215 protein-coding genes, 3 tRNA genes, 8 pseudogenes and 1 riboswitch (2 of these 227 only partly in view) are annotated in these 223,159 nt (G+C 61.3%); of the genes and pseudogenes, 142 read left to right on the forward strand and 84 right to left on the reverse strand.

All coding sequences use genetic code 11. From position 1 onward, the window contains the following. On the forward strand, window positions 1-1,529 hold the 3' portion of the coding sequence (gene thrS / locus C1M53_RS24980; protein WP_129414683.1) for a threonine--tRNA ligase. The gene continues 457 nt to the left of window position 1, outside the view; 1,529 of the gene's 1,986 nt are visible here — the last part of the coding sequence; the start codon falls outside the window, past its left edge; it ends in the stop codon at window positions 1,527-1,529. Between the two features lie 192 nt (window positions 1,530-1,721). Further along, on the forward strand, window positions 1,722-2,663 hold the full coding sequence (locus C1M53_RS24985) for a lysophospholipid acyltransferase family protein (RefSeq protein ID WP_129414684.1): 942 nt from the start codon (window positions 1,722-1,724) through the stop codon (window positions 2,661-2,663). 63 nt (window positions 2,664-2,726) lie between these two features. On the opposite strand, the gene C1M53_RS24990 is transcribed toward C1M53_RS24985, so the two are convergent. Continuing rightward, window positions 2,727-3,644, reverse strand: coding sequence for a hypothetical protein (locus tag C1M53_RS24990; RefSeq protein WP_129416361.1), 918 nt, complete (start codon window positions 3,642-3,644; stop codon window positions 2,727-2,729). A 198-nt stretch (window positions 3,645-3,842) separates the two neighbouring features. Here C1M53_RS24990 and C1M53_RS24995 point away from each other — a divergent pair, with 198 nt between their 5' ends. Then, window positions 3,843-4,436: a nitroreductase gene (locus tag C1M53_RS24995; RefSeq protein ID WP_129414685.1), complete on the forward strand. Its 594-nt coding sequence runs from the start codon at window positions 3,843-3,845 to the stop codon at window positions 4,434-4,436. Window positions 4,437-4,438: 2 nt separating this feature from the next. Here the strand turns inward: C1M53_RS24995 and C1M53_RS25000 are convergent, their stop codons facing one another. Beyond that, the gene (locus tag C1M53_RS25000; protein ID WP_129414686.1) at window positions 4,439-5,320 is read right to left on the reverse strand and encodes a CoA ester lyase; all 882 of its coding nucleotides are present in this window, start codon (window positions 5,318-5,320) and stop codon (window positions 4,439-4,441) included. Then, window positions 5,320-5,772, reverse strand: a complete 453-nt coding sequence (locus C1M53_RS25005) for a MaoC family dehydratase (RefSeq protein ID WP_129414687.1) — start codon at window positions 5,770-5,772, stop codon at window positions 5,320-5,322. The genes C1M53_RS25000 and C1M53_RS25005 overlap by 1 nt, the downstream gene beginning before the upstream one ends. A gap of 150 nt (window positions 5,773-5,922) precedes the next feature. Here C1M53_RS25005 and C1M53_RS25010 point away from each other — a divergent pair, with 150 nt between their 5' ends. Together C1M53_RS25010 and C1M53_RS25015 are read left to right on the forward strand one after the other, a co-directional pair. After that, a complete protein-coding gene (locus C1M53_RS25010; protein WP_129414688.1) occupies window positions 5,923-7,044 on the forward strand; it encodes a DUF2336 domain-containing protein in 1,122 nt (373 codons plus the stop codon). 40 nt (window positions 7,045-7,084) lie between these two features. Further along, window positions 7,085-7,921, forward strand: a complete 837-nt coding sequence (locus C1M53_RS25015) for an endo alpha-1,4 polygalactosaminidase (protein ID WP_129414689.1) — start codon at window positions 7,085-7,087, stop codon at window positions 7,919-7,921. Between the two features lie 48 nt (window positions 7,922-7,969). Here the strand turns inward: C1M53_RS25015 and C1M53_RS25020 are convergent, their stop codons facing one another. Both C1M53_RS25020 and parE read right to left on the reverse strand, forming a co-directional pair. Next, complete coding sequence (locus tag C1M53_RS25020; RefSeq protein WP_129414690.1) at window positions 7,970-10,030, reverse strand: FUSC family protein; 2,061 nt, start codon at window positions 10,028-10,030, stop codon at window positions 7,970-7,972. A 44-nt stretch (window positions 10,031-10,074) separates the two neighbouring features. Further along, window positions 10,075-12,141: a DNA topoisomerase IV subunit B gene (parE, locus tag C1M53_RS25025; protein WP_129414691.1), complete on the reverse strand. Its 2,067-nt coding sequence runs from the start codon at window positions 12,139-12,141 to the stop codon at window positions 10,075-10,077. A gap of 216 nt (window positions 12,142-12,357) precedes the next feature. On the opposite strand from parE, the gene C1M53_RS25030 reads away from it, so the two are divergent. Next, the gene (locus C1M53_RS25030) at window positions 12,358-13,530 is read left to right on the forward strand and encodes a diguanylate cyclase (protein WP_165358237.1); all 1,173 of its coding nucleotides are present in this window, start codon (window positions 12,358-12,360) and stop codon (window positions 13,528-13,530) included. Window positions 13,531-13,675: 145 nt separating this feature from the next. Here C1M53_RS25030 and gcvP read toward each other — a convergent pair whose 3' ends face one another. The 4 genes from gcvP to ald all read right to left on the reverse strand — a co-directional run bounded on the left by gcvP (window position 13,676) and on the right by ald (window position 19,552). After that, on the reverse strand, window positions 13,676-16,489 hold the full coding sequence (gcvP, locus tag C1M53_RS25035) for an aminomethyl-transferring glycine dehydrogenase (RefSeq protein WP_207213146.1): 2,814 nt from the start codon (window positions 16,487-16,489) through the stop codon (window positions 13,676-13,678). 12 nt (window positions 16,490-16,501) lie between these two features. Next, window positions 16,502-16,870 (reverse strand): glycine cleavage system protein GcvH, encoded by a 369-nt coding sequence (gene gcvH / locus C1M53_RS25040; RefSeq protein WP_101935430.1) that lies wholly within the window; start codon window positions 16,868-16,870, stop codon window positions 16,502-16,504. A gap of 6 nt (window positions 16,871-16,876) precedes the next feature. Further along, window positions 16,877-17,977, reverse strand: coding sequence for a glycine cleavage system aminomethyltransferase GcvT (gene gcvT / locus C1M53_RS25045; RefSeq protein WP_129414694.1), 1,101 nt, complete (start codon window positions 17,975-17,977; stop codon window positions 16,877-16,879). A 154-nt stretch (window positions 17,978-18,131) separates the two neighbouring features. Next, window positions 18,132-18,218, reverse strand: a riboswitch (glycine riboswitch). A gap of 218 nt (window positions 18,219-18,436) precedes the next feature. Further along, on the reverse strand, window positions 18,437-19,552 hold the full coding sequence (ald, locus tag C1M53_RS25050; protein ID WP_129414695.1) for an alanine dehydrogenase: 1,116 nt from the start codon (window positions 19,550-19,552) through the stop codon (window positions 18,437-18,439). 159 nt (window positions 19,553-19,711) lie between these two features. Here ald and C1M53_RS25055 point away from each other — a divergent pair, with 159 nt between their 5' ends. Both C1M53_RS25055 and C1M53_RS25060 read left to right on the forward strand, forming a co-directional pair. Next, window positions 19,712-20,185: an Lrp/AsnC family transcriptional regulator gene (locus C1M53_RS25055; RefSeq protein ID WP_024924815.1), complete on the forward strand. Its 474-nt coding sequence runs from the start codon at window positions 19,712-19,714 to the stop codon at window positions 20,183-20,185. An 86-nt stretch (window positions 20,186-20,271) separates the two neighbouring features. Next, the gene (locus C1M53_RS25060; protein ID WP_129414696.1) at window positions 20,272-21,534 is read left to right on the forward strand and encodes an NAD(P)/FAD-dependent oxidoreductase; all 1,263 of its coding nucleotides are present in this window, start codon (window positions 20,272-20,274) and stop codon (window positions 21,532-21,534) included. Here the strand turns inward: C1M53_RS25060 and C1M53_RS25065 are convergent. Then, on the reverse strand, window positions 21,509-22,168 hold the full coding sequence (locus C1M53_RS25065; RefSeq protein ID WP_129414697.1) for a 5-formyltetrahydrofolate cyclo-ligase: 660 nt from the start codon (window positions 22,166-22,168) through the stop codon (window positions 21,509-21,511). The genes C1M53_RS25060 and C1M53_RS25065 overlap by 26 nt on opposite strands. A 230-nt stretch (window positions 22,169-22,398) precedes the next feature. On the opposite strand from C1M53_RS25065, the pseudogene C1M53_RS25070 reads away from it, so the two are divergent. After that, window positions 22,399-24,377: pseudogene (locus C1M53_RS25070) on the forward strand (bifunctional 2',3'-cyclic-nucleotide 2'-phosphodiesterase/3'-nucleotidase). Window positions 24,378-24,431: 54 nt separating this feature from the next. Here C1M53_RS25070 and C1M53_RS25075 read toward each other — a convergent pair. After that, a complete protein-coding gene (locus C1M53_RS25075) occupies window positions 24,432-25,688 on the reverse strand; it encodes a cyclopropane-fatty-acyl-phospholipid synthase family protein (RefSeq protein ID WP_129414698.1) in 1,257 nt (418 codons plus the stop codon). A gap of 294 nt (window positions 25,689-25,982) precedes the next feature. Between C1M53_RS25075 and C1M53_RS32400 the strand changes: the two genes are divergently transcribed. Together C1M53_RS32400 and C1M53_RS25080 are read left to right on the forward strand one after the other, a co-directional pair. Next, on the forward strand, window positions 25,983-26,111 hold the full coding sequence (locus C1M53_RS32400; protein ID WP_260854899.1) for a hypothetical protein: 129 nt from the start codon (window positions 25,983-25,985) through the stop codon (window positions 26,109-26,111). Window positions 26,112-26,247: 136 nt separating this feature from the next. Next, window positions 26,248-26,538, forward strand: coding sequence for a Dabb family protein (locus C1M53_RS25080; protein WP_129414699.1), 291 nt, complete (start codon window positions 26,248-26,250; stop codon window positions 26,536-26,538). Between the two features lie 49 nt (window positions 26,539-26,587). On the opposite strand, the gene C1M53_RS25085 is transcribed toward C1M53_RS25080, so the two are convergent. Further along, on the reverse strand, window positions 26,588-27,016 hold the full coding sequence (locus C1M53_RS25085) for a hypothetical protein (RefSeq protein ID WP_129414700.1): 429 nt from the start codon (window positions 27,014-27,016) through the stop codon (window positions 26,588-26,590). A gap of 141 nt (window positions 27,017-27,157) precedes the next feature. Continuing rightward, window positions 27,158-27,232, reverse strand: a tRNA-Asn gene (locus C1M53_RS25090). Between the two features lie 192 nt (window positions 27,233-27,424). Here C1M53_RS25090 and C1M53_RS25095 point away from each other — a divergent pair. The 5 genes from C1M53_RS25095 to C1M53_RS25115 all read left to right on the forward strand — a co-directional run bounded on the left by C1M53_RS25095 (window position 27,425) and on the right by C1M53_RS25115 (window position 31,316). Continuing rightward, window positions 27,425-27,703, forward strand: coding sequence for a hypothetical protein (locus tag C1M53_RS25095; RefSeq protein WP_245488277.1), 279 nt, complete (start codon window positions 27,425-27,427; stop codon window positions 27,701-27,703). A gap of 161 nt (window positions 27,704-27,864) precedes the next feature. Then, window positions 27,865-27,938: transfer RNA gene (locus C1M53_RS25100), tRNA-Cys, on the forward strand. An 83-nt stretch (window positions 27,939-28,021) separates the two neighbouring features. Next, window positions 28,022-28,690, forward strand: coding sequence for a protein-L-isoaspartate O-methyltransferase (locus tag C1M53_RS25105; RefSeq protein ID WP_129414701.1), 669 nt, complete (start codon window positions 28,022-28,024; stop codon window positions 28,688-28,690). Between the two features lie 174 nt (window positions 28,691-28,864). Next, window positions 28,865-30,244, forward strand: a complete 1,380-nt coding sequence (locus C1M53_RS25110; protein WP_129414702.1) for a TolC family outer membrane protein — start codon at window positions 28,865-28,867, stop codon at window positions 30,242-30,244. Between the two features lie 292 nt (window positions 30,245-30,536). Further along, window positions 30,537-31,316, forward strand: coding sequence for a PopZ family protein (locus C1M53_RS25115; RefSeq protein ID WP_129414703.1), 780 nt, complete (start codon window positions 30,537-30,539; stop codon window positions 31,314-31,316). Window positions 31,317-31,394: 78 nt separating this feature from the next. Here C1M53_RS25115 and C1M53_RS25120 read toward each other — a convergent pair whose 3' ends face one another. The 7 genes from C1M53_RS25120 to C1M53_RS25150 form a co-directional block, all read right to left on the reverse strand. After that, entirely contained in the window at window positions 31,395-32,201 is an 807-nt protein-coding gene (locus C1M53_RS25120; protein WP_129414704.1) for a DUF72 domain-containing protein, read from the reverse strand. Between the two features lie 442 nt (window positions 32,202-32,643). Next, on the reverse strand, window positions 32,644-33,051 hold the full coding sequence (locus C1M53_RS25125; RefSeq protein WP_129414705.1) for a DUF302 domain-containing protein: 408 nt from the start codon (window positions 33,049-33,051) through the stop codon (window positions 32,644-32,646). Then, window positions 33,048-35,969: an excinuclease ABC subunit UvrA gene (gene uvrA, locus C1M53_RS25130; RefSeq protein ID WP_129414706.1), complete on the reverse strand. Its 2,922-nt coding sequence runs from the start codon at window positions 35,967-35,969 to the stop codon at window positions 33,048-33,050. The genes C1M53_RS25125 and uvrA overlap by 4 nt, the downstream gene beginning before the upstream one ends. 741 nt (window positions 35,970-36,710) lie before the next feature. Next, window positions 36,711-36,998, reverse strand: a complete 288-nt coding sequence (locus C1M53_RS25135) for a hypothetical protein (protein ID WP_129414707.1) — start codon at window positions 36,996-36,998, stop codon at window positions 36,711-36,713. A gap of 77 nt (window positions 36,999-37,075) precedes the next feature. After that, the gene (locus tag C1M53_RS25140; protein ID WP_129414708.1) at window positions 37,076-37,681 is read right to left on the reverse strand and encodes an ATP-dependent Clp protease proteolytic subunit; all 606 of its coding nucleotides are present in this window, start codon (window positions 37,679-37,681) and stop codon (window positions 37,076-37,078) included. Window positions 37,682-37,699: 18 nt separating this feature from the next. Beyond that, entirely contained in the window at window positions 37,700-38,146 is a 447-nt protein-coding gene (locus C1M53_RS25145; protein ID WP_129414709.1) for an SRPBCC domain-containing protein, read from the reverse strand. Further along, window positions 38,143-38,457 (reverse strand): metalloregulator ArsR/SmtB family transcription factor, encoded by a 315-nt coding sequence (locus C1M53_RS25150; RefSeq protein ID WP_129414710.1) that lies wholly within the window; start codon window positions 38,455-38,457, stop codon window positions 38,143-38,145. The genes C1M53_RS25145 and C1M53_RS25150 overlap by 4 nt, the downstream gene beginning before the upstream one ends. Window positions 38,458-38,692: 235 nt before the next feature. Between C1M53_RS25150 and ssb the strand changes: the two genes are divergently transcribed. From ssb to C1M53_RS25165, 3 genes are all read left to right on the forward strand, one after another. Then, window positions 38,693-39,229: a single-stranded DNA-binding protein gene (ssb, locus tag C1M53_RS25155; protein ID WP_129414711.1), complete on the forward strand. Its 537-nt coding sequence runs from the start codon at window positions 38,693-38,695 to the stop codon at window positions 39,227-39,229. Between the two features lie 64 nt (window positions 39,230-39,293). Then, window positions 39,294-40,208, forward strand: coding sequence for a 5'-methylthioadenosine/S-adenosylhomocysteine nucleosidase (locus C1M53_RS25160; protein WP_129414712.1), 915 nt, complete (start codon window positions 39,294-39,296; stop codon window positions 40,206-40,208). Between the two features lie 47 nt (window positions 40,209-40,255). Further along, window positions 40,256-40,684, forward strand: a complete 429-nt coding sequence (locus tag C1M53_RS25165; RefSeq protein WP_129414713.1) for an OsmC family protein — start codon at window positions 40,256-40,258, stop codon at window positions 40,682-40,684. A gap of 61 nt (window positions 40,685-40,745) precedes the next feature. Here the strand turns inward: C1M53_RS25165 and C1M53_RS25170 are convergent, their stop codons facing one another. From C1M53_RS25170 to C1M53_RS25180, 3 genes are all read right to left on the reverse strand, one after another. After that, the gene (locus C1M53_RS25170; RefSeq protein ID WP_129414714.1) at window positions 40,746-41,375 is read right to left on the reverse strand and encodes a MarC family protein; all 630 of its coding nucleotides are present in this window, start codon (window positions 41,373-41,375) and stop codon (window positions 40,746-40,748) included. 72 nt (window positions 41,376-41,447) lie between these two features. Then, window positions 41,448-41,825 carry a VOC family protein gene (locus C1M53_RS25175; RefSeq protein ID WP_129414715.1) on the reverse strand — a complete coding sequence of 126 codons (378 nt, stop codon included), beginning with the start codon at window positions 41,823-41,825 and terminating at the stop codon, window positions 41,448-41,450. A gap of 40 nt (window positions 41,826-41,865) precedes the next feature. After that, entirely contained in the window at window positions 41,866-42,393 is a 528-nt protein-coding gene (locus C1M53_RS25180; protein ID WP_129414716.1) for a hypothetical protein, read from the reverse strand. An 84-nt stretch (window positions 42,394-42,477) separates the two neighbouring features. On the opposite strand from C1M53_RS25180, the gene C1M53_RS25185 reads away from it, so the two are divergent. The 3 genes from C1M53_RS25185 to C1M53_RS25195 all read left to right on the forward strand — a co-directional run bounded on the left by C1M53_RS25185 (window position 42,478) and on the right by C1M53_RS25195 (window position 47,101). After that, window positions 42,478-43,329 carry an AraC family transcriptional regulator gene (locus C1M53_RS25185; protein WP_129414717.1) on the forward strand — a complete coding sequence of 284 codons (852 nt, stop codon included), beginning with the start codon at window positions 42,478-42,480 and terminating at the stop codon, window positions 43,327-43,329. 271 nt (window positions 43,330-43,600) lie between these two features. After that, window positions 43,601-46,396 carry a DNA gyrase subunit A gene (gene gyrA / locus C1M53_RS25190; protein WP_129414718.1) on the forward strand — a complete coding sequence of 932 codons (2,796 nt, stop codon included), beginning with the start codon at window positions 43,601-43,603 and terminating at the stop codon, window positions 46,394-46,396. Between the two features lie 222 nt (window positions 46,397-46,618). Next, window positions 46,619-47,101: a GNAT family N-acetyltransferase gene (locus C1M53_RS25195; protein ID WP_129414719.1), complete on the forward strand. Its 483-nt coding sequence runs from the start codon at window positions 46,619-46,621 to the stop codon at window positions 47,099-47,101. 21 nt (window positions 47,102-47,122) lie between these two features. On the opposite strand, the gene C1M53_RS32405 is transcribed toward C1M53_RS25195, so the two are convergent. Continuing rightward, window positions 47,123-47,257: a hypothetical protein gene (locus C1M53_RS32405; RefSeq protein WP_260854895.1), complete on the reverse strand. Its 135-nt coding sequence runs from the start codon at window positions 47,255-47,257 to the stop codon at window positions 47,123-47,125. Window positions 47,258-47,447: 190 nt separating this feature from the next. Here C1M53_RS32405 and coaD point away from each other — a divergent pair, with 190 nt between their 5' ends. The 6 genes from coaD to C1M53_RS25225 all read left to right on the forward strand — a co-directional run bounded on the left by coaD (window position 47,448) and on the right by C1M53_RS25225 (window position 51,047). Then, on the forward strand, window positions 47,448-47,948 hold the full coding sequence (gene coaD, locus C1M53_RS25200; RefSeq protein WP_129414720.1) for a pantetheine-phosphate adenylyltransferase: 501 nt from the start codon (window positions 47,448-47,450) through the stop codon (window positions 47,946-47,948). A 32-nt stretch (window positions 47,949-47,980) separates the two neighbouring features. After that, window positions 47,981-48,568, forward strand: coding sequence for a peptidylprolyl isomerase (locus C1M53_RS25205; protein WP_129414721.1), 588 nt, complete (start codon window positions 47,981-47,983; stop codon window positions 48,566-48,568). A gap of 23 nt (window positions 48,569-48,591) precedes the next feature. Continuing rightward, a complete protein-coding gene (locus C1M53_RS25210; RefSeq protein WP_129414722.1) occupies window positions 48,592-49,107 on the forward strand; it encodes a peptidylprolyl isomerase in 516 nt (171 codons plus the stop codon). Between the two features lie 4 nt (window positions 49,108-49,111). Continuing rightward, entirely contained in the window at window positions 49,112-49,561 is a 450-nt protein-coding gene (locus C1M53_RS25215; RefSeq protein ID WP_129414723.1) for a DMT family transporter, read from the forward strand. Window positions 49,562-49,624: 63 nt separating this feature from the next. Next, window positions 49,625-50,695 carry a tRNA preQ1(34) S-adenosylmethionine ribosyltransferase-isomerase QueA gene (gene queA / locus C1M53_RS25220; protein ID WP_129414724.1) on the forward strand — a complete coding sequence of 357 codons (1,071 nt, stop codon included), beginning with the start codon at window positions 49,625-49,627 and terminating at the stop codon, window positions 50,693-50,695. 82 nt (window positions 50,696-50,777) lie between these two features. Further along, window positions 50,778-51,047: a hypothetical protein gene (locus C1M53_RS25225; RefSeq protein WP_129414725.1), complete on the forward strand. Its 270-nt coding sequence runs from the start codon at window positions 50,778-50,780 to the stop codon at window positions 51,045-51,047. Window positions 51,048-51,059: 12 nt separating this feature from the next. Here the strand turns inward: C1M53_RS25225 and C1M53_RS25230 are convergent, their stop codons facing one another. Next, entirely contained in the window at window positions 51,060-51,464 is a 405-nt protein-coding gene (locus C1M53_RS25230) for a GFA family protein (RefSeq protein ID WP_129414726.1), read from the reverse strand. Window positions 51,465-51,572: 108 nt separating this feature from the next. Between C1M53_RS25230 and tgt the strand changes: the two genes are divergently transcribed. Further along, window positions 51,573-52,703 (forward strand): tRNA guanosine(34) transglycosylase Tgt, encoded by a 1,131-nt coding sequence (tgt, locus tag C1M53_RS25235; RefSeq protein WP_129414727.1) that lies wholly within the window; start codon window positions 51,573-51,575, stop codon window positions 52,701-52,703. 24 nt (window positions 52,704-52,727) lie between these two features. On the opposite strand, the gene C1M53_RS25240 is transcribed toward tgt, so the two are convergent. Next, window positions 52,728-53,237, reverse strand: a complete 510-nt coding sequence (locus C1M53_RS25240; protein ID WP_129414728.1) for a hypothetical protein — start codon at window positions 53,235-53,237, stop codon at window positions 52,728-52,730. Window positions 53,238-53,402: 165 nt separating this feature from the next. Further along, a pseudogene (locus tag C1M53_RS25245) lies at window positions 53,403-54,619 on the reverse strand (serine hydrolase). 180 nt (window positions 54,620-54,799) lie between these two features. Here C1M53_RS25245 and C1M53_RS25250 point away from each other — a divergent pair. From C1M53_RS25250 to C1M53_RS25330, 17 genes and pseudogenes are all read left to right on the forward strand, one after another. Next, entirely contained in the window at window positions 54,800-55,036 is a 237-nt protein-coding gene (locus C1M53_RS25250; RefSeq protein ID WP_054311233.1) for an Lrp/AsnC family transcriptional regulator, read from the forward strand. A gap of 169 nt (window positions 55,037-55,205) precedes the next feature. Further along, window positions 55,206-56,618 carry a circularly permuted type 2 ATP-grasp protein gene (locus tag C1M53_RS25255; RefSeq protein ID WP_165358238.1) on the forward strand — a complete coding sequence of 471 codons (1,413 nt, stop codon included), beginning with the start codon at window positions 55,206-55,208 and terminating at the stop codon, window positions 56,616-56,618. Window positions 56,619-56,679: 61 nt separating this feature from the next. Further along, window positions 56,680-57,050: pseudogene (locus C1M53_RS25260) on the forward strand (four helix bundle protein). 70 nt (window positions 57,051-57,120) lie between these two features. Beyond that, complete coding sequence (locus C1M53_RS25265; RefSeq protein WP_129414730.1) at window positions 57,121-58,062, forward strand: alpha-E domain-containing protein; 942 nt, start codon at window positions 57,121-57,123, stop codon at window positions 58,060-58,062. Window positions 58,063-58,131: 69 nt separating this feature from the next. After that, window positions 58,132-58,929, forward strand: coding sequence for a transglutaminase family protein (locus C1M53_RS25270; protein WP_129414731.1), 798 nt, complete (start codon window positions 58,132-58,134; stop codon window positions 58,927-58,929). Between the two features lie 104 nt (window positions 58,930-59,033). Next, window positions 59,034-60,446, forward strand: a complete 1,413-nt coding sequence (locus tag C1M53_RS25275) for a pyridoxal-dependent decarboxylase (RefSeq protein ID WP_129414732.1) — start codon at window positions 59,034-59,036, stop codon at window positions 60,444-60,446. Window positions 60,447-60,563: 117 nt separating this feature from the next. Beyond that, window positions 60,564-61,331: a DeoR/GlpR family DNA-binding transcription regulator gene (locus C1M53_RS25280; protein ID WP_129416363.1), complete on the forward strand. Its 768-nt coding sequence runs from the start codon at window positions 60,564-60,566 to the stop codon at window positions 61,329-61,331. Window positions 61,332-61,460: 129 nt separating this feature from the next. Then, window positions 61,461-62,990 (forward strand): glycerol-3-phosphate dehydrogenase, encoded by a 1,530-nt coding sequence (gene glpD / locus C1M53_RS25285; RefSeq protein ID WP_129414733.1) that lies wholly within the window; start codon window positions 61,461-61,463, stop codon window positions 62,988-62,990. Window positions 62,991-63,012: 22 nt separating this feature from the next. Beyond that, window positions 63,013-64,092, forward strand: coding sequence for an ABC transporter ATP-binding protein (locus C1M53_RS25290; protein WP_129414734.1), 1,080 nt, complete (start codon window positions 63,013-63,015; stop codon window positions 64,090-64,092). A 9-nt stretch (window positions 64,093-64,101) separates the two neighbouring features. After that, window positions 64,102-65,169 carry an ABC transporter ATP-binding protein gene (locus C1M53_RS25295; RefSeq protein ID WP_129414735.1) on the forward strand — a complete coding sequence of 356 codons (1,068 nt, stop codon included), beginning with the start codon at window positions 64,102-64,104 and terminating at the stop codon, window positions 65,167-65,169. A gap of 2 nt (window positions 65,170-65,171) precedes the next feature. Further along, window positions 65,172-66,038, forward strand: coding sequence for a sugar ABC transporter permease (locus tag C1M53_RS25300; RefSeq protein WP_129414736.1), 867 nt, complete (start codon window positions 65,172-65,174; stop codon window positions 66,036-66,038). A 1-nt stretch (window position 66,039) separates the two neighbouring features. Next, on the forward strand, window positions 66,040-66,948 hold the full coding sequence (locus C1M53_RS25305) for a carbohydrate ABC transporter permease (RefSeq protein WP_129414737.1): 909 nt from the start codon (window positions 66,040-66,042) through the stop codon (window positions 66,946-66,948). After that, a complete protein-coding gene (locus C1M53_RS25310) occupies window positions 66,945-67,355 on the forward strand; it encodes a DUF2160 domain-containing protein (protein ID WP_129414738.1) in 411 nt (136 codons plus the stop codon). Before C1M53_RS25305 ends, C1M53_RS25310 begins: the two co-directional genes overlap by 4 nt. A gap of 75 nt (window positions 67,356-67,430) precedes the next feature. Further along, window positions 67,431-69,155 (forward strand): ABC transporter substrate-binding protein, encoded by a 1,725-nt coding sequence (locus C1M53_RS25315; protein ID WP_129414739.1) that lies wholly within the window; start codon window positions 67,431-67,433, stop codon window positions 69,153-69,155. A 142-nt stretch (window positions 69,156-69,297) separates the two neighbouring features. Continuing rightward, entirely contained in the window at window positions 69,298-70,788 is a 1,491-nt protein-coding gene (gene glpK / locus C1M53_RS25320) for a glycerol kinase GlpK (RefSeq protein ID WP_129414740.1), read from the forward strand. Window positions 70,789-70,975: 187 nt separating this feature from the next. After that, window positions 70,976-71,050: transfer RNA gene (locus C1M53_RS25325), tRNA-Lys, on the forward strand. A gap of 112 nt (window positions 71,051-71,162) precedes the next feature. Then, the gene (locus tag C1M53_RS25330) at window positions 71,163-71,555 is read left to right on the forward strand and encodes a hypothetical protein (protein WP_245488279.1); all 393 of its coding nucleotides are present in this window, start codon (window positions 71,163-71,165) and stop codon (window positions 71,553-71,555) included. A 40-nt stretch (window positions 71,556-71,595) separates the two neighbouring features. On the opposite strand, the gene C1M53_RS25335 is transcribed toward C1M53_RS25330, so the two are convergent. Further along, window positions 71,596-72,765, reverse strand: coding sequence for a cystathionine beta-lyase (locus C1M53_RS25335; protein WP_129414741.1), 1,170 nt, complete (start codon window positions 72,763-72,765; stop codon window positions 71,596-71,598). A gap of 398 nt (window positions 72,766-73,163) precedes the next feature. Here C1M53_RS25335 and C1M53_RS25340 point away from each other — a divergent pair, with 398 nt between their 5' ends. The 5 genes from C1M53_RS25340 (at window position 73,164) to C1M53_RS25360 (ending at window position 78,236) form a co-directional block, all read left to right on the forward strand. Beyond that, window positions 73,164-74,195, forward strand: coding sequence for an amino acid ABC transporter substrate-binding protein (locus tag C1M53_RS25340; RefSeq protein WP_129414742.1), 1,032 nt, complete (start codon window positions 73,164-73,166; stop codon window positions 74,193-74,195). Between the two features lie 62 nt (window positions 74,196-74,257). Beyond that, window positions 74,258-75,445 (forward strand): amino acid ABC transporter permease, encoded by a 1,188-nt coding sequence (locus tag C1M53_RS25345; protein ID WP_129414743.1) that lies wholly within the window; start codon window positions 74,258-74,260, stop codon window positions 75,443-75,445. 4 nt (window positions 75,446-75,449) lie between these two features. Then, entirely contained in the window at window positions 75,450-76,607 is a 1,158-nt protein-coding gene (locus tag C1M53_RS25350; protein WP_129414744.1) for an amino acid ABC transporter permease, read from the forward strand. Window positions 76,608-76,651: 44 nt separating this feature from the next. Beyond that, the gene (locus C1M53_RS25355; protein ID WP_129414745.1) at window positions 76,652-77,455 is read left to right on the forward strand and encodes an amino acid ABC transporter ATP-binding protein; all 804 of its coding nucleotides are present in this window, start codon (window positions 76,652-76,654) and stop codon (window positions 77,453-77,455) included. A gap of 106 nt (window positions 77,456-77,561) precedes the next feature. Then, entirely contained in the window at window positions 77,562-78,236 is a 675-nt protein-coding gene (locus C1M53_RS25360; RefSeq protein WP_129414746.1) for a TIGR02117 family protein, read from the forward strand. A 9-nt stretch (window positions 78,237-78,245) separates the two neighbouring features. On the opposite strand, the gene C1M53_RS25365 is transcribed toward C1M53_RS25360, so the two are convergent. Together C1M53_RS25365 and C1M53_RS25370 are read right to left on the reverse strand one after the other, a co-directional pair. Then, window positions 78,246-79,478, reverse strand: coding sequence for an FAD-dependent monooxygenase (locus C1M53_RS25365; protein ID WP_129416365.1), 1,233 nt, complete (start codon window positions 79,476-79,478; stop codon window positions 78,246-78,248). Window positions 79,479-79,502: 24 nt separating this feature from the next. Beyond that, on the reverse strand, window positions 79,503-79,748 hold the full coding sequence (locus tag C1M53_RS25370; RefSeq protein ID WP_054311070.1) for a zinc-finger domain-containing protein: 246 nt from the start codon (window positions 79,746-79,748) through the stop codon (window positions 79,503-79,505). Window positions 79,749-79,893: 145 nt separating this feature from the next. Between C1M53_RS25370 and C1M53_RS25375 the strand changes: the two genes are divergently transcribed. Further along, the gene (locus C1M53_RS25375) at window positions 79,894-82,089 is read left to right on the forward strand and encodes an RNA degradosome polyphosphate kinase (protein WP_129414747.1); all 2,196 of its coding nucleotides are present in this window, start codon (window positions 79,894-79,896) and stop codon (window positions 82,087-82,089) included. Further along, complete coding sequence (gene ppx / locus C1M53_RS25380; RefSeq protein ID WP_129414748.1) at window positions 82,089-83,624, forward strand: exopolyphosphatase; 1,536 nt, start codon at window positions 82,089-82,091, stop codon at window positions 83,622-83,624. Before C1M53_RS25375 ends, ppx begins: the two co-directional genes overlap by 1 nt. A gap of 6 nt (window positions 83,625-83,630) precedes the next feature. Here ppx and C1M53_RS25385 read toward each other — a convergent pair whose 3' ends face one another. The 4 genes from C1M53_RS25385 to C1M53_RS25400 all read right to left on the reverse strand — a co-directional run bounded on the left by C1M53_RS25385 (window position 83,631) and on the right by C1M53_RS25400 (window position 86,635). Then, on the reverse strand, window positions 83,631-84,029 hold the full coding sequence (locus tag C1M53_RS25385; protein ID WP_129414749.1) for a DoxX family protein: 399 nt from the start codon (window positions 84,027-84,029) through the stop codon (window positions 83,631-83,633). Between the two features lie 179 nt (window positions 84,030-84,208). Continuing rightward, on the reverse strand, window positions 84,209-84,628 hold the full coding sequence (locus C1M53_RS25390) for a DoxX family protein (protein ID WP_129414750.1): 420 nt from the start codon (window positions 84,626-84,628) through the stop codon (window positions 84,209-84,211). Between the two features lie 114 nt (window positions 84,629-84,742). Beyond that, on the reverse strand, window positions 84,743-86,140 hold the full coding sequence (gene fumC / locus C1M53_RS25395) for a class II fumarate hydratase (protein ID WP_129414751.1): 1,398 nt from the start codon (window positions 86,138-86,140) through the stop codon (window positions 84,743-84,745). A gap of 138 nt (window positions 86,141-86,278) precedes the next feature. Continuing rightward, window positions 86,279-86,635, reverse strand: coding sequence for a DUF4406 domain-containing protein (locus C1M53_RS25400; RefSeq protein WP_129414752.1), 357 nt, complete (start codon window positions 86,633-86,635; stop codon window positions 86,279-86,281). Between the two features lie 110 nt (window positions 86,636-86,745). On the opposite strand from C1M53_RS25400, the gene C1M53_RS25405 reads away from it, so the two are divergent. The 4 genes and pseudogenes from C1M53_RS25405 to C1M53_RS32565 all read left to right on the forward strand — a co-directional run bounded on the left by C1M53_RS25405 (window position 86,746) and on the right by C1M53_RS32565 (window position 91,034). Further along, entirely contained in the window at window positions 86,746-87,498 is a 753-nt protein-coding gene (locus C1M53_RS25405; RefSeq protein WP_129414753.1) for a DeoR/GlpR family DNA-binding transcription regulator, read from the forward strand. 55 nt (window positions 87,499-87,553) lie between these two features. Beyond that, the gene (locus tag C1M53_RS25410) at window positions 87,554-88,684 is read left to right on the forward strand and encodes a metallophosphoesterase (RefSeq protein WP_129414754.1); all 1,131 of its coding nucleotides are present in this window, start codon (window positions 87,554-87,556) and stop codon (window positions 88,682-88,684) included. 307 nt (window positions 88,685-88,991) lie between these two features. After that, window positions 88,992-89,668, forward strand: a pseudogene (locus tag C1M53_RS25415) (winged helix-turn-helix domain-containing protein). 151 nt (window positions 89,669-89,819) lie between these two features. Continuing rightward, complete coding sequence (locus tag C1M53_RS32565; protein ID WP_348630060.1) at window positions 89,820-91,034, forward strand: HAMP domain-containing sensor histidine kinase; 1,215 nt, start codon at window positions 89,820-89,822, stop codon at window positions 91,032-91,034. Here C1M53_RS32565 and C1M53_RS25425 read toward each other — a convergent pair. The 3 genes from C1M53_RS25425 to groES all read right to left on the reverse strand — a co-directional run bounded on the left by C1M53_RS25425 (window position 91,016) and on the right by groES (window position 94,181). Continuing rightward, the gene (locus C1M53_RS25425) at window positions 91,016-91,972 is read right to left on the reverse strand and encodes an aminoglycoside phosphotransferase family protein (protein WP_129414756.1); all 957 of its coding nucleotides are present in this window, start codon (window positions 91,970-91,972) and stop codon (window positions 91,016-91,018) included. The two genes, C1M53_RS32565 and C1M53_RS25425, sit on opposite strands and share 19 nt — an antisense overlap. A gap of 208 nt (window positions 91,973-92,180) precedes the next feature. Further along, window positions 92,181-93,821: a chaperonin GroEL gene (groL, locus tag C1M53_RS25430; RefSeq protein WP_129414757.1), complete on the reverse strand. Its 1,641-nt coding sequence runs from the start codon at window positions 93,819-93,821 to the stop codon at window positions 92,181-92,183. Between the two features lie 63 nt (window positions 93,822-93,884). Next, a complete protein-coding gene (gene groES / locus C1M53_RS25435) occupies window positions 93,885-94,181 on the reverse strand; it encodes a co-chaperone GroES (RefSeq protein WP_019173599.1) in 297 nt (98 codons plus the stop codon). Between the two features lie 270 nt (window positions 94,182-94,451). Between groES and C1M53_RS25440 the strand changes: the two genes are divergently transcribed. Beyond that, a complete protein-coding gene (locus tag C1M53_RS25440; RefSeq protein WP_129414758.1) occupies window positions 94,452-95,264 on the forward strand; it encodes a class I SAM-dependent methyltransferase in 813 nt (270 codons plus the stop codon). Window positions 95,265-95,360: 96 nt separating this feature from the next. Here the strand turns inward: C1M53_RS25440 and C1M53_RS25445 are convergent, their stop codons facing one another. After that, window positions 95,361-95,996, reverse strand: coding sequence for a TetR/AcrR family transcriptional regulator (locus C1M53_RS25445; RefSeq protein WP_129414759.1), 636 nt, complete (start codon window positions 95,994-95,996; stop codon window positions 95,361-95,363). 136 nt (window positions 95,997-96,132) lie between these two features. On the opposite strand from C1M53_RS25445, the gene C1M53_RS25450 reads away from it, so the two are divergent. The 8 genes from C1M53_RS25450 to C1M53_RS25485 all read left to right on the forward strand — a co-directional run bounded on the left by C1M53_RS25450 (window position 96,133) and on the right by C1M53_RS25485 (window position 105,196). Next, complete coding sequence (locus tag C1M53_RS25450; RefSeq protein ID WP_129414760.1) at window positions 96,133-97,317, forward strand: MFS transporter; 1,185 nt, start codon at window positions 96,133-96,135, stop codon at window positions 97,315-97,317. 14 nt (window positions 97,318-97,331) lie between these two features. After that, window positions 97,332-98,615, forward strand: coding sequence for a D-arabinono-1,4-lactone oxidase (locus C1M53_RS25455; RefSeq protein ID WP_129414761.1), 1,284 nt, complete (start codon window positions 97,332-97,334; stop codon window positions 98,613-98,615). After that, the gene (locus tag C1M53_RS25460) at window positions 98,615-99,763 is read left to right on the forward strand and encodes an alanine racemase (protein ID WP_129414762.1); all 1,149 of its coding nucleotides are present in this window, start codon (window positions 98,615-98,617) and stop codon (window positions 99,761-99,763) included. The genes C1M53_RS25455 and C1M53_RS25460 overlap by 1 nt, the downstream gene beginning before the upstream one ends. Before the next feature lie 112 nt (window positions 99,764-99,875). Then, window positions 99,876-100,811 (forward strand): bifunctional helix-turn-helix transcriptional regulator/GNAT family N-acetyltransferase, encoded by a 936-nt coding sequence (locus tag C1M53_RS25465; RefSeq protein ID WP_129414763.1) that lies wholly within the window; start codon window positions 99,876-99,878, stop codon window positions 100,809-100,811. 166 nt (window positions 100,812-100,977) lie between these two features. After that, window positions 100,978-101,499: an OsmC family protein gene (locus tag C1M53_RS25470; protein ID WP_129414764.1), complete on the forward strand. Its 522-nt coding sequence runs from the start codon at window positions 100,978-100,980 to the stop codon at window positions 101,497-101,499. Between the two features lie 218 nt (window positions 101,500-101,717). Then, on the forward strand, window positions 101,718-102,212 hold the full coding sequence (locus C1M53_RS25475; protein ID WP_129414765.1) for a MarR family transcriptional regulator: 495 nt from the start codon (window positions 101,718-101,720) through the stop codon (window positions 102,210-102,212). After that, complete coding sequence (locus C1M53_RS25480) at window positions 102,209-103,390, forward strand: HlyD family secretion protein (RefSeq protein ID WP_129414766.1); 1,182 nt, start codon at window positions 102,209-102,211, stop codon at window positions 103,388-103,390. Before C1M53_RS25475 ends, C1M53_RS25480 begins: the two co-directional genes overlap by 4 nt. A gap of 273 nt (window positions 103,391-103,663) precedes the next feature. Further along, the gene (locus tag C1M53_RS25485; protein WP_129414767.1) at window positions 103,664-105,196 is read left to right on the forward strand and encodes a DHA2 family efflux MFS transporter permease subunit; all 1,533 of its coding nucleotides are present in this window, start codon (window positions 103,664-103,666) and stop codon (window positions 105,194-105,196) included. Between the two features lie 79 nt (window positions 105,197-105,275). Here the strand turns inward: C1M53_RS25485 and C1M53_RS25490 are convergent, their stop codons facing one another. Beyond that, window positions 105,276-105,797: a CAP domain-containing protein gene (locus C1M53_RS25490; protein WP_129414768.1), complete on the reverse strand. Its 522-nt coding sequence runs from the start codon at window positions 105,795-105,797 to the stop codon at window positions 105,276-105,278. Between the two features lie 182 nt (window positions 105,798-105,979). Here C1M53_RS25490 and C1M53_RS25495 point away from each other — a divergent pair, with 182 nt between their 5' ends. Next, on the forward strand, window positions 105,980-106,798 hold the full coding sequence (locus tag C1M53_RS25495; RefSeq protein WP_129414769.1) for a DUF2189 domain-containing protein: 819 nt from the start codon (window positions 105,980-105,982) through the stop codon (window positions 106,796-106,798). Between the two features lie 25 nt (window positions 106,799-106,823). Here C1M53_RS25495 and C1M53_RS25500 read toward each other — a convergent pair whose 3' ends face one another. After that, complete coding sequence (locus tag C1M53_RS25500; protein WP_129414770.1) at window positions 106,824-107,456, reverse strand: LysE family translocator; 633 nt, start codon at window positions 107,454-107,456, stop codon at window positions 106,824-106,826. A gap of 249 nt (window positions 107,457-107,705) precedes the next feature. Between C1M53_RS25500 and C1M53_RS25505 the strand changes: the two genes are divergently transcribed. Then, entirely contained in the window at window positions 107,706-108,566 is an 861-nt protein-coding gene (locus C1M53_RS25505) for a TIGR01459 family HAD-type hydrolase (protein ID WP_129414771.1), read from the forward strand. A 10-nt stretch (window positions 108,567-108,576) separates the two neighbouring features. Beyond that, entirely contained in the window at window positions 108,577-109,611 is a 1,035-nt protein-coding gene (locus C1M53_RS25510) for a bifunctional riboflavin kinase/FAD synthetase (RefSeq protein ID WP_129414772.1), read from the forward strand. Here the strand turns inward: C1M53_RS25510 and C1M53_RS25515 are convergent. Continuing rightward, window positions 109,608-110,171 (reverse strand): HdeD family acid-resistance protein, encoded by a 564-nt coding sequence (locus tag C1M53_RS25515; protein ID WP_129414773.1) that lies wholly within the window; start codon window positions 110,169-110,171, stop codon window positions 109,608-109,610. The two genes, C1M53_RS25510 and C1M53_RS25515, sit on opposite strands and share 4 nt — an antisense overlap. A gap of 372 nt (window positions 110,172-110,543) precedes the next feature. Between C1M53_RS25515 and C1M53_RS25520 the strand changes: the two genes are divergently transcribed. The 3 genes from C1M53_RS25520 (at window position 110,544) to C1M53_RS25530 (ending at window position 115,415) form a co-directional block, all read left to right on the forward strand. Further along, window positions 110,544-111,353 carry a MipA/OmpV family protein gene (locus tag C1M53_RS25520; protein ID WP_129414774.1) on the forward strand — a complete coding sequence of 270 codons (810 nt, stop codon included), beginning with the start codon at window positions 110,544-110,546 and terminating at the stop codon, window positions 111,351-111,353. Between the two features lie 250 nt (window positions 111,354-111,603). Then, on the forward strand, window positions 111,604-114,540 hold the full coding sequence (gene ileS / locus C1M53_RS25525; protein ID WP_129414775.1) for an isoleucine--tRNA ligase: 2,937 nt from the start codon (window positions 111,604-111,606) through the stop codon (window positions 114,538-114,540). Window positions 114,541-114,734: 194 nt separating this feature from the next. Then, window positions 114,735-115,415: a hypothetical protein gene (locus C1M53_RS25530; protein ID WP_129414776.1), complete on the forward strand. Its 681-nt coding sequence runs from the start codon at window positions 114,735-114,737 to the stop codon at window positions 115,413-115,415. A 122-nt stretch (window positions 115,416-115,537) separates the two neighbouring features. On the opposite strand, the gene C1M53_RS25535 is transcribed toward C1M53_RS25530, so the two are convergent. Next, window positions 115,538-115,984 (reverse strand): nucleoside deaminase, encoded by a 447-nt coding sequence (locus C1M53_RS25535; RefSeq protein WP_129414777.1) that lies wholly within the window; start codon window positions 115,982-115,984, stop codon window positions 115,538-115,540. A 234-nt stretch (window positions 115,985-116,218) separates the two neighbouring features. On the opposite strand from C1M53_RS25535, the gene C1M53_RS25540 reads away from it, so the two are divergent. The 5 genes and pseudogenes from C1M53_RS25540 to C1M53_RS25560 all read left to right on the forward strand — a co-directional run bounded on the left by C1M53_RS25540 (window position 116,219) and on the right by C1M53_RS25560 (window position 122,532). Continuing rightward, window positions 116,219-118,306: a pseudouridine synthase gene (locus tag C1M53_RS25540; RefSeq protein ID WP_129414778.1), complete on the forward strand. Its 2,088-nt coding sequence runs from the start codon at window positions 116,219-116,221 to the stop codon at window positions 118,304-118,306. Next, on the forward strand, window positions 118,306-118,860 hold the full coding sequence (gene rsmD / locus C1M53_RS25545) for a 16S rRNA (guanine(966)-N(2))-methyltransferase RsmD (protein ID WP_129414779.1): 555 nt from the start codon (window positions 118,306-118,308) through the stop codon (window positions 118,858-118,860). The genes C1M53_RS25540 and rsmD overlap by 1 nt, the downstream gene beginning before the upstream one ends. Window positions 118,861-118,973: 113 nt before the next feature. Further along, complete coding sequence (locus tag C1M53_RS25550; RefSeq protein WP_129414780.1) at window positions 118,974-120,338, forward strand: pitrilysin family protein; 1,365 nt, start codon at window positions 118,974-118,976, stop codon at window positions 120,336-120,338. Window positions 120,339-120,341: 3 nt separating this feature from the next. Further along, window positions 120,342-121,697, forward strand: a complete 1,356-nt coding sequence (locus C1M53_RS25555; RefSeq protein ID WP_245488281.1) for a pitrilysin family protein — start codon at window positions 120,342-120,344, stop codon at window positions 121,695-121,697. After that, window positions 121,694-122,532 (forward strand): annotated as a pseudogene (locus tag C1M53_RS25560) (patatin-like phospholipase family protein). The gene C1M53_RS25555 and the pseudogene C1M53_RS25560 overlap by 4 nt, the downstream one beginning before the upstream one ends. Before the next feature lie 19 nt (window positions 122,533-122,551). Here the strand turns inward: C1M53_RS25560 and C1M53_RS25565 are convergent. The 3 genes from C1M53_RS25565 to C1M53_RS25575 all read right to left on the reverse strand — a co-directional run bounded on the left by C1M53_RS25565 (window position 122,552) and on the right by C1M53_RS25575 (window position 124,317). After that, a complete protein-coding gene (locus tag C1M53_RS25565; protein WP_129414781.1) occupies window positions 122,552-122,968 on the reverse strand; it encodes a VOC family protein in 417 nt (138 codons plus the stop codon). A gap of 79 nt (window positions 122,969-123,047) precedes the next feature. Next, a complete protein-coding gene (locus C1M53_RS25570) occupies window positions 123,048-123,434 on the reverse strand; it encodes a nuclear transport factor 2 family protein (RefSeq protein WP_129414782.1) in 387 nt (128 codons plus the stop codon). A 1-nt stretch (window position 123,435) separates the two neighbouring features. After that, a complete protein-coding gene (locus C1M53_RS25575; RefSeq protein ID WP_129414783.1) occupies window positions 123,436-124,317 on the reverse strand; it encodes an NAD(P)-binding domain-containing protein in 882 nt (293 codons plus the stop codon). 128 nt (window positions 124,318-124,445) lie between these two features. On the opposite strand from C1M53_RS25575, the gene C1M53_RS25580 reads away from it, so the two are divergent. From C1M53_RS25580 to lpxK, 7 genes are all read left to right on the forward strand, one after another. Then, window positions 124,446-124,772, forward strand: coding sequence for a helix-turn-helix domain-containing protein (locus C1M53_RS25580; protein ID WP_129414784.1), 327 nt, complete (start codon window positions 124,446-124,448; stop codon window positions 124,770-124,772). 117 nt (window positions 124,773-124,889) lie between these two features. Continuing rightward, window positions 124,890-126,233, forward strand: a complete 1,344-nt coding sequence (locus C1M53_RS25585; RefSeq protein WP_129416367.1) for a TldD/PmbA family protein — start codon at window positions 124,890-124,892, stop codon at window positions 126,231-126,233. After that, entirely contained in the window at window positions 126,220-127,026 is an 807-nt protein-coding gene (locus C1M53_RS25590) for a 3'(2'),5'-bisphosphate nucleotidase CysQ (protein ID WP_129414785.1), read from the forward strand. Before C1M53_RS25585 ends, C1M53_RS25590 begins: the two co-directional genes overlap by 14 nt. Window positions 127,027-127,100: 74 nt before the next feature. Next, window positions 127,101-127,346: a DUF4170 domain-containing protein gene (locus tag C1M53_RS25595; protein ID WP_129414786.1), complete on the forward strand. Its 246-nt coding sequence runs from the start codon at window positions 127,101-127,103 to the stop codon at window positions 127,344-127,346. Window positions 127,347-127,348: 2 nt separating this feature from the next. Continuing rightward, window positions 127,349-128,140: a lysophospholipid acyltransferase family protein gene (locus C1M53_RS25600; RefSeq protein ID WP_129416368.1), complete on the forward strand. Its 792-nt coding sequence runs from the start codon at window positions 127,349-127,351 to the stop codon at window positions 128,138-128,140. Beyond that, window positions 128,137-129,453, forward strand: a complete 1,317-nt coding sequence (waaA, locus tag C1M53_RS25605; RefSeq protein WP_129414787.1) for a lipid IV(A) 3-deoxy-D-manno-octulosonic acid transferase — start codon at window positions 128,137-128,139, stop codon at window positions 129,451-129,453. The genes C1M53_RS25600 and waaA overlap by 4 nt, the downstream gene beginning before the upstream one ends. Before the next feature lies 1 nt (window position 129,454). After that, the gene (lpxK, locus tag C1M53_RS25610; RefSeq protein WP_129414788.1) at window positions 129,455-130,483 is read left to right on the forward strand and encodes a tetraacyldisaccharide 4'-kinase; all 1,029 of its coding nucleotides are present in this window, start codon (window positions 129,455-129,457) and stop codon (window positions 130,481-130,483) included. A gap of 20 nt (window positions 130,484-130,503) precedes the next feature. On the opposite strand, the gene C1M53_RS25615 is transcribed toward lpxK, so the two are convergent. Beyond that, window positions 130,504-130,737 carry a DUF2093 domain-containing protein gene (locus C1M53_RS25615; RefSeq protein ID WP_129414789.1) on the reverse strand — a complete coding sequence of 78 codons (234 nt, stop codon included), beginning with the start codon at window positions 130,735-130,737 and terminating at the stop codon, window positions 130,504-130,506. A 296-nt stretch (window positions 130,738-131,033) separates the two neighbouring features. Between C1M53_RS25615 and C1M53_RS25620 the strand changes: the two genes are divergently transcribed. Next, window positions 131,034-131,477 carry a hypothetical protein gene (locus C1M53_RS25620; protein WP_129414790.1) on the forward strand — a complete coding sequence of 148 codons (444 nt, stop codon included), beginning with the start codon at window positions 131,034-131,036 and terminating at the stop codon, window positions 131,475-131,477. Here C1M53_RS25620 and C1M53_RS25625 read toward each other — a convergent pair. After that, entirely contained in the window at window positions 131,474-132,418 is a 945-nt protein-coding gene (locus C1M53_RS25625) for a LysR substrate-binding domain-containing protein (RefSeq protein ID WP_129414791.1), read from the reverse strand. The genes C1M53_RS25620 and C1M53_RS25625 overlap by 4 nt on opposite strands. A gap of 103 nt (window positions 132,419-132,521) precedes the next feature. Between C1M53_RS25625 and C1M53_RS25630 the strand changes: the two genes are divergently transcribed. Next, complete coding sequence (locus C1M53_RS25630; RefSeq protein ID WP_245488283.1) at window positions 132,522-133,403, forward strand: DMT family transporter; 882 nt, start codon at window positions 132,522-132,524, stop codon at window positions 133,401-133,403. 55 nt (window positions 133,404-133,458) lie between these two features. Here C1M53_RS25630 and mutL read toward each other — a convergent pair whose 3' ends face one another. Beyond that, window positions 133,459-135,303, reverse strand: a complete 1,845-nt coding sequence (mutL, locus tag C1M53_RS25635; protein ID WP_129414792.1) for a DNA mismatch repair endonuclease MutL — start codon at window positions 135,301-135,303, stop codon at window positions 133,459-133,461. A 117-nt stretch (window positions 135,304-135,420) separates the two neighbouring features. Beyond that, window positions 135,421-136,359 (reverse strand): metallophosphoesterase, encoded by a 939-nt coding sequence (locus tag C1M53_RS25640; protein ID WP_129414793.1) that lies wholly within the window; start codon window positions 136,357-136,359, stop codon window positions 135,421-135,423. A 178-nt stretch (window positions 136,360-136,537) separates the two neighbouring features. Between C1M53_RS25640 and C1M53_RS25645 the strand changes: the two genes are divergently transcribed. Both C1M53_RS25645 and C1M53_RS25650 read left to right on the forward strand, forming a co-directional pair. Next, window positions 136,538-137,014 (forward strand): DUF3828 domain-containing protein, encoded by a 477-nt coding sequence (locus tag C1M53_RS25645; RefSeq protein ID WP_129414794.1) that lies wholly within the window; start codon window positions 136,538-136,540, stop codon window positions 137,012-137,014. 4 nt (window positions 137,015-137,018) lie between these two features. Continuing rightward, window positions 137,019-137,564: a hypothetical protein gene (locus tag C1M53_RS25650; RefSeq protein ID WP_348630009.1), complete on the forward strand. Its 546-nt coding sequence runs from the start codon at window positions 137,019-137,021 to the stop codon at window positions 137,562-137,564. Window positions 137,565-137,566: 2 nt separating this feature from the next. Here C1M53_RS25650 and queF read toward each other — a convergent pair whose 3' ends face one another. Further along, window positions 137,567-138,028, reverse strand: a complete 462-nt coding sequence (gene queF / locus C1M53_RS25655) for a preQ(1) synthase (protein WP_129414795.1) — start codon at window positions 138,026-138,028, stop codon at window positions 137,567-137,569. Between the two features lie 147 nt (window positions 138,029-138,175). Beyond that, window positions 138,176-138,577, reverse strand: coding sequence for an N-acetylmuramic acid 6-phosphate etherase (locus C1M53_RS25660; protein ID WP_129414796.1), 402 nt, complete (start codon window positions 138,575-138,577; stop codon window positions 138,176-138,178). Window positions 138,578-138,735: 158 nt separating this feature from the next. Between C1M53_RS25660 and C1M53_RS25665 the strand changes: the two genes are divergently transcribed. Both C1M53_RS25665 and C1M53_RS25670 read left to right on the forward strand, forming a co-directional pair. Then, window positions 138,736-139,038 (forward strand): hypothetical protein, encoded by a 303-nt coding sequence (locus C1M53_RS25665; RefSeq protein WP_129414797.1) that lies wholly within the window; start codon window positions 138,736-138,738, stop codon window positions 139,036-139,038. A gap of 7 nt (window positions 139,039-139,045) precedes the next feature. Continuing rightward, entirely contained in the window at window positions 139,046-139,951 is a 906-nt protein-coding gene (locus C1M53_RS25670; RefSeq protein ID WP_129414798.1) for an RNA polymerase sigma factor, read from the forward strand. Window positions 139,952-139,990: 39 nt separating this feature from the next. Here the strand turns inward: C1M53_RS25670 and C1M53_RS25675 are convergent, their stop codons facing one another. Then, a complete protein-coding gene (locus C1M53_RS25675; protein ID WP_129414799.1) occupies window positions 139,991-141,091 on the reverse strand; it encodes a mandelate racemase/muconate lactonizing enzyme family protein in 1,101 nt (366 codons plus the stop codon). Window positions 141,092-141,252: 161 nt separating this feature from the next. On the opposite strand from C1M53_RS25675, the gene C1M53_RS25680 reads away from it, so the two are divergent. From C1M53_RS25680 to C1M53_RS25690, 3 genes are all read left to right on the forward strand, one after another. Next, window positions 141,253-142,440 (forward strand): glycine C-acetyltransferase, encoded by a 1,188-nt coding sequence (locus C1M53_RS25680; RefSeq protein WP_129414800.1) that lies wholly within the window; start codon window positions 141,253-141,255, stop codon window positions 142,438-142,440. Window positions 142,441-142,451: 11 nt separating this feature from the next. Next, a complete protein-coding gene (gene tdh / locus C1M53_RS25685) occupies window positions 142,452-143,486 on the forward strand; it encodes an L-threonine 3-dehydrogenase (RefSeq protein WP_129414801.1) in 1,035 nt (344 codons plus the stop codon). 155 nt (window positions 143,487-143,641) lie between these two features. After that, on the forward strand, window positions 143,642-144,145 hold the full coding sequence (locus C1M53_RS25690) for an HPP family protein (RefSeq protein ID WP_129414802.1): 504 nt from the start codon (window positions 143,642-143,644) through the stop codon (window positions 144,143-144,145). Here the strand turns inward: C1M53_RS25690 and C1M53_RS25695 are convergent. Continuing rightward, window positions 144,072-144,587 (reverse strand): MarR family transcriptional regulator, encoded by a 516-nt coding sequence (locus C1M53_RS25695; protein WP_165358239.1) that lies wholly within the window; start codon window positions 144,585-144,587, stop codon window positions 144,072-144,074. The two genes, C1M53_RS25690 and C1M53_RS25695, sit on opposite strands and share 74 nt — an antisense overlap. 226 nt (window positions 144,588-144,813) lie before the next feature. Here C1M53_RS25695 and hmgA point away from each other — a divergent pair, with 226 nt between their 5' ends. The 5 genes from hmgA to C1M53_RS25720 all read left to right on the forward strand — a co-directional run bounded on the left by hmgA (window position 144,814) and on the right by C1M53_RS25720 (window position 148,652). Continuing rightward, window positions 144,814-146,127, forward strand: coding sequence for a homogentisate 1,2-dioxygenase (gene hmgA, locus C1M53_RS25700; protein WP_129414804.1), 1,314 nt, complete (start codon window positions 144,814-144,816; stop codon window positions 146,125-146,127). 84 nt (window positions 146,128-146,211) lie between these two features. Then, window positions 146,212-146,565: a DUF1428 domain-containing protein gene (locus tag C1M53_RS25705; RefSeq protein ID WP_129414805.1), complete on the forward strand. Its 354-nt coding sequence runs from the start codon at window positions 146,212-146,214 to the stop codon at window positions 146,563-146,565. 10 nt (window positions 146,566-146,575) lie between these two features. Then, entirely contained in the window at window positions 146,576-147,589 is a 1,014-nt protein-coding gene (locus C1M53_RS25710) for a fumarylacetoacetate hydrolase family protein (RefSeq protein ID WP_129414806.1), read from the forward strand. 17 nt (window positions 147,590-147,606) lie between these two features. Continuing rightward, window positions 147,607-148,074, forward strand: a complete 468-nt coding sequence (locus tag C1M53_RS25715) for a hypothetical protein (protein ID WP_129414807.1) — start codon at window positions 147,607-147,609, stop codon at window positions 148,072-148,074. 41 nt (window positions 148,075-148,115) lie between these two features. Continuing rightward, complete coding sequence (locus C1M53_RS25720) at window positions 148,116-148,652, forward strand: DinB family protein (RefSeq protein ID WP_129414808.1); 537 nt, start codon at window positions 148,116-148,118, stop codon at window positions 148,650-148,652. A gap of 32 nt (window positions 148,653-148,684) precedes the next feature. Here C1M53_RS25720 and hppD read toward each other — a convergent pair whose 3' ends face one another. Continuing rightward, on the reverse strand, window positions 148,685-149,797 hold the full coding sequence (gene hppD / locus C1M53_RS25725; protein WP_129414809.1) for a 4-hydroxyphenylpyruvate dioxygenase: 1,113 nt from the start codon (window positions 149,795-149,797) through the stop codon (window positions 148,685-148,687). Window positions 149,798-149,918: 121 nt separating this feature from the next. Here hppD and C1M53_RS25730 point away from each other — a divergent pair, with 121 nt between their 5' ends. Next, the gene (locus C1M53_RS25730) at window positions 149,919-150,389 is read left to right on the forward strand and encodes an Lrp/AsnC family transcriptional regulator (protein ID WP_129414810.1); all 471 of its coding nucleotides are present in this window, start codon (window positions 149,919-149,921) and stop codon (window positions 150,387-150,389) included. 151 nt (window positions 150,390-150,540) lie between these two features. On the opposite strand, the gene C1M53_RS25735 is transcribed toward C1M53_RS25730, so the two are convergent. After that, window positions 150,541-151,497: a LysR family transcriptional regulator gene (locus tag C1M53_RS25735; RefSeq protein ID WP_348630010.1), complete on the reverse strand. Its 957-nt coding sequence runs from the start codon at window positions 151,495-151,497 to the stop codon at window positions 150,541-150,543. Between the two features lie 102 nt (window positions 151,498-151,599). On the opposite strand from C1M53_RS25735, the gene C1M53_RS25740 reads away from it, so the two are divergent. Continuing rightward, window positions 151,600-152,808, forward strand: coding sequence for an MFS transporter (locus C1M53_RS25740; protein WP_129414811.1), 1,209 nt, complete (start codon window positions 151,600-151,602; stop codon window positions 152,806-152,808). 146 nt (window positions 152,809-152,954) lie between these two features. Here C1M53_RS25740 and C1M53_RS25745 read toward each other — a convergent pair whose 3' ends face one another. Together C1M53_RS25745 and C1M53_RS25750 are read right to left on the reverse strand one after the other, a co-directional pair. Then, window positions 152,955-153,293: a TIGR01244 family sulfur transferase gene (locus C1M53_RS25745; protein WP_129414812.1), complete on the reverse strand. Its 339-nt coding sequence runs from the start codon at window positions 153,291-153,293 to the stop codon at window positions 152,955-152,957. A gap of 117 nt (window positions 153,294-153,410) precedes the next feature. Beyond that, entirely contained in the window at window positions 153,411-154,412 is a 1,002-nt protein-coding gene (locus C1M53_RS25750; RefSeq protein WP_129414813.1) for an aldo/keto reductase, read from the reverse strand. Window positions 154,413-154,523: 111 nt separating this feature from the next. Here C1M53_RS25750 and C1M53_RS25755 point away from each other — a divergent pair. Further along, window positions 154,524-155,419: pseudogene (locus tag C1M53_RS25755) on the forward strand (LysR family transcriptional regulator). Window positions 155,420-155,432: 13 nt separating this feature from the next. Here the strand turns inward: C1M53_RS25755 and aztD are convergent. The 4 genes from aztD to aztA form a co-directional block, all read right to left on the reverse strand. Beyond that, entirely contained in the window at window positions 155,433-156,641 is a 1,209-nt protein-coding gene (gene aztD / locus C1M53_RS25760) for a zinc metallochaperone AztD (protein WP_129414814.1), read from the reverse strand. 210 nt (window positions 156,642-156,851) lie between these two features. Then, complete coding sequence (gene aztC, locus C1M53_RS25765) at window positions 156,852-157,793, reverse strand: zinc ABC transporter substrate-binding protein AztC (RefSeq protein WP_129414815.1); 942 nt, start codon at window positions 157,791-157,793, stop codon at window positions 156,852-156,854. A gap of 19 nt (window positions 157,794-157,812) precedes the next feature. Next, the gene (gene aztB, locus C1M53_RS25770) at window positions 157,813-158,688 is read right to left on the reverse strand and encodes a zinc ABC transporter permease AztB (RefSeq protein WP_281040907.1); all 876 of its coding nucleotides are present in this window, start codon (window positions 158,686-158,688) and stop codon (window positions 157,813-157,815) included. Beyond that, window positions 158,685-159,506, reverse strand: a complete 822-nt coding sequence (gene aztA / locus C1M53_RS25775; RefSeq protein ID WP_129414816.1) for a zinc ABC transporter ATP-binding protein AztA — start codon at window positions 159,504-159,506, stop codon at window positions 158,685-158,687. The genes aztB and aztA overlap by 4 nt, the downstream gene beginning before the upstream one ends. A 222-nt stretch (window positions 159,507-159,728) precedes the next feature. Here aztA and C1M53_RS25780 point away from each other — a divergent pair, with 222 nt between their 5' ends. Continuing rightward, on the forward strand, window positions 159,729-160,070 hold the full coding sequence (locus tag C1M53_RS25780) for a RidA family protein (protein ID WP_101936860.1): 342 nt from the start codon (window positions 159,729-159,731) through the stop codon (window positions 160,068-160,070). 12 nt (window positions 160,071-160,082) lie between these two features. Here the strand turns inward: C1M53_RS25780 and C1M53_RS25785 are convergent, their stop codons facing one another. Further along, a complete protein-coding gene (locus C1M53_RS25785; protein ID WP_129414817.1) occupies window positions 160,083-161,117 on the reverse strand; it encodes an alpha/beta fold hydrolase in 1,035 nt (344 codons plus the stop codon). 181 nt (window positions 161,118-161,298) lie between these two features. Beyond that, complete coding sequence (locus C1M53_RS25790) at window positions 161,299-162,123, reverse strand: SDR family NAD(P)-dependent oxidoreductase (RefSeq protein WP_129414818.1); 825 nt, start codon at window positions 162,121-162,123, stop codon at window positions 161,299-161,301. A 214-nt stretch (window positions 162,124-162,337) separates the two neighbouring features. On the opposite strand from C1M53_RS25790, the gene C1M53_RS25795 reads away from it, so the two are divergent. The 6 genes from C1M53_RS25795 to C1M53_RS25820 all read left to right on the forward strand — a co-directional run bounded on the left by C1M53_RS25795 (window position 162,338) and on the right by C1M53_RS25820 (window position 166,880). Next, on the forward strand, window positions 162,338-163,372 hold the full coding sequence (locus C1M53_RS25795) for a cysteine synthase A (RefSeq protein ID WP_129414819.1): 1,035 nt from the start codon (window positions 162,338-162,340) through the stop codon (window positions 163,370-163,372). Beyond that, a complete protein-coding gene (locus C1M53_RS25800) occupies window positions 163,372-164,115 on the forward strand; it encodes an alanyl-tRNA editing protein (protein WP_129414820.1) in 744 nt (247 codons plus the stop codon). Before C1M53_RS25795 ends, C1M53_RS25800 begins: the two co-directional genes overlap by 1 nt. A 33-nt stretch (window positions 164,116-164,148) precedes the next feature. Then, window positions 164,149-165,003 (forward strand): 3-mercaptopyruvate sulfurtransferase, encoded by an 855-nt coding sequence (sseA, locus tag C1M53_RS25805; RefSeq protein WP_129414821.1) that lies wholly within the window; start codon window positions 164,149-164,151, stop codon window positions 165,001-165,003. A 4-nt stretch (window positions 165,004-165,007) separates the two neighbouring features. Further along, complete coding sequence (locus C1M53_RS25810; protein ID WP_129414822.1) at window positions 165,008-165,568, forward strand: GNAT family N-acetyltransferase; 561 nt, start codon at window positions 165,008-165,010, stop codon at window positions 165,566-165,568. Window positions 165,569-165,747: 179 nt separating this feature from the next. Further along, window positions 165,748-166,305, forward strand: coding sequence for an OmpA family protein (locus C1M53_RS25815; protein ID WP_129414823.1), 558 nt, complete (start codon window positions 165,748-165,750; stop codon window positions 166,303-166,305). A gap of 104 nt (window positions 166,306-166,409) precedes the next feature. Further along, complete coding sequence (locus tag C1M53_RS25820; protein ID WP_129414824.1) at window positions 166,410-166,880, forward strand: DUF1203 domain-containing protein; 471 nt, start codon at window positions 166,410-166,412, stop codon at window positions 166,878-166,880. Window positions 166,881-167,072: 192 nt separating this feature from the next. Here C1M53_RS25820 and C1M53_RS25825 read toward each other — a convergent pair whose 3' ends face one another. The 5 genes from C1M53_RS25825 to C1M53_RS25845 form a co-directional block, all read right to left on the reverse strand. Beyond that, window positions 167,073-167,864: a molybdopterin-binding protein gene (locus tag C1M53_RS25825; RefSeq protein ID WP_129414825.1), complete on the reverse strand. Its 792-nt coding sequence runs from the start codon at window positions 167,862-167,864 to the stop codon at window positions 167,073-167,075. 1 nt (window position 167,865) lies between these two features. Continuing rightward, window positions 167,866-168,747: a cytochrome b/b6 domain-containing protein gene (locus C1M53_RS25830; RefSeq protein ID WP_129416373.1), complete on the reverse strand. Its 882-nt coding sequence runs from the start codon at window positions 168,745-168,747 to the stop codon at window positions 167,866-167,868. Between the two features lie 103 nt (window positions 168,748-168,850). Beyond that, a complete protein-coding gene (locus C1M53_RS25835; RefSeq protein ID WP_129414826.1) occupies window positions 168,851-169,525 on the reverse strand; it encodes a DUF1345 domain-containing protein in 675 nt (224 codons plus the stop codon). Window positions 169,526-169,542: 17 nt separating this feature from the next. After that, window positions 169,543-170,007: a YaiI/YqxD family protein gene (locus C1M53_RS25840; RefSeq protein WP_129416374.1), complete on the reverse strand. Its 465-nt coding sequence runs from the start codon at window positions 170,005-170,007 to the stop codon at window positions 169,543-169,545. A gap of 14 nt (window positions 170,008-170,021) precedes the next feature. Next, window positions 170,022-170,495 (reverse strand): GNAT family N-acetyltransferase, encoded by a 474-nt coding sequence (locus C1M53_RS25845; RefSeq protein ID WP_129414827.1) that lies wholly within the window; start codon window positions 170,493-170,495, stop codon window positions 170,022-170,024. Window positions 170,496-170,591: 96 nt separating this feature from the next. Here C1M53_RS25845 and C1M53_RS25850 point away from each other — a divergent pair, with 96 nt between their 5' ends. Both C1M53_RS25850 and C1M53_RS25855 read left to right on the forward strand, forming a co-directional pair. Beyond that, window positions 170,592-170,936, forward strand: a complete 345-nt coding sequence (locus tag C1M53_RS25850; protein WP_129414828.1) for a cupin domain-containing protein — start codon at window positions 170,592-170,594, stop codon at window positions 170,934-170,936. 105 nt (window positions 170,937-171,041) lie between these two features. Next, entirely contained in the window at window positions 171,042-173,054 is a 2,013-nt protein-coding gene (locus C1M53_RS25855) for an acetyl/propionyl/methylcrotonyl-CoA carboxylase subunit alpha (protein WP_129414829.1), read from the forward strand. Between the two features lie 79 nt (window positions 173,055-173,133). On the opposite strand, the gene C1M53_RS25860 is transcribed toward C1M53_RS25855, so the two are convergent. Together C1M53_RS25860 and C1M53_RS25865 are read right to left on the reverse strand one after the other, a co-directional pair. Next, entirely contained in the window at window positions 173,134-173,586 is a 453-nt protein-coding gene (locus tag C1M53_RS25860) for a hypothetical protein (RefSeq protein WP_245488286.1), read from the reverse strand. A 4-nt stretch (window positions 173,587-173,590) separates the two neighbouring features. Next, window positions 173,591-173,818, reverse strand: coding sequence for a hypothetical protein (locus C1M53_RS25865; protein WP_129414830.1), 228 nt, complete (start codon window positions 173,816-173,818; stop codon window positions 173,591-173,593). 264 nt (window positions 173,819-174,082) lie between these two features. Here C1M53_RS25865 and dnaE point away from each other — a divergent pair, with 264 nt between their 5' ends. The 3 genes from dnaE to C1M53_RS25880 all read left to right on the forward strand — a co-directional run bounded on the left by dnaE (window position 174,083) and on the right by C1M53_RS25880 (window position 179,010). After that, on the forward strand, window positions 174,083-177,562 hold the full coding sequence (gene dnaE, locus C1M53_RS25870) for a DNA polymerase III subunit alpha (RefSeq protein WP_129414831.1): 3,480 nt from the start codon (window positions 174,083-174,085) through the stop codon (window positions 177,560-177,562). Between the two features lie 61 nt (window positions 177,563-177,623). Continuing rightward, window positions 177,624-178,430 carry a potassium channel family protein gene (locus C1M53_RS25875; protein ID WP_129414832.1) on the forward strand — a complete coding sequence of 269 codons (807 nt, stop codon included), beginning with the start codon at window positions 177,624-177,626 and terminating at the stop codon, window positions 178,428-178,430. Window positions 178,431-178,503: 73 nt separating this feature from the next. Beyond that, complete coding sequence (locus tag C1M53_RS25880; protein ID WP_129414833.1) at window positions 178,504-179,010, forward strand: hypothetical protein; 507 nt, start codon at window positions 178,504-178,506, stop codon at window positions 179,008-179,010. Window positions 179,011-179,100: 90 nt separating this feature from the next. On the opposite strand, the gene C1M53_RS25885 is transcribed toward C1M53_RS25880, so the two are convergent. Further along, window positions 179,101-179,982: a DMT family transporter gene (locus tag C1M53_RS25885; protein ID WP_129414834.1), complete on the reverse strand. Its 882-nt coding sequence runs from the start codon at window positions 179,980-179,982 to the stop codon at window positions 179,101-179,103. 84 nt (window positions 179,983-180,066) lie between these two features. Then, complete coding sequence (locus C1M53_RS25890; RefSeq protein ID WP_129414835.1) at window positions 180,067-181,431, reverse strand: DNA polymerase IV; 1,365 nt, start codon at window positions 181,429-181,431, stop codon at window positions 180,067-180,069. Between the two features lie 64 nt (window positions 181,432-181,495). Here C1M53_RS25890 and C1M53_RS25895 point away from each other — a divergent pair, with 64 nt between their 5' ends. Then, window positions 181,496-182,071 carry a GNAT family N-acetyltransferase gene (locus tag C1M53_RS25895; protein WP_129414836.1) on the forward strand — a complete coding sequence of 192 codons (576 nt, stop codon included), beginning with the start codon at window positions 181,496-181,498 and terminating at the stop codon, window positions 182,069-182,071. Between the two features lie 164 nt (window positions 182,072-182,235). Then, window positions 182,236-183,831 (forward strand): hypothetical protein, encoded by a 1,596-nt coding sequence (locus tag C1M53_RS25900; protein ID WP_207213040.1) that lies wholly within the window; start codon window positions 182,236-182,238, stop codon window positions 183,829-183,831. A 74-nt stretch (window positions 183,832-183,905) separates the two neighbouring features. On the opposite strand, the gene C1M53_RS25905 is transcribed toward C1M53_RS25900, so the two are convergent. Next, window positions 183,906-184,559 carry a hypothetical protein gene (locus C1M53_RS25905; protein WP_129414837.1) on the reverse strand — a complete coding sequence of 218 codons (654 nt, stop codon included), beginning with the start codon at window positions 184,557-184,559 and terminating at the stop codon, window positions 183,906-183,908. After that, window positions 184,556-184,858, reverse strand: a complete 303-nt coding sequence (locus C1M53_RS25910) for a DUF3572 domain-containing protein (RefSeq protein ID WP_129414838.1) — start codon at window positions 184,856-184,858, stop codon at window positions 184,556-184,558. The genes C1M53_RS25905 and C1M53_RS25910 overlap by 4 nt, the downstream gene beginning before the upstream one ends. A gap of 241 nt (window positions 184,859-185,099) precedes the next feature. Here C1M53_RS25910 and C1M53_RS25915 point away from each other — a divergent pair, with 241 nt between their 5' ends. Beyond that, a complete protein-coding gene (locus C1M53_RS25915; protein ID WP_024926172.1) occupies window positions 185,100-185,471 on the forward strand; it encodes a response regulator in 372 nt (123 codons plus the stop codon). Window positions 185,472-185,504: 33 nt separating this feature from the next. After that, entirely contained in the window at window positions 185,505-186,878 is a 1,374-nt protein-coding gene (locus C1M53_RS25920) for a PleD family two-component system response regulator (protein ID WP_129414839.1), read from the forward strand. A 403-nt stretch (window positions 186,879-187,281) separates the two neighbouring features. On the opposite strand, the gene rpmG is transcribed toward C1M53_RS25920, so the two are convergent. Further along, window positions 187,282-187,449, reverse strand: coding sequence for a 50S ribosomal protein L33 (rpmG, locus tag C1M53_RS25925; RefSeq protein ID WP_040995604.1), 168 nt, complete (start codon window positions 187,447-187,449; stop codon window positions 187,282-187,284). Window positions 187,450-187,603: 154 nt separating this feature from the next. Continuing rightward, window positions 187,604-189,525 (reverse strand): annotated as a pseudogene (locus C1M53_RS25930) (LTA synthase family protein). A 241-nt stretch (window positions 189,526-189,766) separates the two neighbouring features. Here C1M53_RS25930 and fabD point away from each other — a divergent pair. From fabD to C1M53_RS25970, 8 genes are all read left to right on the forward strand, one after another. Continuing rightward, complete coding sequence (gene fabD, locus C1M53_RS25935) at window positions 189,767-190,708, forward strand: ACP S-malonyltransferase (RefSeq protein WP_129414840.1); 942 nt, start codon at window positions 189,767-189,769, stop codon at window positions 190,706-190,708. A gap of 52 nt (window positions 190,709-190,760) precedes the next feature. Next, window positions 190,761-191,498: a 3-oxoacyl-[acyl-carrier-protein] reductase gene (gene fabG / locus C1M53_RS25940; protein WP_129414841.1), complete on the forward strand. Its 738-nt coding sequence runs from the start codon at window positions 190,761-190,763 to the stop codon at window positions 191,496-191,498. A gap of 205 nt (window positions 191,499-191,703) precedes the next feature. Next, entirely contained in the window at window positions 191,704-191,940 is a 237-nt protein-coding gene (locus C1M53_RS25945; RefSeq protein WP_006203723.1) for an acyl carrier protein, read from the forward strand. Window positions 191,941-191,974: 34 nt separating this feature from the next. After that, window positions 191,975-193,237 (forward strand): beta-ketoacyl-ACP synthase II, encoded by a 1,263-nt coding sequence (gene fabF / locus C1M53_RS25950; protein ID WP_129414842.1) that lies wholly within the window; start codon window positions 191,975-191,977, stop codon window positions 193,235-193,237. A 113-nt stretch (window positions 193,238-193,350) separates the two neighbouring features. Beyond that, entirely contained in the window at window positions 193,351-194,559 is a 1,209-nt protein-coding gene (mltG, locus tag C1M53_RS25955) for an endolytic transglycosylase MltG (RefSeq protein ID WP_129414843.1), read from the forward strand. A 24-nt stretch (window positions 194,560-194,583) separates the two neighbouring features. Further along, window positions 194,584-195,474 (forward strand): YicC/YloC family endoribonuclease, encoded by an 891-nt coding sequence (locus C1M53_RS25960; protein ID WP_129414844.1) that lies wholly within the window; start codon window positions 194,584-194,586, stop codon window positions 195,472-195,474. A 3-nt stretch (window positions 195,475-195,477) separates the two neighbouring features. Then, window positions 195,478-196,131, forward strand: coding sequence for a guanylate kinase (gene gmk, locus C1M53_RS25965; protein ID WP_129414845.1), 654 nt, complete (start codon window positions 195,478-195,480; stop codon window positions 196,129-196,131). A 200-nt stretch (window positions 196,132-196,331) separates the two neighbouring features. After that, complete coding sequence (locus C1M53_RS25970; protein ID WP_129414846.1) at window positions 196,332-197,039, forward strand: DNA helicase; 708 nt, start codon at window positions 196,332-196,334, stop codon at window positions 197,037-197,039. 56 nt (window positions 197,040-197,095) lie between these two features. Here C1M53_RS25970 and rsmA read toward each other — a convergent pair whose 3' ends face one another. The 6 genes from rsmA to lptF all read right to left on the reverse strand — a co-directional run bounded on the left by rsmA (window position 197,096) and on the right by lptF (window position 204,700). Continuing rightward, a complete protein-coding gene (gene rsmA / locus C1M53_RS25975; protein ID WP_129414847.1) occupies window positions 197,096-197,926 on the reverse strand; it encodes a 16S rRNA (adenine(1518)-N(6)/adenine(1519)-N(6))-dimethyltransferase RsmA in 831 nt (276 codons plus the stop codon). After that, window positions 197,923-198,948 carry a 4-hydroxythreonine-4-phosphate dehydrogenase PdxA gene (gene pdxA / locus C1M53_RS25980; RefSeq protein ID WP_129414848.1) on the reverse strand — a complete coding sequence of 342 codons (1,026 nt, stop codon included), beginning with the start codon at window positions 198,946-198,948 and terminating at the stop codon, window positions 197,923-197,925. The genes rsmA and pdxA overlap by 4 nt, the downstream gene beginning before the upstream one ends. A gap of 5 nt (window positions 198,949-198,953) precedes the next feature. Further along, the gene (locus C1M53_RS25985; RefSeq protein WP_129414849.1) at window positions 198,954-199,889 is read right to left on the reverse strand and encodes a peptidylprolyl isomerase; all 936 of its coding nucleotides are present in this window, start codon (window positions 199,887-199,889) and stop codon (window positions 198,954-198,956) included. 106 nt (window positions 199,890-199,995) lie between these two features. Beyond that, window positions 199,996-202,416 carry an LPS-assembly protein LptD gene (locus C1M53_RS25990; protein WP_129414850.1) on the reverse strand — a complete coding sequence of 807 codons (2,421 nt, stop codon included), beginning with the start codon at window positions 202,414-202,416 and terminating at the stop codon, window positions 199,996-199,998. A gap of 2 nt (window positions 202,417-202,418) precedes the next feature. Further along, a complete protein-coding gene (gene lptG, locus C1M53_RS25995; protein ID WP_207213148.1) occupies window positions 202,419-203,504 on the reverse strand; it encodes an LPS export ABC transporter permease LptG in 1,086 nt (361 codons plus the stop codon). Continuing rightward, window positions 203,501-204,700 carry an LPS export ABC transporter permease LptF gene (gene lptF, locus C1M53_RS26000; protein ID WP_129414852.1) on the reverse strand — a complete coding sequence of 400 codons (1,200 nt, stop codon included), beginning with the start codon at window positions 204,698-204,700 and terminating at the stop codon, window positions 203,501-203,503. Before lptF ends, lptG begins: the two co-directional genes overlap by 4 nt. A gap of 384 nt (window positions 204,701-205,084) precedes the next feature. Here lptF and C1M53_RS26005 point away from each other — a divergent pair, with 384 nt between their 5' ends. The 6 genes from C1M53_RS26005 to C1M53_RS26030 all read left to right on the forward strand — a co-directional run bounded on the left by C1M53_RS26005 (window position 205,085) and on the right by C1M53_RS26030 (window position 209,792). Continuing rightward, window positions 205,085-206,578, forward strand: a complete 1,494-nt coding sequence (locus C1M53_RS26005) for a leucyl aminopeptidase (RefSeq protein WP_129414853.1) — start codon at window positions 205,085-205,087, stop codon at window positions 206,576-206,578. A gap of 3 nt (window positions 206,579-206,581) precedes the next feature. Continuing rightward, window positions 206,582-207,031, forward strand: a complete 450-nt coding sequence (locus C1M53_RS26010) for a DNA polymerase III subunit chi (RefSeq protein WP_129414854.1) — start codon at window positions 206,582-206,584, stop codon at window positions 207,029-207,031. A gap of 38 nt (window positions 207,032-207,069) precedes the next feature. After that, window positions 207,070-207,681 (forward strand): hypothetical protein, encoded by a 612-nt coding sequence (locus C1M53_RS26015; RefSeq protein WP_129414855.1) that lies wholly within the window; start codon window positions 207,070-207,072, stop codon window positions 207,679-207,681. Between the two features lie 3 nt (window positions 207,682-207,684). Then, window positions 207,685-208,539: a 23S rRNA (adenine(2030)-N(6))-methyltransferase RlmJ gene (locus C1M53_RS26020; RefSeq protein WP_129414856.1), complete on the forward strand. Its 855-nt coding sequence runs from the start codon at window positions 207,685-207,687 to the stop codon at window positions 208,537-208,539. 90 nt (window positions 208,540-208,629) lie between these two features. Then, complete coding sequence (locus C1M53_RS26025) at window positions 208,630-209,067, forward strand: hypothetical protein (RefSeq protein ID WP_129414857.1); 438 nt, start codon at window positions 208,630-208,632, stop codon at window positions 209,065-209,067. 128 nt (window positions 209,068-209,195) lie between these two features. Continuing rightward, on the forward strand, window positions 209,196-209,792 hold the full coding sequence (locus C1M53_RS26030) for a glutathione S-transferase family protein (RefSeq protein WP_129416375.1): 597 nt from the start codon (window positions 209,196-209,198) through the stop codon (window positions 209,790-209,792). An 88-nt stretch (window positions 209,793-209,880) separates the two neighbouring features. Here C1M53_RS26030 and C1M53_RS26035 read toward each other — a convergent pair whose 3' ends face one another. Next, the gene (locus C1M53_RS26035) at window positions 209,881-210,546 is read right to left on the reverse strand and encodes an outer membrane protein (RefSeq protein ID WP_129414858.1); all 666 of its coding nucleotides are present in this window, start codon (window positions 210,544-210,546) and stop codon (window positions 209,881-209,883) included. 394 nt (window positions 210,547-210,940) lie between these two features. Between C1M53_RS26035 and C1M53_RS26040 the strand changes: the two genes are divergently transcribed. From C1M53_RS26040 to C1M53_RS26065, 6 genes are all read left to right on the forward strand, one after another. Further along, window positions 210,941-211,708 carry an SDR family oxidoreductase gene (locus C1M53_RS26040; protein ID WP_129416376.1) on the forward strand — a complete coding sequence of 256 codons (768 nt, stop codon included), beginning with the start codon at window positions 210,941-210,943 and terminating at the stop codon, window positions 211,706-211,708. Further along, a complete protein-coding gene (uvrC, locus tag C1M53_RS26045) occupies window positions 211,705-213,750 on the forward strand; it encodes an excinuclease ABC subunit UvrC (protein ID WP_129414859.1) in 2,046 nt (681 codons plus the stop codon). The genes C1M53_RS26040 and uvrC overlap by 4 nt, the downstream gene beginning before the upstream one ends. A 114-nt stretch (window positions 213,751-213,864) precedes the next feature. After that, a complete protein-coding gene (pgsA, locus tag C1M53_RS26050; RefSeq protein WP_129414860.1) occupies window positions 213,865-214,452 on the forward strand; it encodes a CDP-diacylglycerol--glycerol-3-phosphate 3-phosphatidyltransferase in 588 nt (195 codons plus the stop codon). A gap of 10 nt (window positions 214,453-214,462) precedes the next feature. Continuing rightward, window positions 214,463-214,714: a molybdopterin converting factor subunit 1 gene (gene moaD / locus C1M53_RS26055; protein WP_129414861.1), complete on the forward strand. Its 252-nt coding sequence runs from the start codon at window positions 214,463-214,465 to the stop codon at window positions 214,712-214,714. Between the two features lie 4 nt (window positions 214,715-214,718). Then, window positions 214,719-215,186: a molybdenum cofactor biosynthesis protein MoaE gene (locus C1M53_RS26060; RefSeq protein WP_129414862.1), complete on the forward strand. Its 468-nt coding sequence runs from the start codon at window positions 214,719-214,721 to the stop codon at window positions 215,184-215,186. 106 nt (window positions 215,187-215,292) lie between these two features. After that, on the forward strand, window positions 215,293-215,736 hold the full coding sequence (locus tag C1M53_RS26065; protein ID WP_129414863.1) for a YbaY family lipoprotein: 444 nt from the start codon (window positions 215,293-215,295) through the stop codon (window positions 215,734-215,736). Window positions 215,737-215,837: 101 nt separating this feature from the next. On the opposite strand, the gene ndk is transcribed toward C1M53_RS26065, so the two are convergent. Continuing rightward, a complete protein-coding gene (gene ndk, locus C1M53_RS26070; protein ID WP_054310955.1) occupies window positions 215,838-216,260 on the reverse strand; it encodes a nucleoside-diphosphate kinase in 423 nt (140 codons plus the stop codon). A 171-nt stretch (window positions 216,261-216,431) separates the two neighbouring features. Here ndk and C1M53_RS26075 point away from each other — a divergent pair, with 171 nt between their 5' ends. From C1M53_RS26075 to C1M53_RS26095, 5 genes and pseudogenes are all read left to right on the forward strand, one after another. Continuing rightward, entirely contained in the window at window positions 216,432-216,941 is a 510-nt protein-coding gene (locus tag C1M53_RS26075) for a DinB family protein (RefSeq protein WP_129414864.1), read from the forward strand. Between the two features lie 195 nt (window positions 216,942-217,136). Then, entirely contained in the window at window positions 217,137-217,916 is a 780-nt protein-coding gene (locus C1M53_RS26080; RefSeq protein ID WP_129414865.1) for a hypothetical protein, read from the forward strand. A 216-nt stretch (window positions 217,917-218,132) separates the two neighbouring features. Continuing rightward, window positions 218,133-219,413: an MFS transporter gene (locus C1M53_RS26085; protein ID WP_129414866.1), complete on the forward strand. Its 1,281-nt coding sequence runs from the start codon at window positions 218,133-218,135 to the stop codon at window positions 219,411-219,413. Window positions 219,414-219,505: 92 nt separating this feature from the next. Beyond that, window positions 219,506-221,382 (forward strand): annotated as a pseudogene (locus tag C1M53_RS26090) (ABC-F family ATP-binding cassette domain-containing protein). A gap of 159 nt (window positions 221,383-221,541) precedes the next feature. Next, window positions 221,542-223,159: the 5' portion of a molybdopterin oxidoreductase family protein gene (locus C1M53_RS26095; RefSeq protein ID WP_129414867.1), read on the forward strand. Its footprint extends 494 nt past the window's final position; 1,618 of the gene's 2,112 nt are visible here — the first part of the coding sequence; it begins with the start codon at window positions 221,542-221,544; the stop codon falls past the right edge of the window.

The following is a 223,159-nucleotide window of genomic DNA, read 5'->3' on the forward strand; positions in this document are numbered from 1 at the left end:
AGGGCGAGGGCTACAAGGTCGAGCTGATCGACGCCATTCCCGAAGACCAGGACCTGAAGATCTATTTCCAGGGCGACTGGTTCGATCTTTGCCGTGGCCCGCATATGGCGGCCACCGGCCAGATCGGCACCGCCTTCAAGCTGATGAAGGTCGCCGGGGCATACTGGCGCGGCGATGCCAACAATCCGATGCTGACGCGCATCTATGGCACGGCCTGGGCCGACCAGGCGCAGCTCGACCAGTATCTGCATATGCTGGAAGAGGCCGAGAAGCGCGATCATCGTCGCCTCGGCCGCGAGATGGACCTGTTCCACTTCCAGGAAGAAGGGCCGGGCGTCGTGTTCTGGCACGCGAAGGGCTGGAAGATGTTCCAGAATCTCGTCGCCTATATGCGCCGTCGCCTTGGCGACGACTATCAGGAGGTCAACGCCCCGCAGATCCTCGACAAGTCACTGTGGGAAACCTCGGGTCACTGGGGCTGGTACCAGGAGAACATGTTCGCGGTGAAATCCGCGCATGCCTTCACTCATCCGGAAGATCCGGATGCCGACCAGCGCATCTTCGCGCTCAAGCCGATGAACTGCCCGGGCCACGTCCAGATATTCAAGCATGGCCTGAAGTCCTACCGGGATCTGCCGATCCGGCTTGCAGAATTCGGCGCGGTCCATCGCTACGAAGCATCCGGCGCGCTGCACGGGCTGATGCGGGTGCGCGGCTTCACGCAGGACGACGCGCATGTCTTCTGCACGGAAGAGCAGCTGGAGTCCGAGATCCTCAAGATCAACGACCTGATGATGTCGGTCTACAAGGATTTCGGCTTCGAGGAAGTCGTGGTGAAGCTCGCCACGCGACCGGAGAAGCGTGTCGGCACGGATGCCATGTGGGATCATGCCGAGGAGATCCTGAAGAGCTCGCTGGCCCGCATGGCGCGTGAGGACAATCGCATCAAAACTGGCATCAACGAGGGCGAGGGCACGTTCTATGGTCCCAAGTTCGAATACACGCTGAAGGACGCCATCGGTCGCGAGTGGCAGTGCGGCACCACGCAGGTGGACTTCAACCTGCCCGAGCGGTTCGGCGCCTTCTACATCGACTCGGATTCGGAGAAGAAGCAGCCGGTGATGGTGCATCGCGCCATCGTCGGCTCGCTGGAGCGCTTCCTCGGCATCCTGATCGAAAGCCATGCCGGCCATTTCCCGCTGTGGTTCGCACCGCTGCAGGTGGTGGTGGCGACGATCACCTCGGAAGCCGACGACTATGCGCGCAGCGTCGTCGACAAGCTGAAGGCTGCCGGATTGTCGGTGCAGGCGGACCTGCGCAACGAGAAGATCAACTACAAGGTCCGCGAACATTCGCTGACCAAGGTTCCGGTCATTCTCGTCTGCGGCAAGCGTGAGGCGGAAGAAGAGACGGTCAATGTGCGCCGCCTCGGCTCGCGCGACCAGGAATCGCTGTCGCTGGCCGAAGCGATCGCCCGTCTGGTCGACGAAGCGACGCCGCCGGATCTGAAGCGCAAGAAAACGGCCTGATCGCAGGTGTTTTGAACGGCGGTGGCTCGACCCACCGCCGTTTTCATATCGGCGTCATGTTGACGTCATCCAACGCGACTAGAGCAATTTCTGGAAAAGTGCGTAACGGTTTTCCGATCGGAATTGCGTAGAAACAAGGGTTAGAACGCTTCCGCGTTTCCGTAAGAAACGGGAACGCTCTGGCAACAGAACATGCTGAAGCTGAGATCGCGCGAAAGACCGTTCCCGGAACTTTCTTACGCCAATGCCGGCCAGCCGGCGTTGACGCGCTGGTTCATTCGCTCCGTCGAGGGGCTGTCGGGACGCGACCGCTTCGCTGCCCTCTATGATCTGTGGCGCCGCAACATCGTACCGACCGGCGATCGGGTGTTCGGGCGCATGCTCGACCTGATCGACGTGCGGGTCCACTGCGCCGACCAGTGGCCACCGGCCAATCTGCCGGATACGCCGCTCGTGATCGTTGCCAACCATCCTTTCGGCATTGGCGACGGCATTGCCGTGCTGTCATTGGCCGAAAAGCTTGGCCGGCCGTTCAAGGTGATGATCCACAAGGACCTGCTGCGCATCCGCGAGATGGAGCCTTATTCGCTGCCGGTCGATTTCGCCGAGACCAAGGAGGCGGTGAAAGCGAACATGGCCGTGCGCCATGAGGCGATGCGGCTGCTGAAGGAAGGGGTGACCATCGTCGTTTTCCCTGCTGGTGGCGTCGCCACCGCCCCGAAGGGTTTCGGCCGCGCCCAGGACCTGCCGTGGAAAATGTTTCCGGCACGCCTGGTGCAGGAGGCCAGGGCTTCCGTCATCCCCATGCATTTCGCTGGCCAGAACGGCCGGCTTTTTCATCTGGTCAGCGGGCCGATGAACCTGGCCGAGCGGGAAGGGCGCCTGGCGCGCTTCGTCGGCAGGGCCTCGCTGACGCTGAGGATCTCCCTGCTGATCCGCGAATTCGCCAGACTGGCCGGGCGCTCGATCGAGGTGAGGATAGGCAAGGCGCTGACGCCGGAAGAACTTGATCCGTTGCGTGACCGCAAGATTCTGCTGGCAAGGCTCTATCGCGCCGTCTTTGACCTGGCACCGGTCGAACCTGCCAAGCGGGTCAAATTGCTGCGGCGGCGGTTTCGCCGCGCTGCGGCCTGATCAGGACGAGGATCAGAGCTGTTCCGGCAAAGTACTGAGCAAGTTCCGGAAAACAGATACGCGCTAGTCGGCGCCCTCGGCCGGGTCGATTGCGGTCGCCTCCGAGGCGACAACCTCGACCTCGCCGTTCTTGCCGGCTTCGACTGTCAGGTCTTTCTGATAGATGCGGTCGCGGTTCTTGGCGATGACGGTGTAGTTGCCTTCAGCGAGCACCATCGGTGCGAAAGCGCCGACGGCTTCCTTGATCGAATCGCCGGATTCGTTGAGCACCGACCAGGAAGTGTCAGCCAGCGCTTCGCCGCCGGCTTCGCGCACCAGTTTCAAGGTGACTTCGGCGGCACGATGCTCGACCGTTGCTTCGGTCAGCTTGCCGGCTTCGACCCGGATGTCGGAACGAATGACGGCATTCACCGAGCCGTAGGTCGAGACGACATTGTAGACGCCGGCATTCAGCCGAACGACGCTGTTTGGTTGCACGTTCGGGATGATGAGGGCCTTTTCATCGTCCTTGCCGCCCCGCGACTCATAGATCGAAAACCGAAGCTTTTCGCGCGGGATGCGGATGCCGCCGGCCAGTGTCGCATCGAGCTTCAGCCCGCCGGCGTCGAGAACCATGCTTTCACGCTTGGCGTCACGCCCGACGGTGATGCGTTTGGTGGCGCCGGCGCGGCCATAGGAGGCATGCACAAGATAGCTGCCGGGCTGCAGCTGAAAAGCGGCCGTTCCGCCTTGCGCAGAGGCGACCAATGGCAATTTGCCGTCGGCGCCGGGTTCCGGACGGAAGACACGCCAGACAAGGCCGCGGGTGATCTCTTCACCCTTTTCAGTGAGCTGAGCGCTGAGCGTGATTTCGCCCTCGCCGCGTGCAAGTTGCGTACCTGCGTGCGGTGGCGCATAGGTCGAAATGCCGGGCAGTTTCAGCTTGTCGAGAGAGTCGGGATCCTTCGCGCCGGCAGGCAACGCCAGAGCCACGCCGAGCATGGCTCCCACAACGGTCAGCGAAAGACGGCGAAGCCCGACGAACATGCCTTGCGTTGAAGCCCAAGCCGGTGGCAATTTCAAGGCTGAAGAGTCTGGCGGAAGCCTTCAGGGCTCTTTTCCGGCGCATCCCGCGCCGTCGCCAGAGCAGCCGATGTCCATCGCGCGCTTCAGCCCAAACGAATTCAGGAGAACCGCGCCGTGACAAAACCCATCCTCGATTATCTTTTGACCCGAAATTCCGCGCCCATCCCCGAGTTGAAGGCGCCTGCGCCGTCGGACGCCGAAATCGCCACAATCATCGCGGCGGCTTCGCGCGTGCCGGACCACGGCAAGCTCGAGCCATGGCGCTTCATTCTCTATCGCGGAGAGGCGCGGGTGGAGGTCGGCAAGAAGCTGGCCACGCTGGCGGAGAGCCGGGAGGGACCGCTCAGCGATGTCCGCCGCGATCAGGAACTCGCGCGTTTCTCGCGGGCGCCGCTGGTGATCGGCGTGGTGTCGGTGCCGAAAGCACATCCGAAAATCCCGGACTGGGAAAAGTTCCTGTCGGGCGGCATGGCAGCGATGAACCTGATGATCGCGGCCAACGCGCTGGGCTATGGCACCAACATGATCAGCAACTGGTATTCCGACGTGCCGGAAGGGCGTGCGATCCTGGGGCTTGCACCGGATGAGCGTGTCATCGGCTTCATCCACATCGGTACATTTTCCGGCACCGCGCCGGAACGCCCAAGGCCGGATGTCTCGACGCTCTATGCCGACTATGCGGGGCCGTGGAAGGCTGATCAGCAATAAGGCTAAGTGCTGACGCCTGCTGCTTTTGCCCGCGCCAGCAGGCGTTCGGCCAGGCGCAGATGGGGACGATCGTACATCTTGCCCTCGATGCCGACGACACCGGGATTGCCGGCAGCGGCGAAGGCCGCAACGATGGCGGCCGAGCGTTCGACAGCTTCCCTGGATGGGGTGAAGGCGGCGTTGATGACCGGAACCTGTGCCGGATGGATGGCCATCTTGGCGGTGAAGCCGTCGCGCTCGGCCTCGACGCATTCGGCTTCAAAAGCGGCCATGTCGCTGAAATTCGGGAAGACGGTATCGACCGCCGCGACTTCGGCACTGGAAGCGGCAAGCAGCGTCATCGTTCGGGCGAGGCGAAAGACGTCGGTGTAGCGGCCTTGCTCGTCGCGTGCCGTGCGGGCACCGATGGCCGCGGACAGATCCTCGGCACCCCATGTCAGGCCCGAGAGGCGGCCGCTGGCGCCGGCATAACTGGTGGCTGCCAGAACGCCCGCCGCCGTTTCGGTAATGATCGGCAGGATGCGGATCGCACCATCGGCCAGGCCGGCGCGCGCCTCCTGGACACGCAGCTTGGCCGACAGTTGCTGGATATCCTGGCCGCCGTTCGATTTCGGCAACATGATGCCGTCTGGCTTTGAGCCGACGACAGCGGCGAGATCGTCGTCGGTGAGGCTGGTGGTCAGATCGTTGACACGGACATAGATGGCGGCCTTCGTATCGGCGCGGTGCCGGGCGATGAAACCGGCCGCGACTTCGCGCGCGGCCGCCTTGTTCTGTGCGGCAACCGAGTCCTCAAGGTCGACGATGACCACGTCGGTCTCCGAAGCAAAACCCTTTTCCAGTTTGCGTTCGGAATCGCCTGGGACAAACAGCAGCGATCGCATCAGGCTGGCCTCTTCAGCATCATCGCCTGCCGGAGGCATTTGGCAACAAGCACATTGTCTTGATTGTAGGCGCGGTGTTCGAGTTCGACGATGCCGCGATCGGGCTTGGACTTCGATTCGCGTACGGAGATCACGGTTGTCTCCACACGGATCGTGTCGCCATGGAAGACCGGATGCGGGAAGGTCGTTTCCTTCATGCCGAGATTCGCGACCGTGGTGCCGACAGTGAGGTCGTTGACCGCGATGCCGATCATCAGGCCGAGTGTGAACAGGGAGTTCACCAGCGGCTTGCCCCATTCGGTCCTAGAGGCGAAGTCGAAATCGATGTGCAGCGGCTGTGGATTGAGCGTCATGACCGAAAACAGCATGTTGTCGCTCTCGGTCACCGTCTTGCGCAGCGTGTGCTGGAAATTTCGGCCGACGGTGAACTCTTCCAGATAGAGACCAGGCATGGCGATCCTCCGTTTCCCGCTTGATAAGCCGAGCGGCGAAGGCTCGCAAGCTGGTTAAAAATTATGGTGAACGCTTCGTAAACCATTTCTGCCTAACGTCTTTTTCGGGTTTGCTGGGTTGTGTGCCAGCTGGGGTATGAAGCTTTGAACATGGTTGTTCCTCATTTCCTGAAATGGGTTGGTACTGCGAGGGTTTCCGAGCGCGCGGCTGCGGCGAGCGCACTGGCGAGAGCCTATGTGAACCGCGATCTTCCTTTCGAGGATCGATGTGCCGCCGAGGCGGCACTGACCCTTCTGCTTGATGACGCCTCTTCCAAGGTGCGCGCGGCCATGGCCGAGGCGCTGTCGATGAGCCATCATGCCCCGGTGCAGATCATTGCCGCGCTGGCTTCGGACCAGCCGGAGGTCGCCAGCCTTGTCCTGGCACGCTCGCCGCTGCTGACTGACGCCGACCTGATCGACCGGGTCGCCGGCGGCCAGAAAGCGACGCAGGAACTGATCGCGGACCGGCCTGCGGTGTCGATGACGGTCGCAGCGGCGATCGCCGAGATCGGCGAGGCCGATGCTTGTGTGACGCTGCTTTCCAATCCAGGCGCCGCGATCGCATCGATGAGCTATCGGCGCATCGCCGAACGGCATGGCCACGTGCCTGCGGTGCGCGAGGCACTGATCGCGCATGATACGCTGCCCGCAGACTGCCGCCATATGCTGCTGGTCAAGCTCGGCGATGCCCTGAAGGGCTCGCCGCTGGTGCTGGCGCTGATGGGCTCCGCACGCGCTGACCGTGTGTTGCGCGACGCCTGCGTAAAGGCCTCGGTCACCTTGATCGAGAGCACGCGGGCAGGGGAGCACCCGGCCCTCGTCGAGCATCTGCGCCTGCGCGGCGATCTCACCGCCGCCTTCATCATTCGCACCGTGGCGCATGGCAAGGTCGATTTCTTTGGCGCGGTCCTGGTGGCGTTGACAGGTCAATCGGAGCAGCGGGTAAGGTCACTGCTGGCAGGCGGCAACGATGTTGCGCTGCAGGCGCTGTTCACTTCCGCAGGGCTGTCGCCCGGCATGCACGGCGTCATGCTCAGGGCGCTGAAGGTGTGGCGCGAGGTTGCCAACGGCAAGCGCGTCGCCGGTGTGCAGGAAGTGAGCTGGCTGATGCTCAGGGAGATCGGGGGGCAGCAGGCTGCCGGCGATCTGGCTACACTCATAAAGTCGATCCATCTGGATGCACTGCGCCAGAACGCACGCGGTCACGCATTGGCCATCGCCGCCGCCTAGCCTGTGGCCGACGGGAATCAGCCACGGGTGACGCAGGGCCATGCATCGATCGGTCGGTATTTTGGTAGCGGGGCTCTGCATCCAGAGCGGTGGGATAGCGAGTTCTGCGGAACAAGAGGCTCGAGTAGCTCGAACATTCAAGCCGCTTCCTGCCCACGCCGTAGCGGACTATCAGCTTGGTGGCGCCTACGATCCGCCGGCGGGAACCACTGTCGTCGTGCGCGACAGTACCGCTGCGCCGGCCCAAGGCCTTTACAACATATGCTACGTCAATGGTTTTCAGACACAGCCCGGCGTGGCGTGGCCACCTCGGTTGCTGGTCAGGAACGGCAAGGGTAAGCCGCTGGTCGATCCGGATTGGCCGGATGAGCATCTGCTCGACATATCATCGGAAAAACTTCGGACTGCCGTGCTGGAGCGCCTGGCTGTCACCATTGCCGAATGTGCCCACGCGGGGTTCGATGCCGTTGAATTCGACAATCTGGACTCCTTCACGAGGTCAAGGGGCGCGCTCAAACACAAGGACGCGGTCGCTTTCGCAGAACTGCTGGTGCGTGCCGCACATGAACAGGGTCTCGCGGCAGGGCAAAAGAACACACCCCAGCTTTCCGACGGTGAGAGAAGGCGGATCGGATTCGATTTCGTGGTATCCGAGGAATGCCACCGCTACGACGAATGCTCCGCATACACGCGGTTCTACGGCGACCGGGTCATCAACATCGAGTATGTCGATGATCTTCGTGCGCCTTTTGCCGATGTCTGCGCAGATGCCGCCACGCCTCGCGACACCATTCTTCGTGATCGGGAACTCAACCCAGCGCAGCGCGCGAGCTACCGCTATGATCATTGCGTTGCGCATCGGACCGTCCGGCAATAGCCCATCCAGCCCGATGCTGCGGCGAGCTCGAGCCGAACAGCCACTGTTCTAGTCCTTGCGGAAGAAATCCGGGTAATCTTCGGCGGCGGCGGCAACCACACGCAGCGATGCAGCAACGCGCAGCGCGTCCGGCGTACCAGTCGCGGCAATCGCAGCCGCGTCCGCGCGCATCGCGGCGATGCTGGCAATCCACGCCTCATTCGGCACGCGGACAAGCAGATTGCGCGCCAGTTGCCGTAGAAAGTCGCTGACGTTCTGCGTCATGGCTGATGGCAGGCCGCCGGCTTTCTGGTCGATGCGCAGGCGAAGCAGTTCCAGCCCTACCATCACCGAAGCAACACTGCCATCGAACAGGCCTTCGCTCTTGCGACCGGCCTGCTGTACCAGCGGCATCATCTGGTTGACGCGGTCGTAGGCGAGGCTTTCGAAGGCTGAACGGCGCGGAATGCGGTCATGCAGGCACAGTCGGACCAGATCCTCACGCATGGCGCCGGCGATCCGGCGTGCGGTGGCGATCGGGTCGACGGGCAACACCACCATGAACACGCCGATGGCGATCAGGATGCCGACCAGGACCGAAATCGAGCCGGCGAAGAAGGCGGCGGGATCGTAGCTCATGCCCTGATGCGGATTGAGGAAGGCCAGGAAATTTATGGCGAAGGCGGTAGCGACGCCGACGAGACGCGGATTGGCCATGGCGAGAGCCGCGGGCACGAGGATGGGCACGACAAACAGCACGAACCAGCCAAAGCCCGGCAGTACCGGCAAGGCAAGCTGACCGACCACAAACGCAACCGGAAGCGCCAGCAACGTGCCTTTGAAAAACCCCCAGGAAACCTGTGCCGGATCCGGCCTGGACGCGAACAGGCTTGAAACGACAGCAACGAGGATCAGCGTGCCAGCCGCCTCCGACCAGTGAGTGGTCAGCCAGAAACTGGCGACAAGCATGGTGGCCACCGTGGCGCGGATGGCATTGCGCCAGGCAGCATGGTGATCGCGATGCACGATCAGCGCTGGCTGCCGGCGCTGTCGCATGGCTTTTTCCGTTGTCGGTCGCCGCACGGCATCGAGACCGCGCAATACCTCGCGCAGAGATTGCGCAAATTCGCCGGCGACGGTGAGACGGGTGATGGTCCCGACCGGATCTTCGCCTTCGTTGGCGGCGCTATCGGGAGCATGCAGGGCTTCGTTGGCAATTGTAGTGAGCCTTGCCTCCCATGGCTTTGTGTTCTCCAGGGAATTCGGTGTGTCGACGAGCTCTCCGACAAGCGCTTTCAGCTGTCCTCGTACCGGCAGGAGAGCTGCATTCTGCGGGGCGGCGTGCGCGTGCAGCATGCGCGCGGCAGACAAGGCAGAAAGCAGATGGCCAATGGTCCGCCGGACCGGGTGCGCGCGTGTCGCCACGCTTGGCGCCTCCAGCCGGGCATAAGCGCGCATTTCTCCCAGCGTCTGCGTGTCTGCGACCAGCTTGCGATAAAGAGCGTCGAGCTTGGCCGGTTCCGCGCCCGCAAAGGCGCCGCGCGTATAGGCGGCAAGATCGAGGATGCAGCGTTCCAGGCGCGCTTTGATCGCCGAGCCGGCGAGCCGCGGCAGGATCAGCCGGCTGGTGATCGCCGCACAGGCGATGCCGAGGATGATCTCCTCGCAGCGGGCGACCGCGAGGTCCGTGATCAGGTGCGGCTGGCCGAAGGCTGGCAGGCCGACGATCATCGCGGTGTAGCCGGCGAGTGCCGCGCCGTAGGCTTCGGGGTTGCGCAAGAGCGACGAGACCAGCGTGCACAGGCCGATCCAGAGCGAAAGAACCGTGACAAAGAGCCAGGGGTTGCCACCGAAGGCGAATGTGAACCCCATGGCGGCCACGGCACCGACAACCGTCCCGATCAGCCGGTAGAAGCCTTTCGCAAGCACCATGCCGGCGACCGGTTGGGCGACGATGAACACGGTCATCATTGCCCATTGCGGGTGTTCGAGCTTGAGGGCATAAGCCGCCAAAAGCGCGATCAGCCCGGCCGACGTGGTGCGCAGCGCGAAAATCCAGTCCGAGCGGGTTGGCTGAAGCGAACCGGCGAACGTCGTGCCGACCCATTCCTTCAGCTTCACCCAACTCACCACGTCATCTCCGCTCCCGGGGCGAAACCGCCGGCCGAATGCTCTCAAATGTCCAAGGCGTCAGCGGCTGCGAATTCGGCGCGCTCCTGGATGAACCTGAAGCGCGCCTCGGGCTTGGTGCCCATCAGCGCGTCGACAGCATCCTTGGTCACAGTCTCTTCGTCCAGCACATCGACCCGAAGCAAGGTACGCTTCCTTGGATCCATGGTGGTTTCCTTAAGCTGGCTCGCCATCATTTCGCCAAGACCCTTGAAGCGGCCGAGCTCGACCTTGCCACGACCGGTGAATTCGGTGCGCAGCAATTCGTCCTTGTGCGCATCGTCGCGGGCGTAGGCGATCTTGCCGCCCTGACGCAGCGAATAGAGTGGCGGCACGGCCAGGAAGAGGTGACCGCCGCGGATCAGGTTGGGCATTTCCTGATAGAAGAAGGTGATCAGCAGCGAGGCGATGTGGGCACCGTCGACGTCGGCGTCGGTCATGATGATGACGCGGTCGTAACGCAGGTCCTCGTCGCGGTATTTCGAGCGCGTGCCGCAGCCGAGCGCCTGGACGAGATCCGAAATCTGCTGGTTGGCGGCCAGCTTGTCGTTGCCGGCGCTGGCGACGTTCAGGATCTTCCCCCGCAGCGGCAGCACCGCCTGTATCGCACGATCCCGCGCCTGCTTGGCTGAACCACCGGCCGAGTCACCCTCGACGATGAACAGTTCCGCGCCCGCCGCCGCATTCTGCGTGCAGTCCGCGAGCTTGCCTGGCAGGCGCAGCTTGCGCACGGCGCTCTTGCGCGACACTTCCTTTTCCTGGCGCCGGCGCACGCGCTCATCGGCACGGGCGATCACCCAGTCGAGCAGCTTCGAGGCTTCCTGCGGGTTGTCCGCCAGCCAGTGGTCGAACGGGTCGCGCAGCGCGGTTTCGACGATGCGTACCGCTTCAACCGTAGCCAGCTTGTCCTTGGTCTGGCCAACGAATTCCGGCTCGCGGATGAAGACAGAGAGCATGCCGGCAGCCGAAATCATCACGTCTTCCGAGGTAACGATGGACGCGCGCTTGTTGCCGACCAGATCCGCATAGGCGCGCAGGCCGCGCGTCAGCACGTTGCGGAAGCCCATCTCATGGGTGCCGCCTTCGCCCGTCGGGATGGTATTGCAGTACGAGTTGAGGAAGCCGTCGCCGCCATACCAAGTGACTGCCCATTCCACGGAGCCGTGGCCGCTCTGCTTCTCGCTCTTGCCCGAGAAGATCTCGCGCGTGACCTGCATCTCGTCGCCGAGCGAAGCTTTCAGATAGTCGCCGAGGCCGCCGGGAAAGTGGAATTCCGCCTTGGCCGGCGTCGAATCCTTGTCCTTGATCAGCGATGGATCGCACGACCAGCGAATGTTGACGCCGCCGAACAGATAGGCCTTCGAGCGCGCCATGCGGTAGATTCGCGCCGGTTCGAAATGCGCACCCTTGCCGAAGATATCGGCGTCGGGATGAAAGCGGGTTCGCGTGCCGCGCCGGTTCTGGACGTCGCCGAGGAATTCGAGTCCGCCCTGCGGGATGCCGCGCGAGAAGCGCTGGCGATAGAGTTTGCGTCCACGCGCGACCTCGACTTCGAGGTCATCGGACAGTGCGTTGACCACCGACACGCCGACGCCATGCAGGCCGCCGGATGTTTCGTAGACCTTGGAATCGAACTTGCCGCCGGCATGCAGCGTCGTCATGATCACTTCGAGCGCCGACTTATCCTTGAACTTGGGGTGCGGGTCGATCGGAATGCCGCGTCCGTTGTCGGTGACGGTGAGGTAGCCGTCAGCACCGAGTTCCACCTCGATGAAGGTGGCATGCCCGGCGACTGCCTCGTCCATCGAATTGTCGATGACTTCGGCGAAGAGATGGTGCAGCGCCTTCTCGTCGGTGCCGCCGATATACATGCCCGGCCGGCGCCTTACCGGTTCCAGTCCTTCCAGAACCTCGATATCGGCTGCACTGTAGCCTTCGCTGCCATCCTTGGCGGCGCTGTTCTGCGTGCGCTTGGCAGCCTGCACGAGCGGATCCGCAGGCCGCGAACTGGTGCGTGGCTGCTGTTGTGGCTGCTTGTCAGGATTGCCGAAAAGATCGTCCATTTCGTCCATGCGCTTTGAAAACGAATCAGGGAGTGATACTGCCATGTTTTGTGGGCTGGATCACAGCAGTTCGTGTTCCGTTCATGGCTTGCGCGTGCTCTACTCCGAATAGAGACGTCTCGTAAACCATCTGGCGACTTTCTCCTGAGCGTTCGAGCCGGGTTGCCGCAAAATGGGCGATGATGGCGTACAATGTACGCTGTTGTGATAGCGGGGAAGCGAACAATGCTGGACTATCAGTCCTTGCTGCTGGCGGCAGCATTGTCCGGCACCTGTCTCAGCATTACGATGCTGGTGATCTGGAGCGCGATGCGGCAGAGCCACTATTTCCTGACGGCCGCGGTCGGCCTGATCGTGGTGGCCGCGCACGTCATTGCCTTCTGGCGATACACCAACGATCCGCAACCCTGGATCGGAGCGCTGCTGATGGCCCTTCTGCCCAGCGGTTTCGCACTGGTCCTGGTTGCTGCTGGCCAATTCTACGGGCACATCCACATCGCGCGAAAGGTGTTGGCCGTCGTCGCTGCATCTGTCCTTTCGACCACCTTCCTGATGATGGTGGGCCTCGATGGCGCCGCCTTCATGGTCGAATATGCTTTTGCCTCCGCGCTGCTGGTGTGGGTCGGCTGGGTTTTCTGGCAGGCCCGCGAGGAGTTTCCGGCGCTCATCACCTTGATGACCGTACTGTTCGCGATCTGCGCCGTCTCGTTTGCCTTGTGCGGCCTGGTGCTCCTGTTCAACGGCAGCTGGGTGCTGGGCAAGGCGCCTGACAACTGGGCCGAGCGCGTCAACATCATCGTTTCCGTGGCATGTCTCACCGCGCTTGGCGCACTGCCCATGACCATGCACAATCTGCGGATGGCGGCCCGGCACCGCAACGAAGCGCTGACCGATCCGCTGACCGGCCTGCAGAACCGCCGCGCCCTGGTGGACGGCTACCCGGACAAGGCCTTCGGCGAGGAACTGGCGGTCGTGATGTTCGATCTCGACCATTTCAAGAATACCAATGATGTCTACGGTCATTCCGCCGGCGATGAGGTGCTGAAGCGCTTCGCCGATGTCATCAGGGCGAATTTGCGCGCCGGGGACAGCGCATTTCGCCTCGGTGGCGAGGAGTTCGCGCTGGTGATCGCGCGTGTCGAAGGCAACTACGTCGAGGCTGCTGCCCGCAACATCCTGGCGGATTTCGCCGGACAGGAAATTCACACGCAAATCGGCGTGCTGCGTTGTACCGTGAGTGCCGGCGTCGCCTTCGGTTCGATGAAGAAGGCCACGCTGACGGAGATGCTGACCCGTGCCGATCGGGCACTCTATCAGGCCAAGCGCGCCGGCCGTAACAGGGTCGTGGTCGACGGCTGGATCACGGAGTCGACGCGGCGGCCGGCGCTGCGCGCCTAGAGCGTTCCGCTGAACGCTCCAGCTCTTTGTTTTTACGCAATTCCGGACGCGAAAAACGCCAGGCGCTTTGCTGGACTGGCTGGAATGCTGCAACCCCCTCGCAACTTTTTGCGAGGGGGTTGCATAGGCCAGATACCAGGGTGCCTTATTCGGCAGCGCCGAGATATTCAGACAGCGGCGGGCAGGAGCAGACGAGATTGCGGTCACCTGCCACATTGTCGATACGGGATACCGGTGGCCAGTATTTGGCAGCGGTATCCGGATCTGCTGCCGGGTAGGCCGCTTCCATCCGCGTGTAAGGATGAGCCCAGTCGCCAGCAAGCGTCTCGGTTGCAGTATGCGGGGCATTGACCAGCGGATTGTCTTCCTTCGGCCATTCACCCCTGGCAACCTTGGCGGCCTCGTTGGCGATCGAAATCATCGCCTCGCAGAACCGGTCGAGCTCATGCTTGGGCTCGGACTCGGTCGGCTCCACCATCAGCGTGCCGGCCACCGGCCAGGACATGGTCGGCGCATGGAAGCCATAGTCGATGAGCCGCTTGGCGACGTCGTCGACGGTGATGCCGGCGCTGTCTTTCAGCACCCGCGTGTCGAGGATGCACTCATGCGCGACACGCCCGTTGGCGCCCTTGTAGAGCACTGGATAGTGCCCCTCGAGCCGCTTGGCGATGTAGTTGGCCGACAGGATTGCAGCTTCCGTCGCCTGCTTGAGGCCCTGAGCGCCCATCATGCGGATGTACATCCAGGTGATCGGCAGGATCGACGCACTGCCGTAGGGCGCTGCCGAGACCGGGTAGTCCGTGCCGAGGTCGATGTGTCCGGGCAGGAACGGTGCCAGGTGCGACTTGACGCCGATCGGCCCGATGCCGGGACCGCCGCCGCCATGCGGGATGCAGAAGGTCTTGTGCAGGTTCATGTGACAGACGTCGCCGCCAATGTCGCCGGGACGGGCGAGACCGACCAGCGCATTGAGGTTGGCACCGTCGAGATAGACCTGGCCGCCATTGTCGTGGATCAGCTGGCACAACTCCTTCACGCCTTCCTCGAACACGCCATGCGTCGAAGGATAGGTGATCATCAGGGCGGAGAGGTTGGCGGCATGGGCGGCCACCTTGGCGCGCATGTCCTCCATGTCGATGTCGCCGCTTTCCATGCAGCGCACCACCACCACTTCCATGCCCGCCATTGCCGCGCTGGCCGGATTGGTGCCGTGCGCGGAGGAGGGGATGAGGCAGATATTGCGGTGCGACTCGCCGCGCGAGGCGTGGTAGCGGCGGATGGCCAGCAGGCCGGCATATTCACCCTGGCTGCCTGCGTTCGGCTGCAGCGAGACTGCCTGGAAGCCGGTGATTTCCGCCAGCCAGCGCTCGAGATCATCGGTCATCGCCTTGTAGCCCTTCGAGTGCGCCTTTGGCGCGAACGGATGCATGTTGGCGACACTCGGCCAGCTCACCGGGATCATCTCGGCGGCGGCGTTGAGCTTCATGGTGCAGGACCCGAGCGGAATCATGGTGCGGTCGAGCGCCAGGTCCTTGTCCGCCAGCTTGCGCAGCAAACGCATCATGTCGGTTTCGGAGCGGTTCTGGTGGAAGACCGGCTGCGACAGGAAACCTTGCACGGTGCGCTTGCCCGGCAACTGGCGTTCCGCCTTGTCGGCAACCGTCGCGCCGAACAAAGCGGCGATCGCCTGCAGGTCGGCTTCGGTCGAGGTCTCGTCGAAGCAGATGCCGACGAGGTCGTCGTTCACCATGCGCAGCAGCCGCCCGTCGGTCTGGGCTTCCTTGGCTTTCGCCTTGGCCTGCCCCTTCAGTTCGACTGTCACCGTGTCGAAGCGGCTGTCGCCGAGGACGGTGTGTCCCTTGGCCTTGAGGGCCGCGGCCAGCCGCGCAGTGAGGCCGTGGACATGCTCGGCGATGCTCTGCAGGCCTTCCGGGCCGTGCCAGATGGCATAGGCGGTCGCCATGTTGGCCAGCAATGCCTGTGCGGTGCAGATGTTGGAGGTCGCCTTGTCGCGGCGGATGTGCTGCTCGCGCGTCTGCAGGGCAAGGCGGAAGCCTGGCCGGCCCTTGGTGTCGACCGACTGGCCGACCAGGCGGCCGGGCATCAGGCGGGTCAGCTTGTCGGAGACGGCGCAATAGGCTGCGTGCGGGCCGCCGAAACCGATCGGCACGCCGAAGCGCTGCATGGATCCGACGGCGATGTCGGCGCCAAGGCTGGCCGGCGTGTCGCTGACCGCGAGAGCCAGCGGGTCGGCGACGAAGATGACGACCACGCCTGCGGCCTTCGCTTCAGCGATCTTGGCCGAATGGTCGCCATAAACGCCATAGGTGTCCGGCCATGCAACGACGAGGGCTGCGGTGTTTTCGTCGATTGTGTCGCCGTCGACCTCGATGCCGAGCGGCTCGGCGCGGGTGACAACGACATCGCGGGTCTGCGGATGCAGCTTGCCGGCGAAGGCCACCTTGGGGCGCTTATCGCGGTGATGGCGGAAGGCCATGCCGACTGCTTCCGCAAGTGCGGTCGCCTCATCCAGCAGCGAAGCGGATGCCACCGGCAGGCCGGTCAATTCCGTCACCAGCGTCTGGAAATTGAACAGCATCTCCAGGCGGCCCTGGCTGATCTCGGCCTGATAGGGCGTATAGGCAGTGTACCAGGCCGGATTCTCGAACAGGTTGCGCAGGATCACCGGTGGTGTGTGCGTGCCGTGATAGCCGAGGCCGACGAAGCTCTTCAGAACGACGTTGGTCGACATTTTCTCGGCAAGTTCGGCCAAGGCTTCCGCCTCGGAAGCGGCGGCCGGCAGGTCGAGCGGACGGTCGAGCCGGATCGACTTCGGCACGGCCTGCGAGATCAGCGTTTCCACGGACGGTACGCCAATGGTGGCCAGCATGGAACGAGCGTCGGTCACGCTCGGCCCGATATGCCGGGTTGAAAAGGGATAAGGAGCAGCGGTCATGATTTCACGTCCTGCTTAGCCGATATGGGCTTTGTAGCCGGCTTCATCGAGAAGTCCGGCAAGCTGACCTTCATCAGCGAGCTTCATCTTCCAGAGCCAGCCGTCGGTGGTGGCGGCGGAGTTGACCAGTGCCGGATCGCCGGAGAGCGCACCGTTCACTTCGGTAATCTCGCCATCGAGCGGCGCATAGACGTCCGAAGCCGCCTTGACCGACTCGACCACGACAGCGGTGTCGCCCTTGGCAAGCTTACGACCGACTTCCGGCAGGTCGACGAAGACCAGATCGCCGAGCTGTTCCTGGGCATAGTCGGTGATGCCGACGGTAGCGACGTTGCCGTCGACGCTCAGCCACTCGTGATCTTCGGTGAAATAGGTCTTGGCCATTGCAAATTATCCTTTGCGGTAATGGTGAGGCGTGAAGGGAAGGGCGCTGACCTCGATTGGAACCCTGGTTCCGCGAACGTCGGCGAACAGCTTGGTGCCGGCTTTGGCCAGCGCAGAAGAAACGTAACCCATGGCGACCGGATGGCCGGCAGACGGGCCGAACCCACCTGAGGTGACAGTGCCTGCGGGATTGCCATCGGCGTCGAACAAGGCGGCGCCACCGCGTACCGGCTGGCGACCTTCGGGCTTCAGGCCGACGCGTTTTTGTTTGGCACCCTTTTCGACGATGGCGCGCAGTGCCTCGGCGCCGATGAACGTCCCGGACGCGCGGATTTCCTTCGGTACCGCCCACATCAGGGCGCCGCTTGCCGGATCCGTATCCGGGCTGATGTCGTTGCCGTGCAGACAGAGGCCGGCTTCCAGCCGCAGGCTGTCGCGGGCGGCAAGCCCGATCCACATGGCGCGCTCGTCGGCCAGCAGTTGCGTGACCAGTACGCGCGCATCGGCTTCCGGCAGGCCGATCTCGAAACCGTCCTCGCCAGTATAGCCGGAACGGCTCATGAACCAGTTCGGCCTCGGCTCGAAGCCATGCATGAAGGTGAGCGTGCTGCCGTCGACGCCGGCTTCCGCCAGGACGGCCTCGGCCTCGGGGCCCTGGATGGCGAGGAAGACACGGTCGAGCGGTTCGACCCTCGCGTCGAAATCCCTGGCCAGTGCCTTGAGATGCGCTTCGTCGGCAACCGCGTTGCCGGCATTGGCGACGACCATGAAGCGCTCGGCCCCCAACCGCGTGACGATCAGGTCATCGAGGATGCCAGCCTGGTCGTTCAGAAAGAAAGTGAGCTTCGACTGCGAGACTTCCAGCGCCGCAGCGTCGATCGGGCAGGCGCGGTTGAGCAGGGACGCGGCACCGGGACCGCTTACTGCAAACAGCTTCATATGCGAGATGTCGAACAGGCCGACATGCTCGCGTGTGTGCTGGTGTTCCTTCATGACGCCGGCCGGATAGGTCAGCGGCATGGACCAGCCGGCAAAGGCACCGAATTTGGCGCCCGCTGCCTGATGCAGATCTTCGAGTGGAAGGGTCTTGGTGGCTTCGCCCGTCATGTCTTCTCCAGAACAGCACGATGGTCGGCCGCTGGATGCGACCGCTCCGTGCCCCTCTGTCTGAAGCCTGAGAGACTCGCGCCCCGGAACCCTGTCGGAAGCGCTTACACCTTCGGCGCGAGGGTTTTGGTGCCCTCGACTTTCCAGAGTGTCTTTCCCGTTTACGGTTCTTTTGCCTGAGAGATTTCGGGCGATTTCCCCTTCGGCGGCAGCTCGCGCTGCTCTCTCCCGCAAACAGGTGGAGCTCCTCGCGAAGCCCCAGACGACTCATCCTTAGCCCGACCGCGACGGATTGTCACCTCTTCGCGACAGATTTTGTCGAGGCTTGAAACATCGCCGGCGGCCTTTGCACGGGAACGTGATTGCACGAGCCGGCCTCCGCGCAAAAAAAGAACCGCCGAAACGAGAACGCTCCGGCGGCACTGGGAGGAAATCAGGACGGCGTTCGTCGCCTTGTGATTAGGCAGCGAGGACGGCCTTCGGCTCGACCATCTCGTAGCCGAGCGCTTCGGCAACGGCCTTGTTGGTGATCTTGCCCTTGTGGACATTGAGGCCGTTGCGCAGGTGGTGGTCGTCAAGGATGGCCTTCAGGCCCTTGTCGGCCAATTGCAGGCCGTAATGCAGGGTGGCGTTGTTCAGCGCATGCGCCGAAGTGACCGGCACGGCGCCCGGCATGTTGGCCACGCAATAGTGGATGATGTCGTCGACAACATAGGTCGGCTCGGCATGGGTGGTGGCGTGCGAGGTCTCGAAACAGCCGCCCTGGTCGATGGCGACGTCGACAAGCACGGCGCCCTTCTTCATGCCCGACAGCATCTCGCGGGTCACCAGCTTGGGGGCTGCTGCGCCCGGGATCAGCACTGCACCGACGATGATGTCAGCCGAGAAGCATTCTTCTTCCAGCGCTTCGACGGTCGAATAGCGTGTGTGAACGCGGCCACCAAAAATGTCGTCGAGATAGCGCAGACGCGGGATGGAGCGGTCGAGGATGGTCACGTCGGCACCAAGGCCTGCAGCCATCTTGGCCGCATGGAGGCCGACGACACCGCCGCCGATGACCGCGACCTTGCCCGGCAGCACGCCAGGAACGCCGCCGAGCAGCACGCCACGGCCACCATTGGCCTTTTGCAGCGCGGTCGCACCAGCCTGGATCGACAGGCGGCCGGCCACCTCGGACATCGGCGCTAGCAGCGGAAGACCGCCGCGGTCGTCGGTTACGGTCTCGTAGGCAACGGCGGTGACGCCGGAAGCAAGCAGTCCCTTGGTCTGTTCTGGATCGGGAGCGAGGTGGAGATAGGTATACAGGATCTGGCCTTCGCGCAGCTGCACCCATTCGTTCGGCTGTGGCTCCTTGACCTTGACGATCATGTCGGACTTGGCGAACACGTCCGCGGCGGTCTTGGCGATGGCCGCGCCTGCCGCGCGGTATGCATTGTCGTCCGCGCCGATGCCGGCACCTGCGCCGGTCTCGACCAGCACCTCATGGCCATGGGCGACATATTCACGAACCGAACCCGGCGTCAGGCCGACCCGATATTCATGGTTCTTGATTTCCTTGGGGCAACCGACGCGCATGTTGGGTGATCTCCTCTTGGCCCTGTTGGGCCTTCTCCCTGTAAGAGGAACAGTGAACCACCAATCGGGTTGCATGTGTTTGCGAATGCGCTTGCTGGTGAGGTCTCAATTCGATAATCGTTGCGTAAAATCATCACTTTTTCGCAGGAACCGCGAAGAATGCCACTCGACAAGATTGATATCGCTATTCTCGACACGCTTCAGAAGGACGGCCGGATACCCAATGCGGCACTCGCCGAAAGGGTTGGCCTGTCGCAGTCGGCCTGCTCGCGCCGGCTCGACAATCTGGAAAAATCCGGTGCCATTCGCGGCTATCATGCGCGCCTGTCGAACGCAGCTCTCGGCCATCAGATGACGGCCATCGTGCATATATCGCTGTCCGGTCAGTTCGAGAAGACGCTGTCGGATTTCGAGACGGCGATCAAACGATGTCCGAACGTGCTCTCCTGCCATCTGATGTCAGGCGAATATGACTATATCCTGCGCATCGCGGCACGCGATCTGGCCGACTATGAACGCATCCACAAGGAATGGCTGTCGGCTATGCCGCATGTCACGAAAATCAACTCGTCCTTTGCATTGCGCGAAATCGTCGACCGCACGGCCATGGGATTGAAGCCGGAAATGGCCTAGCCGGCAAAACCAGTTTGAATCTCACGACTGCTTGAAATTCGACGCCTGCGCCCGCATGTTTGCTGCGATGCACAAAAGGTGTTGCGATGAACAGCGAGCCTCATCATGTGGTTGTGGTCGGCGCGGGTTTTGGCGGCCTGGAATTCGTCAGGGCGATAACCAAAGCACCGGTTCGTGTTACGCTGATCGATCAGCGTAACCATCATCTTTTCCAGCCGCTGCTTTATCAGGTCGCGACGACCTCGCTGGCGACATCCGAAATCGCCTGGCCGGTAAGGCATCTGGTTCGTCGTGAGCCGGAGGTGACGACGCTGCTTGCAACGGTCAGTGGCGTCGACAAGGACAAGAAGCAGGTGTTGCTGGCCGACGGCAGCACGATCGCCTACGACACGCTGGTGCTGGCGACGGGAGCGCGGCACGCCTATTTCGGCCATGACGAGTGGGAAGAATTCGCGCCCGGGCTCAAGACGCTGGAGGACGCGACCACGATCCGCCGGCGCATGCTGCTTGCCTTCGAGCGGGCCGAACGCGAAACCGACCCGGCGATACGCCAGGCTCTGCTCACCTTCGTCATCATCGGCGGCGGTCCGACCGGCGTCGAACTGGCCGGCACCATCGCGGAACTGGCGCATGCCACGTTGCGCGGAGAATTCCGTAACATCGATACCCGCGACACCAAGGTTGTTCTGATCGAAGCAGGAGAACGCATCCTGCCGGTGTTCCGGCCCGACCTGTCAGCCTATGCCAAATCCGCGCTGGAACGGCTCGGCGTGACCGTCGAGCTTGGGCGTCCAGTCTCGGCCTGTGACGCGGAAGGCGTGGTGTTCGGCGATCAGCGACTGGCGGCACGCACGATCATCTGGGCGGCTGGCGTCGCAGCCTCACCAGCGGCGCAATGGCTGGGCGCCGAAGCCGACAGGGCGGGCAGGGTGGTTGTCGAAGACGATCTTACCGTGCCGGGGCATCCCGAAATCTTTGTCGTCGGTGATACGGCACTGGCCAAGCGCGGTGATGGCCGTCCCGTTCCCGGCATAGCTCCAGCCGCCAAGCAGGCAGGCCGCCATGTCGCCACCACGCTGAAGAGCAGGTTGGCCGGAGACAACGCAAGACGGCCGTTCGTCTACAGACATCAGGGTGATCTCGCGACGATCGGCAAGCGTGCCGCGGTCATCGATTTCGGCCGCTTCAGCGTGACTGGATGGCTGGCCTGGTGGCTGTGGGGCATCGCCCACATCTTCTTTCTGATCGGTTTGCGAAACCGGATCGCGGTGGCGTTGAGTTGGCTGTGGATCTATACGACCGGCCAGCGCAGCGCCCGGCTGATCACCCAGGGTTCGCAGTCTCCGTGACCACGACATCCATCGGGATGTCGTGCGGTTGCGGGTAGATGGTCGTGATGCGCTGCAGCTCATAGCCGATGCCGATGACCAGCGGTTTGCGTGGCAACGCGGCAAGCGTGCGGTCGAAGAAGCCACCGCCGTAACCAAGCCTATATTTTTCGGGATCAATACCGACGATCGGCGAGATGACGACATCGGGAACGACCGGATCGCCCTCGGCGGGGATAGGGATATTCCAGACACCACGTTCAAGCCTGTCGCCATGCCTGTAGGCGCGGAAGATCAGCGGTTGGTCCTTGTCAACGACGATGGGTAATGCGGTGCGCCCGCCACGCTCATTCACACTTTCCATCCAGCCGCGCAGATCTGGCTCACCACGGAACGGCCAGTAAAGACTGATCAATTTGCCGGCAACATTACCGATAGCGGCATCGAGCCCTTCGGCGATACGTCCGGCCTTTGTCGCGCGGACATCGGCGGAGATGGCGAGCCGCGCAGCAATCAGTCTTTCGCGCTCGGCCTTGCGCCAACGTCGTACATCGCTCCAGTCGGAAAGTGCCTGCTGAAAGGCCGGATCGAGTTCGTGCATGAAACAGGGTGGCGAAGCGTATTGCGCCGGCATTGTCTCGTCATTGTCACTCATGCCGATCTCCCCGTGTCGACCGTTCGCCCGTAAAGCCTATGCCTGCAGGGATGCACGGGTTTATCGTATTGCGACATATTCGTGTTGGAAAGGTCGTATTTTTCCGCCCTTGGTCGCGTGAGCGTCATGCGAGCCTGCTGGACTTGGGATGCTTTTGGCGCAAGATTTGCTGGCGCTAGATTGGCGCGGGGCGACAGGGAAGCAAAACGCTAGCGAAAGGATCATCCATCATGTCCGAACCGCTCCCGCCGATATCCCGTCGCGCGCTGCTTCAGGGAACAGCCGCAACCGGAGCTTTGATCATGCTGCATCCGTTTTCGGCGCGTGCGGCGGCCAACCAGGCCCATCTCAGGATCATGGAGACGACCGACATCCATGTGAACCTGCTGCCTTACGATTACTACGCCGACAAAGCGAATGACACGCTCGGCCTGTCCCGCACCGCTTCGCTGATCGATGCCGTGCGCAAGGAGGCTGTCAATTCGATGCTGATCGACAATGGCGATCTGCTGCAGGGCAGCCCGATGGGCGACTTCGTCGCCTACGAGCGGGGCATGAAGGATGGTGACGTCCACCCCGTCATGAAGGGCATGAACCTCTTGGACTACTCCTGCTCGACGCTGGGCAATCATGAGTTCAACTACGGGCTTTCCTTCCTCGACAAGGTGCTGGCAGGAGCCAATTTTCCGTTTGTCTGCGCCAATTTGATCCGGGGCACCGAAAAGGCCGCCAATCCACGCGACGACAAGCTCTACCTCAAGCCGTATCTGATCCTGGACAGGACGCTGAAGGACGGGGCGGGTGCCGAATATCCGATCAGGATCGGCGTTATCGGCTTCGTGCCGCCGCAGATCCTGGTGTGGGATGCCAAGAACCTCTCCGGCAATGTGGTGACCCGTGACATCGTCGAGGCGGCCAAGGCCTGGGTGCCGCAGATGAAGGAAGAGGGCGCCGACATCGTCATCGCGCTTTCGCATTCCGGCATCGATATCAAGCAGGCCGAGATGATGGAGAATGCTTCGTTTTTCGTGGCCGGCGTGGAGGGCATCGATGCAGTCTTCACCGGTCACCAGCATCTGGTCTTCCCTGGCAAGAAGGATTTCCAGCAACTCGCCGGCGTCGATGCCGAAAAGGGCACGTTGCAGGGTAAACCAGCCGTGATGGCGGGTTTCTGGGGTTCACACATGGGGTTGATCGACCTGTTGCTCGAGCGCGACGGCGGCAAGTGGCGGGTCGTTTCAGCGACGTCCGAGGCGCGGCCGATCTTCGAGCGCGTCGACAACAAGAACAAGGCAATCGTCGAGGATGTGAAGAGCGTCGTCGATGCGCTGAAAAAGGATCACGAGGCCACGCTCGCTTATGTGCGCCGCCCGGTCGGCAAGACGTCCGCGCCGCTTTACTCCTATTTCGCACTGGTGGCCGACGACCCTTCCGTGCAGATCGTCAGCCAGGCACAGAGCTGGTATCTGAAGGATATTCTCAAGAGCACCCAGTGGAAGGATCTGCCGCTGCTTTCGGCTGCTGCGCCGTTCAAGGCCGGCGGTCGTGGTGGCGCCGACTACTATACCGACGTGCCTGCCGGCGACATTGCCATCAAGAACGTCGCCGACCTTTATCTCTATCCCAATACGGTGCGTGCCGTTGAGATCACCGGCGCGCAGGTGCAGGAGTGGCTCGAGATGTCGGCGGGCATCTTCAGGCACATCGAACCGGGCAAGGTCGACCAGCCGCTGATCAACACGGATTTCCCGTCCTACAATTTCGACGTGATGGACGGTGTCAGTTATCGCATCGACCTGTCGCAGCCACCGAAATACGATGCCAAGGGCAATGTCATCAATGGCGGCTCCAACCGTATCAAGGACCTGGCATTCGAAGGAAAGCGATCGATCCTGCGCAGAAATTCGTCGTTGCCACCAACAATTATCGCGCGGGTGGTGGCGGCAATTTCCCCGAGATCAACCAGGGCAAGGTGATCTACGAGGCGCCCGATACCAACCGCGACGTGATCGTGCGCTACATCGTCGCCGAAGGCACCATCAACCCATCAGCGGACGGCAACTGGTCGTTCGCGCCATTGCCGGAAACCAGCGTGGTGTTCGAAACGGGAGCCAGGGCGAAGGATTTCATCAACCAGGTCAAGACGTTGAAGATCGAGCCTGCCGGCGAGGGCGAAAACGGCTTCGCACGATATCGTATCCTGCTGTGATTGCCGGGTAGAGAGCCTTGCGGCCGCCTGTTCCGGCGGTCGCAATTGCCTGCATCAGGCCCTGTAGATGACCTGGCGCACGTCGATGTAGCTCGTGCGGAAGCCCGCTTCGCAGTAGTGCAGGTAGAACTCCCAGAGCTTCTTGAAGCGATCGTCGAAGCCGAGCGGAACGATGCGCTCCCAGGATGCCCAGAAGCGCTGGCGCCACTCCGCCAGGGTGCGAGCGTAATCCTGCGCAAAGACGCGCTCGGCCAGATAGGCGAGGCCATGATCGGCGCCGAGTGATTTCAGGATAGTCGGAGTAGGCAGCATGCCACCCGGAAAGACGTAGCGCTGAATGAAATCCGGCCGGGCGCGATAGGTCTTGTAGGCGGCCTCGTTGATAGTGATGATCTGGAAACCAGCGGTGCCACCGGGTTTCAGGCATTCCTTCACCTTGCCGAAGAAGGTGGGCCAGTATTTTTCGCCAACCGCCTCGAACATCTCGATCGAAGCGATGCGGTCGTACTTGCCGGTTTCGTCGCGATAGTCCTGCAATTTGATGTCGACCTTGTCGGCCAGCCCGGCGCGCTGGATGCGGGCCTTGGCGAAATCATGCTGCTCGCGGCTGATGGTGAGGCCGGTGACGCGGCAGCCGATCTCGCGCGCTGCAAACTCGGCAAAGCCGCCCCACCCACAGCCAATCTCGAGAACATGGTCCTGGGTGTTGATGCCAATGTCCTTGGCAAGTGCCCGATACTTCGCGGCCTGCGCGCTTTCGAGGTCGTTGGCACCGGTCGAATAGAGCGCCGACGAATAGGTCATGCTCGGATCGAGCCAGTTCTGATAGAAGGCATTGCCGAGGTCGTAATGGGCGGAAATGTTGCGTTTCGAGCCGGTGCGGGTGTTCTCGTTCAGCCAGTGGCGGATGCGCTGCACGGTGTTGACGATCCAGCTGGCTCCGCCGGCCACCTTTTCTCCGGTTTCCGTATTCACCACGAAGAGCTCCAGGAAGCTTGTCACGTCCGGGCTTTCCCAATCCCCATCCATGTAGGATTCCGCGACCCCTATGGTGCCGCCGGTGAAGGCGCGGTTGGGCAAGCGCCAATTGTTCAGCACCAGTTCGGCGTTCGGGCCCGGCGCCTTGCCCTCCACCAGGACGGCGCGCCCGTCGGGCATGCGAACCTTGAGCGAGCCGCGTGGCATGGCCATCGCGGCCTTGAAGACCATGCGTGCCTTGGCCGGGAGCCCTTTGACGATTTCAGCGAAATTGCGCTCATCGAGACGGACGGCGTCCGTCAAAGGGGGCGCAGTTCGGTGTTTCTCGGTCATAAATTCCCCTCCTGTTCAGAAGCAATTCCCTCTGTCGCTCCTGATCGGACCCATCGGTTGCTGCGCCATGCATTGCACGGCGCGGATTTCCTCTCCCGAACACAACAAAACGGCGCGCCCGACCGGGCCCGTCCGCTTCTTGATGAATCCATTGATGATTTTCTATCGTGTCGAGGCTGCTGGCAAGAGGCAGGAGCGGAACCCGGTTAGGGCAATCCGGCTGGTTTGTGCTGATACCGCAGGTGAGCGGTTGAAGTTATGATTGCGGTAATCGAAATCGCCTAGTGTGTGCCCATGCGCATCGTCATCGTCATCGCCGCAATCGCCTTCTTCCTGATCTGGGACGGCCTTTACAATCAGGGCCGCTACCTGGATGCGGGAACAAAAAGCGTGAAACACGCGGTCGCCTACGTCACCGGCTGATTCTCCGGATCACGCCAGTTGCCGCGACAACCTGCCGGTTGACGCCAGTCTGCGGCTGGCCCAGAAACTGCTGATCTCAAAGAGCGCACCATCCCGCCCGGGCAACGCTGCGCGAGCAAGGTGCAGGGAGGCTGGATTGATCCGGCACATCGTATTCTTCAGCGTGCGGCCCGGCGAAGACGTCGAAAAGGTCCGTGACGGCCTGCTCGCCCTGGGTCAAATCCCCCATTCACGCCTGTTCGAAGTGACGCTCAACTCCAAGGTCGACCCGATGTGCGACAAGATCGACATCGTCGTCTATGCCGAGTTCGAGGATGCGGCAGCACTCGCCGCCTACAAGGCGCATCCGGTCTATTCGGCAACGACCAGCAAGGTGCGGCCGATGCGCGAACTGCGGTTTTCGGCGGATGTCGTGGCCGGCGGCTAATCGATCTGTGTCCGCCGTCTGCAAGGCGGCGTAAGCGCCTCCTTGTGGATCAAGATCTTTGCAACAAAGATCCTCCGGCATTTGCCACTGGCGTACAACCCTTGCTTCCATTCCAGTACGACCAGCCCGTCGAAACGAGATTGGCGGTCGTCCATTGCCCCTGAAAAGTGCAAAGGCTGGGATCGAATTCCATCTTCAGCACGCCTGTGCCGTAACGATCGTGCCACTGACAGATGAGAACCCGCATTTCTATCTGGCAGGCATCCAGTGAACCCGACGTCGTTTGACCGGTTTGTTCAATGAAGCTGTATTCACCGCTCAGGACCAGATCGGCTCCAATCTTCAAGGTGGTGATACTGGGCGAGTCCCCGTCGCCGCTCCAAAGTGACCCCCGATAGGTGCCAACAAATGCTGCCGGATTAATTGCCGAAGTGTCGATGAGCAGCAATCCTACGAAAGCGAAGGCGAGAAAATTCACGAATGGTCCTCCCGATCACGCGATTTCCAAGCATCGATTGTCTGAAGGCAAGTGCTGTTTCTGCCAAAAACCGCTCCAGCCTCAGCCGCTTTGGGCAGGTGCTTTCGTAGGCTCCGGTCTAATGCTGATGTGCTAGCAAAGTGGCTCCCCGGGCCGGATTCGAACCAGCGACCAACCGGTTAACAGCCGGTTGCTCTACCACTGAGCTACCGGGGAACAGCGCTCTTGTGCGAACGGGGGTGGCTATAGCGATCCTTTTCGGCTTTGCAAAGCGGGAATTCGAATTTTTTAAAAGGTTTTTCTGTGGCGTATTCTCGCAATCGCCGCCTGACGCCATCATATCAGGCCGCAATGCCGGCAAATGAGGCTTTTGAGGCGCTGGAGCAAAGCCGGACAGAGAAAACAAGGATGGACGAAACGGTGCAGGTCATGGGCGCAGAGAGCGAGCCTCGCAAGCGAAAGCACAAGATTTCAGCGTTCGGACGCGAGTTCGCGTTGCCGCGGTCCCGTGCATTGCGCATTGCCATTGGCGTGGCGTTCCTGTTTGGCGGCGTCCTGTGGTTCCTGCCTGTGCTCGGGCTGTGGATGCTGCCGGTCGGCTTCCTGGTGCTCTCCTATGAATTCGCAATGATTCGTCGCCACCGACGCCGCTTTGTGGTGTGGTGGGAGCGGCGGCGCCGCACCTAGGCGCCCACTCGCACGCTCGGGCCTGACCATTCCGCAACCAACGCCCGGTCCCGGACGCCATTCACAATAGGTTAGGGAATTGTCAGCGGAATAAAGCTTGTGTCCTTGACTGCCCAAACGGCCCAACCTATTGAAGCGCCGTGGAACGCCGGGAGTGATGAGGCCTCGTGGCGGAATGGTTACGCAGAGGACTGCAAATCCTTGCATCCCGGTTCGATTCCGGGCGAGGCCTCCAATCCCGACAACCGGTACAGTGCCGGGGGGCGTTCCATATGACCATAGGCGCCGGAGTGGCGCCGGAAGCGGGACGGTTGGAATATGAGCGCTGATTTTTCCGCACGCCGCGTGAAGATGGTCGATGGCCAGCTGCGAACGACCGATGTGACCAATGCCGCGGTCCTCGATGCTTTCCTCACGGTTCCGCGCGAAGCTTTCCTGTCAGACAGCCAAAGCGATCTTGCCTATATCGACGAGGATATCCGCCTTGCCGGCGTGGCTGGCGAGCCGCGTTACATGATGGAGCCTTCGCCGCTCGGCAAGCTGCTGCAGCTTGCGGGAATCAGTGTCGACGATAGCGTTCTCGATGTCGGGTGCGGTACGGGCTATTCGGCAGCGATTCTATCCCGGATCGCGAAATCCGTCGTTGCGCTGGAAAGCGATTCGACCCTGGCCGAAACCGCACGCACGGCCCTGTCGTCGCTGGGTTACGACAATGTCGTGGTGGTCGACGGCGCGTTGCGCGACGGTCACGCCGCGAAAGCACCCTACAATGTGATTCTGGTCGGCGGCAGCGTGGAAGAGGTGCCACAGGCGCTTCTCGACCAGCTCGCTGAAGGCGGTCGCCTGGTTGCCGTGGAAGGCCATGGCAATGCCGGTGTCGCTCGTCTGTTTTTGAAGACTACTGGAATAGCGGCAGGGCGGCGTGCATTTAATGCGGCAATAAAGCCACTACCTGGATTCGAACGTGTGCGTGTTTTCGAATTCTGAGAGATTCGCTCTTGCGGCTCACGTCGCGGCATGATGGCTTGTGTTAACAGATCGTTGCCGACGGTTCGGATTTTGGGGAGACGGGCTAGCGGCAGGGAACACAACACGCAATGACGGTTGCCCGAATACGGCGGCCGTTCTTGCGTGGTTTCCAATTAAGAATGAGGATTTGCCGTGCATTCTGTAAACAAGAGTCTCCTCGCTATTCTGCTTGCTTCGGTGACCGCGCTCGCTCCCGGCGCGGCATCTGCTGAAACCATACTTGGCGCGCTGTCCAAGGCCTATCAGAACAACTCGACGCTGAATTCGTCGCGCGCTGGTGTGCGTGTGACCGATGAAGGCGTCGCGATCGCCAAATCCGGCTGGCGCCCGACCATCACCGGTTCGGCCGCCATCGATTATTCGAGCACGCGCGGAAACAATGCCGGCCGTCTGACCACCGGCAATTTCGGCGTGCAGATCAACCAGACCCTGTTCGATGGTTTCCAGACCAAGAACAACGTGGCCTCGGCAGAGGCACAGGTGCGCGCTTCGGTCGAAGGGTTGAACAACCAGCAGAATGCGACGCTCTTCGCTGCGGCCCAGGCCTATATGAATGTCATCCACGATCGCCAGGTCGCGAAGCTGACGGAACAGAATCTTAAGTTCCTGACCGAGCAGGTACGCGCCGCGCGCTCGCGCTTTGAAGTGGGCGAGGGCACCCGCACCGACGTCGCGCAGGCTGAAGCGCAGCGCTCTACGGCACAGGCCCAGGTGAGTGCGGCGCAGGCACAGGCGCTGGCCAGCGCCGGTGTCTACCGCCAGATCGTCGGTGACCAGCCGGGCAAGCTGAAGGCGCCATCGCCACTTGGCAAGCTGCTGCCATCCAGCATCGAAAACGCCATCGCCGCGGCGAACAACGAAAACCCGGCCATCCTGGCCAACCAGCATCTGGTCGATGCCTCCGGGTTTGGCGTGAAGGCGGCTGAAGGTGCGCTGCTGCCGCAATTGAGCGCTTCGGCGGGTATTTCCCGCAACTACCGGGATGCATCGCCCGGAAGCATCCTGAGCCCCGACGGTTCGTCGACCTCGGCCAATGTCGGCGCGACGCTGACGGTGCCGATCTACTCCGGTGGCCGTACCGCAGCGACGGTTCGCCAACAGAAGGAAAGGCTCGGCCAGGCTCGCATCGAAGTCGATGTGGCGCGCGATCAGGTCCGCAACGCCGTCGTGGCGGCATGGACCGCCTATCAGGCCGCCAGGGAGAATGTCGACGCCAATCGTGCTTCGATCGCTGCCGCGCAACTGGCGCTGAATGGCGTGATCGAGGAGCGCAATGTCGGCCAGCAGACCACGCTGGATGTGTTGAATGCGCAGAACGTCGTCATCAGCGCGCAGATCAACCTGGCCGCTTCCGAACGCGACGTCGTTATTGCCAGCTACGGTATTCTGCAGGCGATGGGGCGGCTGACGGTTGAGCGCCTTGGACTCCAGGTGGCAAAGTACAATCCCGACGAGCATTACAAGGCCGTCAAGGACAAGTGGTATGGTCTGCGTACGCCGGACGGCCGCTAGTTCTTCCTGATTGAAGAGTTCGACAGCCCCGCTTTGCGGGGCTGTTTTGTTTCAAGGGCGTTTCCGTTTTTCATGGAAAGGTGGAAACGCTCCAACTCCCTGTATTTACATAATTCCGACCGCGAAACCGCTGCACGCGTCTGCTGCAATTGCTCTAATCTGTTGAAACAGCACCGGTCCCCGGTTTGGGGATTCTCTGATCGCAATCGGTCGGTTACGCTTGAGTGGTGATTCGAGCCGGCCTTGGCGTCGGCCGAAAATGCAACAGATTTCCAGGGCGGCGAATGTGACAATGGCCACGGCAGCAAGCAGCGCACAACGCGAACCTTCGATGGAAGAGATCCTGGCTTCCATCCGCAGGATCATCGAAGACAGCGATTCAGGCCGCAAGACTGGGATGGAGGCGAGCGATACGCGCCCGGAGATTGAACCGGTCATGGCGCGATCCGAGCCGGTCGAGAATACTGCTCCCGACGTCGATGCCTTCCGCAGCGAATTGCGTAGCGAATTGCCGGGCAAGCCCATCAGTCTGGCCGACGTTCAGGTGCAACTTGCCGCCGGCTCGCCAGAGCAGCGCCCGGCTGCTCCTGTGATCACGCTGGCTGAAATCGGGGCGCTGACGGCATCCGAACAGCCCGCTGCAGTGGCACCGCAACCGGTCGTCGAGAGGGATGAGGCTGTCAGCCAACTTCGCACCGGTTGGCCTCGCGAGGTCGAGCTTGTCTCCGACACCCGCGCCGACGAAATTCGTGGTCAGGAAGATAGCGTTTTCACGGCGCAGCCCGGCAACGATGTGACAGATGAGCCGGCTGATTTCCCGACCCGTCATGAACCCGCCCTTGAAAGCGCTGTGCTGCGGCCCGCGCTGATCTCGGAGCATACGAGCCGTCAGGTCGCAGCTTCCTTCGAGGAATTGTCTGAAGCTTTCGCCGGTCGAGCCAAGAAGACCTTCGATGACATGGCTGCGGAGATGCTGCGCCCGATGCTGCAGGATTGGCTGGACAACAACCTGCCGACGCTGGTCGAGCGCCTCGTGCGTGAGGAGATCGAGCGCGTCGCACGAGGCTCCTGACACCAGCGCGAAATCTTCACTGCTTTCTCAGGAAAAGCGAAAGCCTCTTCAACGAAGCGGCTTTCGCTTTTTCATTTTTCAGGCCTCAACGCGTTTCATCAACGCCATGGCGCCGAATGGGGCGCGGACCTTGCCTTCGGTGATGAAGTAGGCGAACACATCGCGCGGCTTCACCTCTGCCTGGGTGTCGGGATCTGCGCGCTTCAGGTCGCCGGGTTCCTTGCCCGCAGCCCAGGTCCTGGCACGTTCAGCCCATTGGTCGAGCGCCTTGGGCGTGTAGCAGTCGGGATTGTCGTCACTGCCGGTCTGGAGCCGCGCATAGACGAAGCCCCCGGTCGCGTCGGCGATTGCCGGATATTTGGCATGGTCGGCATAAACGATCGCGACATCATGCTTGCGCGCCAGCGCGGCGAATTCGGGCACGACGAAAGAATCGTGGCGAACCTCCACTGCATGGCGCAACGCCACGCCATCCTGTTTTTCGGGCAAGAGTGCCAGGAACGCCCCGAAGTCGTCGGCGTCGAAGCGCTTCGTCGGTGCAAATTGCCAGAGAATGGGCCCGAGCTTGTCGCCGAGTTCGGAAACGCCGGAATCGAGGAAGCGCTTCACCGATTCGCCCGCTTCCCCCAGTACCCGGCGGTTGGTCGCAAAGCGGATCGCCTTCAACGAAAACACAAAACCGTCCGGAGCATCCTTCGCCCATTTGGCGAATGTCGGCGGCTTGAAGGTCGAATAGTAGGTGCCGTTGACCTCGATTGTCGGAACCTGCCTCGAGGCATAGTTGAGCTGTTTGGCTTTCGAGAGTTTCTCCGGGTAGAACGATGTGTCCCAGGGCTCGAACGTCCAGCCGCCCATGCCTGACCGGATTTTTCCAGCTGTAGTCATTCCATCCCTCCAGTATTTCCCTCAATCTCGAATGGGCGTAGGCAACCACGGCAAGGCGTCACAAGCCATCCGAAATCAGCAATCCTGACGATCATCCTGCCAATTCCGTTCAGCATTCGGATGGTGTGGCCAATTCGGATGGCACGTCGTGGCTAAGTCGCTTTTCAAGTCTCTGCGATCCGGGCTCAAAGCCTTGCGCCTCCTCCATTTGAGGTATGTACCTTGGATTAAGATGCGCTAAAATGAGACAGACCGTTAATACCGTTCTCCCGGTTCTTTGGCTCGGGGGCGGTGCGCGGTGCCAACGGCCGCGTCGCTGCCAAATGCTAGGGGAGAGCAGGCGAAGGATTTCGTCTGCTCTTTTTTTGTCTCAAATCCTGCCTTTGCCAGTTCCGGGATGTCATGCCGCCGGCAGCGAACTGCCAAGGGCCGCGGGGGGGCGTTACTCCCGGCCTGCTGCCAGCCCGATAACCTTGCCCATGCCGTTGGCAATCGCCTGGACCGCGGTGATGCTGGTGTCACTCAGCCCATGCCGTGCGGCGATCCATTCAGCCGCGTTGTATGAAAGCCAGACCTTGCCGTGTTCATCTTCCCAGGCAAGCGCCTTCACCGGAAGGTCGATGCCTGCGATCTGCTTGTCCTGCATCAGCGGTGTGCCGCCCTTCGGGTTGCCGAAGATCAGAAGCTGCGTCGGGCGAAGTGGCAGACCGACCTCCTGCGCACCGGCCATGTGGTCGATACGTGCGAAGACATGGAGACCCAGCCTGGTCACGGTTTCCGCCAGCCGATCGAGTGTTTCAGCTACTCCGAACCGGCTCTCGACGGAGACGATGCCCTGGCTGCCGCTCACTCGGCAGCCTCTCGCTTGCCTTTCGGCCGACGCTCCAGAAGTTCCTTCAGGAACTGGCCGGTGTAGCTGCGTGGTTCCGCGACGATGTCTTCCGGCGTGCCGGATGCAACGAGTTCGCCGCCACCGTCGCCGCCCTCGGGACCGAGGTCGAGCACCCAGTCGGCAGTCTTGATGACCTCGAGATTGTGTTCGATGACGATCACCGTATTGCCCTGGTCCACCAGCTCATGCAGCACCTCCAGCAGCTTTGCCACGTCGTGGAAATGCAGGCCGGTGGTCGGCTCGTCGAGGATGTAGAGCGTCTTGCCGGTCGCCTTGCGCGACAGTTCCTTGGCAAGCTTGATGCGTTGCGCCTCGCCGCCCGACAGCGTGGTGGCCTGCTGGCCGATGTGGATATAGCCAAGGCCGACCTGGTTGAGCGTGATCAGCTTGTCGCGTACCGCAGGCACCGCCGCAAAGAACTCGACGCCTTCCTCGACGGTCATGTCCAGCACATCGGCGATCGACTTGCCCTTGAAGGTGACGTCGAGCGTTTCGCGGTTGTAGCGCTTGCCATGGCAGACGTCGCAGGTGACGTAGACGTCCGGCAGGAAGTGCATCTCGATCTTGATGACGCCGTCGCCCTGGCAGGCCTCGCAGCGGCCGCCCTTGACGTTGAAGGAGAAACGCCCCGGCTGATAGCCGCGTGCCTTGGCTTCGGGCAGACCAGCGAACCAGTCGCGGATCGGCGTGAAGGCGCCGGTATAGGTTGCCGGGTTGGAACGCGGCGTGCGGCCGATAGGGCTCTGGTCGATATCGATGACCTTGTCGAGGAACTCCAGGCCCTCGATGCGGTCATGCTCGGCAGGATGTTCGCGTGAGCCCATGATTCGGCGCGAGGCCGCCTTGAACAATGTCTCGATCAGGAAGGTGGATTTGCCGCCGCCGGAGACGCCGGTTACCGCCGTGAAGGTGCCGAGTGGAAACTCGGCGGTGACGTTCTTCAGATTGTTGCCACGGGCGCCGACGACCTTGACGCGCTTGCCCTTCTTGCCTGGCCGCCGTTCAGCGGGCGTCGCGACCTCGAGCTCTCCGGAAAGGTACTTGCCGGTGATGGAGGCCGGATTAGCCATGACCTCGCGCGGGGTGCCCTGGGCGATGACGCGGCCGCCATGGATACCCGCCGCCGGACCGATGTCGACGACATAGTCTGCAGTCAGGATGGCGTCTTCGTCGTGTTCGACGACGATCACCGTATTGCCGATGTCGCGCAGGTGCTTCAGCGTTTCCAGCAGGCGCGCGTTGTCGCGCTGATGCAGGCCGATCGATGGCTCGTCCAGCACATAAAGCACGCCGGTAAGGCCAGAGCCGATCTGCGAGGCGAGACGAATGCGCTGGCTTTCACCGCCCGACAGCGTGCCGGAATTGCGCGACAGCGTCAGGTAGTCGAGGCCGACGTCGTTGAGGAAACGCAGCCGCTCGCGGATTTCCTTCAGGATGCGGATGGCGATCTCGTTCTGCTTTTCGTTGAGCTGCGCGGGCAGCTCATTGAACCAGAGATCGGCTTTGCGGATCGAGAGTTCGGTGACCTCGCCGATGTGCCTGCCGGCGATCTTCACCGCCAGTGCCTCCGGCTTCAGGCGATAGCCGCCGCAGGCGGGGCAGGGCGTGGCAGCCATGAAGCGCTCGATTTCCTCGCGCATCCAGGCCGATTCCGTCTCCTTCCAGCGCCGCTCGAGATTGGGGATCACGCCCTCGAATGTCTTGGTGGTCTTGTAGGAGCGCAGGCCGTCATCATAGTTGAAAGTGACTTCGCGCTCGCCGGTGCCACGCAGGATAGCCTGCTTGGCGTCTTCCTTCAGGTCCTTGAACTTGTCGCCAAGCTTGAAGTCGTAAACCTTGCCCAGTGCCTCCAGCGTCTGCGAATAGTAGGGCGAGGTGGATTTTGCCCACGGCGCCACCGCGCCGTCGCGCAAGGTCACATTGTCGTCCGGCACGACCAGGTTTTCATCGATGGCGCGCTGGCTGCCCAAGCCATCGCAGGTCGGGCAGGCGCCGAACGGGTTGTTGAAGGAGAACAGCCGCGGCTCGATCTCCGGAATGGTGAAGCCGGAAACCGGGCAGGCGAACTTTTCCGAAAACAGGATACGTTCGTGCGTCTCGTTCTTGGATTTGTAAGCGGATTCTTCTGCTGTGGCCTCTGCGGGCAGCGGCCGATCGGCGAATTCCGCAACGGCGAGCCCTTCGGCAAGCTTAAGCGCCGTTTCCATGGAGTCGGCCAGCCGCGTGGCGAGGTCGGCACGCACGACGATACGGTCGACGACGACGTCGATGTCGTGCTTGTACTTCTTGTCGAGTGCCGGCACGTCGGCGATCTCGTAGAAAGTGCCGTCGACCTTGACGCGCTGGAAGCCCTTCTTCTGGAGCTCCAGCAACTCCTTCTTGTATTCGCCCTTGCGTCCGCGCACCATCGGCGCCGTGATGTAGAGGCGGGTACCTTCCTCAAGGGTCAGCACGCGATCGACCATCTGCGAAACGGTCTGGCTCTCGATCGGCAGGCCGGTCGCCGGTGAATAAGGCACGCCAACGCGCGCGAAGAGCAGGCGCATATAGTCGTAGATTTCGGTAACGGTGCCGACGGTCGAGCGCGGATTGCGCGACGTCGTCTTCTGCTCGATCGAGATGGCGGGCGACAGACCATCGATCTGGTCGACGTCCGGCTTCTGCATCATCTCGAGGAATTGTCGGGCATAGGCCGAAAGGCTTTCGACGTAGCGGCGCTGCCCTTCGGCATAGATGGTATCGAAAGCGAGAGACGATTTTCCTGAACCGGACAAGCCCGTCATCACCACGAGACTGTCTCGCGGCAGATCCAGGTCGACGTTCTTAAGATTGTGCTCGCGCGCGCCGCGAATGGAAATGTACTTATGGTCGGCCATGCCGCTCCGCCGCCTCAGCTTGCAATGTTTCGGATTGGCGAACCCAGCCGCCGCCCGCTCATATGGGTATTTTTGCCGCAAGATCGAGACTCTCCGGCTACTTTCAGCGTTTAACCGCCTTTCGCGCGGGCGGGCAAGCAAAAAAGAACAAAGGCCGAACGCGCTCCTGACAATGCGATGTCAGCAGAACGTGACGTTCCGGACCGTTCCGATCACAATTTTTATAATCGGCCGGCCGCCGGTTGACGCTGCGGAAGTGAAGGCGCAAGGTTAGCCGTCGCCTGAACCGATCGCCCCGTGGCGATCCTCGAGCCGGAAGGCGGTCTGCGAGGCGCCGCAGACCAAAACGAGTGAGAGTTCGGGCAGACGGCAAGAGCAACCAGAAACAGGAGCGAGGCATGACCCCACCGGACAGTCCCTTCAGGCTCCATCTGTCGTTGGAGCCGCGGCGGGCATAGGTGTCAGGAAGGCGGCGCCTTCCCGTACAAACCGTGACCTGCCGATCCCCTTACAATCAGAGACCATTAGTCGGGTCGTCGGCCGTGAGCCGCGAAGCACCCGAAACCCAAAGCCGGTAAAACGCTCCCGGCAGAATTGGGTAAAGCCCTAAAAAGCCCCGTCCGCATGCCAAAGCGCAGCGGCGGGGCTGTTCTTTTGCGGTGAGTACGACTTCGCGAGATCGTCACATGCTGCGCCGACGCCACGGCTGTCGTGACGAAAGATCAGCAGAATCCGCGCAAATTACCGCCGCGGGGCAGGAAGATTGCCTGCGCCGATGTCCACGATCACCGAGCCCGAAATGCGAACATCCATGTCACCGACCTTGAACCGGCGACCGGAGGCGGGATCGTAATCGTCCGGTTCCGGTTGTGGAGCCGCCGGTTTGACGATGCTGTAGCCGCCATTGACGCCGGGCAGGGGCTTTGCAGCCTGTTTGCCGGCTTCTCCGGCAAATCCTGTCGTTGTCGAAAAAAGGGCAATCGTAAGGGCTGCCAGATACGATGACGGTGAGAGGCGGGCGGTGATCATGGCGCTAACATAGGCGTCTTCACCCGTGACGGCCAGTACCCGCCGAGCCTTCGGATCGGATGTGCGGGGATTTGTTCCTATGCAGCCCGTTTGCGCGTGTCGTAGACGTGATCGACCAGGCCCCATGCCCTGGCTTCCTCCGCGTTCATGAAATGGTCGCGGTCGAGCGTGTTCTCGACGTCTTCGACCGTGCGGCCGCAATGCTGAGCGTAGAGATCGATCATCTGCCGCTTGGTCTTCAGGATATCCTCGGCGTGCCGCTGGATGTCGGAAGCCTGGCCCTGGAAGCCGCCAAGCGGTTGATGCAGCACGATCTTGCTGTTGGGGAGTGCGATGCGCCGGCCAGGGTCGCCAGCCATGAGCAGGAACGAACCCATCGAAGCCGCAAAGCCCATGCAGACCGTCGACACCGGGCAGGAGATGTAGCGCATCGTGTCATAGATGGCGAAGCCGGAGCTCACCACGCCACCGGGTGAGTTGATGTAGAGCGACACTTCCTTTTCCGGATTGTCAGCTTCCAGCGACAACAACTGGGCGCAGATGATGGCGGCCATGTTGTCTTCGATCTGGCCGTTGACGAATATGATGCGTTCACGCAGCAGCCGGGAGAAGATGTCGAAAGCGCGTTCGCCGCGACTCGACTGTTCGATCACCATCGGCACAAGATTGGCGACACCGGACATTGTCTTGGCTCCTTCCTGTTAGGCGGCCATGCGCCATTGCGGCGCATTGGCCGCTGCGAGGGTTTTGGTGGGTTTGGGGGCATCGACGACGACGCTGCAGCCGGCGCCTGAGATGCAGCAGACTGCCGTTGCGGCGGCGGCGAAGCCGTCATGGACGACACGCAGATGCGTGCCGCCACCGGCGGCGGGCGTCAGTTCGAAGGTGACGATGCTGTCGAACCCCACTGTGGCGTTGGTTTCGGCTTCGCGCCAGGAATAGCGCAGCAGGCGGCAAGGCTCGGCTTCCAGCACGGTGCAGTCGATGCGGCTTTCCGTGCCGAGCGAAAAGCGATGGCCGGTCTCTGCTTTGATGTCGTTGGGCATCAGCCAGGCCGCGACGATTTCCGGCTCGGTGAGTGCGCGCCAGACTTTTTCAGGCGCATCCGGCAGATCGCATTCAACGACGATGTCGTCGGGTGAGGTCATTGATCCATCTCCTTCAGCACGGTCTTCAGCCTTTCGATGCGGTCAGGCCAGAAGGTGCGATAGCGTTCGATCCAGCTGAGCAGCGGCGATAATCCTTCCGGGGCGGCCCGGTAAAAAGCATTGCGGCCGACGCGGCGTTCGCTCACCAGCCCGGCGCCGCGCAGCACGGCAAGATGCTGGGAGACTGCCGGTTGGGACACCGGCGTGCCGGCGCGCAGTTCGGAGACAGTCATCTCGTCGTCGACCAGCCGTTCAAACAGCGCGCGCCGTGTCGGGTCGGCCAGGGCCTTGAAGATTTCGGATTCGATCATGCTAAAACATAAGTGGATACTTATCCGTTTGGCAAGAGCCTCCCCGGGGTAAGGACTTGAAACGAAGCCTGGTCGGCTCTTTTGCTGACATTCCTTGACAAATAGCCAACGCGGGAACTAGAACAGAAATAGAACAAAAACGTTGTGGGAAAGGCATGTCCGTGGAGGCGGGCAGGCCCCTCAGCCTATATGGTGCGGCGAGAATTCTGGTTTCGGACGAGCGCGGAGAAGTGTGATGGCTGGCAGCGTCAACAAGGTCATTCTGGTGGGGAATCTGGGTGCGGATCCCGAAATCCGCCGGCTGAACTCGGGTGAGCCGGTCGTCAACATCCGTATCGCCACCTCGGAAAGCTGGCGCGACAAGAACTCGGGCGAACGCAAGGAAAAGACCGAGTGGCACAACGTCGTCATCTTCAACGACCAGCTCGCCAAGGTGGCCGAGCAGTATCTGAAGAAAGGCATGAAGGTCTATGTCGAGGGTCAGTTGCAGACCCGTAAATGGCAGGACCAGAGCGGCCAGGAGCGCTATACAACCGAAGTCGTGCTGCAGAAATTCCGTGGCGAATTGCAGATGCTCGATGCACGTGGCGGGCAGGGTGAAGGTGGCCAGGTCGGTTATTCCGGCGGCAACCGCGACAGCTTCGGTCAGTCCGGCCCGAGCGACTTCGGTGGCGGTCGCAGCTCGGGTGGCGGTGGTTTTGGCGGCGGAAACGGCAACCGCGGTGGCGGTGGCGGCGGTTCGCGCGAACTGGACGATGAAATCCCGTTCTGATTGCTGATGGGCGGAATTTTCCGGCCCACAGGCCTGACATGGTGATACGGCGAGGAGCTACGGCATGAGTGCATTCGCACGCGTGATTGCGATCGGCCTGCTGTTCTTTGCCATGTTATCCGCTGCCGTTTCGGCTGCCGAGCGGCTCGATGACAAGCCGCGTATCGCAGTCGTATCAGCATTCCCGCCTGAATGGGTGGCGCTGCAGACAGATCTTTCTGATCGAACCGAGCATGAGATCAACGGTCGCCAGTTCATCACCGGCAAGCTGGCCGGCAAGGACGTCGTGCTGTTCCTGAGTGGCGTCAGCATGGTCAATGCGGCCATGACCATGCAGGTGGCGCTCGACAGGTTTGTCGTGACGTCCGTGGTGTTCTCCGGCATTGCCGGCGGCGTCGACCCGGCTCTCAGCATCGGCGATGTCGTTGTCGCCGATCAGTGGGGCGAATATCTGGAAGCGGTTTTCGCACGCAAGGTCGGCGACGGTTACGAAATCCCGCCGTTCATACCGAAGGATCAGTTTGCGGGCTACGGCATGATCGTGCCGCGGTCCGTGACTGTCGCCCGCAAGGGCGGCGAGGAAACGAAGTTCTGGTTCCCTTCCGATCCGGCCCTGTTGGAGGCCGCCCGCAAGGTCGCCGCCAGACTCGACCTGCAGGCTTGCGCCCCAGAAAACAGATGCCTTACCAAGCCGCCGAAGATCATCGTCGGCGGCAACGGCGTTTCCGGCCAGGCTTTCGTCGACAACGCCGAGTTTCGTGACTATGTGCACAAGACTTTCGAAGCCAAGGTGCTTGACATGGAAAGTGCGGCGGTCGCGCATGTGACCTACAGCAACGGCGTTCCGTTCGTGGCGGTGCGCAGCCTTTCCGATCTTGCCGGTGGCGGAGAGGGAGCCAATCAGATGGCGACCTTCATGGCGTTGGCGTCGACGAATTCGGCCAGTGTCGTCAAGGCGCTGCTGGCCGAGATGCCTTAAGGCGGACATCAGACTACAAAGATGTCCAAAAATATAGGGATGCAGGGATGAAGGCGCGGATCAAATGGGTCGAGGGTCGCACATTCGTGGGCGAGTCCGGCAGTGGCCACAAGCTGGTTCTCGGTACGACACATGGTGAAGAGGGCAAGACACCCGGCCCGAGCCCAATGGAATTGCTTTTGATCGGTACGGGCGGTTGTTCGGCCATCGACGTGGTGCACATCCTGGAAAAGGGGCGGGAGCAGGTCGAGGATTGTATCGTGGAACTCGACTCCGATCGTGCGGCGACAGATCCCAAAGTGTTCACGCGTATCCACATGCACTTCATCGTCAAGGGCAAAGGACTGTCACACGACAAGGTCAAACGGGCGGTTCAGCTGTCTGCGGAAAAATACTGCTCGGCCTCTATCATGATGGGCAAGACGGCAACCGTTACACACGATTTCGAGGTGATCGATACCGCTGCTTCGAGGTGATCGATACCGCTGCTGAATGAGGCTGCCTGCGCAGCGATGCGATTGCACGCGTTTGAGGCGATCAACTCGCCGCCAGGGCCTTGATACCGTCGGCTACGAACTGGACCGCGAGTGCGGCGAGGATCACACCGAGCAACCTGGTCAGGATCGAGCGCCCGGTCTGCCCAAGAATACCGTCGATGCGTTCCGCCAGCACGAATACCACATAGGTGATGAGCAGGCATGCGAGGATGATGCCGAGCAGTGCCAGCTGGCCTCCGATACCTTGGAAGGAACTTGACAGCAGGACTGTGGCCGAGATTGCGCCCGGGCCGGCGATCAGTGGGATCGCCAGCGGGAAAGCCGCAATGTTATGGATGTGATCCTTGGTGATTGCCACATCGGCGCTTTTTTCCTTGCGGTCCTGCCGGCGTTCGAAAACCATCTCGAAAGCGATGAAGAACAGCAGGAAGCCGCCGGCGACGCGGAAAGCGGGCAGGGTGATGCCGAACACCGAAAGGATCGAGGCGCCGGCAACTGCAAACAGCGCAATGACCAGAAAGCCGATGATCGAGGCGCGAACCGACACCTGGCTGCGTTGCTCGCGGTTCATGCCGCGCGTCACGGCAAGGAAAAGCGGGGCGAGTCCCGGCGGGTCGATGGTCACGAGCAGTGTCACGAAGGCGTTGAACAGGCTTTCGTAGCTCGGCATGCCATTCCCCTCTCTCGCCGCAACCAGACCATTGGTAGCGCGAATATCGGGAAGTTGCCAACGCCCAGTCGGTCAGCTGCCTGAGCCGCAATAGGCCTCTATGCGATAACCATCCGGATCGATGGCGAAGGCTGCGAAATAGCTGTCGCCATAATCGGCGCGCAGGCCGGCCTTGCCGTTGTCGCCGCCGCCGTTGGCAAGGGCTGCCGCGTGGAAAGCACGAACGCTGTCGCGGGTTGGTGCGGCGAAGCAGAAGTGAAGCCCTGATGCCATATCCGCCGGCACAGGCCGCTCGACTTCGAGAATCCAGAGCGAAACCTGATCGCCGCCATAACCCAGCGAACCGGCAGATTCGCTGAGGCACGCATAGCCGAGTGGTGCCAAAACCGCGTCATAGAAAGCCTTGGAGCGGGATGGGTCGACAACACCGATCGAGACATGGTCGAGCATTTTGAACCTCGTTTGAATTTGCGTTGTTGAGATCGGAACGTCAGGCGACGCGTCGAGCCAGGAATTCAACCTGCAGGTGCCAGTTTCCTTCGCCGTCGGCACGCTCCCCAAGCCAGCGAAACGAATTGTCGGTGATTTCGGTGAAGCGCCAGCGTGTCCGTGTTCCGCTATCGTCGCTGCCGATTTGGACGATGTCCGCGCCGTCGGCTCGGCCGGTCTGCCGGCTGTAGTATTGCGTGCGCGGATCGCTCCACAGGATGTGCCAGGCATCGATGCCTGGGTCGTAGATCCGCAGCGTCGTGCCATAGAACGTCCAGGGGCCGAGTTCGGTCGAAGGCCCCGCGTCGCGCGCAGGCAGCATCCAGACGTCCTGAATGGCGCGTCCCTCCAGTGCCCAGCCGAAATGGATCTCGCCGCGGCCAACGAGCAGCCTGCCGTCGTCGGTCCAGCGTTTGGCATCGAAGCTCCATGCTCCGGCAAAGCGACCGTAAAGGGCGAGCTTGTCGGCGTGGGCGGCCAAGGGGCCTGGCGCCTGCAGGGCCTCGGTGAAGGAGTTCCGGTGATGCATGACGACCTCAAACCTGTCAGGAGACATCATCGGCGTAGCGCTTGCCGGCTGTCTGGGCTTGGGAAAAATTGCTAAATCGCGGCCATGAGCCAGCAGGTGCGGATACTTGCCAGAAAAGCCGGATGGAGCGTGGCCGACATCGTCTGCACTGCGACGGTCGGCGAACGGCCTTTCGAAGAAGAGCATGGCTCGTTCTGCATCGCAGTCGTCACCTGCGGTACATTCCACTACCGTTCGCGGCAGGGAGCGGCGGTAATGACGCCGGGCGCTTTGTTGCTCGGCAATGCCCGGACGTGCTTCGAATGCGGGCATGATCACAGCAGCGGTGACCGTTGCCTGTCGTTTCAATTTTCGCCCGAGATGCTGGAAGACGTCTTGGCGAATGTGCCTGGAGCGAAACAGGGCGAATTCCATGCGCCGAACCTGCCGTCATGTCCAGAGCTTGCTGCACTTCTCGCGGATGCCGAGGTCGCCCGCCGCGAAGGCGACGCCAATGAGCTTGAGGAAGTCGCGCTGCGGCTGGCAGGTGCGGCGGCGACGATGCTGACGGGGACGCCGGGAAGACCTGCAAAGATCAGCCAACGCGATGAAAAGCGCATCGCCGAAGCGATACGCCTCATTGAGGATCGGGGGGACGAGCATCTCTCGCTGTCCGACCTGGCAGACCAGGCCGCGACCAGCCCATATCATTTCCTGCGCTCGTTTCGCGCGATCGTAGGCATGACCCCGTATCAGTTTCTGCTGCGGGCCAGGCTGCACCGCGCTGCTGTCCAGCTGCGGATTTCCGCAGATCCCGTTTCGGAAATTGCTTTCGAGGCGGGTTTCGGTGATCTGTCGACCTTCAATCGCCGTTTCCGGAGGGTGATGGGGCAAACGCCGAGCGGGTACAGGCTCTCCGGCGGGCCTGCTGTGGAACTGCGTCGGCTATCTGTGTAGGAGGCAAAATCCCCCACGACCTCAGGTTGTCGCCGGTGAGATTTCGCAGTTGACCTTACGGCAATCGACCTGCGCATTTCACACCGCTGCCACAATCTGCCGGGTGTCATTCGCGCTGTGTTTCTGGAGCCGGTCTATCTATTTGAAATAACTTGAAAAATAAGCACTGGAAAACAACTGTTTCGTGGCGAAAAACCGCGCCCTCGCATTGGAGAATGGTGCGGCTTTCCTATATAAGAAGTCAGTGATTCCCAGCTGATTGCGATCTATTTTGACCGACCAGAATACACCACAGGGGCCGGACGGCCCTTCAGGCATCGAGCCGATTTCCATTATCGAGGAGATGCAGCGCAGCTACCTCGACTACGCCATGAGCGTGATCGTCAGCCGCGCGCTGCCCGATGTGCGCGACGGCATGAAGCCGGTGCACCGGCGCATCCTGTTTGCCTCGCACGAGAGCGGCTACCACTGGAACCGCAAATATGTGAAGTCGGCGCGCCCGGTCGCCGACGTGATGGGTAAGTATCACCCGCATGGTGATGCCTCGATCTATGACGCCCTGGTGCGCATGGCCCAGGACTGGTCGATGCGCGTGCCGCTCATCGACGGGCAGGGCAATTTCGGTTCGATCGACGGCGATCCACCTGCCGCGATGCGTTATACGGAATCGCGCCTGACCAAGGTCGCGCATGAGTTGCTGGAGGACATCGACAAGGACACCGTCGATTTCCAGGACACCTATGACGCTTCGGGGCAGGAGCCGCGTGTTCTGCCGGCACGTTTTCCGGCGCTGCTGGTCAACGGTGCTGGCGGTATCGCCGTCGGTATGGCCACGAACATTCCTCCTCACAATCTGGTGGAAGTCTGTAACGGCGCCATCGCCGTCATGGAAAATCCGGCCATCGACCTTACCGAGCTGATGGAGATCATTCCCGGTCCGGACTTCCCGACCGGCGGCCTGATCCTCGGACGTACCGGCATCTACAATGCCTATTCGACCGGCCGTGGTTCCGTCGTCATGCGCGGCAAGGTGCATGTCGAGGAGATGCGCGGCGATCGCGAGGCCATCGTCATCACCGAGGTTCCCTACCAGGTGAACAAGGCCTCGATGATCGAGAAGATGGCCGAGCTGGTGCGGGAAAAACGCATCGAAGGCATTTCCGATATCCGCGACGAGAGCGACCGCCAGGGCTACCGCGTGGTGATCGAGCTGAAGCGCGACGCCAATACCGAGGTGATCCTCAACCAGCTCTATCGCTTCACGCCGCTGCAGACGTCGTTCGGCGCCAATATGGTGGCGCTCAACGGCGGCAAGCCGGAAGTGATGACACTGCTCGACATGCTGCACGCCTTCGTGGCGTTCCGCGAGGAGGTCATCAGCCGCCGCACCAAGTTCCTGCTGCGCAAGGCGCGTGATCGCGCACACGTACTGGTTGGCCTGGCCATCGCCGTGGCCAATATAGACGAGGTCATCAAGCTGATCCGCCACGCGCCGGATCCGCAATCGGCGCGCGACCAATTGATGACGCGCCGCTGGCCGGCCTCGGATGTCGAGGCGCTGATCCGCCTGATCGATGATCCGCGACACCGCATCAACGAGGACGGCACCTATAACCTGTCCGAAGAGCAGGCTCGCGCCATCCTCGAACTGCGCCTGCAGCGCCTGACCGCGCTGGGACGCGACGAGATCGCCGACGAATTGAACAAGATCGGCGCCGAAATCGCTGATTTCCTTGAGATTCTGGCATCCCGTGCGCGCATCCAGCAGATCGTCAAGGACGAGCTCATCGCCGTGCGTGACGAGTTTGGCACGCCGCGCCGCACCGAGATCACCGATGCCGGCTCGGATATGGAGGACGAGGATCTTATCCCACGTGAGGATATGGTCGTTACCGTCTCGCATTCGGGCTACATCAAGCGTGTGCCGCTGTCGCTCTACCGGGCGCAGCGCCGCGGCGGCAAGGGCCGCTCCGGCATGTCGACCAAGGACGAGGATTTCGTCACCCGGTTGTTCGTGGCCAACACGCACACGCCGATCCTGTTCTTCTCTTCGCGTGGCATCGTCTACAAGGAGAAGGTCTGGCGCCTGCCGATCGGTAACCCGCAGTCGCGCGGCAAGGCGCTGATCAACATGCTGCCGATCGAGAATGGCGACCGCATCACGGCCATCATGCCGCTGCCGGAGGACGAGACGAGCTGGGGCGAACTCGATGTGATGTTCGCCACGACGCGCGGCACCGTGCGCCGCAACAAGCTGTCGGATTTTGTCGATGTGAAGCGCAACGGCAAGATCGCGATGAAATTCGACGAGGAAGGCGATGCCATCCTGGCGGTCGAGACCTGCACCGACAATGACGATGTCTTGCTGACCGCCAATACCGGTCAGTGTATCCGCTTCCCGGTCAATGACGTGCGCGTGTTTGCCGGTCGCTCGTCGCAGGGTGTGCGTGGCATCAACATGGGCGATGGCGACAGCGCCATTTCCATGGCGATCATCGAACATGTCGATGCGGATCCTGCGGAGCGTGCGGCTTATCTCAAGCGTTCGGTCGCCGAACGGCGTCTTGCCGGTGCCGGCGAAGAGGAAGAGGTCGCGTTGACCAATGAGGACGTTTCGGAGGAAGCCCAGCTTTCCGATGAACGTTACGAATTCCTCAGGCAGCACGAGCAGTTCGTGCTCACCGTAACCGAATATGGCTACGGCAAGCGGTCTTCGTCCTACGACTTCCGCCTGACCAGCCGTGGCGGCAAGGGTATCCGCGCCACCGACGTGTCGAAGGTGGGGGAAATCGGGCCGCTTGTCGCGGCGTTCCCGATCGGTAACGACGATCAGATCATGCTGGTTTCAGACGGCGGTCAGGTCATTCGCGTGCCAGTTCATGACATCCGTTTTGCCAGCCGCGCTACCAAGGGGGTCACCATCTTCAACACCGCCGAGGGCGAGAAGGTGGTGTCGGTGGAACGCATTTCGGAACCTCAGGGCGAAGATGAACCCGGTGACGAAGATGTGGCCGAGGCTGGCGACAGCCCAGCTGAAGGTGACAGCAACACGGGTGATGAGGCCTGACCTGTAGGGCAGGCCTGCGTGTGAGCGATCCGGTGTAAATGCTGGTGTTGCATGATGTTTCTGAGAAGGCGGCTCTTCAGGCCGCCTTTTCTTTTACCCGTAGCCTGGCGGTTGTCTGCTCGTCCGCTTTCTTGCCCAACCGACTTCGGCCGGTGGCGCTTTGGTCGGTCTGGCATCATCGCTATGGTGTCGGGCAGATGCCTAGCAAAGCAGGAAGAGCGAATGGAGTCGACCGAAGCTGTTCTGCGCCTGGCGAACCTGTCCGACGTTGCTGCCGTGGCATCTCTGACGGAGCGCGCCTATGCGGCGTATACGCATCTGCTTGGCGCGCCGCCGGTTCCTGTCACCGAGGACTACGCACCGCGTGTCGAGGCGGGGCAGGTGTGGCTGCTGGAGTTTTCAGGCGAGCTCGCCGGACTGATCGTTCTTGAACGACATGTCGACCACATCCAGATATTTTCCATCGCGGTTGCACCGGAGTTTCAGGGAAAGAAGTTCGGCATCCATCTGCTCGACTGGGCCGAGGAAAAAGCGGGCGAAGTCGGGCTCGATCTGGTGAAGCTTTACACCAACGCCCGGATGGAACGGAATATCGCGCTGTATTCAGCTTATGGCTATCGGGAAACCGGCAGGCGGGCCAATCCAAAGCGACCAGGCTGGACTGTCGTCGATATGGAGAAACGCCTCACCAGCCGGGGCCGATGAGCCTACTCCAATCGAAAACTTCTACCGGCGCTTGCCGAAGCGATGACGGCGATCGAGGTCGTCGAGGCGCACGCGCTCGGCTTCCTGATGCAGGCCGAAAACGGTCGCGATCAGCATGGCTACGGTCATTGCGGTGGCGAGCATGAGGATCATCATGGCTTAATCTCCTGTTCCCTAAACGAGCAGAAGGTGAATTGGTTTCACCGCGCATGATCATGTGTACGTGAACAGACTTTAACCGTGTGTGATCGCGCCGTTCATCTGCTGTTCATGGTTGATGAAGGGTTCACGCCGCACTCCCGGCCGGCATTTGCGTTCCGGCCCGGTGCCCGCTAGAAGCAGCATCATGACTGAACGCATTGCCCTCTATGCCGGATCTTTCGATCCACTGACCAACGGCCATCTCGATGTGCTGAAGGCCTCGCTGGCGATAGCAGATACGGTTTATGCAGCCATCGGCATCCAGGCGTCGAAGACGCCGCTGTTTTCCTTTGACGAGCGTTCCGAATTGATCGAAAAGGCTGCCGCTGCCGAATTCGGCAGCGAAGCCAGGCGCATTCGTGTCGTCTCCTTCACCGGTTTGGTGATCGATGCGGCCCGCAAGAATGGCGCATCCATCATGATCCGTGGCCTGCGTGACGGTACCGATCTCGACTACGAGATGCAGATGGCCGGCATGAACGAAACGATGGCTCCGGAACTGCAGACCGTCTTCCTGCCCGCGAGCCCTTCGGTGCGCACGATTACCGCCACATTGGTCCGCCAGATAGCCTCGATGGGCGGCGACATTCGTCCCTTTGTGCCGGTGGCGGTTGCCGGCGCGCTCAAAGCCAAATTCGCGAAATAGGTCCTGACCCTAGATATTTCGGAGATCATTCCATGCAGCTCAAAAAGCTCGCCGCCTTCCTCGTCGTGTTCGCCGGCCTGTTCGGCGGTGCGTCGCAGGCCTTCGCGGCAGACCCTGAAAACACAATGGTCATCACGCTTAAGGACGGCGACGTGGTCGTTGCCCTGCGGCCTGACCTTGCACCCAAGCATGTCGCTCAGATCAAGAAGCTGGTGCGTGAAGGCGCCTACGACAACGTTGCCTTCCACCGTGTCATCGATGGCTTCATGGCGCAGACCGGCGACGTCCAGTACGGCAATATGAAGAAGGGCTTCGATGCCAGCCTCGCCGGCACCGGCGGCTCGAAGGAGCCTGATCTGCCTGCCGAGTTCTCCAAGGAGAAGTATGTGCGCGGCGTTGTCGGTATGGCACGCTCGCAGGATCCGAACTCGGCGAATTCGCAGTTCTTCATCATGTTCGCGCCGGCATCGTCGCTGAATGGCCAGTACACCATCGTCGGCAATGTCGAGAAGGGCATGGAATTCGTCGACAAGATCAAGAAGGGCGATGCCGCCGACAACGGCTCCGTCTCCGACCCGGACCGCATGGTCAAGGTTCGCATCGCTGCTGACAAGAACTGAGTTTTATCAAAGGGATACCCAAAATGGCTGAAATCAAGGATCGCGAAAACGCGCTCATCATGGAAACGACCAAGGGCAAGGTCGTCATCGAACTGTTCCCTGACCTTGCACCCGGTCACGTCGGCCGCATCAAGGAACTGGCCCGCGAGGGCGCTTATGACGGCGTCGTCTTCCATCGCGTCATCGACGGGTTCATGGCCCAGACCGGCGACGTGAAGTTCGGCAAGTCGGGCGGCAAGGATTTCAATCCGTCGCGCGCCGGCATGGGCGGTTCCGACAAGCCGGACCTGAAGGCGGAATTCTCCAACGTCAATCACGCCCGCGGCACGTGCTCGATGGCACGCGCACAGAACCCGAATTCCGCGAATTCGCAGTTCTTCATCTGCTTCGAGGATGCCGGCTTCCTGAATCGCCAGTACACGGTGTGGGGCCAGGTCATCGAAGGCATGGAGAATGTCGACAAGATCAAGCGCGGCGAACCGGTGCAGGATCCTGACAAGATCGTGTCGCTGAAAGTCGCCGCAGACGTGAAAGCCTGATCCGATGGCTGGCGCTCTCTGGTCGCTTCTCGGCGTCCTTGCGGGCGCGTTCATCGCCATCCAGGCTCCTATCAACGCCCAGCTCGCTCGCGGGCTGGGTGTTCCTGTCGCCGCGGCCGCGATCTCGTTTCTGGCCGGGGCAATCGTTCTCGGCATCGTCACGTTCTTCACCACACGGGCTCAGGGTATTGCCATCGACTGGCGTGCGCCGGCCCCGTGGCTCTTCGTCGCCGGTGGAGCGCTCGGTGCGGTCTATGTCACGAGTTCGGTGCTGCTCACGCCGAGGATCGGCGCCGCCGCGCTGATGGCGTTCCTTGTTGCCGGTCAGCTGCTGGCTGGCATGCTTGTGGACCGGATCGGCTTCCTCGGTGTCGCCGTCCGTGAAATCTCGATGGGCCGCATCGTCGGTGCCGCGCTGTTGCTGGTCGGCGCGTTGATGATCCGGATTTACTGACCGGCAGGTTCCCGGCAACAAGCATGGTGGCGGATCGATCAAGATCGCGCTATTGCCGCTGCCATGAAAGTGGATCTCTTCGACTTCGACCTGCCGGAGGAGCGTATAGCGCTTCGTCCCGCCGAACCGCGTGATACCGCGCGATTTCTGGTCGTACGCCCGGATGAGGGGCTGGCCGACAAGGTAGTGCGTGACCTGCCGTCACTGCTCGATCCCGGTGATGTGCTGGTTTTCAACGATACCAAGGTCATTCCAGCGCAGCTGCGTGGTGTCCGTCGGCGCGGCGAGGCTTCCGCCCAGGTTGAAGCGACGCTGCACATGCGCACCGGCGCCGACCGCTGGCTGGCCTTCATGCGGCCAGGCAAGCGTGTCGCAGAAGGCGACAGGATCCACTTCGGCCACGACGGCAGCTCTTGTTTTTTCGGCCGGCTCGACGCCACGGTGCTCGAAAAACGGGATGGTGGCGAGGTGCTGCTGGGATTTGACCTGTCAGGAGCTTTCCTTGACGAGGCTCTGCATGCCGTCGGCCATATTCCTCTGCCACCCTACATCGCTTCGAAGCGTAATGACGATGCACGCGACCTTTCCGACTACCAGACGATCTACGCCAGGGAAGAGGGGGCGGTGGCTGCGCCTACCGCTGGCCTGCACTTCACGCCCGATTTGTTCGCAGCACTGGATGCAAAGGGTATCGAGCGCCGGTTCGTGACTTTGCATGTCGGCGCCGGTACCTTCCTGCCGGTGAAAGCTGACGACACCGCCGATCACAAGATGCATGCGGAAAAGGGGTATGTGTCGAGCCAGGTGGCGGATGCGCTGAATGCCGCCAAGGCGCGCGGCAATCGTATCGTCTGTGTCGGCACGACATCGCTGCGGCTGTTGGAAAGTGCCGCGCGCGACGACGGCACGCTTGGCGAATGGTCCGGCGCGACCGACATCTTCATCACGCCCGGTTATCATTTTCGTATCGCCGATGCGCTGATGACCAATTTCCACCTGCCGCGCTCGACGCTTTTCATGCTGGTTTCGGCCTTCGCCGGACTGGATACCATGCGTGCCGCCTATCGGCATGCCATCGAGACCGGGTATCGCTTCTATTCCTACGGCGACGGAAGCCTGCTGTTCAGGGCATAGCGATCTTCATAGGGTCGGCATTTCGGCGCTTTGCGCATAAGGTACCCTGGCGGAAGCGCGCGCCTTAAGCGGAGGAAGAGAGATGGACCACGATCTCGAAACCATGAACCGCGACCAGCTTGTCGCGGAGGTGAAGAAGCTGCGGCAAGGCATTCGCAGGCATAGAGACTCGACCGGACACGATCTGTGCTGGCATCACCCGGACCTTTGGGAGCTGCTGCCGGAAAGAACTGATCCGGCCATCGCAATACCGCCCTGGCCGAAATTCATGCGCGGCTGCATTCGCTACAGGCAGTCGCTCGAGGAGCAGGCATCCACCGCGCCAGTTCACGACAAGGAATTCGGCGAATAGCGGGTCGAGCTTCTAGAACCAATAGTCGATGACACAGCGGCCATCGCGTGGCAGGTCTTCAAAGCTGCTGAGACCGTCGAAGTGATCGATAGGAAGCGCGGCGACCGTGTCCGGCTCAGCAAGCCGTACGTTGACCGCCATGCGTCGGCGACCGTCCCTGTTCAGGTGCTCGCCACGCCAGAACGCCATGCAGCCGCATCTGGGGCAGAAATTGAAAGCGAGATATTCCTCGCTATCGTCGCGCAGATAAGCACGGGTCTCGCCGGTTACCTCTATCTCTTCACCCTCATGACCATATATCCAGAGTGTGCCGTAGCGACGGCAGATCGTGCAATTGCAGGCGGTCGCACCGTCCGGGGCCCCATTGAACCGCCAGCGCACAGCGCCGCAGTGACATGTCCCTACAAGTGTCGTCATCGGATCAGCCTATGATCTTGCGAACTCGGCAAGGTAGAGGGAGCCGCCAGGCCCAACAAGTCAGCGCGGCCGATTGTGTTACGCCGTCACGGCGGCTAAAGGCAGCGCATGATCGAGAATTTTTCCTTTTCCCTGCTCGCCACCGACGGCAAGGCGCGGCGCGGCGAAATCTCCATGCCACGCGGCAGAATTCGGACCCCTGCCTTCATGCCGGTCGGTACCGGTGGTACGGTCAAAGCCATGTACATGGATCAGGTGCGCGGCGTCGGCGCCGACATCATCCTGGGCAACACCTATCACCTGATGCTGCGGCCAGGGGCGGAACGCGTCGCACGGCTGGGTGGGCTGCATGAATTCGCGCGCTGGCCGCACCCGATCCTGACAGATTCCGGCGGCTTCCAGGTGATGTCCCTGTCCAAGCTCAGGAAATTGACCGAACAGGGCGTCACCTTCCGCTCGCATATCGACGGCTCGCCCTATGAGATGTCGCCGGAACGTTCGATCGAGATCCAGGGCCTGCTCGATTCCGATATCCAGATGCAGCTCGACGAGTGCACGGCGCTGCCTGCCGACGCCAAGGAGATCGAGCGTGCGATGGAATTGTCGCTGCGCTGGGCGGAGCGTTGCAAGACGGCCTTCGGCGATCAGCCCGGCAAGGCGATGTTCGGCATCGTGCAGGGCGGCGACATCGCACCGCTGCGGGTGCGCTCCGCGCAGGCGCTGTCGGCCATGGATCTCAAGGGCTATGCCATTGGCGGCCTTGCTGTCGGTGAACCGCAGGCGGTTATGCTGGACATGCTCGACATCACGTGCCCGCAATTGCCGACGCAGAAGCCACGCTACCTGATGGGCGTCGGCACGCCCGACGACATCCTGAAGTCGGTGGCGCGGGGCATCGACATGTTCGACTGTGTGATGCCGACGCGCGCGGGACGTCACGGGCTTGCCTATACAAGGCGCGGCAAGATCAATTTGCGTAACGCGCGCCATGCCGACGACCCGCGTCCGCTGGACGAAGAGAGCGACTGCCCGGCGGCACGCGACTATTCACGCGCATATCTGCATCATCTGGTGCGTTCGCAGGAAGCTTTGGGCGCCATGCTGCTGACCTGGAACAACCTGTCCTACTATCAGAAGCTGATGCAGGATATTCGCGACGCGATCGAGGTCGGTCGGTTCGATGCGCGCGCTGCGGTGATCACCGAGGGATGGACGAGGGGAGATCTACCACCCCTCTAGGCGGACTATGGCGGCCGTGGTCCATCAATCGAGCTTCGACCAGCCGAAAACCTGCCACTTGTATTTGGAGGTCTTTTCCGGTTCCGCCGTGTAGGTCATCTGGATGTCTCCGCCCTCGGCGTAGATGTCGAGGCGTGGTGCCGTGTCCAGTTCCAGCCAAAGCGAATCGTTCTTGAACGACCAGTTGCCGCACCACACGCAAGGTCCAGACGCAGGATCGCCAAGCTGGTGGAAATTGTAGCTGCCATCGGCCTTGATCTCCAGATAATCGAAGGCTGAATAGAAGGCGGTTACGGTCTGCTGGAACTCGCTAGCCGCAGCCTCGTCTTTTTCGGTCGGCGATCCCTTCAGATCCCGTGGCGGCCGTATGGCCGACCCGCTCAGTTTCCACTTGCCGATGAAATCCTTCTTGGTCGGCAGGTATTCGGTCTGAGCCTGTGCCGACGAAACAGCTGTGACGGACGGTGCAGCACCGAGCAGGCCGACGGCCAGCAACAATGCAGCCGCTCCTGCAGCCCTGGTCAGGTTTTTCATGGGGCGCATCTTCTTCTCTGAAACGTGAGGATTGTCGGAGCCTGGCGCCGCCACGTTCGGCGGACATATCGCGTGGTTATGGATCGCGCTTTGCGGCTACCACCGTATTTGCCGATGCGTCAATCGTTGTGCTTTGACCCTGATGAGGATCTGGTTCTCCTTAGGTTACAGCGCGTTGGCGATCGCCTGGAACACGTCGATCGCTTCATATTCCATCGCGCCACCGCTGTTGTTGTAGTCGGCATAGGCCGAGGTCTTGGCAATCACCACCTTGCGCGCGGGGTTCACATAGATGAATTGACCATAGATGCCGATCGCCGCGAAGTCGCCTTGCGGTTTGCCGGGGATCCACCATTGGTAACCGTAGCCGAACGGAATACCGGCGGCGGGGTCCTCACGACCCGGCATCAGATAGGTGCGTCCGGCGTCACCGAGGCATGCACCCATTCGGCCGGCACGATCTGCTCGCCCTTCCAGTTGCGGCCCTCGTTGAGATAGAGCAAGCCGAAGCGGGCATAGTCGCGCAAGACCGCGTTCAGGCCGCCCGCCGCCAATGTTTCCTTCTTCTGGTCGATCAGCCAGTAAGCGTCGGCCTCTGGGCCGAGTCTGGACCACAGTCTTTCCTTGAAATAGTCGGGCAAGGGTTTGCCGGTTGCCCCCTCGAGGATCATGCCGAGCACCTGTGTGTCGGCTGAGACGTAGCGGTTGAAGCTGCCTTGTGGCCGTTCGTTCTTCAGATGTGCGGTGAAGTCGTTCACCGAACCCGTGAGGATCTGGATGATGTAGCGCACGATATCGGAATTGAGATCGCCGTAATCCTCATTGAAGCCGATGCCGGACGACATCTGCAGCACGTTCTTGACCGTGACACCCTTGTAGCCGCCCTCGGCCAGCAACGGTGCGTATTTATCGACCGGATCCTCCAGCCTGATCAGACCGTCGGCAACGGCATTGCCGACGAGGAAGGAAATGGTCGACTTCGACACCGACATGGCGATCGACTGCGTCCCGGCAGTGTTGCCGCGCCGGTACTCCTCATGGACGATCTTGCCGTCCTTGATCACGAGCAGGCCGGTGGTCTGTGTCCTTTCGATCCAGTCGGCGACCCTGCGGGTCTCGCCTGCGGAGACATAGGCTTCCGGCAGTGGTCTTTCTGCCCGTTGAAGTTCGCTCACCTCCGGGCCGTGTTCGACCCGAACGGCGGGATAGAGTCTATACAGCGAGCGGAAATTCTCATCGATGACGTCCGGCTTGAACGCGTTCGCATAGATGTAGACGGCGTGCAGTTCTCTGATCTTCTGGCGAAAGATGAAGCCGCCGACCAGCGCGACGGCAACGAGCAGAAGAACGACGCGCAGCATCCAGCGCCAGAAAGTCCGCATCAAGTCCTCCGCCATGTCGAAACTGCATGGGTTTCGATCGAATTGGGATGAAGTTGACTCCACACCGGTCCGGCCTGTCAATGTGCCGCTGCGCCAGGCAACTATCCCCTGTCGGAAATCGGCTTGAATGCGCTGGGCACGTCTGCCAAAACGGTTGCGAAACAGAAGGAAGGCCGGCCCGTGAAGACGTTTTTTGTGCAGTTCAAGTGCGAACTCGGCAAGGCCTATGAGGTGGCCGCCGCGCTTGCCGACGCTGAGCTCGCCTCCGAGATCTATTCGACTGCCGGCCACTACGATCTGCTTGCGAAATTCTACATCGACGATGACCAGGACATCGGCCACTTCGTCAACGAGAAGGTGCAGATCATTCCCGGTATCTCCGACACTTTCACGACGGTGACTTTCCGGGCATTTTAGGCCACGGTAAACTGCACGCCGAATAAGCACGCATTGCCCAGGAAGCTGTTTTGCCGCCTGCCTATCGGGCAATCTTGATGGCCAGGCTGCTGTAACGATGCAAATTGCCGATTGCGCTTGATTTTCTTCTCCGACGCCAGTTGAAATGGTGTCAGAGGGGAGTACGCGTTTGGCAGCTTTCGATGAGATGCTTCCGGAAACGACCGGGCTGAGGAGACCATACTCGGCATATGATCGCTGGCTGAAAGAACAAGATCCAGGCCGACTTACACAGAAGATGGAAGATGCGGAGCGCGTCTTCCGCAAAACCGGCATCACCTTTGCCGTCTATGGCGAGCAGGAGGCTTCGGAACGCCTCATTCCCTTCGACATCGTGCCGCGCATCATTTCGGGCCAGGAATGGCGTCGCCTGGCGCTGGGTATCGAGCAGCGGGTACAGGCACTGAATGCATTCCTGGATGACATCTATCATCGCCAGGAGATCCTGCGGGCAGGGCGCGTTCCCAAACAGCTGATCGCAGCCAATGAGGCATTTCTGCCGGAGATGATCGGTGTGCGGCCTCCGGCCGGCGTCTACACGCATATCATCGGCGTCGACATCGTGCGCATCAGCGAAAACGAATTCTATGTGCTGGAGGACAATGCCCGCACGCCGTCTGGTGTCTCGTACATGCTGGAGAACCGTGAGACGATGATGCAGCTCTTTCCCGAGCTGTTCCAGCAGATCAAGGTGCGGCCCGTCGAGAACTACCCTGCGCTGCTCAGGCAATCCCTGGCTGCCGTGAAGCCCAGAGGCGTCGAAGGAATGCCGACCATCGCGGTGCTGACGCCGGGCATCTACAACTCCGCCTATTATGAACACGCTTTCCTGGCCGACCAGATGGGCGTGCAACTGGTCGAAGGGCCGGATCTGCGTGTCGTCGACGGTCATGTCGCGATGCGTACCACGGAGGGCTACAAGCAGATCGACGTGCTCTATCGCCGCGTCGACGATGCGTTCCTGGATCCGCTGACCTTCCGGCCGGATTCCGCACTTGGCGTGCCGGGCATCATGGATGTCTACCGCGCCGGCAACATCACCATCGCCAATGCGCCCGGCACCGGCATATCCGACGACAAGGCGATTTACTCCTACATGCCGGAGATCGTCGAGTTCTACACCGGCCGCAAGCCGATCCTGGGCAATATCCCAACTTGGCGCTGCTCTGAGCCGGACAGCCTGAAATATGTCCAGGAACACATCTCGGAACTGGTCATCAAGGAAGTGCACGGGTCGGGCGGCTACGGCATGCTGGTCGGTCCCGCGGCAACCAAGAAGGAATGCGAGGAGTTCGCCAAGAAACTCGCCGCCAAGCCCGCCAACTACATCGCCCAACCGACGCTGGCGCTCTCGACCTGTCCGATCATGACCGAGAAGGGCCTAGCGCCGCGCCATGTCGATCTCAGGCCCTATGTGCTTGTCTCCGATCGCATCCAGCTGGTGCCTGGCGGGCTGACACGTGTGGCGCTGAAGGAAGGTTCACTGGTCGTGAATTCTTCGCAGGGAGGAGGCACAAAAGATACATGGGTGCTGGATGACTAGTGGCAGGTCGGCAGTCGGCAGTCGGCAGTCGGTTGCAGACCATGAGCAGCCGAGCGATCATGTGGATCACAAGATCGGATCGTATCGCGACCTGAGGGTCTGGAACCTTGCTATCGAATTGGCAGTAAATTGCTACGAGCACACCAGAGGTTTTCCGCATTCTGAATTGTACGGGCTTACATCGCAGTTGCGCGTTCTGCCACTTCCATAGCGGCTAATATCGCTGAAGGGTATGGCCGGCAAAATACAGGCTCATATGTTCAATTTCTTCGGGTGGCTCAGGGCTCGCTCAAGGAGTTCGAAACACACATCATAATTTCCACCCGTGTCGGTTTTCTCGATGCGGAAGCAGAACGGCGCTTCCTGGTGCAAGCCGACGATATTGGTCGCATGCTTCGTGCGTTGATCCGCAGCCTACAACGGACAAGTTGATGTTATATGCTCCGAAATCCCTTCGATCTGCCGACTGCCGACTGCCGATTGCCGCCGGGAGACCCTGCTAATGCTTCTCGGACGCACCGCCAACGGCCTCTACTGGATGAACCGCTACATCGAACGGGCGGAGAATATGGCGCGGCTGGTCGATGCCGGGCTGCGCATGGCGCTGACGCGCACCCAGGATGCCTCGGAAGAATGGCATTCGGTGGTGATCAGCGCCGGTTCCGATGTCGCTTTCGCGCAGAAATATTCGGAGTTCACGGCGGCCAACGTCGCCGACTTCCTGCTGCGCGACACGTCGAACCCGTCCAGCGTCATGTCGTCGATCGAGACGGCGCGCAACAATGCACGCATGGTCCGCACCGCGCTGACGCGCGAGACCTGGGAAAGCACCAACGAGGCCTGGATGGCGCTGAAGCGCATGCTGGCCAGGCCGATCGACCAGCGCGACCTGCCTTCGATGCTCGATGCGGTCAAACGCGAGACGGCCTTGATCCGGGGGTCGCTCTTCGGCACGCAACTGCGCAACGAGATCTTCGATTTCTCGCAGCTCGGCACCTACCTCGAACGGGCTGACAACACTGCGCGTATTCTCGATGTGAAGTACTACGTGCTGTTGCCGTCGATCTCCTGGGTTGGCTCGACCCTCGACAATTACCAGTGGGAATCGATCTTGCGCTCGGTGTCGGCGCACCGCTCGTATCGCTGGGTCTACGAGGCGGAGTACAAGCCGACGAACATCGCCGACTATCTGATCGTCAATGCGCGCATGCCACGCTCGCTGACTTTCTGCTATCGATTCATCCTGGAACACCTGAATTTCCTGTGCGGCGACTACGGTGCGCGTCACGCCAGCCATGCGACAGCCGAGCGAATCCATGAGATGCTGAAGGTCGGCTCCATCAAGGACGTGTTCGACGCCGGGCTGCATGAATTCCTCGGCGATTTCATCACCGAGAATACACGGCTGGGCGATCAGATCGCTGAAGACTACCGGTTCTATTAGGCGAACTGAGATGAAACCTGTGATTTCGACCCGTCCTGATATGAACGCAACACGTTCCAGTTGGCCATCATGCGTTTGAAGATCACGCACCGGACCGAATACAGCTACGACACTCCGGTCAGATATGCTTTGCAGCGCCTGCGGCTTGTGCCTGGCTCAGGCCCGACACAGACAGTGCGCTCGTGGGAGCTGCAGATCGAGGGGGCCAAGGAAGAAGTGCACTTCCGGGACCAGTTCGCCAACGACACGCGCCTGGTCAGCGTCGAAGGGGCGTCGCATCTCATCGCAATCGAGGCGGTCGGTGAAGTGGAGACGATCGACAAAGCGGGTGTGTATGGACCACACCAGGGCTTCGCGCCCCTGTGGCTGTTCCTGCGCGAAACACCGCTGACGACGGCGGGCGATGGTATTCGTGGTCTCGTCGCGGGCCTTGGCGAAGGCCCCGAGATCGAACGGCTGCACAGGCTGATGGCGCTGGTGCGCGATCGGATCAACTATCTGCCGGGCAGCACCAGCGCCGAAACGGTGGCTGAGGAAGCGCTCAGCCTTGGCACTGGTGTATGCCAGGACCACAGCCATGTTTTCATTTCGGCGGCACGGCTTCTTGGCCTGCCAGCCCGGTACATCAGCGGTTATCTGATGATGGATGGCGTTTCGGAGCAGGTGGCGAGCCACGCCTGGGCCGAAGCGCATGTCGCCGGGTTGGGCTGGGTGTCGTTCGACGCTGCCAACGGTATTTCGCCGGACGAGCGTTATGTTCGCGTGGCGAGCGGTCGCGACTATCGCGACGCGATGCCGGTTTCCGGCATTCGGCTGGGCCAGGGCCGCGAGCAACTCGCTGTTTCCATCACCGTCGTGCAACAATAGCCGCGCAAGCGAGCAAATAGCGCCGGCGCGGTCTTGCGTGCGGCTGCCCAGCACCATAATGCACCCGTTAATCATTATCGGACCGAGCTCAAGGAGGAGGCGGTATGGATAGCGAAGAATTCCGCGCGTGGTCGCGGCGCGCTGCGGACTGGGGCGCGGATTACCGCGACACCGTGCGCGACAGGCCGGTGCGGCCGCAGGTGGCCCCCGGATCGACCCTGCAGCAGATCGCGGCATCGCCGCCAGAGCAGGCGGAGGCGATGGAGGCGATCTTCGCCGATTTCGAGGCCAAGATCATGCCTGGCATGACGCATTGGCAGCATCCGCGCTTCTTTGCCTATTTCCCGGCAAACGCTGCGCGTGTTTCCGTCATCGCCGAATACCTGGTGACCGCGGTCGCCGCGCAATGCATGCTGTGGCAGACTTCGCCTGCCGCGACCGAACTCGAAACAAAAATGATCGACTGGCTGCGGCAGGCGCTCGGCCTGCCGCAAGGGTTCTCCGGGGTTATCCAGGATTCGGCTTCCTCCGCCACGCTGGCTGCCATACTCACCATGCGGGAGAAGGCACTTGACTGGGACGGCAACAGGAAAGGCCTGCCCGGGCAGAAGCGCCTGCGCATCTACAGCTCGAACCAGGTCCACACGTCGATCGATCGCGCTGTCTGGGTCGCCGGCATCGGTGACGAGAACCTCGTCCGGATCCCCACGACAGGCGCGCTGCGTTCCATGGATGCAGCCGCACTGGAGGCTGCGATCCTCTCCGACAGGGAAGCAGGGTTCCTTCCAGCAGGCATCGTCGCGTGTGTCGGAGGTACCAGCACCGGCGGCACCGACGACATTGCCGCAGTGGTGGAAATCGCCCGTCGTCACGATCTCTACCTGCATGTCGATGCCGCATGGGCAGGTGCTGCGATGATCTGTCCGGAGTATCGACATTTCTGGAATGGGATCGAACAGGCCGATTCCATCGTCTTCAATCCGCACAAATGGCTGGGCGCCAGTTTTGACTGTTCGATCCAGTTCGTGCGCGATCCGGACAGCCACGTGCGCACACTGGCCATCAAACCCGAATATCTGAAGACACACGGCCACGACGGCGTCGTCAATTATTCCGAATGGACTGTGACGCTGGGCAGGCGGTTCCGTGCGCTGAAGCTGTGGTTCCTGATGCGCGCGCATGGGCTGGAAGGCCTGCGCAGCATGATCCGCAACCATGTGGATTGGAGTGCCGCCCTGGCGGAGCGGCTTTCGAAAGAGCCGGATTTCGAACTGGTGACTGCGCCGATGCTGTCGCTGTTCTCGTTCCGCCACCGGGCAGGCGAGGGGCATGACAGCGACGAGCACAATCTGCGCCTGGTCAATGCCATCAACGATGATGGCCGCATCTATCTCACACAGACACGTGTCGACGATCAGGTCGCAATCCGTTTCCAGGTCGGGCAGTTCGAGGCGACGCGGGAAGATGTCGAGGCCGCTTTCGATGTGATTGTCGAGGTCGCTCGCGGCCTTCCATAGCTGCCGCCGAGGGGAAACGAATGCGGCGGACACGATGTTCGCCGCTGCTGGCTCTTGCTTTTCTTCTATTTTCGTTTTTGGCTATGCACAACAAGAACGAAAATGGGAACTGCCGCAATGTACCTGTCGCCGCGCCATGCCGAGATCATCCAGATGGCCAAGGAGGCAGGGCGTGTGCTGGTGGATGATCTCGCTGCGCATTTCGAAGTGACGCCGCAGACCATCCGCAAGGATCTCAACGACCTGTGCGACCAGCGCCTCCTGACGCGTATTCACGGTGGTGCCCTGTTCCCGTCGGGCATCGAGAACATGGAGTATGAGGCACGGCGGAAGATCGCCGCGGATGAAAAGGAAGCAATCGGGCTGGCCGCCGCCCGGCTCATTCCGGACAATGCCTCACTGTTCATCAACATCGGCACCACGACCGAAGCTGTGAGCAAGGCTCTTCTTGATCACAACGGCCTGATGGTGATCACCAATAACATCAATGTTGCCAACAGGATGCGCGTCTATCCTTCGATAGAGGTGGTGATTGCCGGTGGCGTGGTGCGCGGCTCGGACGGCGGTATCGTCGGCGAGGCGGCAGTCGATTTCATCAAGCAGTTCAAGGTCGACTACGCCGTGATCGGTGCCTCGGCCATCGATCACGACGGAGCGTTGCTTGATTTCGATTTTCGCGAAGTGAAAGTCGCCCAGGCCATTCTTGCCAATGCGCGCCACGTCATCCTGGTTTCGGATTGCACCAAGTTCGAGCGCACCGCACCCGTTCGCATCGGCCATCTCTCGCAGGTCAACACCTTCATAACCGATCGTTGCGAGATCCCCGCGGTGCGCAAGATCTGCGCGGACTCGGAGGTTCAGCTCATCGAGACGTCACGATCCTGATATGAACGCAGGCTAGCATTTTCTATTGATCTGAATTTCGTTTGACATTCGTTCTGTTTTCGAAATAACATCCAACCGCTTTCGAAATGCGGCTTTCTATGCTGCAATGCGAAATCATGGGAGGGCATTTTGGACGGAACTCCGGTCCATGACATTTTTGTCATCGGCGGTGGCATCAACGGTTGCGGCATTGCGCGCGACGCGGTTGGCCGTGGCTATTCCGTATTCCTGGCCGAGATGAACGATCTGGCGAGCGGGACGTCATCCGGCTCGACCAAGCTCATCCACGGCGGCCTGCGCTATCTCGAATTCTATGAATTCCGCCTTGTGCGCGAGGCGTTGATGGAGCGCGAGGTGTTGTGGTGCAATGCGCCGCACATCATCTGGCCGATGCGTTTCGTACTGCCCTTTTTTGCTGGCGGTCCACGCCCAGCCTGGATGCTGCGGCTTGGTCTTTTCCTCTATGATCATATCGGCGGGCGCAAGCTCCTGCCGGCCACGAAAACGCTGGACATGCGGCGCGATCCTGCCGGCAAGCCGCTGAAGCCGCTGTTTTCCAAGGCGTTCGAATATTCCGACGGTTGGGTCAACGATGCGCGCCTGGTGGTGCTGAATGCCCGTGATGCCGCCGACCGCGGCGCGACCATCCGTACCCGCACCAAGGTTGTCGCAGCGCGCCGCGAGGGTGACCTGTGGGCGATTACGATCGAAGACCTGCGCGACCGCAAGACCGAAACCGTCAGGGCGAAGCTGCTGGTCAATGCTGCCGGCCCCTGGGTTGATCATGTCCTGGAAAAGACCGTCGGCAAGAACGACGTGCACAATGTGCGTCTGGTGCAGGGCAGCCATATCGTCGTGCGCAAGAAGTTCGATGACCCGCGCGCCTACTTCTTCCAGAACAAGGATGGCCGCATCATCTTCGCCATCCCCTATGAGGAAGACTTCACGCTGATCGGTACCACCGATCGCGACTATTCCGACGATCCGCACAATGTGACGATCAGCGAAGGCGAGATCGACTATCTGTGCGCCGCGGCCAGCGAATATTTCGCCGATCCGGTGACGCGCGCCGACATCGTCTGGACTTACTCTGCGGTTCGCCCGCTTTACGATGACGGTGCATCCAAGGCGCAGGAAGCGACACGCGACTATGTGCTGAAAGCCGAAGGCGGGGAGGGTGCAGCTCCGCTCATCAATGCGTTTGGCGGCAAGATCACCACCTATCGCCGCCTGGCGGAGTCCATGCTGGAGAAGATCGAAGGTTTCCTCGGCAAGCGCGGCGATCCCTGGACGGCAAAAGGCGCGCTGCCTGGCGGCGACTTTCCCGCAACCGGCTATGAGGCCGAGGTGACGAAGCTCAAGAGCTCCTATCCGTTTCTGGAAACCCGCATGGCGAGGCGTCTTGTGCGACTTTACGGCACGCGCGCGCGCATGCTGCTCGGACTGGCCAAGTCGACGGCTGATCTCGGCCAGGACTTCGGTGCCCACCTCTACGAGGCCGAGGTCCGCTATCTCGTCGACCATGAATGGGCCCGGACCGCCGAGGACATCCTCTGGCGCAGAACCAAGCGCGGACTGCATTTCGATCGCGAACAGACTGCCAAGCTGGAAGCATTTCTGCACCGCATCAGCGGCCCGCATATAGCTGCCGCCGAATAGCGCGGCATAGGGAGGAAACCGAATGCTGGAATTGCGGAACGTCTCGAAGGTCGTGGGTGCGGCAACGCACATCGACGACGTATCGCTGACGCTGCAGCACGGCTCCCTGAATGTGCTTCTGGGGCCAACGCTGTCCGGCAAGACAAGCCTGATGCGACTGATGGCGGGGCTCGATCGGCCAACCACCGGTTCGGTCTGGTTCGACGGCAAGGATGTCACCGGCGTGCCGGTGCAGAAGCGTAACGTCGCAATGGTCTACCAGCAGTTCATCAACTATCCGGCGATGACGGTCTATGAAAACATCGCCTCGCCGCTGCGTGTCGCCGGCGTCGACAAGGCCAGGATCGATCGCGAGGTGCGGCAGGCCGCGGACCTTCTGAAACTCACGCCCTTTCTGGAGCGCACGCCGCTCCATCTGTCCGGCGGCCAGCAGCAGCGCACCGCACTTGCCCGTGCCATCGTCAAGAATGCCAGCCTGGTGTTGCTGGACGAGCCACTGGCCAACCTCGACTACAAGCTGCGTGAAGAGCTGCGCGCCGAGTTGCCAAGGATTTTCGCCGAGGCCGGCACCATTTTCGTCTACGCGACCACGGAGCCGCATGAAGCGCTGCTGCTTGGCGGCAACACGGCGACGCTGTCAGAAGGCAGGGTCACGCAATTCGGTCCCACCATCGAGGTTTTCCGCAAACCGAACGACCTGATCACGGCCCGCACCTTCGCCGATCCACCGCTCAACACGATCGTCCTGCGCAAAGCCGGTGCCAGCTTCCTGCTCGATGGCGGCGTGAGTCTGCCCGTGCCGGCAGATATTACTGGCGTTGCCGACGCCAGCTACACCATCGGCTTCCAGCCGCATCATCTCTCATTGCAGCGGCCGAACGATCAGGCCGTGCCGGTGCGTGCCAAGGTATCGATCACCGAGATCACCGGTTCGGAGAGCTTCGTGCATCTGGATTTCGCCGATGCGCGCTGGGTCATGCTTTCCCACGGCATTCTCGACCTCACCACCGATGATGAAGTCGAGGTGTTCATCGATCCCCGCCATATCATGGTCTTCGACGCGGCCGGACGTTCGGTCGGCGCGGCGCGGTTGGCGGCATAGGAGCGCGGCATGGCACGCATCGATCTCGATCATATCCGCCATTCCTATCTGCCCAATCCGCAGAAGGACACCGACTTCGCGCTGAAGGAAGTGCATCACACCTTCCAGGATGGCGGTGCCTATGCGTTGCTCGGGCCCTCCGGTTGTGGCAAGACCACGCTGCTCAACATCATTTCCGGCCTGCTGCACCCTTCGCACGGCAAGCTGCTTTTCAACGGAAACGATGTGACCAACCTTTCGACACAGGAACGCAACATCGCGCAGGTGTTCCAGTTCCCGGTGATCTACGACACCATGACGGTCTACGACAATCTGGCCTTCCCGCTGCGCAATCGTGGCGTTCCGGAGGCCGATATCGACCGTAAGGTGCGCGAGACGCTCGACATGATCGACCTCGCCGACTGGGCGAGGCGCAAGGCAAGAGGCCTGACTGCCGACCAGAAGCAGAAGATCTCGCTTGGTCGTGGCCTGGTGCGCTCCGACGTCAACGCCATCCTTTTCGATGAACCGCTGACCGTCATCGACCCGCATATGAAATGGGTGTTGCGTTCGCAGCTCAAGCAGCTGCATCGCCGCTTTGGCTACACCATGGTCTACGTCACGCACGATCAGACGGAAGCGCTTACTTTCGCTGACCAGGTGGTGGTGATGTATGACGGCGGCATCGTTCAGATCGGGACGCCGGCGGAACTTTTCGAGCGGCCGAAACACACCTTCGTCGGCTATTTCATCGGCTCGCCGGGCATGAACGTGCTGCCAATCGAAGTCGAGGGCAAGACGGCCAAACTGGGATCGCTGGCCATCGTGCTTCCCGGGGCTCCGGAGAAGACTGCTGGCGCGATGGAACTCGGGATCAGGCCCGAATATGTGCGCCTCGGCCGGGTCGGCATCGGCGTGTCGATCAGCAAGGTCGAGGATGTCGGCCGCCACAAGGTTGTCCGCGCCAGGCTGGAAGGCCGTGAGATCGCGGCGATCATCGGCGAAGACGAGGAAATCCCTGCTGAGCCGAAGCTGCGTTTCGAACCGGCCGGCATCAATGTCTATGCCGATTCCTGGCGCGTCGAGATGAGGGCCTGACCATGGAGAAAACCTGGAACAACAAGGCCTGGTTTCTTGTCCTGCCGGTGCTGGTGCTGGTGGCTTTTTCCGCCGTCATCCCGCTGATGACGGTGGTCAACTATTCGGTGCAGGATACTTTCGGCAACAACCAGTTCTTCTGGGCCGGTACCGAATGGTTCGAGGAACTGCTTGGCTCATCGCGCTTCTGGCAGGCGATGGGCCGCAACCTGGTGTTCTCGGCCATCATCCTGGCCATCGAGGTGCCGCTCGGCATCCTGATCGCGCTCAACATGCCGAAGAAGGGCTGGGGCGTTCCGGTCTGCCTTGTGCTGATGGCGCTGCCCCTGCTGGTTCCCTGGAATGTCGTCGGCACGATCTGGCAGGTCTTCGGCCGCAGCGACATCGGCCTGTTCGGCTACTACCTGAACCAGCTGGGCTTCAACTACAACTATGTGCAGGATCCGATCGACGCGTGGTTCACCGTCATCATCATGGATGTGTGGCACTGGACGAGCCTCGTCGTGCTGTTGTGCTATGCAGGCCTGGTCTCCATCCCGGATGCCTTCTACCAGGCCGCCAAGATCGACGGCGCCTCGCGCTGGGCGGTGTTTCGTTACATCCAGCTGCCGAAGATGCAGCGTGTGCTTCTGATCGCGGTTCTGCTGCGTTTCATGGACTCGTTCATGATCTATACCGAACCGTTCGTCGTCACCGGCGGCGGCCCTGGCAACTCGACCACTTTCCTGTCCATCGACCTGGTCAAGATGGCGCTCGGCCAGTTCGACCTCGGTCCGGCGGCGGCGATGTCGCTGGTCTACTTCCTGATCATCCTGTTGCTGTCGTGGGTGTTCTACACCGTCATGACCAACTACGACGCGGAGCGCTGATATGGCGAGCGCAAACGAACGGACAACCGATACGGCGATCGCCGCCGGTTCGCTGAGGAGCGGCCTCTCGCAGGAACAGCTCGCGCGGCGCATGCGCAAGCGCGGCGAGGAATCGAAATTCTGGTGGGTGATCCCCACGCTCTACATCCTGTTCCTGCTGCTGCCGATCTACTGGCTCGTCAACATGAGCTTCAAGACCAACACGGAGATCGTGTCGGGTCTGACGCTCTATCCGCACGAGCCGACCTTGCGGAACTACCGGATCATCTTCACCGATCCATCCTGGTACATGGGCTATGTGAACTCCATCACCTATGTCGTTATGAACATGGTGATTTCGGTCGCCGTTGCCTTGCCTGCGGCTTATGCCTTCTCGCGCTATCGCTTCCTTGGCGACAAGCACCTGTTCTTCTGGCTGCTGACCAACCGCATGGCGCCGCCCGCGGTGTTCGCGCTGCCGTTCTTCCAGCTCTACTCGGCCTTCGGCCTGATCGACACGCACATCGCGGTGGCGCTGGCTCACTGCCTGTTCAATGTGCCGCTGGCGGTGTGGATCCTGGAAGGCTTCATGTCCGGGGTGCCGAAGGAGATCGACGAAACCGCCTATATCGACGGCTATTCGTTCCCGCGCTTCTTCTTCAAGATCTTCATGCCGCTGATCGCGAGCGGCATCGGTGTGGCCGCCTTCTTCTGCTTCATGTTCTCATGGGTGGAACTGCTGCTTGCCCGCACGCTGACCACCACCGATGCCAAGCCGATCGCCGCGGTCATGACGCGCACCGTTTCGGCCTCCGGCATGGACTGGGGCCTGTTGGCTGCTGCCGGCGTGCTGACGCTGATCCCCGGCGCCATCGTGATCTGGTTCGTCCGCAACTACATCGCCAAGGGCTTTGCCCTGGGGAGGGTATGATGACTGTTTCCCGAAACTGGATCGTTCCCCTCGTTGTCGTGGTTGCCGTCTACCTTGGCGCATCTGGGCTGCTCGCTTCTTTCGTTCCGGTCCAGGACGGTGCGCGCGCCTGGGGCGCGCCTCTGATCGCCGGCGGCTGGATGGCATGGACTTTCCCGACCGCGATGTTCTTCCTCACGATCTTCGGCATCCTTTCGCTGATGGCGGTGTGGGAATATGCATCGCCCGGCGGAAATCCGCGTGTCGGCGTGCTGCGCTTCGAGACGACGCGCGGCGACCGCCTCTTCATCACGCTGCTTGGCAGCGCCTTCATCCATCTCGCTTGGCTGGGTCTCGTTGGAGCCGGCCTCTGGTGGGCTCTCGCTCTCTCCGTGGCCTACGCCATAGCGGTGTTCCGCTACGTATAGAGGGAGAAAACTGTCGGGGAGGCAGCCGGTCCGCTGCCGATCCGGAGCATATTAAACTTATTGAGGAGGAGACTTATGCGACGGCAATTTCTGATATCGACCACCGCGCTTGCCCTGCTTGCTGGCATGGGCAACGCCTACGCAGGAATGGACGAGGCGAAAGCCTTCCTGGACAAGGAAATCGGCGACGTATCGACGCTTTCGCGCGCCGACCAGGAAAAGGAAATGCAGTGGTTCATCGACGCCGCCAAGCCGTTCGCCGGCATGGAGATCAAGGTGGTGTCGGAAACCATCACCACGCACTCCTATGAATCGGAAGTGCTGGCGCCGGCCTTTTCGGCGATCACCGGCATCAAGCTGACGCACGACCTGATCCAGGAAGGCGACGTCGTCGAGAAGATTCAGACCCAGATGCAGACGGGTCAGAACCTGTACGACGGCTGGGTCAACGATTCCGACCTGATCGGCACGCACTGGCGCTACAAGCAGGTGCGCAACCTGACCGACTGGATGGCGAACGAAGGCAAGGATGTCACCAATCCGAACCTCGATCTCGCCGACTTCATCGGCACGTCCTTCACTTCTGCACCGGACAAGAAACTCTATCAGTTGCCCGACCAGCAGTTCGCGAACCTGTACTGGTTCCGCTACGACTGGTTCAACGACGAGAAGAACAAGGCCGATTTCAAGGCGAAGTACGGCTACGATCTCGGCGTGCCGGTCAACTGGTCGGCCTACGAGGACATCGCCGAGTTCTTCAACGGTCGCGAGATCGACGGCAAGAAAGTCTTCGGCCACATGGATTACGGCAAGAAGGATCCGTCGCTGGGCTGGCGCTTCACCGATGCGTGGCTTTCGATGGCCGGCAACGGCGACAAGGGCATCCCGAACGGTCTGCCGGTCGACGAATGGGGCATCAAGGTCAACGAGAAGTCGCAGCCCGTCGGTTCCTGCGTGGCGCGTGGCGGTGACACCAACGGCCCGGCTTCGGTCTATGCCATCCAGAAATATCTGGACTGGCTGAAGGCCTATGCTCCGGCTGAAGCCCAGGGCATGACCTTCTCCGAAAGCGGCCCGGTTCCGGCACAGGGCAACATCGCCCAGCAGATGTTCTGGTACACCGCCTTCACCGCCGACATGGTCAAGGACGGCCTGCCTGTGGTGAACGCCGACGGCACGCCGAAGTGGCGCATGGCTCCGAGCCCGCATGGCGTCTATTGGAAGGACGGCATGAAGCTCGGCTATCAGGACGTCGGTTCCTGGACGCTGATGAAGTCGACCCCCGATGACCGCGCCAAGGCCGCTTGGCTCTATGCGCAGTTCGTCACCTCCAAGACGGTCGACGTGAAGAAGAGCCATGTCGGTCTCACCTTCATCCGCGAGAGCACCATCCACCACAAGAGCTTCACCGACCGTGCGCCGAAGCTCGGCGGTCTGATCGAGTTCTATCGCTCGCCGGCCCGCGTGCAGTGGTCGCCGACGGGCACCAACGTGCCGGACTATCCGAAGCTGGCACAGCTGTGGTGGCAGGCAATCGGTGACGCATCCTCCGGCGCCAAGACCGCGCAGGAAGCGATGGACTCGCTGTGCGCCGAGCAGGAGAAGGTGATGGGCCGCCTCGAGAAGGCCGGCGTGCAGGGCGACATCGGTCCGAAGCTCGCCGAGGAGCACGATCTCGAATACTGGAACAAGGACGCCGTCTCGAAGGGCAACCTTGCGCCGCAGCTCAAGATCGAGCCCGAGAAGGACAAGCCGATCACCATCAACTATGACGAGCTGGTGAAGAGCTGGCAGAAGTAAGCTGGTGTGGGCCTGGAGCGTGATCCGGAAAAGTGGGAACCGGTTTTCGGAAAGATCACGCTCCAACAGAAAGGCCCGTATCCGAAACAAGGGGAGGCGGCGTCATGCCGTCTCCCTTCTCGTATCGCCATGAGGGGAAGAGATGACAGGTTTCGTGTTAGCGATCGACCAGGGCACGACATCCTCGCGTGCGATCCTGTTCGACGGCGCCATGAAAGTGGCCGGCGTCGGCCAGCAGGAGTTCACCCAACACTTTCCGGCATCGGGCTGGGTCGAGCACGATCCGGAAGAAATCTGGGCGAGCGTCGTCCAAACCGTCAAGGCCGCGCTCAAAAAGGCGGGTCGCAAGGCCTCCGACATTGCCGCCATAGGCATCACCAACCAGCGCGAGACGGTTGTCATCTGGGACAAGGCGACAGGCAAGCCGATCCACAACGCCATCGTCTGGCAGGATCGTCGTACCGCGCCGCTGTGCGCGAAGCTGCGCAAGCAGGGGCTGGAGCCGAAATTCACCAGGAAGACCGGTCTGCTGCTCGATCCCTATTTCTCGGGTACCAAGATCGCCTGGATGCTGGACAAGGTGAAGGGAGCGAGGAAGCGCGCCGAGCGTGGCGAGTTGCTGGCCGGGACCATCGACAGCTTCCTGATCTGGCGGCTGACCGGCGGCAAGGTGCATGCGACCGACGCCACCAACGCCTCACGCACGCTGGTCTACAACATCGCCACCAATGCCTGGGATGATGAACTGCTGCGCATCCTGAACATCCCGGCACAACTGCTGCCACAGGTGAAGGATTGCGCCGACGACTTCGGCGTGACGGAAAAAGATCTGTTCGGCGCTGAAATCAGGATCCTCGGCGTCGCCGGTGACCAGCAGGCGGCGACGATAGGCCAGGCCTGTTTCGAGCCGGGCATGATGAAATCCACTTATGGCACCGGCTGCTTTGCGCTTCTGAACACCGGCGCCGACATCGTGCGCTCGAAGAACCGGCTGCTGACGACCATCGCCTATCGCCTGAACGGCAAGACCACCTATGCCCTGGAAGGCTCGATCTTCGTCGCGGGCGCGGCGGTGCAATGGCTGCGCGACGGTATCAAGGTGATCGGCAAGGCCGAACACAGCGGCGAACTCGCAGCCCAGGCCGACGAGGCCCAGAATGTTTATCTGGTGCCGGCTTTCGTCGGGCTCGGCGCGCCGCATTGGGACGCCGACGCACGCGGTGCGATCTACGGGCTGACACGCAATTCCGGCCCGGCGGAGTTTGCCCGCGCGGCACTGGAATCAGTCGCCTATCAGACGCGCGACCTGCTCGATGCGATGAAGAAGGACTGGAAGACCGGAAACGGCAAGACGGTGCTGCGTGTCGATGGCGGCATGGTGGCGTCTGCCTGGACGATGCAGCGGCTCGCCGACCTTCTCGATGCACCGGTCGATCGACCGACCATCCTGGAGACCACGGCGCTCGGTGCTGCCTGGCTGGCCGGCTCGAAGGCCGGGGTGTGGCCGAAGATGAAGGACTTCGCCAAGGCGTGGTCACTCGACCGCCGCTTCAAGCCGGAAATGGATGCGAAGATCCGCACAGCCAAGCTCAAGGGCTGGCACGACGCCGTCAGGCGAACCCTGACGGCCTGATTTCGACGCCCATGGGCGTTGTTTTTGCTGCGAAAAAGCTGGTTGTCCGCAGCGGTTTGGAAATCGGCTTTTTTCCGGTTGACCATGGGGGGCACTCTCCCTATGTTCCGCCCACTTTTCAGGCGGACCGGCATTCGGAAACGCGGTCGGCAAAAGCCGGGCGATGTTCCGGCCAGAAAGCCAGGATGGGCCGGTAGCTCAGCGGTAGAGCACGTGACTTTTAATCATGTGGTCGAGGGTTCGATCCCCTCCCGGCTCACCATCTTAACCAGCTGAAGAATTTGATATTGTTCTAATTTAGCGTGCTGCTACGCTGTGCAAAACGCGCGTGGCCCAATTGCCTCTTACGATGCCCGCAGCACAGTGGGCCCATCATGGCGGCGGAGTTGGATACAGTCCTGTTCGAAATGGCGGTTCGGGCTGCCAGCGCGCTGCCGACCAGTTTTTCGGAAAAGGTGACGGATATCGCCGTGCGCACTGCAGGGCAGCTTGCCTTTGATGTCCGGGTCGAGGGTGACTACCGTTTCCAGCGGATCGCCGGCATCCGGTACGGCGGCGATGTCGGTATCCTGGCGCTGACCAAGAACGGCCAGTCGGTCGACAGCTGCCGGGTCAACGGCGCACTGGCGGGTTTCATAGAACCGCTGGAGAACTGGAACGGCCTGTCACTGCAGGCGCAGGCGCAGACCGATATCCTTGGCCATACCAGCCTGCTGGTTGCCGCGCTCAGGAATGCCGGCAGCCTGCCCAACCGATCGGCCGATTGAAGGGCGGCGCGCAAGCGAGCGCGCCGCTGTTTCTGAAAGGTCAGGCGTCGCGCGCGGCTGTCAGGCCGGCTGCCAGATCGGCCTTCAGATCCTCGATATCCTCGAGCCCGATCTGCAAGCGGATCAGCGGGCCTTCATAAGGGCCCTTGGCGATGATGCGGTCGCCGAGAAAGACTGGGACGGCAAGGCTCTCGTAACCGCCCCAGGAATAGCCGAGACCGAAGATCTTCAGCGCATCCAGGAAGGCGTGTGCCTGCTTCTGGCCACCGCCGGAAAGGACGATGGAAAAGACGCCGCTGGCACCGCTGAAATCACGCTTCCACAAAGCATGATCAGGATGGCTGGGCAAAGCTGGGTGCAGCACGCGTGCCACGCCGGCCTGTGTTTCCAGCCAGCCTGCGATATCCAGGGCGTTCCTGCCGTGATGGTCCAGCCGAACGCCCATGGTGCGCAGGCCGCGCAGCACCTGGTAGACGTCGTTGGGACCGGCGCAGCAACCCAGGGCATCAAAACCGGCGAGCAGCCGCGGCCAGCAAGCCTCGTTGGCCGAAACAGTGCCCAGAAGCACGTCTGAGTGACCGCCCGGATATTTGGTGGCTGCATGAATGGAAATGTCGACGCCATGCTCGAGCGGACGCAGATAAAGCGGCGTCGCCCAGGTGTTGTCCATCATGACAACCGCGCCGATCGCGTGCGCTTCCTTCGAGATCGCCGGTATGTCCTGCACTTCATAGGTGTTCGAGGCCGGCGATTCGGTGAAGACGATCCTGGTGTTCGGCCGGAACAAGGCCTTGATGCCGGCCCCGATACGCGGCTCGTAGTATTCCACATCCACACCCATGCGCTTCAGCATGGTGTCGCAGAAGTGCCGGGTCGGCCGGTAAATGCTGTCGACCACCAGAATGTGGTCGCCGGCCGAGGCGAATGCGAGCAGCGGTACCGTCACAGCCGCCAGGCCCGATGGGACGATGATGGTACCGGCCGAGCCCTCGAGTTCGTCGATGGCCGCAGCGAGCGCGTCCGACGTCGGCGTTCCATGCGTGCCGTAGGTGTATTTCTGGCTGCGGGAGTTCATGGTCGCGGCATCGGGGTAGAGCACGGTCGAGGCATGCACCACAGGAGGGTTGACGAAGCCGAAGAAATCGCGCGGATCATTGCCGCTATGGGCGAGCCGCGTATTGATGCCCCAATTGCCGTTGTTTCTTGCCATGATCCTGCTGCCTGCTGAGGTTGGGAAGGGATAGAGCGGGCAGGCCTGACGCGCAACCTCCGGGCGGTCGCCAGCCTCTTGCTTCAGATAGACCAGCGGTGCAGAACTCGACCTCCTTTTTGAGCAATTTGGAGTTGAATTTCGTCGATCTGCCGAATGATGCGGCAGCCACGAGCAAACCTTTGTTCGAGCGTCGATATTATTTGCTGGTTGGTCGCCATGGTTCGGTCATTTTTCTTGACCTCACGGGAATTATCGCCTTCGATGTTCTTCGTGAACGGGAACAGCTCGTGCGTCGGCTAGGGAGCCGCGTTCCGGAAGTGGGCCGGGATGGCTGGTGGGGTTCGCACAAAAAATCGGGCAATGCGCCCAAACAACCGAAAAAGGGTCTGAGGGTTATGAAACACATTGCAATCGGCATTCTGGCAGCGGCGACGATGGGTCTGATGGCGTCCGCTGCTTCGGCTGCAAGCACTCTTGAGGCCGTCAAGGCCAAGGGTTTTGTCCAGTGCGGCGTCAATACCGGCCTCTCGGGCTTCTCGTCGCCGGACGACAAGGGCGAATGGAAGGGTCTGGACGCTGATTTCTGTCGCGCGGTTGCAGCTGCCGTCTTCGGCGACGGCACTAAGGTCAAGTTTACGCCGCTGTCCGCCAAGGAACGTTTTACCGCCCTGCAGTCGGGCGAAATCGATCTTCTGTCGCGCAACACAACCTGGACGATCAACCGCGACACCGCGCTCGGCCTGAACTTCGCCGGCGTCACCTATTATGATGGCCAGGGCTTCATGGTGAACGCCAAGAAGCTGCCGGGCGTCAACTCCGCACTCCAGCTTTCGGGCGCTGCGGTTTGCGTGCAGTCCGGCACGACCACCGAACTCAACCTCGCCGACTACTTCAAGGCGAACAAGATGGAGTACAATCCGGTCGTCTTCGAGAAGGTCGAGGAAGCCAATGCGGCCTATGATTCCGGCCGCTGCGACGCTTATACCACCGACCAGTCCGGCCTCTACGGCATTCGCCTGACGCTGTCGTCGCCGGCCGACCATGTCGTGCTTCCGGAAATCATCTCCAAGGAGCCGCTTGGACCGGCCGTCCGCCAGGGTGACGACCAGTGGTACCACATCGTCAAGTGGACCTATTTCGCGCTGCTGCAAGCTGAAGAGCTTGGCATCACCCAGGCCAATGTCGACGAACTGAAGGCTTCGGGTGGCCCTGAAGTGAAGCGCGTGCTCGGCCAGGAAGCCGACACCAAGCTTGGCACCGACCTCGGCGTTACCAACGACTGGGTCGTCAACATCGTCAAGTCCGTCGGCAATTACGGCGAAATGTTCGAGCGCAATGTCGGCGCCGGCAGCCCGCTCAAGATTGCGCGCGGCCTCAATGGCCTCTGGACGAAGGGCGGCCTGCAATACGCTCCGCCGATCCGCTGATCGAGAACATCGTCCGGGAGGCAGCATGCTGCCTCCCGGTTTCTCATTCAGGGGATTGACCCATGGCATCGCAGGAAGTTCTTCGCGAGGAGCCCACTCGCGGCTCCTTGATCAATGACCCGAGAGTTCGCAGCATCTTCGTCCAGGTCGTGGCCGCCCTGACGTTGATCCTGCTTATCTGGTGGATTGTCGACAACACCATCGAAAACCTTCAGCGCCTGCGTATCGCGTCCGGCTTCGCGTTTCTAAAGGGACGCGCCGGCTTCGATATCGCCGACAGCGCCATAGCCTATTCCTCGGACAACACATATGGCCGTGCCATCCTTGTCGGCCTGATCAACACGGCGATCGTGGCCCTTGCCGGCATCATCACGGCAACCATCATCGGTTTCATGGTCGGTATCGGCCGGCTCTCCAACAACTGGCTGATCCGCAAGATCTGCACGGTCTATGTCGAGGTGTTTCGCAACATCCCGCCGCTACTGGTCATCTTCTTCTGGTATTTCGGCGTGCTGTCAGTGCTGCCATTGCCGCGCGACAGCATCGAATTGCCGTTCGGTTCCTACGTGAACAGCCGCGGGTTCTACTTCCCGCGCGCTGTCTGGGGTGAGGGGGCGTGGCTGATCCTGCTGGCCTTTGTGCTTGGCATCGCCATGTCATGGTTCGTGGCGCGCAGGGCGCGCCAGAGGCAGATGGCAACCGGCCAGCAATTTCCGGTGTTCTGGACCTCGGTCGCGCTGATCGTCGGGCTGCCGTTGCTCGCCTATGTCGCCAGCGGCTTTCCGCTTTCCTTCGACCTGCCGAAGAAGTCGACCTTCAACCTGACCGGCGGCTTCCAGGTCAAGCCGGAATTCCTGTCGCTTTACCTGGCGCTGTCCTTCTATACCGCGTCCTTTATCGCCGAGATCGTGCGTGCCGGCATTCGCGGCGTGAGCAGGGGGCAGACAGAAGCCGCGGGAGCGCTCGGATTGCGCTCAGGTCCGATCCTTCGCCTCGTCGTTGTTCCTCAGGCGATGCGTATCGTCATTCCGCCGCTGACCAGCCAGTATCTCAACCTGACCAAGAATTCGTCGCTGGCAATCGCGATCGGCTATCCCGATCTGACTGCCATCGCTGGAACCGTGCTCAACCAGACGGGCCAGGCGATTGAACCCATCATCATCATGATGGCGGTCTATCTCGGTCTCAGCCTGCTGACGTCGGCCATCATGAACGTGGTCAATGCCAAGATGGCACTGGTGGAAAGGTAAGGTCATGACACAGACTGATCTTTCCTGGGTTCGTACCGAGATGGCGCAGGCGATGCCTGCGCCTGCGGGAGAGCGCGGGCTCGTTGCCTGGGTCCGCAAGAACCTTTTTGCCTCGGTTGGTGACACCGTCCTGACCCTTCTCGGGCTGGTGCTGCTCGCCATGGTCCTGCCGCCGATCATCGACTGGGCCTTCGTCCAGGCGCAATGGACAGGGGCTGATCGCACGGTGTGCGCGACCGTGGCACAGGGAGGCGTCCAGCCCGATGGCTGGTCCGGCGCCTGCTGGGCTTTCGTCAACGCCAAGTTCGGCCAGTTCATGTTTGGACGCTATCCGCTGGAAGAACGCTGGCGGCCGATCCTGGTCGGCATCCTGTTTGTCGCTTTGCTTGCGCCGCTTTTGATCCCGCGTATTCCGCACAAGGGGCTCAATGCGGTGCTGTTCTTCCTGGTCCTGCCGATCGTGGCGTTCGTCCTGCTGGTGGGTGGCATGTTCGGCCTGCCCCATGTCGAGACGCCGTTGTGGGGCGGCCTGCTGGTGACGCTGACGCTGTCCTTTGTCGGCATTGTCGTCTCATTGCCGCTTGGCATCCTGCTGGCACTTGGCCGGCGCTCCAAGATGCCCGTCGTCAAGATGATCTGCGTCGTCTTCATCGAGACGATCCGCGGTATCCCGCTTATCACGGTGCTGTTCATGGCCAGCGTCATGCTGCCGTTGTTCCTGCCGGCAGGCGTGACCTTCGACAAGTTCCTTCGCGCTCTGATCGGCGTTTCGCTGTTTGCCGCGGCCTATATGGCCGAGGTGGTGCGCGGCGGCCTCCAGGCGATCCCGAAGGGACAGTACGAGGGTGCCGATTCGCTCGGGCTGAGCTACTGGCAGAAGATGTATTTCATCGTGCTGCCACAGGCGCTGAAGCTGGTCATTCCGGGTATCGTCAACACGTTCATCGGCATGTTCAAGGACACCAGCCTGGTCTACATCATCTCGATGTTCGACCTGTTGGCGATCGTGCGCCAGAATTTCTCCGACGCTTCATGGGCATCGCCGCAGACACCTGCGTCGGGGCTTATTTTCGCTGCGGTGGTATTCTGGCTGTTCTGCTTCGGCATGTCCCGCTATTCTATGTTCATGGAACGCCGGCTAGACACTGGCTACAAGCGCTGACCGCAAGCCGGGTAGCGTAAGAATCAACAAGGGGAAAATGGCTTATGGCCTCTGAGAATGCAGTCAGCGCGGAAGAGCTGAGCGTCAACACCAAGAAGATGCATGTGTCGGATACCGACGTAGCGATCGAAATCGTCGGCATGCACAAGTGGTATGGCGAGTTCCATGTGCTGAAGGACATCAACCTGAAGGTGATGCGCGGCGAGCGCATCGTCATCTGTGGTCCTTCGGGCTCGGGCAAATCGACGATGATCCGTTGCATCAACCGTCTGGAAGAGCACCAGAAGGGCAAGATCATCGTCGACGGCAAGGAACTGACCAACGATCTGAAGAAGATCGATGAAGTGCGCCGCGAGGTCGGCATGGTGTTCCAGCACTTCAACCTGTTCCCGCACCTGACGATCCTTGAGAACTGCACGCTGGCGCCGATCTGGGTGCGCAAGATCCCGAAGAAGCAGGCGGAAGAGACCGCCATGCATTTCCTGAAGCGGGTCAAGATCCCGGAGCAGGCACACAAATATCCGGGCCAGCTGTCGGGTGGCCAGCAGCAGCGCGTGGCGATCGCACGTTCGCTGTGCATGAACCCGCGCATCATGCTGTTCGATGAGCCGACGTCGGCGCTGGATCCGGAAATGATCAAGGAGGTTCTGGAAACGATGGTCGGTCTTGCCGAAGAGGGCATGACGATGCTGTGCGTGACGCACGAGATGGGTTTCGCGCGCAAGGTGGCCAACCGCGTGATCTTCATGGATCAGGGCCAGATCGTGGAAGAGAACACGCCGGTGGAGTTCTTCGATCATCCCCGTCACGAGCGCACAAAGCTCTTCCTCAGCCAGATCCTGCACTGATCGCGCTGCCTGCAATTTTCGAAAAAGGCCCCGTCGCAAGGCGGGGCCTTTTGCTTGGGCCGGCAAAAGGGTTGCCCATGGGTGGTGGTTGCTGCGGGACATCGAGATGAGAAGAGCCTTTCGCCTGGTTCTCCGTGTTGTGGCTCTGGTCGCCGGCATTGCCGTCCTGGGTACGGTTGTGCCAAGGCCGCTTTGGTCGACAGATGCGGATGAAGGCCCGCTCACGCGCCGCATCTACGTCATCAGCAATCCCATCCATACCGACATTGCCGTTCCGCTCGATGCGGCGGTCCTGGAACGCTTCCGCTTCCTTGCCGAAGACGGCATCCCGGCAAATGAGGAGGGCGTACGCTACCTCATCTTCGGTTGGGGAGGCCGGGCCTTCTATCTCGAAACGCCGACCTGGTCGCAACTGAAAGCAGCGCCGGTGTTCAAGGCGCTAACGGTTGACGCCGCTGCAATGCATGTCGATATCGCAGGTGCCATCCCCGAGCAGCATCCGGCCGTGGCTGGTTATGACATCAGCGAAGCGCGGTTCACGGCGCTGCTGGACTTCATAGACTCAAGCTTCTCGCGGCAGGCGGACCGGCCGAAATTCATTCCGGATGCCGGCTACTCCACCAGCGACGGATTCTACGAGGCCGAAGGTGCCTTCAACGCGCTTGTCGGCTGCAATACCTGGACGGCCAAGGCCCTGCGGGTGGCCGGGCTCAAGACGGGCTGGTGGAACCCGTTGCCGTGGTCGCTGAACCTTTCGATGCAACTCTACAATCGGCAGTGAATGGGGCCGTCAGGCTTTGCGAGCGGCGCCCGTATCCGGCATATGCCAGCCGTAAAGCCAGTCGAGATCCGAGGCGAGGCGGTGCTGCGGACGCAAAGCCAGCACAAGATTGCGCGCCAGTGCCACCGGACCCGTCGCATGCCAGGCGAGATGGTTGAGTGCGCCGCGTCGCGCCACCTTGGCTACGCGCGGCTTGCGCTGTTGTTCCCAGGTTGCCAGCGCATGGGCGATGCTGGCCGGGGATTCGGCAATGCACGCGGCAAGCGTGGCGGCATCCTCGATCGCCATGCCCGCGCCCTGTGCTGCAAAAGGTGTCATGGCGTGTGCCGCATCGCCAATCAGGGCAACGCCTTGCGGCAGTGTCCATGACTGTTTCTGGTCGACCGCATGCAGCGGCCAGGCCAGCCAGGTTCCCGCTTCCGCAATCAGTCTCTCCAGCGCAGGGGCCGCGCCTTTCAGCGCTCCGGTCAGGATTGCAGGATCGGCATGACCGGACCAGCCCTCGGCAATGCGCTCGCCTTTGGTGAAGGCCACCAGGTTGATCGCCGCTCCCGCGCTGACCGGATAGGCAATGAGATGAAAACCGGAATGCAGGAAAGCGGTGACACAGCCGGCTGCGCCGACGGAAGCAAAGGTCCTGCCGGCAGTACTGTCCGCGGCAATGGTAATACGCCAGGCGAGCTCGCCGGTGAAACGGCTTTTGCCGGCAAGTCCTGGCAGTTCCCTGACTTTTGACCAGACGCCATCCGCACCGATCAGCAATGAGCCGATTGGCCGAACCTCTGTTCCCTCTTGATCGAAGGTGCCGACAAGGTTTTCAGGGGAGGTGCCGATGTCCGTGAGCGTCGCGCCGGTGATCAGCCGAATGCCCGCCGTTTCGGCCACTCGCGCAACCAGCGCCGCCTGTACATCGGCGCGGTGGGCTGTGAGATAAGGCGCCTGCCAGCGCTGTTCGGCGAAGGCACCAAGCGGGACGCGCGCGCGTTCCTTCAGACTGGCCGCGTCCTTGAGCGCAACGGCTTCCGGCCTGACTGCCATCGGCAGCAACCGCTCCAGCACGTCGAGGCTTGCCAGGATCCGTGTCGCGTTCGGGGAGAGCTGGATACCCGCGCCGACGGTTTCGAGGCGCGGTGCCTGTTCATAAATTTCGACCGCGAAGCCGCGCTGCGCGAAGGCGAGCGCGGCTGTCAGTCCGGCAATGCCGCCACCCGCGATCACGACCGGGCGAGACCGCGTATCCATGGTCATGACCGGACGATCGGAAGATCAGGCGGCGCGATCGACGTAGAGGCAGCCTGCCGGGACCGTTTCGGTCGCTTTCAGCTTGGCCGAATAGCGATAAAGGGTCGAGCAGTAGGGGCAGACCTTCTCGTCGTCGCTGCCGAGATCGAGAAAGACGTGCGGGTGATCGAAGGGCGGGTTGGCACCAACGCACATGAATTCGCGTACGCCGATCTCGATTGCCGGATGGCCCGCATCGTTCTGGAAATGGGGAATGGAACCGCCGGCCATCATCGTCTCCTTCAGCGCGTACGACATGCGTTTGAAGCATATCTGTGTTCTTTGCAAGTTCGATGAAATGAAACTGTCGCAAAACCCTGTCACAGGATAAATTGAGCCGGTTAACCGGTGTGACTCGCTGGAGAGAAAGGCGGACATGAACGAGCTCAAGCCGGTCCAGGCCGACTTCATCAATGTCGAAACGGCAAGCGTCGAGGGCGGAAATCCTGACCGCTTCGTCAATCGCGAGTTCTCCTGGCTGCAATTCAACCGCCGTGTGCTGGAGGAATCGCTCAACGCGCACCATCCGCTGCTCGAGCGCGTCCGCTTCCTGTCGATCTCCGCTGCCAATCTGGATGAGTTCTTCATGGTGCGTGTCGCCGGCCTTGCGGGGCAGGTACGCGAAGGCATCGTGCTGAAAAGCCCGGATGGGCGCACGCCGGAGCAGCAGCTCGAGCAGTTGCTGCGCGAAGTGGAGCGCCTGCAGGAGGATCAGCAGAAGAGCCTGTCGGCGTTGATGGCGCTGCTCAACAAGGAGGGCATCGAAACGGTCGCCGGCGATGTGCTGACCAAGGATGAAAGGATCTGGCTGGAGGAACATTTCCAGGAACAGGTCTTCCCGGTGCTGACGCCGCTGTCGATCGACCCTGCACACCCGTTCCCATTCATTCCCAATCTCGGCTTTTCGATCGCCCTGCAGCTGCGTCATCGCAAGAACGGTGAGACGATGAGCGCGCTGCTGCGTTTGCCGCAGGCCCTGAAACGCTACATCCGCCTGCCGGATCGCAAGGGCCATGTGCGTTTCATTCCGCTCGAGGCGGTGGTCGGCCTCTATATCGGCAAGCTTTTCCCGGGCTATGAGGTCACAGGTTCCGGCACGTTCCGCATCATCCGCGACAGCGATATCGAGGTGGAAGAGGAGTCCGAGGATCTCGTGCGGCTGTTCGAGACGGCGTTGAAGCGCCGCCGCCGCGGCTCGGTGATCCGTATCGAGTTCGACAATCTGATGCCGGAAGAGCTGCGCGAGTTCGTTGCGGGCGAACTTGGCGTCTCGTCGAGCCGGATCAGCGTTTTGACAGGGCCACTGGCGCTCAGCCAGATTTCCGAGATCGTCTCCATCGCCCGCGACGACCTGAAGTTCGTGCCATACAATCCGCGCTTTCCGGAACGCATCCGCGAACATGGCGGCGACTGTTTCGCCGCCATCCGCGAGAAGGACATCGTCGTCCATCACCCGTATGAATCATTCGACGTCGTGGTGCAGTTCCTGCGCCAGGCAGCGGCGGATCCTGAAGTCGTCGCCATCAAGCAGACACTCTATCGCACCTCCAACGACAGCCCGATCGTGCGCGCGCTGGCTGATGCCGCGGAGGCTGGCAAGTCGGTGACTGCGCTGGTCGAATTGAAGGCGCGTTTCGACGAGGAGGCCAACATCCGCTGGGCGCGCGACCTCGAGCGCGCCGGCGTGCAGGTCGTGTTCGGTTTCCTCGAACTGAAGACCCATGCCAAGATGTCACTGGTGGTGCGGCGTGAAGACGGCAGGCTGCGCAACTACGTGCACCTTGGCACGGGCAACTACCATCCGATCACGGCGCGCATCTATACCGATCTGTCCTTCTTCACGACCGACGCACGCATTGCCCGCGATGTCGCGCAGATCTTCAACTTCATCACCGGTTACGCCGAGCCGACCGGCGAGATGCGTCTTGCGCTGTCTCCCTACACGCTGCGCAGCCGCATCCTGGATCATATCAAGGAAGAGATCGAACACGCACACAATGGCAAACCAGCGCGCATCTGGATGAAGATGAACTCGCTGGTCGACCCGACCATCATCGACGCGCTCTACGATGCCAGCCGTGCAGGAGTGGAAATCGATCTCGTCGTGCGCGGCATCTGTTGTCTGAGGCCACAGGTTCCGGGACTTTCCGAGAACATCCGCGTGAAGTCGATCATCGGCCGCTTCCTCGAGCACAGCCGCATCTACTGCTTCGGCAACGGACATGGACTGCCGTCCGATGACGCCGTCGTCTACATCTCGTCGGCAGACCTGATGCCGCGCAACCTCGATCGTCGCGTCGAATGCATGGTGCCGATCACCAATCCAACTGTGCATGAGCAGATCCTTGGCCAGATCATGCTGGGCAACATCATGGACAACCAGCAAAGTTTCGAAGTATTGGCCGACGGTACCTCGCGGCGCCTTGTGCCTGATGAGGGCGAAGAGCCGTTCAACGCGCAGGAATATTTCATGACCAATCCTAGCCTGTCGGGACGGGGCGATGCCTTGAAGTCGCATGCGCCGAAGCGCATCGCGCAGTTCAAGCGCCGCAAGAAGGACATGGCCGGCTGATGATGGCCGCTTCCCAGGGGCGGCTGCAGGACCGCCGCCCGCTGTCGATCATCGATATCGGCTCGAACTCGATCCGCCTCGTCGTCTATGAGGGGCTGGCGCGCTCGCCGACCGTGCTGTTCAACGAGAAGATGCTGGCCGGCCTTGGTCGTGGCATCGTTTCGACGGGCAAGCTGGATCCCGAAGCGGTGACGCGCTCGATGGAGGAATTCCGCCGTTTCCGGGCTCTGTCCGAACAGGCCGGCGCGGAACGCATGTATGTGCTGGCCACTGCAGCCGCACGCGAGGCTGTCAACGGTCCGGATTTCATCCATCGCGCCGAACAGGTTCTCGGTACCGACATCCATGTGCTGAGCGGCCGCCAGGAAGCCTATTATTCGGCGCTCGGCGTCATTTCCGGCTTTCATCCGGCCAACGGCATCGCTGGCGACCTTGGCGGTGGCAGCCTGGAACTGATCGACATCAACGGGGAAGTGATCGGAGACGGCATCACGTTGCCGCTCGGTGGCCTGCGACTTCAGGACATGGCCAAGAATTCGCTGGCGCAAGCGACACGCATTGCCAAGACGCAGCTGGCCAAGGCCAAGCTGCTCAAGGGCGGCCAGGGCAGGGCCTTCTACGCCGTTGGCGGTACCTGGCGAAACCTGGCGCGTCTCCATATGGAGATGAACAACTATCCGCTTGGTGTCATGCATCACTATGAGATCGGCGTGGAAAGTGCGCTGGCTTTTCTCAGGCAGGTCGGCAAGGGTGACGTGGAAAAGGTCAAAGGCATCGAAGGTGTGTCGAAGAACCGCCGGTCGCTGCTGCCCTATGGCGCTATCGTGCTGCAGGAAATCCTCGGCGCGATGCAGCCATCGAAGATCGTCGTGTCGGCGATCGGCGTGCGCGAAGGCTATCTCTATTCGCTGCTCGACGAGGTCGAGCGCAAGGCCGATCCGCTGATCTCGGCGGCCGAGGAACTGGCCCGGCTGCGTTCGCGTTCGGTGACCCACGCGCACGAGCTGGTCGACTGGACCGGGAAGTCGTTCGAGGCGTTCGGGATCGAGGAAACCGTCGATGAGGCGCGCTATCGCCGGGCCGCCTGCCTGCTCGCCGATATCGGCTGGCGCGCGCATCCTGAATATCGTGGCCGCCAATCGCTCAACATCATCGCGCACGCCTCCTTCATCGGCGTCGACCATCCGGGCCGGGCATTCCTCGCCCTGGCCAATGCCTATCGCCATGACGGCGTGTTCAACGAGAGCATTGCGCCTGAGATCAAGGCACTGGCGACGCCACGCTACCTGGAGCGGGCGCGTATCCTGGCCGGCATGATGCGTGTCGTCTACCTGCTCACGGCATCGATGCCTGGCGTGATGCCGCGCCTGCGCTGGGAGAACCGTGGCAATGGCGCGCTCGCGCTGGTCATCCCGGCCGACCTTGCCGGTCTCTACGGAGAGCGTCCGGCGGGGCGTTTGGCGCAACTTGCCAAGATCACCAACCGCCGGCTCTTCCTGGCGGTGGATGGCGGCCCGAGCGTGAGCGCCAAGTAGCCGCGCCTAGCGCTTCAATGCGTCTATCGAATAACCACCTGCGCCCGCAGCGGCGAGTGCCAGGAAGCCGCCTGCAATGGCGATATCCTTCATCAGCATCTGTGTGTGCAGGAAAGCGAGTGTGGGATCATCACCCTGGCCATAATGGCCAAGATAACCGGCGACCAGACAAAATGCGCCAAGCAAGGCGGCGGTGATACGGGTTCGGAAGCCAGCCAGGATGGCAAGTCCGGCAATCAGCTCGAACAGACCGACTCCCCAGGCCGCAAGCTGCGGCGAGGGCAGGCCCAGACCGCTGAAATAACGCGTCGCACCGCCTATGTCGCCAAGCGTCTGGATACCGGCAGGTACAAACAAGGCTGCCAGCAAAAGCCGGGACAGAAGCAGAAGAAGATTGGTTTGCATGTCGTGCCTCCCATCAGAGGTGCCGCTGATGCAGTTTACATCGGTTGCAGGCATGCAGACACCAGATCAATTCCAGCGAGCGTGTCGCGGTTTGCGGGAAGACAAAAATGGAAACGTTCTGACAACGAAAAAGGGCGCGGAGTTCATCCACGCCCTTCGGTTTCTGCTTCGTGGATCGATTAGCCGCGACGGCCGTCGATCGAATAGGCGCCGGCGCCGATCAGCGCGAGCAACAGGAAGCCGCCGGTGATGGCGAGGTTCTTCTGCAGCATCAGCGGGTTGAGCGGCTGCGAGAAATCGAGATGCGCGGCTGCCGTTGCGCCGAGAACGAAGATGGCAAGGACAATCGCAGCGATGCGGGTTTGGAAGCCGACCAGGATGGCCAGGCCGCCGACCAGCTCCACCAGACCGACAACGACGGCGGTGACGGATGGAACCGGCAGACCAAGGCTGCCAAAGAAGCCAGCAGTGCCGGCCAGATCGGTTAGCTTCGCGTAACCGGCCAGAATGAACAGGATGGACAGGAAGATGCGGCTGACAAGAATGACAGCCGAAGCGTTTGAGGTAACGCCGGAAGTGGCGGATGAGTTGACGGACAAGGTACCCTCCAATGGCAAGCGTCCCCCCGGGAACGCAACACCATCAAGGTAGCGCAATTTCAGCGTTCACTAAAGACGGTTGTCCGGCAACACATCGTTCACAGGTTCGCGGTGTTATCCGGGGTGCGTCATGTCTTCCGGCTTGACGAGGCGGTCGAAGTCGGCGTCGCTGACATAGCCGCCGCCGACGGCCTCCTCGCGCAACGTGGTGCCGTTCTTGTGCGCGGTCTTGGCGATCTTGGCGGCATTGTCGTAGCCGATCGTCGGCGCCAGGGCTGTGACCAGCATGAGCGAGCGTTCGAGCGCCGCCTTGATGTTGTCCTCGCGAGCCTCGATGCCGACCACGCAGTTGTCGGTGAACGAGACTGCTGCGTCGGATAGCAGCTGCACCGACTGCAGGAAGTTGTAGGCCATCAGCGGATTGTAGACGTTGAGCTCGAAATGGCCCTGGCTACCGGCGAAGGTGAGGGCAGCATTGTTGCCGAACACCTGCACGCAGACCTGGGTCAGCGCTTCGCACTGGGTCGGATTGACCTTGCCGGGCATGATCGAGGATCCAGGCTCGTTTTCCGGCAAGGACAGCTCGCCCAGACCCGAGCGCGGGCCGGACCCGAGGAAACGGATGTCGTTGGCGATCTTGAACAGGGCCGCCGCGGTCGCGTTGATGGCACCGTGCGAGAACACCATGGAATCGTGGGCGGCGAGTGCCTCGAACTTGTTTGGAGCCGAGGTGAAGGCGATGCCGGTGATCTTGGCGATGTTTGTCGCGACCTTTTCGGCGAAGCCGATAGGGGCGTTGAGGCCGGTGCCGACAGCTGTGCCGCCCTGCGCAAGCTCCTGCAGGCCGGGCAGCGTCAGCTCGATGCGTTTGATGGAGGAGGCAACCTGAGCGGCGTAACCGCCGAACTCCTGGCCGAGCGTCAGCGGTGTGGCGTCCTGCGTATGGGTGCGGCCGATCTTGACGATGTGGTCAAAGGCTTTTGCCTTGGCATCGAGCGCGGCGTGCAGATGCTTCAGGGCCGGCAGAAGATCGTGCACGATGCGTTCGGCGCAGGCGATGTGCATCGCGGTTGGATAGGTGTCGTTCGACGACTGGCTCATGTTGACGTGATCGTTCGGGTGCACCGGCTTCTTGGAGCCCATCGTGCCACCGAGCAGTTCTATCGCCCGGTTCGAGATCACCTCATTGGCGTTCATGTTGGATTGCGTGCCCGAGCCCGTCTGCCAGACGACGAGCGGGAAATGATCATTGAGCTTGCCGTCGATCACTTCCTGCGCGGCTTCGATGATGGTCTTGCCAAGTGCAGGGTCGAGGCGGCCCAGTTCCATGTTGGCTTCCGCCGCGGCGCGTTTGACAATGCCGAGCGCCCTCACCACCGAAAGCGGCTGCTTTTCCCAGCCGATCTTGAAATTGCCGAGCGAACGCTGCGCCTGTGCACCCCAGTAGCGATCGCTGGCCACTTCGATCGGGCCGAACGTATCGGTTTCGGTTCTGGTCTTGTCAGCGCTCACGGCCTCACTCCAATCTGATATGGTGGCAAGGGCCTATCGCGTTGCACAATACGCTTCAAGCGAAGAATGCGCGGCATCCGAAACCAAATCGGTTGAAGCTGAACCGCGCATTCATGACGGGTGTTTTACAGCGGCGCTTCAAGCGGCAGAGGGCACTTCGGAGAGATCGAAATACACCGGCAGGCCACGCTCGCGCGCCAGACGGACGTCTTCGTCCGCGCCCTTCGAGGCGCCGGGCAGGCGCAGCACCGCATCGCAATGGCGCAGCAGGCGTTCGGCGACGGGATAGGCAAATTCATCATAAATCGGGTCGGACACGCCGGTCGATCCGGCCTGCTTTCCAAGCGGCAGTGCCACCCATTCCCCGATCATCGGGATGTGGCCGGCCCTGAACAGCGGTACCGCGACGCTTTCCAGGCGATCCAGATTGGCGGCCATCTTGTCGGGATCGTCATTGGTTCCTGAGCGATAAGGACCAGCGATGAGGATCAGCACTGGTTTTCCCCTTTCTGTCATGACAAATTCTGAATGTGCACGAGTAAAGAGTTTTTCATACATTTTCGTGCAGATTCGTGCAATATTATGAAATATCAGGCAGGTAAAAAATGCTGACCAGCCAACGCAAGCTACTGATCCTCGAGCTTCTGGAGCGTGACGGCGAGGTGGTGGCCAAACGGCTCAGCCAGGATCTGGCGATTTCCGAGGACACGATCCGGCGCGACCTGCGCGAACTCGCGGCTGAAGGTCTGTTGCAGCGCGTGCATGGCGGTGCGCTGCCGGCTTCGCCGACAACAGCGGCGCTGCCCGTCCGCAGGGGGATGGCTGTCGAGGCCAAGGCCACGCTCGGGCGCAAGGCCGCCGAAAGGATCGAACCCGGTCGAACAGTCATTTTCGACGGAGGCACCACCAATCTGGAGATCGTTCGCCACGTACCACGTGACCTTCGTTTCACCGCGATCACCCATAGTCCGGAGATCGCCGTCGCGCTGGAGGGGCATGCCGCCGAGATCGTTCTGATCGGCGGAAAACTGTTCCGGCATTCGATGGTTGCCGTCGGGGCGCTGGCAATTGAAGGAATTGCGCGCATTCGTGCCGACCTTTTGTTCCTCGGGGTAACCGGCGTGCACGCCGAGGAGGCACTGACGACGGGCGATATCGAGGAAGCGGCGATCAAACGCGCGTTGATCAGCCGGGCCGCCGAGACGGTTGTCCTGGCGACGACAGAAAAACTCGGGGCGGTGTCGCCTTGCCTTGTGGCTCCGCTCGAAGATGTCACGACGCTGATCGTCGCGAGGGATACGCCGGAGGCGATGACGGCACCGCTGGTGGCACGGGGGCTTGCGGTCGTCCGGGCATGAGGTCAGTCTTGTGCCAGCTGGACGAGAGTGTGGGCGGCATGCTGAAGTAAGCGCCATGGCCGGCCAGCTTCCATTCCCGATATCGCGCCGTGCACTGCTTGCCGGCATTGGAGCCGCGGGTGCAAACATGATCGCGCCTGGCCTTGTCCAAGGTCAGGCGGCTGCAGGCGTGCCGCCAGTCGATGCCACGTTCCTGTTCATCGCCGATATCCATGCCTGCCGCATGGCCAGCGGGCTCAGCCCCAATTGCCTGCAGGAGGGCAAGACCGATGCGGCGCTGCTGCGCCATATCGCGGCGCTGAACGGTATTGGAGACAAGTCATGGCCGGCCGAGATCAATGGTGTTGGCTCTGCTCTGCGCTCCGCCGGCAGCCGGATCGGTACGCCGCTGGGTATCATCGTCGGTGGTGACATGACCGATGATGGCGGCGGCCAGGTGACGCAACCAAGCGAAGGCACCCAACTGCTCCAGTTCAGCCAGCGCTACCAACAGGGTATCGGGCCGGATCGCGTGAACGTGCCGGTCTATGTCGGCCTCGGCAATCACGACCTCGACCAGAATGGGCCACCACCCCACGCCGACTGGTACCGACGTGAACTGCGCGACTATGTCGAGGTCAATCATCGTGCCGGAGTGTTCTTCAAGCCGCCGGTTTCGGTCGCCGACTATGATGTCGCCTCCGATTGCTACTCCTGGGACTGGGGCGGGCTGCATCTGGTGCAATTGCATCGCTTCGGGGGCGACACGGCGTTCGGCGCCGCAAGCAGCCTGCCATGGCTGAAACGCAACCTTGCGGCCAACGCAGCGGACGGAAGGCCCGTGGTGTTGTTCCAGCACTACGGTTGGGACAGTTTTTCACTCGAACGCTGGGATCCGCAGAAATCCACCTTCGATGACGACGGCTCCGGTGCGCCGCACTGGTGGAACGATGAGGATCGTGAAGCGCTGCTGGCGGCTATCAAAGGCTACAACGTCGTCGCCGTCTTTCACGGTCACCAGCACGAAACGCCGATGATCTATCAGCGGGACGGGCTGGATATCGTCAAGCCGAAGGCCAGCTTCATGGGCGGCTTCGCGCTGGTGAGGATCACCAATGCCGGCATGGATGTGGCGCTAGGCGAGGCGACTGATGACATTGGCAATGTGATGTTCACAAATGCGTTGGCGCGTCGTTGGCAAGGCTGAGGATCGATGACATTCCCGCCGCAGAAGGTCGAAAAATCTCGCCAATCCGTAAGGTGACGGGCAGGCGGCGGCGAGACATAGCCATTATGCCTGCTTCCTGAGCCAGCCTGCTCCGTTGGGCACAGTGGCTGCACACAAGGCTTTCTATGAAACAGGCAGGCTGCCTTGCCATGATAAGGACCGCAGCGCTCCATCATTTTATCATAAAGCCCTGCCACCTCATCGTCGCGCCGATGGCTGCGCGGTGATGGTTCCTTTGCGTGCCGGATCGCGACCAGCTGCGGCTTTCCAAACTGGGTCTGAACGCATGCGCATCCTTATGCTGGAGGACGACAAGAAAACGGCGGCCTTCGTCGCCAAGGGACTGAACGAGGCCGGGCATATCTGTGACCACCTGGCCGACGGCCGTGACGCACTGTTCCAGGCAACCCGCGAAGCCTATGACGTCTTCGTCGTCGATCGCATGACGCCGGGGCTCGACGGGCTTTCCGTCGTGAAATCGCTGCGTGCCGCGGGCGTCATGACGCCGGTGATTTTCCTGACCTCGGTAGGAGGGGTGGATGATCGGGTCGAGGGATTGCAGGCGGGTGCAGACGACTATCTGGTGAAACCCTTCGCCTTTTCTGAGCTTCTGGCGCGCCTGCAGGCGCTCGGTCGCCGTCCGCCGGTGCAGGAGCAGAAGACCGTGCTCAAGGTGGCTGACCTCGAAATGGATCTGGTCAAGCGTCATGTGGCGCGGCAGGGACAGTCCATCGAGCTGCAGCCGCGTGAGTTCCGGCTCCTGGAGGTTCTGATGCGCGGCGAGGGCAGGGTGATCACCCGCACCATGCTGCTGGAGCGGGTCTGGGACTTTCATTTCGATCCCAAGACCAGCGTGGTCGAAATCATGTCAGCCGTCTGCGCGCCAAGATCGACCGCCCCTTCACGGTGCCATTGCTCCATACCGTCCGGAACACCGGCTACAGCCTCTATGCGTCCCGTTGAAAGTCTGCTGCGCTCGACGCCATTCCGGCTGGCGCTGGCCTTCTCGGCCTTCGTTATTCTCGCCTTCCTGCTGACCGGTGGCATCGTCTACCAGACGATGAGCGCGAACCTTGATCGGCGTCTCGATGATTCCGTCCGGCAAGCCTATTCGATGATCGCGACGACCTATGCCGAGAGCGACGTCGACGACCTCATCATCGCTGTTAACAGCCACGCCGTCGGCAATGCGGGCAATGACCAGCTGATCTCCCTGACCGGCGCGCAAGGTGAGAGTCTGGCGGGTAACCTTTCAGCGATCGATCTGCCCGAGGGGTTTGCCATCGTGCCGGAAGGCACTCCGGGTTTCCCCGAGACAGCACCATACAGGGCCTATTCGGGCAAGGTCGGCTCGACCAACCTCACCGTCGCACAGAGTTTCAAGGAAACGGAAGAGCTGGAAAGCCTGCTGCTGGCGAGCTTTGTCTGGGCTGCTGCGATTGTCGCTGGCCTTGCCATTGCCGGTGGCGCATTCCTGGCATCCCGCGTGCAGCGCCGGCTGGATGCGATTGGCGATACGATGGTGGCCGTCTCGCAAGGCAAGCTCGAGGCCCGTATTCCGCAGCTCGGCCGCGATGACGACATCGATGGGGTCTCGATACAGATCAATGCTGCGCTCGACCGGCTCGGTTCGCTGGTGGAGGGCATGCGGCAAGTCAGCAGCGATATTGCTCATGACCTGAAAACACCGCTCAACCGCCTGCACATGATCCTTGACGGCGCTGCTGACAAGGCGGGCAAGCGGGTGGATGTTTCGCCGGATCTCGCCGAAGCCCGTGCAGAAAGCACGCAGATCAACGAGACGTTCGATGCATTGCTGCGGATCGCGCAGATCGAAGCGGGCGCACGCAGGGCACGTTTCGTTCAGCTCGACCTCACCGAGGTGGTGGCATCGGTTGCGGATATCTACGCCGAAGTCGCCAAGGATGACGGCAAGGTACTGCTTATCGAAAATTGCATAGCTGGCGATATGATCACCGGCGACCGCGAACTGCTGACCCAGCTCTTCGCCAACCTGATCGAAAACGCCATCCGCCACACCCCGGAAGGGACGCGGATCGAAATTTCAGCGAACCGACAGGCCGATAGTCTTGTCGCCGAGGTGCGCGACAACGGCCCGGGCATCCCCAGTGAAGAGCAGGAGAAGGTTTTTCGGCGCCTCTACCGGCTGGACAAGAGCCGCTCGACACCGGGAACCGGCCTGGGACTGAGCCTGGTCAAGGCAATCGCTGACCTGCACGGCGCCGCCGTTTCGATGCAGCCGCGCAATCCGGGCATTGCTGCAGTCGTTGTCTTCCCGATCCTGACGGGTCAGCTTTCGGCCCGATGATCCGCCAGAACGGCATCGATGACCCGTTCAGACAAACGGATCTCCTCGGCGCTTCGGCTGATCTGACCCGAAACCGTGATCATCGCCTTCCACAAGGTCCAGGCGCGGCCGCGCGCCCAGGTGCCGGTGTCGAGTGGCAGGGCCTGGCGGAAGGCACGACGGCTTCCGTTTTGAAACAGCGTCCACGCAATCGCCAGGTCGCAGGCGGGATCGCCAACCGCTGAACTGCCGAAGTCGATGACCGCGCAAAGGTTGCCATCCTTCACCAGGAGGTTGCCCCATGCAATGTCGCCATGCACCCAGACCGGCGCATGTCGCCACCGCGTAGCGAGGGCCTCTTCCCAGAGCGTACGTGCCGTCTTCGTGTCGATCCGGCCGTCAAGCAGGCGAAAGGCCTCGCGGGTCTGGTCGTCATAGACGGCAAGGGAGCCGCCGCGGAAGTAGTTCTGCGGTCCGGCTGCCGGTCCGTCGATGGCGTCGATGCGATGGAGTGCCGTCAGGAAGCCGGCCAGGTCAACGGCGAACTCGTCGAGGTCGCCGATGCGCCCGTCCGTCGCCGTCTCGCCTTCCAACCAGCCATAGACAGACCATGGCCAGGGATAGCCTTCGCCAGGCTCGCCCAGGGCGAGGGGTGCCGGGATCGGCAAGGGCAGGTGCGATGCCAGCTTCGGCAGCCAATGCTGTTCCCTTGCCACTTGCGCGGCATAGCCGACGGCGCTCGGCAGGCGCACGCTCATTTCATCGCCCAGCAGGAAGGTGCGGTTGTCCCAGCCGCCGGGTTCGACCTTGCGGATCGGCAGATGCGCCCACTGTGGAAACTGCGTGCCGATCAGCCGCCGTACCAGCGTCGTATCAATCTCGACCGTGATCTCGGATGTCTCCGACAAGGCTAGCCTCGATGCGTGTTGGGACCTTCGCAGAAGAAGAAAGGGCGACATTTCTGCCGCCCTTTCCCGGATGTTGCCTGAGAAGGGTAGCCGTAGACGGACTTCGTTAAAAAACCATGTCGTTGCCGGGACTTACCAGCGGATCGTGAAAATTGTCCCGATGTCGGGAATGCCGAAAATCCGTGATTGAAACGACCGTGTCAAAGAAAAAGGGCGGCATTGCTGCCGCCCTTCACAAGCTTGAGCCGGTTGGCCGGACTTAGAAGTCCATGCCGCCCATGCCGCCCATGCCGCCAGGCATGGCCGGGGCCGGAGCGTCCTTCTTCGGAGCTTCGGCGATCATGGCCTCGGTGGTGACCAGCAGGCCTGCAACCGAAGCGGCGTCCTGCAGGGCGGTACGGACCACCTTGACCGGATCGACGATACCAAAGGCGATCATGTCGCCGTATTCGCCGGTCTGAGCGTTGTAGCCGTAGGTCGCGCCCTTGTTCTCGAGCACCTTGCCGGCGACGATCGAAGCTTCAGCGCCTGCGTTCGAGGCGATCTGACGGATCGGAGCCTGAAGGGCACGACGGACGATCGCGATGCCAGCAGCCTGGTCGGCATTGATGCCGGCCGACTTGATGGCCTGGGTGGCGCGCAGCAGGGCGACGCCGCCGCCAGCAACGATGCCTTCTTCCACCGCAGCGCGGGTGGCGTTCAGAGCGTCGTCAACGCGGTCCTTCTTTTCCTTCACTTCCACTTCGGTCGCACCGCCGACGCGGATAACGGCAACGCCGCCAGCCAGCTTGGCGAGACGCTCCTGGAGCTTCTCACGGTCGTAGTCCGAAGTGGTCTCTTCGATCTGCTGCTTGATCTGGGCAACACGGCCCTGAATCTCGGCCTTCTTGCCGGCGCCGTCGACGATCGTGGTGTTCTCCTTCTCGATGCGGACCTTCTTGGCCCGGCCGAGCATGTTGAGCGTCACGCTTTCAAGCTTGATGCCGAGGTCTTCCGAGATGACCTGGCCACCGGTGAGGATAGCGATGTCTTCCAGCATGGCCTTACGGCGATCGCCGAAGCCCGGAGCCTTGACGGCAGCGATCTTCAGGCCGCCACGCAGCTTGTTGACGACCAGCGTGGCCAGAGCCTCGCCTTCGACGTCTTCCGAGATGATGAGGAGCGGCTTGGAGGTCTGCACGACGGCTTCGAGAACCGGGAGCATGGCCTGGAGGTTGGACAGCTTCTTCTCGTGCAGGAGGATGTAAGCGTCCTCAAGCTCGGCGATCATCTTGTCCGGGTTGGTGATGAAGTAGGGCGACAGGTAGCCGCGGTCGAACTGCATGCCTTCGACGACTTCCAGCTCGGTCTCGGCGGTCTTGGCTTCTTCAACCGTGATGACGCCTTCGTTGCCGACCTTCTGCATCGCCTCGGCGATCATCTTGCCGACCGACTCGTCGCCGTTGGCCGAGATGGTGCCGACCTGCGCGACTTCCTCGGAGGTCTTGATCTTCTTCGAAGCCTTGCCGAGGGCGGCAACGACTTCAACCACGGCGAGGTCGATACCACGCTTCAGGTCCATCGGGTTCATGCCGGCGGCAACCGACTTGGCGCCTTCCTGCACGATCGCCTGGGCGAGAACCGTTGCGGTCGTGGTGCCGTCGCCGGCGATGTCGTTGGTCTTCGAAGCGACTTCGCGGACCATCTGGGCGCCCATGTTCTCGAACTTGTCCTCAAGCTCGATTTCCTTGGCGACGGTGACGCCGTCCTTGGTGATGCGCGGGGCGCCGAACGACTTGTCGATGACGACGTTGCGGCCCTTCGGGCCGAGGGTGACCTTCACCGCGTCGGCGAGGATGTTGACGCCGCGCAGCATGCGCTCGCGGGCATCACGGGAGAATTTTACTTCTTTAGCAGCCATTTTTTACTCCTGGGCTTAAGCGCCCGAAATCAAGATTGGATGGTGCGGATGAACGGCGGATGATCAGCCGATGATGCCCATGATGTCGGATTCCTTCATGATCAGAAGGTCTTCACCATTGAGCTTCACTTCGGTGCCCGACCACTTGCCGAACAGGACGCGGTCGCCAGCCTTGACATCCAGCGGAACCAGCTTGCCGGCCTCGTCACGAGCGCCCGAGCCGACGGCGATGACTTCGCCTTCCTGCGGCTTTTCCTTGGCGGTGTCCGGGATGATGATCCCGCCAGCCGTCTTTTCTTCGGATTCAACCCGGCGAACGACCACGCGGTCATGAAGCGGGCGGAACTTCGACTTTGCCATTTGATTTCCTCGGTGCGAAAGGTGAGAAAGAATTTCCTCCGTCCGGCCCTGCCGGACCTTCGGTTAGCACTCTCTGTGGGTGAGTGCTAACGTGGCGGTGAGATAATCCCGCCCATGGTGAGAGTCAAGGTGCAGCGCGGCATCTGGCCGCATGAAATTGGCGTTTTATCCTGGCTGCTCCAGTCTCTGGAGGATGCTCTCCGGCCACACCGATCCTGCTGGGGCAAAATATGCTAATCTCACGGCATCCATGAACGGCGGGTGATGGCCATGCTCAAAGCGGACCAGGTCTTCGCGGGCTCTATACCCGAGAACTATGATCGCCATATGGTGCCATTGATTTTCGAGCCATATGCCGGGGATCTTGCGCGACGCGTTGTTTCCTTCTCGCCCGGCGCCGTTCTGGAAATCGCTGCCGGTACCGGAGTGGTCACCCGCGCGTTGGCGCCACGATTGTCTCCTGACGCAAAATATGTGGTGACCGACCTCAATCAGCCGATGCTGGACTACGCTGCCTCCAGGCAGGAGCCAGACCACCGTGTCACATGGCGGCAGGCAGATGCTCTGGCGCTGCCCTTCGAGGATGCCGCCTTCGATCTCGTTTGCTGTCAGTTCGGGGCGATGTTCTTTCCCGACCGCGTGGCGGCCTATGGCGAAGCGAAACGGGTGCTAAAGCCCGGCGGGCATTTCCTGTTCAGCGTATGGGATCGCATCGAGGAGAATGTCCTGGCAAATGAAGTGACGAATGCTCTCGCTGAAGTCTTTCCAAACGATCCGCCGCGTTTCCTGGCACGCACGCCGCACGGCTATCACGACAGGGAACTGATCCGTAGCGACGTGGAGAACGCAGGGTTTTCTCACATCGAGATCGATACGAGGGCAGAACAGAGCCGCGCATCCTCGCCGATGCTACCGGCTGTCGCCTACTGCAAGGGCACCGTGCTGAGGACCGAGATCGAGGCCAGGGATGCGGGAAAACTGGATGCTGCGACCGACTATGTCGCAAGGGCAATTGCGGAAAAACACGGGCAGGGTGAGATCGTCGCAAAGATCCAGGCCCACATCATTTTAGCCATGGCCTGATTCCCGGTATTTCAGTTCCGAGGGGCGTGCCCAAAAGCGAGGCACGATCAGGGCATGTCCGTCTTCCGCGGAAACATACTTTTTCCTGGAATTGCCCTAGTCGAAAAATGTGCGCAACTGGCCATGGATGATCGACTTGTAGTCTTCGATCGTGCGTTGTCCCGCCGCCTTGTCCTGCGTCAGCGCCAGCCGAACGACGCCACCCGCAAGCTGAAAGAACAGGAACACCAGGCGCCGAAATGCCTCGCGCCGCTCCGGCTTCAGCAGGTGCACGAGCTGGTCGCAGAAGACATCGGCCTGATGATGCGTTTCGGCGATGTCGAGGTTCTGCAGTGCCTTGTCGGCCTGGATGGCGTTTTGGAGGTCCTGGATGGCCGGGTCTCCGGCAACGCGTTCGTAATAGTCGTCGAGCATCCTGTCTGAAGCCGCGATCATGCTCTCCAGCCCGTCGATGTCTGCCGCAATCTCCTGCTGTCGCGCTCGCGTCACCTCGGAGAAGCGCTCATAAAGCGTGGCCAGGATCGCCGATTTGTTCGGGAAGTAGTGATAGACGGTGGCAATCGGTCCGCCGGCCAGCGCGCCAACTTCCTTCATGGTAACGGCGTCGATGCCTTTTTCGCCGATCAGTCGCTTGGCTGTGGCCAGGATGGCATCGATGCGCTCCCGGCTGCGCTCCTGTTTCGGTCGCCGGCGCAACTGTGATCCGGCGGCTGTACGCTTGGCCTGTTTCATGAGCCGGCTGTCCACACTTTCATGGGGTCCTCGTCACCAGATCCGCATTGACAAGAAAGATGATTATGTATCAGTTTTCAAGATGCTGATTGATTGTCAGCTTTTGGCTTGAGGCAACGGACGTTGGGAGGCGCCTGTGGACTCGACGAATTCCGCGCATGCTGGAGATGGAGACTGGCTGGTCGGCAATCCGACACCACGGCAGCTCGCCGCAGCTTTGTGGACCGGCTCGGTGGGCTTGCTTGTCCTTGGGCTGCAGCCGGTTCTGCTCGGCGCGCTGTTCACGCAGGGCCATGTCAGCGGTGATGAACTGGCCCTGGTGGCAACCGCGGAGCTGGTCTCCATAGGTATCGGTTCGGCCGTCGTGGCAATGGCGCTTCCGGCGCGCAACATGCGCGGGAAGAGCGCGATCCTGCTCTTGCTCCTGGCCCTGGCCAATGTGTGGACAGCCTATGTGGGGAGCGCAAACATGCTGATCGCTGCCCGTGCCTTGGCCGGCCTTGCCGAGGGGGGGCTGGTGGCGGTGGCGACCGAACTGATCGCACGCTCGCGCAGAGCGGAACGCATCGGCGGTTATTTCGTGTCGCTGCAGACCCTGGCTCAGTGCATCCTGGCGCTGTTGCTGGCACTCGCGGTGATCCCGGCCTACGGCGCAAGCGGCGGGTTCGTCACGCTGGCCGTGGTGTGTGTGCTGTCGCTCGCGGTCGCACGTGCGGTGCCGGATGACTATACGGACCTGCCGAAAGACGAGCGTTTCTCGAATGTGCTGACGCCTGGCGCCATCACCGCACTGCTTTCCATCTTCTGTTATTTCATGTTCTTCGGTTCGGTCTGGGCCTTCCTGGAACCACTCGGCGAGCAATATGGCATTGACGGCCGAACGGTCGGCCTGATCGTCTCGGCAAGCCTCGCTGCGCAGATCCTCGGTGCGATGACGGCAACCGTCTTCGAGGCGCGCATCGACTATCGGCTGGCCATAACAGGGGTGGGCATCGTTGCCGTGCTTGCATGCATGGTTCTGGCCGGCGGGCCGGCGTTGACCACCTTCTGGGTAGCCGCACTGACCATGGGTTTCATCCTGCTCTTCATCGTTCCCTATCAGATCCGGTTGGCGATCACTTCCGACGAGACGCGCACGGCAGCGCTGCTGGTGCCTGCGGCGCAACTGTTCGGGCTGGCACTGGGCCCGGTCGCTGCTTCATTGCTCATCGATGAAGGCGATTTCCGCGCCGTGCCGGAGTTCGCGGCGGCCAGCGTCATCGCCTCCGTCGCCCTGCTTGGCCTTTTTGTCGCCCTGTCACGCCACCGCGCGGCTGCCTGAAGCGAGGATAGTTTATGACCAACGCCATGCGCTGGACGAACTGGTCGGGCTTTGTCGCAGGCTCGCCGCAGCAGATATTGACCCCGGATAGCCTCGACGGCGTCGTCGAGGCGGTGAAGACCGCCCCAGGTCCACTGCGTGTCGTCGGGGCAGGACATTCCTTCACGCCGCTGGCGAGGACGGACGGCACGATGCTGTCGCTGGAGAAGTTCGAAGGGCTGGTTTCGCATGACGAAGCCGCCGCTGTCGCACGCGTCCGAGCCGGTACCAGGCTCGGCTCGCTGATGCAGCTGCTGCAGGAGGTCGGACAGGGTCTGCCCAATATGGGCGACATCGACAAGCAGGCAATCGGTGGTGCACTCGGAACCGCGACGCACGGATCGGGGCGGGTGCTTGGTGCCTATCATACGCAGCTCCAGGCGACACAGTTCGTCGATGGGCGAGGCGGGCTGCGCGAACTCACGTTGGAGATGGATCGCGACTTGATCCACGCCACGGGGGTGGCGCTTGGAAGTTTCGGCGTGTTGACGGAAGTCACGTTGAAGAACATCCCGACCTACAGGCTGCACCGGCGCAAATGGGTGCTGCCGATCAAGGAAATGCTGGCGCAATTCGAGCCGATGATGGGCGCGCATCGGTCCGCCGAATTCTACTATGTTCCCTTTTCCGGCCATGCCCAGTTCATTGCCAGCGACCTTTCCGACACACCGGTGAGTCCAAGGCCGCCGGAAGAGGATGAGGCGGGTCTGGCCACGCTGCGCAAGCTGCGCACGGCGCTGCGCCGGGCACCCTGGCTGCGCGGATTGATCATCCGCTCCGTCATGGCCAGGCTGCCGGCGGAGGACTACGTGCAGGATTGGCTCAACGTCTACGCCAGCGATCGCCGCACCCGCTTCAACGAAATGGAGTATCATCTGCCTTTCGAGGAAGGTCCCAGGGCCCTGGCCGAAATCATCGAGCTGACAGAAAAGCGCTTTCCGGAGGTCTATTTCCCGATGGAGGTCCGCTCTGTCGCAGCCGACGAATTCTGGCTGAGTCCTTTCTACCGGCGACCGACCTGCTCGATTGCGATCCATCACGACGCGGCCAATGATCCGCTGCCGTTCATGCGCGCGGCGGAGCCGATTTTCCGCAGATATGGCGGGCGCCCGCATTGGGGAAAGATGCACAGCCTGAAGGCCACGGATTTCGAGACGCTCTATCCGCGCTGGAGGGACGCGATGGATGTGCGGCGCGACATCGATCCGCAAGGTCGTTTCGTTTCGCCCTATATGGCAGACCTGTTCGGTTTGAAGTGATGGACGGCTATTTTCAAACCATGACGGTGGCGTTGCGCGAGGCCGGCCTGTTCAAGCCTTGCCTTGTGCTGGATCGCGACCGGCTCGACGGCAATGTTTCGTTGACCCGGCAGAAGCTGGCTCCTGAATTTGCACTTCGGCTGGTCGACAAGTCGCTGGCCTGCCTGCCGCTGCTTTCCCGCATTGCCGATACCTTGGGCGCGTCACGGTTCATGACCTTCCACCTGCCGATCAGTGAGGCGGTTCTCAGGGCTTTTCCGAAGGCGGATCTGCTGTTCGGCAAGCCGATGCCGGTCGAAGCGGCCCGGCGGGTTCTGGCGTGCAAGCACGATGACTGGAGGCGTGTCTGCTGGTTGATCGATACGGAAGCGCGGCTCGAGCAGTACATGGTGATGGCCGAGGCGCTGGGCTGTGAGCTGCGCATCGCCTTCGAGGTTGATATCGGCCTGCATCGCGGCGGCATTGCCGAACCGGCGGCGCTGGCGCACGCGCTGCAGCGGGTACGACAGCATCCCCTGCTGCGTTGCGAAGGCATCATGGGTTACGAGGCGCACGCGCCGCATATTCCGGATCTGTTCGGCGGGCCGGAAAAAGCGTTGGCGCAGTCGGTCGCCGCATTCCAGGCTTTCGTCTCCTGCCTGGGGCCGGACGAGCGGCAGATTCTGAACATCGGCGGCTCGAAAACCGCGTTGCTGCATGGGGCGCGGACGCAGGCCAACGAAGTGTCGATCGGTTCGGCGTTCGTGCTGCCGAGCGACTTCGATACCGCTGGTCTCACCGGCTTCCAGCCGGCGGCGTTCATCGCGACGCCGGTGCTGAAGGTGGTGGAGGCGCAACTGCCAGGCCCGGCTTTCGTCGGCCGGGCGTTGCAGATGCTTGGCCGGTTCCCACGCCGAGGCTGCTACATCTATGGCGGCAAGTGGATGGCGAAGCCGGTCTTTCCCGAAGGAGCATGGGAGGAGGCGACACTTGGCCAGTCCTCCAATCAGCAGTTCATGGCACTGCCAGCCGATGCGACGCTTCAACCGGACGATTTCTTCTTTCTGCGTCCCACGCAGTCCGAATTCGTCTTGCAACAGTTCGGCACCATCGCGGTGTTTTCGCAAGGACATATCATCGAACACTGGCCGGTCTTGCCGTTGGGCTGACGCGTCGCTGTGAAAAGCCCTTGGGAGGGCTTGATCGTTGCTTCAGGCATCCATATATTTGACTTAGTCAACAATATCGTTGACGCAGTCCATTGATGCCTTAGAGGTTCCCATGTCTGCTTTTTCCAGCCCCAATGATGAGCAGGTCGCCTGCGTGCGCGCTTTCAACCGCTTCTACACGCGTCAGATCGGCCTGCTCGAGGAGGTGCTGCTGAAGAGCCCGTTTTCGCTGAGTGAGGCGCGAGTCCTGTTCGACCTGGCCCAGCGCGACGGCCAGAGCGCCGCAGAGCTCGGGCGTGAGCTTGGCCTCGATGCCGGCTATCTCAGCCGCATGCTCAAGAAGTTCGAGGAGCGCGGGTTGGTGTTGCGCCAGGCCCAGGCCGATGACGCCAGGCAATCGGCAATCGCGCTGACCGATGCCGGCAGGCGGACATTCGCGGGCCTGGATGAAGCCTCCAACAATGAAATAGGCACGCTGCTGGACCAACTGCCGGCTGAGCGTCGCGAGACGCTGGTGACAGCGATGATGACGATCATGCGGCTGTTGGGCGACGGAATTGAACCCAAGGTGCCCTATATCCTGCGGCCGCTGCAGACGGGCGATGTCGGCTGGATCACCCATCGGCAGGGCCTGCTTTATGCGCAGGAATATGGTTGGGACGAGACCTACGAGGCGCTGGTTGCCGAAATCCTCGTCGGTTTCGTCCGGTTTTATGATCCGAAGAAGGAGCGCGCCTGGGTCGCGGAACGCAATGGCGAAGTGGTGGGATCGGTCTTCGCCGTGCACCAGTCCGACGATGTGGCGAAGCTCAGGCTGCTTTATGTCGAGCCATCGGCACGCGGACTTGGCATTGGCAAGCGACTGGTGGATGAATGCATCGCCTTTGCCCGCTCGCGCGGCTACAAGACGCTGACCTTATGGACCAACGACATTCTTGTTGCGGCGCGACGCATCTATCAGGATGCAGGGTTTAAGCTGGCCAAGGAGGAGCGTCACACGTCCTTTGGCAAGGAACTCGTCGGTCAGATCTGGAACCTGGAGCTTTAGTCACGTCGAGCGTGCGCTGCACGATCGCAACATTGTTCTGTTTCCCGCAGAGCCTGGTGCATGACCGTGCCCGTGGTGATCGTATAGAGGGCACTGCTTTGCTTTTCCCGGCCGAGCCGAAGCGCGACACTTCGAACATTCGATGCAGTCGAACTGGAGACGAGCGATGGCCTTCCGTTTCAAGGATGTTTTCGACAACACAAAAACCGCGCTCGGCGCTGATGCCAGCCAGGCGGCCGTGACCTTCCAGGCGCGTTCGCAGCTTGCTGATGGATTCCGTTCGAATGTAGCGATCCGTCAGTTCAGCATCGGTGTCGATGAGCCGCCGGCGCTGGCCGGCCAGGATACGGCTCCAAACCCGGTCGAATATGTTCTGGCGGCGCTCGGTTCATGCCAGGAGATCACATACCGGCTTTACGCCGACGCACTTGGCATTCCGCTCGACAGTGTATCGGTGCAGTTGAGCGGTGATATCGATCTGCGCGGCTTCTTTAACGTCGACCCCAAAGTTCGACCGGGCTATCAGCGCATCAATGCCGAGGTTTTCATCGACAGTCCGGCGTCCGAGGCCGACATCGCCCGGCTCAAGGAAACCGTCGACCGGCACTGCCCGGTGCTCGACATCCTGCGCAACCCGACGCCAGTCGAGTTGCAACTCACCACAAAAGTGCGGCAGGCGGCGGAGTAGGGGCGCTCAAGCCTGGCCAGCAAGCCACCTGGCCTTGGTCCAGTTCGAAGATTTGTCAGGGTCGAACCGTCGGGTTCGGCCCTTTTTGTCATGCCGTCGCGCGTATGCGTCCGTGTCAGGATGTTCCGGCGTCGGCGCATGGCTGTCATGCAAATTTGCCCGATCACGTCTTGTGTGATCGGCTTGAATAGTAAGCATGCTTATTATATCTCACGCTCATGACCTCGAACACGGAACATACGCTTGGCTTTCTGGTCCACACCGTGGGCCGGCTGTTGCGCAAGCGCCTGGAGCAGATGGCGATCGATACGCATCTTTCCGCCGCCCAGTGGCGGTTGCTGTTCTGGGTCGCGAAGGAAGAAGGAACGACCCAGGCCCGTATTGCTGAGTTTCTGGAAATCGAGCCCATCAGCGTTTCGCGCATGCTCGATCGCATGGAACAGGGCGGCTGGGTCGAACGCCGGGCTGATCTCAACGATCGCCGCGTGCGCGCGATTTTCCTGACCGAGCTCGGGCGGGAAGCCTTTGTCTACGTGAAGAGTTTTGTCGGCGAGGTCACCGAAGAGGCTTTTGCCGGCATATCGAAGGCCGACCAGAAGATCATCATGCAGGGGCTCGAGAGGGTCATCGAGAACCTGAACAGCAACATAACGTCTTCCCAAGACATTGAAGATGGCACCGAAGCCAAGACCTTAGAAAGTGCACCCCAATGAACGCCGTGTCCAAGATCGATGAGAAAGATGCTGCCAAGCTCGATATGGAACAGCCGACCCCGGCTGCCCAGCCGGCCATAGCAGCGCCGCCTCCGGTGGAAACGCTGGCGGTGCCGCAGAAGAAGAAGTCCCGCGGCCTTCGCTTCTTCCTGATGGTTTCGGTGCCGCTGATCCTCGTGGCTGCCGGCGGCTATTACTACGTGACCGGTGGTCGCTATGAAGAAACAGAAAACGCCAACCTGCAGCAGGCGACGCTTTCGATCGCAGCCAATGTCCCCGGTCGTATCGTTGAAGTGAACGTTGCCGACAACAAGCCGGTGAGGAAAGGCGACGTGCTGTTCGCCGTCGACCCCGAACCCTACAAGATCGCTCTCGCGCAGGCCGATGCCGCTGTCGCCAACGCGCGGCTCGGTGTCGAGCAGTTGCGTTCCGCCTACAGGCAGGCCCAGGCCAAGGAATTGTCGGCATCGAGCGAGGTCACCTATGCGCAGTCGCAATATGACCGTGCCGTTGATCTGGTGAAGAAGGGTATCAACCCGCAATCCACCCTCGACCAGGCCCGCAACGACCTCGACAAGGCCAAGCAGGATCTCTCTGTTGCGGTCCAGGGTATCGACAGCGCCAAGGCTGCGCTGGATGGCAATCCCGATATTGCCACGGACCAGCATCCGACCGTGCTGGCCGCGTTTGCCGCACGCGACAAGGCTGCTTTCGACCTTTCCCAGGCGACCGTGCGGGCACCCGACGATGGTGTTGCCTACAAGGCCGCATCCTTCCGCGTCGGTCAGTATGTCGGCGTCGGCACGCCGCTGTTCGCGCTGGTCGAGACCGGCGATACGTGGATCGATGCCAACTTCAAGGAAACGCAGCTGACCCGCATGAAGCCGGGCCAGAAGGCCGAGGTCGTGCTCGATACCTATCCGGACAAGACCTTCGAGGCGACTGTGCAGGCGATCGGCGCCGGCACCGGAGCGCAATTCTCGCTGCTGCCGGCACAGAACGCCACCGGAAACTGGGTCAAGGTCACGCAGCGCATCCCCGTGCGCCTGCAACTTGACGACAAGGATGCCGAGCTCGCGTTGCGCGCGGGCATGAGCGCCTCCGTCACCGTCGACACCGGTGTCTCGCGCGGTTTTGGCGGCCTGTTCGGCAAGGCTTTCGCCGGCGAGGCCAAGTAAGAAAACGGTTCGTTGGAACCGGAGCACAGTTTTACGAGGAGGATCGGATTGCCGGCGGGCCGGCGCGGCAGGTGAGACGGGTTGAGACGGTGCACATGCGCCGTCCTGGCCGGATCAGCCTTCGTCGCTACCCGCCAAGAGTTTCCGGGCGGCAGGCACCTCAAGCGGGCGCCACCGTTAACCCCCAAAACGGCTGGCATCTTCCCGAGTTGGGTCGCCTGCCGCCCGGAAAGCCCGCAGGCCACCGATCATTCCGGACTGGACAATGTTGCCATGAGCGCAGATCAAACCTTTCGCGAAGTTCCGAACCGCGGGCTGGCCACGGTCGCCATCATGGCGGCGACGGTCATGCAGGTGCTCGATACCACGATCGCCAACGTCGCGTTGCCGTCGATGTCGGGCGACCTCGGCGCTTCTCCTGACACCATCAACTGGGTGCTGACGTCCTATATCGTCGCGGCAGCCATCGTCACGCCGATGACGGGCTGGCTCTCGGACAAATTCGGACGCAAGGAGTTGTTCCTCGGTTCGGTCGTCGGCTTTGTCGCCTTTTCGCTCTTGTGCGGTATTGCCTGGAGCCTGGAGACGATGGTGCTGTTCCGCCTGATGCAAGGCGTGTTCGGCGCATCAATCGTGCCGTTGTCGCAGCTTTTCCTGATGGACATCAATCCCAAGGAGCGGCGCGGACAGGCGATGGCAATCTGGGGGGCCGGCATCATGGTTGGCCCCGTGGTCGGCCCAACCTTGGGCGGCTGGCTGACCGACAGCTATAACTGGCGCTGGGTATTCCTTATCAATCTGCCGGTCGGCATCGTCGCCTTCCTCGGCATGGCTGCGTTCCTGCCAAGCATCCCGAAGCGCTTGCGCGGCTTCGATTTCTTCGGCTTCGCCATGTTGTCGCTTGGTGTCGGAGCGTTGCAGTTGATGCTCGACCGCGGGCCGGACGCGGACTGGTTCTCGTCCATCGAAATCTGGATCGAGACCGGCCTGGCGTTGATCGGCTTCTGGGTGTTCATCGTCCACACCGTCACCGCGGAGCGGCCGTTCATCGATGCCAAGATCTTCCGCGACCGCAATTTCGCGACTGCGCTGGTGTTCATTTTCATCATCGGCGTCATTCTGCTCGCCGGTATGGCGTTGCTGCCGCCGATGCTCTCGGCCATCTTCGGCTATCCGACGGTGACGACGGGCATGGTGATGGCACCGCGCGGCGTCGGTACCATGATCTCGATGCTGGCGGTCGGACGCCTGATGAAGATGGTCGACCCGAAGAAGCTGATCTTCATCGGCATGCTGCTCACGGCCTATTCATTCTACATGATGTCTGCCTTCACGCCACAGATGGATGCCTGGCCGATCGTGACGTCGGGCATCGTGCAGGGCTTGGGGCTCGGCCTGGTGTTCGTGCCGATTTCGACCATGGCGTTCTCGACGCTCAATCCAGCCAACCTGCCGGACGCGACATCGCTGTTCACGCTGGTGCGCAACATCGGTTCGTCGATCGGTATCTCGGCCTTTACGGCGGTGCTGACACAGAACACGCAGATCAACCACGTCGAGTTGTCGACATTCATCAATCCGTTCAATCCGAACTTGTGGCTCGCCAACCCCTCGGCGGCGCTGGGTGATCGCACCGCGCTCGCGCAGGTCGACGGTCTGGTCAACATCCAGGCGCAGATGATCTCCTATGTCTCGGACTTCAAGCTGATGGCACTTGTCACGGCATGCGCCATACCGCTGTTGTTGCTGCTGAGGTCGCCCAAGCAGGCACCGGCCGGTGGTGCGCCGGCAGTGCATATGGAGTGAGGGCACTAAGGGATCAGGGCAGTGAGGCAGCTGACGAGCGGGAACGGGACGTTCCTCCTGTTCCTAGTCCCTTGTCCTGCTATCTCCCCATCACCAGCGCCCAGTAGCGCCAGTCCGGTCGCTTGGCATCCGCGACATAGGCGAGGCCGAAGCGTGTGAAACGTGGGTCGAGCATGTTGCGCCGGTGCGGCGGCGAATTCATCCACATGTCGAACAGGCGGGTAAGGTCCATGCGGCCTTGCGCGATGTTTTCGGCTGCTGCTCCTTCGATGCCGTTGTCGGACACGCGCGAAGCGAAATCCTTGCCCCAGCCGGTGGTGTGCTCCATGCGGCCGGCACCTGCCATGAAGCGCGCCTGCTGCAGGGCAGCCTGTTCCAGTTGCGAATCCGGCGCCATCGCCGGCAGTCCTGCACTGGACCGTATCTTTCCGACCAGCGCGGAGGCAGACGATGAAGCGCCGCCGCCTTCGCCGGTCGAGCGAACCGTGCCGCATCCAGCGAGCGCGACGAGCAACCCGCCGCCGGCGAGTGCGAGGAAGCCTCGGCGGGGAAGCCGGGGACGATGATCTGCCGATGGCGAAGGGTCGAAGGAGGAGAGCATTAAATCTCCCATAACGGTGATCATGGCTTTTAGCAGGCAGGACGTGTCGGACCTCAACAATCTGTGATGGCGGCAGCGCGACAATATCGGCGAAAACTGCTAGTCTTCCTCCGTTGATTGAGTGGCAGCCACGGGCGGCCATCCTGGCGATGACCGCCCTCCAACCCGACGGGAGGAAGGTAATGGCCGGTTTTCACGTCATGGCAGGTGCGCACGGGCTCGAATTGCCCACGGTGCGCCGCATCACCATCTCGGATCTTTTTGATGCGCTGAAGCGCGGCGCCGAGGATTTCTGGGCCAAGCCGTCGCATTACGTCTTTCTCGGGCTGATCTATCCGATCGTAGGCCTGATCCTGACGCAATGGTCGTCGGGCTCCAATGCCATCCAGCTTATCTATCCGCTGATGACCGGTTTTGCGCTGGTCGGCCCGTTTGCGGCGATAGGCCTCTATGAGATGTCGCGGCGACGGGAACGCGGCATGGATACGTCCTGGAAACGCGCACTGGATGTGCGCCATTCGCCGGCGCTGCCGTCCATCGCAGTCATCGGCATCATGCTGATGGCGATCTTCCTGCTCTGGCTGTTCACCGCGCAGTCGATCTACATGGCCTATTTCGGCGAACAGCCGCCGGCATCGATGGGGACGTTCATCCGGGACGTGCTGACAACCGGGCAGGGGCTCGGGCTGATCGTCTGGGGGAACGTGACCGGCTTCCTTTTCGCGCTGGTGGTGCTGGCCACGACGGTCATCGCTTTCCCGCTTCTGCTCGACCGCGACGTCGGCGTTGTGTCGGCCATCGATACCTCGGTGCGGGCCGTCGTCATGAACCCGGTGCCGATGCTGGCATGGGGCTTGATCGTGGCTGTGCTTCTGGTGATCGGCTCGATCCCGATCTTCGCCGGCCTTGCCATCGTCATGCCGATCCTCGGCCATGCCACCTGGCATCTCTACCGCAAGGTGGTTGAGCCGGAAGCAAGGGTCGAGCGGCGGCCGATGTAGCTATTGCTCAGCCCTGGTGGGCAATTCAGCGCTGGCTTTCGGTCGCCATCCGGACAGCCAGCGCAGCAAGCACCGTGCCCATCAGCCAGCGCTGGATCAGCATCCACAACGGACGGCCAGCCAGGAACACCGCGATGGAGCCCGCCGTCACGGCAATGACGGCGTTGACCGACAGACTGATGGCGATCTGGGTTACGCCCAGCACCAGGAGCTGCGACAGCACCTGGCCCTTTTCCGGGTCGATGAACTGCGGCAGCAGTGACAGGTAGAGGACCGCCACCTTTGGATTCAAGAGGTTGGTCATCAACCCCATCATGAACAGCTTGCGCGGCCGGTCGCGTGGCAGGTCGCGCACCTGGAAAGGTGAACGACCGCCAGGCCTCAAGGCCTGCCAGGCAAGATAGAGCAGATAGAGCGCTCCGGCGAGCCGCAAGGCATCATAGGCATAAGGAACGGCCAGCAGCAGTGCGGTGATGCCGAAGGCGGCGGAAAACACGTAGAACAGGAAGCCGACGGCAACGCCACCCAGCGAGATCAATCCGGCTTTGGGTCCTTGCGAGAGCGAACGCGAGATCAGGTAGACCATGTTCGGGCCGGGCGTCAGCACCATGCCGAGGCAGATCAACGCGAAGGCGATGTGATTGGTGGTATCGGGCACGGCTGTCCCCCAGGCAAGACGCCATCTCTCGGCGCTGGCGGAAATTGCATCTTTGCCGTGCACGGCGCAAGAGCGCGTCCCGCCGGTTGATTGCGCCAGCACGGAATCCTCCTTGTGGCCACTGCCCGGTTACGGCGAAAGCTGGTGACAGGCGAGAACGCTTCGGCTAATCCGGGGCCGTCCTGGCAGTGTCTGGTGCCCCAAGCCGATGGCCGGAGACCCCAACCGCGGCCTTTTTCCTGGGATGCCATGACGGACCTTTTTGAGACGATCGAGACGTTGACCGCTGTGTCAGGCCGCTACGACGCGCTGCTGTGCGATGTGTGGGGAGTGGTCCACAATGGCGAAACGCATTTTCCTGCGGCGGCGGCTGCCCTGGCCGAAGCGCGCCACGCTGGTGTTGCAGTCGTTCTGATCACCAACTCGCCGCGCCGCAGTGCGGATGTAATCACCCAGATGCGGCTGATCGGCGTGCCGGATGGCACTTTCGATCGTGTCGTCAGTTCCGGCGATGTCACGCGCGATCTCATCGCCGAGGGACCGCGCAAGGTGTTCCACCTCGGCCCCGACCGCGACATGACCATCTATGACGGGCTCGACGTGGAAATCTCCGAAGAGTTCGAAGCGCAGGTGGTCGTCTGCACGGGCATGTTCGATGACGAGGCCGAGACACCGGAGGACTATGCGGAGATGCTGACCAGGCTGCGCGCCCGCAACCTGCCGTTCATCTGCGCCAACCCCGACATCATCGTCGAGCGCGGCGAAAGGCTGATCTGGTGCGCCGGCGCGCTCGCTCGCGACTATGCGCAACTTGGTGGTCGTACGCTGATCGCCGGCAAGCCGCACGCGCCGATCTATGCTGCCGCCATGAAGGCTGCGGCGGAAGTGCTCGGCCGCGAGATTCCCCGCAGCCGTGCGCTGGCCATTGGCGACGGTATGATGACCGATGTGAAGGGCGGTGCCGACAACGGTTTCGACGTGCTTTACATCTCCGGCGGTATTCACGCCCGTGACTACGGTGATCCGCTGCGGCCTGATCCCGCTCTGCTTGCTGCCTTCCTCGAAAAGCACGGTTATCGGCCGGTTGCCGTCATGCCGCGGCTGAAATAGGAAGGCCGGCATGAACGGGCCGTTCGAGCGCATTGCAGGTGACACGGTGCTGCCCTCGCGGCTGCGCGGTGGCGTTGTGGCAATCGGCAATTTTGACGGCGTTCATCGCGGGCACCAGGCCGTGCTGCAGCAAGCGCTCGACGAAGCGCAGCGGCGCGGCGTGCCGGCGCTGGTGCTGACTTTCGAGCCGCATCCGCGCACCGTCTTTCGGCCGGACATGCCCCTGTTCGTGCTGACGCCGCCGCCGGTGAAAGCCAGGTTGTTGTCAGATTTCGGCTTCGACGCGGTCATCGAGCAGGAATTCACGCGTGAGTTCTCGCATCGTTCAGCTGAAGCCTTCATCACCGATATCCTCGAACGCAATCTCGGCATTTCCTGCGCCGTCACAGGCTTCGATTTTCATTTCGGCAAGGACCGCCAGGGCGGTCCTGCCTTTCTCGCTGCGGCCGGCCAACGCCATGGCTTTGGCGTCGTACAGGTCGAGGCGTTCTGCGATGAAGGCACCGAGGTCATCTCGTCGAGCCGGATTCGTGCCTTGCTCACGGAGGGCAGGCCGGAAGAGGCGGCGGGCCTGCTCGGCTACCGCTTTACGGTAGAAAGTGAAGTGATCGGCGGACAGCAGCTTGGCCGCACGCTCGGCTTCCCGACCGCAAACATGAGGCTTTCGCCGCAAACAATTCTGAAGGAAGGCATTTATGCCGTCCGGTTCCGTCGACAGGACGGTTCGATCCATGACGGGGTGGCCAGTTTCGGGCGCCGCCCGACAGTGGATGACAACGGCGCGCCCTTGCTCGAAACCTTCCTGTTCGATTTCTCGGACAGTCTCTATGGCGAAACCTGCGAAGTTTCGTTCTTCGCCTATCTGCGGGGCGAAGTGAAGTTTGAAGGCCTTGATCCGCTCGTGGTTCAGATGAAGCGCGACGAGGCGGAGGCAAGGGCACTTCTTGCCGGTGTCAGGCCGCTGTCAGCCCTCGATGCGAAGATCGCATTCCAGAATGTTGCGCGTCCGTCCGGACGCGCAACGGACGAAAATCGATCGGGCTAGGTCTTGCTGCCCTTCAGGGCCAAACCAAAGGCGATGTAGGTCCAGCCCTGGAAGACGAGGTCGATGGCCAGGAACAGGCCGAGTACCCACAGGCTGTTGACTGGCCATTGCAGGGCGATCAGCAGGCCTGCCAGTGCCGTGATGATGCCGCCAGCGATGATCCAGCCCGAACCCTTGTCTGCACGGTGCTGGTAGCCGATCGAGGCACGAACCAGCCCGGCAGCGACCAGCGCTATGGCCAGCAGCAGGGTGAAGACGGTTGAAGCGAGCAGCGGATTGTAGAAGGCGAAGAAGCCGGCCACCGCATAAAGCAGGCCGCTGAGCAGCCAGTAGAAGAAGCGTCCCCAGGTCTTCACGCCGAAAGCATGGATGATTTCGATGGCTCCGGCCATCAACATCAGCCAGCCCACGAAATAGACCGATGCGACGGTGGCGATGAACAGGTTGCCGAAGGCGATGCCACCAAAGATCAGCAACAAGACGCCGAGTGCCACGAACCATCCCCATTTGGAACGGGCCTCGCCGATCACATTCTTCAGTTCGTCCGTGGGCAGGGTCATGGCCGTCCTCTCCAGAGTTGTGCCTGTCACAAGCGGGACGATAACGCCGTGCCAATATGACGTCCAGCGCATGATCCCGAAAATCGGGATCGATTTTCGGGAAGGATCATGCGCCAAATCAAAGTGTTAGAGCGTCCTTTGCGCGTCCGAAAGGACGCGCGGCGCTCTGGAGCATTTTGTAGTCAAATGGAATCATTTGGCGTTACAAAAATGCGGCGAAAACAAACTTAGCGTTTCCGCGTTTCCGTGAAATACGGAAACGCTCTAGTGACGGAGCCGAAACCGAATGTGTTTGAGAAATGGGGATTTAAATCAAATTTTACCAAGAGGCCCGCATAGACAACGCAACGGTGAGTTGTGCATGGTGTTGTGATGAGTCCTGCAAAGTCCCTCCCGGCGGCTATTGCCGCTGTCGTTTTCCTTGCGCCGGCCAGCGCGCGCGCCGAAGGTGATTTCTTCGGCTGGATACGCGGTGACTGGTATCTGGAGGTCGGGGTCACCGGTCTGGTCGCTCCGAACTTCGAAGGCGGCAAGAAATACCTGCTTGGAGCCGAGCCGATCATCTCGCTTGGCAAGGCCGGTGGCGACACGAAATTCTCGTCCCGCAACGACAATATCTCGCTTGGTCTCTACGACAACGGCAATTTCCGCGCCGGCTTGAACGGCAAGCTCCTGCTGCGCCGCGACAGCGACACGCAAGGGCTGGAAGGGCTGGATCCCGTGCGCTGGGGCGGGGAGCTCGGCGGCTTCGCTGAATTCTACCCGCTGGACTGGCTGCGCGTGCGTGGCGAAGTCCGGCAGGGAGTGCGGGCCCATCACGGTGTCGTTGCCGACTTTGCAGCCGATGCCTTCTATGACGTCACCCCGGAAGTGCGCATTTCCGGCGGTCCGCGCATGTCATTCGCCTCTGCCAGCTATTTCGATGCCTACTACGGCGTCAATGCCGCGGAATCCGCGGCCACCGGCCTTGCCGAGTACAAGCCGGGCGGCGGCCTGAAATCGGTTGGCGTCGGCGGCGCCGTTACCTGGAAGGTCACTGACCCCATCACGGCGAGCCTGTTCGGTGAGTATAGCCGACTGACGGGTCCGGCGGCCGATTCCAGCCTGGTCAGGCAGAACGGCTCGAAGGACCAGTTCACCTTTGGCATTTCGACCAGCTATCGCTTCGACTTCAAGCTATAATCGAATACGACAGGGAAGCGCTTTATTCCTGTCAGCTTATCCGCTAAAAGCGCGGCCATGACAGCTTTTTCGCGCCCTCGCGGCATCGCGATACGAATTAGTGGCCCGGTGTTCCGGACGGCCTGAGGTCGTCGGAGCCGCCGGGGCTTCTCGCGCGAGCTGCTCTCGCGCTTTTTCCATAACATGTTCCAAAACATGCTAGTTCAACGCCCGAGGCTCGCCGCCGACGGGCAACGCATATGGCAGATCGATGAACGACAAAGCTGAAACCCTCGACTATTCGAAGACCCTTTATTTGCCGCAGACGGAATTCCCGATGCGCGCCGGCCTGCCGGAAAAGGAACCGGTGCTGGTCAAGCGCTGGCAGGATATGGACCTCTACAAGCGCCTGCGCGAAACCGCTGCCGGTCGCCCGAAATACGTGCTGCATGACGGCCCACCATATGCCAACGGCAACATCCATATCGGGCATGCGCTGAACAAGATCCTGAAGGACATCATCGTCCGCTCATTCCAGATGCGCGGCTTCGATTCCAACTATGTGCCGGGCTGGGATTGCCATGGCCTGCCGATCGAGTGGAAGATCGAGGAAGAGAACTATCGTTCGAAGGGCAAGTCCAAGCCGGATCTGACACAGCCGGCCGCGATGGTGGCATTCCGCCAGGAGTGCCGTGCCTATGCCGAAAAGTGGATCAAGGTTCAGGGCGATGAATTCCAGCGCCTCGGCGTCGTTGGCGATTTCGACAACCCTTACACCACCATGGCCTACCACGCGGAAGCGCGCATCGCCGGAGAACTGTTGAAATTCGCGACGAGCGATCAACTCTATCGCGGCTCCAAGCCCGTGATGTGGTCGGTGGTCGAACGCACCGCGCTGGCTGAAGCCGAGATCGAATACCAGGACTATGAGAGCGACACGATCTGGGTGAAGTTCCCGGTCAACGGTGCGGCCGAGGAGTTTGCCGGGGCACATGTCGTCATCTGGACGACCACACCCTGGACGATCCCGGGCAACCGCGCCGTCGCCTATTCGCCGCGCGTCACCTACGGTCTCTACGAGGTCACGGCGGCGGAGAACGATTTCGGCCCGCAGCCGGGCGAGAAGCTGATCTTTGCCGACGCGCTTGCCGAGGATTCGTCTGCAAAGGCAAAGGTGACCATGAAGCGGCTCCGCAACATCTCTGCGGAAGAGCTTGGCGGCTTTACGCTTTCGCATCCCCTGAAGGGTCTTGGTGGCGGCTACGACTTCGTCGTGCCGATGGTCGCGGGCGACCATGTCACCGACGATGCCGGTACCGGTTTCGTGCACACGGCCCCTAGCCATGGCCGCGAAGACTTCGAAGCCTGGATGGATGCTGCTCCGGAATTGCGCAAGCAAGGCATCGACGTCGCCATCCCGTTCCCGGTTGACGATGCGGGATTTTACACCAAGGACGCGCCGGGCTTCGGTCCGGACCGCGAAGGCGGGCCTGCGCGCGTCATCGACGACAACGGCAAGAAGGGCGACGCCAACAAAGTCGTGATCGAGGCGCTGATCGCGGTCAACGCGCTGTTTGCGCGCGGACGCATGAAGCACCAGTATCCGCACTCCTGGCGTTCGAAGAAGCCGATCATCTTCCGCAACACGCCGCAGTGGTTCGTCTATATGGACAAGGAACTCGGCGACGGCACCACGCTGCGCAGCCGGGCGCTGAAGGCGATCGACGACACCCGCTTCGTTCCGGCAGCCGGCCAGACGCGCCTGCGCTCCATGATCGAGGAGCGCCCCGACTGGGTGCTGTCGCGCCAGCGTGCCTGGGGCGTGCCGATCGCCGTCTTTGCCGACGTCGACGGCAATGTGCTGCAGGACGAGGCGGTCAATGCCCGTATCGTCGAGGCCTTCGAGACGGAAGGGGCGGATGCCTGGTTCGCCGAAGGCGCACGCGAGCGCTTCCTGGGTTCTCGTGCCAACGAGGCGTGGACGCAGGTCATGGACATCCTCGACGTCTGGTTTGATTCCGGCTCGACCCATACCTTCACGCTGGAGGATCGTCCCGACCTGAAATGGCCGGCCGACGTCTATCTGGAAGGGTCCGACCAGCATCGCGGCTGGTTCCATTCCTCGCTGCTGGAAAGCTGCGGCACCAGGGGCAGGGCACCCTACGATACGGTCGTCACCCATGGCTTCACCATGGATGAGGAAGGCCGCAAGATGTCGAAATCGCTCGGCAACACCGTTGTGCCGCAGGACGTCATCAAGCAGTCCGGCGCCGACATCCTGCGCCTGTGGGTGGCAACGACCGACTACTGGGAGGACCAGCGGCTCGGCAAGACCATCCTGCAGACCAACATCGACGCCTACCGCAAGCTGCGCAACACCATCCGCTGGATGCTGGGCACGCTGGCGCATGATGACGGCGCAGAAGTGCCGCTTGACGAAATGCCGGAACTGGAGCGGCTGATGCTGCACCGGCTGGCCGAACTCGACGAACTGGTACGTTCGGGATTTGATGCCTTCGAGTTCAAGCGCATCACGCGCGCGCTGCTCGACTTCATGGTCGTCGAGCTCTCGGCCTTCTATTTCGACATCCGCAAGGACGCGCTTTACTGCGATGCGCCTTCCAGCGTGAAGCGCAAGGCATCGGTGCAGGTGGTACGCCACCTGTTCGACTGCCTGGTGAAATGGCTTGCGCCACTTTTGCCCTTCACCACGGAGGAGGCTTGGCTGGACCGCAATCCACAGGCCGAATCGTTGCATCTCGAACAGATGCCGGCGGTGCCTTCCGCCTGGCGCAACGACGCACTTGCCGAGAAATGGCGCAAGGTGCGGCAGGTGCGCGGCGTCGTTACCGGTGCTCTGGAGCTGGAGCGCGCGAAGAAGACCATCGGCTCGTCGCTGGAGGCCGTGCCGATCGTGTATCTCGATGATGTTAGCCTGGAAACGGCTCTTGCCGGTATCGACCTGGCCGAGATCAGCATCACATCGGATCTCGTCATCTCGCATGATCCGGCCCCTGCCGATGCTTTCGCGCTGCGCGAAGTGCCCGGTGTTGCCGTCGTCATTGCCAAGGCGGAAGATCGCGGCCTGGTCAAATGCGCGCGTTCGTGGCGGTATACCGCGGATGTTGGCTCGGACGCGGCCTATCCGGACGTATCGGCTCGTGATGCTGCAGCCCTGCAGGAAATGAAGTCGCTCGGCCGGTTTTAGGTTGTTGGAGACGTCGCAACGCCGGTGGTAGTACAGCTGCCGGCGTTGCCCTTAACCCGGCGTTGAGGTAAAGACGCGAAATTCCGACGAACAACAATGACAAACTATCGCCGGATTCCCGTTGAATGAGCGCATAGCGTTTTCATTTCCGGGCCACCGGGGCTGGCCAGAGGTCGAGAGTGACAAGAAACAGCATGACCGAGAGACACCGCGCGCGTGCGCTGGTTCTGGTGCCGCTTTTGGTGTCCGGCTTTGCGCTGACTGGCTGCGTCGGTTCACCGACCTACGGTACAGGCACGCCGGCAGGCGAACAGTTGCTTGGCGACGTGTCCAACGCGATCTCGCTGCGCCCACCAAAGCGCGATGCCATCGACTACAAGCCGCGTGCGACGCTGGTGAAGCCGAAAGCTGGCGCAAAGGAAGCCCTGCCGGCGCCGCAGGATTCAATCACGCAGACCGCAGGCGGCGAATGGCCGGAATCGCCAGAGCAGCGCCGGGCGCGCTTGCGGGCTGAGGCGACTGCCAACGAGAACAATCCGAACTACGAACCCGGCATCGTTGCCGACGACGTGCAGACCGATCCGGTCGCCGTGCGCAAGGCTATGGCCGAATCGGGTTCGAGCCATCCGCCTCCCCCGGATAGCGGTCAGGCTGTTGCCCGCCGGGCTGAAGTGGCCAAACGTGTCGCTGCAAGCCAGCAGAGCACGCCGGCTACCCGCCGCTTCCTGACGGACCCGCCGGTCGCTTACCGCACGGCCTCGGACACGGCCCCGCAGGGTGAACTCGGCGAGGATGAATACAAGAAAGAGCGGCGCCTGAAGAAAGAAGCCCAGGCCAAGGGCGGCAAGTCGGGCTGGTTCGACTGGTGGAACTAGGCTGCTGAAAGGCCTTAGAAAATGAACGCCGCTGCCTTGCAGCGGCGTTTTTCGTTGGAGCGGTATTTTTGAGCAATTTCGGGAAAAATGTAGCGGTTTTTTCCGTCCGGAATGGAAACGCTCTAGCGGCGATCCCGGAAGAAGTCCTTGAGAATGGCTGAGGATTCCGCTTCCGCGAACCCTGCATAGACATCCGGGACGTGATGGCAGGTGGGAGCCGAAAAGAAGCGCGGTCCATTGACGACCGCGCCGCCTTTTTCGTCGGCAGCGCCGAAATAGAGCCGGCGCAGGCGGGCAAAGGAAATCGCACCTGCACACATCACGCAAGGTTCCAGCGTTACATAGAGATCGTGGTCGGTCAGTCTTTCGCTGGCAAGTTTCCGGCAAGCTTCGCGGATCGCCAGGATTTCCGCGTGCGCAGTCGGGTCCGACAGTTCCCGGGTGCGGTTGCCCGCGGCGGCAACAATCGTGTCGCCGTGCACCACGACCGCGCCGACCGGCACTTCACCGCGCGCTGCGGCAGCCTCGGCTTCTTTCAGTGCGGCTGCCATGAAATTCGGTCGTTTCACGCTGTTTCAGCTCCAGAATGGGCTTAGAATAGTCCTCGCCACCCGGCGGCGATCCTGTTATCTAGCGCGCGACTTCGAAAACCGATATCGATTTTCGAACCGGATCACGCGCACAACAGAAGCGTTACAGCGTCCTGACGCGTCGTTTCCGACGCGCGACGCCGTGACCGTGCGACAAGTCAAGGAAATAGGGCGGAGTGCCAATCGCATTTCAGCTCTGGTGAGCAAGGCAAGATGGACGACAAAGACAACAAGCCGCCGCGTTCGCGCGGTCCCAGATCAGACGGTCCACGCAGCCGCGAGCCCGGCAAAGGCGGAAAGCCTGGCTTTGGCAAGAAGCCGTTCGCCAAGCGTTTCGATGGCGACAAGGCAACAGGCGAGCGGCCGCGCGGCGACTTCAAGCCGGGTGGCGGCAAGCCATGGCAGAAGCGTGAGGATGGCGGCAAGCGCCCCTTTGAGAAGGGTGCACGCGGCGAAGGCAAGCCTTTCGTCAAGCGCGACGGCCCACGCAAACCCTATGCGCCGCGCGAAGACCATGCGGCAGAAGGCGAGCGGCCGAGGCGCGATTTTTCGGATCGTCCTCGCAGCGCGCGCTCGGAAGGTGACTTCCGGCAGGACCGCAAGCCATACGAGAAGCGCGAAGGCGGTGGCTCCTACGGCAAGCGGCCTTTCGAGCAGGGCTCTCGCGGCGAAGGCAAGCCTTTCGTCAAGCGCGACGGTCCGCGCAAACCTTATGCATCGCGCGAGGGTCATTCAGCGGATGCCGAGCGCCCAAAGCGCGACTTTGGCGGCGACCGGCCGCGGGGCCCGCGGCCCGAAGGGGGCTTTCGTTCGGATCGCAAGCCTTATGAACAACGCGAAGGTTCAGGCAATCAACGTCCTGGCCGCTTCGAACGCGGGGAGCGCAAATTCGACGGCGAGCGCGCAGAACGCCGTTTTGACAAGGAACCCGGAGAACGCCGTTTCGAGCGCCCGAAGCGCGAGTTCGACGGCGAACGCAAGCCGTTCCAGAAACGTGACGGGGTTGCGTCCAAGCGGCCCTTCGACAAGGGACCACGCCGCGAAGCTGCGGCGCGCGCTCCTGCTTCGAGCGAAGTGGCCGAGACCGGCGAGCGCATCGCCAAGCGGCTGGCGCGCGCCGGCATTGCTTCGCGGCGCGACGCCGAGGAGCTGATCGCAGCCGGCCGCGTCAAGGTCAACGGCAAGGTGCTGACTTCACCAGCCGTCAACGTGGCAACGGACGATGTCATCCATCTCGACGGTACCGAAATTCCGCCGATCGAGCGCACCCGGCTGTTCCTGTTCCACAAGCCGGCTGGCGTGGTCACCACCAATCGTGACCCGGAAGGTCGCAAGACCGTCTTTGACGTGCTGCCAGCCGAACTGCCGCGATTGATGACCATCGGCCGCCTCGACATCAACACCGAAGGCCTGCTGCTGCTTACCAATGACGGTGGCTTGTCGCGAGTGCTGGAATTGCCTGCCACAGGTTGGCTCCGTCGCTACCGCGTGCGCGTACACGGCAAGGTCGAGGAGCAGGCGCTGGCCGATCTCAGGGACGGCATCGCAGTCGACGGCGTTTTCTACGGCGCGATCGAGGCTTCCCTGGAGCGCACGCAAGGCACCAACGCCTGGCTGACCATCGGCTTGCGCGAAGGCAAGAATCGTGAGGTCAAGAACATCCTCGGCGCGCTCGGCCTCGAAGTGACACGGCTGATCCGCGTTTCCTATGGTCCGTTCCAGCTGGGTGAATTGCCGGAAGGCCATGTGCAGGAGATCAAGGGCCGCACCCTGCGCGAGCAGCTCGGCGAAACCTTGATCGAGGAAGCCGGCGCCAATTTCGACGCCGATATCACCATGCCTTTCTCGAACAAGCCGGTGCGCCGCACCGAGCCGCGCCCTGAAGAGAAGCCTCGGCCCCGGCCGCTGCGCGATGGCGACCATCGTCCGGCCGGTGAGGGAGGCTTGATCAAGGCGCGCAAACGGCGCGAAGGCAGTCGGGACGAGGCGCTCGGCAAGCTGTCGACCAAGCCTGATCGTGGAGGTTTTGGCGATCGCGGCGGTTTCGCCAAGGGCAGCGGCGGCAAAGGCTTCGGCGAGCGCGGCCCGAAGAAAGGCGAGCGAGAGCAGAGGCCAATCGATCCACCCGGCCAGCGCCGTGCCAATGTCTGGATGGCGCCTGGCGCCAGACCGCAGGGCGCCAAGGCGGAGCGGTCGGAAAAGCCCGGTTCTGGCAAAGCTGGTCCACGCGGCCGTTCCTTTGACGACAAGGGCGGTGCTCCTCGCGGCAAGGGACCGGGCAAAGGCCCTCGGTCGCGCTGATGCGGGTTGTCGGCGGTGAATTTCGCGGACGGCCGCTGGCGACACCGCGTGACCATTCCATTCGCCCGACCACCGATCGTGCGCGTGAGGCCGTATTCAACGTGTTGGCGCATCGTTTTGGCGAGAAGCTGGAGGGCGCCCGCGTCCTTGACCTCTTTGCCGGTACCGGCGCGCTCGGCCTCGAGGCACTCTCGCGCGGCGGTTCTTATGCGGTTTTCATCGAGGAATCGGCGGAAGGGCGTGGATTGATCCGCTCCAATGTCGAGGCCTTCGGTCTCACCGGCCGTACCAAGATCTTCCGTCGTGATGCCACCAACCTCGGTGAGGCCGGGACGATGGCGCCGTTCGGCCTGCTGTTCGCCGATCCGCCCTATGGCAAAGGCCTGGGCGAGTTGGCCCTGCAATCCGCACGGGCCGGCGGATGGCTGGCGCCCGGCGCTCTTTGCGTGGTTGAGGAGACGGCAGCCGCCCTCTTTCAGCCGGGGGCAGGTTTTTCGGTGATCGACGAACGCAATTACGGCGAAACCGTCATTCGCTTCATCGAGGCCGCCTGACACGACCTTTTCGCCCTGCGGCCTGACTTCGGCCCATATTTGCGGCAAGACGGGCAGGAGCATGCAAGGAGAATCGGCGAGGGCGCATGGTTGCAGATAAAGCGAAGCGGTCGATGGGAATTCGCAAAGATTGGCCGCGCCGCCTGTTGCTTGCGGCATCGCTAGGCGCCTTGATGACAACATCGGCACGGGCCGAGCAGGCGCCTTCTGAAGGGACGATCAGCCAGTTCACGCTGGGCAACGGCATGCAGGTGGTGGTTATTCCCGACCATCGCGCACCGATCGTGACCCACATGGTGTGGTACAAGATCGGCAGTGCCGACGAACCGCCGGGAAAGTCCGGCATCGCGCACTTCTTCGAACACCTGATGTTCAAGGCCACCAGCAATCATCCTGCCGGTGCGCTCGATCAGGCTGTCGCAGACATAGGCGGCAACGACAATGCCTTCACATCCTATGATTTCACCGCTTTTCACGAGACGGTGCCACCATCGGCGCTTGGCGAGATGATGGGTTTCGAGGCGGATCGCATGCGCAACCTCGTGTTGAGCGATGAAGCCGTGACCACCGAGCGCGATGTCATCATGGAAGAGCGCCGCTCGCGCATCGACAACGATCCGCAGGCGCAGCTCGACGAGGCTGTCAACGCAACGCTTTACATGAACCAGCCCTACCGTATCCCCGTGATCGGCTGGATGCAGGAAATCGAACAGCTCAACCGCGTCGACGCCAAGGCATTCTACGACCGTTATTACGCGCCGAATAATGCCGTCCTGGTCATCGCCGGTGATGTCGAGCCTGAAGCCGTGCGCAAGCTGGCGGAGGAGAATTACGGCAAGGTGCCACGCGGGCCGGACCTGCCGCCGCGCATCCGCCCCAAGGAGCCGGAAAAAACGACGGCGCGTTCGGTAACGCTCGCCGACGCGCGTGTCAGCGTGCCGAACTTTTCCATGCAATGGGTCGTGCCGTCCTACAACACCGCCAAACCGGGCGAGGCAGAAGCGCTCGACCTGCTGGGCGAGATCCTTGGCGGAGGCACGCGCAGCCGCCTCTATCAGGAACTTGTCGTAAAGCAGGGTATCGCGGCCAGCGTGGGTGCAGGTTTCCAGGGCCGGGCTCTGGATGACACGGTCTTCGCCGCCTATGCCACACCGCGCGGAACCGCCAAGCTCGCGGATGTTGAGAAGGCTGTTGGCGTCGAAATCGAAAAGATCGCGCGTGACGGCGTCAATACGGACGAACTGGAGCGGGCCAAGAACCGTTTCATTCGCTCGATGATCTTCGCCCGTGACCGGCAGGATTCGATGGCCAATATCTATGGCAGCGTGTTGACCACAGGCGGTACGGTCAAGGATGTCGAAGAATGGCCGGAGCGCGTCCGCAAGGTGAGTGCCGAAGAGGTCAAGACGGCGGCCCAACGCTATCTGGTCCTCGACAAAGTGGTGACGGGCTACCTCCTGCCCAAGGCGGAGAACTGAGCGATGCCGGTGTCGAACTCTGCCCATGCCAACACGATTAATCTGGCGATCCGTCTGTTGCTTGGCCTGATCTTCCTGGTCTTGCCGGTGTTCACGGCGTCGGCTGCGATGAACATCCAGGAGGTGAAGTCCGACAAGGGCATCACCGCCTGGCTGGTCGAGGACTACACCGTGCCGATCGTGACCGTGCGCTTCGTTTTCGACGGTGGTGCCAGCCAGGACCCCTCCGGCAAGGAAGGCACGGCCAATCTGATGGCTGGCCTGTTCGACGAAGGGGCAGGCGAACTCGACAGCGATACCTTCCAGATCAAGCTCGACGACGTCGGCGCGGAGATGAGTTTCGAAGAGACCCGTGACGGTTTCTACGGCACGATGCGCATGCTGGCAGAGAAGCGGGATGATGCGCTCGGCCTGCTCAAGCTGGCGATCGAAGAGCCGCGTTTTGATCCTGCGCCGGTGGAGCGCATCCGGGCGCAGATCATTTCCGGCATCGAGTCAAACGCACGCAATCCTGAAACCATTGCCCAGGCGAAATGGCGCAAGGCGCTGTATGGCGATCATCCTTATGCCAATCCTGAAAACGGCACCAAGGAGAGTGTTGCCGCGATCACCCAGGACGATCTGCGCGCGTTCCACAAAGCGATGTTCGGGCGCGACGGTTTGCATGTCGCCGTCGTCGGCGCGATCGATGCTGAAACATTGAAGCGCAAGCTCGACGAGATCTTCGGCGGTCTCCCGGAAAAGCAGCAATTGCGGCCGCTTGCCGATGTCGATCTGAAACTTGGCCAGACTGTCGAGGTCAACTACGACCAGCCGCAGACGTCGTTGCAGTGGGCTTTCCCGGGCGTTGCGCGCGATGCACCGGACTTTTACGCCGCTGCGCTCCTCAATGAGATCCTGGGTGGCCAGGCCTACACATCGCGCCTCTATCAGGAAGTGCGGGAGAAGCGGGGGCTTGCGTACGGCGTCTCCTCATCGCTGGTCGACCGCCGCCATTCGGCCATGTTGACCGTCGGTACAGCAACGCGCTCGGACCGGGCCGCTGAAACTCTGAAGATCGTGCGCGATGTGGTGCAGCGCTTGGCGACGGAAGGACCGACGGATCAGGAGCTGGCGGCTGTGAAGAAGAATCTCATCGGCGCTTACGCCATCAACAATCTGGATTCATCGAGTTCCATCGCCAATACGCTGGTCGAACTGCAACTCGACAGGCTGGGCATTGACTACATCCAGCGCCGTAGCGCCTATATCGATGGTGTGACGCTGGACGAGGTGAAGGCCGTGGCCAAGAAACTGTTGTCGGTCGATCCGGCGATCCTGGTGGTCGGGCCAGCGCTCGCCACGGGGGGCAAGGGTTGAGCCCGTCTTTTTCCATCGCATTCGGTGGTGGCGGCGCGCGTGGCCTGGCGCATATCCACGTCATCGAGGCGCTGGACGAATTGGGCATTAAACCCGTCGCGATCGCCGGTTCCTCGATCGGCGCGCTGATGGGGGCAGGGGTTGCCTCAGGCATGAGTGGCCGTGACATCCACGACTATGCGCGCTCCATACTTGGCACCCGTGCCCAGGTGGCGAGCCGCATGTGGCGTGCACGCCCGGGTACCTTGGCCGAGGCGATGGAAGGCGGTTTTCGCTTCGGTCAGTTCAATGTCGAACGCATCCTCAAAGCCTTCCTGCCGGAAGTCGTGCCGGCCAGCTTCGAAGAGCTGAAGATTCCGCTCAAAGTGACGGCGACCGACTATTTCGGCCACAAGCTGGCGGTGTTCGACAGTGGCGAACTGCATTCGGCGCTGGCCGCCTCGGCGGCGATCCCGGCGGTGTTCCGACCGGTCATGCGCGATGGCCGCATGCTGATCGACGGTGGCATCTACAATCCCGTTCCGTTCGACCTGCTCGAAGGCGTTGCCGATATCACCATCGCCGTCGATGTCGTCGGTGGCCCGGAAGAGGGCAGCAAGAGGCCGACATCGATCGACCTGATGTTCGGTGGACCCAGCTGCTGATGCAGTCGATCATCGCCAACAAGCTGACGCAGTGCAGCCCCGACATCCTGATCCGCCCGCCAGTCTCGCGTTTTCGCGTTCTCGACTTCATGAAGATCGACGCCGTGATGGCGGAAACGGAGGCGGTGAAGGACGAGGTGAAACGCGCTGTCGAAGCCGCGCTGGAGGCGCGGCTGGAGCCGCAGGGGTAGCGTCGCTTTTTGCCCGGATTCAGTGCGCGAATACCTGTTCCATCGAACGGAAGCCCTTGAATTCGAGGGCATTACCGGAAGGGTCGCGGATGAACAGCGTGGCCTGTTCGCCCGGTTGGCCCTTGAAGCGCACCATCGGTCGCTCGAGCCAGTCGATATCGTTGCGTGCCTCGAGCCGGGTGGCGAGCTTTTCCCACTCGTCCATCAATAGCACTGCGCCGAAATGCGGAATCGGCACCGCTACCCCTTCGACGGCACCGTCGCGTTGCGCGAGAGCTATACTGGGGCGCAGATGCGCCGACATCTGGTGGCCGTAGAGATCGAAGTCGACCCAGGTCTCCGAAGAGCGTCCGATGCGGCAGCCGAGCACTTCTTCGTAGAAGGCACGTGTTTCATTCAGATCGCGCACGGGAAAAGCGAGGTGGAAGGGCGTCATGGCTGGATCTTTCGCGTCGGGCCTGAAAGTTTTCAGAACACAACCACATGTGTGGGCCAGTCGCAAACAGCAGCCTTGCTCATGCCGTCCCGGAGTTCCGGCTAACAGAGGCCAATGGTCCGAAGAAGCCGGTGATACGGGTTATGCGCCTTTGGCCAGGATCGAGGAAGGCGATGTCCAGACCTTCGGGAAACGACGAACCATCCGGCAGAGCGAACCTCCAGGCGAAACGCGCAACGCCATGGTGAACATCCACGTCACTTGTGCGGATGATGCGGGCACCCGGATATCTCGCCTGGATTCCCGCTATATGGGCAAGCAGTTCTTCTGCACCGGTCGCATGGACGGTCGGATCCGAATAGGTGGCGCCATCATTCCAGACCGACAGCAACAATGTGCGGCGTCTTTGCGCATCCTGGTCCGACCAGGATGCGCAATATGTATCGATGAGATGCGTCAAGGACATCCTATCCGGCCTCTCCCATGAACTGCGACAGTGCGGCGAAATCGTCGTGCAGATGGCCTGCGGCAATCCCTCGCCGGAAGATGGCATCATAACCATCGACCACGGTACGGTCGATCTTGCGCACGTCCATCAGTTCCACCAGGTGTCGGAATGCGCTGTAGTGGGGAGAGATCGATGAAAGCGTCTCGTCGTCCGCGGCCAGCCGTCCTGCCTCGGTGCGCTTGATCAGGTCCGTGACGAGTCCTTCGACCACCGGGGCGGTTGCCGTCCATTGTCGCGCCAGTTCGCCGAGATCGATGCTTTCGGCTCGGCACACGGCGATGGATTGCAGCGCGCCGAACAGCGATCCCCACATCAGCGCAAGCAAGGCACTGTCCAGCGCGTTCGCCAGCCCGAGATCGTCGCCGACATGCTGGACATTGCCACCCAACGCCTGCAGCATCTCCTTGCTTTGCTCGAAGACCTGTCGTGGTCCCGATACCAGGATGGTGCCGTGCTCCGTGCCGATGAAATCCGGCGTGGCCATGATCGCACCATCGAGATAAGTCACGCCGTATTCCGTTGCCCATTCGCCGGCTTCACGCGCGCCGTTCGGCGTACCGGACGTCAGTTCCACCACCAGCTTGCCGCGAAGAGCCGAGGCGACATCACCGCGCAGCAATACGGCGGTTGCCGGATAGTCGGTGACGTTGACGACGATGATCTCGCTCGCCTCGACAGCATCCAGCACAGACGCTGCAACGGTAGCACCCGCGGCGGCAAGCGCCGCTGTCTTTTCGATGGTCCTGTTCCAGACCGTGGTGGAATGTCCGCCCTTCAAAAGCGCGTGGGCGAGCGCGGCTCCCATGCGTCCGGTTCCCAAAACAGTGATTGCAGGCTTCATGATGACACTCCATATCGATCGGCTGAACGGACGGCTTTCCTGCCGTTGGCCGAGAGCTATGAGGTGGAAGGCGGCAGGCCAATACGCACGGAAGCGTAAGTGGTTACCCTCTGGTAAGGAGAACGGGGATGAACAGACCGTTGGAAAATGGCTTCTCGATCGCGATGAAGCTGGTCGCCGGCAAGTGGAAGATCGATATCCTGTGCGCGCTCTCCACGGCGCCGCGCAGGTTCGGTCGGCTTCGCCATTCCATCCCCGATATCAGTGAAAAGATGCTGGCACAGCAATTGCGCGAAATGGAGGCCGACGGGCTCGTCAAGAGGCAGGCCTATCCGGGGTTGCCGGCCAAGGTCGTCTATTCGCTGACGGAAAGCGGCGCGGCGCTCTGCGCCGGCGCGGAAGGACTGTGCCGCTGGAGTGAACAGTTCCCGGGCCATGTCGAAGCTCGGGCATAGGTTCAGCTGCTACGCTGCGGCGGATTGGCTTTCGGCATTGCGCAGACCCGACGGGGACAATAGATGGAGCTACGGCGCCCGCGCAAAGGCGCGGTCGCGGAAAAGCAGGAAATCAGCATGGCCGATACGCTCGACACTTCGAAATTGACCGATCGCGTTGCTGCGCTCGTTGACGCTGCCAGGAAGGCTGGCGCCGATGCAGCGGACGCCGTCGTGGTGCTCGGCCGCTCCACCAGCGTTTCGGTTCGGCTCGGCAAGGTGGAAAATACCAATGCGTCGGAAAGCGAAGACGTGTCGCTGCGCGTTTTCGTCGGCAATCGCGTCGCCTCCGTTTCAGCCACCGCTGCCTCGGACCCAAAATCGCTGGCCGAAAGAGCGGTGGCGATGGCGAAGGTCTCTCCCGAAGATCCGTATCAGGGGCTGGCGGATTCCTCGCTGCTCGCGAACGGAGCGAACGATCTCGACCTGTTCGACAAGACGGATGTCTCCGCCGACCGCCTGCGCGAGGATGCTCTTGCCGCTGAAGAGGCGGCGCTTGCGGTCAAAGGCGTGACCAATTCTGGTGGCAGTGCAGCCGGCGCCGGCATGGGCGGACTGGTGCTCGCAACATCGCATGGCTTCCTCGGCCAGTATGCCGCCACGCGCTTTTCTCGCTCCGCCAGCGTGATCGCGGGTGAGGGCACCGGCATGGAACGGGACTATGATTACTCGTCCCGCCTGCATTTTGCCGACCTCGACGATCCGGAGGCGATCGGCCGCAGTGCCGGTGAGCGGGCCGTGAAGCGCATCGGCGCACGCAAGGTTCCGACCGGCACCGTTACGGTCGTGTTCGATCCGCGCGTCGCGCGTGGTATCGCCGGCCATCTCGCAGGCGCCATCAACGGCGCTTCTGTGGCGCGCAAGACCTCGTTCCTGCGCGATATGATGGGCAAGCAGATGGCTTCGGCTGCGATCACCGTAACCGACGAGCCGCTGCGCCGGCGTGGGCAGGCTTCGCGTCCGTTCGATGGCGAGGGCGTTGGTGGTGAAAAGCTCCTGATGGTCGACAAGGGTGTGCTCAGCCACTGGTTCCTGTCGACCTCGGCGGCGCGTGAGCTTGGCCTTGTCACCAACGGCCGCGGCGCTCGCAGCGGTTCGCAGGTTTCGCCATCATCCACCAATCTCGCCATCGAAGCGGGTGATCGTTCGCCCGAGGAGTTGATCGGCGCCTTGAAGAGCGGCTTCTATGTGACGGAAGTGTTCGGCCAGGGCGTCAACATGGTGACCGGCGAATACAGCCGTGGTGCATCCGGTTTCTGGATCGAGAACGGCGAACTCACCTATCCGGTCTCCGAGGTGACGATCGCCTCGAACCTCAAGACGATGTTCCTCGGACTGGTGCCGGCCAATGACCTCGACCGCGAATACGGCACTGCTGCGCCGACATTGCTCATCGAAGGAATGACCCTTGCCGGAAGTTGATGCAGCGAGCCGCACCGGCGTGGATGAAGACCTTGCCTTGTTGCGTGACGCTGCACGCGAGGCCGGCGCGATCGCGCTGCGTTATTTCGGCAAGAACCCGGAAGTCTGGATGAAGGGTGGCACGTCTCCGGTGAGCGAGGCCGATTATGCGGCAGACACCTATCTGCGCGACACGCTGCTGGCGGCCCGGCCGGATTATGGCTGGCTGTCGGAAGAAACAGCTGATGGTCCGGAGCGCCTGAGGGCGCGTCGCATCTTCGTCGTCGATCCGATCGATGGAACGCGTGGCTTTCTCGATGGCCAGAAATTCTGGTGTGTCAGCGTCGCGGTGGTCGAAGATGGCAAGCCGATCGCCGGTGTGCTCGAATGTCCGGCAGCTAGCGAAACCTATTGGGCGACCCCTGGCGGGGGTGCCTACCTCAACGGCGAGCGCATCAAGGTTCGCAACACGCCGGCCGTTGCTGAGCTGGGTGGGCCGAAAGCCTTGCAGGACCTGGTGCCGGAGCCCTGGCAAGGAAGGCTGAAGCGCACGACCTATATCCCGTCCCTGGCTTATCGGCTGGCGATGATCGCCAAGGGCAGTCTGGACGCGACTTTCGTCAAGCCGAATGCGCATGATTGGGATATCGCTGCCGCCGAGCTCATTCTGCGTGAGGCGGGCGGGCGGCTGATCGACAGCCAAGGGACCACGCCTGCCTTCGGCAAGGAGAAGGTCAGCCATGGTGCGCTGGCCGCTGGAAGCGGCGAAATGCTCGCGATGATGGCGGGCGTGATTTCCGGCCACGCCGGCTGAGGCGTTTCATAGGTTTCAAAATTGGCGGCTTTGGTCTAGACCAAGCACCAAATCACATGATGTGAAGGACGGACATGACCGGGGAAGACGGAAAGAAACAGCTTTTGCACCTGGTGTTCGGTGGCGAACTGACGACGCTGGGCGGCAGCGAGTTCCGCGATCTCGACGCGCTCGACATCGTCGGCATCTATCCCGACTACCAGTCGGCGCTGAACGCCTGGAAGTCCAAGGCGCAGGCCAGCGTCGACAACGCGCATATGCGCTATTTCGTCGTGCACCTGCATCGCCTGCTCGACCCACAGGGCCAGGCCAGCGCGTGACGATGGAAGAACAGGTGGCGAAACCGCAGGCCGATCAACCCGCGGCCGGACGGAAACGCTCCAACAGCGCGCTGAAGCCGCTGTGGAAGAAGGTTCGCGAGCCGCTTGCACAGTCTCGTTTCGTCAAGGGCCTGATCGTCAGCCTGTTCACACTGACGATGCGATTCATCCGGCTCACCAATCCTCGCCTCGCACAGTCTGCCAGGTTCAGCGACAAGGAATATGAAGGCATCGAGCCGGGCATCATCGCGCTGTGGCACGGTCAACACATCCTGATGCCGGCTTTCTACCCTTCGAAGCGTGGACTGGTCGCCATGGTCTCGCGAAGTGCCGATGCCGAGATCAACGCCCAGGTGATCGAACGCTTCGGTATCGAGACCGTGCGCGGGTCGGGTGGCCGGGCGGATGCCCGCCATGTCGACAAGGGTGGGGCCAAGGCACTGATCGGCCTCAAGAAATCGCTGATGGCCGGCAAGAATGTCTGCATGATCGCCGATATTCCGCACGGCACGCCGCGCGATGCCGGCCTCGGCGTTATCCTGCTTGCCAAGCTGTCGGGGCGTCCGATCATCCCGGCAGCACTTGCCACCAGCCGTCGCAAGGTTCTGGAGAAGAGCTGGGACAAGACCACCATCAACCTGCCGTTCGGCCGCTCGGCGATCGCGGCTGGCGAGCCCATCTTCGTGGCGAGCAATGCCGACGAGGCCGAGATGGAACGCAAGCGTGTCGAGCTCACCGACGCGCTCAATGCGGCTACCGCCAAGGCCTACAATATGGTGGATGCGCCACGATGAGCGAGCGCTGGGCCCGGGTGATGCTTTCGCTCTACCGCGCAGCCGGTTCGGCCGCCTATCCCTTGGCTGGTCCCTATGTCGCCTGGCGTGCCTCCAAGGGTAAGGAAGACCGTGCCCGCAGCCGCGAGCGCTACGGCGTTGCCAGCCAGGAGCGACCGGACGGGCCGTTGATCTGGGTGCATGCGGCAAGCGTCGGTGAAACAAACGCGGTCGTGCCGCTGGTCCGCTCAATCCTCGACTACGGCGTGACAGTGGTGCTCACCACCGGAACCGTCACTTCGGCGAAACTGGTGACAGAGCGGCTGGGTGATCGCGTCATCCATCAATATGTGCCGCTGGACCTGAGGCCGGCGGTGAGCCGTTTCCTCAATCACTGGCATCCCGACCTCGTCATCATCGCCGAATCCGAGATCTGGCCGAACACCATCCTTGAGCTCGGCGCGCGCAGCGTGCCACAGGTGCTGGTGAATGGGCGGCTGTCGGATCGTTCCTTCGCTTCGTGGAAGAAGCGTTCCAACATCGCCGAGGCGCTGTTCGAGAATCTTGCCCATGTCGTCGCGCAATCGGAGGTCGACGGAGAGCGTTTCCGGGCCCTCGGTGCGCGGCCGGTGACGGTTTCCGGCAACCTGAAGGTCGATACGCCGCCGCCGCCGGTGAACGCAGGTGAATTGGCCTTGCTGAGCCGCCAGATCGACGGGCGCCCGACCTGGGCCGCCATTTCCACCCATGACGGTGAAGAAGTTATCGCCGCCGAAGTACACAAGACCCTGGCGTCGCGCCATCCCGGCCTGCTGACCATTGTCGTGCCGCGCCACCCAAACCGCGCCGAAGAGCTCATCGAGGCGTTCGCCGGAATGGGGCTCACCGTTGCACGGCGCAGTCTGGACGACCAGATCACGCCCGATGTCGACATCCTGCTTGGTGACACGATCGGCGAGATGGGACTCTATCTCAGGCTCACCGAGATCGCTTTTGTCGGCCGTTCATTGACGTCGGAAGGCGGACAGAACCCGCTCGAACCGGCGATGCTCGAGACAGCGGTGCTTGCTGGTCGCAATGTGCAGAATTTTCGCGATTCCTATCAAAGGCTGCTGGATGCCGGGGCCGCCAAGCTGGTGCGGGATCGCCCGATGCTGGCTGGCGCTGTCAACTTCCTGCTCTCCAATGAAAGTGCGCGCCGCGATATGATGGCGGCCGGTGCGGCGACCGTCGAGCAGATGCGTGGCGCGCTGGCCACCACGCAGAGAGCGCTCGAGCCCTATATCCAGCCGCTTGTCGTCAAAGCGCGTCTCAAGGCGGCGGGAGGCCGCTAGCATGGCGAGCGAAGCGCCGCCGTTCTGGTGGGAGAAACCGGACTGGCGCGCGCATCTGCTTTCACCCGTCTCCTGGATCTATGGCGCTGTTGCTGGCCGCCGCATGCGCTCGGCGAAACGCGAAAAGATAGATGCGCCAGTGCTTTGCGTCGGAAATTTCACAGTCGGCGGTTCCGGCAAGACGCCGGTCGCCATTGCGCTTGCCAGGCACGCGAAACAGCAGGGACTGAAGCCCGGCTTTCTGTCGCGCGGTCATGGCGGCTCCTTTGCCGAGCCGCATATCGTTGATCTGGATCACGATGCGGCCAAGCATGTCGGTGATGAGCCGCTGCTTCTTGCCGAACACGCGCCGGCGGCGGTGTCGCCGAACCGTGCCGCCGGGGCGCGCATGCTGATCGAGAAAGCCGGCTGCGATTTTCTCATCATGGACGACGGCTTCCAGAGCGCGCGCATCCACATCGATTTTGCGCTTGTCGTGGTGGATGCTCGCTATGGCATCGGTAACGGCCGGGTCATTCCAGGCGGACCGCTAAGGGCGCCGGTGCTCACACAGCTTCTCTATGCGGATGCCTTGCTCAGGATGGGCGAAGGCAGTGCTGCCGATGCTGTCGTGCGGCAGGCAGCACGTGCCGGCAAGCCGATCTTTGCCGCGCGTGCCCGGCCACGCGACGCCAGGATGCTCGTCGGCAAGCGTCTGCTCGCCTTCGCCGGCATCGGCCATCCGGAAAAATTCTATGACACCGTGGCGGAAGCTGGCGGCAAGGTGGCGCTCAGCCGATCATTCCCCGATCATCATGTCTATGCGGAGGATGAACTCGCCGAATTGCTCTCGACCGCCAAAGCTGCGGATCTCGGGCTCGTCACAACGGCCAAGGATGCGGCACGCCTGCGCCATGGCGCGACGCCGCCCGGATTCCTGGAAAAGCTCAGTGTGCTTGAGATCGAAACGGTGTTCGAGCCGGACCACACGCCGCAGCGTATTGTCGATGAAACCCTCGAAGCCTGGCGCAGGCGACGCGTGGGCGGATAGGTTCCTGGAAAGAACAGTCGTCAGCTGCGCTTGCGCAGATCCGGGTTGGATTCGATTTCGCGCTGCAGTGAAGCCGCTGCGCTGACGTAAGGTTCCTGCCGAGCCACGCTCCAGTATTTCAATTCGTCGAGCGCAATGTTTTCGCCGGTAACGGCGCAGCGCACGAAAGCGCCCGGGCTGGCGACCTGGAAATCGCCGTCCAGATAGCGAATGCGGGCTTCCCGGCCACCGGGACCTTCGAAACGGTTCATCATCACGATCGACCTGTGCTCACACGGCCAAGCTTGTTGACAACTCCTGACCTCAAGCGTTTCCGCCACAAAATACAGGCAAGGTCAAGCAGGGCACCAGCTTCACACAACGCAGACGGCCTACTCTCGGGCAAAATGCCACTTGGATCATCATGGTCGCTGCCATCTCCCGCCTCGCTTCCCTGCTCAAGCAGGCAACGGCCGGCGACATGCCACTCCCGACGGCCAGGCCTGATCCCGCCAAAACAGAGCTGATCAAGACGCTCGTCGCGCCCCGCGCACCACTTGGCGCGGAACCGATGCCGTCGCTGGCACCGCCGCTCGTCGTGCCGGGCAGAGTTGCGGCGATGCAAAAGGAAGTGTCATCTCAGATCATCGAGGCCTACCGCGCGGCGCTCGACCTGGAGGAATCGGTATCGATCAACCAGCGGCCGTCGACGGCGAGGGAAACTGGCGCGGAACCAGAGGTTCGACCTCAGTCGGGGTTGCCTGCCGGCCGGGATGACGCGAGCATCCGCAATCAACCATTGCCAGCCTACGCGCTTGCCTTGCCGCTGTCGGCAGCGGCCAGGCAGATTCAGGAAGAGGAGGCTGCCACGGGGAAGAGACGGTCGGTGCAGGCGAAGGCGTCACACTGGACATCGGAGGACGCTCCGCTGGGCGCGGCGATCAATGCCCGCACGATTGCCTTCGGGTTTGCGGCGTTGGCCCTGTTGCTTTTGATATTCCTTTTGGTGTTTTAGCTTCGGGCGAGCATCTCACGCTCCGCGTCCAGAAAACTCTGGAAGCGTTCCGACGGGACGCTGGCCGCTTCAGCGATACGCCGGGCGAGTTCCACGGCTGCGGCGCGCGGTTTTCCCGCCGGACGATCGAGCCAATAGGACACCGGGTTGAGTGCGGTGCGTCTGTCGACGGCCACGACACGTCCCGCCGAGACCTGACCTTCGGCCAGGGGCGGTCGGGCGAGGGCAATGCCAAGCCCATAGGCGGCGGCATCCAGGACCAGATTGTAATCCTCGAAGCGGCGATCCTGCGGGCGAGGCCGGTAGTCGACGCCCTGTTCGCCGAACCATGCGCGCCAGCCGGAGGCGTCCGAATCGTGGATCAGCGGATATTTCAGAAGCCGCTCGGCATTGCCGGCGCCGACCTCCTTCGCCAATGCCGGCGAAGCGATCGGGAACATGTGCTCTTCGAACAGCTGCATGGCGATGCGTTCGGGAACACGTCCGCGCCCGCACCGAATGGAGAGGTCGATACCTTCGTCGGCGAGATCGATCTGACGGTTGTCGACGTCGAGAACGATCCTGATCTTTGGATCGCCGCTTTCCAGCTTCGCCATGCGTGGCATCAGCCAAAGCCCACTGATCGACGGGATGGTTGCCAGCCGCACCACGGCAGAGCCGCGCGGTTCGACCCAGCGGTCGGAATTGCTGGCAATCAAAGCGAACGCTTCGCTGGTGCGCAGATGCAGCCGATTGCCCTCGATGGTCAACGAGACGCCACGCGCCCCACGTTCGAACAGTTTTAGCCCGAACCAGTCCTCCAGCCGCGCGATCTGGCGGCTGACCGCACCGTGAGTGAGGTTGAGCTTTTCGGCGGCGGCAGAAAAGCTCCCTGTCTTGGCTGCGGCGTCGAAGGCGCGCAGGGTTTCGAGCGGAGGCAGTATATCCAAGCTGTGATCCATGTTCACAGCTCATCCTCGATTTCGTCGTTTGTCAACGACGCCGGAAAAGCGTTTTCTCCCCTTGCGACACCAGTTGGCGCGGAGAAGGATGATGAGTGCCCCAATGAGCATGGCGAATTCGGAACAGCGCACGGATGTCACGGCAATGCTGGCAGTGGCACTGACCGTGGTCGGTTGGGCCTCTGCCTTTCCGGCGATCCGCGCCGGCCTCGCTGCCTTCGGGCCGCTGGAACTCGGCGCGTTGCGTTTTGCGATCGCCGCCGTGCCCGCGGTGATCTTCCTCGCCGTCAAGCGCCCGGCATTGCCCAAACTCAACGAACTTTGGCGCTTCGGCGTCGGCGGCGCGATCTTTGTCGCGCTCTATACGGCGATGCTGAACATCGGCGAAACCACAGTGTCGGCGGGGGCTGCAGCCTTCATCATCAATGTCAGCCCGATCTTCACGGCCATAATGGCGATGTTCCTGCTCGGCGAGCGGTTCCCGGCTCTCGCCTGGCTCGGTACTTTTGTCTCCTTCGCCGGTATCGGTGTCATTGCGATGGGTGAGGGCAACGGGTTGACGTTCAACACCGGCGCGCTGCTGATCCTCGGTTCGGCGCTGTGTTCGTCGGTCAACACGATCGTGCAGAAGCCGCTGTTTTCACGGCACCATCCGCTGACGGTCTCGGCATGGAACATGGTGCTCGGCGCACTGTGCCTGGCACCATTTTTTCCGGAAAGCCTCGTCCAGGCTTCACATGCTGACAGGGCTGGCCTCACTGCTGTGATCTATCTCGGCCTGATCCCGAGCTTCATATCCTACGCGGCCTGGGCAACGGCACTGTCACGACTGCCGGCAGCGCGCGCCTCCAACTATCTTTACCTGGTTTCACCTGTCGCGACGGTGATCGGCTTCGCCTGGCTCGGCGAGGTGCCGACGACGCTTGGTATCATCGGTGGCGTGCTTGCGCTTGGCGGCGTGATCATCGTCAACATGAAGCGCTAGTAGAGCAATTCCGGCAAAAGGTGCGCTGCGGAAACGCTCAAGTTGAAAAACTGGCTTATCGCCGTCCGAACAGGCGCTCGATGTCCGCGAGCTTGAGCTCGATATAGGTCGGGCGGCCGTGGTTGCAGGTGCCGGAGCCTGGTGTGGCCTCCATCTGACGCAGCAGAGCATTCATTTCGTCCGGTTTGAGCAGACGGCCTGAGCGCACGGAACCATGGCAGGCCATGGTGGCCGCGATGTGATTGAGGCGTTCGGTGAGCGTTTCGGTGGTGTCGTTGTCGGCGATTTCGTCGGCCAGATCGCGGACAAGCTGTTGCACGTCGGTCTCGCCCAGCATCGACGGCGTCTCGCGCACCGCGATGGCGCCCGGGCCGAAACGCTCGATGCCGAGGCCGAAGCGCTTCAGCGTCTCGGCATGTAAGGCCAGCCTTTCGGCGTCGTCTTCGGGGAGGTCGACGATTTCCGGCAGCAGCAGCATCTGCGCCGGCACAGGGCGGGAATGCAACGCATTCTTCAGCGCTTCGTAGACCAGTCGCTCATGCGCGGCATGCTGGTCGACGATGACCAGCGAATCCCGGGTCTGTGCAACGATGTAGTTCTCATGCACCTGAGCGCGTGCGGCGCCGAGGGTCGTACCCAGCAGGGTCTCGGCAGCCTCGACCTGGCTGGCGCGGGCGTCGGCGCTGAAGGCCGGTCCGGCATTGAAAGCCTGCTGGTCATGTTCGCGAAAGCCCATGTCGAGAGGTCGTTGCGGCGATCGCGTGGCATCGAAACCAACCGGCCCGGAGGCATGATAAGCCGCTTCGTAGCTGCGATGGCCGTTGCTTGGACCGCCATGGCCGAAGCTTGCAGCACCGGGCCTGAATGCAGCCATCATGCCGGCGGCGCCTGTCGTTGCCGCCCGGACACCAGCGCTGGTCAGCGCTTCGCGGATCGCGCCGACGATCAGTCCGCGTACCAGGCCGGGGTCGCGGAAACGCACATCGGCCTTCGCCGGATGGACGTTGACGTCGACGGTCGCGGGATCAAGCGTCAGGAACAGCGCCACCACGGCATGCCGGTCACGCGGCAGCACATCCATATAGGCGCCGCGGATGGCGCCGGCGATCAGCTTGTCGCGCACGGGGCGGCCGTTGACATAAGCGTACTGCTGCAGCGCGTTGGCGCGCGTGAAGGAGGGGATCGAGACGTGGCCGGTCAATCGCACACCTTCGCGCATGGCATCGACGGCAATCGAATTGTCCGGGAATTCAGAGCCCATCACCTGGGCGAGGCGTCGCAATTGTCCTTCTGGGCCGTCCTCAGTCGCGGGCAGCTCCAGTGTCGAGCGGTCTGCACCAGCCAATGTGAAGCGTACGGCAGGGAAGGCGATGGCGATGCGCTTGATGACATCGCTGGTCGCCGAGCTTTCCGCGCGCTCGCCCTTCATGAACTTCAGTCGAGCCGGCGTGGCGAAGAACAGGTCGCGCACCTCCACCGTCGTGCCGCGGTTGGCTGCTGCCGGTCGTACGGGCGCAACGCGCCCGCCCTCGATGCTGATCTCAGCGGCACTATCGCCCTGTGCCGTGCGCGAGCGGATCGACAGCCGCGCCACCGAACCGATCGAAGGCAATGCCTCGCCGCGGAAGCCGAGCGAGCGGATGTCGTTGATGTCATCGGAAAGCTTGGACGTGCAATGACGGGCGACCGCCAGTGCCAGCTCGTGTTCCGGCATCCCGGCGCCGTCATCGGTGACACGGATCAAATTCAATCCGCCTCCAGCCGTAACGATCTCGACGCGGCAGGCTCCGGCGTCGAGCGCATTCTCGACCAGTTCCTTGACGACGCTGGCGGGACGCTCGATGACCTCGCCAGCAGCGATCTGGTTGATCATCGTTTCGGAAAGCTGGCGGATGGGCATTGCCCGACTATAGCGGGATTCGCCAGGACGGCGAACAACCGTGCCCGGCTATTTTGATGCAAAGACCACAGCGAGATCGACGGAGATTTCTCTGCCGATTTCAGGTGTCTGGCGGGCTCAAGCGCCTTGGATTTTCAACGAGCGATTTTCCTCGCGCCCGAAGCCACGGACATCGATCCGATCGCCGTAGACTTCGACGATCGAGTAGGCGCTGGTAGCAGGCGTGTCGACCATGCCTTTGAAATTGAGGAAATACTTGCCCTTGAGCTCGCCGAAATTGCCGGCGTGGTTGTGGCCGTTGAAATAGGCGACGACGTTGCTGGATCCGGTCAGCAGTTCCACGATGCGTTCGGAGTCCCACATGTTGTGTTCGTTTTCCGGGTAGACCGGATAGTGACCCATGACGATCACCTTCTCATTTGCCGACTGTGCCGCCTCGATGGTCTTGCCGAGCCAGTCGAACTGTTCGTCGCTCAGCGAACCGTTCCAGGTCTGTGCGTTGACTGCGCCCTTTGCCTTCAGGTCCTCGAGCCGCTTGGCGGCGACCTCACGACGCGGGTCGTCCTTCGGTGGTGCGAACAGGCTGACGTCGTTGCCGTCGAGCACGATGAAGCGGTAGCCGCCGCCGGCAAAATCATAATAAGCCTTTTCCATGCCTGCGGTGCGCACGACCGAGGTCAGATACTCGGCAGCGACATCAAAGTCGTGATTGCCGAGCAGGAAGAAGCGCTCGTGCTTGAGCTTGTCGTAGAGCGGTAGGATGTGCGCGTAGCTTTCCCAGTGCCGGTCGATGATGTCGCCCAGCGTCGCGACGAAACGCAGATCTTCCTGGTTGAAGGCTTCGATCGCTTCCGACAGCTTCCACAAGCTGTTCGAGTAATAGCGGTTGAGCTTGAGGTTCGGCACAACCGGTGCGTATTGCGGATCGGCGACGACACCGAACTTGAACAGCGGCGCGCCTTCGGCTGCCGCCGCAGCGTCGATGGTGAAACCTCCGAAGGGGGCAAACATCGCGGCGGTGCCGCCTATCTTGAGGAGGTCGCGTCGGGTGATCATGAAAAGCCTCTGCATTGCGAATTACCGCAACAGGGTAGGCAGGCTTTGGTGACAGCGGCATGAAATGGATGGTGGCTGTCGACAGCCGATGCCTGTTCGATTGCAGGTCGTAAAAAAGCCGAGATGGCGGATGCGTGGTATAGACTAGCTGCACTTGTGACGTGCGATTGGGGGAATCATGAAATCAGGACTTCTGCTTGCATTGTCCGTGTTGACCTATTCGGGCACGGCTTCGGCTGGACCGGCATCGGATGCGGTGATGTTTTTCTATTCGCCGGTCAAATTCGCCGCCGATCCGCAATTTCGGGATCGCTTCACCGACCCCGTCATCAAGCTGTTTCAGCTCAACGATGCCGCCATCAAGAAGCACCCGGACGAGGTTGCATGCATTGACTTCGATCCGGCTCTGGACGCGCAGGACTATGATGACAAGACCGTTGCCGACAGCCTGAAGCTCGCCGAGTCGATAGAAGGGGACAAGGCGACGGTAACCGCGAGCTTCGATCTCTTCGCCGAAGGTGATGATTCCAAACGGGAAATGGTCTGGGACCTGAGGCAAGTCGATGGCTCATGGAAGGTTGCCGACATCGCCTCCAAGAGCAACAGCTGGAAGCTCAGCGAACTGGGTTGTTCAGGCGGAGAAGAAGCAGACTAGGCCGATGATGCTTGGACAGCGTTTTTTGTGGTTGCTGCCGACTGCTTTCCTCGCCATCGGGCCGGTCGGCGGCGCCTGCGCGGAAGGATTGCTCGGTGCGAAGACAGCGACGGCGCCTTCGGCTGCCGGGGTGGCACCGAGTGCGTCGAACCTGGCGACGGCTCCTGCTCCGGATTCTCCCACGGCCCAGGTCCGATCCTTTTACGTCGACGGCGCGGATCTGGCGCTGGCCGATCGCGGCCGCTTCACCGATCCGGCAAGGATGGTGCTCGAAAAGAACGAAATCCTGAAAAAATCGGGGCAAGGCGATTGCCTTGACCAGAATATGGCGCTCGATGAGGTTCCCTACGACAAGGCGATGCTTGAAAAGACCTTCAAGTCGCTCGAATCGATCAATGGCGACGAGGCGCGCGTCGTGGTCGCTTTCGTCGAAGGCAGCGAGCCGCATCGGCTGGAGTGGAAGCTGAAGAAGGTCGGTGGTGGCTGGAAGATCACCGACCTTCTGTCCGTTACCGGCGAGTGGGCACTCAGCCAGTATCAGTGCGAATGATCTCAGCCCCTGCCGCGATAGGGGGCGACACCGGTGTCGGGCAGCCAGGCGCCTTTCGGCGGCTCGCCGGTCTGCCAGAACACGTCGATCGGGATGCCGCCGCGCGGATACCAGTAGCCGCCGATGCGCAGCCACAGCGGCCGGGTGGCTGCCGCGACACGTCGCGCGATCATCACGGTGCAGTCTTCATGGAAGGCGCCGTGGTTGCGGAACGAGGTGAGAAACAGCTTCAGCGACTTGGATTCGACCAGAAGTGTGTCCGGCGCATAGTCGATGACGATATGCGCGAAATCCGGCTGTGCGGTCACCGGGCAGAGCGAGGTGAATTCGGGGCAGGTGAAGCGCACGATCGCCGGCGGACCGTCGCCGCGCGTGAAGGGCACGGTTTCCAGGATTGCATGATCGGGAAGGTGTGGCGTTTCAGCCCTGGTGCCGAGTTGGGTCAGGTGTTCCGTTGTCGTCATGGGAAAGCTCCTTTAACGCAGGCTCTATCCCCAAGGGATCGTACAAGCCAGCCCTGGATGAGAACAGGATGAAATGCCGAGGATGCCGTGCGATCCACGCCGGTCCTGGCGCCGACGAAGAGAGCCCTCTCGTCGGCGCCAACCGTCCTATGCAGCGTCCGCCGCAGCGGCAATCTCCGGATTTTCCGACTGCAGGCGACCTCCGGCACCAGCCATCTCAAGCGGATATTCGTTGCACAGGATAAGAACGTCATCAGTGTTGGCGATGCCGGCATAAGCTTTTGCAATGCCGCTGTTCAACTTTGCGATCAAAGCTCGCCTCGCATCCGGGTTCGCAAGCTTGGGTGCCTCAACGAAACAGACCGGCCGTATCGGCTCTGCAGCGACAAGCCCGTCCTGCGCGACATTGGCTGTCGGGTGCTCGCGCAGGAATATGCGCACGTCGGGGATGTGGTAGGCTTCGTCGAGTGCGGCGGTTATTTCCGCCATCAGGGTTGTCTTGGCATCGTCTCGCAGGCCTTCCGGGCCTTCAATGATGAAAACGGGCATCGTCATCTCCTGGGTTTGCGTTAGGCCCGCCAGCGACACGGGCACTTTCAGGAAGACGTCGTGTCAGGTCGAAAGGATTCGAAGAAATTTTCTTGCTGGGCGAATCCTGAGTGCCTGCGCGTTCGTCTTCGTTGCGTAAATCCCGCAAGGAGCCCGTCATGAAGCGCACGATGATCCGTTATCGGACGAAGCCGGAAGGTAGCGAAGAGAACCAACGACTGATCGAGGAGGTCTTCAAGCAGTTGCACCAGATGGCGCCCACCCGGGTCCAGTATGTCGTGTTGCGCGTAGATGAGGATGTCTTTGTTCATCTCGTTGGTGTTGCCGAGGAGGTCGACAATCCGATCCCGACCCTCGACGCCTTCCAGATTTTCAGGCGCGATATCGCGGAACGTTGTCTCGAAGTCCCGGCGCAGGGGGACGCCAAGGTTGTCGGCAGCTTTGGCATGCCTGGCTGGTGAGCAACTCATGGACGATAGAAAATACGCCGGCACAGCATACAACCTGGAGCTTGCGGGGTTGATAGGACCCCTTCGGCCGAAACTGCATCGTTACTGTGCGCGTATGATGGGCTCAGCGATAGAGGGCGAGGATGTGTTGCAGGAGGCTTTGATGAAGGCGGTGGAGGCCTTCACTGCTTCCATGCCGCTTACCAATCCCGAGGGCTGGCTCTTCCGCATCGCGCACAATACCGCCCTGGATTTCCTGCGCAGGCGCCGGCGTATCCGGGCCTACGAAGCCGCAGCAGAAGTTGAGACGCCTGCCGGTTTGTCACCCGATGTGGAGCGGCGGATCGCAGCAGCAGCAAGCCTGCGCACCTTCATGCAATTGCCGACACGTGAACGCAGCTGCGTTATCCTGATGGATGTGCTTGGCCATTCACTGCGCGAAATCCATGCTGTGACACAGATGAGTGTTCCAGCCATCAAGGCACATTTGCACCGGGGCAGAAATCGCCTTCGAGGTTTCGCAGACAGCCCGGTCGAAAAATCGGCACCGGTCCTTTCGCCACAAGAGCGCGAGCGGCTTTCCTTCTATGTCGAGCACTTCAACGCGCGCGACTTCGACGTGCTGAGAGATCGTCTTGCTGACGAGGTCAAGGCAGAACTCGTCGGTCAAGTCGTGATGCAAGGACGGGCTGAAGTGTCGAATTATTTTGGTAACTATGCCACTGAACCACGGTGGCACCTGCGTATCGGGACATTCGAAGGCGAGGCGGCGGTATTGGTATTCGACGACCGTGCGGCCGCCGCATCGATGCCCGCATATGTCGTTCTTCTGCGCTGGGAGGGTGATCGGCTGGTTGAAATCAAGGATTTCCGCTATGCGCGCTACATAGTGGACAACGCAGATATTCTTGCGTGCGCTGAATAGCGGTTAGGGCACTGCATGCCGTGGAACGCCAGGGTATGCTCAGCTGCGGAAGATCGGCTCGCCGAACGTGGCCGGATCGACATCAACGCCAAGGCCAAGGCCTTTTGGAGGGGTTATGCTGCCGTTGGCGATGGCAAAATCGGCAGTGCCGTTGGCAACCGTGACCCAGTTGTGGAAATCGACCGTGTGCTGGCGCAGCAATGCCGGTGTCGACAGCAGCAGCCCGCAATAGGCGGCGGTGTCGATCTGAGCGCCGCCAGTGTCTTCGATGGTGATCTTCAGGTTGCGGGCAATTGCGATGTCGCGGATCAGCTTGGCCTTGGTCAGTCCACCGACGCGCGCGAGCTTGATGGTGATGCCGTCAACCAATCCGTCGGCGATGGCGCGCAGCAGGGCGTCGGCACCGTCGATGGTCTCGTCCAGGACGAGTGGCCGGTCGCAGGCCGGGCGGATGGCTAGATTTTCCTCGTAGCTCCCGCAAGGCTGCTCCAGCGTGTAGTCGAGCGCACGTGTCGCCTGCAGGAAGCGTCGGGTCTCGGCGGTCCCCCAACTTCCATTGGCATCGCAGAACAGCACCGTGCCGGACGGCACGGCAGCGCGCACGGCCTCGAGACGCCCGATGTCGTCATTGACGTCGAGGCCGACCTTGACCTGAAGTCGGTGGTAACCTTCGGCGATGTATTTCCTGGCCCGCGCAGCCATGGCATCAGGACTTTCCTGCGCCAGGGAGCGGTAAAGCGGGATGGCCGTGCCTTCCGCGCCGCCGGCCATCGCGGCCAATGAGAGACCACCGCGTTTGCCGGCAAGATCCCAAAGCGCCATGTCGATCCCGGCCTTGGTATAGGGATGGCCCTTGAGCAGCAGATCCATGCGGCGGTTTAGCGCCTCGATACCGGCGGCATCCTCGCCGATCAGCCGCGGTGCCAGTTCGCGCATGGCAGCGCGCGCGCCTTCCGCAAAGGCCGGATCATAGAAAGAACCCAGCGGCGCCATCTCGCCATATCCCTTGCTGCCGTCGCGTGCGGTGATCTCGACGATGGTCGAATCGAACCCTTCGGCGCTACGACCGCCCGAACAGGTGTAGGTACCGTCCCGGAACGGCTGCCACTGCCGGTAAAGGGTGATGGAAGCGATGGTCATACAGGGCTCCGCAGGCGCTTTTGGTACGATAATGCCGCCATGCTAGCGATCTCAAACGAGGTGTGCCGCGAAGGAAACGGCAGTTGCGCCGGTCGTTTTTATGCTAGCTTCCGGCCCGCGCGTCGCAGTATGCCTTGCCGGCCTCAGGGAGACCGTCGTTCATGACCCACAGCTTTCTCGCCCATCTCGATACTGAACTGGCCGGCCTGAAGGCGGCGGGCCTCTACAAATCCGAGCGGGTCATCTCGTCCATGCAGTCGGCCGAAATCGAAGTGGCTGGCGAGAGAGTGCTGAATTTCTGCGCCAACAACTATCTGGGCCTCGCCGACAATGCGGAGCTGCGCGCTTCGGCGCAGAAGGCGTTGGACCGCTATGGTTATGGCATGGCTTCGGTTCGTTTCATCTGCGGCACGCAGGAAGAACACAAGCAGCTCGAAGCCAGGATCTCATCCTTCCTCGGTTTGGAAGACACTATCCTGTACGGCTCCTGCTTCGACGCGAATGGCGGCTTGTTCGAGACGCTGCTCGGCGAGGAAGACGCGGTGATTTCGGATGCGCTGAACCATGCTTCGATCATTGACGGCGTGCGGCTCTCCAAGGCCAAGCGCTTCCGTTATGCCAACAACGACATGGCAGCGCTCGAGGAAGAGCTGAAGAAAGCGGAAGGCAACCGTTTCAAGCTGATCGCCACCGACGGTGTCTTCTCGATGGATGGCATCATCGCCAATCTGCAGGGCGTCTGCGATCTCGCCGAGAAATATGGCGCGATGGTCATGGTCGACGACAGCCATGCCGTCGGCTTTGTCGGCAAGCATGGCCGCGGCTCGGCCGAGCATTGCGGTGTCGAGGGACGGGTGGACATCATCACCGGCACGCTCGGCAAGGCACTGGGCGGCGCCTCCGGCGGATATACGTCCGGCAAGCGGCAGGTGGTGGACTGGCTGCGCCAGCGGTCGCGGCCCTATCTGTTCTCCAACACGTTGATGCCCGCGATCGCAGCCGCATCGCTCAAGGTTTTCGACATCATCGAAAAGGGTGATGCATTGCGTGAAAAGCTCTACGCAAATGCATCGCATTTCCGCTCCTCGATGAGCAAGCTCGGTTTCACGCTTGCCGGTGCCGACCATCCGATCATCCCGGTGATGCTTGGCGATGCGACGCTGGCGCAGCAGATGGCCACCAGGATGCTGGAGCGCGGCATCTATGTCATCGGCTTTTCGTTCCCCGTCGTGCCCAGGGGACAGGCGCGCATCCGCACGCAGATGTCGGCGGCGCATTCCACCGCCGATATCGATCGCGCGGTCGCGGCTTTCGCCGAGGTTGGCCGGGAACTCGGCATCATTTCCTGAGGAACAGACGAATGTCCAACATGATGCGTGCGCTGGTGAAGGCAAAAGCCGAGCCCGGGATCTGGATGGAGCGTGTGCCGGTTCCCGAGATCGGCCCCAACGACGTGCTGATCAAGGTCAAGAAGTCGGCGATCTGCGGCACGGACGTCCATATCTACAACTGGGACCAGTGGGCCCAGAAGACGGTGCCTGTGCCGATGGTGACGGGACATGAATTCGTCGGCACCATTGCCGATGTCGGTTCCGCCGTCACCGAATACAAGGTCGGCCAGCGCGTATCGGGCGAAGGCCATATCGTCTGCGGTCATTGCCGCAATTGCCGGGCGGGCAGGGGCCATCTGTGCCGCAACACGCTTGGCGTCGGCGTCAACCGGCCGGGCTCGTTCGGCGAGTATGTCGCCATCCCGCAGCACAATGTCGTGCCGATCCCGGATGACATTCCCGACGAAATTGCCGCGATCTTCGATCCGCTCGGCAATGCAGTCCATACCGCGCTGTCCTTCGACCTGGTCGGTGAGGACGTGTTGGTCACCGGCGCCGGGCCGATCGGCATCATGGGCGCGCTGGTGGCGCAATGTGTCGGTGCGCGCAAGGTCGTGATCACCGACATCAACCCGACGCGCCTGGCGCTGGCCAGGAAGATGGGCGTGCGCCATGTCGTCGATGCCTCGAAGGAAAAATTGCGCGATGTCATGCATGACGAAGGCATGACCGAGGGTTTTGACGTCGGACTGGAGATGTCGGGCTCGGCCGTTGCTTTCCGCGACATGATCGACACCATGAACAATGGCGGCAAGATCGCCATTCTCGGCATCGCGCCGACCGGATTCGAGATCGACTGGAACAAGGTCATCTTCAAAATGCTGCATCTCAAGGGCATCTACGGCCGCGAGATGTTCGAGACATGGTACAAGATGATCGCGCTGGTGCAGGGACCGCTCGATGTCAGCGGACTGATCACCCATCGTATCGGCATTGACGACTATCAGTCGGGCTTCGATGCCATGCGCAGCGGCAATTCCGGCAAGGTCGTGATGGATTGGTAGGAAAAATTTTTTCTTGCCAGTGGATATTTTTCGAATAAGTTTTGTTGCCGCCCTGTTGGCCGATTTGCTAATGCAGGCAACCTTATCGTGCAAGCTCTCGCCCCGAGGATCGGAACGATGCCCGGGGTGATGTTGTAAGAGCCGGAATTCCGACGATGCGCCGCCATATCCGCACCTTTACCGCACGTCATGAGCCATCCAGCCATCCGCTTTCGCATGCAAAGTCCGGCCTGGGCGCTGTCATCGGCATCGGAGCGGTCGGCGGCCTTGCCGCACTGACCGACCTGCCGCTGCTGCTGGCGCCGCTAGGCGCGACGGCGGTGCTGATCTTTGGCCAGCCGGCCAGCCCGCTGGCGCAGCCGGCCAATGTCTTCGGCGGCTATCTTCTGGCAACGATCGTGGGTGTTGCGGCCGCCCTGGCACTCCCGGGGAGCTGGACGGTGGCAGCCCTGGCTGTCGGCGTAGCGATCGCCCTGATGTCGATGCTGCGTGTCACCCATCCGCCGGCCGGCGCGGTGCCGCTGATTGCGATCGCTGCACCGCTGCAAAGCGCCTCACTGTTCGGCACGATCCTGATCGGCTCGATCAGTCTGGTCGGGCTCGGCGTCGTCCACCACCGCCTGCCGCCGCGCTTTCATTATCCACGTCGGGTGGAGTGAGGGACAGGGCGGCCTCGATTGCGTCCAGTGCCGCGGTCAGCGCGCCACGCCCAGGCTCTTTTATCCGCGACAGTAGTTCCCGTTCGAACGCCTTCGCCAGCGGTACCATTTCGCAATAGGCGGCAAGGCCGGCTTTGGTCAGTGCCAGGTGCTCGATGCGCCTGTCTTTCTCGTCAGGCGTGCGGATCAGCCAGCGTCGCCGCTCCAGTTCGGCCACGGCACGCGAGATCTTTGTCTTGTGCATCGCAGACTGTTGACCGAGTTCCCTGGCAGTCATGGTTCCATACTGGCCAAGCCCGGACAGGGTGCGCCATTCCGGGCGTGTCAGGCCAAGGCGGTCCTTGTAGATGCGCGCGAACTCGCGGCTGACCAGATCGGCCAGATGATAGAGCCGGTAGGGCAGGAAAGTTTCCAGTTCGAGGACGTCGTCTTGACTTGCCATGGCGCGCATTCCGGTTGAGCTTCAACGACATTGACTTAGAGCGCCGCGCGTCCTTTGGACGCGCAAAGGTCGCTCTAACATTTTGATTTGGCGCATGACGGGTGACGTATGTCACCCTGCCTTTCCGAAAATCGGGTCCGATTTTCGGGGTCATGCGCTAGCCGTTGATAGTTACATTTTCGATGGTTACAGATGTAACCAGTTTGGTCAATCAAGGGAGGATGCCTTGGCCTTTTCCTACATGCCGGGTTTCGGCAATGATTTCGAAACCGAGACGCTTCCGGGTTCGCTGCCGCAAGGGCGCAACTCACCGCAACGGCCGGCCTATGGGCTTTATGCCGAACAGTTGTCGGGCTCGCCCTTCACAGCGCCGCGCGGCACGAACGAGCGCTCCTGGCTTTATCGGATCCGGCCGAGCGTCAAGCACACCGGACGCTTCAAGGCCGCGAGCTATCCGTTCTGGAAGACCGCTCCCAATGTCGGCGACCATGAACTGGCGCTTGGCCAGTATCGCTGGAACCCGACACCGATGCCGAAGGAGCCGACCGATTTCATCGCCGGCATCCGCACCATGACGACGGCCGGCGATGCCCTCGGGCAAAGTGGCATGGCGGCTCATGTCTATGTCGCCAACACGTCGATGGTCGATGATCATTTCTTCAATGCCGACGGCGAGATGCTGGTGGTGCCGCAGGTCGGCCGGCTGAATTTCGTTACCGAGATGGGCGTCATCGAGATGCGGCCGGGCGAGATCTGCGTCCTGCCGCGCGGGCTGGTGTTCAAGGTCGAACTGCTTGATCCGGAGGTGCGAGGTTATATCTGCGAGAACTACGGCGCCAAGTTCACCATGCCTGACCGCGGCCCGATCGGCGCCAACTGCCTGGCCAACCCGCGTGACTTCAAGACGCCCTGCGCATGGTTCGAGGAAAAGGAGAAACCCTGCCGGCTGATCGTCAAGTGGTGTGGTTCATTCCACGTCACGGAACTTGGCCATTCGCCGCTCGACGTTGTCGCCTGGCATGGCAACTATGCGCCGTATAAGTATGATCTCACTACCTTTTCGCCGGTTGGAGCAATCCTCTTCGATCATCCGGATCCGTCGATCTTCACGGTGCTGACGGCGCCAAGCGGCGAGGAAGGCACCGCCAATGTCGATTTCGTCATCTTCCCGCCGCGGTGGCTGGTGGCGGAGAACACCTTCCGTCCCCCCTGGTATCACCGCAACATCATGAGCGAGTTCATGGGCCTGATCCATGGCCAGTACGATGCCAAGGAAGAGGGCTTCGTTCCGGGAGGCATGAGCCTGCACAACATGATGCTGGCGCATGGCCCGGATGCTCCCGGCTTCGAAAAAGCATCTATGGCTGACTTGAAACCGGTGAAGCTCGACCACACCATGGCGTTCATGTTCGAAACACGCTTCCCGCAGATGTTGAGTCGCTACGGTGCGGAGCTGCCGACCCTGCAGGAAGACTATATCGACTGTTGGAAGGACCTTAAGAAACGCTTCAACGGCACGCCGGAAGGGGATTGGAGCTAGCGAGTCAATTTATTCGGCTCCGTTGTCGGAAACGGCGGCTCGTATTCGTCCTATGATCGTCAAAACCCTTGGAGGAGATGGATCATGACCTATGTCGATGGCTTTGTTCTGCCGGTGCCGCAGGCGGAGTGGGAGGAATACCGGAAGAACGTCGACCTCGCCGCCACCGTATGGATGGAGCATGGCGCTCTGTCCTACGTCGAGGCCGAGGCCGATGATGTGCCTGATGGCCAGCAGACCTCTTTCCCGCTTGCAGTGAAGAAGGAAGCAGGAGACACAATTGTATTTTCCTACGTCACCTACAAATCGCGCGAGCACCGCGACGAGGTGATGGGGAAAGTGATGGCGGACCCCCGTCTGCAGCCTGGCATGCAAAATATGCCTGCCTATATGGGACGGCTGATCTATGGTGGGTTCAAAGTCTTCATGGAACGATAAGGGGAATTGAATGAAGCTTGCCACCTTGAAGAACGGGACACGCGACGGAAAGCTTGTCGTCGTGTCCCGTGATCTGACGCGCCTGACCGATGCTTCGTTTCTGGCGCCGACGCTGCAGGCGGCACTCGACAACTGGCGTCGCATCGCTCCGCATCTGGCGGCGTTGTCGGAGTCGCTCGAGCACGGTTCGGTGCCTTCGGAGCGCTTCCATGAGCACGACGCGCATTCGCCGCTGCCGCGCGCGTACCAGTGGGCCGACGGTTCGGCCTACGTCAATCATGTGGAACTGGTGCGCAAGGCACGCAATGCCGAAATGCCGGCAAGCTTCTGGACTGACCCGTTGATGTACCAGGGCGGGTCGGACGCGTTCGTCCCGCCGCGCGATCCGATCCGCATGGCTGACGAGGCCTGGGGTATCGATCTCGAAGCCGAGGTTGCCGTCATCGTCGACGACGTGCCGATGGGGGCGAATACGGATCAGGCGCGCGAGGCTATCCGCCTGGTCATGCTGGTCAACGACGTCACGCTGCGCGCGCTGACGGCGCCTGAACTGGCCAAGGGTTTCGGTTTCTTCCAGTCGAAGCCCTCGTCGGCGTTTTCGCCGGTGACGGTCACGCCGGATGAACTCGGCGATGCCTGGGATGGCGGCAAGCTGCACCTCCCGCTTTGCGTTGATCTCAACGGGAAGCCGTTCGGTCGCGCCAATGCCGGCATCGACATGACATTCGATTTCCCGGCCCTCATCGCGCACGCAGCCAGGAGCCGCCCACTTTCAGCGGGGACCATCATTGGTTCTGGCACGATCTCCAACAAGAAGGACGGTGGTCCAGGCAAGCCTGTCGCCGAAGGCGGCTCCGGCTATTCCTGCATTGCGGAACAGCGTATGATCGAGACCATCGAGAGCGGCGAGGCGAAAACACCTTTCCTGCATTTCGGCGACACGGTGCGTATCGAGATGAAGGACAAGGCCGGGCATTCGATCTTCGGCGCCATCGAGCAGAAGGTGGAAAAATACCAGCACTGACCAGAGGGGAGAGCGGAATGCGCAATCGGTTCCTGCCGGCAGCTGCTATCCTGCTTCTCGCTCTTGCGCCCGCGCTGGCGCAGCAGGAAACGGCTGCGCTGGCCGAGCGCTACATGAAGCTGCCGGCGCTGCAGAACATGCTGGATTCCATCCTTGGGCCGGATTTCGTCAACCCGATGATGGCTGCGATGGGCGGCGACGCCCTGCCGCAGGGCAAGCGTGACCAGCTGGCGAAAATCGTCAGCGAAGAAGTTTCTGCTGTCAGGCCGCAGATGGAAAAGGCAATGATCAAGGCTGCGAGCCAGACCTACACGGTCGAGGAACTCGAGGCCCTGATCAAGTTCAACAGCACGCCCGAGGCGGTTTCGATCATGGGCAAGCTGAAATCGTTCAACGCGGCATATTTTGCGGGGTTCGGCACGACGATGCAGGACATGCAGTCGAAGATACAGCAGCGTGTAAACAGCGAGCTGTCGGCTAAATAACCTGCGTTGACGGCAGGCATCTCGATGCACGGATTGGAGCGATGCAGCTACTCGATCACCTTCGCCGCATGGCTGGCAACAATCTGTGGTCGAACGACCGCCTCTATCGTGCCGTGACTGCACTGAACCCGGGCGAGTTCGAAGCCGGGCGCACCAGCTTCTTTCCGTCGATCAAGGCGACGCTCAACCACGTCCTGTCGGTCGATCTCTATTATCTCGATATGGTGGAAGAAGGTGGTGTCGGGCTTGCTGTCTTTGACGGCTGGACGGATTTCGAGACGCCTGACCGATTGGCTGCCGTCCAGGCCGAGACCGACCGGCGATTGTTGTCGTTTTGCGAAGACCTGGCCGGATCCGATCTTGATCGGCGCGTACAAACCGACAGGGGCGACGACGGCGTCATTCCGGAGCGTATCGGTGACCTGCTGGCGCACCTGTTCATGCATCAGATCCATCATCGCGGGCAGGTGCACGCCATGCTGTCCGGCACGTCGGTCAAGCCGCCGCAACTCGACGAGTTCCTGCTCGACTACGATATCAAACTCAGGAAAAAAGAGGTCGAGCGCCTGGGACTTTGACGCTCGACCTTTGAACCGGCTTGTCGACCGGCCTATTCGGCAGCCTGCACCTTCAGCACGCCGCGCTTGATCTGATCCTGCTCGATCGATTCGAAGAGGGCGCGGAAATTGCCTTCGCCGAACCCCTCGTCGCCCTTGCGCTGGATGAACTCGAAGAAGATCGGGCCGATCACGGTCTTGGAGAAGATCTGCAGCAGGATCTTGGTCATGCCGCCATTCAACACGCCTTCGCCGTCGATGAGGATGCCGTGCTTCTTCATGCTCTCGATCGGCTCGTCATGGCCGTTCACCCGGGCATGCGACATCTCGTAGTAGGTATCGGGTGGGCCGGGCATGAATTTCAGCCCGTTGTCGGCCAACCTGTCGGTGCCGGCATAGATGTCGTCGGTGCCGACCGCGATGTGCTGGATGCCTTCGCCCTTGTACTTCTTAAGATACTCGGCGATCTGGCTGGTATCATCCTTGGATTCGTTCAGCGGGATGCGGATCTTGCCACAGGGCGAGGTGATGGCGCGGCTGACGAGGCCGGTGATCTTGCCGTCGATGTCGAAGAAGTGGATCTGCTTGAAGCCGAACAGGTCGCGGTAGAAATCCCACCACTTGTCCATGTTGCCGCGGTAGACATTGTGGGTGAGGTGGTCGAGGAAATAGAAACCGACGCCGACCGGCTTTGGATTGCGTTCGCCGACCCAGTCGAATTCTGTGTCGTAGGTCGAGCCCTTGGCGCCGTACTTCTCGACAAAATAAAGCAGTGAACCGCCGATGCCGACAATGGCGGGAACATCGAGTGCCTTGTCGGTACCTTCATAAGGCGTGGCGCCTTTGGAAATGGCGTGTTCGAAAGCATGCCTGGCATTGACCACGCGCCATGCCATCGACGGCGCACATGGACCGTGCTCATCGACAAACTTCATGGCGTGCGAGCCGGGTTCGGCATTGAGGACGTAGTTGATGTCACCCTGGCGCCAGACCGAGATGTTCCTGGTCTTGTGGGTGGCGACTTTCGTGTAGCCCATGCGGGTGAACAGCTCGGCGAGCTTCTCGGGTTCCGGATGGGCGAATTCGACAAATTCGAAACCGTCGGTGCCGGCGGGATTGGCTTCACTGATGGTTGCGGGCGGTGCGTCGTGCGGGAAGGGACCCATGGCAAATCCTCCGGTTCGTCTCCAGTTGCGGTGAGTATAGGCGTGGGCGCTCGCACGGTGCTTGCATTCGGAAGTCTGCATGGATGATAATGTGCGCAATTCATGCATAAACGAGGCAGAAATGGCTGACATCACGCGCATTGATCAATTCGACCGCAAGATATTGGCTCTTTTGCAGGGTGATGCGCGGCTTACCAACAACGATCTGTCGGAACGCGTTAACCTCTCGGCATCGCAATGTTCCCGGCGGCGGCAGCGGCTGGAGGAGGAGGGTTACATCCGCAACTACCAGGCCGTGCTCGACCGCGACAGGCTGGGTTTTTCTCTGGTCAATGTGATCACCGTGACGCTTGCCACCCACAACCGAGACAATGCCCGCCGCTTCGCTGAACTGATCAAGCGGCTGCCAGAGGTGCAGGAGGCGCACGCGTTGACCGGCGAGATGGACTATATTCTCAAAGTGGTCACGCCGGACCTGAAATCATTGTCGGAATTCGTCAACAACGAGCTGCTGCCGCACGAATCTGTGCAACACGTAAAAACGGCGATCGTTCTGGAGACGCTGAAGGAGACCGGTGCGCTGCCGATCTGACCCGACAGAGCCGCGAGCCGGCACTCCGACAACGGCCGTCATGTTTCTGCCGATCACTGACGAGCCGGTTATATTTCTGCCGCACTGCGGGCAGGTATGCGCGAAGAGTTGCGCAATTACATTCCTGAAAAAGTGCGAACACTTCCCACTTTCATCGCTTCGATAGCAGGTTCTCGGCAACGAAATCCACGAAGACGCGAACTTTCGGGGACAGATGGCGGCTCGACGGCCATAGCACGCGGAACGTGGTTCTTCCCGTGAGGTAGCGATCGAGCACCGCCACCAGCTTGCCACTATCGAGGTCGTCCCGCACGGTGAAATCCGGCAGGCAGGCGAGTCCGACACCTTGGCGGGCAAAGGCAAGTTGCGGCTCCAGTGCATTCGCGACCGTTGCAGGCGACAGAGGGAGGTCTACCGGTTCTCCATTGTAAACGACACGCCAGGACAGGAGTTTCCCCGACGCCAGCGATCGATACATGATGCAGCTGTGCTCGCTTAGGTCATCAGGCGTCATGGGAGTTCCGCGCCGCTCCAGATAGTCGGGCGCTCCGACGATCATCTGCCCGTAGGTGCCAATGACGCGCGACATGAGGCGTGAATCTGAACCATCGCCCGTTCGCAGCACCGCGTCGAACCCCTCGTCGATCACATCCACCAGCCGATCCGAACAGTCCATGTCGAGCTCGATGTCGGGATAGCGCTTCTGGAATTCTGCAAGTTGCTCCATGAACGGCATGCCTGCGGACGGTAGGCTGAACTTCAGCTTGCCGCGTGGAGCATCGTGAAGCTGTGCAAGGTCGAGCTCCGCTGCTTCCATCTCCGCCGCGATCCGCCGGCACCGTTCCAGAAACAGGCGTCCTTCGGGGGTGAGTGTGATGCTGCGCGTGGAGCGGTGAAAAAGCCGCGTGCGCAGCCGTTCCTCAAGCCGCATCACCGCTTTGCTGACAGCAGAGGCAGAAAGGCCGAGACGGCGACCGGCCTCGGTGAACCCTCCGGCATCCGCTGCTTCGATAAATGCGCTCAACGCCCCGAGCTGGTCCATCGCCTTCGCCATGCACGACAAATATTCACAAGTGATAGGAATTGCATCCAATTTTTCCGGACTCATGAAGCGCCTATCTTGCCACGAGGAGAAGGCGAGCCGCTTCACCCGTGTCGTTCGGATGCGGAGGTGGGCGCTGTCTTGCAGAACACCAGAAGAGTTTGCTCAATGACATCGACATCGAATGCTGGCGCTGCCGGTCGCGATACTTCCGCGGCATCGCCGCAAAGTCTGCCACTCGGCGGGCTGCTCGCACTCGCGACAGCCGCCTTCATTACACTTCTGACCGAAATCATGCCTGCCGGCCTGCTTTCCTCCATCGCTCAAGGTCTGAACGTGTCCGAAAGCCTCGCGGGTCAGTTCATCACCACCTACGCGGTGGGCGCGCTTGTCGCTGCCATTCCCGTTACCTTTCTGACGCAGGGGATGCGTCGTCGTCCTCTTCTGCTCACCGCAATTTCCGGCTTTGCCGTCGTCAACCTCGTCACGGCGCTGTCCGATGACTATACCATTTCAATGGTGGCCCGTTTCTTCGCGGGCGTCCTGGGCGGTATCGTCTGGTCGTTGCTGGCTGGCTATGCGGTCCGCATGTCGCCATCCCATTTGAGTGGGCGGGCGATTGCGATCTCGGGCGCTGGTGCGGCCATTGCGCTGGTGCTTGGCGTTCCGCTTGCAGCATTGCTCGGCCGGATCATCGGCTGGCAAGGTGCCTTCGGCTTGATGACCGTTCTGTCGCTGGTGCTGATCATATGGGTGATCGCTGTCGTGCCGGATTTTGCTGGCCAGACGAGGGAACAGCGTCAGTCGTTGATCGGCGTGTTTCTGACGACCGGCATTCGGGCTGTCTTGTTCGTGGTCTTCACTTTCGTCGTCGCCCACAACGTTCTTTACATCTACATCGAACCCTTGCTTCAACCCTCCGGTCTGTCGGGGAACGTGGATGTCATCCTGTTCATTTTCGGCCTAGGGTCCATCGCGGGCTTGTGGGTCGTGGGCGCTCTTGTGGATCGCCGCCTCCAATCCCTTGCCTTGGCAAGTGTCCTGACCTTCGCGGTCGCTGCTGTGCTGCTCGCCTTCTGGGGTGACGTTGCGCAGATGATCTATCCCATCGTCATCGTCTGGGGGCTGGCCGTCGGCGGCTTCGCGACGATCACGCAGACGGCTTTGTCTCGCTTCGCCGGCAATTCTGTTGACGTGGCCCAGGCCATGTACACCACCGGCTGGAACACGGCAGTTGCGGCTGGCGGTGTCGTTGGGGGCGTCATGCTTGACCGCACCGGTACAGGTGCTTTTCCCCTGATCGCCCTCGCGATTCTCGTCTTCACTTTTGTCGGAGTGCTCTTCGCAATGAACAGGGCATTGTCGCGCGCCTGCTGACAAACATGCGAAGACGCTCGTACACATCTGCAGGAATAGGCAATTGCTTCGGGCGTATCCCTCGGCGGCACTTGGAGCCCCCGACAGAGGATCCGTAAACCCACGTCTTGCACGGGTTGCGACCGCAAGACCATCTGGTTTGGGTGTCAGCCCCTCGACTGCTGCACGGCAGCGTAGAGATTGGTGCAGCGCGTGCCCGAGCGGCAATAGGCGAAAACCGGTCCGGGCAGGGCGTCCAGAGCTTCGGCCTGGTCGTCGACATTCTGTGCGGTCATCTGGCCGCTGATGACCGGTACCCAACGGAACTCGAGCCCTGCGGCCTCGACGGCGGCCTTGATCTCGCCGGCGCTCGGCTGGCCAGGGTCCTCATTGTCGGGGCGGTTGCAGATCACGCTCTTGAAGCCGGCGGCCTTGATCGCCGCGACGTCCTCGACGCTGATCTGCGGCGAGACGGAATAGGCGTCGGAAATCTGGCGGATGTTCATGAGGTGGCTCCGGGGGCGGGATGGGATGTTTCGCCTGTCATGCCATCCCGCGCGTCGGGCTGCAACCTTCGCCTGTTGGGGCAGCGCCGATCTCCGGCCGACGCTGCCCAGGGCGAACTAAGCTGCCCGTTCGCTGTCCAGCGTCGCCATCTGATGTTCGGCATAGCGCTGTCCAGCTGCCGCACCTTTGGGCGCCGCAGCCTCGATGGCGGCGATATCGCTGGCAGAAAGAGCAAGGTCGAGTGCACCGAGCGCTTCCGCCAGACGATCCCGGCGGCGGGCACCGACCAGAGGCACGATGTCGTTCCCTTGTGCCAGCACCCAGGCGATCGCGATCTGCGCGACGCTGGCACCGCGCGTTTCCGCAACCTGGCGCAGCGCATCGACCAGCCTGAGGTTGCGATCGAGATTGTCGCCCTGGAAACGCGGGCTATGGCTGCGGAAGTCGGTTCCGACCGTGGCTCTGAACCTGTCCCAGTGGCCGCTGATCAGCCCGCGCGACAGCACGCCGTAGGCGGTTATGCCGATGCCGAGTTCGCGGCACGCGTCGAGAATGCCGTCCTCGATGCCACGCGACAGCAGCGAGTACTCGATCTGCAGGTCGGCAATCGGATGCACGGCGGCAGCGCGGCGAATTGTTTCGGAGCCTACCTCCGACAAGCCGATATGCCTGACATAGCCTGCCTTGACGAGGTCGGCGATGGCGCCGATCGTTTCCTCGATCGGTACATTCGGGTCGAGCCGTGCCGGTCGATAGATGTCGATTGCCTCGACTCCCAGTCGCTTCAGGCTGTAGGCGGCCGCAGTCTTGACCGCATTCGGCCGGGTATCGAAGCCAAGCCAACTTCCGTCAGGACCGCGCTGCGCACCGAATTTGACGCTGAGCGCTACCTTGCCGTTGCTGCGTGTGGCGAGCGCCTCAGCGATCAGCATTTCGTTGTGACCCATGCCGTAGAAATCGCCGGTGTCGAGCAGTGTGATGCCGGCATCCAGTGCGGCGTGCAATGTCGCCAGGCTTTCCGCTCGGTCCGCCGGACCATAGAGATCCGACATGCCCATGCAGCCAAGTCCCAGGCGGGAAACGATGGGTCCGTTCTTTCCAAGAGTATGTTCGCGCATGGCCATTCCTTTTGCGTTGAACCGATGGTCGGGCTTGCCCGTAAAGATGGCGCATGCTGAACTGTGCGATAAGATGACATTTTCAAAATGGACTGTGCGGATTTTCGTACAATGCCGATCGACCTCAACCTGCTCGCCGCTTTTGCCGCCGTTGCCCGCCGCTGCAATTTCCGCGCAGCCGCGGTGGAACGCGGGGTGTCAGCCTCGACGCTCAGCCAACAGGTGCGTGATCTCGAGGCGGCACTCGATCTGCGGTTGCTGAATCGCACCACGCGCAGTGTCGCGCCGACCGAAGCCGGCATGCGGCTACTCGAACGGCTGGCGCCGGCGCTCGCCGACATCACGTCGGCTGTCGATCATCTGCAATCGGACAGCGACAGCCCGGGCGGAACGCTGCGGATCAATGCCCCGCAGCCGGCGATCGATCTTGTCCTCGCGCCTCTTCTTGGGCCGTTTCTCGATGCATTTCCCCGCATCCGGGCGGAGATCATTGCCGAAACAGCCTTCATCGACATCGTGTCAGCGGGGTTCGATGCAGGCGTGCGCTGGGGGGAAAGTCTGGCGCAAGACATGATCGCCGTCCCGCTCAGCCCGCCACAACGCTATGTCGTCGTGGCGACGCCTTCCGTGATCGCAGCGGGTCCGCCGATCCTGCAGCCGCGCGACCTGCTTGGCGTCCCTGTATTCGCACGCAGTTTCCGAGCGGAATGAAACTGCCGTGGGAATTCGAGCGTGATGGCGTGCTTGAAAAGATCGAGCCGGAGGCAAGGCTGTTGTCCAGCAACATCACATCGCAGCTGCGCGCCTGCCTCGACGGTGTCGGCTTCTGGGCGACATTCGAGGACTATGTGCGGGCGGACATCGAGACGGGTCGTCTCGTCAGCGTGCTGGACGACTGGCTACCCATGTTTCCCGGCCCGTTTCTTTACTATCCCGGCCGCAGGCATGTGCCCGCGCCGCTGCGCGCCTTTGTTGATTTCGTCAGGCGGCAGCGACGCAGCAGCTAGCCTTGGGAGGAGGCTATTCGGTTGCGTGTGTTTCGCCAGAGCCACCGACGGCGACGATGTTGAAAGGCTTCCCGGCAAGCGCGATGTCGCCTGTCTTCGCGAAACTCGTTGCATCGACCAGATGAAGTTGACTCTTCAACGGGTCGGTGACGACGATGCGATCGCCCGCAACGGCGATGCGGGGGCGTGGATCGCTCCAGTGGCCGTCCATCGAGTAAGGCTCGGTGAGCTTCACGGACCGTGCGATCTTGCCCGCGACGATGTCGACTTGATGAAGTTGACCGTCCTCCGTGAAGGCATAGGCGAAACGCGGCCGTATCGGATCCACCGCAAAATGCACACGGCGTGTCGGCAGGTCGACCGATCGGAACAGTTCCTTGGTTGATGGGTCTATCAACAGCAGACGGTCAGAGCCGTAGTTGCCGAGGAAGTACTGCAGTCCCTTGCCGCCGAGCAGCGTTGTCGCTTTTCCATTGGGCAGGTTGATCGGGTAGGGGATATGCTCGACAGACGGACCTTGGTCACCATCGCGAACCAGCAGGAGACCGGTGGCGCAGGCGAAGGCCAGGAGTTTGCCCGACGTGGCCTCGCCGTGCAGATCCGGACACGCGTGAATGTCGCCGACCTGCTTGCCGGCGCGGTCTACGACACGGATGCCGACCGGCAGTTCGTCGGGTTTTTCCTTGTTGGGTTCCGACAACAGCACATAGTCACCATAGACAGCAGCAACGCCGTGATGTGGCGCCTCGGTTTTCACTTCGCGCGTACTTGCCCCGCCGTCGAGGGCGGTTTTCTCGTCAACTATGCGCGCGACACCCTCTCCGTCGAAGAAGAGAGCGAACTCGCCATCGTGCTCGACGAAATGCGACGGCTTCGCGCCGGTGATCTCGGTTCCCGTCAGTTTGGGTGCGGTGACTTCGATATCGCCATGGTCGCCATGGTCCTCGAAGACGATGCCGCTGGATATGGCGGAAACCGCGTCGGCCTTGCCTAGAACCGCAAAGACTGTGCGGCCGCTGGCGCTGCGATACAGCGATGCCGGTCCTTTCAGCGGTAGAGTGTCGATCTTATTGCCGGTGAGGGCATCGACGACGTTGATGACCGGTTCTGCATGATCCGAGACAAACAGGCGCCATGCGGTCTTTTCCTCGGCGAAGGAGGAGGTCGTGGCCATACTCGCAGCAAGTGCGACGATCGAGGCTGCAGCCAAAAGGCGTTTCATGGAAGTCTCCTGTAATGTTATTTAATAACATATTCAGCCGAAAATGAACGGAAGGGGACGCCTTCCGCCGGGAAGTCGAAGCCGGTTGACAGATCGGCGGAAAGCAATTGTTCAGAGCGGAATGCGGTCGCGAATATCGCGCTCCGCTCTGTCTTCGTCTGTTTCAAAATCCCGATCCGAAAAACCTGCGCTTCGGTTCGAGATCATGCTTCAGCTGCCGAGGATGGCGCCCTTGATCTGCTTGATGTTGTTGCGCATCAGGTCGATGTAGGTGGGGGCGGGGCCGTCCGCCTTCGAGAGAGCGTCCGAATAGAGCGTGCCGCCCACCTTGATGCCCGTCTCGACCGAGATCTGCTCGATCAGGCGTGGATTGGTGATGTTTTCGACAAAGATCGCCGCAGCCTTGTCCTGTTTCACCTGTTCGACCAACTTGGCAACATCGGCGGCCGACGGTTCGGATTCGGTTGAAAGTCCCTGTGGTGCCAGGAAGGTCAGGCCGTATTCGTGTTCGAAATAGCCGAACGCGTCATGCGAGGTGATGACGACGCGCTTTTCCTGGGGAATGGCGGCAATCGCCTCGCGCACTTCCTTGTCCAGGGCATCGAGCTTGTCGGTATAAGCGGTGGCGTTCGCCTTGTAGGTATCGCAACCGGCGCTGTCGGCATTGCAGAAGGCGTCGGCGATGTTCTTCACATAGACCTTGGCGTTCACCACAGACTGGAATGCATGCGGGTCGGTCGAGCCATGATTGTGCCCCTCATGCCCACCCTCGGCTGCTTCGGCCTCGGCGAATTCCGGCTTGAAGTCGATTGGCGTGATGCCCTTGGTCAATTCGACGATCGCTGCCTTGCTGGCGCTTGCCTCGACAAGGCGCTGCAGGAAGCCTTCGAAATGCAGGCCGTTGACGAGAACCAGCTTGGCGGACGCCATCGAGACCGCATCTGCCGGGCTCGGCTCGTAGACATGGGCGTCGCCGTCGGGGCCAACCAGCGTTGTCACATCAACACGATCACCACCGACATTCTTAGCGAAATCACCGATGATCGAAAAGCTCGCCACGACTTTCAGCGGCTCGGCAAATGCATGCCCCGCAGTCACGGTTGTTAATGTTATAACGCTCAATATCAGGGCGCGACGGATTGATTTCAGCATAGCCAACTCCTTTGAACGGTCAGGCGGTTCTGTGGCGGTGATGGACGAGGCGCGAGCGCAGCACTCCGCGCGGTCCAGCCAGGATGGAAACGATGTAGGCAGCACCAGCCGAGAGAATGATCGCCGGGCCTGAAGGCAGTGCTGCATGATAGGACAGGAGCAGCCCGGCGGCGCAGGCGGCAAAGCCTATTGCGACGGCAAGCACGCACATCGGCCCGACGCGCTGGCTCCAGAAGCGGGCGGCCGCCGCCGGAAGGATCATCAGGCCGACTGAGAGCAGGGTGCCGAGCGCCTGGAAGCCGCCGACGAGGTTGAGCACGACCAGCCCCAGGAAGATGAAGTGCACCGGACTGCCAAGCCTGCTTACCGAGCGCAGGAACAGTGGATCGAGGCATTCGGCGACGAGCGCCCGCCAGAACAGGAAAAGCGCGGCCAGTGTCACCACGGCAATGCCGCCGATCAGGACGAGCGCCTCATTGTTGAGTGCCAGCACCGTGCCGAACAGCACATGCATCAGGTCGATGCTGGAGCCGCGGATCGAAACCATCAGGACGCCGATCGCCAGCGAGATCAGGTAGAACGCCGCCATCGACGCATCCTCGCGCTGGATGGAGAAGCGCGAAACCGCACCAGCCCCAAGCGCGACAATGACACCGGCGATCAGTCCGCCGACCGTCATGGGCAGGATTTCAAGTCCGTAAAACAGGAAACCTGCTGCAGCACCGGGCAGGATGGCGTGCGCCATGGCATCGCCGGAAAGGCTCATGCGCCGCAGCATCAGAAAGACGCCGACCGGGCATGCGCCGAGCGACAGCATCAATGAGCCCGCCAATGCCCGCTGCATGAAAGCGAAATCGGCAAAGGGAGCGATGAAGAAGGTGTAGAGCCAGCTCACGACGCCACCCTCCGCCTGGGGGCGTGGCTGTGATGGTCGTGATCATGGTGTGCGTGATCATGCTCATCCGCGCCGTGGTCATGACCAGCCGGTTCGCACCAGGGCGCATCGTCTTCCCAAGCTTCGTGGAACCTGCGGGCGCGCAGCATGTTTTCCGCGCTCAATGTCGCCGAAGTTGCGCCCCAGGCCACCGTGCGGCGCGCAAGCAGCAGCGTCTCGGGGAAATTCTGGCGCACCAGCTCGAGGTCGTGCGCAACGACCATCACCGTGCGATCTTCGCCGTGCCAGCGCTTGATCAAAGCGATCAGGTCACCAACGGTCTTGGCATCGATGGCGTTGAAGGGTTCATCGAGCAGGATCAGATCGGCATCCTGCACCAGAACACGGGCAAACAGGGCGCGCTGCAGCTGTCCGCCGGAAAGCGTGTCGAGCGCGCGGCCTTCAAATCCTTCGAGCCCAACGGCCATCAACGCCTTGCTTACGGATGCACGGTCCTCTGCCGTATGTCGCCCGAGCAGGCCGCGGCGTGGCCAAAGACCCAGCGAGACCAGGTCGACGACGCGCGCTGGAAAGCTGCGGTCGAGCTCCGATTGCTGCGGCAGGTAGGCAATGCGGATGCCCGGCATCTTGACGACAGTGCCGGCCATCGGACTCAGCGCGCCGACGATACCCTTCATGAGGGTCGACTTGCCTGAGCCGTTGGCGCCGACGACGGCGGTCAAGGAGCCCTTCTGGACTGTTCCGTTCAGGTGATGAACGGCCGGATGGCTGCCGTAGCCCAGGGTGAGGTCGCGAAACGTGAGGGCAGCTTGGCTCATGGTGGTCCGTACTCTTACGAGAGAGGTCGTATGTTATGTTATTACATGTGTCAACATGCGCCGAGAAAAAAGCTGTGGCGTTCGTGAAAGCCAGGAAAATACCGTCGCGCTATGACAGCGGCCACGACTGATTGCGCCTGCGACCGTATTCGGCGGGCGTGATCTTGTCGGCGGGCGAGGCGCTCTCTAAAGAAGCTCTTCCAATCAGGAAAGGACTTATCCATGAGCGTTCGTCGCATCGATGTCGGCCCCCGCATGAGCCAGGTGGTCATCCACGGCAACACCGCCTATCTGGCCGGTCAGGTCGGCGAGGGCAAGACCGTCGGCGAGCAGACCAAGGACATCCTGGCAACTGTCGATGCGCTGCTGGCCAAGGCCGGCACCGACAAGACCAAGATCCTGCAGGCGATCATCTGGCTCTCCGACATGAGCACCTTCGCCGAGATGAACAAGGAATGGGACGCCTGGGTGCCGCAGGGCAACACTCCGGCCCGCGCCACCGGTGAGGCCAAGCTGGCCGGGCCGCAATATCTGGTCGAGATCATCATCACCGCCGCCATCTGAGGCGTCGGCGTATTATTGTTTTGGAGCGTCGGCCGGTGCCGACGCTCCGCCCGGATGCATGGCGGGCGGAACGTCGTCCATCAGTGCCTTAACCCAGACGACAATCCGCTGGGCGATGAAATCGGTGGTTCCCGGCGACAGGACATTGCCGGCGATGACGTGATTGTCGGGATCGCCGCTGTTGTCGATGGGCACCTCTTCGTGCAGCGTGCCCCAGCGCGAAGCGATTTCACGCGTTCGCTCCGGTCTGACCACCTTGTCGTCGTTCGAGAAGATGAAAAGCGCGGGCACCTTGGCGTCTCCGACCGGCGCGTCGTAGGCAAGCTTGGTCAGCGCAGCCATCGGCAGCAGCGCCGTGCTGGGATAACGCCAGGTCCAGTATTTTTCCTGCAGGGCGTTGCGCGGCACAAACGAGCGCTCCTTGCCGATGATCAGTTCTGCGAGTTGCTTGCCCCATGGCCACAGCAGCATCTCGGCGCCGGAAGCCTGCACACCGTAGTTTGGCGAAATCAGCGCCATGCCCATGACGTCCCTTGAGGCATCCGGCTGGCTTGCAGCCCAGGTTGCAAGCGAAGCGCCTGTCGAAGTGGCGATGACGATCACCTTGTCGCCGATTGACCGGCCGATGGCGAGCGCCTCCTCATAGTCGTTGATCCAGGCGTTGACGTTGCCTTCGGCCATTGCCGGGCCACCCTGACCGTGACCCGTCAGGCGTGTGTAGAACAGATTGGCATCGAGTTCCTCCGCTACCTTGTCGGCCAGCGGACGGGTTTCTTCCTTGGAGGCGGAGAAACCATGGATATAGACGACGGCCAGCGGCGTCTTGGCATGGATCATCGGGTTGGCCCAGATGATCTCCTTTTCCAGGCCGTCCCGGATGTCGGGCAGCTTGGCTTCCTCGCGAATGAGGTAGGCCTGGGGATCGTCACCGATCCTCGACGGATCGAAGCGGATTTTGGTGTCGACCGCTACGCGCGGCCCCAACAAGGCCGCCAGGACGATCAGGATGACCAGACCCAGGAACATCACCGCGATACGGCGCCCCATGACAAACTCCAGACTGATCGGCGCAAACTATTGTGGTGACTGGCTACAGGCAACGGTTGAACCGAATGTCGGAGAAGTCCCTGGAGCGTTTCCGGTTTTCTTCGAATCGCTGGAACTGCTCTATCTTCCTGTTTTACGCAATTCCGCGCGCAAAACCGCGTACACTTTTGCTGGAATTGCCCTAGATGGGCTGGCGCGGCTTGCGGCCGAAGCTCAACGGCCTGTCGCCCCATCCCGTCATCCGGTTGAGGAACCAGTGACGGAGCGGGTGCGGCAACATGCCGAGTACCTTGAGCCACAGCGTGAAACGACGCGGGAAGGTGATCTCGAAACCGCCCGTTTCGATGCCGCGCATCATCCTGCCGGCCGCGCAGGTCGAGGAGATGACCGCCGGCAGACGGACACCATTCTTCTGCGTCATCGGCGTATCGATGAAACCGGGGTTCATCACCTGGACACGGATGTTCAGCTTGTCGAGATCGAATTTCAGCGACTGCGCCATGACATTGATGGCTGCCTTGGTGGCGCCGTAGGCGGCTGTGGTCGGCCAGCCGAAATAGGCACTGATCGATCCAACCATGACGATATGGCCACGGCCACGCTTGCGCATGAATTTCACCGTCGGCACGAGCCCGTGCACGATACCCATCACGTTGACATCGAAAGTGCGGCGGAACTTGCGCACCGACAGATTGTCACCGGCCACCTGTGTGTAGCTGCCGGCATTGAAGACGGCCAACGCGATAGGGCCGAGATCGGCCTCTATGGCAACGACAGCGTTGGCCATGCCCTGTTCGTCAGTGACGTCGCATGGAAAGGCAACGATCCGGCCGGGCAGCGAAGCTGTCTCGGCTATCAGCATGCCGATATGGTCTTCCTCGCGTGCGGTGACCGCCACGACGAAGCCTTTCGCTGCCAGTTCCTTCGCGAGTTCCCTGCCGATGCCGGAACTGCCCCCGGTGATCCAGGCAACGCCGTCTTTCGGGCTGGCCCGATAGAGTGTCATTCAGTGTCCCGAAAGCTCTTTCAATGGGTCATCTAGCCGTGCGTAAGTCGAAAGGAAAGCATGTTCTTGGATGCCCACTATTTTAGTTTGGACTGATGTTTTCCATCGCCGGGCGAAGTTGCAGCAGCGGATGCAACTGGTCCAGGCCAATTCGAGCCTTGAAACGGCAGCCCAGCGTTTCTAGGGTTCTGCGCTGACACGAGAAGGATTCCTCATGCACCGTTCGGTGATCGACGCTATCGGCAACACGCCGCTGATCCGCCTCAACCGCGCCTCGGAAGAGACCGGCTGCGAGATTCTGGGCAAAGCCGAGTTCATGAACCCCGGCCAGTCGGTCAAGGATCGCGCCGGCCTCTTCATCATCCGTGACGCGGAACGGCGGGGCCTTTTGAAACCGGGCGGCGTCATCGTCGAGGGAACGGCCGGCAACACCGGTATCGGGCTTACGCTGGTCGCCAAGGCGCTGGGATATCGCACCGTCATCGTCATTCCCGATACGCAGAGCCAGGAGAAGAAGGATACCATCCGGCTGCTCGGCGCCGAACTGATCGAGGTTCCGGCGGTCGCGTACAAGAACCCCAACAACTATGTGAAACTGTCGGGCCGCCTTGCCGAACAGATGGCGAAAAGCGAGCCGAATGGCGCGATCTGGGCCAACCAGTTCGACAACGTTGCCAACCGCGACGGTCACATCCACACCACCGCTCAGGAAATCTGGACGCAGACTGGCGGCGAGGTCCACGGCTTCGTGTCCGCCGTTGGCTCCGGCGGTACGCTGGCCGGCGTGGCCGCCGGCCTCAAAGGCAAGAGCAACGACGTCAAGATCGCATTGGCAGATCCTTTGGGCGCAGCGCTTTTCTCCTTCTACACCAATGGTGAATTGAAGGCAGAGGGCAGTTCGATCACGGAGGGCATCGGACAGGGGCGCATCACCGCCAATCTCGAGGGGTTCACTCCGGACTTCTCCTTCCAGATACCGGATGAAGAGGCATTGCCGATCGTTTTCGATCTGATCCAGGAAGAAGGGCTCTGCGTCGGTGGTTCGACCGGCATCAACATTGCCGGCGCCATCCGCCTGGCCCGTGAGCTGGGACCGGGTCATACCATCGTGACCATCCTGTGCGACTACGGCACGCGCTATCAGTCGAAGCTGTTCAATCCGGAATTCCTGCGCAGCAAGAACCTGCCGACGCCGGACTGGATGGAGGCGGTGAGCACCATTCCCGTGCCGTTCGAACAGGTGGCGTAATGGCCTTCAAGACCGAGGCGGTGTTCCGCGACGATTCCTATCTGAAGGAATTGGACGCGACCGTGGTGGCTATCAACGATCGCGGCGGCATCATTCTCGACCGCACCGTCTTTTATGCGACATCAGGCGGCCAGCCGGGCGATACGGGTCGTTTCGAGCGGGCGGATGGCAGCCGGATAGTCATCGCGGCCACGGTGACGGGCGAGACCAAGGACGAGATCATCCATGTCCCGGCGCCAGATCAGCCGGTTCCGGCTGTTGGTGAGACGCTGAAAGCCGTCATCGACTGGGATCGCCGCTATGCGCTCATGCGCATGCATGCCGCCTGCCACCTGCTCAGTGTCGTGTGCCCGTTTCCCATCACCGGGGCGGCCGTTGCGGAAAACGATTCCCGTGTCGACCTCGATATTCCCGACACCGGCTATTCCAAGGAAGAGGTGACGGCAAAGCTGATGGAACTGGTGCGGGCTGATCACCCCATTTCCATTGAATGGATCACCGATGAACAACTGGCCGCCAATCCGGGCCTTGTGAAGTCCAAGAATGTCCGTCCACCCAGCGGCACAGGTCGTATCCGCCTGGTGCTGATAGGTGAGAACGCTTCGGTGGACAGCCAGCCTTGCGGTGGCACCCATGTTGCCCGTACAGGCGAAGTCGGCGAGATTCATATAGGCAAGATCGAAAAGAAGGGCCGCGAGAACCGGCGTTTTCGCATTCGCTTCGGGCCTTTGCCGGCCGCCTGATCGGTCGGGTTACTGACATCTGGGAGAAAGAGCATGGCCGAAGACAGCCCCTTTACCGTCGACGCCGACTGGCTTGAACAGCGGCTGGGTCAGCCCGGCCTGTCGATCGTCGACGCTTCCTGGTATCTGCCGGCGCAGAAGCGGGATGCTCGTGGCGAGTATGAGGTAGCGCATATCCCTGGCGCGGTCTTTCTGGACCAGGATGCCGTTTCCGACCGAGACTCGCCACTGCCGCACACTTTGGCTTCACCACGCGACTTTGCCCAATATGTCGGAACAATGGGCATTTCGGCCGACGACACGATTGTCGTCTATGACGGGCCTGGTTTTTTCTCGGCGCCGCGCGCGTGGTGGATGTTCCGTGTCATGGGTGTGTTCCAGACCTACATCCTGGATGGTGGCTTTGATCGCTGGAAGGCTGACGGACGCCCGGTGACCGCCGAGCCGACCAGGATCGCGCCTGGTATCTTCCATGCCGATTTCGATGCCTCCCGGGTGGCTTCGCTCGAGGATATGCGCCGCGTTGTCGCTAGTGGCGAATACCAGATCGCGGATGCCCGTTCGCCGGGGCGCTTTGCCGGTGCCGAGCCGGAGCCACGCGCGGGAGTCCGTCCCGGCCATATGCCCGGCGCGCATAATCTGCCCTATGGCGCGCTGTCTGAAAACGGCGTGCTGCTGCCGAAGTCGAAACTGCGCGAGATTGTCGAGCAGGCCGGAATCGATCTGTCGAAGCCGGTGGTGACCTCGTGCGGCTCCGGCGTGACGGCTGCCGTCATCACGCTGGCGCTGGAAACGCTCGGCCATACCGACAACCGGCTCTACGACGGTTCCTGGACCGAATGGGGTGGCCTGCCGGACACGCCGGTGGAAACAGGCAAGGGCCGCTGATCGAATGAGCGCCGACGACCAGGAGCAGATCGACGTCACGGTGACCTTCCTCGAGATGGAGGTGCCGCCGGCCTATTATCCGCCGCTGCCCTATAACCGGCAGATCGCGCTTTTGAAGACGCGGCTGATCCCGTTGCATTTCTACCGTTATCTGCAGGATCGCGTCGGGCGTAAATGGCAATGGGTCAATGTGCTCAAGCTCAACGACGATGAACTGGCTGCCGGCCTGCATCGGGAGGACCGCGACATCCGCGTGCTCTATCTCGATGGCGCCCCGGCGGGCTTCTTCGACGTCAAGCCGCATCTGCCAGGAGAGGCTGAGCTGGCCTATTTCGGCATGATGGAGCATGCGACGGGGCAGGGGATTGGCCGCTGGTTCCTGGGCGCTGCCGTCGAGGCTTGCTGGTCGCATGCTCCGAAGCGGATTACCGTGCAGACCTGCACGCTGGACCATCCGGCGGCGTTGCCGCTCTACCAAAAGCTCGGCTTCAAACCGGTAGCGCAAAAGAAGGAGATCGTGCGACCGATGTCTTTTGTCGAGCGGTCGGCCAGCGTCATGCGCTAGAACGTTTCCGTTGTTAAGGAAACGCTCCAGCTTTTTGTTTGTACGCAGTTCTGGACGGAAACCGCTCACACTTTTCTGGAATTGCTCAGGAAACTGCTGAACGGCGCGTTCATTCGGGCTTCAGCTTGGCTCTGGCATGGTGCGGGCAACATCGATCCGGCCAATTTCAGGAGCCAAGCATGATTTCCCGTCGTACCGTCGCCGCCGCGCTGATTGCTTCGATAGCGCTCCCCGGCTTTGCCTTTGCGCAGGCGCAGACACCATCTGCGGCGCAGATCGAACGCAAGCTGGAGGCGGCACCTCGCATGAAGCTGCGTCCCGACGAGCGCGTCACCATTCGCGAATTCAAACGCCGGCCCGATCTGCGCCGGATGGCACCGTCGATCGATATCCAGTCCATCAACTTCGCCTTCGGCTCGGCTTCGATCGATCCGTCGCAATATCGCAAGGTCGAGATCATCGCCGACGGCCTGCGCCGCACCCTGCGCCGTGATCCTGATGCGCGCGTGCTCATCGAAGGTCACACCGATGCCGTCGGTTCGTTTGCCTCCAACCAGGCGTTGTCGGAACAGCGGGCTTCCTCGCTGAAGCGCACGCTGGTGCGCGAATTCGGCGTGCCGGGCTATGCGTTGGAGACGGTTGGCTATGGCGAGGAATTCCTGCTGGTGCCGACCGAGAACGAGAACTGGCGCAATCGCCGCGTCACTCTGCGCCGCTTCGACGATTTCATCCGCTAGGGCCGAGGCGACCCTTGCTGAAGCCTGCAGAAGGCAGGATTCGGGTGGGAGGACATGTGCCCATGGTCATAGGTTACGGTTCAAGAAACTGGAGAACCTAACCTATGTCCGTCCTGTTCAAGGCTTTGCCGACTGAATCCGTGCGCGCGCTGCAAGAAGGCGGAGCTGACGCCTATGGCCACGCGCCAGAACGCAGGATCTCCGACGGTGACGGTGTGCCATGTCGGCACTGCCTCAGGAATGTAGCAGCCGGCGACGCCTACCTGATCCTCGCCTACCGGCCCTTCCCGGAGCTGCAGCCCTATGCCGAGACCGGACCGATCTTCCTGCACGCCGAGGCATGTGAGCGTGCCGAGGAAGCAGAGGCTATTCCGGAGCTGTTCCTGGATACCAAGGACTACATCGTGCGTGGATACAGCGCCGACGACCGTATCGTCTATGGAACCGGCGCAGTGGTGCCGACACCGGACATTGCAGAGCGTGCGAGAACGCTGCTGGAGCGCGAGGAGGTCGCCTACCTGCACATGCGGTCGGCGCGCAACAATTGCTACCAATGCCGGATCGAGCGCGGTTGAGTCGAGGTAACGGATACTTAACCAAAATCGGTCGAAGATCGCGCCAGCCTGTCACGTGGCTGTTGTAATGAGTGCCTATAAGACGGGTGTCGAACGATTTCACCGACCGCGGATGGACCGGCGGTGATTTTCGACGGACGAGGAAGCGGGGTTCTACCCCGCTTTTTTGTTTTCCACGATGGTGTCGGCTGATCAGATGCCGCCGTACCAGTCGTAGCCATTGTCTTCCCAGTAGCCACCGCGGCCGCCGCCGAAGTTGCCGAAGGAATCAACCAGTTCGATGCGCTGGATGTACTTCGGCATCTTGTAGCCGAGCTGCCGTTCGACGCGTACGCGCAGCGGCGCGCCGTTCTCCACGGGCAGTGGCTTGCCGTTAAGCCCGTAGGCCAGAATGGTCTGCGGATGACGCGCGTCGATCAGGTCGATCGAACCATAATATTTGATGTCGCCGGAAAGGTTGCGGTCGATCGTATCGAGGCAATGGAACATCACATAACGTGCCTGCGGTTTCACCACCGCCTGATCCAGCACCAACGAGAGCGGAGTTCCTGTCCATTTTGCAATGCAGCTCCAGCCCTCGACACAGTCATGCCGGGTAATCTGGGTTCGGCTCGGCATCGCAATCAGTTGCTCGCGCGTCAACGACAGTGGCTTCTCGACAAGTCCGGTGACCTCGAGGCGCCAGTCTGCAAAGTTGTTTGCAAGCAGCCCCTTATAGCCATCGTCGTCGGGGGCGGTAATGCCATTCGGCCGCATCGGCTGGCGGATATCGGCTTCGGTGAATTCCGGAGCGAGGCGATCCCGCCCGGCCAAGAGGCGTTGCGCCCGGTAGGTGAGGCCGTTTGCTCCTTCCAGGAAATTACGCAGGCCATCACCCATACCAAGTTGACCGTCGAAGGCGTCGCAGCCCGAGAGCACGATGCCGGACGCGCCAAGGCCGGCCGCGGTCAGGAATTTGCGGCGGCTGATCTGGAACCTGGCCATCTTACTTGCTCCGTCCAGTAGCGTTTGTCCCGTCATTCGGTGGATCGGTCCGGTACCAGCCGGTGATGATCGATCTCAACTCGTTTATCGGCCCTGCGGCCAGGATCATCAGCATGTGAACGACAAAGAACAGGACGAGCAGCACCATGACCGTGAAGTGGATGGTGCGTGCGGTCTGCCGCCCGCCGAAGACCTCGTTCAGGAACGGAAGGACCGCATTCATGCTGGGTGACATGGCAAGCCCGGTCAGGATCATCAACGGCAGAAGAACGAACAGCACGCCGCCATAGGCAAGTTTCTGCAGCGTGTTGTAGCGGCCGGTATGGTGGAACCGTAGCCGGACGTGGTCGGCGATGTCGCGCGGCAGATTGCGGATGTCGGCCGGACGCGGAGCAAGATCACGCCGGATATGGCCGTTGAACAGCCCTGCAAGCAGCCAGACGATCAAGGTTGCACTCAACGTCCAGGCAAAGAAGAAGTGGATGACGCGCGCTGTGCCGAGATCGTAATATGAGGGGACGGTTGCCCAGGACGGGAAGGCGCGGGCGGTTTCGTTGCCGGGTGGCCCCGACCAGCCGAGAACGCCGGTGGTGTCGAAGCGGTAGCCAAAGACCTCGGTAACGCCGCGCGGACCTGCGTTCGTATTCTCCGCGCCGATCTTCAGGATCGTGTTGTTGTAGCCGAAACCGGATTCCTTGCCGATGTAGAGCTGCGGCCGGGCGTTGAAGATCTGAAGGCCGCTGAGCAGCAGGAAGAACAAGGCAAAGGCCCAGGTCCAGTGTGTCAGCCGCGTCCAGCGGTTCTGCCTGTAGACCAGAGGCCCTTTTTCGGCCTGGCGTGTCTCCGTGTCAGCGGTTTCGTCGATGCTGGCGATAGCGTCCATGCCGCGCCCCTTCTGCCGCAGGATACGGCTCGCGAGTGGTTGTCGCATGGTAGTACGAGTCCTGACCCCGTCTTGTTTCACCCCATCACGATTTTGTGCGCGGTCAGTTGCCGAGCGTGACGGCAACGTTGACAGCCGCCGCCACGATGACCGTGTTGAACAGGAAGGTGATCAGTGAATGCAGGATCACCAATTTGCGCATGCGGGTCGTGGTGACATTTGTATCTGCGGTCTGTGCGGTCATGCCGATGACGATGGCGAAGTAGAAGAAATCCCAACCCTCGGGCGGTTTTTCACCCGGAAACTGGAGACCGCCGACCGGCTGGCGCACCGGTCTGCCCTTCGTGTCGCGCACCTCGTCGTCGTCTCGCCAATAGACATGGGCATAGTGGAACGCCGCCATGGTATGGATGGTCAGCCAGCCGAGCGGCAGCGATATCAGCGACGTCAGCAATTCGGCCGAAGAGTGTTTGTGGTTGTCGTTGATGATCAGAAAGAGCGAGCCTACGACAACGGCGATGACCGCAACGGTGACAGCGAAGATCACGAAGATCGGAAGATCGTCGGCGCGCGCCTTGCGGCGCAGGTGCTCGGCCGTGAGGTAAGGCATGCGCGCCAGCATCAGGACCACATAAACCAGGAAGAACGCGTCGGCGCCGATGGAATATGCAATGGCGAGTTGAAACTGCAGCGCGATCGCCAATGCGATCAGCCCCAGGCAGGCCGCTGCCGCAAAGGGCATCAGGCGGTTTGTCGACTTGCCAATCAATCGTTCCATGACCGGACCTGGCGTCCTCAGCTTGGTGCAACTGATTTGAGCGCGCGTCGCAGGATCCGGTCAAGCTCCCCCAGGAATCGCGAGCGATCCTGCGGGGTAAAGCCCGCATTGTAGCCCTTGCTTTCACCGGTCTCACGCAGATGTTGCTTCAAATCGCGCATGGCAACCGCCATGCCGATCGTTTCCGGCGTGAAGGGACGCCCGGTAGGCCCGAGCACATGGGCGCTCAGCGCAACGGCGCGGGCAGCAAGCGGGATATCGGCTGTAATGACGATGTCGTTCGCAGCCGCGTTTTCGACGATCCAGTCGTCCGCGGCATCTGCGCCTCTGCTGACGACCACGTTGCGGATCATAGGGTCACGGGAAGGGCGTAGCCCGCCATTCGACACGAACGTGACGACGACACCGTGCCTTTCGGCAACCTTGATCACCTCTTCCTTAACCGGACAGGCGTCGGCGTCGACATAGATTGAAACGGTCATGGGCGTGGTTGATGTCATCCGGCTGCTGCTGTCAATCGGCGTTCCATATCGATGTGCGGGATATCATCCTCGAAATACTCTTCCGAAACTGCCACAAAACCGAATGTTTCGTAGAAGTGCTGCAGATGGCTCTGGGCCGACAGCGCGATCGGGTGACTGGAAAAGAGCTGCTCGCACGTCGCAATGGCTTCTTTCATCACCGCATTGCCCAGATGTTTGCCACGATGGTCCGGCGAGACCACGACCCGGCCTATAATGGCCGGATCGCTCGTCTCCAGCGGTTTGCCGATGCGGGCGCTGGCCAGCAGTGCACCGCCGGACAGCAGGCGCAGATGCAAGGTGTCGGGATCGGCGCCGTCGAGTTCAGGGTAGGGGCATTTCTGTTCGACCACGAAGACGTCGGTTCGCATCTTGAGCATCGTGTAGAGTTCTCTTGGCGAAAATTCATCGAGCATGCGCACGTCAACGCTGTAGTCAGCTTCGGCCATTTCGGATTCCTGTGAGGTGCCCCCTAGAAGGGGTGATGTTCCGGCGCCGGGCATCTTTGTCTAAGGTCAGCGTCGGCAAACGAGAATGGAGCGACCATGGCACATGTGATCGAGCGCGAGCAATGGGCCGAGAAACCGGATGTCTGGCATGGAGAGTTTGAAGGTGGAGCCTTTGGTGCCGAGGTCTCGGTGATCTTCTACAGCTCCGACCAGGTCGGCGGCGGGCCGAAATTGCACAGGCATCCGTATCCAGAAGTGTTCATCGTCAGGGAGGGCCGCGCGCTTTTCACCATTGGCGACGAGACGATCGAGGCAAAGGCCGGGCAGATCCTGGTTGCTCCGGCCAATGTCCCGCACAAATTCTCCAACCTCGGACCGGGACGGCTTGAAAGCACCGATGTGCATGTCGCTGGCGCCTTCGCCACCGAATGGCTGGAGTAGCATTCGCTCTTCAACTTTCGAACAGCGGCTTAGCAAATGACTGCGGCTTGAGCAGGCGAGCGGGACTCCATAAAAGGTAAGGACTTAGCGGAGGATGCGGCATCCATGTTCAAGAAGATTCTGATCGCCAACCGCGGCGAGATCGCCTGTCGTGTCATCAAGACAGCGCGCAGGATGGGTATCGGCACCGTGGCGGTCTATTCGGATGCCGACCGCGACGCCGTTCATGTCGAGATGGCGGACGAGGCGGTGCATATCGGACCGGCGCCGGCCGCGCAGAGCTATCTGATCGCGGACCGGATCATCGAAGCGTGCAAGGCAACCGGCGCCGAAGCCGTGCATCCCGGTTACGGCTTCCTGTCCGAGCGTGCCTCTTTCTGCGAAGCGCTGGAAGCACAAGGCATCATCTTCATCGGCCCAAAGCCCAAGGCAATCAATGCCATGGGCGACAAGATCGAATCGAAGAAATTCGCCAATGCTGCCAAGGTCTCGACGGTGCCCGGATTCCTGGGCGTCATCGAAAACGCCGATCACGCTGAGCGCATCGCCGGCGAGATCGGCTATCCCGTGATGATCAAGGCCTCCGCCGGCGGCGGCGGCAAGGGCATGCGCATTGCCTGGACCCAGGAAGAAGTCCGTGACGGCTATGACCGTGCACGCTCGGAAGCCAGGAGCTCTTTCGGTGACGATCGCGTTTTCATCGAGAAATTTGTCGTCGATCCACGCCATATCGAGATTCAGGTTCTTGCCGACGGACATGGCAATGCCGTCTATCTTGGCGAGCGCGAATGCTCGATCCAGCGCCGCAATCAGAAGGTCGTCGAGGAAGCGCCGTCACCTTTCCTCGATGAGAAAACCAGAAAGGCCATGGGCGAGCAGGCAGTAGCGCTGGCCAAGGCGGTCGACTATCAGAGCGCAGGCACCGTCGAGTTCATCGTCGACAAGGATAAAAACTTCTATTTCCTTGAAATGAATACACGATTGCAGGTTGAGCATCCGGTGACCGAGCTGATCACCGGCGTTGATCTGGTCGAGCAGATGATCCGCGTGGCGGCCGGAGAAAAACTGGCCTTTGGCCAGAGCGATGTGAAGCTGAACGGGTGGGCGGTTGAAAGCCGGCTCTATGCCGAGGATCCCTACCGCAACTTCCTGCCTTCGATCGGCCGACTGACGCGTTACCAGCCTCCGGAGGAAGGCAGTTTCGGCGACGTTGTCGTGCGCAACGACACCGGGGTCACGGAAGGCTCCGAAATCTCCATGTTCTACGATCCGATGATCGCCAAGCTCTGCACCTGGGCTCCGACACGCATCGAGGCAATCGATGCCATGTCTGCAGCACTGGATGAGTTCGTGGTCGACGGCATCGAGCACAATCTTCCGTTTCTCTCGGCATTGATGCAGCACCCGCGCTGGCGGGAAGGGCGGCTTTCCACCGGTTTCATTGCGGAGGAGTATCCGGACGGCTTCGCGCCGATTGCGCCGAATGCCGAAGACAAGGCGGTGCTGGTCGCGATCGCGACTGCGGTCGAACTGCTGCGCCGTGACCGTCTCGACCGCCTCGGCGGCCGGCTGGCGCCGCATTCCGGTGCGCTCAAGCGTGACTGGGTGGTGAAACTTGGGCAGGACTATCTGTCGGCTACGGTGCTCGAAGGTATGATCTCCATCCCGATGGAGCTCGATCTTTCGGTAGAAGGCGGCAAGGCGCTTACCGTGACATCAGACTGGCGGCCGGGTGAACCGGTATGGCGCGGCACGGTCGGCAAACAAAGGATCGCCGCACAGCTGCGGCCATTGCCGAACGGCACCCGCATCGCCTGGAAAGGCATGTCGGTGGCAGCACAGGCAATGTTGCCACAGACCGCGGCACTGGAGCGGCTGATGCCGATGAAGCTGCCGCCCGATACGTCGAAGCTGCTGCTGTGCCCGATGCCTGGGCTCGTGGTTTCCATTTCCGTCGCTGAAGGGCAAGACGTGAAGGCCGGCGAAACCCTGGCGGTGGTCGAGGCCATGAAGATGGAGAACGTGTTGCGCGCGGAACGCGACCTGACGATTGCCAAATTGAATGCTAAGCCGGGCGACAGCCTGGCCGTCGATGCGGTCATCATGGAATTTGCGTGAAGCTTCCGCGTTTCCGGAAGATCGGAACGCTCCACAATGGATCGACCCAGCGGACGCTTGGGAAGTCCGCTGGGTCACGTCAGACAGCCAGGTGGTCCGCTCTCTGGTCAGTCACGACGTAAACACAGGCCCGGCAGGCATCACCGCCACGCTGCGCATACCAGCGGCAGCTGCCGCGAATGGCGCAGCGCGGCAGACCAGCTGCCGGATCGATGGCCTGGTCGGTCATGCCAGCCAGGACTTTCTCGATGACGCCGCAGGAATTACCTGTCCATTGGCGGCATTTTCCTTCCACGCATCGTCCGGCAAAACGGAACCGGGCTTCCGGTGCACCGGTCTTGCTGGCTTGGGCTATGAAGTCCGCATCGATTTCCAATCGGGTGGGGATCGGCTGAACAATGCCGTCCGACCCGACGACACCGATAAGCAGCGCGCCAGCTTCGGCAGGTGCGCTGGGGCAGGATTTTTGCGTAGCGCCGGAGCTCACGGTGCGAGCCACACGCTCGATGGAAATTTGAGCCGACGTCGGCATGACTTCAGCGCATCAGTCCGCCGATTTCCCGCTCCAGCGCCGGGATCTGGCGCTGGTCGAGATGCAGGATCAGGCCCAGCCATTCCTTGGGAAAACGCAACACCAGTTCAGGCTGCGTCTGTGTCTCTGCAAGACCCGCCAGGACTGCATGCTGGATATTGCGGGCGATCTTCTCATCCATGCCTTTGGCAAGCTTGACGCCCGACAGGTCGACAACAAAACGGTTGCTCATGGTGATCTCTCCTCAGTGAGGTATTCTCACTGTGAGATCGTGCCGGCATCGCCGCGGGAATGCTGTGAAGCACTTCACACAGGGCTGGCATGGAGAGTGCCCAACGGTCTTTTCTGTGGTGGAGATGCTGATCCGGAGGAAGGATGTGGCAAGGCCCCGATGGGCTGACTAGATTAGCGGGAAGCAGCCAGAGATTCGTCGGCCAGATCGGGTTGAGCAGTGACAAACGACGTCAGAATACGCGATCCCCTCAAACGTGAGGCAATGGCTCCCAAGAGGGAAGAAGTCCCCGCGCGTCCATTCATTCATCTGCGGGTTCATTCGGCCTATTCATTGCTGGAAGGCGCGCTGCAGCTTGGACCGATCGTTGGGCACGCCATCAAGGATCAGGCTCCGGCCATCGCGGTCACCGATACCAACAACCTGTTCGGCGCGCTGGAATTCGCCCAGAAGGCGGTCAAGGACGGTATTCAGCCGATCATGGGCAGCCAGGTCGACCTGGCATTTTGCGGCGAGAGCAACGACGGACAACGCGACCGCCGCAAGCAGGGGCCTGACCTGCGCCCCGTCGTGTTCATTGCTGCAAATGAAATCGGCTACGCCAACCTGGTCCGACTGATCAGCCGGGCCTATCTGGAGACACCATCCGGCGAGCCGGTGCACGTCACCACCGATATGGTGGCGGAAGTCGCCGAGGGCGTCATCTGTCTGACCGGCGGTCCACGTGGGCCGATCGGTGCAGCCTTGCGCGACGACCGCAAGGATCTGGCCGAGGCACGTCTGCTGACCCTCAAGGCGCTGTTCGGTAGTCGGCTCTATGTCGAGCTGGAACGCATGGCCGGCTATGATCGTGGCATCGAGCACGCAACCGTGGAACTGGCCTACCGTCACGAGTTGCCGTTGGTAGCGACCAACGAGGCGTTTTTCTCCTCACGCGAGGATTTCGAAGCGCATGACGCGTTGATCGCCATCGCCGAGGGTTCGGTGATCGCGGCGGACGAGCGCCGGCGGCTGACGCCAGACAATTATCTGAAGAGCCAGGCCGACATGGCGCGGCTGTTCGCCGACCTGCCGGAAGCGATCGACAACACGATCGAGATCGCGCAGCGCTGCTCCTACTACCCGAAGAACCGCAAGCCCATCCTGCCACGTTTCGCCGGCGCCGATGTGGCCGATGCAGAAGCCGCTGAAATGGCCGAGGCCGAGGAACTGGCTCTGCAGGCCCGCGATGGTCTCGCCAGGCGTTTCGCCGAGCGCGGCCTGCACGGAGGTTTTACGGAGGAGCAGTATCGCGAACGGCTGGAGTTCGAGATCGGTATCATCCAGCGCATGAAGTTCCCCGGCTATTTCCTGATCGTTTCGGACTTCATCAAATGGGCGAAGATGCAGGATATTCCCGTCGGGCCGGGCCGCGGTTCCGGCGCAGGTTCGCTGGTCGCCTACGCGCTCACCATCACCGACGTCGATCCGCTGCAATTCTCGCTGCTGTTCGAGCGCTTCCTCAATCCCGACCGTGTCTCGATGCCGGACTTCGACATCGACTTCTGCCAGGATCGCCGCGAAGAAGTGATCCGCTATGTGCAGGCCAAATACGGCCGCGACCAGGTCGGTCAGATCATCACCTTCGGAACACTGCAGGCCCGCGCGGTCCTGCGCGACGTCGGCCGCGTGCTGCAGATGCCCTATGGCCAGGTCGACCGGCTCTGCAAGATGGTGCCGCAGAACCCGGCCAACCCGGTGAAGCTGGCGGACGCCATCGCCAATGAGCCCCGCTTTGCCGAAGAGGCGGAAAAGGAGCCGATCGTCAACACGCTGCTCGAGATGGCGCAGAAGCTCGAAGGGCTGTATCGCCATGCTTCGACGCACGCCGCCGGCATCGTCATCGGTGACCGTCCGTTGTCGGAACTGGTGCCGATGTACCGCGATCCGCGCTCGGACATGCCGGTCACGCAGTTCAACATGAAGAAGGTCGAGGACGCCGGACTGGTGAAGTTCGACTTCCTCGGCCTGAAGACGCTGACGGTGCTGGAAAAGGCGGTGAAGCTGATCCGCCGCCGCGGCATCGATATCGACCTTGCCACCATCCCGATCGACGACCAGCAGACCTATGCCATGCTGTCGCGCGGCGAGGTCGTCGGCGTGTTCCAGGTTGAAAGTGCCGGCATGCGCAAGGCGCTGATCGGCATGCGTCCCGACCGCATCGAGGACATCATCGCGCTTGTGGCGCTCTATCGCCCCGGCCCGATGGAGAACATCCCGACCTACAATGCGCGCAAGCATGGCGAAGAGGAAATCGCGTCGATCCATCCCAAGATCGACCATCTGGTAAAGGAGACGCAGGGCGTCATCGTCTATCAGGAACAGGTGATGCAGATCGCCCAGGAGCTTGCCGGCTACACGCTCGGCCAGGCCGACCTGTTGCGCCGCGCCATGGGCAAGAAGATCCGCGCCGAAATGGACAAGCAGCGCGATATCTTCGTTGCCGGTGCCGTCGAGCGCGGTGTCGCCAAGCCGCAGGCCGATTTCATTTTCGACCTGCTGGCAAAGTTCGCCGACTATGGCTTCAACAAATCGCACGCTGCTGCCTACGCCATCGTCTCCTACCAGACCGCCTATCTCAAGGCGCACTATCCGGTGGAATTCCTGGCAGCGTCGATGACGCTCGATATGTCGAACACCGACAAGCTCGCCGATTTCCGCCAGGATGCGATGCGGCTGGGTATCGAGGTGGTGGCGCCTTCGGTTCTGACCAGCTTCCGCGACTTCGAAGTGGGCGAGAACAAGATTTTCTACTCTCTTGCCGCGTTGAAGGGTGTCGGCGACGCCGCAGTCGAGCACATCGTTGAAAAGCGCAAGGATGGGCCCTTCAAGAACCTCGCCGATTTCTGCGAGCGCATCGATCCCAAGATCGTCGGCAAGCGCGTCTTCGAAAGTCTTATCATGGCCGGCGCGCTCGACTGTTTCGGCCACGATCGCGCGCAGATGATCGCCGGCGTCGAACGCATGATGGGGTTGGCAGCACTTGCGCAGCAGAACGCCACTTCGGGGCAGGCCGACATCTTTGGCGCTTCGCTGGGCGCGCAATCCCAGGCGCTCAACCTGCCAGTAACCGAACCGTGGCTGGCCGCGGACCGCCTGCACCGCGAATTCCAGGTGGTCGGCTTCTACTTGTCGGCGCATCCGCTGGATGAATACAAGGCCGCGCTGCAGAAGATGCGCGTGCAGAACTGGGCGGAGTTCTCCGCTGCCGTGAAACGCGGCGCCTCCGCAGGCCGGCTTGCCGGAACGGTCACCGCCAAGCAGGAGCGCAAGACGCGTACCGGCAACAAGATGGGAGTCGTCAATTTCTCCGACATGACCGGCCAATATGAGGCTGTCATGTTCTCGGAAACGCTCGCGCAATATCGCGACATGCTGGAGGCCGGCAAATCCGTGGTCATCACCGTGGCTGCGGAGGACAGGCCTGAAGGCGTGAATCTGCGCATTCAGACGGTGCAGTCACTGGAGGACGAGGCGAGCCGCATCCAGAAGGCACTGCGCATCTTCCTGCGCGATGCCAGCCCGCTCAACACGCTGGCCGGCCAGCTTTCTGTAAAAGGCGAGGGCCAAGTCTCCTTCGTACTGATCAAGGATGGCGGACAAGGCGAAATCGAAATCGAATTGCCCACCCGTTACCGCATCTCGCCTCAGGTCGCCTCGGCCATGCGAGCCGTGCCCGGCGTCATCGAGGTCGAACTGGTCTAGGTGTCTGGGGCCGGTCTGGAAAATGCTGGACGGGCGGCGTCGCTGACGCTACCCGATAGCAATGGCAGCAGACGCGAAGCCCGAAACCACCAACGGCTCTTCCCTGGCGAGACTGCGTGACCGCCTGCGCCGGCTCTATCATGGCCGCTCGCCGGAAGCCGTTCGCTTCCAGGCAATGGTGGTGCTGATCGACCTTGTCGTCATCGCCTTCTTTATCGCCACGCCGCTGCTGCAGGACACCGCGTCCTTCCTGTGGCTGGATTATACCGTGGCTGTCATCGTCGCTGCCGATCTGCTGGCGCGGCTGCTTGCTTCGACGGATATGCTGCGCCTCATGCGGCAGCCGACGAGCTGGGTCGACGTCTTTGTCCTGCTCACCTTGTTGTTTCCAACGGCACTCGCCAATCTCAGCTTCCTGCGCATCCTGCGGCTTTGGTCGCTGTCACGCAGTGGCGTGTTGTGGCGTCATTTCGGTTCGGGCCGGTTCCTGGCATGGCGTGAAACCACGCAGGCGGTCATCAACCTGCTGACCTTCCTGTTCGTGATCACAGGCTTCGTCTACACCTTCTTCTTCCGGCAGGGTTCCGGCCTCGTCGGCTATGTCGACGCGCTCTACTTCACCGTCGCGACGGTGACGACGACCGGCTTCGGCGACATCGTGCTGCCGGGCGTTGCCGGCAAGCTCACGGCTATCGTCACCATGATCACCGGCATCTCGCTGTTTGTGCGGCTTGCCCAGGCCGTATTCCGCCCGGCCAAGGTGCTGTTTCCATGCCCGCAATGCGGATTGCAGCGCCACGAACCTGATGCCGTGCATTGCAAGGCATGCGGTCATATCCTCAACATACCGGATGAGGGCGACAGATAGCGCCGACACAAAACTGAAACAGACGGCGTCGAAAAGCGACGCAAGGATTCGCGTGATTCGAGGGGAAGAACGAATGCCGATCCGCCTTTGCATGACCGCCGCGCTGGTGACTCTGCTGCTCGGGCAACCGATCCATGCCGCCGAACCGGGCTTCTTTGCCTCGATGGCCGGCAAATGGAGTGGCAATGGCAGTTTCCGCGTCAACACGAAGGCGCCGGCAGTGAGTGTTTCCTGTTCTTTCGCCGCCAAGGCGAGCAGCGTCACGCTTGCACTCGATGGCAACTGCCAGGGAATGGTGCTCATCTCACGCAGCATCGGCGTGCGCCTGAAAGCCGAGGGACAGCGCTATGGAGGTACTTACATCGGCTCGAGGACCGGACCTGCTGCGTTATCCGGCCGGCGGCGAGGAGATGTGCTCAATCTCGGGATCCGCTGGGCCAAGCCGGTGAATGGCGACCGTGATGCCGAGATGCGTGTCGAAAAACTCGGTCAGAATGCCATGCGCATCGTCACCATAGACAGGGATGCGACGACCGGCAGGTCGGTGATCACCGCCCAGGTCGATCTGAAGCGAAATTGACGTTGGCGCGTTTTCAGCGAAACGCGGAAACGCTTTGGTTTTTGACGCAATTCCGGGTGGAAAGCCGCTAAACACTGGAATTCCTCCCAGTCAGTCCGCCGTCGCCGCCGCCATCTTTGCAGAACGACGCGGCAGGTTGAGCAAGTTGCCCATCAGGATGAGTGCTGCGCCGCCACCGGTAAAGACGTCGATCTGCTCCTTGTAGAGCAGCCATCCGATCAGCGCCGACAACGGCACGCGCAGGAAATCCATCGGGGAGATCAAGGTGGCGTCCGCGTAGGTGAGCGCGCGCGCCATGCAGAAATGCGAGGACATGCCGGTAAAGCCGATGACAAGCAGCCACGGCCAGAGTTCGAGCGGCGGGTTGCGCCATTCGATGAAAGCAGGGATCAGCCCCAGCGCCGATTGCACCACCAGCATCCAGAAGATGATGCGCACCACGCTGTCGGTGCGGGTGAGCGCCTTGACCATCACCACCGAAGCGCCGAAGCACACGGCTGCGCCCAGGACGATCAGATGGCCCGGTTCGATCGAGCCGGCACTTGGTCGCACGATGACGATGACGCCGATCAGGCCGAGCACGATCGAGATAATGCGAAACCTGTTCAGTCTTTCGCCAAGGAAAAGCACCGCCAGCAACGCGGTCCAGATTGGCGTCGTGAATTCGATGGAGACCAGAACGCCCAGAGGGATCAACGTCAAGGCGTAGAGCCAGGCACCCTGGCCGACATAGTGGACGATGTTGCGCGCAACATGCAGCGGCAGTCGCCGCGAGGCCATTGCCGAAAAGCCGCCTCGTGTCAGCACCAGCGGCAGCAGGATGAACCAGCCGATGACCGAGCGCAGTTCCAGCACCTGGAAGACACTGAGCACGCTGGTTGTCATGCGCCCTGCAACCGACATCAGCAGGAAGGACGCGATCGACAGCGCCATCCAGAATGCGGCTTTGGAGATCGAGGGAACGGGTGCCATGTCAATTGTCTGGCAGAACGATAGCCGTGCCACAATCGCTAGCCGTGCCTTTCGCATGAGCCAAGCGACAGCAGGTCCGCTATCTCAGATGCGCTCCCAGGGATGCTGTACTTCGGGACCTTCATCCTCGTCTGGATGGGCAGGGCGGCCGCGATGGCCCTTGCCGAAAGTGTAGCCGGTCTCCACGGCCTTGCGGCCGAATTTGTCGCGCAGAGCGTCGATGGCGTTTTCGGCTAGGGCACGCTTGCGTGACTGTATGTCGACCAGATCGGGCGGATCGGCCTTTTCGTCGTCAGAGAGATCACTGACGCCGATGCCAAGCAGCCGGTATCTGGTGCCGTCTGTTTCCCGGCGCAACAGTTCGAGCCCGGTCGAGAAGATGCGGTCGGCGAGACGGGTCGGGTCACCAAGCTGGCGGTTGCGGGTGCGGATCTTGAAATCGTGGCTCTTGAGCTTGAGCACGATCGTGCGGCCTGCAATGCCGGCTTTCTTCAGGCGTGCCGATACTTTCTCGGAGAGTGCACGCAGCACCGGCACAAGCTCATCCATTGTGGCAAGGTCTGTGTCGAACGTGGTCTCGGCAGAGACACTTTTGGCGTCGTGATCGGGCTCGACGCGGCGGTCGTCCTGGCCACGCGACAGGCGGTAGAGGCGGTCGCCCATGACGCCATAGCGGCCCATCAGGTCTCCACGTTCCAGCTTCTGCAGCTGTGAGATCATGCGGATCCCATCGCGCGCCAGAACCTCGGCAAAGGCCTTGCCGACACCCCAGATCATCGTCACCGGCTGCTCGGCGAGGAAGGATACGGCCTCCTCCCTGCCGATCACCGCAAAGCCCCGAGGCTTGCGGAAATCCGACGCAATCTTGGCCAGGAACTTGCAGTAGGACAATCCGGCTGAAACGGTGATTCCGATTTCTTTTTCGACTGCCTGCGAGAAGCGCGCCAGCACCATGGCAGGGGGCAGGCCATGCAGCTTCTCGGTGCCGGCAAGGTCAAGGAAAGCTTCGTCGATGGAGATCGGCTCCACCTGCGGGGTCAGAGCCAGCATCATGGCTCGGACTTCGCGCCCGACGCTGACATATTTCTCCATGTCCGGCTTGATGACGACCGCCTCTGGGCAGGCCTCCAGCGCCTTGAACATGGGCATCGCCGAGCGCACGCCCTGGATACGGGCAATGTAGCAGGCCGTCGACACCACGCCGCGTTTGCCGCCACCGACGATCACCGGCTTGTCGCGCAAAGCCGGATTGTCACGTTTTTCGACGGCGGCGTAGAAAGCGTCACAGTCGATATGCGCAATGTGCAGCCGGTGGAGTTCCGGATGACGAACGATCCGAGGGCTGCCGCAACGCTCGCACCGCATCGTCCTGCTGCGCTGGAGCGTCAGGCAGTCACGACAGAAACCGTGCTCGGGATCGTTGACAGGTGTCGCCATCACTGCGAACATAAAGAGAACAAGTGCAAGCTAGTCTACACGGCCGGGCCACGCAAGGCGACCGGAGGGACAAGTCATGAACATCGAAATCCACGCTTTGACGCCAGATTTCTGGCCTCAGTTCGAAGATCTGTTCGGCAAGCAGGGCGCTTGCTATGGCTGCTGGTGCACACATTTCAGGTTGCCACCGGCCGTGCGCAGGGCGAGCAACCGGCAAAGCAACAAGGATCATATCAGGGAGCGCATCGAGGCCGGACCGCCACCCGGATTGCTGGCGGTGGAGGATGGTACCGCACAGGGGTGGATGCAGATAGGACCGCGCGTCGATGTGCCCGAGTGGAACAACAAGGGGAGAGGATCAGCGCCGGTCGACCCATCGGACGCGGACGACCCCGGCGTCTGGGCGATTTCATGCTTTTTCATCCGCGTGAAAGCGCGTGGGCAGGGGCTGACGCACCGGCTTGTTTCGGGCGGGATAGACTTCGCCCGCAAAAGCGGCGCACGGCAGATCGAGGCCTGTCCGATCGATCTCTCGCGCGATTCGCGCTCGCTTGGCCTTTTCGTCGGCTCGTCCCGGGTCTTCGAACAGGCTGGCTTTGAACGACTTGTCGAGCGCAAGGCGGGGCGCCCACTGATGCGACTGGTCCTTTAGCTCGCGCCGCGAGACGCTGATTATGATCCGCTATTCCTACAGTCTTGGTGCAACTCCAACCGGCGCGGATTGTCATGTCTCCTTGTGGTTGTGACGGTAATTTCATACGAAGAGGCCGAGTAAGGCAGGTTTTTCCGTTGCCTGAACAAAAGTGGAGACCATACGTGCGCCGCATATTGACGACTGTTTCAGCTTTGGCGATTTGCGCTCCGGCCTTTGCCCAGGGCATCGATAGCCAGGGTGCAGCTCAGGTCCAGAAGGACATCGCCCGCTATTTCGGCAGCCAGGCTTTCGAGAAGGGGGTGATCAAGGTCGAGCCGAAGGGTGACGCCTATCAACTCACGATCGACTTCAAGGCACTGGTGAATGCGTTTCCCAAGCAGGATTTCGTCAAATTCGACGTGCCGTCCTATGTGCTTGCCGTGAAGCCGCGCTCTGACGGTAACTGGGATGTATCGAGTGTCCTGCCGGCCAAGGCGACATTCGAGGTAAAAACTCCCGAAGGACCGCAGAATACCGAGATCGAGATCAAGGACGGCAAGTTCTCCGGCCTTTATGATCCCGCCCTGGCAGCGTTCACCAGCATGTCGTCTTCGATGGCCGGCATGACCATGGCGTCGAAGGATCCGAAATCGACAGTGCAGGCCAGCGCCGGTGCGGCCACGATGACGGGAACGGGCGTAAAGGCCGCGGATGGTGGTGTCGATTTCACCATGAACCAGACCGTGGCTGATTTCAGTGAAACGGTCACGATCGACGATCCTGAAAGCGGTTTGAAGGTGCCGCTTACCTTCCATTCGCCGAGTTTCGCAGTGGACGCGAGCGCCAAGGGGCTGCGCAGCCGCGCGATGCTCGATCTTGCTGCCTTCGGCGTCGCCAATCAGGACGAAGCGAAGGTCAAGGCCAATCAGGCCGAGTTGAAGACGCTGCTTCTGGCTGCGCTGCCCGTCTGGCAGCGCTTTGATGGCGCCTACAATTTCAAGGACTTCAAGGTTGGCACGCCGCTTGGCGAATTCGGCATGACCGAACTGGTTGCAAAGTTCGGCGCCGACGGTGTCAGCCAGAACGGCAAGCTGAGCTACGGCCTCAAGGCCAGCGGCCTGAGCGTCCCCGCGGTCGCTGCCCAGATGCTGCCGACGTGGAGCGTCTCATTGTTGCCGACCGACATCGAACTCAACTTCGGTGGCGCCAATCTCGATCTCGACACCATGGCCAGGAAGGCAATCGACACGTTCGACCTGAACAAGGAGCCGCCATTGCCAGCCGATTTCGGCGACAAGATCGGCGCGGAGTTTCTGGCCAAGTCGCCGAAGGTGCTGATCGAGCCAAGCATCATCAAGAACAAGGACACCGAGGTTGCCTTCAAGGGCGAGGTCCGTTTCCCATTCGACAAGCCGGATCCGACCAAGAAGCCGGACATAGACATGACCGTTACGGTGTCAGGTTACGACAAGATCGTCGAAACGCTGCAGGAGGCAGCCAAGACGACACCGGATGCTACCAACGCGGTTGCCGCAGCATTGGCAATGAAAGGATTTGCCAAGACATTGCCGGATGGTCGCATTGAATGGGTGCTGAACGGCAAGTCGGATGGCAGCGTCATGGTCAATGGCGTTACCGTCAAGGGTCCCGATCCGCTCGTTGATCCTGCCGAAGACACCGGTGACGATGCTACTCTGGAGGAGGGCACAGACCCAGCTCAGGATGCCACCGAGCCTGCGGAAGAAGGGGCCGGCGAGGAGCCGGCACCTCAGCAGTAGATCGAGAGCCGGCCGACCACATGAAAAAGCCCCGCTGGAATCCAGCGGGGCTTTTTTCTTCGCGACGATATTTTCTAAAGGCCCAGCGCTAGCGCAATTTTGGGTGCGGCTTCATGCCAGTCCTGCACCACGATCAGGTCTTCGGGCAGTGGCGGCAGGAAAGCGCGCAACGAATTGTCCGCCATCAGATGGAACAGATGTGCGTCGGTAACCGACCCTCGCGCTGAAATCAGGTTGTTGGGCTGGTCGTCGACAAAAGCCACCGGACGTCCTTTGTCGCCGCGCAGCTTCGCCACGGCCGGTCCTTTGGCCATCTCCGTGGTGAGCAGCGGATAGCGAAGCCCAAGCTGATCAAGATGCGCTCGCCGTGCCGAGCGATGCTTGTGCGGCATTGCCGTCAGAAGCACGATCTCGGCTTTGTCTTCCAGTGAACGCAGCGTATCGGCGGCGCCTTCGGCCAGATATTGCCACTCCGCCTGGCCGGCGAAAAAATCGTCGAGCAGCGTATGCACTTCATGCTGTTCCGCCACGCGTCCAGTGGCCTTCTCCGCGACGTTGCCGGTCAGGCGGAACGAGGCAAATGTCAGGTCATAGCCGCGAACTTCCAGAAACCGTGGAAACGGCCGGATGAATTCAAGGATCACATCATCGACATCGAGAACCAGAAGTGGCCGGTCGTCGCTCGCAAGCTCGGCGATCTGGCGGGCGGTTTCGGGATCATCACTCATGTCGAATGCTCATAGTCGTCTTGGTTGCCGAGAGGCAGGGCTCGCAGCGCTTTGCTCACCGATGCCGGCGGTGTTCCGGTCTCCTCGCAGAAACGCATCAAGGTTGGCTCATGTGCCAGAACAAACTGCAGCACGCCGGCCAGAAAGCCGGGTTCGCTGGCGGCTCGCCGGATGGAACCGGCGTCTATGCCAGTGATGGCCAGGAAACGCGGCAGGAGTTCGGCATCGCCGGCAACAAAAGCCAGCGCGTTGATGGCCAGGGCCTCAGCCTGTTCACGCATTGACGCTGCGTCTGCCATCGCTACCTTTGATTCCAGCAATGATGATGAGTCTGCGTCTGGAAGTAGTCACAAGCACTGCCAAGGGCAAGGCTTGTGTCGCGTTGCTTTTGTTTTGTTGCGGGCAAGCCGATCGGATTTCAGGCCAGCGGTTTGCGTTTCGTCAATCATCTCGCGTTAAAGTTAAACCGGGTTTGGGCGCTCTCTGCTTGGAGCGCGATGCGACGGTTTCCTTGCGGGAGCGCCGTCGGAGCGGGAAGTTATGCCGAAGAAGGTAATGATCGTCGAGGACAACGAGCTTAACATGAAGCTCTTTCGCGACCTCATCGAGGCCAGCGGCTACGAAACCGTGCGCACCCGTAACGGACTGGAGGCGCTGGATCTGGCGCGCAAGCACCGGCCCGATCTGATCCTCATGGATATTCAACTGCCCGAGGTTTCAGGGCTCGAGGTGACCAAATGGCTGAAGGAAGACGATGAATTGCACGTCATTCCGGTCATTGCTGTCACTGCCTTTGCCATGAAAGGGGATGAGGAACGCATCCGTCAGGGCGGCTGTGAAGCCTACATTTCCAAGCCGATCTCGGTGCCACGCTTCATCGAGACTGTAAAATCCTATCTGGGTGACGCCTGATGTTTACCCGATGTCTGTCCGGAGCCGCATGAGATGACAGCCCGTATCCTTGTCGTCGATGACGTGCCGGCCAACGTGAAGCTGCTCGAAGTTCGGCTGCTGGCGGAATATTTCGAGGTGCTGACGGCGACGAGCGGTCCGGATGCGATCGAAACCTGTGAGAACGGCAAGGTCGACGTCGTGCTGCTCGACGTGATGATGCCGGACATGGACGGGTTCGAAGTTTGCCGCCGGCTGAAAAGCGACCCGGCCACTTCGCACATTCCCGTTGTCATGGTCACCGCGCTCGATCAGATCACCGACCGTGTGCGTGGGCTGGAGGCCGGTGCGGACGATTTCCTGACCAAGCCGGTCAATGACCTGCAATTGATGACGCGTGTGAAGAGCCTCGTTCGTCTGAAGATGTTGACCGACGAGTTGCGCCTGCGAGCCTCCACCACCCGCAACATCGGCATCGAGGAATTGCTGAGCCGCAATCTGGCCGACGAAGAATCACAGCCGAAAGTGCTTTTGATCGACGAGCGTCAAAGCTCGACGGAACGCATTCAGAAGGTGTTGCGAGGCAAGGCGGTGCTGGATGCGGCCAAGGATCCGCATGCCGGCTTTTTCCAGGCTGCCGAGATCCCGTATGAATGCATACTGATTTCGACAGATTTCACTGATTTCGATCCGCTGCGGCTTTGCTCGCAGCTTCGTTCTCTCGACCGCACGCGCTTCGTGCCGATCATGCTGCTGGCGGATCAGGGCGAGGAAGATCGTGTCATCCGTGGACTGGAGCTCGGCATCAACGACTACCTTACCCGGCCGATCGATCCGCACGAGTTGACGGCGCGGTTGCGCACGCAGGTCCGCCGCAAGCGCTACAATGATCAGCTGCGCGCCTCGGTAACCCAGACGATCGAGATGGCGGTGACGGATGGCCTGACCGGTCTCCACAATCGCCGCTATCTGGACAGCCATCTGCAGACACTCTTCGACCGGGCAGTCGCACGTCGCCGGCCCTTGTCGATGATGATCACCGACCTCGATCGTTTCAAGGCGATCAACGATACCTATGGTCACGACGGCGGCGACGATGTGCTGCGCGAGTTTGCGCATCGACTGCGCAAGAACGTGCGTGGCATCGACCTCGCCTGTCGCTTCGGCGGCGAGGAGTTCGTGGTCGTGATGCCGGATACCGAAGGTGCCGTTGCTGAAAAAGTGGCCGAGCGCATTCGCGCTGAAATCGCCCGCTTGCCCTTTGCGATCGGTCGAGAAGGCAAGACCGCCGAGGTTACCATCAGCGTTGGTGTTTCAGCCTTGCTCAAGGGCTCCGACACGGTTGAAGATCTGATCAAGAGGGCGGATGTCGCTCTCTACGAAGCCAAGAACAGCGGCCGTAACCGAGTGGTGGCGAAGGCTGCATAGCCTGCTGTTTCCGCTGGTTATCCCAGTCGTTTACCTTAACCAGCGCGAATCTCCGATGCGTGGTTAAGAAAGTATTGCTTTTCATCAGCGCTTGCGCAAATGTGCAGCCGCTAACGGGGAACTGTTCGGTGCGGGGGCGAAACCGGCATGTTCCATTGATACCCCATGATGCTCAGGTCCGCCGCATCTCCTGGGTCCGTGGGGTCGGCCGGCCGGCGCTGGCATATAGTGGCCTCCTCGTACCGCTGCCATCCGCCGACCGGCCCCCTTATTCCTTCTAGCCATTCAGTCGACATGTCCTGGAGCCAATGCTCCGGGGCAAGGCTGATGTTTGCCTGTCGTGCCGGCACAAACAAAAACGCCGCCCCAAAGGCGGCGCTTCGGCATGTCAATGAAAACCAGATTACTTGATCTTGGTTTCCTTGAACTCGACGTGCTTCTTGGCGATCGGGTCGTACTTGCGGAACGACAGCTTGTCGGTCTTCGTGCGGCTGTTCTTGCTCGTCACGTAGAAGAAGCCGGTATCGGCGGTCGACAGAAGCTTGATCTTGATGTTAGCAGCTTTGGCCATGGTGTTCGTCCGTTGATTGTCTTGGAGTTCGAGCCGCTGGAACACGGGGAAAACACCCGGACGCGGGAAACTTGGCCGGACACATAAAGAATGCTTCCGGAAAGTCAAGTCCGCGCGGGATTACCGACCGTCGTCAACGCCGCGTCGATGATCGTCAGCTCGTATGGGCAACGAGGCGGTTTATCGTCTCCGGGAAGAAGTCCCGAGCCGACCAGCGCTTGCCGAACATCATGTCGTATTGCAGGTAGCGATAATCGCGGATCAGTGGCTCGATCTCTTTTTGTCTGGCCCAGTCGAGGGTTGCTTCGTTGTCAGTGGCCAGCAGCACGTTACGGTCGATTGCACTGTATTGCTTGCTCACCTCGCCAAGGAAGCCGGTGTAGTACGGGTGCGTGAGCCCGCTGCCTTGAGCAGGTGATAAGGCAGGAGCGCAGGACTTACCGAGCCGATATTTTCGGCAAGACCACTACGGTTTGACCAAACGACCAGCGGTGTTTCGCGGTGAAGCTTCATCTGGTCCGGCGCTTCCCTGCGCGGTGCGACATTGTCCTTGAGAAAGCCCGTTTCGACATAGACCGGGCCGAGTGGCGGCAGATGGTCACCGAAAAAGACAATCACGGTCGGGCGATCGCGCTTCTCCGCCCAGTCGATCAGGCGTTTCAGGTTGCGGTCGGCATCGGCCGCGCCTTCTGCATAGGACAAAAGCGAATCTCTTGCCCACTGGCTGATCGGCGCGTCTACCGAGTGGGAGGCATCGGTATAGCGGTTGGGCTCATAAGGACCGTGGTTTTGCAGACTCACCGCGAAATAGAAGAACGGTTCTTCGGATGCGTCGGCCTCTGAAATGAGTTGATCCGTCATCGCCTGGTCGGAAGCCAGCGGTCCACGCTTTTCCAAAGGTGCGGTTTCTTCCGACTGGAAATCGTCGAAACCGAAATCGGCGTACACCGCGGTGCGATTCCAGAACCAGTTTGTGCCTGGATGGAATGCCCTGGCGGAGTACCCCTCGCTCTTCAGGAAGGTGGCGAGTGAAGGCACCGGAGCGCGCACATATTGCTGATAGGGGATAGATCCTGCCGGCAGGAACGCGTTCGAGAATCCTGTCAGCGCTTCGAACTCGACATTTGCAGTCATGCCGCCAAACTCAGGCGACAGCATCGAGCCCGAACGGTTCTGGCGTACGGTCGCGATGGGATCTGGCTGGATCGAGACACCTGGCAGGATAGTCGGGTCCCAGAAGGATTCGCTCATCACCATAATGATGTCTGGTCGGTCTTCCGGCACCATCGCGTCGACTTCGGGCTTGGCAATGGCGGCTATCGCCTTGTCCGAATAACCTGCGGGGGCGCCGACATGGGCCATCGGCACGTTGAGTGCGAAGGCGAGCGCGAAACCGTTGGAATTGTAGTTTTCCTTCTGGTCCCACATCATCGGGATGATCTGCAGGCGGTCTCTCGTCCATGAGAATGTAGCGTAGTCCATGATCGAGACGAAGAAGGCGAGCAGCGGAATTGCGACGGCAAGGCGTGCGAGACGCGCCTTGTAGCGCAGGGTCGGTGTGCGACGGCGCCACATGCGCCACAACATCACCACCGAAGCGAGCGTTCCGGCAATGCCGATTGCCAGCGCCACACCCGTCCAGGGCCGTTCCCTGACCAACAGAGGCAGCAGCTCGATAATCTGGCGTACATACAGGAAGTCGGTCGGATAGAGCGGATCGCCAAGATAGCGCGATTTTTGATGTCCAACGAAGGCGAGCGCCAGGGTCAAGGGCGCGAAGATCATCAGGCTTTGATGGTTGCGACCAAGCAGTGCGTCTAGACCGATCAGGATAAGCGTAAACAGGATGACAGTGGTCCAGCCAGGCTTTGACGGCTGAAGGAAGAAGCCGAACGTGCTGGCGAGATCACCTCGAAAGATCAATTCGATGGCGAACACCAGAATGGCTGAAGCGACCAATGTCGTCACGCAATAGCGCATGGCGCGCCGTTTCTCACCCGGCTCGGGGCCGAGTACGGCTGTGTCATGTCTATGTTCTGGCGCGTTCATGCCGCTCCCTGACCATCCCTTCGCCAACTTACAAGTCCCCCGACTGCAAAAGCGTCACGCAACTGTCACTCAAATGTCACAAAAAGCTAGCGCCTGTGGCGAAATTTAGAAGAGCCAGCAAACGAATCGTGTTCGATTTTCATCATGATTGATCGTCTTCGAGCCTTCTGAAGCGCAGTTGGTCGCGGCGTGCGAGGGTCGCATCGGGCTTGACTTGTCGCCGCGCCTTGCGCACAGGGCAGGCGAGATCAAGCAATTGGAGCTCATCATGGCGGTCGCGTTTACCTTCCCGGGGCAGGGCAGCCAGTCGGTCGGCATGGGCAAGGATCTGGCCGATGCCTTTCCTGAAGCCCGTCGCGTTTTCGAGGAAGTAGACGAAGCGCTCGGGGAAAAACTGTCCGCTCTGATCTGGGATGGGCCAGAAGAGACGCTCACGCTGACGGCAAACGCGCAGCCTGCGTTGATGGCGGTATCACTGGCCGCTGTTCGGGCACTCGAGGCGCGTGGCTTTTCCTTGAAGGACAAGGTGGCCTATGTCGCCGGTCATTCGCTGGGCGAGTACTCGGCACTTGCAGCCGCAGGTTTCGTCTCGGTCGCCGATGCGGCAAGGCTGCTGCGCATTCGCGGCAATGCAATGCAATCGGCCGTACCGGTCGGAGAAGGTGCGATGGCTGCGATCATCGGCCTTGAGCAGCCCGACGTAGAAGCAGCCTGTGCCGAAGCCGCCGAGGGATCGGTCTGCCAGATTGCCAACGACAATGGCGGCGGCCAGCTGGTTATCTCGGGTGCCAAGGCAGCTGTCGAACTTGCGGCCAGGCTCTGCACGGAGAAGGGCGCCAAGCGGGCGCTGATGCTGCAAGTGTCGGCGCCATTCCATTCGGCGCTGATGGCGCCCGCGGGCGAAGCGATGCGCGAAGCCCTGGCCAATGTCGCCAGGAACGCGCCGGCTGTTCCGGTGGTTTCGAATGTTTCTGTTTCGCCAACCCAGGATCCCGATACGATCTCGGCGCGGCTGGTCGAGCAGGTGACGGGCCGTGTACGCTGGCGCGAAACAGTGGAATGGTTTGGCTCCAATGGCGTGACCACGCTCTATGAAGTCGGTGCCGGCAAGGTGCTTTCCGGCCTGGCACGTCGGATCAACCGTGACATTGCTGTGACTTCGGTGGGAAATCCTGCCGATGTCGATGCTGCTATTGCCGCTCTGGCCTGAGAAACCTGATGACCTCACCCCATGCGACGGGTGTGCTTGAGAGGGACAAGATATGTTTGATCTGACAGGCCGCAAGGCACTGGTCACCGGAGCTTCGGGTGGCATCGGCGAATCCATCGCCAGGATACTTCACGCGCAGGGTGCGATCGTTGGTCTGCATGGCACACGTGTGGAAAAGCTGGAAGCACTTGCCGGCGAACTTGGCGACCGCGTCAAGCTTTTCCCGGCGAATTTGTCCGATCGCGACGAGGTCAAGGCGCTGGGCCAGAAGGCGGAAGCCGATCTCGAAGGCGTCGACATCCTGGTCAACAACGCCGGCATAACCAAAGATGGTCTGTTCGTACGCATGTCGGATGCCGACTGGGACAGCGTGATCGAGGTCAACCTGACTGCCGTCTTCCGCCTGACGCGGGAGCTGACGCATCCGATGATGCGTCGTCGCTACGGCCGTATCATCAACATCACGTCCGTCGTAGGCGTCACCGGCAACCCGGGGCAGGCCAACTATTGCGCCTCCAAGGCCGGTATGATCGGCTTTTCCAAATCGCTGGCGCAAGAGATCGCCACTCGCAACGTTACCGTCAATTGCGTTGCCCCAGGCTTCATCGAATCGGCCATGACCGACAAGCTGAACGACAAGCAGAAAGAAGCGATCATGGCCGCAATTCCTGCCAAACGCATGGGAACGGGTGCGGAGGTCGCCTCAGCGGTCGCCTATCTTGCTTCGGAGGAAGCATCCTACGTGACGGGCCAGACCGTTCACGTCAACGGTGGCATGGCGATGATTTAACATGCGGCCGCGACTTGTCGCGGCTTTGGAAAAACGATGCTCGCGCCTTGGATGCCGGGCCGTTTTCGTGTAATGCGGCCCGCAACCCGGCGGTTCGGGCAAAAGCCGGCCTTGTTTATTGTGTTTAAGCCCGGCCTATCTTTCAGCTTGATTAGCGGCATTGTGCCCGCTAACGAAGACAGATCATAGAACGAAGGATGCCAACATGAGTGACACCGCAGAGCGCGTCAAAAAGATCGTTATCGAGCATCTGGGCGTCGATGCCGACAAAGTGACGGAGCAGGCCTCCTTCATCGACGATCTCGGCGCGGACAGCCTCGACACGGTTGAGCTTGTCATGGCGTTCGAGGAAGAGTTCGGCGTAGAAATCCCGGACGACGCGGCAGAGACCATCCTCACGGTCGGCGACGCCGTGAAGTACATCGACAAGGCCTCGGCCTGATTTTTCCGGCATAGGTCTTCGGGAAAGGCTTGGAATGAGGCGCGTCGTCGTTACGGGCCTCGGCCTGCTGTCGCCATATGGCGTTGGGGTCGAGCACGGTTGGCGGGAACTTCTGAGCGGTCGTAGCGCCGCCAGGCGTGTCACCGAGTTTGAAGTCGAAGATCTTGCCTGCAAGATCGCGCACGTTATTCCGCGCGGCAATGGCGAGAACGGCACCTTCAATCCGGAGGCCGTTCTCGAACCGAAGGAATTGCGCAAGATCGGCGACTTCATCCTGTACGGGATTGCGGCCGCCGACGAAGCGCTGAAGGATTCGGGCTGGCAACCCAAAAGCCACGAAGAACAATGTGCGACCGGCGTGATGATCGGCTCGGGCATCGGTGGCATCGAGGGTATCGCCGAAAACGCTCTTATCCTGCAGGAGAAGGGGCCTCGTCGTATCAGTCCCTTCTTCATCCCTGGACAAATCATCAACCTCGTCTCCGGGCAGGTCTCGATCCGTCATGGTCTGAAGGGGCCGAACCACGCGGTGGTCACTGCCTGCTCGACCGGCGCCCATGCGATTGGCGATGCCGCGCGGCTCATCCAGTTCGGCGATGCCGATGTGATGGTGGCCGGTGGTGCCGAAGCTCCCGTGACGCGCCTGTCGCTGGCCGGTTTTGCCGCCTGCCGCGCACTTTCCACCGAACGCAACGATACGCCTGAAAAGGCGTCGCGTCCCTATGATCGCGACCGCGACGGTTTCGTCATGGGCGAGGGAGCCGGTGTGCTGGTTCTGGAGGAACTGGAACATGCCAAGGCGCGCGGTGCCAAGATTTACGCCGAAGTCACCGGCTATGGCCTGACCGGCGATGCCTATCACATCACCGCGCCGGCCGAGGACGGTGACGGTGCTTTCCGCTGCATGTCCGCAGCGCTGAAACGCGCCGGGCTGACGGCTGCGGATATTGACTACATCAATGCGCATGGCACTTCGACCATGGCCGACACGATCGAACTTGGTGCCGTCGAGCGTTTGATTGGAAACGCGGCTTCGAAGGTGTCGATGTCGTCTACCAAATCGTCGATCGGCCACCTGCTCGGGGCTGCCGGCGCCGCAGAAGCGATCTTTTCGATCCTTGCCATCCGCGACAACATCGCGCCGGCCACCATCAATCTGGATAATCCCGAGCGCGAGACCGCCATCGATCTCGTGCCGAACACGCCGCGCAAGCGGCAGATCGATGTTGCGCTGTCCAATTCCTTCGGCTTCGGCGGCACCAACGCATCGCTGGTCTTCCAGCGCTATAACGGCTGATTGACCGGCTTTCGCCGATCTACCGACAGCCTTGGGACGGACGTATCCGTCATTTTTGCCATATTCCCCGCTACTGTCGGGGGATTCGTCGATGGGACATACGGTAGGGCGCCATGAACACTGCTCCGACGAACAACGAGGATGTCAGCCAGGCCGCCGCGCAGACCACGCCGATCATCCCCAAGACTGCGAGTGAGGCGCTGCGTCCGGAAGCGGGCACGCCACCTCCCGCCAAGCGGTCGCGTGCATCGCGCAGCCAGATCATCGTCTTCATGAACTTCCTTGTCTCCTGCGTCATGCTGGCTGTGATTGCCGCCGGCGGCGCGGTTTATTTCGGCAGGCAGGAGTTCTTTGGCCAGGGACCGTCGGCCAATGGCGACACTTTCCTCGTCAAGCCGAACAGCGGTGTGCAGGACATTGCCGATCAGCTGGAGCGGCGGGGCCTGATCAGTGACGCGCGCATCTTCCGCCTGGGCGTGCGTGCCTATGGCAACGACCAGGCGCTCAAGGCTGGTGAGTACCAGATCAAGCCACGCGCCTCGATGCGCGAGATCATGGATCTTTTGAAGAGCGGCAAGTCGGTGATGTATTCGCTGACCATCCCGGAAGGACTGACGGTCCAGCAGGCGTTCCAGCGCGTCGCCGCTGAGGAGGCTCTGACCGGTGAGATGCCGGCCACTCTGCCTGCGGAAGGCAGCCTCGCCACCGACACGCTGCGGTTCACGCGCGGCGCCACCCGTCAGCAGATGGTGGACAAGCTGCTGGCCGATCAGAAGGAACTCGTCGAGGAAATCTGGAAACGTCGTTCGACCGATCTGCCTTTGGCCAATGTCGATGAATTCGTCACGCTTGCTTCCATCGTCGAGAAGGAAACCGGCCGCAGTGACGAGCGTTCCCGGGTGGCGGCCGTCTTCCTGAACCGTCTGGGCAAGGGCATGCGGCTGCAGTCCGATCCGACCATCATCTATGGTCTGTTCGGTGGCAAGGGCAAGCCTGGCGATCGGCCGATCTATCAGTCGGACATCGACAAGCAGACGCCTTACAACACCTATCAGATCAATGGTCTGCCGCCGACGCCGATCGCCAATCCAGGGCGTGCGTCGCTTGAAGCCGTGGCCAACCCGTCCAAGACGAAAGACCTGTACTTCGTTGCCGATGGCAATGGCGGGCATGTGTTTGCCGAAACTCTTGACGATCACAACGAGAACGTGGCGCGTTACCGCGCTTTGATGAAAAAGCAGGCGGAAGAAGCGGCTAAGGCCGGGACTGCCACGCCGCCGGCCAACAATGGTGACGCGACCGGGACAAACACGGTCCAATAAGAGCGCTTTTGGGGGCGCGGGGATATGAATCTGCAGAGCATGACCGGCTTCGCGCGGGCGGCCGCTGATTATCAGGGCACTGCCGTCGCGTGGGAGGTGAAGTCTGTCAACGGCAAGAGTGTCGAGGCGAGACTGCGGCTGCCGCCTGGCTATGACCGGCTTGAACAGATCGTTCGTCAGGCCGTGCAGAAGCGCTTTGCGCGCGGAAATTTCCAGGCGACGCTGACCGTGGGGCGGACGAGCAGTCAGACCGTTCAGCCGGTTGTCAATGAAGCCTTTCTGAAGGATATCGCAGGCCTCGCGAAACGGCTGCAGGAACAGTTTGGCGCAGCGCCAGCTAGCGCCGATGGACTGCTGGCCCTGCGTGGGGTGCTGGAAGTGCCCGAGACGATCGAGACCGAGGAGATGCGGGCGGCGTTTGACGCGGCGATCGGGCGGGTGCTCGAGGAGGCCATCGATGGCCTGGTCAAGGCGCGACAGAGTGAGGGGGAAGCCTTGCGCGCGCTGCTTTCCGGCCAACTCGATGCAATCGAAACGCTGACACTTCGTGCTGAAGCGGATCCATCGCGTCAACCGGCGGTGATCCGCGAGCGAATCGCCGAACAGGTCCGCCTGTTGATGGATACCGGTGCCGGGCTGGACGAAGCCAGGCTTCACATGGAGGCAGCTTTCCTTGCTACGAAAGCAGACATCCGCGAGGAGATCGACCGGCTGAAGACTCATGTGGCCTCGGGTAGGGCACTGCTTTCCGCTGGAGGGCCCATCGGCCGCAAGCTCGACTTTCTGGCGCAGGAATTCAATCGCGAATCGAATACTTTGTGTTCGAAGTCGAACGCAGCCGCAGTTACCGCGATAGGGTTGGAACTGAAGGCCGTCGTCGACCAATTTCGCGAACAGGTCCAGAATCTGGAGTAACAGATGGCCGTCAAGGACACCGGTTCCCGCATCCGCCGTCGGGGCCTGATGCTCGTTCTGTCGTCGCCCTCGGGTGCCGGCAAGTCGACGATTGCGCGAAATCTGATTGAGAGTGACCAAAGCTTCGAACTCTCGGTCTCGGTGACGACGCGCCCACGTCGCGGCAGCGAAATCGACGGCATTCACTACCATTTCAGGCCGCGTCGCGAGTTCGAGCTGCTGCGTGACAATGACGAACTGCTCGAATGGGCGGAAGTGCACGGGAACTTTTATGCAACCCCGCGCGAACCTGCCGAGCGCGCCATGGCCGAAGGGCGCGACATGCTCTTCGACATCGACTGGCAGGGAGCGAAACAGCTGAAGGAGAAGATGCGCGGCGACATCGTCTCGATCTTCATCCTGCCGCCTTCAATGAAGGAGCTGAAGGCGCGATTGAAGCGCCGTGCGGAAGACCAGGAACAGGTCATCGAAACGCGTTTGAAAAATGCGCGTACCGAGATCGAGCACTGGACGGAGTATGATTTCGTCATCGTCAATGACGATCTTGACCGAGCCTTCACGGAAGTGCGCGCCATTGTTGCCGCCGAACGCCTGCGACGCGACCGCCGGCCCGGGCTGTTCGATTTCGTGTCCGGTCTTCTGGACGAAGCCGTCTGAATTTCCCTGGCTTCTGAGGTGGATCGAGGTAGTTCTCGACTCAGCGAAGCCTTGCTATGCTGCCGCCCGGCACTGGCCCGCGCCTCCGCCCTCCATTCGGGAAGCATTGTCATGCGGGGCCAATTTCTCATCGAACCAACTGTTCGAGCATCGCGCATAAGGAGGGATTGCGAAACCAGCTCGCAATAGGAGGTTTTTCGATGAAGCTCTCTGTCCCTGCCTATCAATTGAAGCGACAGGCCAAGCGGCTGTCGCGCGAGGAAAACATCCCTCTTCATGCCGCCCTTGACCGTACAGCGGCCAAAGAAGGATTTGGGAGCTGGAGTTTGCTGGCATCCAGACATGACGAACTGCCAGCGGCTGCCAGGTTGCTCTCTTCGTTGCAGCCTGGTGATCTGCTTCTGGTCGGTGCGCGTCCAGGTCAAGGCAAGACACTCTTCAGCCTCGAATTGGCGATCGAGGCGATGAAGATCGGACGTCGTAGCGCGTTTTTCTCGCTCGAATACACCCAGAAGGACATTCTCGGACGCTTTCACGCCCTTGGCGTTGAACCAGCCGAGTTTGACAGTCGGTTCGAGTTCGATGGTTCTGATGCAATCGATGCCGGTTACATGATAACCATGCTCGAAGCGGCGCCGCGGGGCACGCTTGTCGTGGTCGACTACCTGCAATTGCTCGATCAGAATCGCCAGAGCCCGGATCTGGTCGATCAGATCCGGGAGCTGAGATCGTTCGCTCGCAACAAGGGGCTGATCTTTGTCTTCATCTCTCAGATCGACCGTTCCTACGATCCCGCGAACAAGCCGTTCCCGAATCTCGGCGACGTTCGCCTGCCAAATCCTCTGGATCTCAGCCTCTTCGACCGTGCATGCTTCCTGAATGACGGAGCTGTCCAGTTCCCCGCATGAACTGGAGTCCGCAGAAGAGCCGACCTGGAATGAGCAAGAGCCGCCGCTGGTGAGTCTCAGCTATCCAGCAAGTTGGTCAGCCGCACGAACTCCTCGACGCTGAGGGTTTCGGCTCGGCGGGTCGGATCGATTTCGGCCCGCTCCAGCAATTTCTCGCCGCCGAGGCTTTTGAGGCTTTGCCGCAGCATCTTGCGGCGCTGACCAAACGCCGCCTCGGTCACCCGGCCGAGTTTCTTCACATCTGCGGAGAGAAGGGCTTCGCGCGGTGTTATGTGCACGACGGACGAGGTCACCTTGGGTGGCGGCGTGAAAGCCTGTGGTGGGACATCGAACGCGATCCTTGCTTCCGTTCGCCAGCCCGCCAATACGCCCAGCCGGCCGTAGTCGCTGGAGTTGGGTTTGGCGACGATACGCTCGGCTACCTCACGTTGAAACATCAGCGTCATCGATTGGTAGAAAGGCGGCCAACGATCGACGATTAGCCAGCGAATGAGCAGCTCGGTGCCGATATTGTAGGGCAAGTTGGCGACGATCTTCACCGGGCCGTCGGTCACCAAGGTCGAAAAATCGGTCTTGAGCGCGTCGCCCGAGATAACCTCCAAGCGTCCCGGATAGTGGTCCGATACCTCGGAGAGCGCCGCCAGGCAGCGTTCGTCACGCTCAATGGCGACCACGCGGCGGGCACCATGCAGGAGCAAGGCGCGTGTCAGCCCGCCAGGCCCCGGGCCAACCTCAATGACTGTCGACTGGGTCAGATCACCCGCGGTACGCGCCACCTTGCCTGTCAGGTTCAGGTCGAGCAGGAAGTTCTGACCGAGTGCCTTCTTGGCCTGCAGGCCGTGGCGTTCGATGACGTCTCGAAGCGGCGGCAGTCCGTCGGCGCTCATGCGTCCGTGCTCCTGGCATTGCCGGCCAATTCCGCAGCCAGTTTCAGCGCTGCAATCAAGCTGTCCGGTCGTGCGATACCGCTGCCCGCGATGTCGAAGGCCGTGCCATGGTCTGGTGACGTGCGAACAAACGGTAAGCCGAGAGTTACATTGACGGCCTCATCGAAAGCCAGCGTCTTTGCCGGGATCAGAGCCTGGTCATGATACATGCAAAGCGCAACATCGTAGCTCGCTCGGGCGCGTCGATGGAAAAGCGTATCGGCGGGCAGTGGTCCGCGCGCATCGATGCCACCGGAACGCAGTGCCTCGACAGCGGGAGTTACGATCTCCAGGTCTTCCTTGCCCATGGAACCGCCTTCGCCAGCATGTGGATTGAGCCCGGCGATGGCAAGCCGCGGCGCCTCGATCCCGAAGCGACCCCTGAGATCGCGCGCAGTGATGCGAGCCGTCTCTACGATCAGCTCGGTCGTAAGCACCTTCGGTACTGTCGCGAGTGGAATGTGGATTGTGACGGGAACGGTGCGCAGGTCCGGCCCTGCCAGCAGCATGACGGGCGTTACCGTCTGACCGGAGTGGCGAGTGGCCAGATGTGCCAGATATTCGGTATGGCCTGGAAAGCCGAAGCCGGCGTCGTAAAGTGGCTTCTTGGCTATCGGGCAGGTGACAACCGCCGCAGCGCGTCCGGCCAGGCAGTCTGCGACAGCGCGGTCGATGGCTTCGATGACCCCGTTTGCGTTGACCGGATCAGGATGACCGACGGTATCGAGGAACTTCGCGTCCAGCGGCACGACCGGTAACGCATCCGCGAAAACGGCATTTGCCTTTTCCGGGATCGTTTCGGCGATCGCGATGTTGGCACCGACATGACGGCTTCGAGCGGCCAGCAGAATCGGGTCAGCAAGCAGGTAGAAGGCAGGAACGCCTGATTCCTTGCGCCGTTGCCAGGCAGCCAATGCGATCTCCGGGCCGATTCCAGAGGGATCGCCTACACTCAGCGCGAGAGGAGGTCTGGTTTCGCGCACAGCCGTCAGCGCTGTACGATGACGGCCTTGGCCTTCAACTCGGAGACATATTTCTTGCTGAGCTCGTCAGCGGCATCATCTTTCTTGCCACCGAGCCCTTCGTTCTGGAGCATCAGCTGAGCCGTTTTGTCGTCTGAGACTTCGCGCGCCGAGCAGATGCCGATGAACTCTATGCCACGGTCTGTTTCACGCACATTGGTCGCGCCGCCGGCTTTTGTTGCCTTGATCTGGTCCGCCCAGTCTGCCGGCAACTGCGGCGCAAGCACACGGCCGAGGTCGCGGACGGTGACGTCTATCAGACCCTTGGCGAACTCACGCGTCGTGTTGCACCCATTGAAACGCGCGCGCATGGCTTCAGCCTCGCGCTTGCGCTTGGTCATCAATGCACCACGCTCGGCGGCCGGCACGACGAAAATTATCTGCTGCAGCAGATATTCGGTGGCGGACGGTTTGTTTCCACCCTTCTGCAGCATCTTGCGCACGGCGTCCTGCTCGCTCATGCCACCACCGCCCTGTTCGGAACGGTAGCGCATGCTGAGCGCCTGGTTCCAGGCCATCTGCGCACGGATGAAATCCTTGAAATGCTGCTTGGTGACGCCTGACTTGTCCATGACACCGTCAAGCTGCGCCAACTGCATCTTGTTGTTGGAAGCAAAGCGCGCGTAGGCTTCATTCACTTGCTGGTCGGAAATTCGGATACCCAGGCGCCTTGCCTCGGCGAGCCGGAGCGTCTGCTCGACCATCTCGTCAGCAGCATCACCTTTGCGCTTCTGCAGGCGCAGGAAAGCAGCACGATGCTGGATGTCGCCCGTGGTGATGGCAACATTGTTGACGACATATTTGATTTCGCTGGCAAAGGCCGGTTGGGACATCGCTGTCAGCGAAATGCCCGCGGTTGCAACAAGAAGCGCAAGGCTCGCGGAAAAGAGCTGTTTCCTCATCGTCTCTGTTCCAAATCCATTTCGGTTCCGGCCCATCACTGAGCCGAATACAATTTTCCCATGCCCGTCCTATGCGGCGAAACCATGTCCTGCAAGGGGGGATGGCTTACTGGTAGCTGCTGGAGGTCGAGCCAAAATCGCCGATGGTGCGGAACGAGATGTTGAAGCCGATGTTGCGGGTCACTTCCCTGGTGGTCCGGTCGCGGGTTTCCGACACCGTCATCATGTAAGTGAAGCACTCGTCATCGTAGGCAAAGCCGACACCGTCGCCGGTCAGAACGCGGGTCTGGATGTCATATGTGCCCGAACCAAAGACGCGCCAGTTCTGGTTGAGGCGTGTCGAACCGCCCAATGTAACCTCATGGCGATCTTCTTCGAACCCGTAACCCGGCTGAGCCTGGATGAAGGCATACTGCGCGGAAACAGAAATAGGCGACGAGCCGCTATAGGCAGCCTTGGCTTCGGCGCGACGAACCTCGAAGGTCTGTTCATCGAAGCGGCCGCTGACCGAGGCCGACAGGCCGTAGGGGCTGGTGAATCCGGCCAGGCCGACATAATCGGACTTGTCAGTCTGGAGACCAGAGTAGGCGCCGACATTGACAAGGTCAGGCTGGGCGAAGGAATTGGTGCCGCCAAGCTGATACGACTGACCGAACAGGGCGTTTGTCGTCCAGCCATTTGCATAGCTGCCGGAATAGCGCACGCCGACATTGGCGCGCGTGCCGCCTTCGATGCGGTCGTAGCCGGAGAACTTGTCACGTTCGAACAGCGTGGTTGCATCGAACACCATGCTCTGCGCGTCTTCGTTGGGAACGCGCAGGCCGCCGACGTAGGATTCGTTCGGGCGCACGAACAATTGCGCAGTCGGCTCGATGATGTGCGAACCGCCGGTCAAGCTGGTGAACAATAGCGGCCAGCGGAACTCCAGGCCCGCGGTCGCCATTGCCCTGGCGAAGGACGAGCGCATGTCGGCGGAAACGCCCTGAGCAGCAGCCATCTGATTGACGGCGTCAAGCGAGCCGGAAGACGCATTGAGGTAGTTGGCGTCGGCCTGGAAAGCCAGCAGTGGGGTAATCACCATGCCGCTATCCGTGACGAAACTGCGCTTCCACTCGGCTTCCGCGGTCAGACGGCCGGAATTTCCTTCGATGCCACGAACGCGCTGTACGGCGCTCAGTGTGTCGTAGTTCAACGTGAAAGCTTCATCGAGACGGTCGCGCTTGATGACGCGGGAATTGAGGTTGATCGAAAGCTGACCACCGGCCAATGGCGCATCCGGGATATAGGCGTAGTCGAGCGACGGCAGCACCCACGGCTGGAACTCGTCGCGCGCGCCAGTCTGATACCGAGCGCCAGCCTCTCGTTGCAGCGTCTTTTCCTGCACCTCGAAGTGCATGGCCCGCAGGTCGAAATAATTGCGGTCGTTCAGGCCGGTCAGATAGACTTCGGAGCGATGGACCGAAGCGTCGTAGCCGTTGATGTGATAGGTGTTCGAGAAATTCTTGTCCGTCTGCAGCAGGACGTCCCAGCCAAAGTTCCAGCGCGAATTGATCGCGAACTGGCCCTTGGTGCCCATCATGCCACGGAATTTGTTCGGATCGCCGGTTGGACCGGAGTCGACCGTATTGCCATCAAACTTCCAAGGCTTCCGCTGATCAATGCCGGCAATGCGTAGGCTGTACTGGCCATTGTCGAAACGCTGGCGCCACTCCGCTTCGCCGAGGAAGCCCTGATTGGTATAGTAGGTTCCACGCGCGGTGATGTCGTAGGTCGGCGACAGCGCGAAGTAGTAAGGAACGGTAATACCGGTGCCGAGCTTGCTGTTGAAGGTGATGCCGGGCATCAGGAAGCCGCTCTTGCGCTTCACCGTCGGGTCAGCGATCTCGAAAGCCGGCAGGAAGGCAATCGGGAAACCGAAGAACTCGAAATTGGAGTTCTCAAAGCGCACCGTCTTCTTCTGGCCGTTCCAGATGATTTTCTTGGCTTTGACGCGCCAGATCGGCGCTTTGTCGGGCTTGTCTTCGCAAGGCTCGCAGGCGGTGTAGACGCCGTTATGGAACGTCGTCAGCACGCCGCCGATGCGTTCGGCGCTCTCGGCGCCGAAATAGGTCTTGTCCACAGTCTCGACGCGCAACGCGTTGACGAAACCGTCAGCGAAATCGTCGGTGATGTCGATATGTTCTGAATTGACCTTGGTTCCGTCGCTCTGCACCAGCTGAGCGTTGCCGGTCGCGACGAGACGCTTGGTCTTGCGGTCGTACTCCACCCGCTGCGCAACGAGCTTGTTGCCGCCGTAGTCGATCTGCACGCCGCCAACGGCGGTAACCGTCTGATTGTCGTTGTCATAGACCAGCGTGTCGGATTCAAGCAGCATCTGCGAACCGGCTGGTACACTGGGTGCTTCAACAGACTGCGCCGCGGCCGGGATGGCCGTCGCCAGGCTGCTGGCAAAAAGGCAAGCGAGTGCGCTCACTCCGCACAGAAGTGTCGCCCGGATCGGCCTGCGACCTTGCAAAACCGGTCTCATCACTAACCGTCTTCCCTGTACAGCAGGAACGTCACCCCAAAGAACATCGCCACGACCACCGGAAACCATGCAGCTACCACGGTCGGGACGAATCCCGCCACTCCAAACGCTTTGACCAAAACAGACACAACATAAAGCAGAAACCCAGCGACTACGCCACCCAGAATCATCGTTGCAGATTGTCCCATGCGTGCAAATCGCATCGAGACGGTTGCTGCGATCAGCGTCATCGCAACCAGAAGGAATGGCATTGCCACCAGCGAATCGAACTGCATGGCGAATGCATTTGCCTTAAGCCCGAAGGAACGAGCAACTTCAATCTTTTGCGGCAACTCGTAGAAGGGAATTGTTTCCGGCCGCGCCAGCCGTTCCTGCACGAATTCCGGCTTCAGATCGGTCGGCAGCCGGTCTGTGGTTTTCTTTTCGACATTGCCGTCCTTGAGGATGCTGACGTCCTGCAATTCCCAGTAGCCGTCTCGCAGGAACACCCGCCTGGCATCCTTGCGTTCGATGATGTTGCCTTGCTGGTCGAGCAGGAAGAAAACGGCGTCCGCCATCTCCAGTCCCTGGTTCAGGATTGCGCGCGCGCCGATGATGGTGTCGCCGGCAGCGGTTTTCTGTCGAATCCATGGAGCGGCATCGGCCGAGACGTCGTTCGACGATCCCGAGCGCAGTTCGCTCTCAATCCTCTCTGACTGGGAAAAGCCGTAGGCTGCCAGCGGATTGAGCACCGCAACAGCAACCGTGCCGAACAGCAACGCGCCGATGCAGCAGGGCAACAGGAACTGCCAGGCCGAGATGCCTGCCGAGCGCGCGATCACCAGTTCGTATTTGCGGTTGAGCGAAACCAGTGTCGCCATGGCCGAGAACAGACCGACAAAGGGGACGGTCTGCAGCATGATCATCGGTACGCGCAGCGCCGAGATCGCAAAACCGGCCTGGTAGGTGAAGCCGGGAACGCCAGCGATGCGACCTGTCAGTTCGGTGAAGTCGATCAGGAAGACGAGGGCAAACAGTCCCAGGAAGATCCAGATGGTGATCCCCAGATAGCGGAAGAAGAAATAGCGGCCGAGTGTCCAACCCATCAGGAATTCCCCTGACGCGTAGCAGCGCGATTGGCCCACCAAAGTCTCAGCCGGATACCGATTTCGCCGAAACGGCTGAACATGTTCGTGAGCCAGTCCGCCCAACTCGACGGCAATTCCATGCGCCGGTTGGAAAAGATGACCCAGCCGGCCACGATCGACGCACCAAAAGGCACGGCTATCACCAGATAATTATAGAGTGGACTGGTGTTGGCCTTGCCTGCGGCGAAGAAGCCCAGCCAGCGCACGAACAGCGCGATGCAGATTGCCGTGATCAGCGGGTGGATTCGCGCTTCCCGGTGTGAGCGCGCGTCACCAGCGACGGCCAGGGCGATCATCGCGAAGGCGAGGGAGTAGGCCCACTCAGAGAACCGCAAGGCAAGCTCGGCACGATACTGGTCTGGCGCCTGTTGGTAATACCGGTCGTTGGGATCGGGGTTGAGCAGATATTGTGTCGTCTGATCCTTCGGATAGAGCGTCGCTTGCGCAGCAGTCGCGAAGGCCGACAGATCGAAGGCGTAAGACGTGAAACGAATGACTGAAACATCGCCAGCGGGTGACTTGCGGTGCACGACGCCATCATTCATCAGAAGCACTTTTTCGCTGCCCTTGTCGATGACGGCGCCCGTTTTGGCGTAATAGACGAGGTCGGTACCTTGCTGCCGGGAATCGGCGACGAAGATGCTGCCCAGGCCGCCATCGGCGAAACGTTCACCGATCTGGACGAAGAGGCCGTCCTCGATTTTCCGGAAGGTGCCTTCCTGGATGATCAACGACAGGAAGTCGGCGCGTGCGCTGGCAATCAGTTCGCGATTTTTCTGGCGGGCATAGGGCTCGACACCGTTGTCGACGACAAAGGAAAACACGCTGGCGATCAGTGCAAGGATCAGGATCGGCTTGACGACGGTCATGCGCGAAGCGCCGGCGGCGTTGATCACCACGAGCTCCGAATCGGAGTTCATGACGCTGAGTGTCTGCGCCACCGCCACAATGAGGGCGAAGGGGACAACGATCGGAATGATGGTTGGCAGGATAAGTGCAGCGACCTGGAAGAAGCTCACCGCCGACTGCCCGTTGTCCGTCACCAGGTTGATGCGGGTGAGGACCTGCGTCGTCCAGACAATCGCCAGCGTCCACGCCAACGCCGCAAGAAAGAGCGAGAGCGCGCGCCGGAAGATATAGAGCTCGGCGACCTTCATTCAGGGCAGTTCTTCTCGATTGATCTTGACGGGTGTCGCAGCGCTAGAAGTTATCTTTCCGGTGGCACCCACACAACCGGCCTGGTCTGGTTCCATTTCAAGTCGTCATGTCCGGTGCTGTCGACTCTGGTCGGCAATGGATAAGAAAAGGCGAATAGGTATGGTTAACAGCACTTTGCGCCAGACATTTGTGCGACGCACAGTCGATCGTCAAGGGTAAGCAGCCGTCAAATATTGCATTCACGCTTCCGGCAACGGAAGGCGGCAACGTGGCGGGCCGAACCCGTTTCGCCCTGCCGGCCGGAAGTTTGCCGGTCTTGCCAAACGGTCCAAAAGCGCGAAATGTCGCGCTTCATTCCAAGCATTCAAATCAAGCAGGATCTCATGGCTGCCCGACCCACGATTGCCTTTGCCAAGTTCGCCACTGTCAAGAAAGGCACGGTCTTTGTGCTTTCTGCGGAAGAAGCGGGGCTTTCCGAACGGGCGAAGGCGCATGATCCGTCCGATTCGCTAGCAAGGGCTCTTCCAGCCGCGGATTTTTCCGGGAAATTCGGCTCATCCGCTGAGATCTTCGCGCCGGGAGGCACCGCTCTTGACCGGCTGGTTGTGGTCGGCGCAGGCAAGCTGTCCGCGCTGGACGAATACGCATGGCTGAAGCTTGGCGGGCATGTAGCGGCATCGCTGCGCAAGGCCAGGGATGCTGTGGTCGTCGTCGATCTGCCGGGCACTCAAACAGATGGGGCGGAGGCTGCTGGTGTTGCCGCCGGCATTTTTTTGCGCGCTTATTCCTTTGACAAATACAAGACGAGGAAAAGTGACGACGCAAAGGACGAGGCCAAGACACCGGTCAAGATCACCATCCAGACAGCAAATCCGGCGGCTGCCAAGAAGGCGTTCGCCGAACTGGAGGCCGTTGTCGATGGCGTGATCGTCGCGCGCGACCTTGTCAATGAGCCGGCGAACGCGCTGGGGCCGGTCGAGTTTGCCGAGCGGGCCAAGCAACTGGAGGCATTGGGCGTCAAGGTCGAGATACTGACCGAGAAGGAGATGAAAAAGCTCGGCATGGGTTCCCTGCTCGGCGTTGCGCAAGGGTCACCGCGCGGTGCTCGCCTGGCGGTGCTGCAATGGAATGGCGGCAAGGCCAAGGACAAGCCGCTTGCCTTTGTCGGCAAGGGGGTGACCTTCGACACCGGTGGCAATTCGATGAAGCCTGCATCGGGAATGGAGGACATGAAGGGGGATATGGGCGGTGCAGCGGCGGTTACGGGGCTGTTGCACGCGCTGGCTGCTCGCAAGGCGAAAGCCAACATCGTCGGTATTCTCGGATTGGTGGAAAACAGCGTCGATGGCCATGCCCAACGGCCAGGGGACATTGTCACATCGATGTCCGGCCAGACCATCGAGGTGCTCAACACCGATGCCGAGGGTCGCCTGGTGCTCGCCGACGCGCTCTGGTATTGCAACAGTCGCTTCGAACCCCGACTGATGATCAATCTTGCCACGTTGACAGGAGCAATCATGGTCGCGCTGGGGCAGCACCATGCGGGGCTGTTCTCCAACAACGACGAACTCGCCGGACAGCTCGTGCAGGCCGGAACCGCCACTCAGGAGAAGCTGTGGCGCATGCCGCTCGGCAGCGAATACGACAAGCTCATCGATTCAAAGAACGCCGACATGAAGAATATTGGTGGACGCTACGGCGGGGCCATCATCGCTGCTCAATTCCTGCAGCGTTTCGTCAAGGAAACGCCCTGGGCCCATCTCGACATTGCGGGGACGGCCATGGCGGCGCCGGCCAGCGAGATCAACCAGTCCTGGGGCTCCGGCTTTGGCGTCCGGCTGCTCGACCGGCTGGTGCGCGATCACTACGAAGGCTGATCGATGGCCGAAGTGCTGTTCTACCATATGACGGAGTCAACGCTCGAGCAGGCGTTGCCGGGCTTGCTCGAGCGCAGTGTCGATCGCGGCTGGCGCGTGGTCGTGCAGACGGGCACGGAAGAGCGCAGGGATGCACTTGACCAGCATTTGTGGATCTACAGCGACGATGGTTTCCTGGCGCATGCGACTGACCGTGAGCCTTATCCGGCTGAACAGCCTGTGCTGCTTACGACGGGGGACATGAACCCCAATTCGGCGCAGATTCGCTTCCTGGTGGATGGTGCCAGCCCTCCAGACCTTGCCGGCTATGACCGTGCCGTTTTCCTCTTCGACGGACATGACGCAGGTCAGGTCGAGGCGGCGCGTAGCCACTGGAAGGACATGAAGGGCGCTGGCCATACCGTAACCTATTGGCAGCAGACGGCAGACCGTCGCTGGGAACGCAAGGCATGACATTGCGCGAGCGCGTTCGGCGCTCTAAGGGCTGAGCGATGCGCAAATTTTTCCTGCTGTTCATTCTGGCTGGCGTCGCCCTCGGTCTTATCTATCCCTGGGCCGTTCGGAATTTTTCCGGCGAAGAACTCGGCACCTGGCATGCTTATCAGGATGGCCGCTTCAAGCCGGTGACGGTGTCGCTGAAGGCTGGAACTGGCCCCGTCCGGGTCTTTGTCGATCTCACCACCAATGCCGATCGCATCGTCGCTTTTGATCGTACCGTCCTGACGCTGACTGCCGCGGCGGGTAACCGAACAGTGCTTGCCGAACGGCTGAGCTTCAGCGGCAATCCGACGCCCCGCGAACAAAGCCCGCAACTGACCGACAAGATATTTCGCGACGAGGCGGGGCTGATCGAGGTTGACGAAGCGAGCACTTATGTCTTCACGCTCGGCCCTGGGGATGCTGACAACCTCCAGATCAAGGCGGTTGATCTTGTCCTGCGTAGTGGGGCTGTCGTTCCGGATGCACGGGTTCGGCAGGTGGGCTTCGGGTCGCTTGCGTTCGGGGTGATCGGTATGGTGCTGGCGATCCGTTTCGGCAGATCACGACGTCCTGACAAATCCGAAACCCCGCCCAAGCCACGCTGGGGCAGGGGCGCTGTCTAGGTCATGAATTATCGCCACGCCTATCATGCCGGCAATTTCGCAGACGTGGTCAAGCATGTCGTGCTGGTGCGTCTGATCGAATATCTGAAACGGAAGGACAAGCCGTTTCGGGTCATCGATACCCATGCCGGTATCGGTCTCTACGATCTTTCTTCCACCGAGGCCCAGAAGACCGGTGAATGGCGGGACGGTATCGGCCGCTTGTCCGGGATCGACCCTGGCATACAGGCGACTATCCTGCTGGGGCCCTATCTCGAAGCAGTCAATTCCTGCAACCCTGATGGTGGAATTGGTTTCTATCCCGGTTCTCCATGGCTGGCGCGGCGTCTGTTGCGCAAGCAGGATCGGCTCACGGCGATCGAATTGCATCCTGAGGACGCTGTTCGGCTGAAGGGACGGTTTGAAGGCGATTTTCAGACGCGTGTCATCGAACTGGATGGCTGGCTGGCGCTCGGCGCACATCTGCCGCCCAAGGAAAAGCGCGGGCTGGTGCTGGTTGATCCTCCTTTCGAGCAGGAAGGCGAATTCGACCGTCTCGCTGCCGGTGTCGAAAAGGCCTACAAACGCTGGCCCGGCGGTATCTATGCGCTCTGGTATCCGATCAAGGATCGGCGCAGCGTTGCCGACTTCCGGAATCAGCTGATCGCGTCCGGCATTGGCAGGGTTCTCGACATCGTCTTCGAAGTGCGGCCGGATTCGAGCAGTGAACGCCTGGACGGCACCGGCATGGTGGTAATCAACCCGCCGTTCACCCTGGAGCAGGAACTTTGTCTGATCCTGCCTGCGCTGCAGGCGGCAATGGCCGAGCCGACCGCCACCGGCTGGCGGCTCGACTGGCTGGCGCGCGAGGACAGCTAGCATCTGATTTGATCGAGGTGGGATACTTCCCGGCTTGACCGTATGACGGCAAATCCGCACAGTGCCGCCAACCTGAAATGAGGCGCTGCCATGACTCACGCGTTCAAATCCTTTCTTGCCGGGTTGATTGGCCTTGGCTCGGTCCTGACCGTTGCTCCGGTAGCGCAAGCTGCCGATATGTCGAGCTATTCAAGTGATCCGGGCGTGTGCGGTGAAGCATGGGTGCTCAACAAGATCAGCAGCCGCTTTGCATACCAGGTGCGCAATGTGCCGAATCTCCCTGATGTGCAAATCACCGACTTTCGCCGCATCAATGAGCGCCGCTATCAACCGGCCGAGGATAATTGGCCGATCGGTCGTCGCTATTGCGACGCAAAAGTCATCCTCTCTGACGGGCATGAGCGCACCATCTGGTACCTGATCGAGGAAGGGCAGGGCTTTGCCGGCGTTGGCGACAATGTCGAGTTCTGCGTTTCAGGCTTTGACCGCTGGTATGTCTACAACGGCGCCTGCCGCGTTCTGCGTTGAGGCGTCCCGCGCCGTGGGCAAGGGCGCTCTCCTGATATTCATCCGGTTGGATACACGCGTTGCTGGACGAGGCCAGTCATGGCCTGTTTGGCGCATCCGTGCCAGAGCACGCTTCAAATGAGGATGTCATGCCCAGCCTGCTTTATGCGACCACTTCGCCATACAGCTCCAAAGTCCGCATGGCGGCTGCCTATGCTGGCATCGCGCTGGAATTGAAGCCGGTCAAGACGGAGGAAGATCCGGCCGATCTGATCGCGGCCAACCCGCTTGGCAAGATTCCCGTACTGGTGCTGGAGACCGGCCAATCGGTCTTCGATAGCCGGGCCATTACCCAATACCTCAATCGACAGACCAAAAATGGGCTCTTCCCGCGCAATCCCGAGAAACGCCTGGAAGCCGAAGCGCTTGAGGCGCTGGCGGATGGTATTTGCGATTCGGCGTTGTCGATGGTCTATGAACGCAGGGTGCGACCCGAGGACAAGGTGTACCAGCCCTGGCTGGACAGACAGTGGGAAAAAGTCACCCGTGCACTCGACAGCCTGAACGCCAATCCTCCCAAATTGCCGAGCAAGATAACCGTTGGTCAAATCGCGCTGCGCGCCGCGCTCGGGTATCTTTCCCTGCGTTTCGCAGGCAAATGGGAAAAGGGGCGAGGGCGGCTGGTACGTTGGGCGGCGCGCTTCGATGAGAAATTTCCGCAACTGAAGAGCTGCATACCTGCCTGACGGAGGCGGGGGTGCTTATGTGCGCGTCGGTTCGAAAACAAAAAAGCCGGGCTCGAAGCCCGGCTTTTTGCTGCCGATCGTAAAACGATCAGAACTTCATACCGACACCGAACTGAATGCGGTTGTCGCTGTCCTTGACCTTGCCGATACCGTTGTCGAAGGTCTTTGAACCGTAGTCGGTGTAGCGATACTCGACCCGGCCGAAGACATTGTCGGTAAGCTTGATGTCGGTGCCGACGCCAGCCGTCCAGCCGAACATGGTCTTGCGGTCGTTGAGACCGGTGACTTCGTCGGTCACCTTCAGGCCTTCGCCCGCACCACCGGCCGTGCCATAGAGCAGGATGTCAGGGCTGACGGAGTAACCCAGGCGGGCGCGGATCGAGCCTTCGAGACCCGACTTCGACTTGAAGCCGTTTTCCGAGCCCTTCGTGCCGTTGTAGCCGAGGTCACCTTCGACGCCGTACACGAAGTTGTCCTGCTGCCAGTTGTAGCCAGCAAAACCGCCGCCGATGAAGCCGTCTTTCTTGATGCTGGTGTTGTAGTCCTCGACCTTGGAGCGGCCCGAGAAGCCGTAGCCGAGGTTCACACCGGCATAAGCACCGGCCCAGGAAGCGACCGGCAGTTCAGCAATCGGGGCCGGAGCCGGCGGCTCTTCCGAAACGACGTCCGCAGCGAAAGCCGGAACGGTGCCGATGATAGCGAGAAGCCCGATCGCAGCAACCGAAGTCCGCGCGAATTTGTGGTTGATAGACATAGTTCTTACTCCATAAAGCCAAAGACGCTGGCTTGTTCCTTGCGAACCAGACCCGCCGGGGGAGGAAACGGATCACGCGTTCAACGGTTCCGGAATTTGGGCGGCAAATACGGCGGAAGCGAACCTGAACTTGGGTCTTTAGCTGGCGCGAATGAGGCTGAAGGATGACGTTGCACTAGTGCAACAAAGTTGTCAGGAGCCTTTCGGCAGAGCGGCTGTACCCGGCTTGGTACAAGGGGTTCAGGTCCCTATATTGGCCGTCCGATCAGACGACCAGAATGCGAGTCGGGGCCGTCATTTCGATGCGCCGACACAATGTGGCCATAGGAGCGAACGGCATTTTACCATTGAGCGGTCTCATTTGCTGGCTGCCCTTGTTGCGGATGAAAGCCAGATGACGAACAAAATCATAGCTGCGGCCCTGGTGACGGGCGGGGCCAAAAGGTTGGGCCGGGCGATTGTCGAAGATCTCGCAGCCAACGGCTTTGCGGTAGCCGTGCATTGCAATCGGTCCCGCGATGAGGCGGAGTCCCTTGTCGGGGAGATCGTCGCGGCCGGAGGGCGCGCTGCCGTCGTAACCGCGGATCTGACCAATATGGACAGAACGGCCGGGCTGATCGAGGCTGCCACCGACGCGCTCGGCCCGATCAACCTTCTGGTCAACAATGCTTCATTGTTCGAGGAAGATTCCCTTGAGGATTTCGATTGGTCGGGATGGGATCGTCATTTCGCTGTGCATGTGAAGGCTCCTGCGCTTTTGACGCAGCGTTTCGCTCGTGCCTTGCCTGATGGGCAGGATGGTCTGGTCATCAACATGATCGATCAGCGGGTCTGGCGCCCGACGCCACGCTATTTTTCATATGCCCTGTCGAAATCGGCGCTGTGGGCAGCGACGCAGACAATGGCACAAGCACTGGCGCCGCGCATTCGGGTGAATGCGATCGGCCCGGGACCAACGCTGAAAGGAGCGCGTCAGGAAGATCACGATTTCCAGAGGCAGCTCGACGGTGTGCTGCTGAAACGTGGTGCCGAGCTTGGCGAATTTGGCGCGACAATACGATATCTGTGGAATGCGCGGTCGGTCACCGGCCAGATGATCGCGTTGGACGGCGGCCAGCACCTTGCATGGCAGACGCCGGATGTGACAGGCGTGGTGGAATGAATTCCGGAAAAGCAAAAAACGGACGCGCGGGTGAAGATCTCCCCGACGTCGATCTGGATGACGACGACAGCATAGAAGTGGATGTAGGGAATTCGGGTCCCGAGGTCGCTTTTACGGCGGTCGACTGGACGCAACATGCCGGCGATACCGACGGCAAGATTGGCGCGGAGGTCATCCAGACGCTGGTCAAACGTCTGCCAAATGCTCCCGGCGTCTACCGGATGATGAACGTCAACGGCGACGTGCTCTACGTTGGCAAGGCTCGCAGCCTCAAGAAGCGTGTCACCCAGTATGCTCAGGGGCGGTTCCATACCAACCGCATCGGCCGCATGGTGCGCGAAACGGCGACGATGGAATTCGTCGTCACCCGCACAGAGATCGAAGCGCTGCTGCTGGAGGCGAACCTCATCAAGCGCTTGCGGCCGCGCTTTAACGTGCTGCTGCGCGACGACAAGTCATTTCCCTATATCTTGCTGACCGGAGACCACCTGTCGCCCGGTATCTACAAGCACCGTGGCGCGCGCTCGCGGAAGGGCGATTACTTCGGGCCGTTTGCGTCGGCGCAAGCGGTGGGGCGTACCATCAACTCGTTGCAGCGGGCTTTTCTTCTGAGAAGCTGCACCGATTCCTTTTACGAAAACCGGACACGGCCATGCCTGCTCTATCAGATCAAGCGCTGCGCCGGGCCGTGCACGGGCGAAATCACGCACGCCGACTATGGCGTGCTGGTGAACGAAGCGAAGGATTTCCTCTCCGGTCGCAGCCAGAAGGTAAAGACCGAGATTTCCGCCGCCATGCAGGCCGCTGCCGAAAATCTCGATTTCGAACACGCCGCGATCTATCGCGACCGTTTGGCGGCGCTCGCCCATGTGCAGAGCCATCAAGGGATCAATCCACAATCGGTGGAGGAGGCAGACGTCTTTGCGATCCATCAGGAGGGCGGGCAGGTCTGCATCCAGGTCTTCTTCTTCCGTACAGGCCAGAACTGGGGCAACCGCGCCTATTTCCCCAAGGCCGATCCGGCAATGGAAGCGGCCGAGGTGTTGGGTTCGTTCCTGGCGCAGTTTTATGATGACAAGCCGACACCGCGCACGGTGCTGCTCTCGCATGCCGTCGACGAGCAGGAATTGCTTGCCGAAGCATTGTCGACCCGTGCCGGCCGCAAGGTCTCGATCTCGGTGCCGCAGCGCGGCGAGAAAAAGGATCTGACGGACCATGCGTTGCAGAATGCGCGCGAAGCGCTGGGCCGGCGGCTGGCCGAAACCTCGACGCAGGCGAGATTGCTGGCTGGTTTCGCAGAAACGTTCAGTCTGCAGAAGCCGCCGGTGCGCATCGAAGTCTACGACAATTCGCACATCATGGGCACCAATGCCGTCGGTGCCATGGTCGTTGCCGGGCCGGAGGGTTTCGTCAAGAACCAGTACCGCAAGTTCAACATTCGCTCGACCGAGATCACGCCCGGCGATGACTTCGGCATGATGCGCGAGGTGATGGAGCGCCGCTTTTCCCGCCTTATCAAGGAACATGGTGACGAGAACACGGGTGAGGAGAATGGCGAGCCGGACGATCTTCTCTCCCACCGCTTCCCGGCTTGGCCCGATGTCATCCTGATCGACGGTGGCCAGGGGCAGATGTCGGCCGTACGCAAGATCCTGGCAGATCTGGGCGTCCAGGATCGCGTGGTGGCCATCGGCATCGCCAAAGGCCAGGATCGCGAGGCCGGCCGCGAGCGCTTTTTCGTTGAAGGCAAGCCGTCCTTCACGCTGCCTGTACGGGATCCGGTGCTGTATTTCATCCAGCGTCTGCGCGACGAGGCGCACCGCTTTGCGATTGGCTCACACCGTGCCCGCCGCAAAAAGGAAATGGTCAAGAGTCCCCTGGACGAAATCGTCGGCATCGGTCCGGGCCGCAAGCGTGCCTTGCTTTTGCATTTCGGTACCGCGAAGGCAGTCAGCCGTGCCGCAATCGACGACCTCATGTCGGTCAACGGTATTTCAGAGCAGGTTGCGCGGCTTGTTTACAACCATTTTCACGAGAATTGACCATTTGTGCGGTGTTTTGCGCTGGCTAGTCGATTTTCAATGGTTGACCCCTGATATCGGCTTCTGATTTGAGTACGAAGGCAAAAGAAACGACCCCGGAAGCTCCACGCACGCATGGCGAAACACGCATTCAACCTGCCGAACATGCTCACCTACGCCCGTATCGTTGCGGTGCCGATGGTCGTCGTGTGTTTCTTTCTCGAAGGCCATTTGAAATCGAGCGATTTTGCACGCTGGCTCGCTCTGGCGATCTTCCTGGCCGCGTCGATTACCGATTATTTCGACGGCTATCTGGCACGTGCCTGGCAGCAGACCTCCAATATAGGCAGGATGCTGGATCCGATCGCCGACAAGCTTCTGGTTTCGACTTGCCTGCTGCTGCTTGCCGCTGACGAGGATGGCATAGCCGGCTGGTCGCTTTGGGCGGCCATCATCATCCTGTGCCGCGAAATCCTGGTTTCGGGCCTGCGCGAATATCTTGCAGCGCTCAAGGTGTCGGTTCCGGTCACACAACTGGCCAAATGGAAGACGACCATCCAGATGGTGGCGATCGCCTTTCTGCTTGCCGGTCCGGCCGGTGACAAGATTTTTCCGTTCACCACGGAAACCGGGTTGGTGCTGCTCTGGATTGCAGCGGTGGTCACGCTCTATACCGGCTATGACTACTTCCGTGCCGGCTTGAAGCATATCGTCGACGAGTAGCGAGACGGCGATGAAGCTCATCTATTTTGCCTGGGTGCGTGAACGGATCGGGAAAACCGAAGAAGACGTCGAACTCCCGGCAGAGGTGACCACAGTGGCCGAGTTGCTGGCTTGGTTGAAATCGCGCGGCGATGAGTACGAAAACGCGCTCCAGCACCCGCGTTCGATCCGTGTCGCCATCAATCAGGAGCATGTCGACCACAGCGAGAAGATAGCTGGCGCGCGCGAGATTGCGCTGTTTCCGCCGATGACGGGAGGTTGATGCCGTGTCCGACGTCGTTGTGGCGAAGGTCAGCATCCAGGCCCAGGATTTCGACATTGCGGCGGAGGTCGCGGCTCTTGCCGCCGGGCGCGCCGATATCGGCGCCATAGTCACGTTTTCCGGGCTTTGTCGTGATGAAGGCGGTGTGCTCACAGCGCTCGAGCTTGAACATTATCCCGGCATGGCCGAAGCTGAGATCGGCCGCATTGCGGACGAAGCCATCGGACGCTGGCCGTTAAAGGGGATCACGGTCATTCATCGCCATGGCCAGATTCGGCCTGGCGAGAACATCGTGCTGGTTGTCACTGCATCCGCACATCGACAGGCTGCCTTCGAGGCCGCCGATTTCCTGATGGATTACCTCAAATCGCGTGCACCTTTCTGGAAGAAGGAGCACCGTACCGACGGTATCGACGGCAATTGGGTCGAGGCCAAGGACAGGGACGACAAGGCGGCGGCCCGCTGGCGCTGACTGGATTTCGCGCTCGAAAATACCCCAGATCGGTCATGGATTGTCCGCAATCACGGCGGATTTTTCGTTGGCGCCGACGTTTGTCGAGTGCCAATGGAGCAGTGTCATGTTGGACAGGATCGCGGAATTCCTGATCTTCGGCTTCGCGCCCTTGATGGTGGGGATGCTTGTCTCAACCGACATGTCCGCGGCGGCCGAGCGCCGGTTGACCGGCGAAGTGATCTACCGCGAGCACATGATCCTGCCCGCGAACGCGGTGCTTACCGTGCAGTTGCTCGATACATCACAGTCCGATGCTCCCGCCAAGGTGATCTGCGAGCAGAGGATCACACCTGCCGGCCAGGTGCCCATGCGTTTCACGCTGAAATTCGATAGTCGGGACATCCGCCCGAAGACGACTTATGCGGTGGACGCCACTATTACGGTCGACGGCCAGACCCAGTTCCTGACCAATGCTCGACACTATATCGATCCGCTTGCCAGCGAACCGATGACGATGGTGCTGAAACAAGTTCAGGACAAGCAAGGCGATACGGCTACTCCAGGCTAGATGGAGAGAGCCAGCTGGACAGCAAGCTGATACGCGAATGCAAAAAAGCCGGGCACCAGCCCGGCTTTTATAGCGCTTGTGCCCTGCAATCGAAGGCGCGATCAGCCGACGATCTCGGTGCCCGAGAACCAGTACGCGATCTCTTCGGCAGCAGTCTCAGGAGCATCCGAGCCGTGCACGGAGTTTTCGCCGATCGACAGGGCGTGCACCTTGCGGATGGTGCCTTCTGCGGCGTTGGCCGGATTGGTGGCGCCCATGACTTCACGGTTCCTGGCGATTGCATTCTCGCCTTCGAGAACCTGCACGATGGTCGGGCCCGACGACATGAATTCGGTCAATTCGCCAAAGAAGGGGCGATCCTTGTGGACGGCATAGAAGCCCTGGGCTTCGCGCAGGCTCATCCAGACGCGCCTGGAGGCGACGACGCGCAGGCCGGCATCCTCGAGCATCTTGGTGATGGCGCCCGTGAGGTTGCGCTTGGTGGCATCCGGCTTGATCATCGAGAAGGTGCGTTCGATCGCCATGGGTCGTCCTTTGGTGCTGGGAATTGAGGTGTGGCGGGCTCTATACAAGCCGCCCGGCGCATTGCCAAGGGGAGGCGTTGATCGTGCTGCCGGGCAAAATGGCCATGGCTTTGCCCTTCCCGACACTCTAGATCAGGTTCGGGGTGGACAGTGTGGGAAACCGGGGACCGGATGAAACGCCATTTCATGATGTTCGCGGCCTACAATCGGTGGGCCAACAGCCGTCTCTACGATGCCGCCGACGCCCTGACCGACGAAGAATTCACGCGTAACACCGGCGCATTCTTCGGGTCGATGATGGGCACGCTCAACCATTTGCTGGTTACTGACCGCATCTGGATGAAGCGCTTCACCGGCCAGGGAGACGCACCGGCCAGCCTTGACGCAATCGTGCAACGGGCGCTGCCGGCGCTGCGGATAGCGCGCGAGGCGGAAGACAGGCGTATTGTCGAATGGGTCGACGGTCTGAGCGACAAGGATATCGCGGGCCGGTTTTCCTATGTGACCACTGACATGCGCACAATTTCACAGCGCCTGGCGCCAGCGCTCGATCATCTGTTCAACCATCAGACCCATCACAGGGGCCAGGCGCATATGATCCTGACAGTTCTCGGACATGCGTCGGTTCAGCTGGATCTGATGTACTTCCAGCGGACAGAAGAGGGCCGTACTTTCGCATAATTTCAATGCAGTCGTTGATTTGTTATATAATAAAATTAGACAGCAATTGACCAAAGGTGGAAAACGCACCGAAAGCCATAAATATTAAAACGTGAGAATGTACTGACGGTTTTGGTATTCTCCAGATGTTTTGACTTCGCTGCGGGCTGATTTGGCCGTGCTGTCGAGGAAGCGCAAAACCATTAGGAGGATGTAATGGCTGGTTTCGTTAGGAGTCTCGCCGGAACATTGGCGAGTGGTGCCGTCGTTGTTTGTTTGGCTTTGCCAGCAGGTGCCGATGGTCTTGGCGTGTCCGCAGGAGGTGTCAATGCAGGTGTTGGCGCTTCGATTGGTGGCTCGGGAGGCGTGAGTGCCGGGTTGGGAGCGTCGATCGGCGGTTCCAACGGTGTTAACGCAGGCGCGGGCGCCAGCATTGGCGGGGCAAGTGGAGTCAATGCGGGGCTGGGCGCCTCGGTTGGTGGCAGCAATGGCGTCACTGCGGGGGCCGGGGCAAATGTCGGCGGATCCAACGGCGTTACAGCGGGAGGCGGAGCCACGATAGGAGGTTCCGGCGGTGTTGCAGCCGGCGCTACCGCATCGGTCGGTGGCAGTGGCGGTGTGAATGCCGGCGTTGGTGCTTCCGTTGGTGGTTCGAACGGGGTCACTGCCGGTCTCGGTGCTTCGGTCGGTGGCCGAAACGGCACCGGCGTGGGGGTTGGAGTCGGGATAGGCGGAGGTACCACGAGCAATCCGTCCGGGCCTTCCAGTCCGCGCAATCCGCTGAGCCCGGTCGCTCCAAGTGGTACGATCTTTGGCACCGCGACCAATACCGGAAAAGTCAATCCCAGCAATCCGGCCGTGCCGAGGGCCATTGCTCAGCTTTCGGACAGCAAGCTGATGAAGCTGAAGCGCCGCTGCGCCGAAGTGGTGAGCAGCGGTGCCTATGATAGCGATCTGCAGGCACTGTGCGCCCTGCTTGCCAAGGTCAATCGCTGATCCTTTCGCTCTCCGAAAAGAGACAGCCCGCTTCGGCGGGCTGTTTTCTTGCACGAGGACATTTTGGGGGACGCTGGTGCGCGGGCGGCGAACCTCACGGGTTCAGTTTTCCACCTGGCCCACAATTCCCTGCAGTGTCTTCCATTGCACGCGGTCGGCTTCAATGCGAAGCCGTGGGGCGTCGGTCGTCTGTCCGAGCCGACGGATGTGCTCTGAATGTCCATGAACAGCTATTCCGAAAAGACCGGGCGCATGATCGCCCTCCTGCTGATCGCCGGCTCCGGCGTCGTCGCTGTCGCCAAAGGCATGAGTCTGTCGTTTCTTGCGATTCGACTGCAGCAGGACTTTGGGCTCGGTCCGGCCGGAATCGGTGCGCTGATCGGTGTGGGGCCTCTGCTTGGTGCGATGGTCAGTCCGCTTGCCGGAGCGATTTCGGATCGGCTCGGGCGCAGAACCGTGCTGGCCATCGCCATATCCTTCGCCGGCCTCGGCATGGCTGGCCTTGGACTTGCCCAATCCGTCGCGGCCTTCACATTTGCCCACATCGTGGCCTCGATCGCTGGCGCCGTCTACGAGCCGGCTGCCCGCGCGATGATGAGCGATGCTGCGCCTGAAAGACTGCGCCTGAAGGTGTTTTCGTGGCGCTACCTCGCCATCAATGCCGGCTGGGCGATCGGTCCCATGATCGGGCTGGCTTTCGGCGCGACTTCCGACATTCTGTTCGTCGTGGCCGGCATGGTTCATCTGATGTTCGGGGTAATCATCTTCCTGCTGGTGCCGGAGATTGCCACAAGTGCAGCGAATACCGCCCAGCAGCATATCGGCGGTTGGCGGCGCCTTGTCGGTGCTTTCCGCGATCCCAGGCTGATGTTCTTTGCCGGTGGCGGCACGCTGTTGGTTGCCGTCTACGGGCAGTGGTCGGTGCCGCTGTCGCAGTACATCATCAAGGATTTCACCAGGGGCGTGGAAATATTCGCCTTGCTGGTCAGCACCAATGCGGCCGCTGTGCTGGTAGCCAGCACACCCGCGCGTTGGGTGATCGAGCGGATCGGCGCGCTGCATGCTCTGGTCCTGGGCTGCGTGCTGTTTCTCCTGGGCAATCTGGGATTTGCAGCATCTTCGGGTGTCGAGATGCTGGTCGCTTCGATGATTGTCTTCACGATCGGCGAGGTTCTTGTCGTTCCGGCCGAATACATGCTGGTCGACGGCATTTCGACGGCCGCCAACAGAGGCACCTATTTCGGGGCGCATTCGCTGTCCACCATCGGCAACTTCTTTGGCCCATTGCTGGCTGGAATGGCTCTTGGAGCCTATGGCGGAACCGGAATGTTCCTGTTGTTCGCAGTGTTTTCGGCCGGCAGCGCACTGCTTTTCGCCATTGGTCATTCCTTGCCACCGCCGCGCCGGCTTGGCGCCGACGCTCCGGCGGAGGCTGTCGACACCGCGTTGAGCGACTTGTTGCGGGCAGGCCGGCTGGCACCTCTCAGGACAGCATAGCGGTTTCTGGCGGCGTCTGGCCGCCTTCGGGTTGAAACAGTCGGCCGCATCCCCTTGCCATTGTTGCCCATACGGGTCAAAACCGCGCCGCCATGCTTATCATCAATGACCTTTCGCTCCGCATCGCCGGACGCCTGCTCCTCGACCATGCTTCGCTGACGCTGCCCACCGGCACGAAGGCAGGCCTTGTCGGCCGCAATGGCACGGGCAAGACCACGCTGTTCAAGGCGATCACCGGCGATCTCGCTTCCGAGACCGGCTCGATCAGCATTCCGAAGAACACGCGCATCGGCCAGGTGGCTCAGGAAGCTCCCGGCACGGAGGATTCGCTGCTGGAGATCGTGCTGGCCGCGGACAAGGAGCGTGCCGCGCTGATGGAAGAGGAAAAGACGGCGACCGATCCCAACCGCATTGCCGAGATCCATATCCGGCTGGCCGACATCGATGCGCATACCGCCGAATCCCGTGCCGCGACCATCCTCGCCGGCCTGGGCTTTGACGAGGCGGCGCAGGCGCGGCCCGCATCATCCTTTTCCGGCGGCTGGCGTATGCGGGTCGCACTGGCAGCGGTGCTGTTTTCCGAGCCTGACCTGCTGCTGCTCGACGAGCCGACCAACTATCTCGACCTCGAGGGCACGCTCTGGCTGGAAAACTACGTTTCGAAGTATCCGCATACCGTGCTTCTGATCTCGCACGATCGTGATCTGCTCAATCGTGCAGTCAACTCGATCGTGCATCTCGACCAGCAGAAGCTGAGTTTCTGGCGCGGCGGCTACGATCAGTTCGAGCGGCAGCTTTCCGAACAGCAGGAACTGCAGGAAAAGAGCCGGATCAAGCAGGAGGCGCAGCGCAAGCACCTGCAATCTTTCGTGGATCGCTTTCGTGCCAAGGCCTCCAAGGCAAGGCAGGCACAGTCACGCATCAAGGCCCTCGAGCGCATGAAGCCGATTGCGGCGCTGGTCAACGATTCCGTCAAGCCATTCTCCTTTCCGGAGCCGGTGAAGACGGTGGCTTCGCCGATCGTGGCGCTGTCCGGCGTCGAAGTGGGCTATGCGCCGGGCAAGCCCATATTGAAGAAGATGACGTTGCGCATCGACGCCGATGATCGCATCGCGCTGCTTGGTGCCAACGGCAACGGCAAGTCGACCTTTGCCAAGCTGCTCGCCGGACGACTCAAGGCCGAAACCGGCAGATGACGATCGCGCCTGGCTTGAAGGTGGCGATCTTTGCCCAGCATCAGCTCGATGACCTGCGCCCGGACGAAAACGCCTACGAGCACGTGCGCCGTCTCATGCCGGAGGCGCCTGAAGCCAAGGTGAGGGCGCGTGTCGCGCAGTTCGGTTTGGCAACCGAGAAGATGAACACCGCTGCCAAGGACCTGTCCGGTGGTGAAAAAGCGCGGCTGCTGATGGGACTGGCTGCCTTCGATGGTCCCAACCTGTTCATCCTCGACGAACCGACCAACCATCTCGATATCGATTCCAGAGAATCGCTGATCCATGCGCTCAACGACTTTCCGGGCGCCGTAATCCTGGTTTCGCACGACCGCCACCTGCTCGAGGCGACGGCGGATCGGCTCTGGCTGGTCAAGGATGGCGCGGTCAATCCGTATGACGGCGATCTCGACGATTACAAGACGCTGGTGACCGGGGTATCGGCCGATCGTCGCGAAAAGCGGGAAGCCGACAAGGCTTCCAAGGCGGACCGGCGTCGCGAGGCAGCCGCAAGGCGCGCGGCGCTGGAGCCGCTGGCAAAGGAAATCCGCGCGACCGAGGGGCTGATGGATCGCCTGCGCAAACGCATCGATCTGATCGAGGATGAGCTTGCCAATCCGGCGCTCTACGAAAAGGATCCGATCAAGGCGACGCGCTTTGCCAAGGAGCGTTCGGAGCTGGCAGCGCAGCTCAACGCGCATGAAGAGCGTTGGCTGACGATGTCGGCCGAATATGAGGAAGGCATCGCCGAGTAGCTTGCCGATCCTGCCGCAGAACCCGCAGGATTACGATCCGCTGGTTCCATGGCGGCAGGAAATAGATTTCCTCGTGGTTCCCGCGGGAGGTTGGCGTTGCCTCCCGTCCTTGGACAACTGGCCCTACACTCCGGGCCGGCGAACAGGTAAAAGAGCCTTATGAACACCCACGCCAAGATCCGCATCGGCCATTCGGCCTGCCCGCATGATTGCCCATCCACCTGTGCGCTCGACGTCGAGCTGCTGGGGCCGGACCGGATCGGGCGCATCCATGGCGCCAAGGACAACAGCTATACGGCGGGCGTCGTCTGCGCGAAGGTCGCGCGCTACGCCGATCGCGTGCATCACCCCGACCGGCTGCTGAAGCCGCTCGTGCGCGCCGGCACCAAGGGCGATGGCCAATGGAAGGAAGCGAGCTGGGAAGCCGCGCTCGACCTTGTTGCTGAAAAATTCATCGCCGCGGAAGAGAAATACGGCTCGGAGACGGTCTGGCCGTACTTCTATGCCGGAACCATGGGGCTGGTGCAGCGCGACGGCATCGAACGGTTGCGGCACGCCAAGAAATATTCCGGCTTCTTCGGATCGATCTGCACCAATCTGGCATGGACCGGCTATGTCATGGGCACGGGCGCGCTGCGCGGCTCCGATCCACGCGAAATGGGCCGTTCCGACTGCGTCGTCATCTGGGGCACCAATGCGGTGGTGACCCAGGTCAATGTGATGACCCACGCCATCAAGGCGCGCAAGGAACGCGGTGCCAAGATCGTCGTCATCGACATCTATGAAAACGCGACGATGAAGCAGGCCGATATTGGCCTGGTGGTGAAGCCCGGTACGGACGGCGCGCTGGCCTGCGCGGTCATGCACGTGCTGTTTCGCGAGAACATGGCCGACCGCGCGTATCTTGAAAAATACACCGACGATCCGAAGGGACTGGAGGCGCATCTCGCCGACAAGACGCCGGAGTGGGCGGCCGCCATCACGGGCCTGACTGTCGCCGAGATCGAGGCTTTCGCTCGGCTGATCGGCACCACCAAACGCACGTTCTTCCGTCTGGGCTATGGCTTTGCGCGCCAGCGCAATGGTGCAGCCAACATGCACGCGGCACTTTCCATCGCCGCTGTGACCGGTTGCTGGCAATATGAAGGTGGTGGCGCTTTCCATTCCAATTCAGGCATTTCCGGCTTCAAGTTCAACAAGGATCTGCTTGAAGGCGACCGCTACCGGGACCCCAAGGTGCGCTATCTCGATCATTCGCGCATCGGCCCCGTGCTCACCAATGCGCCGGATGCGCTTTATGGCGGCCCGCCGGTGACGGCGCTGCTTATCCAGAACACCAATCCGATGAATGTCGCGCCCGAGCAGCGGCTGGTGAAGGAAGGTTTCCTGCGCGAGGACCTGTTCACCTGTGTGCATGAACAGTTCATGACCGATACAGCGAAGGTCGCCGATGTCGTTTTGCCGGCTACGATGTTCCTCGAGCATGACGACATCTACAAGGGCGGCGGCAACCAGCACATCACGCTCGGTCCGAAGCTGATCGATCCCCCTGTCGGCCCGCGCACCAACCATTACGTCATCGAGGAACTGGCCCAGCGTCTTGGTGTTTCACATATGCCGGGTTTCGGACTGACCGAGAAGGAACACATCAACGCGCTGCTCAAGAACCGGGACCTCGATTTCGACACGCTGCGCGAACAGCGCTGGGCCGACATGCAGCCGGATTTCGAGACCGCGCACTTCATCAAGGGTTTCGGCCATCCGGATGGCAAGTACC

Source organism: Mesorhizobium sp. Pch-S, from assembly GCF_004136315.1.
Classification (GTDB): domain Bacteria; phylum Pseudomonadota; class Alphaproteobacteria; order Rhizobiales; family Rhizobiaceae; genus Mesorhizobium.

What these genes read in the sequence shown, in the direction of transcription:
- C1M53_RS25695 (WP_165358239.1), bottom strand. Translation starts at nt 144,587, where the DNA reads ATGGCAAGTCAAGACGACGTCCTCGAACTGGAAACTTTCCTGCCCTAC.
- C1M53_RS25410 (WP_129414754.1), top strand. Translation starts at nt 87,554, where the DNA reads ATGGCCGGCCAGCTTCCATTCCCGATATCGCGCCGTGCACTGCTTGCC.
- C1M53_RS25985 (WP_129414849.1), bottom strand. Translation starts at nt 199,889, where the DNA reads ATGAGGAAACAGCTCTTTTCCGCGAGCCTTGCGCTTCTTGTTGCAACC.
- hppD (WP_129414809.1), bottom strand. Translation starts at nt 149,797, where the DNA reads ATGGGTCCCTTCCCGCACGACGCACCGCCCGCAACCATCAGTGAAGCC.
- C1M53_RS25970 (WP_129414846.1), top strand. Translation starts at nt 196,332, where the DNA reads ATGAAGCTCTCTGTCCCTGCCTATCAATTGAAGCGACAGGCCAAGCGG.
- C1M53_RS25215 (WP_129414723.1), top strand. Translation starts at nt 49,112, where the DNA reads ATGGCTGGCGCTCTCTGGTCGCTTCTCGGCGTCCTTGCGGGCGCGTTC.
- C1M53_RS25620 (WP_129414790.1), top strand. Translation starts at nt 131,034, where the DNA reads ATGCCGTCGCTGGCACCGCCGCTCGTCGTGCCGGGCAGAGTTGCGGCG.
- C1M53_RS25840 (WP_129416374.1), bottom strand. Translation starts at nt 170,007, where the DNA reads ATGACCGTTTCAATCTATGTCGACGCCGACGCCTGTCCGGTTAAGGAA.
- fabF (WP_129414842.1), top strand. Translation starts at nt 191,975, where the DNA reads ATGAGGCGCGTCGTCGTTACGGGCCTCGGCCTGCTGTCGCCATATGGC.
- C1M53_RS25440 (WP_129414758.1), top strand. Translation starts at nt 94,452, where the DNA reads ATGCTCAAAGCGGACCAGGTCTTCGCGGGCTCTATACCCGAGAACTAT.
- C1M53_RS25600 (WP_129416368.1), top strand. Translation starts at nt 127,349, where the DNA reads ATGGAAGAACAGGTGGCGAAACCGCAGGCCGATCAACCCGCGGCCGGA.
- rsmD (WP_129414779.1), top strand. Translation starts at nt 118,306, where the DNA reads ATGCGGGTTGTCGGCGGTGAATTTCGCGGACGGCCGCTGGCGACACCG.
- C1M53_RS25895 (WP_129414836.1), top strand. Translation starts at nt 181,496, where the DNA reads ATGAACATCGAAATCCACGCTTTGACGCCAGATTTCTGGCCTCAGTTC.
- C1M53_RS25165 (WP_129414713.1), top strand. Translation starts at nt 40,256, where the DNA reads ATGAAGGCGCGGATCAAATGGGTCGAGGGTCGCACATTCGTGGGCGAG.
- C1M53_RS25515 (WP_129414773.1), bottom strand. Translation starts at nt 110,171, where the DNA reads ATGACCCTGCCCACGGACGAACTGAAGAATGTGATCGGCGAGGCCCGT.
- C1M53_RS25170 (WP_129414714.1), bottom strand. Translation starts at nt 41,375, where the DNA reads ATGCCGAGCTACGAAAGCCTGTTCAACGCCTTCGTGACACTGCTCGTG.
- queA (WP_129414724.1), top strand. Translation starts at nt 49,625, where the DNA reads ATGAAAGTGGATCTCTTCGACTTCGACCTGCCGGAGGAGCGTATAGCG.
- ileS (WP_129414775.1), top strand. Translation starts at nt 111,604, where the DNA reads ATGAACGACAAAGCTGAAACCCTCGACTATTCGAAGACCCTTTATTTG.
- C1M53_RS25510 (WP_129414772.1), top strand. Translation starts at nt 108,577, where the DNA reads ATGAACGGGCCGTTCGAGCGCATTGCAGGTGACACGGTGCTGCCCTCG.
- C1M53_RS25910 (WP_129414838.1), bottom strand. Translation starts at nt 184,858, where the DNA reads ATGGCAGACGCAGCGTCAATGCGTGAACAGGCTGAGGCCCTGGCCATC.
- C1M53_RS25180 (WP_129414716.1), bottom strand. Translation starts at nt 42,393, where the DNA reads ATGCATCACCGGAACTCCTTCACCGAGGCCCTGCAGGCGCCAGGCCCC.
- C1M53_RS25820 (WP_129414824.1), top strand. Translation starts at nt 166,410, where the DNA reads ATGTCCGTCCTGTTCAAGGCTTTGCCGACTGAATCCGTGCGCGCGCTG.
- C1M53_RS25785 (WP_129414817.1), bottom strand. Translation starts at nt 161,117, where the DNA reads ATGGGGCGCCGTATCGCGGTGATGTTCCTGGGTCTGGTCATCCTGATC.
- C1M53_RS25290 (WP_129414734.1), top strand. Translation starts at nt 63,013, where the DNA reads ATGCTGGAATTGCGGAACGTCTCGAAGGTCGTGGGTGCGGCAACGCAC.
- C1M53_RS25570 (WP_129414782.1), bottom strand. Translation starts at nt 123,434, where the DNA reads ATGTCCTTGACGCATCTCATCGATACATATTGCGCATCCTGGTCGGAC.
- C1M53_RS25000 (WP_129414686.1), bottom strand. Translation starts at nt 5,320, where the DNA reads ATGCGATCGCTGCTGTTTGTCCCAGGCGATTCCGAACGCAAACTGGAA.
- C1M53_RS26015 (WP_129414855.1), top strand. Translation starts at nt 207,070, where the DNA reads ATGCGCAAATTTTTCCTGCTGTTCATTCTGGCTGGCGTCGCCCTCGGT.
- C1M53_RS25825 (WP_129414825.1), bottom strand. Translation starts at nt 167,864, where the DNA reads ATGGCCAGGTTCCAGATCAGCCGCCGCAAATTCCTGACCGCGGCCGGC.
- C1M53_RS25445 (WP_129414759.1), bottom strand. Translation starts at nt 95,996, where the DNA reads ATGAAACAGGCCAAGCGTACAGCCGCCGGATCACAGTTGCGCCGGCGA.
- C1M53_RS25475 (WP_129414765.1), top strand. Translation starts at nt 101,718, where the DNA reads ATGACCTCGAACACGGAACATACGCTTGGCTTTCTGGTCCACACCGTG.
- C1M53_RS25305 (WP_129414737.1), top strand. Translation starts at nt 66,040, where the DNA reads ATGGCGAGCGCAAACGAACGGACAACCGATACGGCGATCGCCGCCGGT.
- C1M53_RS25315 (WP_129414739.1), top strand. Translation starts at nt 67,431, where the DNA reads ATGCGACGGCAATTTCTGATATCGACCACCGCGCTTGCCCTGCTTGCT.
- C1M53_RS25385 (WP_129414749.1), bottom strand. Translation starts at nt 84,029, where the DNA reads ATGCAAACCAATCTTCTTCTGCTTCTGTCCCGGCTTTTGCTGGCAGCC.
- C1M53_RS25960 (WP_129414844.1), top strand. Translation starts at nt 194,584, where the DNA reads ATGAATCTGCAGAGCATGACCGGCTTCGCGCGGGCGGCCGCTGATTAT.
- C1M53_RS25175 (WP_129414715.1), bottom strand. Translation starts at nt 41,825, where the DNA reads ATGCTCGACCATGTCTCGATCGGTGTTGTCGACCCATCCCGCTCCAAG.
- ssb (WP_129414711.1), top strand. Translation starts at nt 38,693, where the DNA reads ATGGCTGGCAGCGTCAACAAGGTCATTCTGGTGGGGAATCTGGGTGCG.
- C1M53_RS25790 (WP_129414818.1), bottom strand. Translation starts at nt 162,123, where the DNA reads ATGACACTCTATCGGGCCAGCCCGAAAGACGGCGTTGCCTGGATCACC.
- mltG (WP_129414843.1), top strand. Translation starts at nt 193,351, where the DNA reads ATGAACACTGCTCCGACGAACAACGAGGATGTCAGCCAGGCCGCCGCG.
- C1M53_RS25915 (WP_024926172.1), top strand. Translation starts at nt 185,100, where the DNA reads ATGCCGAAGAAGGTAATGATCGTCGAGGACAACGAGCTTAACATGAAG.
- ndk (WP_054310955.1), bottom strand. Translation starts at nt 216,260, where the DNA reads ATGGCGATCGAACGCACCTTCTCGATGATCAAGCCGGATGCCACCAAG.
- C1M53_RS25625 (WP_129414791.1), bottom strand. Translation starts at nt 132,418, where the DNA reads ATGGATCACAGCTTGGATATACTGCCTCCGCTCGAAACCCTGCGCGCC.
- C1M53_RS25865 (WP_129414830.1), bottom strand. Translation starts at nt 173,818, where the DNA reads ATGAGCAACCGTTTTGTTGTCGACCTGTCGGGCGTCAAGCTTGCCAAA.
- tgt (WP_129414727.1), top strand. Translation starts at nt 51,573, where the DNA reads ATGATCGAGAATTTTTCCTTTTCCCTGCTCGCCACCGACGGCAAGGCG.
- fabD (WP_129414840.1), top strand. Translation starts at nt 189,767, where the DNA reads ATGGCGGTCGCGTTTACCTTCCCGGGGCAGGGCAGCCAGTCGGTCGGC.
- C1M53_RS25280 (WP_129416363.1), top strand. Translation starts at nt 60,564, where the DNA reads ATGTACCTGTCGCCGCGCCATGCCGAGATCATCCAGATGGCCAAGGAG.
- C1M53_RS24990 (WP_129416361.1), bottom strand. Translation starts at nt 3,644, where the DNA reads ATGCTCGGCGTGGCTCTGGCGTTGCCTGCCGGCGCGAAGGATCCCGAC.
- C1M53_RS25310 (WP_129414738.1), top strand. Translation starts at nt 66,945, where the DNA reads ATGATGACTGTTTCCCGAAACTGGATCGTTCCCCTCGTTGTCGTGGTT.
- C1M53_RS25195 (WP_129414719.1), top strand. Translation starts at nt 46,619, where the DNA reads ATGGAGTCGACCGAAGCTGTTCTGCGCCTGGCGAACCTGTCCGACGTT.
- C1M53_RS25150 (WP_129414710.1), bottom strand. Translation starts at nt 38,457, where the DNA reads ATGATCGAATCCGAAATCTTCAAGGCCCTGGCCGACCCGACACGGCGC.
- C1M53_RS25455 (WP_129414761.1), top strand. Translation starts at nt 97,332, where the DNA reads ATGACCAACGCCATGCGCTGGACGAACTGGTCGGGCTTTGTCGCAGGC.
- C1M53_RS25690 (WP_129414802.1), top strand. Translation starts at nt 143,642, where the DNA reads ATGCGCCGCCATATCCGCACCTTTACCGCACGTCATGAGCCATCCAGC.
- C1M53_RS25615 (WP_129414789.1), bottom strand. Translation starts at nt 130,737, where the DNA reads ATGATGAACCGTTTCGAAGGTCCCGGTGGCCGGGAAGCCCGCATTCGC.
- C1M53_RS25505 (WP_129414771.1), top strand. Translation starts at nt 107,706, where the DNA reads ATGACGGACCTTTTTGAGACGATCGAGACGTTGACCGCTGTGTCAGGC.
- C1M53_RS25225 (WP_129414725.1), top strand. Translation starts at nt 50,778, where the DNA reads ATGGACCACGATCTCGAAACCATGAACCGCGACCAGCTTGTCGCGGAG.
- C1M53_RS25530 (WP_129414776.1), top strand. Translation starts at nt 114,735, where the DNA reads ATGACCGAGAGACACCGCGCGCGTGCGCTGGTTCTGGTGCCGCTTTTG.
- C1M53_RS25115 (WP_129414703.1), top strand. Translation starts at nt 30,537, where the DNA reads ATGGCCACGGCAGCAAGCAGCGCACAACGCGAACCTTCGATGGAAGAG.
- C1M53_RS25270 (WP_129414731.1), top strand. Translation starts at nt 58,132, where the DNA reads ATGCGTTTGAAGATCACGCACCGGACCGAATACAGCTACGACACTCCG.
- C1M53_RS25710 (WP_129414806.1), top strand. Translation starts at nt 146,576, where the DNA reads ATGAAGCTTGCCACCTTGAAGAACGGGACACGCGACGGAAAGCTTGTC.
- lpxK (WP_129414788.1), top strand. Translation starts at nt 129,455, where the DNA reads ATGGCGAGCGAAGCGCCGCCGTTCTGGTGGGAGAAACCGGACTGGCGC.
- waaA (WP_129414787.1), top strand. Translation starts at nt 128,137, where the DNA reads ATGAGCGAGCGCTGGGCCCGGGTGATGCTTTCGCTCTACCGCGCAGCC.
- C1M53_RS26005 (WP_129414853.1), top strand. Translation starts at nt 205,085, where the DNA reads ATGGCTGCCCGACCCACGATTGCCTTTGCCAAGTTCGCCACTGTCAAG.
- C1M53_RS25355 (WP_129414745.1), top strand. Translation starts at nt 76,652, where the DNA reads ATGGCCTCTGAGAATGCAGTCAGCGCGGAAGAGCTGAGCGTCAACACC.
- C1M53_RS25640 (WP_129414793.1), bottom strand. Translation starts at nt 136,359, where the DNA reads ATGATCACCCGACGCGACCTCCTCAAGATAGGCGGCACCGCCGCGATG.
- C1M53_RS25210 (WP_129414722.1), top strand. Translation starts at nt 48,592, where the DNA reads ATGGCTGAAATCAAGGATCGCGAAAACGCGCTCATCATGGAAACGACC.
- C1M53_RS26040 (WP_129416376.1), top strand. Translation starts at nt 210,941, where the DNA reads ATGACGAACAAAATCATAGCTGCGGCCCTGGTGACGGGCGGGGCCAAA.
- C1M53_RS25830 (WP_129416373.1), bottom strand. Translation starts at nt 168,747, where the DNA reads ATGGACGCTATCGCCAGCATCGACGAAACCGCTGACACGGAGACACGC.
- C1M53_RS25850 (WP_129414828.1), top strand. Translation starts at nt 170,592, where the DNA reads ATGGCACATGTGATCGAGCGCGAGCAATGGGCCGAGAAACCGGATGTC.
- C1M53_RS25845 (WP_129414827.1), bottom strand. Translation starts at nt 170,495, where the DNA reads ATGGCCGAAGCTGACTACAGCGTTGACGTGCGCATGCTCGATGAATTT.
- C1M53_RS25630 (WP_245488283.1), top strand. Translation starts at nt 132,522, where the DNA reads ATGAGCATGGCGAATTCGGAACAGCGCACGGATGTCACGGCAATGCTG.
- gmk (WP_129414845.1), top strand. Translation starts at nt 195,478, where the DNA reads ATGGCCGTCAAGGACACCGGTTCCCGCATCCGCCGTCGGGGCCTGATG.
- C1M53_RS26080 (WP_129414865.1), top strand. Translation starts at nt 217,137, where the DNA reads ATGGCTGGTTTCGTTAGGAGTCTCGCCGGAACATTGGCGAGTGGTGCC.
- C1M53_RS25065 (WP_129414697.1), bottom strand. Translation starts at nt 22,168, where the DNA reads ATGAGTGACAATGACGAGACAATGCCGGCGCAATACGCTTCGCCACCC.
- ald (WP_129414695.1), bottom strand. Translation starts at nt 19,552, where the DNA reads ATGCGCGTCGGTTGCCCCAAGGAAATCAAGAACCATGAATATCGGGTC.
- C1M53_RS25945 (WP_006203723.1), top strand. Translation starts at nt 191,704, where the DNA reads ATGAGTGACACCGCAGAGCGCGTCAAAAAGATCGTTATCGAGCATCTG.
- uvrC (WP_129414859.1), top strand. Translation starts at nt 211,705, where the DNA reads ATGAATTCCGGAAAAGCAAAAAACGGACGCGCGGGTGAAGATCTCCCC.
- C1M53_RS25490 (WP_129414768.1), bottom strand. Translation starts at nt 105,797, where the DNA reads ATGCTCTCCTCCTTCGACCCTTCGCCATCGGCAGATCATCGTCCCCGG.
- C1M53_RS25005 (WP_129414687.1), bottom strand. Translation starts at nt 5,772, where the DNA reads ATGCCTGGTCTCTATCTGGAAGAGTTCACCGTCGGCCGAAATTTCCAG.
- C1M53_RS25670 (WP_129414798.1), top strand. Translation starts at nt 139,046, where the DNA reads ATGGACGATAGAAAATACGCCGGCACAGCATACAACCTGGAGCTTGCG.
- C1M53_RS25810 (WP_129414822.1), top strand. Translation starts at nt 165,008, where the DNA reads ATGAGCGCCGACGACCAGGAGCAGATCGACGTCACGGTGACCTTCCTC.
- C1M53_RS25580 (WP_129414784.1), top strand. Translation starts at nt 124,446, where the DNA reads ATGAACAGACCGTTGGAAAATGGCTTCTCGATCGCGATGAAGCTGGTC.
- moaD (WP_129414861.1), top strand. Translation starts at nt 214,463, where the DNA reads ATGAAGCTCATCTATTTTGCCTGGGTGCGTGAACGGATCGGGAAAACC.
- ppx (WP_129414748.1), top strand. Translation starts at nt 82,089, where the DNA reads ATGATGGCCGCTTCCCAGGGGCGGCTGCAGGACCGCCGCCCGCTGTCG.
- C1M53_RS25645 (WP_129414794.1), top strand. Translation starts at nt 136,538, where the DNA reads ATGAAATCAGGACTTCTGCTTGCATTGTCCGTGTTGACCTATTCGGGC.
- dnaE (WP_129414831.1), top strand. Translation starts at nt 174,083, where the DNA reads ATGGCTCCCAAGAGGGAAGAAGTCCCCGCGCGTCCATTCATTCATCTG.
- C1M53_RS25585 (WP_129416367.1), top strand. Translation starts at nt 124,890, where the DNA reads ATGGCCGATACGCTCGACACTTCGAAATTGACCGATCGCGTTGCTGCG.
- C1M53_RS25460 (WP_129414762.1), top strand. Translation starts at nt 98,615, where the DNA reads ATGGACGGCTATTTTCAAACCATGACGGTGGCGTTGCGCGAGGCCGGC.
- C1M53_RS25105 (WP_129414701.1), top strand. Translation starts at nt 28,022, where the DNA reads ATGAGCGCTGATTTTTCCGCACGCCGCGTGAAGATGGTCGATGGCCAG.
- C1M53_RS25720 (WP_129414808.1), top strand. Translation starts at nt 148,116, where the DNA reads ATGCAGCTACTCGATCACCTTCGCCGCATGGCTGGCAACAATCTGTGG.
- C1M53_RS26030 (WP_129416375.1), top strand. Translation starts at nt 209,196, where the DNA reads ATGCCCAGCCTGCTTTATGCGACCACTTCGCCATACAGCTCCAAAGTC.
- C1M53_RS25350 (WP_129414744.1), top strand. Translation starts at nt 75,450, where the DNA reads ATGACACAGACTGATCTTTCCTGGGTTCGTACCGAGATGGCGCAGGCG.
- lptF (WP_129414852.1), bottom strand. Translation starts at nt 204,700, where the DNA reads ATGAAGGTCGCCGAGCTCTATATCTTCCGGCGCGCGCTCTCGCTCTTT.
- mutL (WP_129414792.1), bottom strand. Translation starts at nt 135,303, where the DNA reads ATGCCCATCCGCCAGCTTTCCGAAACGATGATCAACCAGATCGCTGCT.
- C1M53_RS25890 (WP_129414835.1), bottom strand. Translation starts at nt 181,431, where the DNA reads ATGTTCGCAGTGATGGCGACACCTGTCAACGATCCCGAGCACGGTTTC.
- C1M53_RS25795 (WP_129414819.1), top strand. Translation starts at nt 162,338, where the DNA reads ATGCACCGTTCGGTGATCGACGCTATCGGCAACACGCCGCTGATCCGC.
- C1M53_RS25485 (WP_129414767.1), top strand. Translation starts at nt 103,664, where the DNA reads ATGAGCGCAGATCAAACCTTTCGCGAAGTTCCGAACCGCGGGCTGGCC.
- C1M53_RS25860 (WP_245488286.1), bottom strand. Translation starts at nt 173,586, where the DNA reads ATGCCGACGTCGGCTCAAATTTCCATCGAGCGTGTGGCTCGCACCGTG.
- C1M53_RS25875 (WP_129414832.1), top strand. Translation starts at nt 177,624, where the DNA reads ATGGCAGCAGACGCGAAGCCCGAAACCACCAACGGCTCTTCCCTGGCG.
- C1M53_RS25370 (WP_054311070.1), bottom strand. Translation starts at nt 79,748, where the DNA reads ATGGCCGGCGGTTCCATTCCCCATTTCCAGAACGATGCGGGCCATCCG.
- C1M53_RS26065 (WP_129414863.1), top strand. Translation starts at nt 215,293, where the DNA reads ATGTTGGACAGGATCGCGGAATTCCTGATCTTCGGCTTCGCGCCCTTG.
- C1M53_RS25075 (WP_129414698.1), bottom strand. Translation starts at nt 25,688, where the DNA reads ATGACCGAGAAACACCGAACTGCGCCCCCTTTGACGGACGCCGTCCGT.
- C1M53_RS25265 (WP_129414730.1), top strand. Translation starts at nt 57,121, where the DNA reads ATGCTTCTCGGACGCACCGCCAACGGCCTCTACTGGATGAACCGCTAC.
- C1M53_RS32565 (WP_348630060.1), top strand. Translation starts at nt 89,820, where the DNA reads ATGATCGCGACGACCTATGCCGAGAGCGACGTCGACGACCTCATCATC.
- queF (WP_129414795.1), bottom strand. Translation starts at nt 138,028, where the DNA reads ATGACGACAACGGAACACCTGACCCAACTCGGCACCAGGGCTGAAACG.
- C1M53_RS25060 (WP_129414696.1), top strand. Translation starts at nt 20,272, where the DNA reads ATGAACAGCGAGCCTCATCATGTGGTTGTGGTCGGCGCGGGTTTTGGC.
- C1M53_RS25665 (WP_129414797.1), top strand. Translation starts at nt 138,736, where the DNA reads ATGAAGCGCACGATGATCCGTTATCGGACGAAGCCGGAAGGTAGCGAA.
- C1M53_RS25835 (WP_129414826.1), bottom strand. Translation starts at nt 169,525, where the DNA reads ATGGAACGATTGATTGGCAAGTCGACAAACCGCCTGATGCCCTTTGCG.
- C1M53_RS25240 (WP_129414728.1), bottom strand. Translation starts at nt 53,237, where the DNA reads ATGAAAAACCTGACCAGGGCTGCAGGAGCGGCTGCATTGTTGCTGGCC.
- C1M53_RS25185 (WP_129414717.1), top strand. Translation starts at nt 42,478, where the DNA reads ATGAGCCAGCAGGTGCGGATACTTGCCAGAAAAGCCGGATGGAGCGTG.
- C1M53_RS25295 (WP_129414735.1), top strand. Translation starts at nt 64,102, where the DNA reads ATGGCACGCATCGATCTCGATCATATCCGCCATTCCTATCTGCCCAAT.
- C1M53_RS26035 (WP_129414858.1), bottom strand. Translation starts at nt 210,546, where the DNA reads ATGTCTATCAACCACAAATTCGCGCGGACTTCGGTTGCTGCGATCGGG.
- C1M53_RS25375 (WP_129414747.1), top strand. Translation starts at nt 79,894, where the DNA reads ATGAACGAGCTCAAGCCGGTCCAGGCCGACTTCATCAATGTCGAAACG.
- groES (WP_019173599.1), bottom strand. Translation starts at nt 94,181, where the DNA reads ATGGCAAAGTCGAAGTTCCGCCCGCTTCATGACCGCGTGGTCGTTCGC.
- fabG (WP_129414841.1), top strand. Translation starts at nt 190,761, where the DNA reads ATGTTTGATCTGACAGGCCGCAAGGCACTGGTCACCGGAGCTTCGGGT.
- aztD (WP_129414814.1), bottom strand. Translation starts at nt 156,641, where the DNA reads ATGAAACGCCTTTTGGCTGCAGCCTCGATCGTCGCACTTGCTGCGAGT.
- C1M53_RS25880 (WP_129414833.1), top strand. Translation starts at nt 178,504, where the DNA reads ATGCCGATCCGCCTTTGCATGACCGCCGCGCTGGTGACTCTGCTGCTC.
- parE (WP_129414691.1), bottom strand. Translation starts at nt 12,141, where the DNA reads ATGGACGAAATGGACGATCTTTTCGGCAATCCTGACAAGCAGCCACAA.
- C1M53_RS25230 (WP_129414726.1), bottom strand. Translation starts at nt 51,464, where the DNA reads ATGACGACACTTGTAGGGACATGTCACTGCGGCGCTGTGCGCTGGCGG.
- C1M53_RS25160 (WP_129414712.1), top strand. Translation starts at nt 39,294, where the DNA reads ATGAGTGCATTCGCACGCGTGATTGCGATCGGCCTGCTGTTCTTTGCC.
- C1M53_RS25120 (WP_129414704.1), bottom strand. Translation starts at nt 32,201, where the DNA reads ATGACTACAGCTGGAAAAATCCGGTCAGGCATGGGCGGCTGGACGTTC.
- aztC (WP_129414815.1), bottom strand. Translation starts at nt 157,793, where the DNA reads ATGCTGAAATCAATCCGTCGCGCCCTGATATTGAGCGTTATAACATTA.
- C1M53_RS25055 (WP_024924815.1), top strand. Translation starts at nt 19,712, where the DNA reads ATGCCACTCGACAAGATTGATATCGCTATTCTCGACACGCTTCAGAAG.
- C1M53_RS25425 (WP_129414756.1), bottom strand. Translation starts at nt 91,972, where the DNA reads ATGTCGCCCTTTCTTCTTCTGCGAAGGTCCCAACACGCATCGAGGCTA.
- C1M53_RS25565 (WP_129414781.1), bottom strand. Translation starts at nt 122,968, where the DNA reads ATGACGCCCTTCCACCTCGCTTTTCCCGTGCGCGATCTGAATGAAACA.
- coaD (WP_129414720.1), top strand. Translation starts at nt 47,448, where the DNA reads ATGACTGAACGCATTGCCCTCTATGCCGGATCTTTCGATCCACTGACC.
- C1M53_RS25145 (WP_129414709.1), bottom strand. Translation starts at nt 38,146, where the DNA reads ATGACCTCACCCGACGACATCGTCGTTGAATGCGATCTGCCGGATGCG.
- C1M53_RS25920 (WP_129414839.1), top strand. Translation starts at nt 185,505, where the DNA reads ATGACAGCCCGTATCCTTGTCGTCGATGACGTGCCGGCCAACGTGAAG.
- C1M53_RS26025 (WP_129414857.1), top strand. Translation starts at nt 208,630, where the DNA reads ATGACTCACGCGTTCAAATCCTTTCTTGCCGGGTTGATTGGCCTTGGC.
- C1M53_RS25885 (WP_129414834.1), bottom strand. Translation starts at nt 179,982, where the DNA reads ATGGCACCCGTTCCCTCGATCTCCAAAGCCGCATTCTGGATGGCGCTG.
- C1M53_RS25745 (WP_129414812.1), bottom strand. Translation starts at nt 153,293, where the DNA reads ATGAACATCCGCCAGATTTCCGACGCCTATTCCGTCTCGCCGCAGATC.
- C1M53_RS25365 (WP_129416365.1), bottom strand. Translation starts at nt 79,478, where the DNA reads ATGGATACGCGGTCTCGCCCGGTCGTGATCGCGGGTGGCGGCATTGCC.
- C1M53_RS25480 (WP_129414766.1), top strand. Translation starts at nt 102,209, where the DNA reads ATGAACGCCGTGTCCAAGATCGATGAGAAAGATGCTGCCAAGCTCGAT.
- uvrA (WP_129414706.1), bottom strand. Translation starts at nt 35,969, where the DNA reads ATGGCCGACCATAAGTACATTTCCATTCGCGGCGCGCGCGAGCACAAT.
- C1M53_RS25340 (WP_129414742.1), top strand. Translation starts at nt 73,164, where the DNA reads ATGAAACACATTGCAATCGGCATTCTGGCAGCGGCGACGATGGGTCTG.
- C1M53_RS25205 (WP_129414721.1), top strand. Translation starts at nt 47,981, where the DNA reads ATGCAGCTCAAAAAGCTCGCCGCCTTCCTCGTCGTGTTCGCCGGCCTG.
- gcvT (WP_129414694.1), bottom strand. Translation starts at nt 17,977, where the DNA reads ATGACGGGCGAAGCCACCAAGACCCTTCCACTCGAAGATCTGCATCAG.
- C1M53_RS25335 (WP_129414741.1), bottom strand. Translation starts at nt 72,765, where the DNA reads ATGGCAAGAAACAACGGCAATTGGGGCATCAATACGCGGCTCGCCCAT.
- C1M53_RS25330 (WP_245488279.1), top strand. Translation starts at nt 71,163, where the DNA reads ATGGCGGCGGAGTTGGATACAGTCCTGTTCGAAATGGCGGTTCGGGCT.
- C1M53_RS25595 (WP_129414786.1), top strand. Translation starts at nt 127,101, where the DNA reads ATGACCGGGGAAGACGGAAAGAAACAGCTTTTGCACCTGGTGTTCGGT.
- C1M53_RS25730 (WP_129414810.1), top strand. Translation starts at nt 149,919, where the DNA reads ATGGCTGACATCACGCGCATTGATCAATTCGACCGCAAGATATTGGCT.
- C1M53_RS25095 (WP_245488277.1), top strand. Translation starts at nt 27,425, where the DNA reads ATGGACGAAACGGTGCAGGTCATGGGCGCAGAGAGCGAGCCTCGCAAG.
- C1M53_RS32400 (WP_260854899.1), top strand. Translation starts at nt 25,983, where the DNA reads ATGCGCATCGTCATCGTCATCGCCGCAATCGCCTTCTTCCTGATCTGG.
- C1M53_RS25780 (WP_101936860.1), top strand. Translation starts at nt 159,729, where the DNA reads ATGAGCGTTCGTCGCATCGATGTCGGCCCCCGCATGAGCCAGGTGGTC.
- C1M53_RS25815 (WP_129414823.1), top strand. Translation starts at nt 165,748, where the DNA reads ATGATTTCCCGTCGTACCGTCGCCGCCGCGCTGATTGCTTCGATAGCG.
- C1M53_RS25750 (WP_129414813.1), bottom strand. Translation starts at nt 154,412, where the DNA reads ATGCGCGAACATACTCTTGGAAAGAACGGACCCATCGTTTCCCGCCTG.
- rsmA (WP_129414847.1), bottom strand. Translation starts at nt 197,926, where the DNA reads ATGAGCGCCGACGGACTGCCGCCGCTTCGAGACGTCATCGAACGCCAC.
- pgsA (WP_129414860.1), top strand. Translation starts at nt 213,865, where the DNA reads ATGGCGAAACACGCATTCAACCTGCCGAACATGCTCACCTACGCCCGT.
- C1M53_RS25465 (WP_129414763.1), top strand. Translation starts at nt 99,876, where the DNA reads ATGTCTGCTTTTTCCAGCCCCAATGATGAGCAGGTCGCCTGCGTGCGC.
- C1M53_RS25675 (WP_129414799.1), bottom strand. Translation starts at nt 141,091, where the DNA reads ATGACCATCGCTTCCATCACCCTTTACCGGCAGTGGCAGCCGTTCCGG.
- sseA (WP_129414821.1), top strand. Translation starts at nt 164,149, where the DNA reads ATGGCCGAAGACAGCCCCTTTACCGTCGACGCCGACTGGCTTGAACAG.
- C1M53_RS26075 (WP_129414864.1), top strand. Translation starts at nt 216,432, where the DNA reads ATGAAACGCCATTTCATGATGTTCGCGGCCTACAATCGGTGGGCCAAC.
- C1M53_RS25740 (WP_129414811.1), top strand. Translation starts at nt 151,600, where the DNA reads ATGACATCGACATCGAATGCTGGCGCTGCCGGTCGCGATACTTCCGCG.
- C1M53_RS25705 (WP_129414805.1), top strand. Translation starts at nt 146,212, where the DNA reads ATGACCTATGTCGATGGCTTTGTTCTGCCGGTGCCGCAGGCGGAGTGG.
- C1M53_RS24985 (WP_129414684.1), top strand. Translation starts at nt 1,722, where the DNA reads ATGCTGAAGCTGAGATCGCGCGAAAGACCGTTCCCGGAACTTTCTTAC.
- C1M53_RS25555 (WP_245488281.1), top strand. Translation starts at nt 120,342, where the DNA reads ATGCCGGTGTCGAACTCTGCCCATGCCAACACGATTAATCTGGCGATC.
- aztA (WP_129414816.1), bottom strand. Translation starts at nt 159,506, where the DNA reads ATGAGCCAAGCTGCCCTCACGTTTCGCGACCTCACCCTGGGCTACGGC.
- C1M53_RS25660 (WP_129414796.1), bottom strand. Translation starts at nt 138,577, where the DNA reads ATGCCCGTTTTCATCATTGAAGGCCCGGAAGGCCTGCGAGACGATGCC.
- C1M53_RS26010 (WP_129414854.1), top strand. Translation starts at nt 206,582, where the DNA reads ATGGCCGAAGTGCTGTTCTACCATATGACGGAGTCAACGCTCGAGCAG.
- C1M53_RS25495 (WP_129414769.1), top strand. Translation starts at nt 105,980, where the DNA reads ATGGCCGGTTTTCACGTCATGGCAGGTGCGCACGGGCTCGAATTGCCC.
- C1M53_RS25520 (WP_129414774.1), top strand. Translation starts at nt 110,544, where the DNA reads ATGAGTCCTGCAAAGTCCCTCCCGGCGGCTATTGCCGCTGTCGTTTTC.
- groL (WP_129414757.1), bottom strand. Translation starts at nt 93,821, where the DNA reads ATGGCTGCTAAAGAAGTAAAATTCTCCCGTGATGCCCGCGAGCGCATG.
- C1M53_RS26085 (WP_129414866.1), top strand. Translation starts at nt 218,133, where the DNA reads ATGTCCATGAACAGCTATTCCGAAAAGACCGGGCGCATGATCGCCCTC.
- C1M53_RS25650 (WP_348630009.1), top strand. Translation starts at nt 137,019, where the DNA reads ATGATGCTTGGACAGCGTTTTTTGTGGTTGCTGCCGACTGCTTTCCTC.
- C1M53_RS25010 (WP_129414688.1), top strand. Translation starts at nt 5,923, where the DNA reads ATGGTTGTTCCTCATTTCCTGAAATGGGTTGGTACTGCGAGGGTTTCC.
- C1M53_RS25540 (WP_129414778.1), top strand. Translation starts at nt 116,219, where the DNA reads ATGGACGACAAAGACAACAAGCCGCCGCGTTCGCGCGGTCCCAGATCA.
- gcvH (WP_101935430.1), bottom strand. Translation starts at nt 16,870, where the DNA reads ATGGCCAAGACCTATTTCACCGAAGATCACGAGTGGCTGAGCGTCGAC.
- C1M53_RS25715 (WP_129414807.1), top strand. Translation starts at nt 147,607, where the DNA reads ATGCGCAATCGGTTCCTGCCGGCAGCTGCTATCCTGCTTCTCGCTCTT.
- C1M53_RS25360 (WP_129414746.1), top strand. Translation starts at nt 77,562, where the DNA reads ATGAGAAGAGCCTTTCGCCTGGTTCTCCGTGTTGTGGCTCTGGTCGCC.
- C1M53_RS25735 (WP_348630010.1), bottom strand. Translation starts at nt 151,497, where the DNA reads ATGAGTCCGGAAAAATTGGATGCAATTCCTATCACTTGTGAATATTTG.
- C1M53_RS25990 (WP_129414850.1), bottom strand. Translation starts at nt 202,416, where the DNA reads ATGAGACCGGTTTTGCAAGGTCGCAGGCCGATCCGGGCGACACTTCTG.
- C1M53_RS25800 (WP_129414820.1), top strand. Translation starts at nt 163,372, where the DNA reads ATGGCCTTCAAGACCGAGGCGGTGTTCCGCGACGATTCCTATCTGAAG.
- C1M53_RS25550 (WP_129414780.1), top strand. Translation starts at nt 118,974, where the DNA reads ATGGGAATTCGCAAAGATTGGCCGCGCCGCCTGTTGCTTGCGGCATCG.
- C1M53_RS25140 (WP_129414708.1), bottom strand. Translation starts at nt 37,681, where the DNA reads ATGTCCGGTGTCGCCAATCTTGTGCCGATGGTGATCGAACAGTCGAGT.
- C1M53_RS25030 (WP_165358237.1), top strand. Translation starts at nt 12,358, where the DNA reads ATGCTGGACTATCAGTCCTTGCTGCTGGCGGCAGCATTGTCCGGCACC.
- C1M53_RS25575 (WP_129414783.1), bottom strand. Translation starts at nt 124,317, where the DNA reads ATGAAGCCTGCAATCACTGTTTTGGGAACCGGACGCATGGGAGCCGCG.
- rpmG (WP_040995604.1), bottom strand. Translation starts at nt 187,449, where the DNA reads ATGGCCAAAGCTGCTAACATCAAGATCAAGCTTCTGTCGACCGCCGAT.
- tdh (WP_129414801.1), top strand. Translation starts at nt 142,452, where the DNA reads ATGTCCAACATGATGCGTGCGCTGGTGAAGGCAAAAGCCGAGCCCGGG.
- C1M53_RS25855 (WP_129414829.1), top strand. Translation starts at nt 171,042, where the DNA reads ATGTTCAAGAAGATTCTGATCGCCAACCGCGGCGAGATCGCCTGTCGT.
- C1M53_RS25405 (WP_129414753.1), top strand. Translation starts at nt 86,746, where the DNA reads ATGCTGACCAGCCAACGCAAGCTACTGATCCTCGAGCTTCTGGAGCGT.
- C1M53_RS26020 (WP_129414856.1), top strand. Translation starts at nt 207,685, where the DNA reads ATGAATTATCGCCACGCCTATCATGCCGGCAATTTCGCAGACGTGGTC.
- C1M53_RS25905 (WP_129414837.1), bottom strand. Translation starts at nt 184,559, where the DNA reads ATGAGTGATGATCCCGAAACCGCCCGCCAGATCGCCGAGCTTGCGAGC.
- C1M53_RS25680 (WP_129414800.1), top strand. Translation starts at nt 141,253, where the DNA reads ATGACCCACAGCTTTCTCGCCCATCTCGATACTGAACTGGCCGGCCTG.
- C1M53_RS25470 (WP_129414764.1), top strand. Translation starts at nt 100,978, where the DNA reads ATGGCCTTCCGTTTCAAGGATGTTTTCGACAACACAAAAACCGCGCTC.
- C1M53_RS25015 (WP_129414689.1), top strand. Translation starts at nt 7,085, where the DNA reads ATGCATCGATCGGTCGGTATTTTGGTAGCGGGGCTCTGCATCCAGAGC.
- C1M53_RS32405 (WP_260854895.1), bottom strand. Translation starts at nt 47,257, where the DNA reads ATGATGATCCTCATGCTCGCCACCGCAATGACCGTAGCCATGCTGATC.
- C1M53_RS25300 (WP_129414736.1), top strand. Translation starts at nt 65,172, where the DNA reads ATGGAGAAAACCTGGAACAACAAGGCCTGGTTTCTTGTCCTGCCGGTG.
- C1M53_RS25275 (WP_129414732.1), top strand. Translation starts at nt 59,034, where the DNA reads ATGGATAGCGAAGAATTCCGCGCGTGGTCGCGGCGCGCTGCGGACTGG.
- glpK (WP_129414740.1), top strand. Translation starts at nt 69,298, where the DNA reads ATGACAGGTTTCGTGTTAGCGATCGACCAGGGCACGACATCCTCGCGT.
- C1M53_RS25345 (WP_129414743.1), top strand. Translation starts at nt 74,258, where the DNA reads ATGGCATCGCAGGAAGTTCTTCGCGAGGAGCCCACTCGCGGCTCCTTG.
- C1M53_RS25135 (WP_129414707.1), bottom strand. Translation starts at nt 36,998, where the DNA reads ATGATCACCGCCCGCCTCTCACCGTCATCGTATCTGGCAGCCCTTACG.